The organism is Nocardioides secundeburneus, assembly GCF_039939255.1.
Lineage (GTDB): Bacteria > Actinomycetota > Actinomycetes > Propionibacteriales > Nocardioidaceae > Nocardioides.
In genome coordinates, this window is sequence record NZ_JBDUUE010000002.1 from 342,378 (window position 1) to 565,286 (window position 222,909).

Sequence of the window (222,909 nt, forward strand, 5' to 3'; positions counted from 1 at the left end):
AGCCCTTGCGCAGCGCGCGGGTGGTCTGCAGCACGGCGACGAAGCTGACCGAGCTCTCGTGCGGGATGCCGTGCACGAGCGTGAGCCACGCCTGGCCCTCGCTGGCCTGGTAGTCGGGGAAGAGCTTGGTGGAGCCGTAGAGGTTGGTGCCCTTGCCCTGGCTGGGGTGGGGCACCTCGGCCTTGGACTTCTCCATCGCGGCCAGGATCTCGTCGTCGTACACGGACATGCGGTGTCTCCTCGGTGTCGTGTGTGGTGCCGTGTGTGGTGGTGCGGCGGGGTGCGGGGTCTTCAGAGCCCGTAGAGGGCGTCGAAGTTCTGGTGGAAGAAGGCGTCGGCGAGGGCGCCGTCGCCCGAGGCCGCGCGCAGGCGGGCGTGCTCGCCCTCGAAGTCGCCCCAGGGGGCGTCGGTGGCGAAGAGGACCCGGTCGTGGCCGACGCCGCGACGCTCGATCTCCTGCGCCAACCAGGCCGGTGCGAAGCCGATGGCCCAGCTGGTGTCGGTGTAGACCTGCTTGCCGGCCTCGATCCAGTCGAAGAACAGGCCGCCGATCAGCTTGAGGTGGCCGCTCATGCCACCGCCGAGGTGCACCAGGTGGATCTTCGTGGCGTCGCCGTAGCGCTCGACCAGGCGGCCGATGCGGTCGACGTCGGACGCCGCCCCCGGGCTGGTGTGGACGTGCACGACCAGGCCGAGATCGGCGGCGGTCGTGAAGATGCGGTCGAGCTGCTCGGCGCAGGCGGGGTCGTCGGGTGCCCCACCGAGCAGGAAGCTGGTCTTGAGCGCGACCACGCCGTCCTCGACAGCGAGGCGGAACGCCTCGTCGTTGCGCTCGGCGTCGCTCTGCTTCGGGCTCACCCACAGCCCGCAGCGCACCCGGTCGTCCTTCTGGGCCGCCTCGAGGGCCAGGTGGTTGAGCCCGAACGCGACGTCGGGGTCGGGCACGCCGTAGTTGGGCAGCACCAGCGCGCGCTCGGTCCCCTCGGCGTCGAGAGTCGTGAACAGCTCCTCGACGCTCTCGAGGGCGGTGGTGTCGGGGTTGATCGGCGGCCCGCCGTAGAAGCCGTATGCCGGCAGCCGGCCGATGTGGCGGTGGGCGTCGCGGTGGGCGACGCGGTGGGCGACGGGGCGGCTGGGCATGACGAGAAGCCAACGCCCGGCTCGTTTCGAACTGGTTTCGTGCGGAATTCCGTCTGTGTCGCCGACGGTAAGAAGTCCGTTAAGCGGACTCGAAGCCGGTCACGCCCCGGTGGTCCTCGTCGAGCGATCGCGCGGAAAGGACCACGGCCCGGGGTGCCGAGGGGGTCCGCATCGAGCGATCGCGCGGAAAGGACCATGGCCGGGGTGCCGAGGCCGGCCCGGCTCGAGGTCGGGGCGTTCGTCGGTCTAGACCTCGTGTCACCAGTTCGCCGGAGTTTTCCACAGATCGGTCCTGGGGTCTGGGCACGGCGGGGCAGGTCTGCCTACATTCCTCCCACCGCTCTCGCCGCAACTCGGGAAAGGAGGCGACGGCGTGTCCTCGACCTACCCTCCACCACCGCCCGCCGCGTTGCCGAATGCGTTGCCGACCGCGCCGCCCGCCGCGGGTCCTGACGGTGCCGGCGACCCGTTGTCGCTGGTCGACGAGCTCGACCGCCGCGTCCGTGAGCTCGTGCGTCGCGAGGGCGTCGACCCCCAGCGCGACGCTGCCGTCGTCCGGCGCATCATCAACGGCGTCGTGCAGGCTCACGACGACCGCTCGCTCACCGGGGTGGTCGCGCCGGTCGTCGACCCGCAGGCGCTCGTCACCGAGCTGGTCGCGCGGGTCTCGGGCTTCGGGCCCCTGCAGCAGTTCCTCGACGACCCCTCGGTCGAGGAGATCTGGATCAACGACCCGAGCCGGGTCTTCGTCGCCCGACGCGGCCGGCACGAGCTCACCAACCTGGTGCTCACCCGGGCCCAGGTCACCGAGCTCGTCGAGCGCATGCTGAAGTCGAGCGGACGCCGCCTCGACGTCTCGGCCCCGTTCGTCGACGCCATGCTGCCCGAGGGTCACCGGCTGCACGTCGTGCTCGAGGGCATCACCCGCGGGTTCTCGGCGGTCAACATCCGCAAGTTCATCCTGCGGGCCGGCCAGCTCGACGACCTCGTCGAGCTCGGCAGCCTGAGTCCGCGGGCGGCGTCCTTCCTCTCGGCGAGCGTGCGGGCCGGGCTGAACATCCTGGTCGCCGGGGGCACCCAGGCGGGCAAGACCACCCTCCTCAACTGCCTCGCCGCCTCGATCCCCGGAGGCGACCGGGTGGTCAGCGCCGAGGAGGTCTTTGAATTGCGGTTCCCGCACCCCGACTGGGTCGCCATGCAGACGCGGCAGTCGGGGCTCGAGGGCACCGGCGAGATCAAGCTGCGCGACCTCGTCAAGGAGGCGCTGCGCATGCGGCCGAGCCGCGTGATCGTCGGCGAGGTGCGGGCCGAGGAGTGCCTCGACCTGCTGCTCGCCCTCAACGCCGGCCTGCCCGGCATGTGCACCCTGCACGCCAACAGCGCGCGCGAAGCGCTGGTCAAGATGTGCACGCTGCCCCTGCTCGCGGGCGAGAACATCTCGGCCCGCTTCGTGGTTCCTACCGTGGCCGCGTCGGTCGACCTGGTGGTGCACCTCGGCATCGACCCGCACGGCGTGCGGCGTGTCAACGAGATCGTCGGCGTGCCCGGCCGGGTCGAGAACGACATCATCGAGGCCGAGCCGATCTTCGTGCGGCACGGCACCGAGCTGCGTCGCACGCACGGCATGCCGCCGCGCCTCGAGCTGTTCGAGCGGGTCGGCATCGACGTCCACGCGCTGCTGAACGACGGGCGCTGACGTGGGCGCGCTCGTCGGGCTCGGCGTCGGCCTGGGGCTGCTGCTGGTGTGGTCGGCGTTCACGATGCCGCGCGGGCGGGCTCGGGGGCCGGCCGCGCCCGGTCGCCTCCGTCGTCAGCTCGACGCCGCCGGCCTGCCCGACGTCGCCGCCGGCGGACTCGTCGCGCTCTGCCTCGGGTTCGCCCTTGCCGCCGCCCTGCTCGTGCAGGCCATCTCGAGCACGCCGCCGGTCGCCGTCGTCTTCGGGGTCATCGCCGGCTACTTGCCGGTGGCGATCGTCGCTGGGCGGGCCCGGCGTCGTCTGCGCGAGCTCGCCGAGGTCTGGCCGGAGGCGATCGACAACCTGGCCTCCGCCGTCCGAGCCGGCCTGTCGCTGCCCGATGCCCTGGCCGGGCTGGCGATCCGCGGACCCGAGCCGCTACGGCCGGCCTTCGACGCCTTCGCCCTCGACTACCAGGTCACGGGCCGCTTCGGCGACAGCCTCGACCGGTTGAAGGACCGGCTGGCCGACCCGGTCGGCGACCGGGTCGTCGAAGGTCTCCGCATCGCCCGCGAGGTCGGTGGTGGCGAGCTGGGCCGTCTGCTGCGCAACCTGTCCGGCTACCTCCGCGACGACCTGCGCACGCGCTCCGAGCTCGAGTCGCGCCAGGCGTGGGCGGTCAACGGGGCGAGGCTCGCCGTCGCCGCCCCGTGGGTCGTGCTGCTGCTGATGTCGGCCCAGACCGAGGTCATCCAGCGCTACCGCTCGGCCACCGGCGTCGCGATCCTCGTCGTCGGCGCGGTCGTGTGCGTCGTGGCCTACCGGGTGATGATGCGCATCGGCCGACTGCCCACCGAGCACCGGATCCTGCGGTGAGCCCGGCCACCTGGGGCATGCTGCTCGGCGGTCTCGCCGGCCTCGGCCTCGTGCTCGCCGGCCGACGTGTGTTCGTCATCCGGCGTCCGCCCCTGGCCCAGCGCGTGCTGCCCTACCTGCGCGACGTGCCGTCACCCGGCGCCCCGACCCGCTACGCCGACCTCGACGCCGACCCGTCCCGTTCCGCGATCGCCGGCGTGTTCGGTCCCGTGCTCCGCTCGGCCGCCGACACGGTCGAGCGGGTGCTCGGCGGTGCCCGATCGGTCGAGCGGCGGCTCACGCGGGCCGGGCTCGACCGCACCGTCCACGAGTTCCGCATCGAGCAGGTGCAGTGGGGCCTCGTCGGGTTCGCGATCGCCGCCGCCTGGGGCCTGCTGCGGGCGCTCTCGGGCCAGGCATCGCCACTGCTCACCCTGCTGGTGTGCCTGTTCGCGTTCGTCGTCGGCGTGCTGTTCCGCGACAACTGGCTCTCGAGCCAGGTGAAGAGCCGCGAGCGTCGCATCCTCACCGAGTTCCCCACCGTCGCCGAGCTGCTCGCCCTCTCGGTCGCGGCCGGCGAGGGGCCGGTGGCCGCGCTCGGACGCGTCGTCCAGCGCAGCGGCGGTGAGTTGTCGCGCGACCTCGGCGTCGTGCTCGCCGCGATCCGCACCGGTGAGCCCGTCGGCGCCGCCTTCGACCAGATGGCCGCCGCCACCGGGCTGCCGCTCGTCTCCCGCTTCGCGCAGGGCGTCGCGATCGCCGTCGAGCGCGGCACCCCGCTCGCCGACGTGCTGCACGCCCAGGCCGGCGACGTCCGCGACGCCGGACGCCGGGAGCTGATCGAGCTCGCCGCTCGGCGGGAGGTCCTGATGATGGTGCCGGTCGTCTTCCTCGTGCTGCCGATCACCATCCTCTTCGCGTTCTGGCCCGGCTGGGTCGGGCTCTCCCTCACCGTCTAGGCGTCTCACCCCTCCCTCCACAGGATTCTCGGAAAGGACACCCCATGGGGACCATCGACCAGCTGCTCGTGCGGCTCTCCCTGCTCCTGCTCCCACCGCCCGCCGAGCGTGAGCGCGGCGACGTGCCCGGGTGGGTGATGATCACCGTGATGAGCGCGGGCATCGTGGCGATCATCGGCATCACGGCCCGCGAGCAGCTCAACTCCATGCTGCAGGCCGCCTTCGCCAAGGTGCAGTAGTGCCGGCGCGCCGAGGTGAGCGCGGCGCGGCAGTGGTCGACTTCGTCCTGGTGCTGGTCGTGCTGCTGCCGCTGGTGCTCGGCATCGCCCAGCTGGCGCTCGTGCTGCACGTGCGCAACACGCTCGCCTCGGCGGCCGCCGAGGGAGCGCGCTACGCCGCCGTCCAGGACCGCGGCGAGGCCGACGGCGTCGCGCGCACCCGGGCCCAGGTCGAGGGCGCCGTCTCGGGCGAGTTCGCCGACCGGATCTCCGTGCGCACCGTCGACGTCGGCGGAGTGCCGACCGTCGAGGTCCGCGTGGTGGCCACCGTGCCCGCCCTCGGCATCGGCGGGCCCGGGGTGACCATCGAGGTCGAGGGCCATGCCGTGAAGGAGCTCGAGTGAGTCGCCCACGACGAGCGCGCGACGAGCGGGGCAGCGCGATCGTCGAGTTCGTCTGGCTCGGGGTCCTCCTGCTGGTCCCGCTGGTCTACGTCGTGGTGTCGACCTTCGAGGTGCAACGCGGCGCGTTCGCCACCACCACGGCCGCCCGCTCGGCCGCGCGCGCCTTCGCGCTCGCTCCCGACGACGCCGCCGGCCGCGAGGCCGCCGAGGTGGCGGCGCGACAGGCGCTGGCCGACCAGGGCATCGACGGCGTCGACGTCGACGTCGAGGTCCGGTGCCAGCTCGACGACTGCCACAGCGGCACCGCGGTCATCACGGCTCGGGTCGACACCGCGGTGACCCTCCCGCTCGCGCCCGACGTCCTGGGCGGTGGCAAGCCGTCGTTCGCGCTCGACGCCAGCCACACCGTGCCCATCGGGCAGTACCAGGAGATCGCGCCGTGAGTCGCGGACCCCGGCACCGGCACGAACGGACCGACCGTGGCGCGATCTCGCCGTTGATCATCGGCTTCGCCCTCGTGCTGCTGATGACGATCGCGGTCGTCGTCGACGCGAGCGCCGCCTACCTCGAGCGGCAGGAGCTGGCCACCGTGGCCGAGGGTGCGGCACTGCAGGCGGCCGACCTCGGGGCCGAGGGCGAGGAGATCTACGAGGGCGGCCTCGGTTCCGAGCCGCTCCGCCTCCCCGCGGCGGCGGCCCGGGCCGCCGTCCACGACTACCTCGGTCTGGTCGGACGACGTGGGCTCGACGTCGCGGTCTCGGTGCAGGACGACCGGGTCGTCGTCAGCCTCACCGGCACCGCCGAGCTGCCGCTCGGACTGCCGGGCATGTCGCGACGGGTGCAGGTCACCGGCACCGGGTCGGCGATCGCCGACCCGGAGGAGTGACCGCGACGATCAGCTCTCGGGGGCGAGCCGGGTCTCCAGGACGACGCGCGCCCGGTCGAGCAGCTCGGTCGTCGCCGCCTGTGCCCGCGGCTCGAGCTCGCCGGCCTCGTCGGCGAGGAAGACGACTCGGACGTCGACCGAGGCGTTGCCGTAGGTCACCGTCGTGCGGAGGGAGAAGAAGCGCCGCGGGCCGGCGCCGGTGTCCTCGACCCGGGCCCGCTGCAGACCGTCGTCCCACCAGCCGTCGACGTCGGTGCCGGGATCGCAGTCGGGGGCGTCGTCGTCGCAGCGGTAGATGTCGACCGTGCGGCGCGGCCGGCCGGGCTCGACGCTGACGTCGACGCCGATGGTCGCGGTCGTGATTCGCCCGCCGGGGGAGGTCTCGAGACCGCAGAACTGCCGGACGTGGTCGGCGTCGCCGAGGTCGGTGAGCGAAGGCTCGGGTCGGCGCAGCCAGCCGGCGTCGCGGGCGACGTCGCGGAGGCCGAGGTCGTCGCACAGCGGCTCGGTAATGGGGACGAACTGGTGCGGCGGCGGGGGTGGCGCGGCGTCGGTGCAGCCGGCCGACACGACGCAGGTGGCGACCATCGCGGCGGCCGCGACGGTGGTGCGCGCGCTCATCAGTCGGGGAGGGGGCTGGTCGCGTGGTGGAACCCGCACGGCGTGACCGGGACGCCGAGAAATGGCCGCGGGCTGACGAGCAGGCCGTCGGCCGCCATCGTCTGCGCGATGCGGTACGCCTCCTGCGCGCGGGCGGCGACGATGCCGTCGTGGGCCCGGAACCCGGCGACGCTGCCGCGGAGTGCCTCGCCGAACGACGCGGCCACGGTTGCGGCGTCGGACCCCTCGATCTCGACGTCGAGGGCGACGGCGTCCTCGTCCATCAGGCTGGAGGCCATGCCGGTCGCGCCGGACATGGCGATGAAGAACGCCGAGACCGGAGGGAACTCGGCAGACATCCCGGCCAGCGTCCCGGCCGCGGCCGAGGTGATGCCGAGCGCCTCCTTCGTGGTGGTGGCGCGCTCGTGGTCGTGCCGCAGCCGCAGCTGCGCGTCGAGGACGCCGTTCGTGGCCGTGACCGCGCTCATGAACGCGCCCTGCAGCTTCGCGTTGAGCACCATCACGTCGTGCTGGACCCGGTGGGCGACGTTGAGCAGCCAACACTGGTTGGAGCGCACCTGGTCGAAGGAGCGGTAGAAGTTCAGGTTGAACGCGTCGGCGGCGGCGCCCTGCCACGCCCGCGCGCTGCGCCCGAGCTGGGCGACGTCGTCCTGCGCGATCTCGCGGCGGAGCCGGTCGTGCACGCGCTCGAGCTCGTGCAGGGCCGGGAGGAAGTCGGCGTCGGAGTAGGTGGTGTGCTGCCGGACGGTGTCGGCCCAGCCCGCGCGCCAGCCCTCGGCGTCGCGGCGGGCCTGGGCGGCGATCTCGGCGAACGGCCCGCGGGCGCGGTCGGTGAAGCTCTCGACGAGACCCAGCTGCTCGCCGACGAACGAGAGCGGGTCGAGCCCGTCGGGGATCATCACGTTGACGTCGAACGGGTAGGTGCGGCCCAGCCGCACGTGCACCGAGGTGCCCGAGCCGAGCGAGAGCGACCGCTCGCCCGGCACGAGGTCGAACGACAGGCCACCGAGGTGGACGTCGGGCTGGGCGCGCAGCCAGTCGAGCTGGCCGTCGATCTCGCCGAGCTCGGCGAGCGCGTCGCGCGCCTGGTCGAGGGCGGCGTCGAAGGCCCCGGGCGTGAAGAGCTCGCCGGCCATCAGATCATCCCCGGGTTGACGCCGCGGGGAGCCGACGGGGCCGGACCCTCGAAGGGCGCGAACGGCACCGACGGGACGCGCTCGGGCAGCTGCTCGGGCACCGTGAGCAGGTCGAACCGGTCGCGGGCCTCGGCGTCCGTGCGCACGTAGCCGTCGGCGATCCGCACCAACGCCTCGCCGGCGCGCTCGGTGTGGCGGCCGGTGTCGACCAGGGCGTCCTGGGCGGTGGCCAGCGCGGTCAGCACGTCGCGCACGGCGGCGGAGCCGCTGCCGTGGCCGAGCCGCGAAATCGGAGCCGCGACGGCGTCGAGGTCGCGGGCGGCGCCGACCAGCACGGCCGCAGCCGACGGCAGCAGCTGCACGCCGGCGCGGTAGAGGACGGCGAGGTGCGCACCGAACACGGGCCCGCTGCCGACGTCGGGCAGGGGCGAGTGCGGGTCGTAGGCGGGGTCGTAGGTCTTCGGCTGCAGCGGGTCGTCGCTCATGGCGTCTCCTCGGGGTCGGGGTCGGGGTCGGACCGGGTCGGGGTGTCGATGGAGGACGCGTGCCCGCCGCGGTGGTGGAGGAACCAGGCGATCTGCAGCCTGTGGACAACGCCGATGACTTCGACGTCTTCTGGCTTCCGGCCGCAGCGACGAGGCTCGGCAGCCGCCGCTTCGGCCCGGTGCGATCGTCGCGACGAGAGCGGCGACGGGCCGGTCGACCCCGACCGCGAGGGCGACGACCTCGCCACCGGTCGTCGCGACGACCGGTGGCGCCGTCTCGACATCGACCTGCCCGGTGGCTGAAGTCGCCCGGGCGGGATAGTCCCGGACGTTCTCGTCGGTCGTCGGCCACCAGGGCGACGGGATCGTCCGGGACTACCCCGCGCGGCCACACTGACAGTTTGTGAGTGAGCGCTCACTCATCTATGGTTCCGGGGTGAGTCCGCGAGCTGCTGCCATGAGTCCGAGTGCGCGACGGGAGGCCCTGGTCGACGTCGCCCTACGCCTGCTGCGCGAGCACGGGCGTGACGTGACGACCAAGCAGATCGCCGAGGCGGCCGGAGTGGCCGAGGGCACGATCTTCCGGGTCTTCGACACCAAGGACGAGCTGCTCCAGGCGGCCGTCGCGCGGGCCTTCGAGCCCGGCGACCTGACGGCGCGACTGGAGCAGATCGACCCCGACCAGCCGTTCGAGGCGCGGCTGCTCGTGCTCGTCTCGATCCTGCAGCAGCGCTTCCGCGCCACGTTCTCGCTCATGCAGAAGGTCGGTCTGGTGCGACCGCCCGACCACGTGCACGACAGCGACGAGACCAAGGCCTGGCGGGCCCGGGTCGAGCTGCTGCTGATCGGCGTCGTCGGCGCCGACCGCGAGCGGCTCGCCGTCCCCGTCGAGCAGTTCGTGCACGTGCTGCGGCTGCTCACCTTCGCCGGCAGCCACGAGCACATCGCCGACGGGCTGCTGCTCAGCCCCGAGCAGATCGTCTCGACCGCCCTGCACGGCATGCTCCGCACCGGGGGAGGCGACCGCTGATGCTGCTCCGACTCCTGCGCGAGCGGCTGCCCGCCTACCGCACCTGGATCCTTGCCGTCGTCGCGCTGCAGTTCGTGAGCGTGCTGGCGATGCTCTACCTGCCCAGCCTCAACGCCCAGATCATCGACGAGGGCGTCGCCGTCGGCGACACCGACGCGATCCTTCGGCTCGGCGCCGTGATGCTCGGCGTCTCGGTGCTGCAGATCATCGGTTCGGTCGGTGCGGCGTGGTTCGGCGCCCGCACCGCGATGGCGTTCGGCCGCGACCTGCGCGCCGAGATCTTCGACCGCGTCGGCCGGTTCTCGGCCCGCGAGCTGCAGCAGATCGGCACGCCGTCGCTCATCACCCGCGGCACCAACGACGTCACCCAGGTGCAGATGCTGGTGCTAATGGCGTGCCTGATCGCAGCGTCCTCGCCGATCATGATGATCGGCGGCGTCATCATGGCCCTGCGCGAGGACGCCGGCCTCGGCTGGATCCTCGCGGTCGTGGTGCCGGCGCTGTTCGTCTCGGTCGGCTTCGTGATCTCGCGCATGGTGCCGAGCTTCCGGCTCATGCAGGGCCGCATCGACGAGGTCAACCGCGTGCTCCGCGAGCAGATCACCGGCATCCGCGTCGTCCGCGCCTTCGTGCGCGAGCCCTACGAGGCCGAGCGGTTCGGTCGTGCGAACGACGACCTCACCGAGGTCGCCGTACGGGCCGGGCGCTGGCTCGCGACGATGTTCCCGCTCGTGATGCTGGTGGTCAACGTGGCCAGCGTCGCCGTCGTCTGGTTCGGCGGCCACCGCGTCGACGGCGGCGACATGCAGGTCGGCGCCCTGACGGCCTTCCTCAGCTACCTCATGCAGATCCTGATGTCGGTGATGATGGCGACCTTCATGCTCATGCAGGTGCCCCGCTCGGCCGTGTGCGCCGACCGCATCGTCGAGGTGCTCGACACCGCGTCGTCGGTGGTGCCGTCGTCGTCGCCGACCACGCCGGACGTCGCACGCCGAGGCGAGCTCGAGCTCGACGACGTCACCTTCGCCTACCCCGGTGCCGACGAGCCGGTGCTCGCGTCGGTCTCGTTGCAGGGACGGCCGGGCCAGACGATCGCCGTCATCGGCTCCACCGGCGCGGGCAAGACCACGTTGGTCAACCTGGTGCCACGGCTGTTCGACGCGACATCGGGTTCGGTGAAGGTGGCGGGCGTCGACGTCCGCGACCTCGACCCCGACGTGCTGTGGGACCAGATCGGCCTGGTGCCGCAGAAGGGCTACCTCTTCAGCGGCACGGTCGCGACCAACCTCCGTCACGGCCGACCCGACGCCTCCGACGACGACCTGTGGGCCGCCCTCGAGGTCGCCCAGGCCCGCGGTTTCGTCGAGGCGCTGCCCGAGGGGCTCGACGCACCGGTCGCGCAGGGCGGCACCAACTTCTCGGGTGGTCAACGCCAACGACTCGCCATCGCGCGTGCGGTCGTGCGTCGTCCGGGCATCTACCTCTTCGACGACTCGTTCTCGGCGCTCGACCTGGCCACCGACGCCCGGCTGCGCGCCGCGCTGCGGCCGGTCACCACCGACGCCACGGTGGTCGTCGTCGCCCAACGCGTCTCGACCATCCGCGACGCCGACGAGATCCTCGTGCTCGAGGACGGTCACGTCGTCGGCCGCGGCACGCACGACGAGCTGCTCGACGGCTGCGGGACCTACCAGGAGATCGTGGCCTCGCAGCTCTCCGCGGCGGAGGTCACCCGATGAGCCAGCAGCCCGTGGCGAAGAAGGACACCACGCTCAAGGCCACCGAGCGCATCGAGGCGCCGGCGGGCGGCCCGGGTCGCGGGCCGATGGGCGGCGGCATGGTGGGCCAGAAGGCGATGACGTTCGGCCCCTCGGCCAAACGCCTGCTGGCCCGTCTCGCGCCCGACCGGTGGGCGGCCGCGCTCGTCGCCCTGCTGACCGTCGGCAGCGTGGCGCTGATGTCGGTCGGCCCGCGCTTCCTCGGGCACGCCACCGACCTCGTCTTCAACGGCTTCATCGGGCGCCAGTTCGCCCCCGGCACGCCCGACGCCGACCTGCCGGACGCCGTCCAGGGGCAGGGGGTCGTGCCGGGCGAGGGCGTCGACTTCGGCGCCGTCGGCGAGGTGCTGCTCTGGGTCGTGCTGATCTACGTCGGCGCCTCGCTGCTGTCGTGGCTGGCCGGCTTCGTGCTCAACGGCGTCGTCCAGCGCACCGTGCGCACGATGCGCCAGGACGTCGAGGACAAGCTCAACCGGCTGCCGCTCGGCTACTTCGACCGCTCGCCCCGGGGCGAGCTCTTGTCGAGGGTCACCAACGACATCGACAACGTGTCGACGACGCTGCAGCAGACGATGAGCCAGCTGCTCACCTCGCTGATGACGGTGATCGGCGTGCTGGCCATGATGTTCGTGATCTCGCCCTTGCTCGCCCTCGTCGCCCTGGTGAGTGTGCCGGTGTCGCTGGTCGTCACGCGGGCGATCATGAAGCGGTCGCAGTCGCAGTTCGTCGCCCAGTGGCGCCGCACCGGCCAGCTCAACGCGCACATCGAGGAGACCTTCTCCGGACATTCCCTGGTCAAGGTGTTCGGTCGACAGCGCGCCGTGCAGGAGGAGTTCGACCGCCAGAACGCCGAGCTCTACGACGTCAGCTTCCGGGCGCAGTTCGTCAGCGGTCTGATCATGCCGGCGATGATGTTCATCGGGAACCTCAACTACGTCGTCATCGCCGTCATCGGCGCGCTCCGGGTGGCCAGCGGGTCGCTCAGCCTCGGCGAGGTGCAGGCCTTCGTGCAGTACACGCGGCAGTTCACACAGCCGCTCACGACGGTCGCCTCGATGGCCAACCTGCTGCAGTCGGGCGTCGCGTCGGCCGAGCGGGTCTTCGAGCTGCTCGACGCCGACGACGAGGTGGCCGACGTCGACGCCTCGGCGGGCTCCGACCGGCCGGTCGTCACCCGGGGCGAGGTCGCCTTCGAGCACGTCTCGTTCTCCTACACCGACCGGCCCCTCATCACCGACCTGTCGCTGGTCGCCCGACCCGGCCAGACGGTGGCGATCGTCGGGCCGACTGGGGCCGGCAAGACCACGCTGGTCAACCTGGTCATGCGCTTCTACGAGCTCGACGCCGGCCGCATCACCATCGACGGCACCGACATCACCGCGATGCCGCGAGCCACTCTGCGCGGTCGCGTCGGCATGGTGCTGCAGGACACCTGGCTGTTCGGCGGCACCATCCGCGACAACATCGCCTACGGCCGGCCGGGGGCGAGCGACGACGAGGTGCTCGCCGCCGCCCGCGCGACCTACGTCGACCGGTTCGTGCACTCGCTGCCCGACGGCTACGACACCGTCGTCGACGAGGAGGGCTCGAACCTGTCGGCCGGTGAGCGTCAGCTCGTGACCATCGCCCGGGCGTTCCTGACCGACCCGGCTCTGCTGATCCTCGATGAGGCGACCTCGTCGGTCGACACCCGCACCGAGCTGCTCCTCCAGCAGGCCATGGCCGCGCTGCGCAGCGACCGGACCTCGTTCGTCATCGCCCACCGGCTCTCGACCATCCGCGACGCCGACCTGATCCTGGTGATGGAGGACGGCGCCATCGTCGAGCAGGGCACCCACGACGTCCTGGTGGCCGCCGACGGCGCCTACGCCCGTCTCTACCGCTCGCAGTTCACGGGCTCGGGCTGATCGGAGGCGTCGCGGCGGCCCCGTGGCGACCCGAGCCGGAGGAGAAGCGGGCGGCGCCGTCGAGGGTCTCGCCGGAGGTGATGGTCTCGACGCCGAGCTGCCACTCGCGGGCGGTGGCGTCGTCCCAGGACAGGTCCCACTGCTCGATCGCCGACGCCCGGTCGTTGCGCAGGCAGGTCTGGGGGAGGGCGGCCAGGTCGTGCGCCAGCAGCACCGCCGTCGTCAGCGCCTCGCCGGGCTCGGTGACCCGGTTGACGAGCCCGATGCGCTCGGCCTCGACGCCGTCGATGCCGCGGCCGGTCAGGATGAGGTCCATCGCGCGGCTGTGCCCGATGAGCCGCGGCAGGCGCACCGTGCCGAGGTCGACGAGCGGGACGCCGAAGCGCCGGCAGTAGACCCCGAACGTCGCGTCGGACGCCGCCACGCGCAGGTCGGCCCACAGGGCCAGCTCGAGCCCGCCGGCCACGGCCGGGCCCTCGATCGCGGCGACCACCGGCTTCGCCGTCCGCAGGCGGGTGGGGCCCATCGGTCCACGCCCGGTGGCGCCTGACCCAGCTGACAGATCGGCGCGATCGCCCGCGGCCAGGGCCTGCAGGTCGGCCCCGGCGCAGAAGGAGCGCCCGGCGCCGGTGAGCACGAGGACCGACACCGTCGGGTCCGCGTCGGCGTCCTCGATCGCGTCGGCCAGCGCGCTCGCCGTCGCCGAGTCGACGGCGTTGCGGCGCTCGGGCCGTTCGATCGTGACGACGGCGACCGGCCCGTCGTGCGAGGTCGTGACCAGTTCGCTCATGGCGGACAGTTAATCCCTTGTCCGCGTTCGGAGGCGCGACCTACGCTGGGGGCACACGGAAAGGAGGTGGTCCTTTAATGCATTCCCATAGGACAAGTGAGGTGGCTGCGAACTAGCAGCCCAGCATCACGTCGGGACACCACACGACCCGACGAGGCTGCTGGTTAATCCACCGCAGTCACCCGGCCCGCAGGCGGCCCCGGACCCAGTCCCCGGGGCAGGTTCCCGAGAGGGAGCAACGCCTGCGGGCTGCTTCTTTTTCCGGCGGTGCCCGGGTCCGGGCGGGGAGTACCCGGTGCACCGGGTGTTCACGACGTTCCCAGGGGTTGCAACACCCGAGAACCGCGCGGAGTCCCTGAGAGGTCGGGTGTCGTCGCCGTGATGCGCGCCACTGTGGTTGCCGTTGTCAACCAATTCGGAATAAGGTTGCCGTCGTCAACCTTCTACCTCGCATGGAGCCATCACCCGTGAGCAAGCCGGACACCGCAGCAGCACCCATGACGCACCGCGAGGTGCTCGAGGCCCTGAGCGGACTGCTGCTGGCCATGTTCGTGGCGATGCTGTCGAGCACCGTCGTCACCAACGCGCTGCCGCGCATCGTCACCGACCTGAACGGGTCGCAGTCCGGCTACACCTGGGTGATCGTCGCGACGCTGCTCGCGATGACGGCGACGACCCCGATCTGGGGCAAGCTCGCCGACCTGATGAGCAAGAAGCTGCTCGTGCAGAGCGCCCTGGTCATCTACACCGCCGGCTCGCTCGTCGCGGCGTTCGCGCCGAGCATGGGCGTGCTCATCGGCGGTCGCGTCATCCAGGGTCTCGGCGTCGGTGGTCTCACCGCGCTCGTGCAGGTCGTCATCGCCTCGATGGTCAGCCCGCGGGAGCGAGGCCGTTACTCCGGCTACATCGGTGCCGTCTTCGGCCTGGCGACCGTGAGCGGACCCCTCATCGGCGGACTCGTCGTCGACAGCCCGCTGGGCTGGCGCGGCTGCTTCTTCGTCGGCCTGCCCTTCGCGGTCGCGGCGTTCTTCGTGCTCCAGAAGCGCCTGCACCTGCCCGTCGTCAAGCGCGACGACGTCCGCATCGACTACCTCGGCGCCACCCTGATCGTCGGCGGCGTCAGCCTCCTGCTCATCTGGGTCTCGCTCGCCGGCACCTCGTTCGACTGGATCTCGACCACCAGCGCCCTGCTCGTCGTCGGCGGTCTCGTCGTCATCGCCGCCGCGGTGTACGTCGAGGGTCGCGTCGCGAGCGAGCCGGTGATCCCGCTGCGTCTCTTCCGCGACCGCACCACCGCCCTGGCCACCGCGGCCTCGGTGATGATCGGTGTCGCGATGTTCGGCGCCACCACCTACCTCAGCCAGTACTTCCAGCTGGCCCGCGGCATGACGCCGACCGAGGCCGGCCTGATGTCGATCTGCATGGTCGGCGGCCTGCTCGTCTCGAGCATCGTGACCGGCCGGATCATCTCGGCCAGCGGTCTGTGGAAGCGGTGGCTCGTGGGCGGGCTCGTGCTGGTCGTCGTCGGCTTCGCGCTGCTCGGCACCATCGACGCCGACACCCCGCTGGCCGAGGTCGGTGCCTTCATGGCGCTCGTCGGGCTGGGGCTCGGCGCGACCATGCAGAACCTGGTGCTCGCCGTCCAGAACGTCGCCGCGCAGTCCGACATGGGCGCGGCCAGCTCGGTCGTCGCGTTCTTCCGCTCGCTCGGCGGCTCGATCGGCGTCAGCGTGCTCGGCGCCCTGCTCTCGCACCAGGTCGCGGCCGACCTCAGCGCCAAGGGCCTCGACAGCGGGGGGCACCAGAAGAGCAGCATCCCCGACCTGTCGGCCCTGCCCGGCCCCGTGCGCGACCTCTACGAGCACGCCTTCGGGACCTCGATCGGCCACATCTTCCTGGTCGCCACGCCGTTCGCCGTCCTCGCCCTGGTGTGTGTGCTGTTCATCAAGGAGATCCCGCTGCGCACCACGCTCGACCGCACGGCCGAGACCCGGGTCAGCGACGAGCCCGGCGCCACCGTCCCGGTTCCCGCCGCGCCGGTACGGTGATGCTCATGACCGAGGCGAGCCGTACCGACTCGCTGCGCGACCTCGAGCACGAGGTCGGCGTGCTGATCCGCCGCGTGCGCAAGGTGATCGGCGAGCGCGCACGCACCGTGCACCCCGACCTGCAGCCGGCGTCCTACCTGATCCTCAGTGCGGTCGCGCAGGACGGACCACTGCGCGGCTCGGAGCTCTCCGAGCTCTTCACGATCGACAAGGGCGCCATCAGCCGCCAGGTCAAGCACCTCGTGCAGCTCGGCCTCCTCGACGCCGTCAAGGACCCCGACGACGCCCGGGCCACGCTGCTCAGCGCCACCGACGACGCCAAGACCCGGCTCGAGGACATCGTCCAGCACCGCCGCAAGTACCTCGACGAGCGACTGGCCGACTGGAGTCCCGAAGAGCTCAGCGGCCTCGTCGAGATCCTCAGCCGCTACAACGAGGCGCTGACCGTCTCCGGCTGACGGCGGCGCCCGTGCCGGCGAGCGCGGGTCACGCGTCGCCGACCGAGCGCAGCAGCGGCAGTACCCGGTAGGGCACCTGGGTGGCCAGCGCCATCACCGTCGAGGCCCGCTGGACGCCGTCGACCGCGACGACCTGGTCGATGACGCGCTGCAGGTCGGCGTTGGAGCGCGAGACGACCCGGCACCACAGGTCGCCGACGCCGGTGATCGTGTAGGCCTCGAGCACCTCGGGGATCGCGGCGAGGTGCTCGGCGACGGCGACGTGACCCGACGACTGGCTGATCTCGAGGGTCAGGAACGCCGTCACCGGGAAGCCGAGGGCCTCGGGGGAGAGGTCGGGTCCCCAGCCCGTGACGACCCCGCTGGCGACGAGCCGGTCGAGACGCGCCTGCACCGTGCCGCGCGCGACGCCGAGCCGGCGCGACGCCTCCAGGACGCCGACCCGGGGCTCGGCGGCGAACAGGGTGATCAGACTGCGGTCCAGCTCATCCATCAGCCGCTCCTCGAGTGGGCAACATGTACAGCTCGACGAGCAACTGTTGCACACCTTGTCGCCGTCCGGCCACGCTGAGCCCATGACGCTGACCCCGGACGAGCTCAAGGCAGACCTCACCCTCGACCAGCTCAAGGAGCTCGTCGGCCTCGTGGAGTACGACGCCAGCCGCGACCCCTTCCCGGTCACCGCCATGGACGCCGTCTGCTTCGTCGTCGGCAACGCCACCCAGACCGCGACCTTCTACCAGCTCGCGCTCGGCATGGAGCTCGAGGCCTACCGCGGCCCCGAGAACGGTCACCGCGACTCGAAGTCCTACGTGCTGCGCAGCGGCAGCGCCCGCTTCGTCTTCACCGGCGGCGTCACGCCCGACAGCCCGTTGCACGAGCACCACCGCAAGCACGGCGACGGCGTCGTCGACCTGGCGCTCGAGGTGCCCGACGTCGACCAGTGCATCACCCACGCCCGCTCGGTCGGCGCGACGATCCTGGTCGAGCCCCACGACGTCACCGACGAGCACGGCACCGTGCGCACCGCCGCGATCGCGACCTACGGCGAGACCCGCCACACGCTCGTCGACCGCAGCCGCTACACCGGGCCCTACCTGCCCGGCTACGCCGCCCGGACGACGACCGTGACCCGCCAGCCCGGTCACCCGAAGCGCCTGTTCCAGGCCGTCGACCACTGCGTGGGCAACGTCGAGCTCGGCCGCATGGACGAGTGGGTCACCTTCTACAACAAGGTGCTCGGCTTCACGAACATGGCCGAGTTCATCGGCGACGACATCGCCACCGACTACTCCGCGCTGATGTCGAAGGTCGTGGCCAGCGGCAACCACCGGGTCAAGTTCCCGCTCAACGAGCCCGCGATCGCGAAGAAGAAGTCGCAGATCGACGAGTACCTCGAGTTCTACGACGGCGCCGGCTGCCAGCACATCGCCCTGGCCACCAACGACATCCTGCGCTCGGTCGACATCCTGCGGGCCAACGGCGTCGAGTTCCTCGACACCCCCGACTCCTACTACGACGACCCCGAGCTGCGCGCGCGCATCGGCAACGTCCGCGTGCCCATCGAGGAGCTGAAGAAGCGCAAGATCCTCGTCGACCGCGACGAGGACGGCTACCTGCTGCAGATCTTCACCAAGCCCATGGGCGACCGTCCCACGGTGTTCTACGAGTTCATCGAGCGGCACGGCTCGCTCGGCTTCGGCAAGGGCAACTTCAAGGCGCTCTTCGAGGCCATCGAGCGCGAGCAGGAGCTGCGGGGCAACCTGTAGCCGTCGTCGGCCGCCTCGACCACCGGCGGGCTCCGGGGCGCCGCCTGCGAGGATCTGCGGCATGTCGACGACGCCCGCCGGTTGGTACCCCGATCCCCACGTCCCCGGTCAGCAGCGCTACTTCGACGGGGCGAGCTGGACCGACGAGACGGTGACCGGAGGGACGCCGGTCGGCCCGGGCGCCGGTGGTGGCGGCCCGAACCCCTACGGCGGCGGCACGACGGTGCGCGAGGGCGATCGCACCCGCACGCCCGACGGGCAGCTGCTCGCCGGGTGGTGGCGCCGCGTGGCGGCCAACCTCGTCGACGGGCTCGTGATGATCCCGGTGAACCTCGCGCTCGCGTGGCCGTTCTGGAGCAACATCTTCAGCGTCTACGGCGACTACCTCGACGAGGTCGTCGAGGCCAGCGACGCCGGCCGCCCGGCCCCGCCGACCACCGACCTCATGTCCGACATCGGCGGCGACCTGCTGCTGGTCAGCGTGATCGGCGCCGCCGCCTACTTCGTCTACTACGTCGGGTTCCTGGGCTGGAAGCAGGCCACGCCGGGCAAGCTCGTGATGGGCACCCGCGTGCGGCTGCGCGAGCGCCCGGGGCCGATGCCGACGAGCACGATCCTGCTGCGCTGGCTCACGTCGTCCGCACCGTCGCTCATCGGCTCGGTGCCGCTGATCGGGCTGCTGGCCAACCTCTACGTGCTGCTCGACTCTCTCTGGCCGCTGTGGGACCAGAACCGGCAGGCCCTGCACGACAAGGCCGCCAAGACCAACGTGGTGATGAAGCAGCGCTGACCTGGCCGCGCCCGACCCGGGCGCGACCTCACCTCACGCCTGGTCGCCCGCCAGCACCGCCTCGGCCTCCTCGCGGCTTCCGACGGGGGCGTGGTCGGTGCGTCCGGTGACGACGCGGCGACCGGTGGTGAGCACGACGACGCCGACGGCGACCGCCGCGGCGCCGAACCAGAACGGCGCGTGGGCGTCGACGTGCTCGCCGAGCTTGAGCGCGACGAAGGGTCCGAGCGCGCCGCCGGTGAACCTCAGGAACGAGTAGGCCGCCGACGCCACGGGGCGCTCGACCGGTGCGGCCCCCATCACCGCTTCGGTGACCAGCGTGTTGTTGACGCCGATGAAGGCACCCGAGAGCACGATGCCGACGATCACCACGACGGCGTGGGTGGTGAAGACGGCCATGACCGCGAGGTCGGCGGCGAACAGCGCCAGCACGGCGATGATCGCCGGCACGGTGCCCAGGCGACGTTGCACGATCGGGGCCACGAACACCGACGTGAACGCGAGCAGCAGGCCCCACCCGAAGAAGATCCAGCCGATCTCGAGGATGCCGGCTTCGGGCAGCGCGAACGGGCCGGCGGCCAGGATCGTGAAGAAGCCGATGTTGTAGAAGATCGCGGTGACACCGATCAGCAGCAGGGCCCGGTGGCGCAGGGCGCGGAAGGGGTCGAGCAGCGACGTCGGTCGTGCGGACGGCGGCGTGGCCGGCAGCAGGAAGGTCGTGGCCACCAGGGCCAGCACCATCAGGCACGAGACGCCGAAGAACGGCGCACGCCACGACTGCTCGCCCAGCAGGCCGCCGACGAGCGGGCCCGAGGCGATGCCGATGCCGAGCGCGGCCTCGAACAGGATGATGGCCTGCGCCGTGGAGCCGACCGACGCGGAGACGATGGTCGACAGCGCCGTCGCCACGAAGAGGGCGTTGCCGAGACCCCAGCCGGCCCGGAAGCCGACGATCTGGCCGACCGTGTCGGAGGCGCCGGCGAGGGCGGCGAAGACGATGATGAGGGCGAGGCCCGCCAGCAGCGTGCGCTTGGGCCCGATGCGGCTCGACACCACGCCGGTCACGAGCATCGCGACGCCCATGATCGCCATGTAGCTGGTGAACATCAGCGACACCTGGCTCGGCGTCGCGTCGAGCTGGGCGGCGATGTCCTTGAGGATCGGGTCGACCAGGCCGATGCCCATGAAGGCGATGACGCAGGCGAACGCCACCGCCCAGACGGCACGCGGCTGGGCGAGGAAGGAGGAGCGGCTCACAGGTGACTCCCTTCGGGGTCGGAGTGGTCGAGGAGGTCGCGCAGCACGGCGACCGCCGTGGCGAGGTCCTCGACGGTGTGGGTGGTCTCGGCCAGGCGGGCCGCGACGGCCTCGCCGCTCCGGCGTCGGACACGGCCGAGCTCGGCGCGTCCGGCCGGGGTGAGCGCGACGACGGTGGCGCGCGCGTCGGCGGGGTCGGGGTGCTTGACGACCCAGCCGTCGTCGGCGAGGTCGCGCACCGTGGCCGACATCGTCGGCTGCGAGCACCGGTCGGCCCGGGCGAGCGCGGTGACGCCGAGGTCGCCCAGCTCGTCGAGCAGCGACAGCACCCGGACGCCGGCCGGCAGGTCGTGCCGACGTCGGACGGCGCGCACGAGGCGGGCGGCGTGGGTGACCAGCTGGCTGCCGAGGTCGACGGAGGTGCTCACGTCCACCCAAGATACATAGGGTGCCTATGTAAATCCAGGGCGCGTCCCCGCGCACTACCGTGGCCCGCATGACGACCTACGTCGCGTTCCTGCGGGCCATCAACCTCGGCGCCAGGCGGAAGTTCCCGAAGGACGCGATCATCGCCGCGACCGAGGGCGCCGGGTTCACCGACGTGGCGACGCACATCAACACCGGCAACGTGCGCCTCGAGACGCGCGTGCGCTCGCGGGCCCGCATCGAGGCCGCGCTCGAGGAGGCCTACGAGGCCGACCGGGGCTTCGCCGTCCCGACGATCGCCTTCACGGTCGTCGAGCTGCGCGACCTCGTCGCCGAGGCGGACAGGCTGTCCGAGGGCTTCGAGGGCGGCCACTACGTCTCCCTGCTCAAGCAGGAGCCGTCGGCCGACGCGGCCCGGGCGGTCGAGGCGAGGTCGCGCGACGCCGAGCGGCTCGTCGTGCGGGGCCGCGCGCTTCACCAGCTGGTCGCCGGCGGATACCTCGACGCGCGCCTGGACAGTGCCGCCGTCGAGAAGGCGCTCGGGGTGGCGACGAGCCGCAACGTCACCGTGCTGCGGGCGCTCGTGCCGAAGTGGTGCGCGTGACGCCGAACGGCCCCCGACGCGGGAGCGTCGAGGGCCGTCGGGTCAGGCGGGACCTACTTCTTCTTGCGCAGCACCCACGTCTTCTTCACCGACACCGTGCCGTCGGGCGTGGTGAAGGTGAAGGTCGCGGTCACCTTCAGGCGCCCGGTGCGGGTCAGCTTCGTGGCGAACGCGCCCTTCGGCTTGAGGCCGATCCGTACCGCGCCGGCCCGTGAGACCGCGCGGGTCACGGTGACCAGCTTGGGGCTGGTGACCTTGACCGAGCCGGCCCGGTTCACCGTGACGGCGGTGACGAGCGAACCGGTGCGGTCGTTGCGGCTGGCGACCTTGACCGACTGCTTCGGCGCCGGGGCGGCCGGCGGGGTGGGCGGGTCGACCGGGGGGTCGACCGGCGGCACCACCGGCTCGTCGGCGACCGAGAGCGTCAGCGGCGCGGTCGTCGTCCGCTGACCGGAGGAGTCGGTGACCACTGCGGTGAGGGTGACCTCGGTGCCGGCCAGGGCGGCGGACGGCGTCCACGAGAACGCGTGCGGCGCCGTGGTCGACGTCCCCGCCGGGGCGCCGTCGACGAGCAGCTCGACGGAGGCGACCGCGAAGTCGTCGCCGGCCTTGACCAGCGGCGCGATGCTCTCGCCGGCCTCGACCTCGAGGCCGTCGATCGGGTCGACCAGCGCCCCGGTCGGCGCCTCGTCGGCGACGGTGCCGACCGTGCTCGGGATGCCCACCGGCGTGGTGGAGACCCGCGAGGTCGTGGTGACCGAGCCGGAGCCGGAGATCGCCTCGGCGCCGGTCGACGCGTCGGCCGGCCCTCCTGCGACCGGTGCTACGGGACCGAAGTAGCTCGACGTGACGGCGAACGGTGCACCGGTGCGCACCGTGGTGCCGTCGGCCGCGGCGTTGTAGGCCGCCCACCCGTTGCCGGTCAACGACAACGCCGAGGCCGAGAGCCCGGTGTCGGTGCCGGCGTCGGCGAGCAGGATGCCGAACGACCTGGTCGGGTCGGGGCGGAAGTAGTTGCCGGTGATCCGGCTGTTCCGCACGAACCCGTCGGCCCCGCTCGTGTACTTGATGCCGGTCTGCGGCACCACGCCGTTGGGCCGGCCGGTGACGACGGTGCGCGTCACGTAGCCGTGCTGCTCGATGCCGGTGCGCACGGTGGTGGCCGCGCCGCCGTCGACGCCCTTGGCGCCGTCGAACAGGATGCCGCCGGACTGGTAGCCGCGCACGACGCTGTCGGTCACGGTGACCTCGGACTCGACCGTGCCGGTGCCCGCGCCCTGGATGACGCCGGTCTTGACGATGCCCCAGCCGTGCGGGTGCTCGGCCAGCTCGGCCGTGGTGGTGGCCGAGCGCATCGGCCCGACGACGCTCTCGGACACCCGGCCCGCGGCACCGAAGAACGCGATGCCGGCCTCGGCCCAGGTGTCGCCGGAGGTGACGGTGACGCCGGAGATGTCGACGAACATCTCGTTGGTGTCGGTCGAGCCGAGCGACTGGCGCGAGACGGTGACCACGTTGCCGCCGCCGTCACGCAGGTAGGGCCGCAGGCCCTCGAGCGAGTCGAGCGACGGGTCAGGCTTGATGGTGACCTTGTCGGCGCCCGCGCCCTTGATCTTCAGCGGCTTGGTGATGGTCAGGCCGTTGAGGGCCGAGGTCGCGACCGGGTTGCCCGGTCCGGAGACCGGCGTCGAGGACTCCTCGTAGGTGCCCTCGCAGACCACGATCGTGTCCCACGGGGCCGCGAAGTCGACGGCGTCCTGGATCGAGGTGAACTGCGCGGCGGGGCACTGCGCCCGGTCGTCGTCGACGGTCCAGGCGGTGTTGCTGAACTCGTCGCCCACCGTGTCGTTGAGCTTCACGGTGCCGGGGGTGTTGTCGTAGGCGGCCATCTCGGCGGCCGGGTCGGGCCCCGAGGCGACCGGGCCCGAGCCCGCGCCCTGGTCGACGGCGGTGCCGTCGGAGAGGACCAGCGGGGTCTCGACGCCCTCCTGGAACCGCACGTCGGCGATCTGGATGGAGCCCGACGTCGGGGTGCCGTCGACGCCGAAGCGCAGCTCGAGCCGGTCGACCTGCGTCAGGTCGACGCCCTGGGCGGCGAACTCGCTGAGCGGCACGCGGATCTGGTCGAGCACGATGTGCGTGTTCGGCGTGTTGGTGCCCGTCGACATGTGCAGGGCGTTGCCCCACCGCTCGTCGCCGGCCTTCACGGTGCCCTCGTTGCCCTCGGCGTCGGTGAGCGCGATGACGAAGTCCTGGGTCGTGCTGGTCGGGTCGTAGGACGTCGGCAGCTCGTTCGGCCAGCTGAAGTCCGGCGAGGTGCCGGTGCGGGTGTTGTCGCCACGGTTGTCGGCGCCGGGGTTGCGCAGGTCGAAGAAGTTGACGTCGGCGCCCATGGTCAGCGCCTTCAGGCCGCTGACGTCGGACGACGCCGCCGGGATGTCGGCGGTGAGCTCGGCCGTCCGGCCGGTCTCCCACGCCAGGGCGAGCTGGCGACCGTAGGAGTGGTTGACGGGGGCCTGCTCACGCATGCCGTTGCTCTGGCCGCCGAGCGCGGTGGCCGCCGGGAGCGGGCAGGCCTTGGCCGCGGTGGGCAGCGAGCCCTTGCCCAGCTGGGCCGGGGCGAAGTCGTCGGGCTCGGGGTTGCACCAGTCGTAGCCGCCGTCGGTCGTGGCCGGGCGCGGCGTCACGCCGCCACCCACGGTGTACGGGTTGGCGAAGCCGCTGCCGCTCAGGGATCCGCCGAGCGCGTTGAGGCCGAGCGGGTTCTCGATCTCGGGGCGGATGACGTCCATGCGCTCGGACGCCGCCGGGAAGTAGCTCGTCGAGACGTACTCCTCGCAGCCGATGCGCGTGCCGGACTCACTCGTCGGACAGGCCGTCTCGGGAATTTGGAGGTGCGAGTCGGTGTCGGAGAGCTCGCCGGTCATGTAGGGCTCGAACGCGCCCTCGCCGCCGACGTAGCGTCGGAAGAACGCCGACATCGTCGCGAGGCCGATCTTCTCCTGGTCGCCCATGCGGGCCGGGTCGCCGGAGATCTTGGTGTTGACCTGCGGGTTGTACGTGTCGGAGTTGTCGATCACGTAGTTGAGCGCCGGGTCGGTGGAGCTCGCGGCCCCGCTGAGGCGGATGTTGTTGGGGTGCACGTTGGTGGCCGCGAACGGGGCCGAGTTGCCGCACGCGGCGTCGTTGTTGTTCTGCCCGTCGGCGCCGCCGTCGGCGTACCAGACCGTGTTGTACCAGTTGTGGATCGCGCCGAGCTGCGAGCTCTGGATGCGCGGGAACGGGTCGTCGCCCTTGATGTACTGGCTGCGCTCGTAGAAGCGCGCACCCTGCAGGTTCGACACGTCGCCGTCGCAGAACGGCAGGATCGTCATGTACGGCGAGCCGTAGGGGGCCTTGCGCTCGTAGTCGACCGGGGCCAGCGAGATGACGCCGCGCAGGGGGTAGCGCGGACCGTCGGTGCGGATGCGGTTGTAGTCCATGAAGCTCGTGACGGCGTCGCCGCCGCGGGAGTGGCCCATGAGGCCGATCCGCGTCATGTCGAGGTGGCCGCCGAGCGTGGTGCTGATGCCGGTGGTCACCGAGGGGCCGTCGGCGAGGCTGCCGGCGTTGGCGGCGCTCAGTGCGTCGAGCGCGGCGGCGATGAGCAGGCGGCGCTGGTGCATGCCCTTGCCCTTGGGGTTGTCCTGGCGCATCATCAGCTGGTCCTGGCTCAGCGAGAAGACCGTGTAGCCCCAGGTGGCCAGGTTCTCGCCGAGGTAGGCGTAGCCGGCCTCGTTGCGCTTGAACTGCGTGCAGCTCGCCGTCGTGGTGTTCTGGCCCGCGTCGCACGAGCCGTGGTTGCCGTGCACGAGCACGATCAGCGGCGACGGCTCGGTGCGCTGGGCGAAGTCAGGGTGGTAGAGCGCACCGCGGATCTCGAGGTTCTCCGCGGCCGAGACCGTGCCGGCCGCGGGCGCGGCCCCACCGGAGTCGGGCTCCTGCAGGGCGGCCGTGCCGAGCTTGACCTCCTGGATGGTCAGCGGCGCGTAGTCGCCGCGGTCCATCGGGTCGGGGAGGGCGCCGACGTCGGTCGGTGCCCGGTTGACGGTGGCGGACGCCGGTGCCGGTGCTGCTGACGCCGTGCTCATGAACTGCGTGGTCGCGATCCCGGGAAGCACCAGGCCCGCGACCAGCGGGACCAGTGCCATGTTGCGCCAGCGCGAGGTGGTGGTGACCCTCACGTGCTCTCCTCATCAGGTACGCCGGCCGGAGTGGCCGAACGTCGCGACGCTAGTTACGGCGGGTCACGGGTCGGCGTCGCGCGTGTTACCTCGGTGGGCATTCGGCGGCGGGCGTGTTTCCATCACGTCTCTGCTGGTGCGACGAGGGGCTCCGGGGCGGCGCGGGGCAGGCGGCGGACGGCGGGGGAGAGCAGCACCAGGAGGCAGGTCGCGACGTAGGCGATCCCGCTGACGACGAGCACCTCGCCGGTCCCGAACGCCAGCGCCAGCGGGCCGACGGCGAGCTGGCCCAGCGGCATGGCGACGAACGAGCCGAGCATGTCGTAGGAGTAGACGCGCGAGAGCATCTCGTCGGGCACGTTCTCCTGCATCGCCAGGTTCCAGCCCATGCTGAAGACCTCGGTGCCGACGCCGGCGGCGAACGCGGCGGCGACGAGCACGACCAGCGTCGGGTGCGCTCCCAGCACGATGATCGGCACTCCGAGCAGCGAGATGCCGAGCATCCCCCACAGCAGCGGGCGTTGCAGCGGCACGCGCAGCATCACGACCGTCATGACGAGCAGGCCGACCGCCTCGGCCGAGAGCACCAGGCCCCAGCCTCCCTCGCCGATCGTGTCCTTGGCGTGCAAGGGCCCGAGCGTGAACCACGGGCCGGCGTGGATGGCGTTGAGCACGCCGAAGCCGAGCACCACGGTCCACAGCCACTGCGTCGAGCGGACGAACGCCCAGCCCTCGCGCAGCTCGGTCCAGGTGCTCGGCGTCCCGGTCGCCGGCTCGCGGGGCGGCACCCTCACGAAGCCGAGCAGCGCGGCGCTGAGCAGCCAGGCGACAGCGTCGACCGCGAGGGCCCAGCCGGCGCCGACGCCGACGACGAGCAGGGCGCTGACGGTCGGCCCCACGACCACCAGGCCCGAGCGGACCAGCGACATCAGGGCGTTGGCGTGCTGCAGCTCCTCGCGCGGCACCAGTGAGGGCATCATGCTCGCCATCGCCGGAAGGCCGGCCGCGGAGGCGACGCCGTGCCCGGCGCTCAGGACGACGAGCATCCACAGCTCGGCGGCGCCGCTGATCACCAGGAGCGCGATCGCGCCCTGGCTCGCCGCCGAGACCAGGTTGCTCGTCTGGAGCACCGCGATGCGCGGGAACCGGTCGGCGAGCACGCCGCCCCACAGCAACAGCACGACCATCGGGATCGTGTGGGCGGCCAGCACGAACCCGAGCGCCGCCGGATCGTCGTCGGTGACCTCGAGGACGGCGAACGCCAGCGCCACCGAGGCCATGGCGTTGCCCAGGGTGTTGACGAAGCGCGCGGCGAAGTAGAAGCGGAAGTTCCGCTCGTGCAGCGGGGCGAACGACTCGCGCCAGGTCATGCCCCCGGGCCCATCCGGAACGCGATGGAGGTCATGCTGACGTGGATCGTGCCGTCGGTGCGTGGTGCCCGGTTGGCGTCGTGCAGGAGGTGCGAGGCCTGGGTCAGCAGGGCGACCGCCCGCTCCCACGTGGCCGGGTCGACCCATCCCTCGAGATCGGAGAAGGTGCCCGGACCGTCGACGCGGTCGCGGATGCGCCGCTCGGCCTCGGCCCCCGCCGCGCGGACGGAGTGGACCCGCTCGTCGGCCGTGGCCGGCGTCGACGTCGCGCGCCGGGTGCGCTCGTGCGGGTGGCGGTACCGCTTGGCGACGCCGCCGCGGATCTTCTCCTCGCCGGCCTCGACCAGCTCGTCGGCGTCGAGCAGCAACCGCAGGTGGTAGGAGGCGTTGGCGTGGGTGATGCCCAGCTCGCGCGCGACCTCCGCGGCACTCATCGCCGTGCCGGTGAGCAGCGACAGCATGCGCAGCCGCACGGGGTGTGCCGTCGCGCGCAGCGCGCTCACGCCCCCGGCCTCGTCGTCAGCCATGTGACTCCCTCGGGATGGGTGGGGGGAGCCAGTGTGCGGCGGCCGGCCCGCGACTGTCAAACGTTCATTGGGGAGTCGGTCACTCGCCGCGGAAGACCGGCCGGCGGCGCTCCGAGAACGCCCGCATCCCCTCCGCGACGTCGTCGGTGCGCATGAGCAGGGTCTGACCCGCCGCCTCGCGGTCGAGGGCGGCGTCGAGATGGGCGAGCGTGGCCGCGTTGATCGCCCGCTTCGTGGCGGCCTGGGCGAGCGGGGCACCGGCCGCGAGTCGTCGTACGAGCGTGGCGACGAGGTCGTCGTACGCCGTCGCGGGCTCCTCGGGGGCCAGGTGCGTGACCAGGCCGGCGTCGTAGGCCTCCCGGGCGCTCAGCGGCTCGGCCAGCAGCCCCATGCGCATCGCGCGGGGGCGCCCGATCGCGGCCGCGACGGTGGCCGACGTGCCGCCGTCGACCATGAACCCGATCCGGGAGAACGGCAGCAGGAAGGCCGCCGAGTGGCGCACCACGATCACGTCGCAGGCGAGCGCGAGCGACGCCGAGACGCCCGCCGCGATGCCGTTGACCGCCGCCACGACGGGCTTGTCGCACCCCACGACGGCACGGACGAGGCGCGTGGTGGCCTCCATCGCCTGTGCGTCGAAGCGCTCGTGGGCATCGGTGCCGCCGATGTCGGCGCCGGTGCCGAAGGCGTCGCCGGCGCCGGTGACCACGACGACCCGCACGTCGTCGTCGGACGCCGCCCGCTCGAGCTGCTGGGACAGGGCCAGGTTCATCTCGCCCGTCATCGCGTTGAGCACCGCCGGCCGGTCCATCGTCAGGGTCAGCACGCCGTCGGCGAGGTGCACGCGGAGGTCGCTCACCTCGGCGAGTGTGCCACCATGAACGGGTGTCTGCCGCCAGTCCTACCGAGGTGGATCCCGGGCTCGGGACGACGCCGGAGCACGACGACCTCACCGTGCTCGCCACGCCCTGGGTGACCATCGTGTGGAACGACCCCATCAACACGATGGACTACGTCGTCTTCGTCTTCCAGAAGCACTTCGGCTACGCCAAGAAGAAGGCCAGCAAGCTGATGCTCGAGGTGCACGAGGACGGCCGCTCCGTCGTCTCCACCGGCTCGCGCGAGGAGATGGAGCGCGACGTCCAGGCCATGCACGAGTACGGCCTGTGGGCCACCTTGTCGAAGTCGGAGTGACTGCGGGGTGAGCAGCGGCTTCCAGCGACACCGGCGCAGCGGCCGGGTGATCGCCACGTTCTCCGGCCTCGAGGCCGACCTCCTGCGCTCGCTGGCCGCCCAGTTGGTCGAGCTGCTGCGCAACGAGTCGGCCGTCGTCGACGAGCGTGACCCGCTCGAGGCGCTGCTCGACTTCTCCGGGCCGAGCACACCGCCCGACGACCCCGTGCTGGCCCGGCTCTTCCCCACGGCCTACCCCGACGACGACGAGGCCGCCGCCGAGTTCCGCCGCTTCACCGAGGGCTCGCTGCGCGACGGCAAGGCCCGCTCGGCCGGCCAGGTCATCGACACGCTCGAGGACGCCGGCCTGCCGCCGCTGCTCGAGGAGGACGGCCTCGTGATCGACGTCGAGCTCGAGGCCGACGAGGCCATGACCTGGTTGCGGTTCCTGGCCGACGTCCGACTGGCGCTGGGCACCCGGCTCGAGGTCTCCGACGACGACGAGGACTACTGGTGGTCGCTGCCCGACGACGACCCCCGCGCCCAGACCTACGACCTCTACGCCTGGCTCACCGCGCTCCAGTCGACCATGGTCGATGCGGTGTCGCACGGTCTGAAGTAGGCGGCCGGCCACAACGGCTCCCCGGCTCGACGGGCTCGCGATCAGATCCACGACGGGTGCAGGTCGCCCTCGTGGGTAGGGCCGGTCGCGGGCCGACTAGCCTGGGAGGGTGCTGACGATCGACCAGGCGACGCGCGACGCGATCGTCGCCCACGCCAAGCGCGACCACCCCGACGAGGCGTGCGGCATCGTCGCGGGCCCTGAGGGCAGCGACCGCCCGGTGCGGCACGTCGAGATGGTCAATGCCGCCGGCAGCCCGACCTTCTACGAGTTCGACTCCACCGAGCTGCTGGCGCTGTACAAGCAGATGTGGGCGAACGACGAGGAGCCGGTCGTCGTCTACCACTCCCACACGGCCACCGAGGCCTACCCGAGCACCACCGACATCGGCCTGGCCAGCGAGCCCAACGCCCACTACGTGCTGGTCAGCACGCGCGAGCACGGGAATAACGACGGCCCGGTGGAGTTCAGGTCCTACAGAATCGTCGACGGCGTCGTGACCGAGGAAGACGTCACCGTCGTCCCTGCGTCAGCCGAGAACTAGGAGCACGTCAGCATGGCCATCGAGGTCCGGATCCCCACCATCCTGCGCACCTACACCGACGGCGCCAAGGCCGTCGACGGCGCGGGCGCCACCCTGAGCGCCCTCATCGACGACCTCGAGGCCAACCACCCCGGCATCAAGGACCGCCTCGTCGAGACCAAGGACGCCGGCCCCGAGCTGCGCCGCTTCGTCAACGTCTACATCAACGACGAGGACGTCCGCTTCATCGGCTCCCTCGACGCCGAGCTCTCCGACGGCGACCAGGTCGTCGTCCTGCCGGCCGTCGCCGGCGGCGCGATCTGAGCCCCTTCCCGGGATAGTTCGACACGCCATCGACCTCTCGCGGCCGAGAGAGGTCGATCGAGTGTCGAACTATCCCGGCCGGCGGTCCGGCTAGGGTCGGGACCGTGACCGAACGCCGCACCTTCGTCCTCGTCGACGGCGAGAACCTCGACGCCACGCTGGGTTCCTCGGTGCTCGGACGCCGGCCCAACCCCGAGGAGCGGCCGCGCTGGGAGCGGGTGACGGCCTACCTCGAGCAGCAGTGGGGCCAGCCGGTCACCGGGCTGTTCTTCCTCAACGCCAGCAACGGCACGCTGCCCACCGGCTTCGTGCAGGCCCTGCTGGCCATGGACTACCGGCCGGTGCCGCTGTCGGGCCGCGCCGACGAGAAGGTCGTCGACCTCGGCATCATCCGCACCCTCGACGCGCTGCGCGAGCGGCCCGAGGCCGACGTCGTGCTCGGCAGCCACGACGCCGACTTCGCCGAGTCGGTCACCGCGCTGCTCGGCGACGAGCACCCCGACCGCAAGGTCGGCGTGCTCGGGTTCAAGGAGTTCACCAGCACCCAGCTCGCCATCGACGGCGTGCAGCACTTCGACCTCGAGTACGACGTCCGTGCGTTCAACGCCGAGCTCCCGCGCGTGCGGATCATCCCGCTCGAGGAGTTCGACCCGACCTACTTCCTGCGCTGATGGCCCGCGTCCCCGAGGCGATCGCCCGCCAGCGCGACCGCGTGACCGGCGTCTTCCAGCGCCGTTACCCGACGGTCGCCGTCACCGGCATGACCGGCGTCGGCAAGACCGAGCTCGTCGACCACCTCTGCGGCCGCGCCGCGCCCGAGGGCACGTCCGAGTCCGGCTCGGCCGTCATGGAGCGGCGCGTGCAGCGCGGACGCCGGCTGCGCGGCTTCCGGTTCCGCGTCGTGCCGGGCGAGAACGCCGCCACCCGTCTCGGCGCGCTCGACGAGGTCTTCCACGACGACCCCGTCGACGGCGTGCTGCACGTGGTGGCCAACGGCCTGGCCACCGGACGACGCCTGGCCGGCACCACGGGCGCCGCCCGGGCGACCCGCGACGAGCAGCTCGCCCGCGAGCTCGAGGACTGGACCGTCACCGCGCACCGCATCGCCTCGATGGCCGTGCGGCGCCCGCACCCCACCTGGCTGGTCGTCGTCGTCACGAAGGTCGACCTCTACGCCGACGCGGTCGACGACGTCGTCCGCTCCTACTCGCCCGGCAGCGGCACGCCGTTCGGCGACCGTCTCGACGAGCTGCGGGCCCTGGCCGGCGCGGCGAAGCTGTCGATCGACGTCCTGCCGGCGTGCAGCCACCTCGACGGCGACGCGGTCTCACCGACGCGGCGCGACGCCTACCTCGAGGCGCTCGAGACCCGCATGGCCCAGCTGTCCGGTCACGTGTGAGTGACGCTCCCCGGGTGATGCTGGCCGCGCGATCGCGCGGAGAGTGGTGCCACCGTCCCTCCGCGTGACGCGTCTCGCACATCGGGCGTCCGGCGACGATCGGGGTCAACCGATCGGTGGATGGGACACTCGAGCCATGCGGTACGACAACCTGCTCGCCTCGGTCGGCAACACCCCTCTCGTCGGTCTGCCGCGGCTATCGCCGAGCCCCGACGTCCGGCTGTGGGCCAAGCTCGAGGACCGCAACCCCACGGGCTCGGTCAAGGACCGCCCGGCACTGATGATGATCGAGGAGGCCGAGAAGGACGGCGTGCTGCGTCCCGGCTGCACGATCCTCGAGCCGACGTCGGGCAACACCGGCATCTCGCTGGCGATGGCCGCCCAGCTCAAGGGCTACCGCATCGTGTGCGTGATGCCGGAGAACACCTCCGAGGAGCGCCGCCAGCTGCTGCGCATGTGGGGCGCGGAGATCATCTCCTCGCCCGCGGCCGGCGGCTCCAACGAGGCCGTCCGCGTCGCCAAGCGGGTCGCCGAGGAGCACCCCGACTGGGTGATGCTCTACCAGTACGGCAACGCCGCCAACGCCCTCGCGCACGAGCGCGGCACCGGCCCCGAGGTGCTCGCCGACCTGCCCTCGGTCACCCACTTCGTCGCCGGTCTCGGCACCACCGGCACCCTCATGGGCGTCTCCCGCTTCTTCCGGTCCGCGAAGCCGGAGGTGCGCATCGTGGCCGCCGAGCCCCGCTACGGCGAGCTGGTCTACGGCCTGCGCAACCTCGACGAGGGCTTCGTGCCCGAGCTCTACGACGCCTCGCTCATCGACGCCCGGTTCTCGGTCGGCCCGCGCGACGCCGTGCGCCGCGTGCGCGAGCTGCTCGAGCTCGAGGGCATCTTCGCCGGCATCTCCACCGGCGCGATCCTGCACGCCGCGCTCGGCCAGGCCGCGAAGGCGGTCAAGGCCGGTGAGCGCGCCGACATCGTGTTCATCGTGTGCGACGGCGGCTGGAAGTACCTGTCGACCGGCGCCTACGAGGGCACGATCGACGAGGCCGAGGACCGGCTCGAGGGTCAGCTCTGGGCGTGACGCGCCTCTGGTGACCCGCCTCAGGTGACGCGCGGGTCGCCGACCACCACGTCGACGACGTCGATCTGCACCTGCGCGGGACCGAACGGGCCGCCGGGGCCGATCAGGGCGGTCACCACCTCGACCACCTGGCTGCGCACGTCGCCGGCCAGCGCGACCAGGTCGAGGCCGTAGGCCCCGACGAGGCTGACGTCGACACCGGTCAGCTCGCCGTCGTCGACGTGCAGGCGGATGCCGTCGGGGGCGTGGGTGGGCGCGGTGAGCAGCAGCCGGCGCAGGGCGCTGAGCACGGCACGGCTCGAGACGACGGCGCGTGAGCCGTGCTCGTCGTGCACGAGGTCGCCGCCGGCGTCGCGCACGAGCAGCGGCTCGGTCGGGGCAGCGCGGCCCAGCGCGGCCACGCGCTCACGCACGGTGGAGGCCACGACGACCCAGTCGTCGGGGGAGTCCTGCGCCTTCGCGGCCTCGAGGGCGCGGCGCAGCGGGTCGGGCGGGGGCTCTAGCGCCATCGCTCCATCCTCAGGGTCAGGGTCTTGCGCCCACGGTGCAGGTGGCCGCGCACGCTGCCGACCGGGATCGCGAGGGTCTCGGCGATCTCGTCGTAGCTCATGCCCTCGACCTCCCGCAGAAGCCACGCGGCGCGCTGGTGCCACGGTAGTTCGTCGAGGGCCGCCTGCAGTGCGGCGAGCAGCTCGGCGTCGAGCACGCTCTGCAACGGGTTGTCCCGTGCCGGTCGCGCCATGGTCGAGAGCAGGTCGTCGTCGATCGGCGTCGGACGGCGGTGGCGCTGCAGGTCGGCGGCTCGCCGGTGCACCAGGCGCAGCAGCCAGGTGCGCAGCGACGAGCGGCCCTCGAAGGCCTCGAGGCTGCGCCAGGCCGAGATGAGGGCCTCCTGCGTGGCCTCGGTGGCGTCGGCCGCGCTGCCGCCGACGAGACGCAGTGCGTAGTGGTAGAGGGCGGGGCCGTGACGGGCGACGACCTCCGCGAACGCGTCGTCGTCGCCCAGGCGCGCCGCGCGCACCAGGGCCTGGTCAGTGGCGTCGTGCCATCCGGTCGGGTGGGACCCGACCGGGCTGGTACTCGGAGGGTCGTCGTCACTCCGCTCCAAGGCTGGTGTGGTCGTCACACGCACCACTGTGCCCGCCTCGTTCAAGGCAGAACCTGTGGCACAGGTCACAGCGGATCGGGCGTGACGATCGGCGGCCTCGACACGACTACCTGGTGTCCACACGAACGAAAGGGCTGAGACATGGCAGAGACGAAGCAGGCGACGACCGGTTCCACCACCGCGACCGCGACCAACCCGGCCGCGTCGGGGACCTCGGTCGTCGCGCGCACCGAGGGCACCCTCGCCACCGAGCAGGGCCGGACCTCGATCGCCGACACCGTGGTGTCGAAGATCGCCGGCATCGCCACCCGCGAGATCAGCGGCGTGCACGACCTCGGCGGCGGGGCCGCCCGCGCCGTGGGCGCCCTGCGCGAGCGCATCCCGGGCTCGCGCACCAACCTCAGCCAGGGCGTCAGCGTCGAGGTCGGGGAGCGCCAGGCCGCCGTCGACCTCGACATCGTCGCCGAGTACGGCGTCTCGATCGCCGACCTCGCCACCGGCATCCGGCGCAACGTGATCGCCTCGGTCGAGCGCATGACGGGTCTCGAGGTCACCGAGGTCAACATCACCGTCCACGACATCTACATCGAGGGCGAGAACGACGGCACCGAGGACACCGCGCCCCGTGTCGAGTGACCAACCCGCTCCGCTGGTCGAGCCGGCCGACCTGGTCGCGGCGGCCGTGCTCGCCGTGCCCGGCGTCCGCGCGCTGCACGGCGGGGCGTCCGGCGAGATCGGCACCTACCTCCCCGGACGCCGCGTCGCCGGCGTCCGGCTCGGCGCCGACCGGTGCTCGGCGCACGTCGTGCTCGACTGGGACGCCGACGTCCGGCAGACCGCCGAGGCGGTGCGCGCCGCGGTCCGGGCCGTGCCGCAGGCCGTGCCGGAGGGAGCGGCGGTCGACGTGATCGTCGAGGACGTCGTGGCGCCGGCCGGCCCGAGATCGCGGTGAACGACGACCTGCGGGCGGCCCGCCGCCGAGCCGCCCGGCTGCACCACCCCGATCTGGGGGGCGACGCCGACGCGTTCGTCGCCGCCCTCCGAGAGCTCGACGACCGGTACGCGGGGGAGGGGCCGGCACGGGACACCCGTGCCGTCGGCGCACCGGTCGTCGAGGTCGTCACCACGTGGCGCGGACGCCGCCGGCGCGCCGTGCGCGTCGTGCGCGACCGCGCCCGCCCCCTGACCGACCTCGTCGGTCGACTGCCGTCGTCGTGGCCCGGCTCCCACCGCTACGGCCGGCTCTGAACACACCCGCCCGAAGGAGAACCACATGACCACCTCGACCGTCGGCCTCATCGCCGGCCTGCTGCTGACCATCGCGATCGTCGCCGGCGGGCTGGTCGGCTTCCTGCTCGCGATCGTCCTCGGGGGCGCGGGCTACCTGCTCGGCGGCCACGTCGACGGCGAGCTCGACCTCGGCGCGATCCTGCGCGGGCGCACCCGTGGCTGAGCACACCCTCGCCACGACGGCGCCGGAGACCCGCGGCACCCTCGAGGTGCGCGTGCGGGCGGTCGAGAAGATCGTCGAGCGGGTCGTCCTCGACGTGCCGGGCACCGTCGCGCACCGCAGCACGCTGCGGCGTCTCGTCGGGTCCGGCAGCCCGCGGGCCTCGGCCGAGACGCACGCCGGGCGCACCCACCTCGACGTCCACGTCACGTGCCGATGGCCCTGCGCGGTCGCCGACGTCGCGGCCCAGGTCCGTGATCGCGTGCGCACCGAGACGAGCCGCATGGCCGGCGTCGAGGTGCGCACCGTCGACGTCACGGTCGGCCTCGTCAGCCCTGCCGACCTCGAGCAGCCCGGACGACGGAGGGTCGAGTGATGCCCACGACGACCGTTCCGCGCGCCCGGCCCGCCGTGGTCGCGCTGGCGCTGCTGGTGGCTCTCCTGCTGCTGGCCGCCGGCGGCGTGCTCCTGCGCGACCTCGCCGTGAGCCAGGGCTGGCTCGACGGCCGGGCCTGGGTGCCCGCCGTCGTCGACGCGGTCGGCGACGTGCGCCGCTCGACCGGGCTCGCGGTGGCCGCCGCCGCCGTCGCCGTGCTCGGCCTGCTGCTGCTGGTGGCCGCGGCCGGCCGCGGCCGGCCCACCCACGCGGCGGTCGAGGCGCACACCGAGACCTGGATCTCGCCGCGCGCCGTCGCCGCGGTGGCCCTCGAGGCCGCCGACCGCGCCCCGGGCGTGCTGCACGCCGCCGTGACCGGCGCCGGACGCCGACGCGTCGTCCTGGAGGTGACCGGCTCGAGCAGTGCGTCCACGCGTTCCGTCGTGGACGCCGCCCAGGAGGCCGCGAGCCGTGCCGTGGCGTCGGTCCCGCGCGTGACGGTGGTCGTGCGCGAGGCGGGAGGTGCGCGATGAGGCGCGTGCGTGCCACCGACCGCCTCGGCGTCGCCGTCGTCGGGCTGCTGCTCGTCGCCGGCGGTCTGCTCGTGCTCGACCTCTGCCTCGAGGTCACCGGGTCCTACCCCGACCGGGTCGACCCGGCTCCGGTGGCGCGGGCCGTCGACGCCGGGTGGTGGCCGTGGGCCTCCGGCACGGGCGGCGTCGTCCTCGTCGTGCTGGGGCTGTGGTGGCTCCTGGCGCGGATCCCGCGCCGCGGCACGACCACCATCCGCCTGTCGGGCAGCGGTCCGGAGGGCCGGCTCGTAGTCGACCTCGGCTCGGTGGCCGACGCCGCCGCGGCGCAGCTGATGTCGCTGGCGCCGGTGGCCTCGGCGCGCGGCGACGTCGTCCGGCGGCGCGGGACCGACGTTCTCGAGCTGCGCGTCGAGCTCGCCCCCGGTGCCGACCTCCCGTCGGTGACCGAGGCCGCCGCGGTGGTCGAGGCCGACGTGCACGGCGCCTTCCCCGACGACGACGTGACCGTGCGCGTGCTCGTGGGCGCGGCCACGCCGAACCGTCGGCGCACCCGCCGGCGCGACACGGTGCTGGTGCGCGAGCCGGAGGTCAGCCGCGCGGGCGCAGCCTCCCCGACAGGCGGCTGAAGCGCGACGACTCGTCGAAGCCGACCTCGATGCCGTTGCCGGTGACCGGGTCGGAGATCGAGACCTGCGACCAGTCGGGCGCCCACTCCTGCGACCAGCCGGCGAGCGCGGCGAGACCGTGGAAGGCGCGCCGGTGGTCGGAGATCGGCAGGCCGGCCTGGAAGGCCTCGGAGACCCGTAGCGGCACCCTCTCGTCGAGGCGCGGGGTCGGGAACTCGTGGCCCGACAGCATCACCACGAGCCGTGTGCCGCCACCACTCGGCGCGGAGTAGTACGGACTCGAACCACTCACCTGGACGGCGACCTGACCCACGACGTGCGCCGCCAGGCCGATCTCCTCGTGCAGCTCGGGCCCGGACGCCGTCGTGGGCAGCGCGACCTCGGGCGAGGTGAGCGAGGCGATGCCGTGCTCCTCCCCGTAGGCCCGCAGGCGCAGGGCGAGGTCGTTGGTCGCCTGCGGGTGTGCCCAGCCCCACAGCATCGAGCGCGGTCCCGGGGCCAACGAGGCGATCACCGACATCGTCGTGTCGATGCGCCCGCGGCCCTCCTGCGAGACGAACGACAGCCGTGCCTCCTGGGTGTCGGCCTCCCAGCGGTACTCGCCGAGACGCTCGGTGAGGTGCTCGCCCAGCAGTCGTTGGGACAGGTGGGAGTAGAGGCTCGCGCGGTCGCTGAGGTCCTGGAGGTCGGGGAGGTGCACACGCTCATCCTCGCCCGCGACGACGAGCCCGAAACGGGCTCGGGTCCCAGGTCCTGTGGCCGATCGCCGTCGGGAGCCGAGCCCGTTCCCTACCCTGGGCGGGTGCGCACCCGCTGGTTGCTGGCCCTCGTCGTCGCCGTCCTGCCCCTGCTCGGCCCGGGCGTGGTCCCCACGGCGGCAGCCGCCGTGGCGCCGGTCGCCACCGCGCCGCCGGCGGTGAGCGGCCGGGCGGTCTTCGGCGAGGTGCTCACCGCCGTGCCGGGCACGTGGTCGCCGTCCGACGTCGTGCTGAGCTACCGCTGGCTGCGGGGCGGACGCCCGGTCGCCGGCGCCACGACGACCACCTACCGCCTGGCCGGCGCCGACGTCGGCTACCGCGTGCAGGTCGAGGTCACCGCCACGGCGGGCGACGGGACGACGGGCCGGGCGGTCTCGGCGCCGGGCGCCCGGGTCGCGGCCGCCCCGCTGCTCAACCGGAAGGCGCCGCGCATCGTCGGCAGCACGCGGTACGGCGGCACCCTGCGCGCCCGTCCCGGCCGGTGGTCGACGTCCCCCGACCGCGTGCGCTACCAGTGGCTCCGTGGCGGCCGGCCGGTGCGCGGCGCCACGGGGCCGCGCTACGCCGTCCGGCCCGACGACGTCGGGCGCAAGATCCGCGTCGAGGTCACCGCCCGCGCGCGCCACCACCGGCCCGGCACGGCGCGGTCGACCCCGGTGCGGGCCAAGCACCGCGTCGGGGTGCGCCGCACCGTCACCTACAGCGTCGTGGTCGACGGCCGCGTGCGCGCCGACGTCGGCGAGTTCCGCCGCCAGGCCCAGCAGACCTTCGACGACGCCCGCGGCTGGCGTGGCACGGGCGTCGTGTTCCGTCCCGTCGGCAGCGGCGGCTCCTTCACCCTGGTGCTCGCCGAGGCCGGGCGCGTGCCGTCGTACAGCAGCGGCTGCAGCGCCACGTGGAGCTGTCGCGTCGGTCGCTGGGTGATCATCAACCAGGACCGCTGGCTCGGGGCCTCCCCGGCCTGGAACGCGGCGGGGGAGTCGCGCCGCGACTACCGGCACATGGTCGTCAACCACGAGACCGGGCACTGGCTGGGCAAGGGCCACGCCGGCTGCCCGCGCCCGGGCGCGCTCGCCCCGGTGATGCAGCAGCAGTCGAAGGGCACCCAGGGGTGCCGGCTCAACCCCTGGCCGACGCCGGCCGAGCTGCGCTAGCGACAGCACAGCTCGGCGCGATGGCGCGTCGAGGTTCGGGGCGCTCGGGAAGCACGCGCGCCCTTCACCGATCGCGTCGGGTCGATGTGCGTCGCACGACCTGGATGAGTCCTGCGCGCGCCCTCGCTCACCCGTTTCGGCCTTGTCGGTTCACGCGTCCGTCCTCGGCTGCCACCCGGGTCGCCGGGCCTCGAGGACTACGGTGGTGGCATGGGTCTGACCGTCGTCGTCGACGACGCGCGCCGCGCCTGCGCGGAGTCGGTCGAGGCGTTCGTCCACGCCGCCTCCGGGCTCGAGGAGATCGAGCTGCTCGACGCCTCCCGGTGCCGCGGGTGGACCCGCCTCGACGTGGTGGTCCACGTGGTCGCCGGCTGGCACGAGATGCTCGGCGGGCTGGTCTCGCCGGTCGACGCGGAGCCGACGGTCGACGCGGCGTCGTACTGGACGGCGTTCCGCGAGCAGTACGGCGACGAGGACCCGGTGGCGGCCCTCATGGCCCAGCGTCGGCGCGCCGCTGCCTTCGCCCGCCCGTCGTCGGCGATCGCCCAGCTGCAGGACGTCGCCCGGGCGCTGCTCCGCGGGGTCGAGGCGTGCCGCGACGAGCACCTGCTGTGGCAGGGGCACGTCTTCGCCCCCGGCGACTTCCTGGCGGCCTGGGCCGTGGAGCACGTCGTCCACCAGCTCGACCTGCTGGTCGACGAGGCGCCGCCGGTCGGCGCGCTCGCCCTGGCGCGAGCAACGGTCGAGGCGCTCGCCGCGGGCCCGCTGCCCGCGGGGTGGACCGACGAGGTGGTGGTGCTCGCCGGGGCGGGGCGCGTGCCGGCGCCGTCCGGGGCCGGGCACGGGCTGCCGGTCCTGGGCTGAGCCCGGCCGTGCGTGGGTCCGGACCGGACCCGGTCAGCCGGCGACGACGCGCAGCGGCCGTCGCACGCCGAACAGGCTGCCCGGGACCGGGCGGAGGCCGAGGAGGCCCAGCGCGAGGTTGGCGACGTCGCCGTTGCGGACCGGCTGCTGGCCGGTGAGGCCGGGGCGGGAGCGGCCGGGGTCGCGGTACCCGGGGTTGATGGCGTAGAGGTCGGCCCGTTCGATGCCTGGTCCCCACACGACGAACGGCACCGTGTAGTTGGCCGGACGCCGTCTCTGGCCGTGGTCCCTCGAGCCCGGGACGCCGCCGTGGTCGGCGGTCACGATGATGGTGAGGTCGGCGAGCGCCGGGTCGCGCTCGGCGTCGGCGAGCACGTCGCCGACGAGCCCGTCGAGCCGGCGCACGGCCGCGAGGTAGGACGACGACATCCAGCCGGCGGCGTGGCCGGCCTTGTCGGCGGCGCCGAGGTGCAGCAGCGTGAAGGCGCGGTCGCGGGCGACGAGGTCGGCGCGGGCCGCGGCGGTGACGCCGGCGTCGTCGTCGAAACTGATGACCGAGCGGTCGACGCCGGTGGGCCAGCTGCGCTGGAAGAGCGAGAACTTCTGCTTGGTCGAGAACACCGCGGCGGAGCCGCCGCCGCGGTCGACGCGGGCGAAGACCGACGAGACCCCGTGGTGGGCAGCCCGCTGCACGGTGCGCGGGCGGAGCCGGTCGTCGTTCCAGGTGACGCCGTGGCCGCCGTGGCCACGGTCGATGCGGCGTCCGGTGACCATGCCGGTGTGGTTGGGCAGGGTGACGGTCTGCTCGTACTCGGAGCGGGCGTTCAGCGTGCCGGCGCCCTCGTCGAACAATCGCCACAGGTGCGGGGCGCCACGGCGACCGAGCCGGCGCAGGGCGTCGGGGTTGAGGCCGTCGAGGGAGATCGCGAGCACCTGCGGGTCGGTGTCGGGGCCGAGCCGGCGGGGCGCGATCGTGGCCGACGGGCCTCCGTCGGTGGACGACGCGACGGCCATCGTCGTCGCCACGACCGCGGCGGTGGCGACGGCGGCGAGCAGCGTGCGCGTGGCGCGACCCGAGAACACGGCACCAGCCTAGGCGCGACGGCAGCCGCTGGTAGTGCAGATCACGAACGTCCGCCTGCACGTCACCTGTCGGACGCCGTACGGTTGGGTCTCGTGACCGCGTCGACGCAGCCTCGGTGGCCCTCCGCCGACCTCGGTTCCCGCGACGCCCCCATCGGCATCTTCGACTCCGGTTTCGGCGGACTCACCGTCGCCCGGTCGGTGATCGACCAGCTGCCGCACGAGTCGCTGCTCTACGTCGGCGACACCGCGCGGCAGCCCTACGGCCCCAAGCCCATCGCCGAGGTGCGCGAGTACGCCCTCGAGTGCCTGGACCACCTCGTGCACCAGGGCGTCAAGGCGATCGTCATCGCCTGCAACTCCGCCAGTGCCGCGATGCTGCGCGATGCGCGCGAGCGCTACGACGTGCCCGTCGTCGAGGTGATCCTGCCCGCCGCGCGCCGCGCCGTGGCCGCCACCCACACCGGTCGGGTCGGCGTCATCTGCACCTCGGCCACGGCCGAGTCGCGGGCCTACGACGACGCCTTCGCCGCCGTCCCCTCGGTCGACCTGCACACGCAGGCCTGCCCCAGCTTCGTCGACTTCGTCGAGTCCGGCGTCACCGCCGGCGACGACCTGCTCGCCGACGCGCACCGCTACCTCGACCCGCTCGTCTCCACCGGCGTCGACACCCTCATCCTCGGCTGCACCCACTACCCGCTGCTGACCGGCGTCATCTCCTACGTGATGGGCGACGACGTCACGCTCGTCAGCAGCGCCGAGGAGTGCGCCAAGGACGTCTACCGGATGCTCGCCGACACCGGCCTCATGCGGGGCTCGGGCGAGCCGACCTACCGGTTCGTCACCACGGGCTCACCGGTCGAGTTCGAGACGATCGGACGCCGGTTCCTCGGCCCCGAGATGGTCGCCGCCAGCCAGTTCACCGGTCCGGGCTCGCCCGCTCGCGGCGACGCGTCGGAGCCCCGCGTGCGAGAGTCTGCACCACGCGTCTCGACACACGCAGGGGGTCTTCGGTAGTGCGTCTCACGATCATCGGTTGCTCGGGCTCCTACCCCGGCCCGGACTCCCCGGCCAGCTGCTACCTGGTCGAGGCCGACGTCCACGACGGCGACGAGGTGCGCACGTGGCGCATCCTGCTCGACCTCGGCAACGGCTCCCTCGGCGTCCTGCAGCAGCACGTCGACGCCCTCGAGGTCGACGCCGTGCTGTTCAGCCACCTGCACCCCGACCACTGCAGCGACCTGTGCGGGTTCTACGTGCTGCGCAAGTACCACCCGTCGGGCCAGCAACCGCGCATCCCGGTCTACGGACCCACCGGCGTCGCGGCCCGCATGCGCGACGCCTACGGCCTGCCCGACGGCGACGGCATGAGCGACGTGTTCGCCTTCACCGAGTACGCCGGGCCGTTCACCGTCGGCCCGTTCTCGATCGTGCCGATCCCGGTCGAGCACCCGGTCGAGGCCTACGGGCTCCGGATCACCGCCGGCCGGTCGACGCTCGGCTACAGCGGCGACACCGCCGCCTGCGACGGCGTCGACAAGGTCGCCGCCGACGTGCGGCTGTTCCTGTGCGAGGCGTCGTTCCGCGACGTCGACGACAACCCGCCGGGCATCCACCTCACCGGGGTCGAGGCGGGGGCCACGGCGGCGCGGGCACGGTCCGGGCGGCTCGTGGTCACCCACGTGCCCCCGTGGTTCGACCGCGACGCGATCCTGGCCGAGGCCCGCACCTCGTTCTCCGGGCCGGTCGAGCTGGCCGTCAGCGGCGCGACCTACGAGCTCTGAGCGCCGCCCTCGCCCGGCCGCGGTGCTCTACGATGCGCACCATGACGGTCTCCCGACGCCTCTCCCTCGCCGCCGCCGGCGCGGCGGTCGCTGCCGCCGCCCTCGTCGCCGCGACCCAGGTGGGCGCCGGCGCCGGGACCAAGCCGATCGGCATCCCCGACCTCGTCTCCGAGCGCGTCGTCGCCCCGCCCGCCGAGGCGCCCGCCGTCCCCGACGCCGACGCCTACGCGCCGGTGCCCGACGCCGGCACCGTCGACCTCTCCGCCCCCGCGCAGTAAGGCGCCGCGCCCCGGCGTGGACCCCGGCGCCCGACGGACCCGGTAGGGCAGAGTGGCGCCCATGATCACGGTCGAGGGGCTCACCCGCACCTACGGCGGGTTCACCGCCGTCGACGACGTCAGCTTCCGCTGCCGCTCCGGCCGCGTGACCGGCTTCCTCGGCCCCAACGGCGCCGGCAAGACCACCACGATGCGGATCATGGTCGGTCTCACCCCGCCCACCCGTGGTCACGCGACCATCGGCGGGCACCGCTACGTCGACCTGCGCAACCCCGGCCGGCACGTCGGCGTCCTGCTCGACGCGAGCGCGCAGCACGGCGGCCGCACCGGCCGCGAGATCCTCACGATCGGCGCCACCGCCATGGGCCTGCCGTCGTCGCGCGTCGACGAGATGCTGCACCTCGTCTCGCTCACCCCCGACGAGGCCGGACGCCGCCTGCGCCACTACTCGCTCGGCATGAAGCAGCGCCTCGGCATCGCCCACGCGCTCCTCGGCGACCCCCAGGTGCTGATCCTCGACGAGCCCGCCAACGGGCTCGACCCGGCCGGCATCCGCTGGATGCGCGGGCTGCTCAAGGGCTACGCCGACCGCGGCGGCACCGTGCTGCTCTCCAGCCACCTGCTGCACGAGGTCGAGCAGATCGCCGACGAGATGATCCTCATCGGCCACGGGCGCATCGTCGCCCAGGGCGACAAGAAGTCGCTCCTCGAGTCCGGACGCCGACAGAAGCAGGCCACCACGACCGTCGTCTCGCTCGACAACGACCGGCTCGCCTCGGTGCTGCGCGAGAAGGGACTCACGGTCACCCCCGGGCCCGAGGCCCTGACCGTCGCCTCCGAGGCGGTCGAGGTCGGCCGGGCCGCGGCCGAGCACCAGATCGTGCTCACCGACCTGCGCTCGGTCGAGGGCGGCCTGGAGGACCTCTTCCTCGAGCTGACGTCGTCCACCCAACGCGAGCAGGGGCCGCCCGCCGGCTACCGGCCGCACGCCGGCGGACCCCCGCCGTACCAGTCGCCCCCTCAGCCGCCGCCCGGTGGCTTCCCGCCCCCGCCGGCCTACGGAGGTCCCCGATGAGCCACCCCGCACCGCCGCCGTACGCCGGCCCGCCGTCGGGCCCGCCGTCCGGGCCGCAGCAGGGCCTGCCGCCGGTCGGCAACGACTACATCGACATCAGCCAGACCGCACGGATCTCCTTCGCCCGCCTGGTCAGGGTCGAGGTGCGCAAGTCGCTCGACACCCTGTCCGGCTTCTGGCTGATCGTCGCGATCGCCGTCCTGCTGATCATCGTGGACGGCTTCGTGCTGATCGTCGGGCTCGCCACCGGCGACTCCGGCTTCCGGTTCGTCGACTTCACGGTCGGGGCGGCGTTCGTGCTGCAACCGCTGCTCGCGGTGCTGCTGATCATGCAGGTCACCAGCGAGTGGAGCCAGCGCACCGCCGTGGTCACCTTCGCCACCGAGCCGCGCCGGCTCCTCGTCGTCTACGCCAAGCTCGCGGCCGGGGTGATGCTCTCGCTCGGCTTCGTGGTCGTGCTGTTCGTGGTCGCGCTCGCCTGCGCCGGCCTGCTCGGCCTGACCCGCGACACGGTCGAGTGGTCGTTCGGCCCGGGCCAGTTCTTCGGCCTCCTGCTGTTCGAGATGGTCGCGGTCGTCATCGGGTTCGCCCTCGCCACGCTCATCCTCAACACCCCCGGCGCCATCGTGGCCTTCTTCGCCGTGCTCTACGGCGCGCCCACGGTGTTCGGCATCGTCGGCGCGTTCTGGACCGACTTCCAGCCCGTCGGCCGCTTCCTCAACCTGCAGGCCGCCCTCAACCCGGCGGTCTTCGGCGAGCTCAGCTCAGGTCGCGACTGGGCCGAGCTGCTCGTCGCCCTGCTGGTCTGGGTCGCGCTCCCGCTCGGGCTCGGCATGACGCGCATCCTCCGCGCCGAGGTGAAGTGAGCCCGCAGGCGCGCCGCGAGGGACGAGCGGAGGGCCGTGGCGGGCGAAGGTCGAGCAAGCGACGCGGGTGAGGAACGAACCCGCGCGAGCGCGTCGAGACCACCGCAGCCGATCTCGCGAACCCGACCGGGGAGTCCCGCGCAAGCGCCGTCCGCGTCGTCGGTCTCGGCACGCCGGTCCGCCGGGGTGCGAGCGAGCTCGCCCCCGGCGACGGCTCGCTCGACCACCCTCAGCGACGCGGGCCGGCGCGAGCGCCGTCCGCGTCGCTAGTCCAGCCCGGCGTCGTGCACGCAGATCGCGATCTGCACGCGGTTGGTGACGCCGAGCTTGTCGAAGACCCGCGACACGTGCGTCTTCACGGTCGGCACCGACAGGTGCAGCTCGGCGGCGATCTCGGCGTTCGACAGGCCGCGCCCGACGGCGAGGGCGACGTCGCGCTCACGCTCGGTGAGGGTCGCGAGCAGCTTCTCGGCCGCCGCGACGCGGTCGTCGTCACCGTTGCGGAGCCGGTCGATGAGCGTGCGGGTCACCGACGGCGAGAGCATCGGGTCGCCGTCGGCGACCTTGCGGATCGCGGCGACGATCTCGGGCGGCGGGGTGTCCTTGAGCAGGAAGCCGTCGGCGCCGACGGCCAGGGCCTCGACGACGTGCTCGTCGGCGTCGAAGGTGGTCAGCACGATCACCTTCGGCGGCTGCGGCGCGGCGAGCAGGGCCCGGGTGGCCTCGAGGCCGTTGAGCCGCGGCATCCGGATGTCCATCAGGACGACGTCGGGGGAGAGCTGACCGGCCTGCTGGACGCCGTCGCGCCCGTCGACCGCCTCACCGACGACCTCGAGGTCGTCGTGACCGCCGAGCATCAGCCGCAGCGCCGATCGCACCAGCGGGTCGTCGTCGACGAGCAGCACCTTCGTCGTGGCCGTCATGGCGACCACGGTAGCCACGCGCGCAGCACGAAGGAGCCCCGGGACGCGCCGTGCTCGATGCGTCCGCCGCGCAGGTGCGCGCGCTCGGCGAGGCCGATCAGGCCGAGCCCGGAGCCCGGGGTCGTCGTCGGCCCGAAGCCGAGCGGGTTGGTGAGCACGACCTCGATGCCGTCGTCGGGCGTGCCGTGCAGCTCGACCTCGACCTCGGCGCCGGGCGCGTGCTTGCGGGCGTTGGTCAGGCCCTCCTGCACCACCCGGTAGAGCGCTCGTCCGGTCGCGTCGGGCACGGGCTCGTCGGCGACCTCGTCGGCGTACTGCACGCGCATGCCGTGGCGGCGCGCCTCCTCGACGAGCTCGCCGAGGTCGGCGTAGGTGGGTTGCGGCGCGTGCTCGGCGCCGACCTCGCCGTCGCGCAGCACGCCCAGCACGCCGCGCAGGTCGGTGAGGGCCTGGTTGGCGGCGTCGCGGATGACGACGACGCCCTCCCGGACCTCCTCGGCCGACAGGTCCTCGCGATAGCTCAGGGCCCCGGCCCGCATGGAGATCTGCGAGATGCGGTGCGCGAGGACGTCGTGCATCTCGCGGGCGATGCGGCTGCGCTCCTCGAGGCGCGACTGCCCCGCCCGCAGCTCCTGCTCGGCCTCGGCCCGCTCGGCGCGGGCCCGCAGCTGCCACAGCAGCTCGCGCCGGGAGCCGATGTACATACCCCAGGCCATCGTGCCGGCGATGACGACGACGTTGCCGGCGAAGTCGACCCACCACGGCCCGGCGTCGTTCATCGGGTTCAGCTCGGCGAAGACCTCCGCCGAGGCGAGGCCGAAGGCGGCGATGCCGACGACCTGCCACCAGTTTCGCCTGGTGGCCAGCGAGACGGCGGCGAGGGTCGCCGGACCGGCGGCGAGCGAGGAGAACGTCGCGAGCGCCTGCAGGGTGAACGCGATCGCCAGCGGCCAGCGCCGGCGCCAGAAGACCAGCCCGATCGCCGGGAGGCCGAGGGCGAAGTCGACCACGAAACGGAGATCGGTCTGTCGATCGGCGATCGTGAGCCACACGATGCCGCTCAGCAGCAGCGCGACGACGAGCCGCCAGGCGTGGCCCCACCAGCGCAGCTGTGGCTGGTACTCGTCCGGGCTCGGCCGGCCCACCTCTGGCACCCGACCACTGTAGGGACGCCGACGTCGTCCGACATCGTCCGGCGGTCGTGGCCGGGTCATCCGATGGTCGCGCAGGTGCAGCCCGCCGTCCGATGTGCCGCGACGTCCGCGCGACCAGGCTGGGGCCATGATCGAAGTCAACGGGCTGACCCGGACCTACGGCGGGTTCACCGCCGTCGACGACGTCACCTTCAGCTGCGAGCCGGGCCGCGTCACCGGCTTCCTCGGACCGAACGGTGCCGGCAAGACCACCACCATGCGGATCATGGTCGGCCTGACGCCGTCCAGCCGCGGCACGGTCACCATCGGCGGCCTCGCCTACGCCGACATCCCCAACCCGGGCCGCCACGTCGGCGTGCTGCTCGACGCGAGCGCCCAGCACGCCGGCCGCAGCGGCCGCGAGATCCTCGAGGTCGGCGCCCGCACCATGGGGCTGCCGCACTCCCGCGTCGACGAGATGCTCGAGATGGTCTCGCTCACCGACTCCGAGGCCAAGCGCAAGATGCGCAACTACTCCCTCGGCATGAAGCAGCGGCTGGGCCTCGCGCACGCACTGCTCGGCGACCCGGAGGTGCTGATCCTCGACGAGCCGGCCAACGGCCTCGACCCGGCCGGCATCCGCTGGATGCGCGACCTGCTCAAGGGCTACGCCCGTCGCGGCGGCACGGTGCTCCTGTCGAGCCACCTGCTGCACGAGGTGGAGCAGATCGCCGACGAGATGGTGCTCATCGGCCGCGGCCGCATCGTCGCCCAGGGCGACAAACAGTCGCTGCTCGCCGGCAACGGGCAGGCGAGTACGATCGCCGCCGCCGACGACAGCGACGCGCTGTGGCGCGCCGTCCAGCGCGCCGGCCTCGACGCCCGGCCCGAGGGCGACGGGTTCCGCATCGCCGCCACCACGGCCGACGTCGGCCGCCTCGCCCTCGAGCACCAGGTCGTCCTCACCGAGCTGCGCAACGGCGCCGCCGGTCTCGAGGACCTCTTCCTCGAGCTCACCTCCGACACCCAGCGCGAGCAGGTCACGACAGGAGATGCCGCATGAGCACCACCACCGCCGCCCCCAAGCGCACCCTCGACACCAGCGGCACCCCGCAGGTGCCCTTCACCCGGGTGGTGTCCGTCGAGCTCCGCAAGACCGTCAACACCCGCGCCGGCCGGTGGCTGGTCGGGGCCATCCTCGGCCTCACCGCCGCGGCCATGGTGCTGTTCTACGCGATCGCCGACGCCGACGAGCGCATCTTCGAGAACTTCGTCGGGTTCGCGGCCACCCCGCAGGGCTTCCTGCTCCCGGTGCTCGGCATCCTGCTGATCACGAGCGAGTGGAGCCAGCGCACCGCGATGGTCACGTTCGCGCTCGTGCCCTCCCGCACGAAGGTGATCGGCGCGAAGGTGATCGCGGCGTTGCTGCTGGCCACCGTCGCCTTCGTCGGTGCCATCGTGGTCGCCGCACTGGTGACGGCGGTCGGCGGGGCCGACGGCGGCTTCGAGGGGCTGTCGGTCACCGTGTTCGCGCTCTTCCTGGCCCTGCAGCTCCTCACGATCCTCCAGGGCCTCAGCTTCGGCCTGATCCTGCTCAACACGCCGGCCGCCATCGTGGCGTTCTTCGTGCTGCCGATCGCCTCGAACATCGTCTTCAGCACGGTGCCGGCGCTCGACGGCAGCGGGCCGTGGCTCGACTTCAACACCGCGCTCATGCCGCTGTTCAACGGTGACTTCTCGCTCAGCGGCGAGCAGTACGCGCAGATCGGCGTCACCGCGCTCATCTGGGTCGTGCTCCCGTTCGTCGCCGGGTGGGTGCGCGTGATGCGGGCCGAGGTGAAGTGACCCGCTCGTCGCCCGCCGGTGACCGACACGTCGCGCCCTGGCCGCCCCCGACGGGGAGCGGCCAGGGTGGTCGTGCGTCGGGCCGAGCTGGCCACGCCCTAAGGTCGGTCGCATGAGCACACGCGAGGACGGCCGCGCCGACGACGAGCTGCGCCCGGTCACCATCACCCGGAACTGGCTCGACCACGCGGCGGGCTCGGTGCTCGTCGAGTTCGGCAAGACGCGCGTGCTGTGCGCGGCGTCGGCGTCCGAGGGCGTGCCGCGGTGGCGCAAGGGCTCCGGCCTCGGCTGGGTGACGGCCGAGTACTCGATGCTGCCGGCCTCCACCCACACCCGTTCCGACCGCGAGTCGGTCAAGGGCCGCATCGGCGGTCGCACCCACGAGATCAGCCGCCTCATCGGCCGCTCGCTGCGCGCCGTCATCGACTACGAGGCCATGGGCGAGAACACCATCCAGCTCGACTGCGACGTGCTCCAGGCCGACGGCGGCACCCGCACCGCGGCCATCACCGGCGCCTACGTCGCCCTCGTCGACGCCTGTGCCTCGCTGGGCGTCTCGGGCGCGCTCACCGGCTCGGTCGCCGCCGTCTCGGTCGGCATCATCGACGGCGCCCCGCGCCTCGACCTGCCCTACGTCGAGGACGTCCGCGCCGAGACCGACATGAACGTCGTGATGACCGGCGCCGGCTCCTACGTCGAGGTGCAGGGCACCGCCGAGGGCGCGGCCTTCGACCGCCGTGAGCTCGACGCGCTGCTCACCCTCGCCGAGAAGGGCTGCGCCGACCTGACCGAGCTGCAGCGGGTCGCGCTGGGAGCCTGAGCGTGCCCGACCTCCACCTGGCGTCGCGCAACGCCAAGAAGATCGCCGAGATGGAGCGCATCCTCGCCGAGCACGTGCCCGGCGTCCGGGTGCTCGGCCTCGACGACGTCGACGACTACCCCGAACCCGTCGAGGACGCCCCGACCTTCGAGGGCAACGCGCTGCTCAAGGCCCGCGCCGGCGCGGCGGCCACCGGTCTGCCGACCATCGCCGACGACAGCGGCCTGTGCGTCGACGCGCTCAACGGCATGCCCGGCGTCCTCTCGGCCCGCTGGTCGGGCCCGCCGAAGGACGACGCCCGCAACAACCGGCTGCTGCTCGACCAGCTCGCCGACGTCCCCGACGAGCGGCGCACGGCGCACTTCACGTGCGCGATCGCCGTCGTCCGCCCCGACGGTCGCGAGCACGTCGTCGAGGGGCGGATGCCCGGCACCGTGATCCGCGAGGTGCGCGGCGACGGCGGCTTCGGCTACGACGTGCTGTTCGTCGCCGACGCCCGCCCCGGGGTGACCACGGCCGAGCTCGACCGCGCCGAGAAGGACGCGATCAGCCACCGCGGGCTGGCGTTGCGGGCCCTCGCCCCCGACCTGCCGGGCCTGCTCGCCTGAGCCCGTCAGGACCCGCTACGACGTCCAGGTCCAGCTCGACAGCATCGCCTCGAAGTCGCTCTGGGAGACGTCGTCGTTCTCCTTCGGGAACGTGAGCCCGATGGAGTACTGCCGTCCGTCGTGCAGCACGAGGTAGCACAGCTGGGTGATCGCGATGCCGCCCGCGTTGGTGCGGCCGTCGATCGTGACGCCGATCGCGCGCTCGCCGTCGATGGTGGTGCCGTCGTTGTCGGTGATCGTCGGGTTGTCGGAGCTGGCGAGGTTGCGCTTCCAGAGGTTCTCGAGGTCGCCGGGCTCGTCGGCGGCGCCGGCGCTCAGGGCCTCGATGATCACGTTGCTCTGGGACAGCTCGAGCGACGAGCCGAGCACGATGATCGCGTCGACGTACTGGGCGTTGGGGATGTCGGCGGCCTCGGCGGTGACGTCGGCCCACCCGGTGGGGATGTCGAGCTGGTAGCCCTCGCCCACGAACGTGCCCTCCTGCGGGCCGGTCGGCTCGTCGGTCGGGTCGGAGGTGGGGTCGGAGGTGGGGTCGGAGGTCGGCTCACTCGCGGTCGGGTCGGACGACGGGTCGTCGGTCGGGCTGCCGGTCTCGCTGGTGCCCGCCTCGTCGGGGTCGTCGTCGCCGCCGGAGGTGACCACGATGGTGACGACGAACGCCGCCACGACCACGACCACGGCGAGCACGATGCCGATGATCAACCCGGTCTTCTTCCGCGGCGGCCGGTCGCCCGGGCCGCCGGAGGACCCGTACGGGCTGGGCGGGCCGTAGCCGCCGCCGCCGGACTGGGGGTAGGGCGTCAGGGGCTGCTGCGGGGGAGGCTGCGGCGGCCCGTAGGGGGTGCTGGGCGGAGGTGCGCCCCACGGGCTCTGGTCACTCACGCCCCAAGTATGGCGGTCAGGGTGCCGGAGAGGGGACTCGAACCCCTACGCCCTAGGGCACAGGTACCTAAAACCTGCGTGTCTGCCAGTTCCACCACTCCGGCTCGGGGCCATCATCCCAGCCCCGGTGGTCGAGCGGTTCGGGACCTCAGTCGAGCCCGAGGTCGCGCCGCAGCTTGGCGACGTGACCGGTGGCCTTCACGTTGTACTGCGCGACCTCGATCCGGCCGTCGCCGTCGACCACGAAGGTCGAGCGGATGACGCCCTCGACGACCTTGCCGTAGAGCTTCTTCTCCCCGAACGCGCCCCACTCGCGCAGCACGGCCTTCTTCGGGTCGGAGAGCAGGCGGATCGTCAGGCCGTCCTTCTCGCGGAACGTCGCGAGCTTCTCCGGCTTGTCGGGGGAGATGCCCACCACCTCGAGGCCGGCGGCGCGCAGCGAGTCGAGCGAGTCGCTGAAGTCGCAGGCCTGCTTGGTGCAGCCGGGCGTCATTGCGGCCGGGTAGAAGTAGACGACGACCCGCTGCCCGCCGGCGGTGAGGTCGGACAGCGACACCTGGGCTCCGGTGTCGTCGGTGAGGGTGAAGGCGGGGGCGGTGTCGCCGGGGGAGAGGCGGGTGCTCATCGGGGGCTCCTGTCCGGGGGCGGGGTCGGCAGTTCCGGGTGGGCAGTTGTTGCGACAGACTTGCAGGAACATACTGAGTCGGTCGGGCCCGTCCCGGCGCAGTCAACCTACTGAGCGCGAGGCCCGCCCCATGCACGTACCCGACGGATTCCTCGACGCACCGACGTCGATCGCGACCGGTGTCGTCGCCGTCGCCGCCGTCGGGGTGTCGCTGCGCAAGGCGCGCGCCGAGCTCGACGACCGCACGGCCCCGCTCGCCGGGCTCGTGGCAGCCTTCGTCTTCGCCACGCAGATGCTGAACTTCCCCGTCGCCGGGGGCACCAGCGGCCACCTCATGGGCGGCGCGATCGCCGCGGTGCTCGTCGGTCCCTGGACCGGGGTGCTCGCCACCAGCGTCGTGTTCATCGTGCAGGCGCTGCTGTTCGCCGACGGCGGCATCACCGCGCTCGGCACCAACATCGTGCTCATGGGCGTCACCACCGTCGCCGTCGGCTGGGGCGTCTTCCGGGCCCTGCAGGCGGTGCTGCCGAAGACGACGGCGATGGTGCCCGTCGCGGCCGGACTCGGCGCGTTCGTCAGCGTGCCGGTCGCCTCGCTCGTCTTCGTTAGCCTGTACGCCGTCGGCGGCACGGCCGACGTCCCGCTCGGCACGCTCACCGGCGCGATGGTCGGCGTCCACGTGCTCATCGGCATCGGCGAGGGCGTCATCACCTTCCTCGCGGTCGGCAGCGTGATCGCCGTCCGGCCCGACCTGGTGCACGGTGCGCGGCCGGTGCTCGCCGCACGCGAGCTCGAGGTCCGCACGGCGGGGGCGGGCGCATGAAGAACGTCTCCACCCGCGCCGTCGCCGTCGGCATCCTGCTCGTCTCGCTCGTGCTCGCCGGCGTCGTGAGCTTCTACGCCGCCAGCACCCCCGACGGCCTCACGAAGGTCTCCGAGGACCACGGCTTCGCCGACACCGAGACCGACCACGGCGCGGCCGACAGCCCCTTCGCCGGCTACGGCGCGAGCTTCGTCGACGACGACGACCGGCTCAGCGGCGGGTTCGCCGGCGTGGTCGGGGTACTCGTCGTCCTGGCTGCCGGCACCGGGCTGACCCTGGCCCTGCGCCGCCGTCCGACGCCGGACGACGCCCGCGAGACCCAGGACGCCTGACGTCGTGGGTGCCGCCCACGGCCACCAGCTGCACTGGCACGGTCACTCGCCGGTGCACCGCGCGCCCGCGCACCTCAAGGTGGTCGCGCTGGTGCTGTTCATGCTGGCCGTGGTCGCCACCCCGCTCGGCTGGTGGCTGAGCGGCTACGCCGTGGCCCTGCTCGGGGTCGTGCTGGTGAGCCGGGTGCCGCTCGGCTACCTCGCGCGCCGGATGGTCGTCGAGACGCCGTTCGTCGTCTTCGCGCTGCTGCTGCCGTTCATCGCCCACGGCCCCGACACCACGTTCCTCGGCCTCACGGTCAGCGAGTCCGGACTGCACGCCGGCGCCAAGCTGCTGGTCACCGTGACCCTCGGCGTCGTCGCCGGCCTGACCCTCGCCGCCACCACCACGGCGCAGGAGCTGCTGCGCGGTCTCACGCGGCTGCGCGTGCCCGACCTGCTCGTGCAGATCATGGGCTTCATGATCCGCTACCTCGAGGTGGTCACCGACGAGCTGCGACGCATGCGGATCGCCCGTGAGTCGCGGGGGTTCTCGGCCCGCAACCCCACGCACTGGCCGGTGCTGGCGCGCTCGTTCGGTGCCCTGTTCATCCGCTCGTTCGAGCGGGGCGAGCGCGTGCACCTCGCGATGCTGTCGCGCGGCTACACCGGGCGGCTGCCCGAGTGACCACGCCGGACCGGCCCGTGCCGCCCGGGGCGCCCGTGCTCGACGTCCGGGGCCTCGCCTACGCCTACCCCGACGGGCACCAGGCGCTGTTCGGCGTCGACCTGCAGGTGCACGCCGGCGAGCGGGTCGCGCTGCTCGGGCCCAACGGTGCCGGCAAGACGACCCTCGTGCTGCACCTCAACGGCATCCTCACCGCCGGGCGCGGCACCGTGTCGGTGAGCGGGCTGCCGGTCGGCAAGCAGCACCTCGCCGAGGTGCGCCGCCGGGTCGGCATCGTCTTCCAGGACCCCGACGACCAGCTCTTCATGGGCTCCGTGCGCGCCGACGTCGGGTTCGGCCCGGCCAATCTCGGCCTGCGCGGGCCGGCGCTCGAGGCCCGGGTCATGGCGGCGCTCGAGCAGGTCGGCATGGCCGAGCTCGCCGACCGGCCGCCGCACCACCTCTCGTTCGGTCAGCGACGCCGGGTCGCCGTGGCCACCGTGCTGGCGATGGAGCCGGAGGTGCTGGTGCTCGACGAGCCGACCTCCAACCTCGACCCCGCCTCGCGGCGCGAGCTCGCCGACATCCTGCGCTCGCTCGACGTCACGGTGCTCATGGTCACCCACGACCTGCCGTTCGCGCTCGAGCTGTGCCCGCGCTCGGTCGTGCTCGGCGACGGGCACGTGGTGGCTGACGGACGCACCTACGACGTGCTCACCGACGACGCCCTGATGCGGGCCCACCGGCTCGAGCTGCCCTGGGGCTTCGACCCGACCTCCATCCGGTCCGATACCCTGCCCCGGTGACCAACGAGCTGTCCGACCTCGAGCGCGAGATCGAGGAGACCCGCGAGCGACTGGCGGCCACGATCGACCAGCTGCTCCACCGGTCGAACCCCAAGACGATCGTCGGGCGCGAGGTGGCCGCCATCAAGGGCCACTACGTCGACGCCGAGACCGGCGAGCCGCGCACCGACAACATCCTCAAGACCGTGGGTGGCGTCGTCGGCACCGTCGTGGTGATCCTCGTGCTGCGCCGCCTGACCCGCACCGACTGAGCGGCAGGACGTCGCATGGCTGACAAGCAGCCGATCAAGATGCTGCACGACCGCGTCCTGTGCGAGGTCGACGCCGACGCCGGCGAGCGCCGCTCCAGCGGCGGCATCGTCATCCCGGCCACCGCGGCCATGGGCGCCCGTCGCCTCGCCTGGGCCCGCGTCGCCGCCGTCGGGCCGCACGCGCGCGCCGTCGAGGTGGGCGACCGCGTGCTGTTCGACCCCGACGACAAGGCCGAGGTCGAGGTCAACGGCGAGACCTACGTCGTCATGCGCGAGCGCGACGTGCACGCCGTGGCCGCCGACCGTCTCGGCGACGAGGCCGCCGGGCTCTACCTGTAGGTCGCCTCGCGCGCTCACCCGACCGTCCGGTCGGGCCGTCGGCGTCCCGTTAGAACAAATGTTCGCCTGAGGGTTGCGTCCGTTCGAACACCTGATCTAGTCTCGCTCATGTGTTCGAACTCCGCTGATTGTGTCGGGGGTAGCCCCTAGACCTGGTCCAGCGAAGAACGCACCACTTCCCCAGGAGGCATCACCATGAGCACCGTCCACCCCACCCACGTCCCGGTCTACCGTCTGACCCGACGCGGCCGCCTGGTGGTCTTCGTGCTCGCCTTCCTCGCCGTCATCGCCGTCGGTGTCGCCCTCGCGAGCGGCTCGATGGCCACCAGCGAGGCCGAGCAGACCACCACGATCGTCGTCGAGCCGGGCCAGACGCTGTGGAGCATCGCCTCCAGCGTCTCCGACGGCGACGACGTCCGCGACACCCTCGAGCACCTCGTCGACCTCAACGGTCTCGACACCAAGGTGCTCCAGGCCGGCCAGGAGCTCGAGGTCCCGGCCAGCTGAACCGCAGACTTCGCCCGTCGCCTCGACCCCGACGGGCGAACCCCACCGAGGGCTACCGGGCGCAGAGCTGAGGGAAGACAGCTCGCGCGCCCGGTAGCCCTTCCGGTGTTGTCGGGCCGCGCGAGGCGCGCGTCAGCCCAGCAGGTCCTGGAGATTCCCGACGTCGGTCGGGTCACCCCCGGCGGCCGAGACGGCCACGATGGCGAGCCCGGCCAGCACGCCCGCGACGACCAGCACGACGAACACCATCACGAGGTAGTCACGCCACGGCGTCCGGCCGGTCTGCAGCTGCACGTGCTCGCCGTGACGGGCCCGAGCGACCCGCGCGGCGCCCGCCGGTGAGCCGGCCCGCACGGTCGCCGTCCAGCCGCACGCGCAGGCGGCGTAGCGCGACCAGCGCCGGCCGTGCTGGGTGGCGACGCTCACCGAGCGCGGGTGGCGGTAGCGGGCCGCCGCCCGGGGGCGGAAGAACGCCGACGGAGCCTGCTTCGGGTGGGCCTCGAGCAGGTGATCGACCCGCTCGCGAGCGGCCTCGGCGAGCGCGACCGGCTCGCGGTCGGCCTCGGCCCGGCCCTGCCAGCCGCACGAGCACGAGCAGATCGTCGTGAACGTCGTGGCGGAGGCGGTCGCCTCGGTCACGCGGACGTCGTACTTCGTGCTCATGCGCTCACCTCGCCGTGGTTGGGCCGACCCTAGAACGGGGTGGCCGCGAGGTCACGCGTTTCGGTGAAACTCCCGGCGCCGCGGGCTCAGCGCGACGCGCGTCGTCCGCCGGGCGTCGACGGGGGCGACGTCGACGACGAGGCCGACGACGAGGGCTGCCGCGACGGTGGTGCCTGGGTGATGCCGAGCGCCCGGGTGATCCGGGCGACGAGGACGAGGGCGAGGAACAGGCAGGCGACGGCGCCGGCCCCGGCCAGGCCCAGGAAGCCCCAGGCGCGGTCGTCGCCGGACCGGGCGTCGCTGCCGAAGTCGATCGCGGCCCAGACCAGGTAGCCCCACGCGACCAGCGAGCCGGTGACGCCGAGGGCGAGCGCCAGGAGCACCGGTCGGAACCGTCGCTTCTGCCGCGCACCGGCGCGCTTTCCCTGGGCCACCACCTCATTGTTCCTGATGGCGGTCTGGGCCGGATCAGAACCCGACGACCACGCCCGCCACCGCGGCGTTGGCCAGGTTGGCCAGGCTGCCGGCCAGCAGGGCGCGCAGCCCGAGCCGCGCGATCTCGGCACGACGCTGCGGCACCAGGCTGCCGAGCGCCCCGATCTGGATCGCGATCGAGGAGAAGTTCGCGAAGCCGGCCAGCGCGAAGGTCACCACGGCCACCGTGACCGGCGAGACGTCGCCGACCTGCGGCCCGAAGTCGGCGTAGGCGACGAACTCGTTGAGCACGGTCTTCTGCCCGATCCACGACCCGGCGTCGACCGCCTCCGACCACGGCACGCCGAGCAACCAGGCCACCGGCGCGAGCGCCCAGCCGAGCAGCTGCTCGAAGGTGAGGTCGTCGTCGCCCCACCAGCCGCCGACCCCGCCGAGGATGCCGTTGGCGAGAGCGATCACGGCCGCGAAGGCGATGAGCAGCGCGCCCACCGTGATGGCGATCCGGCCGCCGGCCATCGCGCCACGGCCAAGGGCGTCGATCACGTTCGCGGACTCCTCGTCGCGCACCTCGCGCACGTCGAGGGCGTCGGCGTCCTGATCGATCTCGGGTTCGTCGTCCTCGACGACGCCGTCGGGCCACATCAGCTTGGCCACCAGCAGGGAGGCCGGCGCGTTCATCACCGTGGCCGCCAGCAGGTACTCCAGCGGCGCGCCGAGCAACGAGTAGCCGACCAGGGTCGAGCCCGCCGCGGCCGCGAAGCCCGCGGTCATCACGGTGAACAGCTGGCCCCGCCGCAGCCGGACGAGGTAGCCCTGCACCATCAGCGGGGCCTCGCTCATCCCCAGGAAGACGACGGTCCCGGCATAGAGCGACTCGACCTTGCCGACGCCGAGCACCCGCGAGAGCGCCCCGCCGACCAGGTACGTCGTCCACTGGACGACGCGCAGGTAGTACAGCAGGCCGATGAGCGCGCCGAGGAAGATGATCACCGGCAGCACCTGCAGCGCGAAGATCGTCTGGTTCTCGCCGCCGACGTCGAGCAGCGGGCCGAAGACGAAGGCGGTGCCCTCGTTGGCGTAGCCGATCAGCGACTCGACGCGGTCGGAGACCCAGCCGAGCGCGCGCTCGCCCGGCCCCCATCGCAGCACCAGCACCGCGAACCCGACCTGGAGCAGCAGGGCCACCGAGACGGTGCGCCAGGCGACGCCGCGGCGGTCCTTCGACGGGGCCCACGCGAGGCCGACGATGACGGCCAGCCCGAGCGCGCCGCGGAGGTCGGTCAGCTCACCCACGCAGGTGAGTCTGGTGCGCGCACCGCGGCCCGGCCCCACCTGAGGGGGTGGGCGTCGTCCGGCTCCGGCGCGCGAGGCTGGACGCCGTGCAGGTGCTGCCCGACATCGTCGGCCCCGAGCCCCGCGTCGTGTTCTGCGGGCTCGCGGGCGCCGACAGCACGCGCGAGCGCGACCACTACTACGAGACACCCGGCAACAGCTTCTGGGAGTCGCTGCACCTGAGCGGGCTGTCGCCCCGGCTGCTGCGTCCCGACGAGGACCACCTCGTGGCCGGGCTCGGTCTGGGCCTCACCGACCTCGTGGGCCACCGGGACCCGCGGTGGGTCGAGATCGACGCGCTCGCCCAGAAGGTAGCGGTGTGGCAGCCGGACTGGCTGGCGTTCACGTCGAAGACGGTCGCCCAGGAGGCGGCGCGGGCGCTCGGCGCGCGTCGTCCGGGGTCGCTCGGACCGGCCGATCTCTACGTCGCCGAGGCGCAGGTCTTCGTGCTGCCGGGGGTGAGCGGCGCGAACCGCCGACACGACTACGACGGCCGCCCGAACCGGCTCTCGTGGTGGCGCGACCTGGCCGAGATCGCCGGTCCGACACGCCGTTCCGCGACCTGACCCGGGCCCCTGACCTGCGGGTTTGCCGCCCCGTCAGAAGTGACCGCACGCAATCGCCGGTTCGGCTTGCGCACCGTTGTGCCGACGGCGTACTGTCACCACAACATCTAGTACTTACAACGGTGTAGTTATCCACATCTAGTTCACACCAGATCGCGGAAGACCCACACCTCGTCCGGTGTTCTCCCCAGGACATCGCCAGATATCCACAGGCCCCTCCGGGTCTGCGAGCCGCGCCCCGACGACGACCGAGAGGAGCATCTTCGTGCACTGTCCCTACTGCCGTGGCACCGACACGAAGGTGATCGACTCCCGCGTCGCCGACGACGGCGGCTCCATCCGACGACGGCGCACCTGCGCCGCCTGCGAGCGCCGCTTCACCACGGTCGAGCTCATGCAGCTCACGGTGCTCAAGCGCTCGGGCGCCAGCGAGCCGTTCACGCGCGACAAGGCCGTGGCCGGCGTCCGCAAGGCCTGCAAGGGCCGCCCGGTCACCGACGCGCAGCTGGCCTGCCTCGGCCAGGAGGTCGAGGACGCGCTGCGCCTCACCGGCGCCGCCGAGATCGAGGCCCACGAGGTCGGCCTGGCCATCCTCGGCCCGCTCCGGGCCCTCGACGAGGTCGCCTACCTCCGCTTCGCCAGCGTCTACCGCGCGTTCGAGTCGGCCGACGACTTCATCAAGGAGATCGCCTCGATGCACGCCGACCACGCGCTGGTCGAGCCTGCCGAGCCGCGTCTCCCTCAGCCCACCGGCTGACCCCAGACCGCCCGGCAGGTAGTGGGGAAGCTGCCTGCCGGGCGCACCACCTCGTTCCACCACCCCCCGCACCCCCACCATGCTGCGCGACCCACCGTGCCGGCGCCCGTCGTCCCCGCGACGTTGTGTCGGTGGCGACCGCTTGCATAGACCCAGCACCCACCACCGCGCCCGCGGACCCAGAGGAGAAGACCATGACCGAGACCGCCAGCTCCGCCAGCCAGACCGAGGGCGGTACCGGCAAGGGACTCACCATCTCCCGGGTCTTCAGCACTCCCGGCGTGCACCCCTACGACGAGGTCACGTGGGAGCGTCGCGACGTCGTCCAGACGAACTGGAAGACCGGCGCGTCGGTCTTCGAGCAGCGCGGCGTCGAGTACCCCGACTTCTGGTCGCTCAACGCCTCCACCATCGTGACGACGAAGTACTTCCGCGGCGCCGTCGGCACCGACGCCCGCGAGTGGAGCCTGCGCCAGCTCATCGACCGCATCGTGGTGACCTACACCAAGGCCGGCCTCGAGCACGGCTACTTCGCCACGGTCGCCGACTCCGAGGTCTTCGAGCACGAGCTCACCTGGCTCCTGCTCCACCAGTACTTCTCGTTCAACAGCCCCGTCTGGTTCAACGTGGGCACCCAGTCGCCGCAGCAGGTCTCGGCCTGCTTCATCCTCTCGGTCGACGACTCGATGGACTCGATCCTCAACTGGTACAAGGAGGAGGGCTTCATCTTCAAGGGCGGCTCGGGCGCGGGTCTCAACCTGTCGCGCATCCGCTCCTCGAAGGAGCTCCTCTCCTCGGGCGGCACGGCCTCCGGCCCGGTCTCGTTCATGCGCGGCGCCGACGCCTCGGCCGGCACCATCAAGTCCGGCGGCGCCACGCGTCGAGCGGCCAAGATGGTCGTGCTCGACGTCGACCACCCCGACATCGTCGAGTTCGTCGAGACCAAGGCGCGCGAGGAGGACAAGATCCGCGCCCTGCGCGACGCCGGCTTCGACATGGACCTCGGCGGCGCCGACATCACCTCGGTGCAGTACCAGAACGCCAACAACTCGGTCCGTGTCTCCGACGAGTTCATGCGCGCCGTCGAGGACGGCACCGACTTCGCCCTCCGCGGCCGCAAGAACGGCGAGGAGATCGAGCGCGTCGACGCCCGCGACCTGTTCCGCAAGATCAGCAAGGCCGCCTGGGAGTGCGCCGACCCGGGCCTGCAGTACGACGACACGATCAACGACTGGCACACCAACCCCGAGACCGGCCGCATCACGGCGTCCAACCCGTGCTCGGAGTACATGTCGCTCGACAACTCCTCGTGCAACCTCGCCTCGCTCAACCTGCTGAAGTTCCTCAAGGACGACGACACCTTCGACGCCCCCCTGTTCGCCAAGGCCGTCGAGTTCATCATCACCGCGATGGACATCTCGATCTGCTTCGCCGACTTCCCGACCGAGCCCATCGGCGAGACCACCCGCAACTACCGCCAGCTCGGCATCGGCTACGCCAACCTCGGCGCGCTGCTGATGGCGATGGGCCTGGGCTACGACTCCGACGGCGGCCGCGCGATGGCGGCGACCATCACCTCGCTGATGACCGGCCAGTCCTACAAGCGCTCGGCCGAGCTCGCCGAGATCGTCGGTCCCTACGCCGGCTACGCCCGCAACGCCGAGGCCCACCAGCGCGTGATGCGCAAGCACCAGGCGGCCAACGACACCGTGCGCACCCTGGCCATCGCCGACTCCGCCACGCACAAGCTGGCCACGCAGGCCTGGGCCGACGTCGTCGAGCTCGGCAAGCAGCACGGCTTCCGCAACGCCCAGGCCTCGGTGCTCGCACCCACCGGCACCATCGGCTTCATGATGGACTGCGACACCACCGGCATCGAGCCCGACTTCTCGCTGGTGAAGTTCAAGAAGCTCGTCGGCGGCGGCTCGATGCAGATCGTCAACCAGACCATCCCGCGGGCCCTGAAGAAGCTCGGCTACCAGCCCGAGCAGGTCGAGGCGATCGTCGCCTACATCTCCGACAAGGGCCACGTCATCGACGCCCCCGGTCTGCGCACCGAGCACTACGAGGTCTTCGACACCGCCATGGGCGCCCGGGCCCTCAAGCCCATGGGTCACGTCCGCATGATGGCCGCGTGCCAGCCGTTCCTGTCCGGCGCCATCTCCAAGACGGTCAACCTGCCCGAGACCGCCACGGTCGAGGAGATCGAGGACGTCTACCTGCAGTCGTGGAAGCTCGGCCTCAAGGCCACCGCGGTCTACCGCGACAACTGCAAGGTCGGCCAGCCCCTCTCCGACGGCAAGGCCGAGAAGAAGGACGACGCCGCCTCGGCTCCGACCGAGACGGTCGAGAAGGTCGTCGAGAAGATCGTCTACGCCCCGACCCGCAAGCGCCTGCCCAAGTCCCGCGTCTCGCGCACGACGTCGTTCACCGTCGGCGGTGCCGAGGGCTACATGACCTCCGGCGCCCACGACGACGGCGAGCTCGGCGAGGTGTTCCTCAAGCTCGGCAAGCAGGGCTCCACGCTCGCCGGCGTCATGGACGCCTTCTCGATCGCGGTCTCCATCGGCCTGCAGTACGGCGTCCCGCTCGAGACCTACGTCTCGAAGTTCACCAACCTGCGCTTCGAGCCGGCCGGCCTCACCGACGACCCCGACGTCCGCATGTCGCAGTCGCTGATGGACTATGTGTTCCGCCGGCTGGCGCTCGACTACCTCGACTTCGACTCCCGCTCGATGCTCGGCATCTACTCCGCCGAGGAGCGCCAGCGCCACCTCGAGACCGGCTCCTACGAGCTGCCCACCGAGGAGACCGGCAACGCCTCCGAGCTCATCGAGTCCGGCGTCGAGCTGAAGGCCACCCCGAAGCACGTCGCCCCCATCGTCGAGGGCTCCGTCGTCGAGACCAAGGACACCGAGGGCTCCAACAGCCGCGAGGTCCCCGCCGAGCCCGCCAAGCGCGCCCACACCAGCGCCGAGCTGCTCGAGCAGCTCACCGGCACCGCCGTCGACTCCCCGCTCTGCATGACCTGCGGCACCAAGATGCGTCCCGCCGGCTCGTGCTACGTGTGTGAGGGCTGTGGCTCCACGAGCGGCTGCAGCTGATCAAGAGGCGGCGCTCCGGCGTCGCGGTGAATCGTCCGACCTGACCAAGCCCCGGGGCTCCATCGAGAGCTCCGGGGCTTCGTCGGCCTAGTCGCACTCGGCGTCGGCGGAGTCGGGCGGCGTCTGAGCGAGTCGTGTGCCTGAGCACGATCTGGCTGTCGGTACGAGGCACACAACCCTCGACCAGGCTTCGTGAGTCAGGGAACGGTGCCCGCCGGCGTCGTCGCACCGACCGAGCTGGCGACCGAGCCGATGGAGCTATGAACCGGTGCGCCGGCACCGGGAGTTCTCCACAGATCTCGATCAGGCGTTGTTCTGGACACCCCACCCGGGCAACCCTGTCAGTGGAGGCAGACCGGGAGGACGCGATGGACGAGACCGACTTCATCGGACACTTCGACGTCCGACCTGCGATGAACGACGGCGAGATCGACTACCTGCTCGACTGGGCGGAGCACCGGCACTGGGACGCGCTCCGTGGCCCCTACCGGCTGCAGAACCAGCCCGGAGAGGCCGACACGACGGCCGACGTCAACCGGCCCGGGCCGGGGCTGCCGAGCCTGTGGTGCCGGTGGATCCCGAGCGCCGACGGCGAGAGCATCGTCTGGGACGGTGACCCGGACTTCGACGAGCCGACCGCGTGGCTGCGCTACCTGGTGAGGCACTTCCTCGCCCGGGGTGCCGAGACCCGCGGCCGGCTGCCCGAGCTGTTCGGCGCCTTCACCTACGACCACGTCGTCAGCGGCGCGGTCGTCGGGCGTCGCCGTCACGACCGGCGGATGTTCGCGGTCAAGGCGAAGGCCAACCGGGTCAACGAGCAGGTGCTGCGGCTCGGGGACGACGAGGAGCCGCCCACGCGCAGCGCCGGCCCGGGGCCGTCGACCCGAGCGCGAGCCGACGCGACGACGCCCCCGGGCGTCGTCATCGATCTCGCGTCACGGCGGCGCACGAGCCGCTGACCGCCCGCCGTCCTGGCCGCTGAGGTCGCGGAGGTCTGCGCCGACCTGCCTAGGGTGACCTCGTGATGACGTCCGACACCCGCACCGACCGCGCCGCCGGAGCGCTTCTCGCGAGCGCCTGCGGAGACGTGCTCGGCGTGCCCTACGAGTTCGCGGTGCCGCCCGGTCCAGGTGAGCTCGCGGAGATGAAGGGCGCGGGCTCGGGCCGTTCGCGCCGGGGGAGTGGAGCGACGACACCTCGATGGCGACGGCGATCTCGCAGGTCGTCGCCACTCGGGTCGACCTCACCGACGACGACGCCCTCGACGAGGTGGCGCTCGGCTTCCTGCGGTGGTTCGACCACGGCCCTCCCGACATCGGGCTCCAGACGAGCGCTGTGCTCGGCGCGACGCGGCGCCGGCTTGACACAGCCGGCGGACGCCCGGCCGCGGTGATGACGGCGGAGGCGACGGCGTTCGCGCAGACCGCCACGCACTCGGCCGGCAACGGCGCGCTCATGCGCACCGGCCCCGTGGCGCTCGCGCACCTCGACGACCGCGACCGGCTCGCGCTCGCGGCCCGGCGGGTGGCGGCCCTGACCCACGTCGACCCGCTGGCCACCGAGTCGTGCGTGCTGTGGTGCGAGGCGATCCGGGTCGCGGTGGTCGACGGAAGGCTCGACGTCCGTGCCGGTCTCGACCTGCTGGACGACGCCCGCCGGCCCCCGTGGCAGGCGTGGCTCGACGAGGCCGAGGCCGGGCCGGCCTCGCGGTTCAACCCCAACGGCTTCACCGTCACCGCCCTGCAGGCCGCGGTCGCCGCGGTTGCCGCCACCGACGGGCTGGAGGAGGCGCTGCACGCCGCCGTGCGCGTCGGCAACGACACCGACACCGTGGCCGCCATCACCGGCGCGCTCGTGGGGGCCCAGTGGGGCGCGAGCGCAGTCCCGTCGTCGTGGCGCGAGGTCGTGCACGGGTGGCCGGGCCACACCGGTGACGACCTGGTCGCGCTCGCCGTCCGCGCCGTCGACGGGTGAGTCGCCGTCGCTCCCGGTCACCTGTGCGGAGCGGTGCGTGAGCCACCATCTCGAGGCCTGGAGTGGGGCGAAACGGTGGCTCACCTACCGCCCGCGCGACCCGAGCCGACCGCCTAGGTGACGCGCACGGCGCCCTCGCGCCGCGGGTCGGCCGCCGCGACGAGCCGCCCGTCGGCACGGGCCAGCACGGCACCGACGCCGCCGAAGTACATCGTCGGATCGGTCTCGGCGCGCACGACCTCGTCGGGCCGGCCTGCGCGGTGCACGTGGAACCGCGGGTGGTCGACGGCGTCCTGCAGCGGGGTGCCGGCCACGAAGCGGGCCAGCACCTGGGTGATGGCGGTCGTGATGCGGTCGGCGCCGGGTGAGCCGATGGCGAGGGTCGAGCCGTCGTCGTGGCGGGCCACGGTGGGAGCCATGTTGGACAGGAGTCGGGTGCCGGGCGGCGAGCCGTGCAGGCCGCGCGGGTTGAGCTCCTGCTCGCCGAGGCAGTTGTTGAGCCAGATGCCGGTGCCGCGGGCGATCATGCCCGACCCGTATCCGGACGACACCGTGACCGAGCAACCGAGGCCGTCGGCGTCGACGGTGGAGACGTGTGCGGTCGAGCCCGACTCGCTGACCTGTAGGTAGGCGGCGGCGTCGGCCTCGAGGTCGCGGCTGTGGTCGAGCACCTCGAGGCGGTGCCCGAGCACGTCGCGCTGCGCGGCGACGAGACGCTCGTCGGCACCGGGTGCGTCCGGCCTCCAGCCGGCCAGGCGCCGCAGCATGGCGGTGACGACGACGCCGCCGACCGACGGCGGTGGCGTCGTGGCCAACGCCCAGGCACCCGTGCGCGACGAGAGAGCGGGCCGGACCACAGGGCGGTAGGCAGCCAGGTCGGCCTCGCCGAGGAGCCCGCCCCGGTCGAGGACGTCGGCGCTGATCGCCGCGGCCAGGTCGCCGGTGTGCATGGCGGCGGGGTCGTCGGCGATCGCCTCGAGCGAGCGCGCGAGCCCGTCGACCACGGCCGGTGCCGTGGTGAGCCGGCCGTCGGCATCGGTAAGAACGGCCCGGCTGGCGTCGTCCCAGCCGAAGACATCATGTCTGACGAAGTCGAGGTAGTAGCGCGAGGCAGAGCCGAGGGCGAAGCCGTGCCGCGCGACCTCGACGGCCGGCGCCACGACCTCGCGCCACGGGAGTCGACCGGAACGAGCGTGGGCCTCGCCGAGCGCCACGACCGACCCGTGCACGGCCACCGACCCCGGGCCGATCGTCACGTCGACGCCGCCGCCGTACTCGGTGAAGACGTCCCACGTGCGACTGGCCGCGCGCTGCTCATCGGTGAGGCCACGCCCGGGCACGTCCATCCAGCCGTCGACGGTGTACGCGTCGCCGTCGGCCGGCTGCACGGTGACGAACCCGCCCGAGCTGAGCGAGACGATGCCGACCTCGTTGACCATCGCGACCAGTGCCGCGGCCACGGCGGCGTCGACCGCGTTGCCACCGGCCAGCGCGACGCGCTCGGCGGCGTCGGCCGCGACCTCGCTCGGCGCCGCGACCGCAAGGCGGGACGTCGTCGGCACCCCCGCACCGTAGCCTGACCCTCGTGCCGGAGGACTTCCTCATCGCCCGCAACCCCGACGGTGACTCGACGCTGCCCTACCTGCTGCGCATCCCGCTCGACGACCGGGCGGTGATCCTCAAGGCCCGCGACACCTGGCCGCGCACCGCCAAGATCTACTGCCACCGCGTCGACGACTGGCCGGACGACGCCGAGGTCGTCGAGCGCGTGCCCGTGCGCAGCTGCGTGCGCCGCGGGGCCTCGATCGACCTCGTGCTCGACCGCGGCCGCGAGAACCGCAGCCAGCTCGTGATGACGACCGTGAAGGGCGGGCGGCAGGCGATCTTCTGGCAGTCGGCGCGGACGACGAAGCAGGCCCGCCCCGCCGGATCGGTGCCGCGCACGCGCGCCAGCGGCCAGCGCGACGTCGAGATCGTCGTCGACACCCACGAGCGCTACGCCTGGGGCTTCGGCGAGCAGCAGGCCACGACCCGCAAGGCCGCTCTCGTCGCCGGCGACTACGGCATCGAGCGCGACGGCGCCCTGGTCGCCACCGTGGAACGCAAGAGCCTGGACGACCTCGTCGGCTCGCTCACCAGCGGCAAGCTCAGGTACCAGCTCGCCGAGCTGGCCGCCGTCCCCCGCGCAGCGGTCGTCGTCGAGGAGCGCTACTCGCGCCTCCTCGGGCTCACCCACGTGCGCCCCGCCGTGGTGCTCGAGGGGCTCGCCGAGTGCCAGGTGCGCTGGCCCCAGGTGCCCATCCACTTCTGCGAGACCCGCAAGCTCGCCCAGGAGTGGACCTACCGGTTCCTCGCCGCCGCCAGGGTGGCCGCGGCCGAGGAGAGCCACGGCGTCGCCGCCGTCGCCGACCTCGCGGCCGCGCCCGCGCTGGCGGCCGCTCCGGCCACGCCGGCCGAGGTCCGGGCCTGGGCCGCCGTCAACGGCTTCGACGTCGCGCCCGCCGGGCGGGTGCCGCGCCGGGTGGTCGAGGCGTTCGAGGCGGCGCGTGGTGCGACGCCGGGGTAGTCCCTGACGTAGATCAGCGTTCGGGGGGCCACGAGGCTGATCTTCGTCAGGGACTACCCCCGCGGTGGGGCGCGCCCGTCGCAGCGCCGGGGTGTCGGTGGCGGGGGCTAGCGTCCGGGAGATGGACGACGTCCGCCACCGCCTCGAGGCCGAGCGCCGCCGCACGACGCGGCGGCTCGCGCTGCTGCTCGGCGACTTCGACGAGGTCGTCGCCGCGTCGAAGGACACCAACGCCGACGACGAGCACGACCCCGAGGGCGCCACGATCGCCTTCGAGCGCTCGCAGATCGACACCCTCGTCCGTCAGGCGCGGTACCGGCTCGCCGAGGTCGACGAGGCCCTGGCCCGTCTCGAGGCCGGTCGCTACGGCCGGTGCGAGGTCTGCGGTGGCGTCGTCCCGGCCGAACGGCTCGCGGTGCGGCCCACGGCGCGCACCTGCGTCACGTGCGCGTGACGTCGGGCCCGGTGGGCACCTCAACCGGGATCTCGTCGCCGAGGCGGGCGCCGCCGATCAGCTCGAGCCGGTCGCCCGACCAGAATGTGCCGGGGTCGAACGAGTTCGACGGCAGGCGCGCGTCGAGCAGGCCCATGGCCTGGTAGGTGCTCGCCACGACCTCCGCGCAGTAGGTCGTCTCGACGCTCGCCTGACGCTTGACCCGACCGCGCGCCCAGCGGCCGGCCAGCCTCGCGGTCGAGGGGAAGGGGGTGCCGTCGAGGCGGGCGACCGTCCGGAGCACGGCGTCCTCCTGCTCGGGGGTGACGACCGCGTCGAGCTGGCGCAGCCAGGCCCGCTGCTCGTAGCGGCCGCACCACTGCACGACCGCCTCGCGCAGGTCGTGCAGCTGGACGCCGCGGTGGTGGCCACCGGTCCACACGTCGCGCAGGCCCTTGCCCAGCTCGGCGTGCCACATCAACGGCGGCAGGTCGTCGAGCACGATCGCCATGCCGACGTGGTTCACGGGGGCGTTGGTCACCACCCGGATAGCGTGGTCGGCGACCGATCGGCCGCGGAACAGCCACAGGTCGCCGGTGCGGGTGAGGTCGACGGCGTCGTCGAGCCCGAGGCTGGGGGACCGTCGTTGGTTCATCGAGAGGAAGTCTGTCGCATGAAGCTCTGGAAGTGGCTCGGGGTGGCCGGGGTCGCCGGAGTGGCGGCCACCGGCGTCGTGATCGCGCGCGACCAGCGCAAGCGGTCGCAGGTCACGCCGGAGGAGGTGCGCGACCGGCTGCACGAGCGGCTCGCGCAGACCGACCGGCGCGCATGAGCGGCGCCCGACTGATCGACGTCCGGACGCCGTCCGACCCGGTCGGGGTCGTGATCGTGATGCACGGCGGCGCCTCGCGACGCCAGCGGATGATGGTCAGCCCCGCGCAGCTGTCGGTGGTGCGGATGATCCCGGTGGCCCGGCGCATCGCCCGGGCCGGACGTCGGCGCCTCGCCGTGGTGCGGTTGCTCAACTCCTACCGGGGCTGGGACTCCCACCACACCCCGCTCGACGACGCGCAGTGGGCGATCGAGCAGGTGCGCGAGCGATGGCCCGGCCGGCCGGTCGCGCTGGTCGGTCACTCCCTCGGCGGCCGCGGCGCGCTGCTCGCGGCCCGGCACGAGGCGGTCACGACGGTGGTCGCGCTCAACCCGTGGGTCTACCCCGACGACGGCGCGCCGCTGCCGGGGCGCTCGGTACTCGTCGTCCACGGCGACCAGGACCGCATCGCCTCGCTCTCGCGGGCGCGCCAGGTGGCCGAGCGGCTCTCGCGCTCGGCCGACGTCACCGTCCGCGTCGTCGAGGGCGGCAAGCACGCCATGCTGCGCCACGGGCGGGTGTTCGAGACGGCGGCCGCCGAGTTCGTGCGCGACCACCTCGGTGATGCCGGTGGACATGTCGGTGGTGGCGTCTAACGTCGTCCTCGTGGACCTGCGCGACGCCTACGCCCTGGCCGAGCACCTGCTCGAGCACCACGGGCTCGACGACTGGAGCATCGAGCTCGACGGCGCCAAGAGGCGTGCCGGCATCTGCCGTTTCGGTCCGCGCGTCATCGGCCTCAGCGCCCCGCTCACCGTGCTGCACACCGACCTCGAGGTGAAGGACACCATCCTCCACGAGATCGCCCACGCCCTCGCCGGCCCCGAGCACGGCCACGACGAGACCTGGCGCCAGATCGCGGTCCGCATCGGCTCGACCGGCGAGCGCTGCATCTCGCCCGACTCCGCCCGGGTCGAGCCGCCGTGGCTCGGGGTGTGTCCGGGCGGCCACACCAACGGCCGGCACCGGCGTCCCGAGCGCGTCATGACGTGCGGCGAGTGCTCGCCGACCTTCGACCTCGCCCACGCCTTCACCTGGACCCACCGCGGCCGCCCCGCCGTCATGCACCCCAACTTCGAGGCCGAGCTCGAGCGCCTCCGGGCCGGTCGGCACCTCACCCTCCACCGGGTCGGCACCCGCCTGCGCATCACCGCGCCCGGCGACTTCGAGGGCGTCGTCGGCAAGGTGGTCAAGCTCGGCCGCACCAGCTACCACCTGCGCAGCCCGCGCGGGATGGTGCGGGTGCCGTTCGCGCTGGTCGAGCGGCCCTGAGCCGGCCGGCGCAGTCACAGGACCGCTCAGCTGCCGCCCGCCTGCTTGCGGTAGTTGCGGCGGGCCTTCATCCGGTTGCCGCACACGGCCATCGAGCACCACTGGGCACGGTTGGCGTTGCTCCGGTCGAGCAGGAACAGCCGGCACTCGTCGTTCGCACAGGGCCGGAGCCTGCCCGGGTGCCGTTGCTCGACCCGACCCCAGGCCAGCACGGCCCTGGCCGCCACGGTGCTGCCGTCGACGCGGAGACGCCAGACCAGCCGCTCCGACTCGATGACCGGGACGAGAGCGGTGTCGGCGAGGTAGGGGGCGAGACGTTCCGCGGACTGCTCGCCACGCACCACGGCCTGGATGACGTCGCGGACCCGTCGGGTGGCCGCGACCTCCTCCGGCGTGACGGGTCCGTCGTGGGCCCGGATCCACTCGGCGGCCGCCCGGTCGTCGGCGAGGTGGTCGTGCTGGGTCCCGGCCTCGACCGGGGTGGTGTTGAGCAGGTCGATCAGCATCTCGGTCTCGTCGAGAAGTCCGGGTAGCTCGAGCACGCACCCAGTCTAACCCCTTCTCCACTTTTGACCAGTTAGGTCCGCCGTCGTACGGTCTAACCCCATGAACAATAAGAATCGGTTAGACCAGTCTGTCGTCCGTCACCAGTACCGCGTGGTCGCGGGGCACCGCCTCTTCTATCGCGAGGCCGGCGACCCCAGTGCTCCGACGATCGTGCTCCTGCACGGGTACCCCACGAGCTCCAACATGTTCCGCCACCTCATCCCGCTCCTGGCGCGCGAGCACCACGTGATCGCGCCCGACATGCTCGGGTTCGGTCTGTCCGACGCACCGCCCGTGGAGGAGTTCACCTACGCCTTCGACGCACTCGCCGAGCTCACCGACGACCTCCTGACCGACCTCGGTCTGCGGCGCTACGCGATCTACGTGCAGGACTACGGCGCACCGATCGGATGGCGCCTCGCGCTGCGGCGACCGGACGCGATCACCGCGATCGTCACCCAGAACGGCAACGCCTACGACGAGGGCTTCGTCCCGGAGTTCTGGCAGCCGGTCCTCGACTACCAACGCGACGCCAACCCCACGACCGAGTCCGCGCTCCGCGTCGCGCTGAGCATCGAGGCCATCCGGTGGCAGTACCTGCACGGGGTCGGCGACCCGAGCCTCGTCGATCCCGAGACGTGGATCCACGACCACGCCCTGGTCTCGCGGCCGGGCAACGACCTCGTGCAGCTCGCCCTGTTCCGCGACTACGCCGCGAACGTCGTGATGTACCCCCGGGTCCACGAGTACTTCCGCGCCAGCCAGGTCCCGCTCCTCGCCGTCTGGGGCGCCAACGACGAGATCTTCGGTCCGGCAGGCGCGGAGGCGTTCCGCACCGACCTGGCCGACGCGGAGATCCACCTGCTGGACGGCGGACACTTCCTGCTCGAGAGCGCCCTGCACGACGTGGCGGCACACATCCTGGCGTTCCTGCGTCGCGCGGTGCAGCCGGCCGGCTGAGCGAGATCGCGTCGCCGTAGCGCCGGGTCGACCTTGCGGTCGTTCCGCCTCGGGCTGCCACCCGACGGACATCGGCTCCGTCGTCGCTGCAGGTCGGTGATGCCCGAGGGGGCATGTCGCGACCGAACCGGGGTACGGCACCGCTGACCCCCACACCGCTTCCGCGCGAACAGATTCGCATGCTCTCGGGACGGCCATCTTGTTCGCGGAGGAACCGGTGACGACGTCTCCCCCTGACGACCCGTCGGTCGTGATCGACCCACCCCTGGAGCCCGGTGAGGTGGCGTTCCTGGCCTCGTTCACCACGGCGGCCGGCGTCCGCCGGGTCTGGCCGGGCCAGCCGGGCCGACGGTGCCCGTGGCGGCCGACCCCCGACGGGCGCCGACTGCTGCTCGAGGCCGCGGTCGTCGAGGACGACGCCGACGTCGTCGCGTCGTGGCTGCGCTTCCTGTCCCGTGAGTTCCTGGCGCCGAGCAGCGCCGCCTCTCTCGACACCGCGCTCAACGAGGGCCTGCGCGGTGGGCACCGCCTGCAGGGCGCGGTGCTGGTGGGCGACCACGTGATCCGGGCCGAGCTGAACCGGGTCACCCAGGAGCAGGTGCCGCCGCCCGAGCGCGACGCCCAGGTGCTGGAGCTGAAGGACCGGCGCGCCGAGGGTCAGAGCACCGAGCGGTAGACCTCCACGGTGCGCTCGGCGATCGCGTCCCACGAGAACGACTCGATGGCCCGCCGGCGTCCGGCCCGGCCGTAGGTGGCGGCCCGGTCGGGGTCGCTCACCAGGGCGGTGAGCGCGGCGCCGAGGTCGGCGACGTAGCGGTCGGGGTCGAGCGGCGTGCCGGTGCCGTCGGTGGCCTGCTCGATCGGCACCAGGACGCCGGTCGCGCCGTCGACCACGACCTCGGGGATGCCGCCGGTCGCGGTGGCGACGACGGCGGTCTCGCACGCCATCGCCTCGAGGTTGACGATGCCGAGCGGCTCGTAGACCGACGGGCACGCGAACACCGTGGCGGCGGTCAGCAGCGCGACGACGTCGGCGCGGGGGAGCATCTCGGCGATCCACACGACGCCCGTGCGGGTGGCGGCGAGCTCGTCGACGAGGCCGCGCACCTCCGCCTCGATCTCGGGGGTGTCAGGAGCGCCGGCGCACAGCACGAGCTGCACGTCGGGCGGCAGCGACGCCGCGGCGCGCAGGAAGTGCGGCAGGCCCTTCTGCCGCGTGATGCGGCCGACGAACACGACCGACGGCCGGTCGGGGTCGACGCCCAGCTCGCGCAGGCGGTCGGGGTTCGGCGTCGGCGTCCAGAGCTCGGTGTCGATGCCGTTGTGCACGACCTGGACCTTCGCCGGGTCGACCGCTGGGTAGGAGGCCAGCACGTCGTCGCGCATGGCCGCCGAGACGGCGATGATGCCGGCGGCCGCCTCGTAGGCCGTCTGCTCGACCCACGACGAGACGGCGTAGCCGCCGCCGAGCTGCTCGGCCTTCCACGGTCGCAGCGGCTCGAGCGAGTGGGCGCTGACGACGTGCGGGACGTCGTGCAGCAGGTGCGCGAGGTGGCCGGCCATGTTGGCGTACCAGGTGTGCGAGTGCACGAGGTCGGTGCCCTCGGTACCCGCCGCGATCGCGAGGTCGACGCCGAGCGTGCGGAGCGCGGCGTTGGCGCCGGCGAGCTCGGCCGGGTCGGGGTAGGACGACGTGCCGGCCTCGTCGCGCGGGTCGCCGAAGGCGTGCACGCGGGCCTCGACGCCGGCGTCGGGACCGAGCCGGCGCAGCGCGCGCACCAGCTCGGCGACGTGCACCCCCGCCCCGCCGTAGATGGCCGGTGGGTACTCCTTGGTCAGCACGTCGATCCTCACGGCGTCCAACGTAGTGGTGCTCGACCGACGAGGGTGACGTGCACCACGCCCGTCCCACTAGGTTGACCCCATGAGTGCCCGCAAGAAGGTCCTGGCCATCGTCCTCGCCGGTGGGGAGGGCAAGCGCCTGATGCCGCTGACCGCCGACCGGGCCAAGCCGGCCGTGCCGTTCGGCGGCATCTACCGCCTGATCGACTTCGCGCTCTCCAACGTCGTCAACTCCGGCTACCTCAAGGTGGTCGTGCTGACGCAGTACAAGTCGCACAGCCTCGACCGCCACATCAGCCAGACCTGGCGGATGTCGACGATGCTCGGCAACTACGTCACGCCCGTGCCGGCCCAGCAGCGACTCGGCAAGCGCTGGTACCTCGGCAGCGCCGACGCGATCTTCCAGTCGCTCAACCTGATCAAGGACGAGAAGCCTGACATCGTCGTGGTGGTCGGCGCCGACCACGTCTACCGCATGGACTTCTCGCAGATGGTCGCCCAGCACGTCGAGAGCGGCGCCGCGTGCACGGTCGCCGCCATCCGGCAGCCGCTCGCCGAGGCCGACCAGTTCGGCGTCATCGACGTCCCCGCCGACGACCCGCGCCGCATCCGGGAGTTCCTCGAGAAGCCGACCGACGCCGTCGGCCTGCCCGACAGCCCCGACGAGGTGCTCGCCTCGATGGGCAACTACGTCTTCGACGCCGACGCCCTCGTCGAGGCCGTCACCCGCGACGCCACCACCGACGGCTCGAAGCACGACATGGGCGGCGACATCGTGCCCGCCTTCGTGCGCCGCGACCAGGCGGCCGTCTACGACTACCGTGACAACGTCGTGCCGGGCTCGATCGAGCGCGACAAGGACTACTGGCGCGACGTCGGCACGCTCGGCTCCTACTACGCCGCCCACATGGACGTCGTCAGCCCGCTGCCGATCTTCAACCTCTACAACTTCGACTGGCCCATCTACACCTCCTACGGCCCGCAGCCGCCGGCCAAGGTCGGTGCCGGCGACGGCGCTCCGGCCACCGTCGACGACGCCGTGCTGTCGCCGGGTGTCGTGGTCAGCGGCGCCACCGTGCTGCGCTCGGTGCTCTCGCCGTCGGTGCGGGTCGCACCCGGGGCCACCGTCGAGGGAGCGGTGCTGATGAACGGCGTCCGCATCGGCGCGGGAGCCGTCGTCCGCAACGCGATCCTCGACAAGAACGTCGTCGTGCCCGACGGCGCCGAGATCGGCGTCGACCTCGACGCCGACCGGGCGCGCGGGTTCGTCGTCGAGGACGGGCTGACCGTGCTCGGCAAGGACCAGCAGTTCTGACCCCCCGGGGCTCGGTCGTCTAGGTGAGCACGCCGGCGGCGCGGGCCGGCTCGGCGTACGCCGCCGCGAGGGTCTCGACGGTCTCGTGGGCGTTGAGCCCGCTCGGGTTCGGCACCACCCAGACCTGGCTGGTGCCCCAGTCGTCGGGCTGACGGCCCGTGGTCGCCCGACGCTGCCCGAACGCCGTCCGGTAGGCGGTGATGCCGGCGATCGCGACCACCGACGGCCGGGCGCGCTCGACGAGGGCAGCGAGCCCGGCCCCGCCCGCGCGCAGCTCGTCGTCGCTCAGCTCGGAGGCCCTGGCCGTGGCGCGGGGCACCACGTTGGTGATGCCGATCCCGCGGGCGCGGAGGTGCTCGCGGTCGGCGTCGGTCATGCCCGCGGCCGGGTCGATGCGCCGCTCGACGATGCCGGCCAGCAGCAGGGCCGGGTAGAAGCGGTTGCCGGGGTGGGCGAAGTGGGTGCTGGTGGCCGCCGTCCAGAGCCCGGGGTTGATGCCGACGAACAACAGGCGCAGCGGCCGGCCGGGGCCGGGGAGCAGGTCGGGGACGACGGCGTCGCGGAACGTCTCGAGCTCGGCCCTGGTGAATCCCACGGCCCCAGTCTGTCGTGCCGCACGGAACGACCGGCGCCGCAGTAGCGTCGAACCACCATGCGACGACTCCTGGTCCCCGCCCTCCTGCTCCTGCCGGTGCTGCTCGTCGGCTGCGGGCAGGACGCCGACGAGGCCGCCGACGACGCGACGGATGCCGTGAGCGAGTCGTCCGAGCCGGCGACGTCGGAGCCGACCTCGTCGACGCCGTCCGAGCCCGCGACGGACCTGCCGACGAGGTCGCCGCCGATCACGCCGGGCGCACCCGACGGCGGCGACTACACGGTCGTGGCGATCGAGTCGGCCACCGCCGCCGGAGGCCGGACCGAGCTCGAGGCGACCCCGGTCGGGCCGGGAGCCGGCGAGGGCCCGGCCGAGCTGCTGAGCCAGCTGAGCGACGCGACCTTCCGCGAGACCATCGAGCAGAGCATCAGCACGAGCCGGGCCGAGGGCGAGCTGTACGCCGCCGTGGTCGCGGTCGGGTGCGACGTGCCGCCCGGCGTCACCGTCACCCGGGTCGACGGGGTCGTGACGATCACGCCGGAGAAGGTCGCCAAGCCCCTGCCCAACTGCTTCGCCCCGGTGACCACGGTCGCGGTGGTCGCCGTCGGCTGACCGCTACGGCTTGCGGTACTTGACCACGATCGCGTTGGCGACCGAGCGCTGGCGCCCGTCGGAGGGTGAGTTGACCACCGCGTAGCCGGCGCCGCTCAGCACGCGCGACATCATCGTGCTCGAGCCGCCGCCGTCGAGGTTGAGCGCCTCCTCCGCGCCGAGGTCGATCATCTTCTCGGCCAGCTCGACCATCGTGTAGCCGCGGCTGAACGACTGCCGGCCGTCGACGACGAGCAGCAGCAGCGACTGGGTGTCGCGGTCGATGCCGATGGCGGTGCGCGGGTGCATCTCGCGGTCGTCGACGACGGTCATCACGCCGTCCTCGAGGAGCGTCTTGTTGCCGGTGATCGCCATGCGCGGGTAGGCCTGCACGTTCCAGGTGACCTTGGCCTTCGTGCCGCGCTTCATCGCGGCCAGCTGCTTGGCGCCGGTGCCGCGACCCACGAGCAGGATGCCCTTGAAGCCCTGCGTGGGCACTCGCGTGCCGTTGGACGTCACGCGACCCTGGACGATCTGCACCACGCGCACGTTGGTGGTCTGGCCGTCGGTCCACCGCGTACCCGACGCGCGGCCCCACGAGGGCCGGTAGACGCCGACGCCGTTGGGGCGCACCGTGGGGCTGTTGAAGTTGGTGATCGTGACGCCGGGGTACTGCACGACCGAGGCGAACGTGGCCCGCGAGCCGATGTCGGGGTTGCCGGCCTTGTCGATCGAGAAGGCCGCGTTCCAACCGTCGCGCGGGCCGTGCAGCAGGCCGCGCTCGCGGTCGCGGCCGAGGCCGAGCGGGGCCCCGGTACGGCCGATGTCGAAGAAGTCGCCGTTCACGCCGGCCACGGTGGTGGCCCCCTCACGCCTGATCATGGCGCCCAGGGTGGCCGTGGCGCCGACCTTGCCGGCGTTGGCGTAGTCGAGGCTGAGGCCCGGCGTGCGCCACTTGATCGTCGTCAGGTGGGCCCGGATCGGTCCGCGCGAGGTCGCCTCGTTCCAGGTCTGCACCGTCACGCCGGGCGCGACCTGTCGAGCGGCGGCGCGTCGCTGGGGGGCCGTGGACGTCGTCCCCCGCCTCGCCGCCGGGACGTCGTGGGCCGCAGGGCCGACGACGCCGTCGCTGGTCTGGGGCAGGCGGGTGCCGAGCACGCGACCGTCGGGGCGGTCCGCTGCGGCGTGCACGCCGACCGGCGCGCGGTCGGCGCCGGGACGGGCGTCGTCGGCGCCCGCAGGCACGGCGAGGGCGGCAGCGGTGAGCGCGAGCGCACCGGTAAGGACGACGGAGGGGAGGGGACGCACGGACCTAGAGTAAAGAGATGTGACGCATGAGGTCCATGTTTCGGCATCTCCGTCGTCGCGGTGGGCCGATCACCGGCGGACGACGGGCAGGTGCACGACGGGGTTCGCGAGGGAGACGACGCCGGGCACGCGCGAGCCCATGCCGACGAACGTGTCGCTGATCGGCGAGACCAGCAGGTACAGGTGCTGGCCCCGCGGGACGTCGACCGCCACCGACGGCAGGGCGATGCGGCGGGCGGCGCCGGAGACCGGTCGGCGCTCGCGCAGCGGCAGCACGTTGTTCTGCACGAGGCGCGCGTCGAGCGGCGTCCGGCCGACGGCGAGGCCGTAGAACGCCCGGCTGTCGAGGCCCGCGGCCGTGACCTTCGCGGTGACGTAGGGGGTGCCGGCGATGCGCAGGGGTCCGGCGGCGACCTCGTAGGGCAGGGGGGCACCGAGCGCCGTCGTGCTGACGACCGGGCGGCCGATCGGCACCGCCCTCGTCGCGGCGACCGAGTCGACGGTCGTGCACCGGGAGGCCGGCGTGGCCAGGTGGATGCGGCCGTAGCCCCGCAACCCGGTGCGCCTGTCCTTCAGCTGCTCGTCGAAGAAGCGGATCGACAGTCGCCGGAAGTCGCCGCCGGCGAGCCGCTTGCTGCACGGGTCGGAGGTGACGTCGATGCCGGCGGGGAGCAGCTGGGGCAGCACGTGCCCGCCGTTGTAGCCGACGAAGATGCTGTGCCGGCGGGCCTTCCTCGTGATGGCGGTGCGCCAGTTGGTCAGGCCCTGCTCGAGCGGGAAGAGGCCGTCGGTGGTGCCCTGCCCGAACAGCACGGGGATGTCGAGCCGGCGGCCCTGCGAGACCTGCCATTCCGGACCGTTGTGGGCGAAGAACGTGTCGAGGTTGCGCCCGGTCGGACCGGTGCCGTCGGGCCAGCTGCCGGTCGCGACGCCCTCGAGGAGGCCCTGGTAGACGGTCGTCGGCAGCGCGTCGGTCGGCAGTGCCGCCGCCGACAGCGCGAGCGCCCACTCGGTGCGCACCACGTCGTCGGGGGCCAGCGAGCCCTTCAGCGAGTTCCAGGTGATCTCCGGGGCGATCGCGTCGAAGACCGGCTTGCCGCGGTGGCGCAGGAGCTCGAAGGCGCCCAGGAACTGGTAGCCGCCGCCGTAGCTGCCGCCCGCCGCGCCGAGGCGGGGGTCGCGCCGACCGTCCTTGACCACCCAGGGCAGCCGGGCGATGAGGTTCACCAGCCTGCGGACGTCGGCGCCCTCGCGGCTCGGGCTCATCACGTGGGCCTGCCCGCCGGACTCGCCGAACCCACGCTGGTCGAACGACAGGACGCCGTAGCCGGCGTCGAGGTACTCCTGCACGGCCGACGCCGTCGTGGCGCGCGAGCCGCCCCAGCCGTGGCTGTGCATCAGCATCGGCACCCGCCGGCCCGGGCGGGCGGCCGCGCCGGCCGGCTTGAAGATCGTGTAGCAGATCTCGACCGGCGTCCGTGAGCCCGGCTCGGGCACGCTGCCGAGGCACCCGTTCGTGATCGTGACGCCGGCGCGCTCCTGCTGCGCGACCGGCGGTGCGGCGTGCGCCGGGGCGGGGTGGACCCCGGCGCCGAGGACGACGAGGGAGGCGAGCGACAGGGCCGCGGTGCGCAGGTTCACGCCAGGCTCAACGAGCCAGTGTGCCGATGGTCACACGGGACCGGTCGCCCGGCTCACGCGCAGCCGATCGCGCCCAGCGCCGCCAGGCCCTCGAGGTCACCGGGCCCGAACGTCGTCCGGGCCACGCCCTCGGGGTGCATGAGCTCGGTCGGGTCGTCGACGTGGTCGAGCCCGACGAGGTGGGCGAGCTCGTGCATCAGCAGCGAGACCTGCAGCTCGGGCCCGTGGCGCGTGCGGTCGAGCCGCTCGGTGGTCTCGCGGTCGAGCACGACCGAGCCGGTCACGTAGCTGCGGGCCTCGCCGAGCTCGACCATCGTCGGCCCGCCGATGCCGGCCACGGCGTCGGCGAGCTGGTCGACCTCGGACTCGTCGGCCCAGCCGATGAGCACCGGCAGCGGCCGGCCGCCGGCGTCGATGCGATCGGCGAACGCGCGGTCGTCGGTCGGGCCGTCGTAGACCAGCTCGAGCCCCGTGCGGGCCTCGACCTCGCCGACCGCCTCGTCGACGTAGGTGCGCCAGGACGACGGCGCACCGGCCGGGTTGACGACGTAGCGCACCTCGGCGCAGGGGTTGAACCCGACCGGCTCGCCCGAGCCGGGCTGGGTGTGCAGGAACCGGTGCGAGCCGGTGCTGTCGGTGACCACCGCCGGACGCACGCGCTGCTCGGCGAGGACGAAGCCGCGCACCGTCGTGGCGATCTGGCCGTCGGAGAGCGCGAGGTAGCAGAAGACGCCGACCAGGGTGAGCGTGAGCGAGACGACCGAGACGGCACGGTCGCGCTCGGTCGGTCTCGCCCTGTTCTTCATGGTGTCCACCATGATGTCGGGGTGACCCGCACCCGCCCGCACCGAGGGGTCACCAACACGTTCGTCGAGGGCGACAACCTCGCCGTCCTGGAGTCGATGCGCGACGGCGCGTTCGACCTGGCCTACCTCGACCCGCCCTACAACACCGGTCACGACTTCGCCTACGCCGACACCTTCGGCGGGCACCACGACTGGGTGGCGATGATGCGGCCCCGGCTCGCCGAGGTGCGTCGCGTGCTCTCGCCCCGCGGGGCCGTGGCGGTCTCGATCGACGACCGCGAGGTCGCCCACCTGCGGCTGCTGCTCGACGACGTGTTCGGCGAGCCCGGCTTCCTCGCCCAGGTCGTGGTCAACCTGAACCCGAAGGGCCGCCAGCTCGGACGCGGCTTCGCGACGTCGCACGAGTACCTGCTGGTCTACGCCCGCGACCCGGCCTCGTGCGTGCTCGACGCGTCGACGTCCGAGACCGTCGACCCGGGCGACTTCCCGCACGTCGACGACGACGACCCGCGGCCCTACCGACGCCTGCCCCTGCGCAACACGAACAAGAAGTTCAACCCCGTGACCGCGCCGACGATGCACTACCCGCTGTGGGGCGACCCGGTCTCGGGTCAGGTGCGGTCGGCGCCGTTCGAGGGCGCGCTCGAGGTGCTGCCCGTCTTCGGCGACGGCACGCCCGCGGTGTGGCGCTGGAGCGTCCCGCGCGTCGACGCGCGCCCGGGCGACCTGCTGTGCCGCGAGGTGCGGGGTCGCGGCGGCGTCCGGGTCGACGTGTTCCAGAAGGACTGGCTCGAGCCCGGACGTCGCAAGAAGCTGCGCACGGTCTGGCTCGCCGACGAGGTCGGCTCGACCGACACCGCCGTCGCCGAGCTGAAGGCGCTCGTCGGGCACGTCTTCGAGTCGCCCAAGCCGACCGGGCTCGTGCGGCGGCTGCTGGCCACGATGCCCACCGACTGCCGCGTGCTCGACCCCTTCGCGGGCTCGGGCACGACCGGGCACGCGGTCGCGCTGGCCAACGCCGCCGACGGCGGCACCCGCACCTGCCTCTCGGTCGACGTCGCCGCGCCCGTGCGGCCAGGCTGCAACGCCGGCCGGCTCGGCTACGCGAGCGTCGCCGACGTCACCCGGGCCCGGCTGCGAGCCGTCGACGACGCCCTGGGCGGCGGGTTCGCGGAGGCCTGAGCGACCTCATCGGGGCGGTGGTGGCGGCGTGGTCAGGGCGCCGTGCGCCAGCGCGCGGCGAGGTGCTCGTCGAGCAGCCGGTCGGCCTGGCGCGTCGAGAGCGCGCCGCCGAGCAGGTGCAGGGCGAGGCCGTCGACCAGCACGTGCAGGCGGGTCGTCTCGGCGCCGAGGTCGAGGCCCGGGTGCAGGTGGCCCCCGGCGTCGGCGAGCTCGAGGACGGTGCGGCAGGCCTGGCGCACGGCGTCGTCGGGTGCGGCTCGGACGCCGTCGAGCTCGGGGTGGCCCACGGCCTCGGCGGCGAGGGCGAGGTGCACCTGCATCTCGAGGCGGCGCTCGTCGTCCAGGGGCAGGAGCTCGGCAAGCATCCGGCGGGCGCCCGCGCGCGTGCGCACGCCGGGCGGGTGGGCCAGGAACCGCTCGGTGGTGCGGGCGACGACGAGGTCCATCGCGGCGGCGAGCATGAGGCCCTTGCTCGGCAGCACGTGCCGCAGCGACCCGGCCGACACGCCGGCCTCGGCCGCGACGGTGCGCACGGAGACCCGGCCCACGCCGTCGCGGGTGATCACGCGCCAGACCGCCTCCGCCAGCTCGGCGCGGCGGGCGTCGTGGTCGATGAGCCTCGGCATGCCGTCATGGTAGTACGACTGTGTTACCTTGTTCTTGGAAGCACGGTTGTACTACCAAGGGAGGGTCATGATCGCGGCCGTCATCGTCGCCTGCGAGGTCGGGTTCTGGGTCGTGCTGGCGGCCGGTCTGCTGCTGAGGTACCCCGGGCGCCGTCCGCGGCTCGGCGGCGTCGTGCTCGCCTGCGTGCCGCTGGTCGACGTCGTCCTGCTCGTCGCGGCCGCCGTCGACCTCCACGGTGGCGCGGAGTTCTCCTCGGTGCACGGGCTCGCCGCGGCCTACCTCGGGTTCTCGCTCGCCTTCGGCCACGGCGTCATCCGGTGGGCCGACGTGAGGTTCGCGCACCGGTTCGCCGGTGGTCCGCCGCCCGCCCCCAAGCCGGCGCCCGGCTCGCGGGCGCGCCGGAGTGCCCTGTGGCGCGAGTGGTTCAAGGTCGTGCTCGCGGTGGCGATCGCCTCGGTGGTGCTGGGCCTGCTCTCGTTCGTCGCCGACGCCGACCAGCGCGAGGCGGTGCTGCGCTCGGCCGGCCCGCTGTGGATCGTGGTCGCGATCTGGCTGGTCGCCGGGCCGCTGTGGGAGGCCGGTCCTAGAGACCCGCAGCCCTCTCGAGGGCGCTGAGCTCGTCGTCGAGGTAGGTCAGCAGGCGCTGGAGGTGCGGCACCGTGCGCCGGCAACCGGTCAGGCCGAAGGCCATGTTGCCGTCGTAGGAGGTGCAGGTGATGTTGAGCGCCATGCCGTTGATCGGGATCGACAGGGGATAGGTGCCGAGCAGCTGCGCACCGTTCCAGTAGTGCGTGGTGCGCGGGCCGGGCACGTTGCTGATGATCAGGTTGTAGGGCGGGCGCACGATGCCCTGCATCTTGAGGATCGGCGTCAGGATCGCCGGCGCCTGGCCGATCGCGCTCATCGCCAGGATCTGCACCGGCGTCATCGACGACAGCGCCTCCTTGCCGTCCTTCATCGACCTGTGGATCGCGCCGAGGCGGCGCGCCGGGTCGTCGAGGTCGGTCGCCATCTGCACCATGACGGCACCGACGGCGTTGCCGCCCTCGGCCGAGGCGATCTGCGACTGCTTGGCGTTGAGGCCGACGGGCACCATCGCGACCAGCGGCCGGTCGGGCAGCGCGCCGAGCTCGAGCAGGTAGGTGCGCATCGCGCCGGAGCACATCGCCATCACGACGTCGTTGATCGTCGTCCCGGTGGCCTTGCCGATGGCCCGCAGCCGCTCGACCGGCCAGTCGTCGGCGGCGAAGCGGCGCGACCCGGTGATGTCCTGGTTGAAGATCGTGCGCGGGGCGTGGAGCGAGAGCGCCGACGTCTCGTTCCTCAGGCCCTTGCGGATGGTCTTCACCAGCGCCGACGGCATGCCGGCCGCCTCGGCGGTGATGCCCATCGCGCCGCGCAGCGCGGCGAGCGGCACCTCCGACAGCGCCGCCTTCTCGGCCCTGGACGGCGCGCGCCGCGTGGGGTGCACCCCCCACGGCGGTGGCATGTCGCGCTCGTCGGGGTCGGTGCTGAGCACGCTGGCCAGCAAGCGCATGGCCGAGACGCCGTCGACGAGCGCGTGGTGGGTCTTGGTGTACATCGCGACCCGGCCGTCGCGCAGGCCCTCGATGAGGTGGGCCTCCCACAGCGGTCGCTCCCACGCCAGGCGCTGGCCGTGCAGGCGCCCGAGCAGGTCGAACAGCTCGCGGATGCGGCCGGGCTTGGGCAGCGCGCTGTGCCGCACGTGGTACTCGATGTCGAACTGCTCGTCGGGCTTCCAGACCAGCTGCGCCCCGGTGCGCACCGAGCGGTGGGGGTGCTTGAGGAACAGCGGTGCGACGTCGTCGACGTCGAGCATCGCCTCGTACATCTCGCGCAGGTAGCCGCGACCGGCGCCCTCGGGCTTCTTGAACAGCTGGAGCCCGCCGACGTGCATCGGCATGCTGCGGTTCTCGGCGAGCAGGAACGCCGTGGAGGTCGGGTCGATCGGAGTGGCCACGTGAGCCCCTTTCGTCGCTGCGCGTCCCGGCGATCCTGGCGTGGTGTGACGCCGTCCACAACCTCCCGTCAGCGCCGTCGTCGGCCGGGTCGCGCCGCCGGGCGCGCGTGAGGGATAGCCCTCGACTCTCGCGGTGGGCATTGTGACCGGCTGCGGACTGCACCACCCTCGTGGAGGTCCGACCCCACCCTGTCGTCCGTCTCGGGAGTCCTCGCCATGCTTCGTCGCCTCGCCCATGCCTGCCTGGGCGGTCTCGCCGCCTCCGTCGTCGTCGTCGGGGTGGGGGTCTCGCCGGCGCACGCCGAGTCCTACTCCACGGTCAGCTCGGCCATCGCCGACCTGCCGGTGGCGAGCGAGAGCCGGACCGGCTACGACCGTGACGCCTTCAAGCACTGGGTCGACGCCGACGGCGACGGCTGCGACACCCGCGACGAGGTGCTCATCGCCGAGGCCGACGACCCGGTGAGCGTCGGCTCGTCGTGCTCACTGTCGGGCGGGCGGTGGTTCTCCTACTACGACGGCGTCTCGCAGACCTCGGCCTCCGACCTCGACATCGACCACATGGTGCCGCTCGCCGAGGCCTGGGACTCCGGGGCGTCGTCCTGGACGGCGGCCGAGCGCGAGGCCTACGCCAACGATCTCGGAGACTCCCGGTCCCTCGTCGCCGTCACCGCGGCCGAAAACCGCTCGAAGAGCGACGGCGACATCGCCGACTGGGTGCCCGGACGCGAGCAGTGCCGCTACCTCAAGGAGTTCGTCGCGGTGAAGCTGCGCTGGCGGCTGTCGGTCGACAGTGCCGAGAAGTCGGCGATGACGTCGCTGGCCGGTGGGTGCTCGGGGAGCATCACCGTGACCCGCGCTCGCTGAGCGGCCCCGGGGGGCGTCGCGCCCGGCGTCGGCGCGGCCACGGGACCTGTGGAAACGTCCCGGAACCGTCCACAGGAGGCCGTCCCGACGGAGTTCTCCACAGCCCCCCTCCGGACGCCGTGATCTCGTCCGTGGTCGCCCCTAGCGTCCCTCGCGTCGCCGGAACTCGCCGGCGCACGACCCCTCTGGAGGGACCCATGTCGACCACGAAGAACCTCGGGCGCGCCCTGCTCCTGCCCGTCCTGCCGCTGCTGCTCCTGCTCGGCCTCGTCGGCGGCGCCTCGGCCGCGCTGGCCGCCGTCGTCGACGGCCCGGCCGAGAACCGTGCGCCCGCGCGGCCGGTCGTCGTCGAGGTCGAGGGCGACGCGGCCAACGGCTTCACCCTGCACCACGCCGACGGCTCGTCGATCAGCCCGCCGACCGACTCCGAGGCGATGGCCGAGTGCGGCGAGTACGACACGCGTCTCGACCGCGTGCGCTGCCGCGTCGAGGTCCGCACCTGGTACCGCGACCTCGGCGACCTCCAGCGCAGCCTGGCCTGGGTGCGCGCCCACGGCTGACCCCGGCTGAGCCCGGCTGTCGATCCCGGCTGTCGGTGGCCGGTGGCACGATCGGGCCATGCCGGTGCCGGTGCTCCACGTCGACCTCGACCAGTTCCTGGCCGCGGTCGAGGTGCTGCGCCGACCCGAGCTGGCCGGCCTGCCCGTCGTCGTCGGTGGCCGGGGCGACCCCACCGAGCGTGGGGTCGTCTCGACGGCGTCCTACGAGGCGCGGGCGCACGGCGTCCGGTCGGGCATGCCGCTGCGCACGGCGCTCAAGCGGTGCCCCGGCGCGGTGTTCCTGCCGGTCGACTTCCCGGCCTACGAGGCGAAGTCGAGCGCGGTCATGGCCACCCTGCGGGCCGCCGCGTGGCACGACGACCCCGTCGACGTCGAGATGCTCGGCTGGGACGAGGCGTTCGTCGGGCTGCGGCCCGGGTTCGACGAGAGTCGTGACCACGACCCGATGGCGTTCGCCGACCAGCTGCGCGCCGAGGTGCTGGCCGCCACCGGTCTGCACTGCTCGGTCGGCGTGGGCGACAACAAGCTGCAGGCCAAGATCGCCACCGACTTCGGCAAGCCGCGCGGGGTCTATCGCATCTCCGACGCCACGTGGTCCGCCGAGATGGGTCACCGTCCCACCCGCGCGCTGTGGGGCGTCGGCTCGAAGATCCAGCAGCGGCTGGCCGAACTCGGCATCGACACCGTCGAGCAGCTCGCGGCCTCCGACGTCGGGCTGCTGGCCGCCGAGATCGGTCCGACGATGGGCCCCTGGTACCACCGCCTCGGCCGGGGTGTCGACCCGAGCCCGGTCGACCCCACGCCGTGGGTGGCCCGGGCCCACGGCCGCGAGGAGACCTTCCAGACCGACCTCGACGACGACGCCGAGATTGAGGCCACGGTCCGCCGCATCACCGAGCGGGTCGTCGCCGACATCGACGCCGAGGGGCGGCCGGCCTGGCGGGTCGGCCTCAAGGTCCGCGACCGGGCGTTCCAGACCGTCAACCGCAGCCGCAAGCTGCCCGACGGGCCGACCAACGACCCGGTCGTGCTGGGCGACACCGCGGTGGCGCTGCTGGCCAAGGTCGAGCGACGACGTCCGGTGCGGTTGATCGGCGTCCGGCTCGAGATGGTCGAGCCGACGGGCGGCTACCCGCGCTAGGTGCCGCCGGGCCGTCAGACCGAGGCGCGCAGCTCGCGCACGACCGAGTCGACGACGGCCACCAGGTCGCCGTCGGTGGCCGTGGCGACCTCGCGCTGACGCTGGTACGACGCGCCGCGCGCCACGAGCCGGCTCACCGAGGCGAGCTCGGCGGCGCACCCGAGGCGCTCGGCGGTCGGCTCGAGCCGGGTGAGCAGGTCGGTGAGGTCGTCGGTCACGAGTCGCTCGGTCGAGGCGGCGTCGAGGATGACGATGGCGTCGAGGCCGTAGCGGGCCGAGCGCCACTTGTTCTCCTGCACGTGCCATGGCGGCATCGTCGGCAGCGTCTCGCCGGCGGCCAGCCGGGTGTCGAGGTCGACCACGAGGCAGTGCATGAGGGCCGTGATGGCCGCGAGGTCGTCGAGCGAGGAGACGCCGTCGCAGACCCGGTTCTCGAGGGTGCCGATGTGGGGCGCCGGGCGGAGGTCCCACCGGATCTCGCTCAGCACGTCGATGACCCCGGTCGTCAGCTGGTCGTGGGCGAACGACTCGAACTCGGCCCAGGTCTCGAACTGGAACGGCAGGCCGGCCGTCGGCAGCTGCTGGAACATCAGGGCCCGGTTGGAGGCGTAGCCCGTGTCGAGTCCGGCCCAGATCGGCGACGAGGCCGACAGCGCCTGCAGGTGGGGGTAGTAGTTGAGGAGGGAGGACAGCACGGGCAGCACCCGGTCGCGGTGCGGCATGCCGACGTGCACGTGCACGCCCCAGATGAGCATCTGCCGGCCCCACCACTGGGTCCGGTCGATCAGCTCCTCGTAGCGGTGGCCGGCGCTGAGCTGCTGCCCGATCCAGGAGGCGAAGGGGTGGGTGCCGGCGCCGAACAGGTCGAGGTCGAGGTCGTCGCAGGCGTCGAGCACCGGGGCGAGCGTGGCCCGCAGGTCGGTCATGGCCTCGCCGACGGTGTCGCACACGCCGGTGACCAGCTCCACGGTGTTGCGCAGCAGCTCCTGGTGCAGCCGCTCGGGGTGCGGCAGCCGGGTGCGGGTGCGGGCGAACAGGTGCGAGGCGTCGTTGCGCAGGTCGCGACTGCGCCGGTCGACGAGCGCGAGCTCCCACTCGACGCCGAGCGTGTAGTCGGATGATGCGTGAAAGTCGATCCGCACGGCCTCAGCGTTCCACAGGTCGTGCACGGGCCGCCGACCCGAGGGGTGACCGACGTCGCCCGGGTGTCGCCTTGGGTGCAGCCCGGGTGGTCGGTCACCATCGGGGGATGAGCGAGCAGGACCTCCCCACGACGCAGCTGATCCCGCTGCCCAACCGGCTCGCGCTCACCCTCGACTTCTGCCTGCGGCTCGGCGAGCTGCTGCTCTCGTCGGGTGCCGGCGCGGCCGACGTCACGGTCACGATGCTCTCGGTGGCGCGCGCCCTCGGGGCGAGCGAGGCCGAGGCCGACATCACCTTCACCCAGCTGACGATGAGCCACCAGACGACGCCGGAGGAGGCGCCGCTGGTGGCGCGGCGCCAGGTCACCCAGCGCGCCATCGACTACCAGGACCTCACACGGGTCGACCACCTCGTCAAGGACGTCGTCGCCGGCCGGGTCGGGCTGCGCGAGGGGCGCGCCGAGCTGCGCCGGATCACCTCGACCGGTCACGACCGCCCGCGCTGGGCGGTCACCGGCGGCTGGGCCGCGATGGCCGGCGGCGTGGCGATCCTGCTCGGCGGCGGCCCGATCGTCATCGTGCTCGCCGCGCTGGCCGCCGTGCTCATCGACCGGCTGCAGCTGCGGATCGCGCGCCGACGGCTGCCGGCCTTCTACGCCCAGGTGGCCGGCGGCGGCATGGCCACGCTGGTCGCGGTCGGTGCGGCGCTGCTCGACGAGTGGCTCGAGCTCGACCTCGACGTCTCCTTCGTCATCACCGCCAACATCGTGATGCTGCTCGCCGGCGTCGGGTTCATGGGCGCGATCCAGGACGCCCTCACCGGCTTCTACATCACCGCCGGGGCCCGGATCACCGAGGCGCTGCTGTCGACCTGCGGCATCATCGCCGGCGTCAGCGGCGGCCTCAGCCTCGCCGGCGCGGTCGGGGTCGACCTGCCGACCGTCGACCCCGGGGTCACCGGCATCCAGGGCATCGGCATGGCCGCCCTCGGCGGCGGCATCGCGGCGTCGTCCTTCGCGTTCGCCTCCTACTCGCCGCGGCGGGTGCTGCTGCCGATCGGCATCGTCTCGGCCGTCGCCGTCGCGCTCTCGAGCACCATCGAGGAGCCCGGCCTCGGTCGCACCTGGGCGGTGGCGTTCGCTGCCCTCTTCGTCGGCCTCGTCGGGTGGACCCTCGCCCAGCGGCTGCGGGTGCCGCCGCTCATCGTCGTCGTGTCGTGCGTCGTGCCGATGCTGCCCGGCATCGCGATCTACCGGGGCCTGTCGCTGTTCGGCGAGGGCAGTCGGCGCGACACCTCCCTCGGCCTCGTGACCATCATCGGCGCGGCATCGGTGGCCCTGGCGATCGCTGCCGGGGTGATCCTGGGCGAGTACCTCGCCCAGCCGCTCGGCCGCGAGGTGCGCCGGGTCGAGGACCGGCTGGTCGGTCCGCGCCTCGTCGGCGCTACGACCCTGCTCGGGCGGCGAGCCGGGCGAGCCATCGATCGGCGCACCCGCCGTCGAACGGAGGGTGCTCCTGGCGGACCTGCGCCAGGACCCACCGACACGACGCCTCCGCCGCGCTGACCACCTCGGGCGGGTAGCCGTAGCGCACCTGATGCTCGGCGAACTCGTCCTCGTCGTCGACGTAGACGCCCTCGTCGTCGGCCAGGCGCACGACGTCGAGGTCGAGGTCGACGGCGGTGCACGTGGCGCCGTCCCAGCGCATCGGCGAGGCGATGTCGACGTACGTCGCGACCTTGAACCCGGGCGCGTGGAAGGTGGCCACCCATCCGGCCTCGTCCGCTGTCTCCCGCGGGGCCAGCACGACCTGGTCGACCGGGGTGTCGAGCGCGAGGCCGGGCCGGCTCAGGTGGCTGCCGGCGGGCACGCCGAGCCAGTCACCGTGCTCGTCGGCGCCGAGGTAGACGGCGTCGAACTCCCAGTGCGGCCGGCCGCCCCACTTCGTCATCGCGACGTGCACGGCCTCGCCCGGGGACATCTCCACCCCCGTACCGTGCCACAGTCGCGAGCGCCCTCAGACGACCTTGGCCTTGTCGGGCAGCACCTTGCCGGCGCCCTTGGCGACGATGTCCTGGTAGCGGGCGCCGGTGAGCTTGGCGAAGGTGTGGATGGCGTGGGCGTCGAGGCCGACGAGCACGCGCGGGGTGTTGCGACGGATGCCCTTGACGATGATCTCGGCGGCCCGCTCGGGCGTCATCTTGGCCAGCTTCTTGTCGAACAGCCGGGCCGTGGCGTCCTTGTCCTCCTTGGCGGAGACGCGGGCGTTGCGGGCGATGGCGGTCTTGATGCCCCCGGGGTGCACGGAGGTGACGCCGACCGGGTGGCCGGCGATGAGCATCTCCTCGCGCACGGCCTCGGTCATGCCGCGCACGGCGTACTTGGAGGCGTTGTACATCGACTGGCCCGGCATCGAGACGAGGCCGAACAGCGACGAGAGGTTGACGAGGTGTCCGTCGCCGGAGGCGATCAGGTGCGGCAGGAACTCCTTGGTGCCGTGGACGACGCCCCAGAAGTTGATGCCGGTGATCCAGTCCATGTCGGCGTACTCGAGGTCGACCAGGTCGCCGGAGAGCGCGACGCCGGCGTTGTTGATCACGACGTTGACCCGGCCGAAGTCCTCGACGACGTCGAGGGCGTAGCGGGCGAAGGCGTCGCGGTCGGCGACGTCGAGGTGGTCACTGCGCACCTTCACGACCCCGGCCCGGGTGACGAGCTCGACGGTCTCGGCGAGGCCGGCGTCGTCGACGTCGGACAGCGCGAGCAGGGAGCCCTGGCCGGCCAGGTTGAGGGCCAGCGCCCGGCCGATGCCGGAGCCGGCACCGGTGATGACGACGACCTTGTCCTTCAGCGACTTCATGCGGGGACGACCTCTCGTGTGGTGTGCGTGGGTGCGGTGACGGCGTAGGCCGCCACGTCGAACGACCGGGTCAGGGCCCGGAACGTGAAGGTGGCACGCGGCCACAGGGTGGTGTTGTGGCCGTGCTTGTCGAGGTACCAGCTCGCACAGCCGCCGGTGTGCCACACGGTCGGCTGCATGCGCTGCTGGACGTCGGCGTGGAAGGCGCGCTCGGTGGCCTCGGTGACCTCGACGGTGGCGTAGTCGTGCTCGCGCATGGTGCGCAGCGCGTCGGTGATGTAGGCAACCTGGGACTCGATCATGAAGACCATCGAGGAGTGCCCGAGCCCGGTGTTGGGCCCGACGACGAAGAACAGGTTGGGGAAGCCCGGCACGGTGGTGCCCTTGTAGGCCGACATGCCCGTCGCGTCGAACTGCTCGGCGAGCGTGTGCCCCGCGCGGCCGACGATGTGCTCGGTGATCGGCAGCTCGGTGGTGTGGAAGCCGGTGGCCACGACCAGCACGTCGACCGGCCGCTCGGTGCCGTCGCGCGTGACGATGCCGGACGGCGTGACGCGCGCGATCGGGTCGGTGACGAGATCGGTGTTGTCGGCGTCGAGCGCGGGGTAGTAGGCGTTGCTGATGAGGATGCGCTTGCAGCCCATGCGGAAGTCGGGGGTGACGGCGGCGCGGAGGGTGGGGTCGGAGACGCCTTTGCGGATGTTGGCCTTGGCCAGCTGCTGCACGGGGCCGAGGATCGCGGGCTTGCGGGTGAACGGCAGCACGTAGCTCTCGCGGCCCCAGTAGATCGCCTCACGGTAGAGCTTCTGCAGGCCGGGCACGTGCCGCAGGGCGGCCTTCTCGATCGCGGGGTAGCGGCGGTCGTGACGCGGCATCACCCAGGGCGCGGTGCGCTGGTAGACGTCGAGGTGGGCGACCTGGGGCTGAATCGCCGGCACGATCTGGATGGACGACGCCCCGGTGCCGATGACGGCGACGCGCTTGCCGGTGAGGTCGACGTCGTGGTTCCAGCGCGCGGAGTGGAACAGCTCGCCGCCGAACGACTCGATGCCCTCGATGTCGGGCAGCTTGGGCTCGGACAGTCCGCCGGCGCCGCTGATGACGGTGCGCGCGGCGTAGGTGGTGCGGTGGCCGGCGCGGTCGGTGGTGGTGACGATCCAGCGCTGGCGCCCGGCGTCCCAGCGGGCGTCGTCGACGGAGGTGTCGAGGACGAAGCGGTCGAGGGTGCCGGACTCGCGGGCCACGCGCTGGATGTAGGCGTGGATCTCCGGCTGCGGCGAGAACGACATCGACCAGTCGGGGTTGGGCGCGAACGAGTAGGAGTAGAGCTGGCTGGGCACGTCGCAAGCCGCGCCGGGGTAGGTGTTGTCGCGCCAGGTGCCGCCGACGTCGGAGCCACGCTCGACGACGACGAAGTCGCGCTCGCCGGCCTCGTCGAGCTTGATCGCGGCGCACAACCCGGCGAACCCGGCCCCGATGACGAGGTGGTCGACGGCGCGGTCGATCGCTGAGGTCATGCCGGCCACGGTATTGGCGTTATTGAACAAGTGTCAATAGAGTGGGGTCCGTGACCGCAGGCACATCCTCCAGGACCAGGCTCTCACCCGACGAGCGGCGCGCCCAGCTGCTCGACCTCGGGGTCCGGCTGCTCGCCACCCGCTCGCTCGACGAGCTGTCGATCGACCTGCTCGCCGAGGAGGCGGGCATCTCGCGGGGCCTGCTCTACCACTACTTCGGCAACAAGCACGCCTTCCACGAGGCCGTCGTGCGCCGCGCGGCCGACGACCTCATCGCCCAGACCGCGCCCCAGGCCGACATCGACGACCCGCTCGAGCAGCTCGCGGTCTCGATGGCGGCCTACGTCGACTACGTCGAGAGCAACCACGCCGGCTACCTCTCCCTCGTCAAGGGTGCCCAGGGCGGCAACGAGACCCTGCGGGCCATCTACGACGAGGCGCGGGGCGCTCTCACCGACCGCATCTTCAGCCCGCCCGACGGTGACGGCGCGCAGGCCGAGCTGATCCCCGACACCCCCGTCGTCCGGCTGCTCGTGCGCAGCTGGGCGGCGATGGCCGAGGACCTCGTGCTCGCCTGGGTCGCCGAGCCCGGCGACGTCACGCGCGAGGAGCTCCTGCACCTGCTGGCCACCTCGCTGCCCGCGCTCGTCGCCGCCACCGCCTGACCGCTAGCCGGCTCCGCCGCGCTCGGCCGCCGTGCGCTCGAGGAAGGCGAGGGCCTGCTCGAGGCGGGCGCCGACCGAGCCGGTCACCTCGAGCCACGGGACGCCGTCCGACTGCTCGCCGGCCCGGAGCGTCTCGCGGAACCGCTCCTGCATCGCGTGCCGCACGTGCTCGCCGTCGCGCAGGCCGTCCTGCACGAACGGGATCTCGTCGCCGGTGAGGATGCGCGCGAACGGTCGCACCTGCGCGGCCGCCGCGGCGGCGACCTCGGGGGAGAGGTGGCCGACGTAGCGCTCGTGCCACAGCGTCGTGGCCTGTGCGTCGGTGTCGCAGACCAGCCAGCGCACGGGCGTCTCCCGCGCCGTGGCCTCCTCCCGGGCGCACTGCTCCCGGACGACGTGCACGAACTCCGCCGTGCGCCACGGTGCCGCGAGACCGCCGGGGCGGACCTGCGACCAGTGCCGACCGAACTCCGGCACCCACGGGCACCCGAGGCGCTCGGCGAGGGCCCGCGCGAGCGTCGTCGACCCCGTCGACTCGGCGCCGGTGACGACGACCCGGCGCGCGTAGTGGGCGCGGACCGGCGGGGCGAGGAACTCCCAGCTGGCGCCGGGGTCGGCCCGCACGGCCGTGCCCGAGACCGGGACGTCGACGCGGCCGGGGTCGACCTCCACCCAGGTCGCGTCGAGACGCCGCGCCAGCTCGGCGCCGTAGTCGTCGCTGGTGAACACGGCGTCGACCGGGGCGTCGAGCAGGTCGCGGACGACGACCATGTGCCGGTCCCAGATCGCCGGGTCGTCGAAGTCGACCGGCGTCTCGTCGTAGGCCGCGACGAGGTGCACCTCGGGGTGCAGCTCGCGGATCCAGGCGGCCCGGACGTCGAGCGGCACGTCCTCGGCGCGGGTGGCGAGCAGCTGCACCGTCACGCGGTCGCACGCGGCCAGCGCCTCGCTGATCAGGTGCTGGTGCCCGGCGTGCAGCGGCCAGAACTTGCCGAGCACGAGCCCGTGGCGGAAACGCTTCACGCGGCCACCGGCTCGGTCGTGGCCGTCCGGGCCTCGAGGTCGCGCTCGGCGCGGCGCCACTGCACGAGGCCGGCGACGCAGAGCCCGAGGAACAGCACGTAGAGGGCGGAGGTGAGCCAGAGCCCCTTGTGGGCGTAGAGCGGGATGTAGATCAGGTCGGCGACGATCCAGAACCACCAGCTGGCGATCCACTTGCGCGAGAGCATGAACTGCGCGACCAGGCTGAGGGCGGTGGTCACGGCGTCCCAGCCGGCGACGGTCGAGTCGGTGTAGGTGAGCAGCACCCACTGCAGGGCCGCGGTGACGACGGCGACGGCGGTGACGCACGCCACCAGGGCCGTCGCCGTCGGCTGGTGGACGACGACGCCGGTGCCCCGCTCGCCGCCCCGAACCCAGCACCACCAGCCGAAGACGGCCAGGCCGAGGTAGACGACCTGCAGGCCGGCGTCGGCGTAGAGGCCCGCGCCGACGAACAGCCAGATGAAGAGCGCGTTGTTGGCCATGCCGACGGCGAAGTTGCCGACGTGCTGCCGGACGACGAGGTAGACGCACAGGGCGCCGGTGGCGAAGGCCGCGATCTCGGTCCAGTCCATGAGGACCTCCTCTTTCTTGTCGTAGCGACAAAGAAACGCGTCGTATTGTTTCTTGTCAAGACGACAACTAAGGTGGTGAGCATGTCGAGCCACCCGGTCGTCTACGTCACCGTCGACGTCGTCGCCTTCACCATCGTCGACGGCGCGCTCATGGTGCTCGTGGTCGAACGCGGCGTCGAGCCCTTCCGCGGCGAGCCGGCCCTGCCCGGCGGCTTCGTGCTCCCCGACGAGGGCCTGGACGCCGCCGCTCGTCGTGAGCTGCGGGAGGAGACCGGCGTCGACGAGCCCGTGCTCGAGCAGCTGCGCACGTACGGCGCCCCCGGGCGCGACCCGCGGGCGCGCACCGTGAGCGTCGCCTACCTCGCGGTGCTGCCCGAGCCGGTGACCCCCCTCGCCGGCAGCGATGCGGCGGCGGCCGCCTGGCGTGCCGTCGACGACGTCCGCGCGACCGGCTTGGCCTTCGACCACGACGCGATCGTCGACGACGCCGTCGAGCGGCTTGCCGGCAAGCTCGAGTACACCGCCCTGGCCACGGCGTTCCTGGCCGAGGAGTTCACCCTCGCCGACGTCCGGGCGGTGTACGAGACGGTGTGGGGCCGGCCGCTCGACCCGGGCAACTTCCAGCGCAAGCTGCGCGCCGGGGCCGACTGGGTGGTGCCGACCGGTGAGCTGCGCGCCGCCGGGAGAGGGCGTCCGGCCGCGCTGTTCCGGGCCCGCAAGTCGGGCACGGCGCCGCTCGACCGCCCCCTCGTCCGCAGCGGCCTGTAGGTCCCCGCGCCGGTCCCGGGTTACGGTGCCGCCGCACGCACCACACCTCGGGAGCTCTCTTGTCGTACGTCGCCGGCCGCCTGGTCGTCCTGCTCGCGCTCGTCGCCGGCCTGCTCGCGGCCGGGCCGACGTCGGCCCAGGCCGCCCGGCCCACGCCCGGTGGCTTCACCGGTTACGCCTTCGACGCCCGGTGCGCGCCGACCCAGGCCCAGATGAACGCCTGGCTGACGTCGTCGCCCTTCCTCGGCGCGGGGATCTACATCGGTGGGTCGACGATGTCGTGCCGCACCGAGCAGTCCCACCTCGACGCCACGTGGGTGCGCCGGCAGTCCGTGGCCGGCTGGCGGCTCCTGCCGATCTGGGTCGGCCCGCAGGCCTCGTGCAGCGACTACGCCGACCGCATCGACGACGCCCCTGCCTCGTCCTACGCCGCCGCCGGTACGCAGGGCCGTACCCAGGCCGCGGCCGCCGTCCGCCGGGCGCGGGCACTGGGCATCGCCCCGGCGAGCACGCTGTGGTACGACCTCGAAGGAGGCTTCGACGTCGCCGACGACCTCTGCCGCCGCTCGGCGCTCCGCTTCCTGTCCGGTTGGACGGCGCAGGTCAAGCGCAGCGGCTACCGCTCGGGGGTCTACTCGAGCATCGCCGACGGCATCCACGCCCTCGACTACGCCGCCCTCGCCTCGCCCGGGTCCTACACGATGCCCGACCAGGTCTGGTTCGCCTGGGCCAACGGCCGCGCCGACGTCGCCTTCGACCCCGCAAAGGTCCGGGGCTCGAGCTGGGTCCGCCAGCGCGTGCACCAGTACGTGCTCGACCGCCCCGCGACCTACGGCGGCGTGACGCTGACCATCGACCGCAACTACGCGGTCGTCGGGGGCGGCTCGGTCGCGCCGCCGGCCAAGCGCGCGTGCGGTGGCCGCGCCGTCCTCGACCGCGCCGACTACCCCGGCCTGCGCCCCGGCCGCCGCGGCGACGCCGTCCGCACCGCGCAGTGCCTGCTCAAGCAGCGCGGCGCCTATCGCGGCACGGTCGACGGCCGCTACGACAAGCCGGTCGCCGCCGCCGTGCGCAAGCACCAGCGCTCGCGCGGCCTGCCGGCCACCGGCCGCGTCGACCGCCGCACCTGGACGACGCTGCTCTCGGCCGGTGCCCGGCCGCTGCTGAAGGAGGGCTCGGCCGGCGACGCCGTCCGTCGTCTGCAGCGGGCGCTCAACGTCGCCACGGCGTCGGACGCAAAGGTGACCGGGGTGTTCTCGGCCGGCACCACGCGCTGGGTGAAGGCCTACCAGGCCAGGCTGCGACTGCCGGCGACCGGCGTGGTCACCTCCGCCGTCTGGGCGGCGCTGTCGCGCGGGCGGGTCTAGGGCTCACTCGTCCCAGGAGGCGCGGCCGTCGCCGGTGATCGGGATGGTCTCGCCGCCGGTGACCCGCGGCTTGAGCGTGGCCTCGCCGAGCCCGCGCACCCGGGCGACCACCTCGCGCACGCCGGAGCCGCGGTCGCTCGCGACGAGGGCCTGGGCGTCGATGCCCGCCGCGCGGGCCAGGTCGACGCTGCGTGCGGCGTACCAGCCCTGCGTCACGACGACCGCCGAGCGCACCTCGAAGACGTCGTGGGCGCGGCGCATGGTGTGCCACGTGCTGAACCCGGCGTAGTCGACGAACACGTCCTCAGGCGCGACGCCGGCCGCGAGGGTGGCCTCGCGCATCGCGTCGGGCTCGTCGTAGAACTCGGTGCCGTTGTCGCCGGAGAGCAGGATCTTGTCGACGACGCCGGCGTCGTAGAGCGTCACGGCCCCCTCGACCCGCTCGCGGACGACGTCGCCGAGCGTGCCGTCGGGGCGCACCCGCGAGCCGGGCACGATCGCGACCTGGGCCGGCTTCACGTCGTCGAGGTCGGCGAGGTCCCCGACGACGTGGTCGCCCGTGCGCAGCACGACGACCGCGTTGGCCGTGCCGACCAGGCCGGCGACGAGGAGGATCCCCGCGACCGCGGCGATGCGCAGTCGGCGTACCCAGCGCTTCACGAGAGGCCGGCCCGCCACTGCCGCGCCACGCCGTTGACCCAGGCGCGGACGTCGGGCGCGCCGTCGCGCGTGTAGAGCGAGTACTCGGGGCAGCCGTCGAGCACGGTGACGTCGTCGAAGGCGTGGTCGGGCGCGAACAGCACCACGCGACCCGACGTGCGGTGGGCGAGGGTCAGGTTGCCGTTGGCCTCCCGGCTGATCGCATACCAGTCGTCGCGCTCGGCCGGCCGGATCGGGCAGGTGAGACCGTCGTCGTCCCACGCCCACTCGTAGGCGTCGAGCACGCCGCGTGCCGTGCTGAGCGCCGTGGCGAGGGTCAGGGACTCGTCGGTGTCCACGAGCCAGGTGTCGTCGGGCTCGCCGAACCGTTCGGTGATGCCGCCGAGCACCTGCACCAGCGCGGTGTGGTCGGGGTGCAGGCCCGCCGACGTGGCCGCCTCGGCCGAGGCCTGCTGGGGCACCAGCCACCCGGCGCGGCCCTCCTCGGCAGTGTCCCACCCGACGATCTCCCAGGCCCGGCCGTCGACCTCGACGGGCGTGACCGACGCCGTCGACAGCAGTGCCGCCAGGTCGTCGGCCCAGTCGGGCAGCGATCGGTCCCACGGTCGCGCGGGACCCGTCGCCGCGCCGGTGTGGTGCGGCGGCCCCATCCAGGTCAGGTCGGCCACGAGCGCCTGCCAGTCGTCCATGGTGTGGAGCGTACGGGCGGCGTCGCAGCAGTCCTCCGCGCGCGTCCGGTCCGGTGAGGCACCATGGACCCACCCAGCCACCGCCGAGTGAGGGAGCTCGATGCGCCGACGCCCGACCCGCCTCGCGTGCGGGCTCGTCGCGCTGGTGACGTGCGCGCTCGTCGCCGGCTGCGCGGGCGGTGACCCGACGGCGGCGCCGCCGTCCGGCAGCACGACGGCACCGACGTCATCGACGTCATCGACGTCAGGAGCGCCGGCCACCGAGCCGGCCGCCGCCGCACTCGCGGAGGCCGAGATCACCACGCCACCGCCGCAGCCGCCGAGCCAGACCGACAACGGGCTCGTCCGGCTGGCCGCGCTGGCCGAGCGGATCGCGACCGAGCTCCCGGCGCAGAAGCGGCCGGGCGAGATCGTCGTCGACGGCTACACCGGCGGCTTCGCCGACCCGGACCTCGTGCGCGCCGACGGGCGGTGGTTCGCCTACTCGACCAACGGCAGCGGCCGGCACGTCCCGACCCTCACCTCGAGCGACCTGCGCACCTGGTCGATGCTCGAGACCGACGCCCTGCCGAGCGTCGGCGGCTGGGTGACCGACCGCGGTCGCGGCGGGGGGCTCTGGGCGCCCGGCGTCGCGAAGGTCGGCGACGGCTGGACGCTCGCCTACTCGGCCCAGTACGGCGTCGTCGGCGGTGAGCGGCACAACTGCATCGGCCTGGCCCGCGGCGACGGCCCCGCCGGGCCGTTCCGCCACCTCGGCGACCCCCTCGCCTGCGCGCCCCGGTCGCGTCAGGGCGTCATCGACCCCGACATCCACCTCGACCGCCAGGGCAGGCCGTGGCTGCTGTGGAAGTACTCCGGCGAGCACCGGGTGCGCCCGGCCGGCATCTTCAGCCGGCAGCTCAACGCCGACGGCACCGACTGGGCACCGGGCTCGCAGACCTACGAGGTGCTCACCTTCCAGGGCGGCTGGGAGGGCGACACGATCGAGAACCCGAGCATGATCACCTTCCGCGACGTGACCTACCTCTTCTACTCGGGCAACTACTACACCGGCCCCGACTACGCCACCGGCTACGCGATCTGCGAGGGCCCGGCCGGGCCGTGCGGGCGCCCGTCCGACCGGCCGCTGCTCGACACCGCGACCACCGGCCGCATCGGCCCGGGTGGTGCCACCGCGTTCGTCGCCGACCACTCGCTGCGCCTGGCCTACCACGCCTGGGAGCCGGGTCAGGTCGGCAAGGTGCGCCGCCTGCGGATCGCCGGCCTGTGGCAGCGCCCCGACCTGACCCTCGAACTGGTCAACGCCGGCTGACGCCGACCGATGGGGGCCGGTCAGGTCGTCAGGTCGTAGACCGTCACGCCGTCGACGGTCTGCGCGGTGAAGTTCTCGCTCACCCAGGTGCTGATCTCGGACGCCGTCCCGGACCCACCCGCCCCACCGCCGAAGCCGCCCCCGAACCCGCCGCCGAGCCCGCCGCCGCTGGCGATGAAGTAGTGGACACGTCCCTCGGCGACGTAGCGCTGGAACTGGGCGAGCGTCGGGCTGGGGTCGCTGCCGTTGAAGCCGCCGATCGGCATCACCGACTCCTCGCTCGCGAGCTGGAACCCGGCGGCGGAGTTGGCGCCCACGGTCGCGGCCGCCCAGTCGTAGGAGTCGGCGTCGGTGCGGAGCAGGGCGGTGAGGGCCTCGGTCGACGTGCTGCCGGTGAGCAGCCCGCCGACGCCGCCCACGCCGGCCTGCGCCGTGGCGCCGGGGCCGGCCCCGCGGGGCATCCCGCCGCCGGGGCCGCCCCCGAAGCCACCGGACGACGGCCCGGCGGTCGGGATCGAGCCGGTGTGCGGCGTCGCCGCGGTCGAGAGCGCGTAGGCCGTCGGTCCGGCGACCGTCGTCAGGACGGCGACGCCCGCCACGACCAGCCCGGCCAGGCGCGGCAGGTGCCGCACCCCGACGACCATGAGCGCCGCAGCGAAGCCGAGCACGACCACCGTCCAGCGCAGCCACGGGTGCCAGTCGGGCGTGCGGTCGAGGAGCACGAACGACCAGGCCGCGGTGAGCGCGACGGTGGCGCCGAGCACGCCTCCGGCGACGAGCGAGTCGCGGCGCTGCCACAGCGCCCAGGCCCCGAGCGCCGAGCAGGCGGCGATCGCCGGGGCGAGCGCGACGGTGTAGTAGGCGTGGTAGATCCCGGCCATGAAGCTGAACGTGGCGGCGGTGACGACGAGCCAGCCGAGCATGATCGTCGCGGCCAGCCTGAGCGGACGGCGTCCGGCCCACAGCGCCGCGACGCCCAGCACCAGCGCGGCGGGCAGCAGCCAGGCCACCTGGCCGCCGTTCTCGCTGCCGAGCAGGCGGAACAGGCCCGTGGTGCCCCAGCCGCCGCCACCGCCGACCGAGCCGGTCTCGTCGCCGGTGAGCCGGCCGAAGCCGTTGTAGCCCAAGGTCAGCTCGAGGAAGTCGTCGGTCTGCGAGCCACCGATGTAGGGGCGCGGACCCCACCAGCCGGTGGGCCAGAGCTCGACGACGGCGACCCACCAGCCGGCGCCGACGACCATCGCCCCGAACGCGACGAGCAGGTGCCCGACGCGTCGACGCCACGAGACGGTGGCGAACACGGCGTAGGCGACCGCGAACCCGGGCAGCACGAGGAAGGCCTGGAGGGTCTTGGTCAGGAAGGCGAGGCCGAGCAGGCCGCCGCCGAGGAGCAGCCACCGCAGGGCACGCTCGGAGCCGACCGCGCGGAAGGTCGCGTGGGCCGCGCCGAGCATCAGCAGCGTGAGGAGGGCGTCGGGGTTGTTGAACCGGAACATCAGCGCGGCCACCGGCGTCGTGGCGAGCACGAGGCCCGCGAGCAGGCCGACCCACGCGTTGCCGGTGGCGCGTCGCACGAGCGCGACCAGCACCGCGACCGAGGCGACGCCCATCAGTGCCTGCGGCACCAGGACGGCCCACGACGACAGGCCGAAGACCCGCACCGAGAGCGCCATGGGCCACAGCGACAGCGGCGGCTTGTCGACCGTGATCGACCCGGCCGCGTCGGAGGCGCCGAAGAAGAACGCCTTCCACGACTCCGAGCCCGCCTGCACCGCGGCGGAGTAGAAGGAGTTGGCCCAACCCGACTCGCCGAGCCCCCACAGGTAGAGCACGGCGGTCGCGACCAGCAGCACCCCGAACGCCACCTGGTGCGCAGCCACGCGCCGCTCCCGGGGGACCGCCGTGGGCGGGGCGGGGTGGGGTGCGGGGACCGGGCGGTCGGGTGCGAGCGTCGTCATGCCGGCGAGCATCATCGCCCCGCCTGGGTCACCCGTCGGGCCGACCTGTCACCTCCCTGTGGACGCCGCCCGCGACGCCGCCGCCCACAGCGGCTCGGGCACGGGGGAGAGGTCGTAGACCGTGACGCCGTCGATGACGACCGGCGAGAACCGGCGCGCCACCCACCGCTCGATGCGCTCGGAGACGTCGCTGCCCGTGCGGACGACCTCGGGCGCGGCACCCGGACCGGTCGGCCCGGCCTCGCCGGTCTCCTTGACGAGCCGGCCCCCGCCGGCGATGAAGAAGTGGATCCGGTCGGCGGCCACGTGCCGACGGAACTGGCGCAGCGTCGGGCTGGGATCGGTGCCGTTGAACCCGCCGACCGGCATCACGGGACGGTCGGTGGCGAGCTGGAACCCGGCTGCGGAGTTGGCCCCGGTCACCGCGGCGACCCAGGTGTAGGAGCCCGCGTCGCGGAGCAGGTAGCGGCGCAGCGTGGGCGAGGCGGTGCTGGTGGCCAGCAGGTCGCCGACCCGGCTGCCGACGTACGTCGGTGCCGACGCGGCGTGCGGGCCGGCCGCGGGGACGGCGCCCCCGTGCGGCGTCCGGGCGGTGGTGACCGAGTAGGCCGCCGGGCCGGCGAAGGCCATCACCAGCGCGGCCGCCGCGAACCCGGTGCCGAGCGGGACGGCGTGCCGGTGCGCCCGGACCAGGTGCCATCCCGCCACGACGGCCAGGCCCGCCACCAGCCAGGGCAGCCACGGCTGCCACCCCCTTTGCGGCCAGAGGACGACGAGCGCCATCACGCCCGTGGCCGCCACCGCGGCGGCCATGCCGCGCACCGCGAGCCGCTCGGCCCGGTGCTGCCAGAGCACGTGGGTGCCGAGGCCGACCATCGAGGCGACGGCCGGGGCGAGCGCGACGGTGTAGTAGTCGTGGAAGATGCCGTTCATCTGGCTGAAGACCAGGAACGTGACGCCGGCCCAGCCGAGCCACAGGACCAGCGCCGGACGCACCCGATCCGTCGTCCGGCGGGTCAGCCAGAGAGCCGTGACGGCAAGCACGGCCGCGGCCGGCAGGAGCCACGACGCCTGGCCACCGGTGTCGGGGTCGAGCAGCCGCAGCGGGCCCGTGGTGCCCCACCCGCCGGTCGTCGTGGTGACCGAGCCGGTCTGGTTGCCGGTGAGCCGGCCGATGCCGTTGTAGCCGAGCACGAGCTCGACCGCGGAGTTGTGCTGCGAGCCGCCGATGAACGGCCGGTCGTCCCGCGGCCACAGCTCGACCGCGACCACCCACCACGACCCGGCGGCGACCATCGCCGCGAAGGCGATCAGCAGGTGGCCGACGCGCCGCCAGAACGGCACCGTTGCGAACACGGCATAGGTCGCCGCCAGGGCGGGCAGCACGAGGAACGCCTGGAGCATCTTGGTCAGGAAGGCCAGGCCCACCAGCGAGCCGGCCAGCACGAGCCACGGCACGGCCCGCTCGCCCTCGACGGCGCGCAGCGTGGCGACGGCCGCGCAGGCGAGCAGGAGCACCAGGAGGCCGTCGGGGTTGTTGAACCGGAACATGAGCACCGCGACCGGCGTCAGCGCCATCGCCGCACCGGCCAGCAGCGCGGCCCCGCCCGAGCCGGTCGCGCGTCGCACCCCGTGGTGGACCACGGCGACCGTCGCCACCCCCATGAGCGCCTGCGGCAGGAGCATGCTCCACGCCGAGAGCCCGAGCACGCGCGCCGAGAGCGCCATCGGCCACAGCGAGAGCGGCGGCTTGTCGACGGTGATCGAGCCGGCGGCGTCGAACGAGCCGAAGAACATCGCGCGCCACGACTCCGAACCCGCCTGCACGGCGGCCGAGTAGTAGGCGTTGGCCCAGCCGGAGGACCCGAGGCCCCACAGGTAGAGCACCGAGGCGGCGAGCAGGAGCAGCCAAGGGCGCGGCGAACGGACGATGTTCATGACCCCACCCTCGACCGAGCCAACCCCGCCCGACCACGCGCCGGAAGTGAGTTCACCGAGGTGCGTGCAAGAGTTCGGACGGCGGTCGCCGACCGACCTCGCTCGTTCGTCGGATGTTGGCGTCGGGTTCGGTCGAGAGGGCGTCTGCGCGAAACCCGGCCGTGACGGCGATCGCGGCCGTACGCTGTGACCACCCCACGAGGAGTGCCGATGACCGGTGCCCTGAGCGCTGACGACCCCCTGACCCCAGGCTTCGACCTCTCGACATGGTCCGACGCCGGCTCTCGCGACGCCCTCGACCTCGTCACGGCCTCCGTCGCGGAGATGGTGCAGTTCGAGGTGGCCACGATCGGGGTGATCCGCGGCGGCCTGCTGCACCCGGTGACGGTCGAGGGCAGCCACGAGGCGGCCGCGGAGCTGTTCGGGCACGCCTACCCGGTCGCCGCGATCGACCACGAGATCGCCCGCGCCGAGAGCTGGGGCCGGTTCCGGTTCGTGGCGCAGGAGCAGCGCGAGACCGACGAGGACCCCATCGGCTGGGTGCCCGACCTCGAGCCGCTCGACGGCCTCGACGCCTGGCGCCCGCTCGACCTGCTCCTCGCCCCGCTCCACGACGTCGCCGGCACGATGATCGGGCTGCTCTCGATCGACCTGCCGCTCGACCGGCGCCGCCCCGACCGGCGCCGGGTCGCCGTGCTCGAGCGCTACGCCGTGCAGGCCGAGCGGGCGCTGCGCATGGCGGTCGAGCGCGACGCCCTGGCCGAGCGCATGCGGCTGACCGAGACGGCCCGCCGCGTCGTCCGTTTCGCGGCCTCGCAGGACGACCTCGAGAGCGTGCTGGACGACGTCCGCGAGCCGCTGCAGGACGGATTCCGCGCCGACTTCCTCGCCATCCGCACCTACCCCTCGCCCGACCTGCCCAGCGCCGGCTCGCCGCCGACCGACCTGCCGGCGCCGACGAAGGCCGTGGTCCGCGCAGCGGCCCGCCGGGCCTGGGCCGAGCAGTGCGTGATCGTGATGGGGCCCGACGGCGTGCTCGACCCCGAGCTCGACGTCGGCACCGCGAAGGCCGTGCAGGAGACGCTCGACCACCTCGGGCTGCAGTCGCTGATGCTGGTTCCGCTCGGCATCCGCGACGAGCCGCTGGGGCACCTGGTGCTGGGCCGGCGGACCGCCGAGCGCTGGAGCACCGACGAGCAGGTGAGTGCCCTCGAGATCACCAGCGACGTCGGCCAGGCCATCGCCGGCTCCCGGGCGCGGGCCCGGGAGGTGCGGCTGGTCGAGGAGCTGCGTCAGCTGACGACCTACAAGACCCAGCTGCTCAACACCGTCTCGCACGAGCTGAAGAACCCGCTCGCCGCCGTGACGGGCTACCTCGAGCTGCTCACCGGCGACCCGCGGCTGTCGACGACCGCGCAGACCTCGGTCCGGGCGACCGGTCGGGCCGCGGCGCGGATGGGCCGCATCGTCGACGACCTGCTGGTGCTCGCCCAGGTCGAGGACCCCGGCCGCGCCGCCGGCGCCGACGCGCGCGCCGACGTGGTGGCCGTGGCGCACGACGCCGTCACGCTGCTGCAGGCCGAGGCCGACGCTGCCGGCGTCGACGTCGTGGTCGAGCCGCCGCCCGGAGCCGTCCCGGTCGCGCGCTGCACGGCGACTGACCTCGAGCGGGTGCTGACCAACCTGGTCGGCAACGCGGTCAAGTACTCACCGTCCGGCGAGGTCGTGACCGTCGCCGTCGGCCGGCGCGACGACGACGTCGTCGTCGAGGTCGTCGACCGGGGCCTCGGCATCTCGGACGCCGACCAGGCCCGGTTGTTCACGGAGTTCTTCCGCTCCACCAACCCCGAGGCCCTCGCCCGTCCCGGCACGGGCCTCGGCCTGACGATCTGCCACCGCATCCTGGAGCAGGCCGGCGGCCGGATCGAGGTCGAGTCGACGCTCGGGGAGGGCAGCACGTTCCGGGCCGTCGTCCCGGCGGCCTGAGGCGAGGAGCGCTCAGCGCGCGACGACCTCGGCGAGCTGGTCGAGACCCCACGACAGGTCGTCGTCGGAGACGACGAGCGGCGGGGCGAGCCGGATGGTCGAGCCGTGGGTGTCCTTGGCGAGCACGCCGCGGGCCAGCAGCGCCTCGCAGACCTCGCGGCCGCTGCCGACGGCGGGGTCGATGTCGACGCCGGCCCACAGCCCGCGCACCCGCACGCCGACGACGCCGCGGCCGACCATGCCGTCGAGCCGCTCGCGCACGAGCACCTCGAGGTCGGCCGCCCGCCGCTGGAAGTCGCCGGTGGCGAGCATCTCGACGACCGCCGAGCCGACGGCGCAGGCGAGCGGGTTGCCGCCGAAGGTCGAGCCGTGCTGGCCGGGCTGGAGCACGCCGAGCACGTCGCGGTCGGCCACCACGGCGCTCACCGGCACGATGCCGCCGCCGAGGGCCTTGCCGAGCACGTAGAGGTCGGGGACGACGTCCTCGTGGTCGCAGGCGAAGGTGCGGCCGGTACGGCCGAGACCGGCCTGGATCTCGTCGGCGGCGAACAGCACGTCGTGCGCCGTCGCGAGGTCGCGGATGCCGCGCAGGTAGCCCGCGGGCGGGATGACGACGCCGCCCTCGCCCTGGATCGGCTCGACCAGGATGCCGGCGGTGCGTGGCGTGATGGCGGCCTCGAGCGCGCCGAGGTCGCCGTAGGGCACGGTGACGAAGCCGGGCGCGAACGGGCCGAAGTCGTCGCGGGCGTCGGCGTCGTCGGAGAACCCGACGATGGTGGTGGTGCGGCCGTGGAAGTTGCCGCTGGCGACGATGATCTCGGCCTGGCCGGCAGCGATGCCCTTGACCCGGTAGCCCCACTTGCGCATGACCTTGATCGCGGTCTCGACGGCCTCGGCGCCGGTGTTCATGGGCAGGACGAGGTCCTTGCCGCACAGGTCGCCGAGGCGGGCGGTGAAGTCGGCGAACTGGTCGTGCACGAAGGCCCGGCTGGTGAGGGTGAGCTTGTCGAGCTGGGCGTGCGCGGCCTCGAGCAGGCGTGGGTGGGAGTGGCCGAAGTTCAGGGCGCTGTAGCCGGCGAGCAGGTCGAGGTGCCGGCGTCCGTCGACGTCGGTCATCCAGGCACCCTCGGCGTGGGCGACCACCACCGGCAGCGGGTGGTAGTTGTGCGCCGTGCGGGCCTCGGCGCGCTCGAACTCGGCGCTGCTGCGGGTCGCGCTGCGGGTGTCGGTCGACGCGGTCATGGGGCCCTCCCTGGGGATTGCGTGTGCGGCTGGCTCGTGCCCACTGTAGGGGCCTGGCCTGAGATTGTCAGACAACCCCGCGGAGAGCCAATCCGTCGACATCGTCGGGCCCGGCCGTCATGATCCTCGGATGAGCGAGCACGAGCCGGACGACGAGCGCGGACCGGCGACCTTCGTCGACGCCGACCTGCGCGGCGCCCGGTTCACCCGCGTCGACCTGTCGGGCGCGGTGCTGCGCGGCGTCGAGGTGGGCGGTGCCGACATCGACGCCCCGTGGCTGATCGAGGGCGGCGAGCCGCTGCTGGTCAACGGCGTCGACGTGACGCCGTTCGTCGACGCCGAGCTCGACCGCCGCTACCCGGGCCGCGCGTTGCGGCGCGCCGACGACCCCGAGGGCCTGCGCGCCGCCTGGGTCGCGCTCGAGCTGGCGTGGTCGGGCACGCTCGCCCGCGCCGCCGCCCTGCCCGGCGACGCCGTCGACGTCTCCGTCGACGGCGAGTGGTCGTTCGCCCAGACGCTGCGCCACCTCGTCATGGCCACCGACACCTGGCTCGGCCGCGGGGTGCTCGAGCAGACCGACCCGTACCACCCAATCGGCCAGCCGAACGTCGAGTACTACACCGACGGCCACGACGCCGCCGTCTTCGCGCCCGGCACCCCGCCCTACGCCGACGTGCTCGCCGTGCGGGCCGAGCGGGTGGCGCAGGTGCGCGACTACCTCGCCACCGTCACCGACGACGACCTCGCCGCTCCGCGTCGGCACCCGTGGGCCCCGGAGCTCGAGGAGACCGTGCTCGACTGCCTGCACACGATCCTCGAGGAGGAGTGGGAGCACCACCGCTACGCGGTGCGCGACCTGGGCGTCCTCGAGGGGTGAGGGTCCGTGGGGCGGTGCGTGAGCCACCGTCCGGGGTCGTCGACCGCCGTCCTGCGGTGGCTCGCCTACCGCCCGCCGCCGGCCACGGCGCCACGGAGCCGGACGACGACGCTCGTGTCGCCGGGCTCGGAGGTGAGCGTGACCGATCCGCCGTGCGCGGTCACGATGGCCTCGACCAGGGCGAGCCCGAGCCCGACCCCACCCTCGCGGTGGCGGGCGGCGTCGGCGCGCACGAACCGCTCGAAGGCGTGCGGCACGAGCTCGGCCGGGAAGCCCGGCCCGTCGTCCCTCACGGTGAAGCCGCCGGGGCCGGCGGTCACGGTGACGGTGGTGCCCGCGGGGGTGTACTTGCGGGCGTTGGTCAGCAGGTTGGTCACCACCTGGTGCAGGCGCAGCTCGTCGCCGGTCACCTCGATGGCCTCGTCGGGCAGCTCCAGGCGCCAGTGGTGGTCGGGCGCCACCACGCGGGCGTCGGAGACCGCCTCGAGCAGCAGCCGGGTCAGGTCGACCGGCACGCGCTCGAGCGGCCGCCCGGAGTCGAGGCGGGCGAGCAGGAGCAGGTCCTCCACGAGCGCGGTCATGCGCGTCGACTCGTCGGCGACCTTGGCGAGCGCGGTGGCCGCGGCCTCCGCGTCGTCCGGCCGTCGACGGGCGAGCTCGGTGTAGCCGGCGATTGTCGTCAGCGGGGTGCGCAGCTCGTGCGAGGCGTCGGCGACGAACTGGCGTACCCGCTGCTCGCTCGCGTGCCGCGCGTCGAGCGAGGTCTCCACGTGGGCCAGCAGCGTGTTGAGCGCCGCGCCGACCTGACCGACCTCGGTGCGCTCGTCGGTCAGGTGGGCCGGCACGCGCTCGGTCACGCCGATCTCTCCCTCGGCCAGCGGCAGCGAGGCCACCACGTGCGCCGTCGACGCGACCTCGTGCAGCGGCCGCAGCTGCCGCCGGACGACGGTGCGGGCCACGAGAGCGGCGGCCAGCATCGCCAGCACGCCGAGCAGGAGCTCGATGCGCACGAGCGAGCCCACCGAGTCGTCGAGGTCGACGGTCGGCAGGCCGGTCACCACCACTCCGGGCCGGGAGTCGGTGTCGGTGGCCGTCACCCGGTAGGTACCCACCGACAGCCGGACCTCGTGCACCTTGCCGTCGGTCGGCACCTCGTCGAGGACCGCGAGGTCGGAGGAGGGCAGCGGGTCGGAGTCGAGGTAGTCGCGTCGCAGGATGCGCCCATGTCCGGTGCCCAGCTCCGCCTGCAGCGCTCCCTCGCCCTGGTTGCCGAACCGGGGGCCGGCCTCGTCGCGGCCCGCGTCGGGCCGTCCGTCCGGGCCGGCGGGCCCGCCCAGGGGCGGGCGGGAGTCCAGCACCTTCTCGTCGAGCTGACCGGTGAGGTAGCCGCGCATCGCGAGCGTCGTCGCGGTGCCGACCAGCAGCGAGACGACGGCGACCAGCAGCACCGCCGTGACGACGAGCCGCGAGGCGAGGGTGACCGGCCTCTTCACGGGCGGGGGCTCACGCGCCGGACGCCGGCTTGAGGACGTAGCCGGCGCCGCGCATGGTGTGGATCATCGGGTCACGGCCGGCGTCGATCTTCTTGCGCAGGTAGGAGATGTAGAGCTCGACGACGTTGGCCTGACCGCCGAAGTCGTAGTTCCAGACCCGGTCGAGGATCTGGGCCTTGCTCAGCACCCGCCGCGGGTTGCGCATGAGGTAGCGGAGCAGCTCGAACTCGGTCGCGGTCAGCGAGATCTCGTCGCCGGCGCGGGTGACCTCGTGGCTGTCCTCGTCGAGGGTGAGGTCGCCGACGCTGAGCACGGACGACGTCGCCGCCTGCTGCGCCCCCGAGCGTCGCATCAGCGCGCGCAGCCGGGCCACGACCTCCTCGAGCGAGAACGGCTTGGTGACGTAGTCGTCGCCGCCGGCGGTGAGCCCGGCGATGCGGTCCTCGACGGCGTCGCGGGCGGTGAGGAACAGGACGGGGACGTCGGGGTCGGTGCCGCGCAGGCGGCGCAGGACCTCCATGCCGTCGAAGTCGGGGAGCATCATGTCGAGCACGACGGCGTCGGGTCGGAGCTCCCTGGCCGCGGCCACGGCCTTCGACCCGGTGTGCGCGGACGAGACCTGCCAGCCCTCGTAGCGCAGCGCCATCGAGATGAGCTCGGCGATGTTGACCTCGTCGTCGACGACGAGCACGCGCACGGGCGAGCCGTCGGGTCGGGTGAGGGCAGGGGAGTCCGGCGCGGCCATGCGCCCACTGTGCTCCTGCTGTCTGTGGGTTGGCTGTGAGCGCGCCCAGGGGGCGCCAGCAGCGGTCTACGGGGCGAAGACCTGGAACGCCACGCGGCCGTCGAGCGAGGGCTCGTCGGGGTCCTGGCCGGGCCCGTTGCCCGCGTCGAGGTAGGTGTGGACCGCGACCTCGTTGCCGACGCAGGTCGGGTAGGGGCCGGTGTTGGCGTCGGCCGCCCAGATCGCGCGGTAGCCGACGCCGGCGGAGTTGGAGTAGTCGGTCGAGGTGAGGATCGGGCTGTGCGACAGGTCGACGCCCGCCGACGGCTTGAGGCAGTAGATGCCCACGACGGGCTGGCCGTCGTCGGTGGCGAAGCGGACCTGGCTGAAGCCCGAGGTGCGGGTCTTGTCGAGCTTGGGTGCCAGCTGGGCGCCCCTCGGGCCGAACTGCGGGACGACGTAGGCGTAGGCCCGGCCGATGGAGGCCTTCCGCACGAGCGAGGGGTCGAGGTCGCCCGCCTTCACGCTGCCGGCCCTGAGGTCGGCGCCGCTGACGGCGCCGTCCTTGATGTCGGCGCTGGAGATGGTGTTGTCCTTGATGTCGCGGCTGGTGACCTTGGCGCCGGCGTAGCCGGCGGTCGAGGAGGCGACGACGAGGGCGAGGGTGGCGACAACCAGTCCGGGAGAGAGGATCCGCTGCATGGGGCCGACGCTAGGTCCGGCCACGCCCACCGCGCATGGCTCGAACGGGCCATCTCGACCGAGGGGGTGGGGGTCAGCGGGCGCGGTAGTCGCGTGGTGCGACGCCGACCAGCGCGGTGAAGTCGCGGCCGAAGTGGGCCTGGTCGTACCAGCCGTAGGTCGCGGCGAGGTCGGCCAGCGAGCCGTCGTAGCCGTCGTCGAGCGCGGTGACGACGTCGTGCATGCGGTAACGCGCGAGCACCCACTTCGGGCCGACGCCGACCCAGCGTGCGAACAGCCGCTCGAGCGAACGGCGTGAGGTGGCGTGACGGGTCGCGACCTGCTCGACGCGCAGGAGGCTTCGATCGGACAGCATGTCCGAGACGATGGTCAGCAGCCTCTCGTAGGAGGGGTCGACGGCCTCGGGGGCGAGCGGCTCGAGCGCGGCGCAGAAGGCGGCGGTCGCGACGTCGGCCGCGGTACCGGGAACGAAGGCGGCAAGGGCGTCGTGCACCGACGTCGGCAGGAGCTGCCTCGCGGGCACGGTGCGGTCGGTGAGCGCGCCGACGTCGCAGCCGGTGAGGGCGACCAGCCCGCCGGGGCGCAGCTTCACGCCGTGCACCCAGCCGCGCCCGGCGACGTCGACGTCGAACCGGCGGGTCGTGACGCCGGTGACGAGCACGGCCTCGCCGTCGGCCTCGGGGCGCGCGGCGCCGTGCTCGACGGTGAGGTTGCAGGTCGGGTGCGGGACGACGGCGCTCGGGTAGCGGGTGCCGGAGGGCAGGTCCCAGTCCAGCGTCCAGTGGTACTCGACCCACGGCGTCAGGGCCGCGGAGGTCTCGGTGCGGACGACGGAGACGTGCCGGGCGAACTCCTCCGGCCGCAGGATGCCGGCGCGGGTCGACGTCGCATTTCTCCTAGCCGTCACGACGCCAGCCTAGGGACGATGGGGCCATGAGCTCACCCGTGCTGAAGATGACCACCCTCGACTGCGCCGACGTGCGGGCCCAGACGGCGTTCTGGTCGGGACTGCTCGGGTGGCAGGTCGCTCACGAGCAGGACGAGTACGCGATGCTCGTGCCCGGCGACGGCGGCGATGGCGGCCGTGGAGCGGCCCTCGGGTTCGGACAGGTGCCCGACTACCAGCCGCCGTCGTGGCCCGACGCGGGCGGTCGCAAGCAGTTCCACTTCGATCTCGCCTGCGACGACCTCGCCGCGACCGAGGCCCGGGCACTCGAGCTGGGCGCCACGCTCGCCGACCCCCAGCCCGGGGAGACCTGGCGGGTGCTGCTCGACCCGGCCGGGCACCCGTTCTGCCTCACCGACGCCGCGAACTGGTAAGCGCCTGCACGAGGTCCGCACAGGCTGCGCACAGCGCGCGAGGCCACCGTGGGGAACATGAACGACACGCTGCCCCACGAGCCCGTCCCCACGGCCGTCGCCCCGGAGCCGACCAGTCCGAAGCGGGGCCTCAGGCACCGCGTGCTCGGGTTCCGGGCCGTCGCCGCGGTGGCCCTGGCCTCGCTGGTCCTCGGCGGGCTCGGCGGCGTCGCGCTCGGCGCGGTGAGCAACGGCGCCGACGGGCAGCAGGGCCCCGGTGGCGGTCCGGGCGGGCGCGGGGGTCAGGGCCAGTTCCCGGGTCTCCAGCAGCTCCAGCAGCTCCAGCAGCTCCAGCAGCTCCAGCAGGGCCAGCAGCAGGACGGCGGCCTGTCGGGCTTCCCGGTGCCCGACGGGTCCGGGGGCCTGCGGCAGGGACAGCTGCCGCCCGGGGCGGGACTGCCTCCCGGCACCGTGCCCCAGGACGACGTGCGGCCCGATGCTCAGTCGGACGGGCTGTCCGACGGATCGGGTGGCACCAACACCTGAGTCACTACCTCCGGGTCGCCAGCACGATCGCGACGATGCCCGCGACGACCACGAGGGCCGCGATGACGGCGAGGGTGATCTTGACGGCGCTGTAGGGACGCTCACCGACGACCTTGCCGGTGTTGGCGTTGACCAGCACCTGGAAGGACTTCCCGGCGTGCAGGTACGTGGCGATCCACAGCGGCATCAGCACCAGCTTGAACATCGCCTCGGAGTAGGTGACGTCCATGTCGTGGATGCGCTGCTCGTCGCCGCCGATGTCGCGCTCGACGTCGCCCTTGATCACCCCGCGCATCTCGTCGCGAGCCTCCTTGGCGCCGTCGCGTGGCGTCACGTCGTAGCGCAGCGCCGAGTAGCCGGTGACCCACTCGTCCTGGTACGGCTTGGCGTCGGCCAGGCTCCACGGACCCATCTGGTCGAGCTGCTTGCGCTCGAGGTGGTGGCTGGCCACGACCAGGACGTCGTCGAAGAACCGGCTCACGTGGCCGGACGCGTCGCGCCACCGGGTGCGACGCTCCTGGTAGGTCTCGGTGCGGGAGCCGCCCTTGCCGTCGGAGACGGTGCGGGTACGGGTCACGTAGTAGTAGTCGCCGCGCTGGCCGGAGTAGTCGGTGGCGGTCTGGGCGTCGAAGGTCCAGTGCGGGATGTAGGTGCCCTTCAGGCCCTCGGTCGAGCCGACCTCCTTCAGGCTGTTGGGCGCGAACCAGCGGGAGCCGACCCACTGCTTGAAGTGGTCGCGGGCGCCGTCGCGGTCGACCTTGAACGGGACGACGGCCTCGGGCTGCACGACGCCGTCGGGCACCGTGGTCGCGACGAGCGCACCGCCGCAGAACTGGCAGGCGCTCGAGACGTTCGTGGTCTCGGTCTGCGCGCCGCAGTTCTGGCAGCGCAGCTCGACGGCCGCCGTCAGCGCGGCCACCTGCAGCCCGCCGTGCTTGGCCTGCCACTCGTCGTAGGAGTGCTCGCGGATGGTCAGGTGCTCGCTCGCGATGTCGCGGACGGCGCCGCACGAGCCGCACTTGAGCGTCGTCGTGCCGGGCGCGTAGGCCACCTGGGCGCCGCAGCTCGGGCAGGCGGCGCTCAGCGGCGCAGGGGTGCTCTCGGTCGTCATGCGGACCTCAGCCCTGCGGCGGCAGCGGCGGCGGTCCGCCGGCCGGCGGGGCCTGCGGCGGCAACGGCGGCGGGGTGGCGGCGAACAGCGCGCGCACCTCGGCGACGTCGGCGGCCGGCGTCCACGACGCCATGCCGTCGCGCCACACGAGGGTCTCGCGGGTGACCTCGCCGGCCTCGATGCGGGCCTCGATCTCGGCCCGCTCGAGCGGACCGACCTGGGCCCCGCCGATGGCGACGAAGAACGCCGACGACGACGCCGGCACCGGCGGGGGAGCGGCGGCGGCCTGGGCGGGCGGTTGAGCAGGCTGCTGGGGCTGCTGGTTCGGCGCGAGCGCCTGGGCCATCTGCTGGCCGAGCGCGACCCCCACGCCGAGCCCGACACCCTCGCCGGCCCCGCCGGGGTTGTTGGCGGCGTCGCCGATGGCGGTGGCGGCCTGGAACTTGGCGTAGGCGTCGAGGTTGCCGAGCACGCCCATCGAGGTGCGCTTGTCGAGCACCGCCTCGACCTCCGGCGGCAGGGAGATGTTCTCGATCACGAACCGCGGGATCGTGATGCCCATCGGCTCGAGCTGCTCGGTGAGCGTGAGGGCGAGCTGGTCGGCGATGCCCTGCTGGTTGGCGGCCAGGTCGAGCATCGGCACGTCGGCCTTGGCCAGCGCGGTGCCGAGCTGCGAGACGACGTTCTGGCGCAGGAACTCCGAGACCTCCTCGGTGCGGAACTGCGGGTCGGTGCCGACCAGCTCGCGCAGCAGCTTCGCCGGGTCGTCGATCTTGAGCGCGTAGGTCCCGAAGGCGCGCAGGCGCACCATGCCGAACTCGGCGTCGCGGATCGTGACCGGGTTCTGGGTGCCCCACTTGAAGTCGGTGAACTGCCGCGTGGCGACGAAGTAGACCTCGGCCTTGAACGGCGATTCGAAGCCGTACTTCCAGCCCTTGAGCGTGGACAGGATCGGCAGGTTCTTCGTCTCGAGCGTGTAGGTGCCCGGGGTGAAGACGTCGGCGATCTCGCCCTCGTTGACGAAGACCGCGGTCTGGCCCTCACGGACGACGAGCTGCGCCTTGTTCTTGATCTCGTTGTCGTGGCGCGGGAAGCGCCAGACCAGCGTGTCGCGGCTGTCGTCGAGGAACTCGACGATGTCGATGAACTCGCCGCGGATGCTGTCCATGAAGCCCATGGCTGTGTCTCCTCAGGATGGGGGTGACGGGACCGTAGCCGACGTCCGATCTCGTACGCCGCATTATTCTGCTCGACCGGACCGGGCAGAATAGTCAGGTCATGTCCCCACCGATTGCCGAGCGGCGCATCTCCTACCCACCCCAGCTGCCGGTCAGTCAGCGCAAGGACGAGATTCTCGAGGCGATCCGCGACCACCAGGTCGTGATCGTCGCCGGCGAGACCGGGTCGGGCAAGACGACCCAGCTGCCCAAGATCTGTCTCGAGCTCGGTCGCGAGCGCATCGGGCACACCCAGCCGCGGCGCATCGCGGCCCGCTCGGTCGCCGAGCGCATCGCCAGCGAGCTCGGCTCCGAGATCGGTGACCAGGTCGGCTACCAGGTGCGGTTCACCGCCCGCACCTCGCGCGCCACGCAGGTCAAGGTGATGACCGACGGCATCCTGCTCGCCGAGCTGCAGCGCGACCGGCAGCTCAAGCGCTACGACACGATCATCGTCGACGAGGCCCACGAGCGCAGCCTCAACATCGACTTCCTGCTCGGCTACCTCAAGCGGCTGCTGCCGCGCCGTCCCGACCTCAAGCTGGTCATCACCTCGGCGACCATCGACGTCGAGCGGTTCTCGCAGCACTTCGCCGTCGACGGCAGGCCGGCGCCGGTCGTCGAGGTGAGCGGCCGCACCTTCCCCGTCGAGGTGCGCTACCGGCCCCTGGTCTCCGACGACGGCGACGACGAGGCCGACGACGACGGCGAGCTCGTCGTCCGCGACCAGACCGAGGCGATCGTCGACGCCGTCAAGGAGCTCGGCGCCGAGGGGGACGGCGACGTGCTCGTCTTCCTGCCCGGCGAGCGCGAGATCCGCGACACCGCCGACGCCCTGACCACCGCCCTCGGCGAGCGCGGGCCCGACATCGTCCCGCTCTACTCCCGCCTCTCGGCCGCCGAGCAGCACCGCGTCTTCGCCAGCCACTCCCGCCGGCGCGTGGTGCTGGCCACCAACGTCGCCGAGACGTCGCTGACCGTGCCCGGCATCCGCTACGTCGTCGACACCGGCGTCGCGCGCATCTCGCGCTACTCGGTGCGCACGAAGGTGCAGCGGCTGCCGATCGAGCCGGTCAGCCAGGCCTCGGCCAACCAGCGGGCCGGCCGGTGCGGCCGCGTCGCGCCCGGCATCGCGATCCGGCTCTACTCCGAGGCCGACTACGAGGCGCGGCCGGAGTTCACCGAGCCCGAGATCCTGCGCACCAACCTGGCCTCCGTCATCCTCCAGATGACCTCGCTCGGCCTCGGCGAGGTCGCCCGCTTCCCCTTCGTCGAGCCGCCCGACAAGCGCAACGTGCAGGCCGGCGTCCAGCTGCTGGAGGAGCTGGGTGCCGTCGAGACCGGGATGGTCGCGGACGTTCCGCACCAGCGACGCCGCGGTGCGAAAGGTCCACGACCATCGGACGGGCCGCGGCTCACCGAGGTCGGACGACGCCTGTCGCGGCTGCCGATCGACCCGCGCCTCGCGCGGATGATCCTCGAGGCCGAGCGTCTCGGCTGCGTACGTGAGGTCGTCGTCATCGCCGCCGCGCTGAGCCTGCAGGACCCCCGCGAGCGTCCGGCCGAGCAGCGTCCGCAGGCCGACCAGCAGCACGCCCGGTTCAAGGTCGAGGGCTCCGACTTCCTCGGCTGGCTCGAGCTGTGGCGCTACCTCAAGCAGCAGCAGAAGGAGCTCAGCAGCAGCGCCTTCCGGCGCATGTGCAAGCGCGAGTTCCTCAACTACCTGCGCGTGCGCGAGTGGCAGGAGTTCGAGTCGCAGCTGCGCCAGGTGTGCCGCGAGATGAAGATCGACGTCGGCGCTCAGCCGTCGAACGGGGCCGACGTCGTGGACGCCGACGGCATCCACCAGGCGCTGCTCTCGGGCCTGCTGTCGCACATCGGCCTGCTCGACGAGCGCGAGGAGCCGCGCGGCGGGGGCAGGCCGACCGGGCGTCGTCCGATGCGCGAGTACCTCGGCGCCCGGGGCGCGAAGTTCGCGATCTTCCCCGGTAGCGGCCTCGCCAAGAAGAACCCGCCGTTCCTGATGGCCGGCGAGCTCGTCGAGACCGGGCGGCTCTGGGCCCGCCAGAACGCCGCGATCGACCCCGAGTGGGCCGAGCGCCTCGGCGCCCACCTGGTCAAGCGCACCTACTCCGAGCCGCACTGGTCGAAGAAGCGCGCCCAGGTGCTGGCCCACGAGAAGGTGACGCTCTACGGCGTCCCGATCGTCGCCGACCGGCTCGTCGGCTTCGGCAACGTCGACCGGGCCACCAGCCGCGAGCTGTTCATCCGCCACGCGCTGGTGCAGGGCGAGTGGCACACCCGCCAGAAGTTCTTCAGCCGCAACCGCGAGCTGCTCGAGGAGGCGATGGCGCTCGAGCACCGCGCCCGCCGGCGCGACATCGTGGTCGACGAGTACACGCTCTTCGACTTCTACGACGCGCGCATCGGCCCCGACGTCGTCAGCGGCGCCCACTTCGACTCCTGGTGGAAGCGCGAGCGGCAGCAGCGGCCCGACCTGCTCACCTTCGACCTCGACATGCTCACCCGCGACGCGGCCGCCTCGGTGCAGGAGCAGGACTTCCCGACGTCGTGGGCCGGCCCCAGCCGGACCGGCGAGGGCCTGATCTTCCCGATCAGCTACCACTTCGAGCCCGGCGCCGCCGACGACGGCCTCACCATCGACGTCCCGGTCGCCACGCTCAACCAGGTCGACGACGGCGACTTCTCCTGGAACGTGCCGGGCCTGCGCGAGGAGCTCGTGACCAGCCTCATCCGCAGCCTGCCGAAGAACCTGCGCGTCCCGCTCGTGCCCGCCCCCGACAAGGCGCGACAGTTCCTGCGCGAGGTGCCGGCCGGCGAGGAGCCGTTGCTCGACGCGCTCGAACGGTGGTGCCGGGCGACCACCGGCGTCGTCGTCCCGCGCGAGGCTTGGGACTGGTCGAAGGTCGCCGATCACCTGCGGCCCACCTACCGCGTGGTCGACGACGCCGGCGCCGAGCAGGCCCGCGGCAAGGACCTCGACGCCCTCAAGGCCCCACTCCGCCCGCAGTTCGCCGCGGCGCTCGACGAGGTCGCCGCCGACAGCGGTCTGGCCTCGACCGGCCAGACGTCGTGGACGTTCGGCACCGTCGCGCCGTCGATCACCGAGCGCCGGACCGGGCACGAGGTCACGGCCTACCCCGCCCTCGTCGACGAGGGCACGACCGTCGGCCTGCAGGTCGTCGGCTCGCGCGACGAGGCAGCGTCGCGGCACCGGCTCGGCGTACGCCGCCTGCTGGCGCTGGCCGTGCCCGACCCGACGGGCGTCGTCCTCGACTCGTTGACCAACCTGGAGAAGCTCGGCCTCGCCGGCTCGCCCTACCCGACCGTGGCCGAGCTGCTCGCCGACTGCCGGGTCGCGGTGCTCTCCGACGTCGTCGACGCCCGTCCGGAGGTGCGCGACGAGACGGCGTTCGCGACGCTCGTCGCCGAGGCCGCGCGCGACCACGAGGCCGCGGTACGCGCGGTGGTGGCCGACGTCGTCACGGTGCTCGAGCGGTGGCGCAGCGCCGACAAGGCTCTCGCCGGTCGCGCCGACATGTACCAGCTGCCGGCGCTCACTGACATGTTGGCCCAGCTGGCCCGCCTGGTCGGCCGCGGGTTCGTCGGCGAGGCCGGCGCGCGCCGCCTGCGCCGGTTCCCGGTCTACCTGCGCGCCCTCGAGGCCCGGCGCGAGCGCCTCGCCGACAGCCTCCAGCGCGACCGGCAGCTGATGGACCAGGTCGTCCAGCTGCAGGACGCCTACCAGCACCGCCTCGACGCCCTGCCCGCCGGCCGTCCCCCCGACGACCGCGTGCGCCAGGTGCGGTGGATGCTCGAGGAGCTCCGCGTGTCGCTGTGGGCGCAACAGCTCGGCACCGACGGCCCCGTGAGCGACCAGCGCATCCGCAAGGCCCTGGCCTGATCCGACGCCGATCCGATCTGACGCTGATCGAGGTGCGAGCGGAGCGAGGCTCGAGATCTCTGGCCACGAGCACCCAGGCGTGGATCGAAGGGTCACGAGCTTCCTCGCAGAGCTCGTCGCACCTCGACCAGCCGCGGGCGCCAGGGTGCCGCACGTAGTGTGGTGCGGTGCCCGAACGCCCCCACCACAAGCCGATGCCGCGCTGGTCCGGCTTCTTCGACGAGGTCGAGGGCGGGGCCGACCCGGCCGTGGTGCGTGAGGCCGCCGACCGGGCCGCGGCCGTGCTGGTGCGGGGCGCGGGCGGCACCGCCGACCCGGCCGTCGCCGAACGGCTCCTCCACCTCGCCGACACCGAGGGCATCGAGACGATCGCCGAGGTCTGGGCCGGCGCGCCCGCCGACTCGCTCGCCGGCTGCCTGTGGCGGCTGTTCCTGCTCCGCTCGTGGGTGCACCGCGAGCCCGTCCGGGCCGCCCGTGAGTACGACGCCGGACGCCGCCACGCCGAGGTCGCCGAGGTGGTCGCCGGCGTCGCCGACCCGCCCGGGCCCGACGAGCTGCGCGCGATGGTCGACGCCGTCCTGCGCGGCATCGCCGGCTCGGAGTTCGCCGACGTGCTGCTGCGGGCCTCGGCGTTCGCCCGGGTCGTCGCCGCGGGCCGGGCGGCGATGACCGAGCCGTCCCACGACGACGTCCGACGCGTGCTCGGCCTCGCCGAGCAGCTCGAGGCGGCGGCCCACCTCGAGCTCGCCGGCCGCCTCAGCTGAGGCGGCGGCGCAGACGCCGAAGCACGTCGGACCGGGAGCGCCTCACGGCGCGTGGCCGCTCGTGGCGGCTTATTGTGGGACCCGGGGCTGCCGCAGCCCGACGTGCTTCGACAAGCGTCAACGCTACTCCCTTCGAGGCATTCCTCAAGGGGTGGCCGCGGGTCGTCGTGGTGACGAAGCCGACGTCCGGGCGCGCCCGCGCGGTGCCGGGCCGAGACTGTCGTCACTCCCGGATAGGGTGACCCGGCACCGACCGCTGACCACAGGAGACCGCATGCGACGACGCTGGAGCCGACGGCTCGCGCTCGTCGTCGTCCCGGCGGTGGTCAGTGTGTCCCTCGCGGCCTGCGACGGCGGCGCCGACCCCGAGCCCGACCCCGCGACCCCGAGCCAGGTCCGGCTCAGCTTCGGGGTCTTCGGCACCGAGCCCGAGCTCGCGGCCTACCAGGAGGTCGTCGACGACTACAACGCCGAGGCCGAGAGCGTCGAGGTCGAGCTGCTGACCTGGCCGACGAGCGAGGCGATGACCGCCGACCTCGACTCCGGCACCGCCCAGCCCGACGTCTACCTCCTCGCCCGGCGCGACCTGCGCCGCGTCGTCGAGGAGGGGCGCAACGAGCCGCTCTTCGAGCTGCTCGCCGAGCGCAACGTCAGCTACGGCGACAGCTTCGCCCAGCCGGCGATCAACGCCTTCTCCGCCGACGACGACCTGCAGTGCATGCCGGCGTCGGTCTCGCCGATGGTGATCTACTACAACACCGACCTCGTCGACTTCGAGGCCATGCGCGAGCAGGACCTGCCCGCGCCCGACGACGAGCTCGAGGGCTGGACGTTCGAGCAGTTCGCCGCGGCCGCCGCGTTCGCCTCCCGTCCGCGGGGCGAGGTCCGTGGCGTGTCGATCACGCCCACCCTGGCGAGCATCACGCCGTTCCTGCTCTCCGGTGGCGGCAGCCTGTTCGACAGCGACGACGACCCCCGTGCGCTCGACCTCGACAGCAGCACCAACCTCGAGACGCTGGGCACGCTGCTCACGGTGCTCCGCGACCAGGACCTCACGCTCAGCGAGGAGCAGCTCGCCGAGGCCAGCCCGCAGGAGTGGTTCGAGCGCGGCGAGCTCGCCATGATCGAGGGCTTCCGCGACCTCACGCCCGAGCTGCGCCGTGTCGACGGCCTCGACTTCGACGTGATGCCGATGCCGACCATCGGCGGCGCGGCCACCATCGGCGACGTCACGGGCCTGTGCATCTCGCCCGGCGACCGCGTGCAGCAGGCCGCCGACTTCCTCGTCCACGCCATCTCCGACGAGGGCGTCGAGCCCCTGGCCCGCACCGGGTCCATCGTCCCCGCCGTGCTGTCCGTGGCCCGGAGCGACGCCTTCCTGCAGCCGACGTTGCAGCCGGAGCACGCCGGCGTCTTCAACGCCAGCGTCGACAACCTCGTGCTGCTCCCGCTCGTCGACGGCGTCGCCGAGCTCAATGCCGTCGTCGAGCCGCTGCTCACCGAGCTCCTGCTGACGCCGGGCACCGTCGACCCCGCCGAGCTCGCCGGCCAGATCGACGAGGTCTCACGGCCCGTGCTCGACCCCGACTACGACCCCGACGGCACCGGGTCGGAGTCCGACGAGCCCGAGCCCGACGACGAGTCGTCCTGAGCCGAGTCGTCCTGAGCCGGGTCGGCCGCGGCTGAGGCCGCCGCCTGGGCCGCGATCTGGTCGGCCTCGATGACGGCCCCGACGATGACCGGCGCGGTGAGCGCGATCTGCCAGGCCCGGGCCCCCAGCGTCGTCAGCTGGTCGACGACCCGGTCGAGCAGCTCGCCCGGGTCGCGGGTCGCCGGTGGGGCCCAGAGCGTGCGGCGCAGCAGGTCGGGCGTGAGCAGGTTCTCCGCCGGGACGTCGTGCTCTGCCGACAGCGCGGCGACGGCGTCGCGGGCGATGCGCAGCCGATCGGCGGCGACGGGGTCCCGATCGGCCCATGCCCGTGGCACGGGCGGGCCCTCGACCCGCGCCGCCCGCGTCGGCAGGTCGGACTCCGGCATCTCGGCCACGCGCCGCAACGCCTCGATCCAGCGGGAGGCGTAGCGCTCGGCGCCGCGGCCGTGGAAGCCCTTCAGCGACAGCAGGGCCGCGCGGTCGGTCGGCATCGCGGTGGCGGCCACGATGATCGCGGCGTCGGGCACGATGCGCCCCGGCGTGACGTCGCGGCGGGCCGCGATCTCGTCGCGCGTGTGCCACAGCTCGCGCACCGCGCCGAGCGAGCGTCGTCCGCGCACCCGGTGCAGGCCCGACGTGCGCCGCCAGGCCTCGGTGCGCGGGGTCTGCTCGAACGCGCGGAGGGCGTCGAACTCCTGGCGCGCCCACTCGGCCTTGCCGGTCTCGACGAGCTCGTCGGCGAGGCGGTCGCGCAGCTCGACGAGCACCTCGACGTCGAGCGCGGCGTACTCGAGCCACGACGCCGGCAGCGGCCGGGTCGACCAGTCGGCGGCCGAGTGCTCCTTCTTCATGCGGAACCCGAGCAGGGTCTCGACCAGGGTGGCCAGCCCGACACGGGGGTAGCCGAGCAGCCGGCCGGCGAGCTCGGTGTCGAAGAGCGCGCTGGGGTACAGGCCGAGCTCGGTGAGGCACGGCAGGTCCTGCGTGGCCGCGTGCAGGATCCACTCGGTGCCCTCGAGCGCCTCGGCGAGCGGGGCCAGCGAGTCGAAGGCCACCGGGTCGACCAGCGCCGTGCCGGCCCCCTCGCGCCGCAGCTGGATGAGGTAGGCGCGGCCGGAGTAGCGGTATCCCGAGGCGCGCTCGGCGTCGATCGCCACGGGGCCACTGCCGGCGGCGAGCGCCGTGCAGTAGGCGGTCAGCGCGTCGGAGGTGTCGATGAGGGCGGGCAGGCCGTCGGCGAGCGTCAGCAGGGGAGTCGGCTCGGCCGGCTCCTCGGTGGAGTCATCGGTCTGCTCGGGGGTCTCGTCTGGGCCGGACGTCATCAGCCCCGCTGGCCCCGTCGGCTCGGCAGCACGGCGACGCCGTCGGGCACCGGCTCGAGCCCGGACGCCGTGCAGAGCAGCTCGCCCCAGGCCTCGACGTGCGGTGCGACGTCGAGACCGTCGGGTCCGACGACCGGCGTCCAGGACGCGCGCACCTCGACCTGGGCGGTGCCGACCTCGTCGGCCATGCCGCCGAAGGACTCGGTGGCCACCCGGGTGACCGTGCCGGAGGCGTGGGTGTGCTCGGCGCCGTGCGACTGCAGCGCGTCGAGCAGCCACGACCAGCCCACCTCGGCGAGCATCGGGTCGGCGACGAGCTCGAGCTCGACCTCGCAGCGGCAGTAGGCCACGCAGCGGTAGGTGCCGTCCCAGGCGTCGTTGCCGGCCGGGTCGTGCAGCAGGATGATCCGCCCGGTGCCGACGTCGACGCCGTCGACCGTGACGTCGGCCGACAGCGCGGCCGCGTGCGGGGCGATGCGCTGGGGGGCCGGCATCTCCTCGCAGAACACCTCGGGGCGCAGGACGGCGGCACGCATCGAGGCGACCGCGGCCCGGAACTCGTGGGGCGCGGCGCTCGACTCGCCCGTGGGCTGGCGCACGACCATGAGGTCAGGGTAGGCGCGGGCCGGGGGATCCGGGCTAGGGACACGCCCACCGGGATGGGAGGCTTGCCGGGTGACGACGACTGCCGCGACGGCTGCCACGACCCCCGCCGACGGCGCGTTCCTCAAGGCCGTCCGCGGCGAGCCCGTGCCGCACACCCCGGTCTGGTTCATGCGGCAGGCGGGCCGGTCGCTGCCCGAGTACCTCGCGGTGCGCGAGGGCGTCGGCATGCTCGAGTCGTGCATGCGGCCCGAGCTGGTCGTCGAGATCACCATGCAGCCCGTGCGTCGCTACGGCGTCGACGCCGCGATCTTCTTCTCCGACATCGTGCTGCCCCTGAAGGCGGTCGGCGTCGACCTCGACATCGTGCCCGGCGTGGGGCCCGTCGTCGCCTCGCCGGTGCGCACCCTCGCCGACGTCGAGGCGATCCCCGACCTGACGCCCGAGCACGTCCCGTTCATCACCGAGGCGGTGGCCGGCCTGGTGAGCGAGCTGGGCGCGACGCCGCTGATCGGCTTCGCCGGCGCGCCCTTCACCGTGGCCTCCTACCTGGTCGAGGGCGGGCCCTCGAAGGACCACGCCCGCACGAAGGCGATGATGTTCGGCGCCCCCGACGTGTGGGACGCGCTGATGCGCAAGATCGCCGGCATCGCGGCCGCCTACCTCGAGGTGCAGGTGGCCGCGGGTGCCTCGGCCGTGCAGCTGTTCGACTCCTGGGCCGGTGCGCTCACCCCCGACGACTACCGCACGGCGGTGATGCCGCACTCGGCCCGCGTGCTCGCCGCGGCCGGGGAGCTCGGCGTGCCGCGCATCCACTTCGGCGTGGGCACGGCCAACCTGCTCGGGCTCATGGGCGAGGCCGGCGCCGACGTCGTCGGCGTCGACTGGCGCACCCCGCTGCCCGCCGCGATCGCCCAGGTCGGCGACCGTGCCATCCAGGGCAACCTCGACCCGACGCTCGTGTTCGCGCCGACCGAGGTGATGACGGCGCGGGCGGCCGAGGTGATCGAGGCCGGTCGCGCCGCGCGAGGTCACGTGTTCAACCTCGGGCACGGCGTGATCCCGGCGACCGATCCCGACCAGCTCAAGCGACTGACCGAGTTCGTGCAGGGCTACCGGCTCTAGCCCCTCGCCGCCGGCCGGCGCCGCCCGACCGGGTGGCCGACGGGTCAGCGCGCCGTGACGTTCTCCTCGACCCAGTCACGCAGGTGCGCCAGGGGGGCGGCGGCGCTGCGCCCGAGATCGGTGAGGGCGTACTCCACACGGGGTGGCACCTCGGCGTAGACGGTGCGAGTGACCAGGCCGTGCTCCTCGAGCCGCTTCATGGTCGCGGAGAGGACCTTCGGGCTGATGCCCTGCAGCCGACGACGCACCTCGCGAAGCGCCGGGGGCCGTCCTCGAGCGCGCCGATCGCCAGGGCGCTCCACTTGTCGGCGAGCAGGTCGAGCATGTCGCGGCACGGGCACATCGCGGTGTAGACGTCACCCGGGCCGCAGTCGTCGTCGGGGGTGGAGAGAGCCACTCGGCGATAGTAACCAAAGGAAACCAGGCGCCCTTGACGGTAACTGGTGCCTCCGGTTCATGCTCGGGACATGACCACCCGTGACGACACGACCATGCACGCCGTCGGCTTCGACCGCAGCCTGCCGATCGACGACCCAGCCAGCCTCCTCGACCTCGACCTGCCGCGACCCGCGCCGGGCCCGCGCGACCTCGTCGTCGAGGTCCGCGCGGTCTCGGTGAACCCCGTCGACACCAAGGTCCGCCGGGGCGGCGACCCCGACGAGACCCGGGTGCTCGGCTTCGACGCGGCCGGCGTCGTCGTCGAGGTCGGGGCCGACGTGACGCTCTTCGCCCCGGGCGACGAGGTCTGGTACGCCGGCGACATCACCCGCCCCGGCACCAACAGCGACCTGCACCTGGTCGACGAGCGGATCGTCGGGCGCAAGCCGGCCGGTCTGTCCTACGCCGACGCGGCGGCCGTGCCGCTGACCGCCATCACCGCGTGGGAGGGCTTGTTCGACAAGCTCCGTCTCGAGGCCACGAGCACCGGCACGCTCCTCGTGGTCGGCGCCAGCGGGGGCGTCGGGTCGATGGTCCTGCAGCTCGCCGAGGCCCTGCTCCCCGGCGTCCGGGTGATCGCGACGAGCTCGACGTCCGAGTCCGACGCCTGGGTCACCGACCTGGGAGCGGAGGCGACCGTCAACCACCGCGCCGACGACCTCAGGGCCCAGGTCGAGGCTGCCGCACCCGACGGCGTCGACTGGGTCTTCACCACCCGGGTGGCCGATCCCGGGCAGCTGGCGCTCTACGTCGACGTGCTGAACCCCTTCGGCGAGATCGTGGCCATCGACGACCCCGAGCACCTCGACATCGCCTTCCTCAAGAGCAAGAGCATCTCGTTCCACTGGGAGCTGATGTTCACCCGACCGATCGCCGGTGGCGACGGCCAGCTGGCCCAGCACCGCCTCCTCGAGGAGGTCGCCGACCTGGTCGAGGCCGGTCGGCTGCGCTCGACGGCGACCGCGGTGCTCGCCCCGATCGACGCCGAGCAGCTGCGCGAGGCGCACCGGCGGGCCGAGGGCGGACGCACGATCGGCAAGGTCGTCGTGACCCGCGACTGACCGGGTGCCTGGCTGCGTCAGGCGAGGTAGGAGCGGAGCTCGCGCATCGCGGTGTCGATGAGGCCGGGCAGGTCGCACGAGGTGTCGTCGAGCCACTGCTCGTAGGCCGTCAGGGCGAGCGCCAGCGAGACGTGGCCGACGGCGAGCGGCAGGCCAGCGTCGGCGCGACCGCCGGTGCGACGGGCGACGTAGTCGGCGATGACCTCGCGCCACTCGCCGTAGCGCAGCACGGAGTGGGCCTGGAGGGCGGGCGTCCGCAGGATCAGCCGCATGCGCTCGGCGTGCGGCGGGTCGGCGTCCGGCGGGAACTCGTTGAAGGCGAGCACCCCGCGGTGCACGGCCTCCCACAGCGGCACGTCGTCGGGGACGGCGTCCAGCAGGTCGGCGAACGCCTCGAGGGTGCGGTCGAACTGCCCCCACGGGATGTCGTTCTTGGAGGGGAAGTAGCGGAACAGCGTGCGCTTGCCGACCCCGACCTCGGCGGCGATCGCGTCGAGCGAGGTGCCGTCGAAGCCGTGCTCGGCGAAGAGCCGGAACGAGGCCTGCTCGATGGCGGCGTGCGACGTCGCGCTCGGTCGCCCGGGGGCACGGCGCGACGACGGCGGCGGGGGCATGGCGGCAACCTACCCATGCCGACGGCGCCGTCCGGACGAGGTGCGAAGAGCCTGCCTGAGACCTCTTTCCTTTTGGCAACCGGTGCCATAACTTTGTGGCCCACGTCACCCAGCAGAGAGGAGTCGGACATGAACCCCGACAACGAAAACGCCGAGCAGGCCGAGCTCACCAGCGCCGACCTCGTCGAAGAGGTCTCCATCGACGGCATGTGCGGCGTCTACTGAGGCTCTGAGGACACCGAGATGTTGAACGAGGCCTGGACCCTGTCGCCGGCGGTGGCGCTGCGCCCCGAGCCCTTCGGCGCGCTCGCCTACCACTTCGGCAACCGCAAGCTGACGTTCCTCAAGCGACCCGAGCTGGTGACGGTGGTCCGGGCCCTCGGCGACTCGCCCGACGTCCGCACGGCGCTCGAGACCGCCGGCGTCCCCGAGGCCCACCACGCGGCGTACGTCGACGCGCTCGCCGGTCTCGCCCGCACCGACATGATCCGCAAGCGCGACACCGACAGCACCGAAGGAGCCGCGGCATGACCCTCGCGCCCGAGCGGCCCACCAGCACGGTGGTGGCCGAGCCACAGCGTCCCCAGGGCGGCACCCTCGTCGAGCAGTTCGAGCTCGGCCTCGACGCCCCGATCTGCCTGACGTGGGAGCTCACCTACGCCTGCAACCTCGAGTGCGCGCACTGCCTGTCGTCGTCCGGGCGCCGCGACCCGCGCGAGCTCTCGACCGACCAGGCCAAGGCCGTCATCGACGAGCTGCAGCGCATGCAGGTCTTCTACGTCAACATCGGTGGCGGCGAGCCGACCATCCGGCCCGACTTCTGGGAGCTGGTTCAGTACGCCGTCGACCACCAGGTCGGTGTGAAGTTCTCGACCAACGGCGTCCGGCTCGACGCCGAGCGCGCCGCCTTCCTCGCCGGCCCGGCCTGCAACGGCTACGTCGACGTGCAGATCTCCCTCGACGGCGCCACCGCCGAGGTCAACGACTACGTGCGCGGGCCCGGCTCGTTCGACACCGCCATCCGCGCGCTCGAGAACCTCCGGGCGGCGGGGTTCACCGACGCCAAGATCTCCGTCGTCTGCACGCGCCAGAACATCGGCCAGCTCGACGAGTTCCAGGCCCTCGCCGACACCTACGGCGCCACGCTGCGCCTGACCCGCCTGCGCCCGAGCGGCCGCGGCGCCGACGTCTGGGACGAGCTGCACCCGCTGCCCGAGCAGCAGCGCGAGCTCTACGACTGGCTGATGGCGAGGGCCGCCGCCGGTGTCGACGTGCTCACCGGCGACTCGTTCTTCCACCTCGCCGCCTACGGTGAGGCGCTGCCCGGCCTCAACCTCTGCGGTGCCGGTCGCGTCGTCTGCCTCATCGACCCGATCGGCGACGTCTACGCCTGCCCGTTCGCGATCCACGACGAGTTCCTGGCCGGCAACCTCCTCGACGAGGGCGGTTTCGCGAAGGTGTGGCGCGAGTCCGAGCTGTTCACCGAGCTCCGTTCGCCGCAGACCGGTGGCGCGTGCGCGTCGTGTGCGTTCTTCGACTCCTGCCGTGGCGGCTGCATGGCCGCGAAGTTCTTCACCGGCCTGCCCCTCGACGGCCCCGACCCCGAGTGCGTGCAGGGCTACGGCGAGCAGGCGCTCCAGTCGCTGGGGGCCGGGCGCACCGTCCCGGCGGCCAGCCAGGACCACTCCAAGGCCAACCCCACCCGCAACCAGCCGGTGATGCTCAAGCTCATGTCCCGTCCGCCGGCCTCGGCGTGCGACGAGAGCCCGCTCGCCGGCTTCGCACCCACCGCCACCTCCGCCGCCACGACCACCGGCTGCTCGTCGACAGGATGCTGCTCGTGAAGAAGCCCGCATGGGCCGACAAGCTCGAGAACCCGTGGAAGCAGAACCCCTGGTTCGAGTCCGTAGCAGTGGCGCAGGAGCGCGCCCGCAAGAAGCTGCCCCAGCCGGTCTACGGCGCGCTCGTCGCCGGCTCCGAGCGCGGCCAGACGGTCGCGGCCAACCAGCAGGGCTTCGCCGACCTCGGGTTCCTGCCGCACGTCGCCGGGCAGCAGGCCGAGCGGTCCATGGGCACCCGCGTCCTCGGTCACGACCTCGGCACCCCGGTGCTGATCAGCCCGACCGGCGTCCAGGCCGTGCACCCCGACGGCGAGGTCGCCGTCGCCCGCGCGGCCGCGGCCCGGGGCACGATCATGGGCCTGTCGAACTTCGCCTCGAAGCCGGTCGAGGACGTCGTCGCCACCGGCGTGACCACGTTCTTCCAGATGTACTGGACCGGTGACCGCGACACGATGATCCAGCGCATGCAGCGCGCCCACCGGGCAGGCGTGAAGGGCCTGATCGCCACGCTGGACTGGTCGTTCTCGATGGGCCGCGACTGGGGCAGCCCCGAGATCCCCGAAAGGGTCGACCTCAAGACGATGGTGCGCATGGCGCCCCAGGTCGCCACCAAGCCGCGCTGGCTCTACCAGTTCGGCCGCACCGGCCAGATCCCCGACCTCACCGCGCCCAACCTCGCGCCGCCCGGCGAGACGAAGGGGCCGACGTTCTTCGGCGCCTACTACGAGTGGATGACCACACCGCCGCCGTCGTGGGCCGACGTCGCGTGGATGGCCGCGACCTGGCAGGAGATCAGCGGCACGCCGTTCGTGCTCAAGGGCGTCTGCCGCGTCGACGACGCCCGCCGCGCCGTCGACGCCGGCGTCGCCGGCATCTCGGTCTCCAACCACGGCGGCAACAACCTCGACGGCACCCCCGCCACGATCCGCATGCTGAACCCCATCGCCCGGGCGGTCGGCGGCGACGTCGACGTCCTCCTCGACGGCGGCGTGCGTCGCGGCTCCGACGTCGTCAAGGCGCTCGCCCTCGGCGCCAAGGCCGTGCTGATCGGGCGGGCCTATCTCTGGGGACTGGCGGCCAACGGCCAGGCGGGCGTCGAGAACGTGCTCGACCTGATCGGCGGCGGCATCGACTCCGCGTTGCGTGGACTCGCTGTCTCGTCGATCCGCGACCTCACGCCGGAGCACCTCCTCGTCCCCGAGGGCTTCCACGTGTCGTCCGACCGGCTCCCGTCCCCGGTCGGGGCGTAGCGCGATGCCCGCGAGGCTGGAGCGGGCCACCTCGCCGGAGGTGGGTCGGCCGCCGCTGGTGCTGGTGCCGGTCGGGTCGATCGAGCAGCACGGGCCGCACCTGCCGCTCGACACCGACACCGCCATCGCCGTGGCGGTCGCGGGCGGTGCCGCCCGCGAGCTCGACGCATGGGTGGCGCCGCCACTGTCCTACGGCTCCAGCGGCGAGCACCAGTCCTTCGCCGGCACGTCGTCGATCGGCACCGGGGTGCTGGTGCACACCCTCGTCGAGCTGGTGCGCTCGATGCGCACGTGGGCCGGGGCCGTGCTGTTCGTCAACGGCCACGGTGGCAACGTGACCGCGCTGCGAGCCGCCGTCGAGCAGTTGCTCGACGAGGGCCACCGCGTCGGCTGGGTCGCCTGCGCCACGGAGTCCGACGTCGCCGGCGGCCTGCACGCGGGTCGTACCGAGACCTCCCTGATGCTGCACCTGCGGCCCCACGACGTCCGGCTCCACCGCGCCGAGGCCGGCAACACCCAGCCGTTGAGCGAGATCCTGCCCGCGATGAGGGTCGGCGGCATCGCCTCGGTCTCGGCCAACGGCGTGCTCGGCGACCCGGCCGGCGCGACGCCCGAGGAGGGCGCGGCCGTGCTGGCGACCATGATCACCGACGTCGTGATCGCGGGTGAGAAGGTCAGGGGATGAGCCATCCTCCGGTCCGCACCGCGGTCGTCACCGGGGCGGCTCGCGGCATCGGGGCGGCCGTCGTCGACCGTCTCGTGGCTGAGGGCTACGGCGTCGTCGCCCTCGACGTCTGCTCGGGCGGACCGCTCGCGACCCGGGCCGACCTCGACGCCGTCGTCGCGAGGCACGGCGACGCCGTCGTCCCGGTCGTCGCCGACGTCCGTGACCGCGCGGCCCTGGCCGGCGCCGTCGGCGTCGTCGTCGAGCGGTGGGGCCGCCTCGACGCGGCCGTCGGCGCCGCGGCCGTGATCCACGGCGGGGCGCCGCTGTGGGAGACCCCGGACGACGACCTGGCCGACCTCTGGGACGTCGACGCCCGGGGTGTGTGGAACCTCGCCGCCGTCGCCGTCCCGGCGATGCTCGCCGGGCCCGACCCGTCCGGGTGCCGCTTCGTGGCCGTCGCCTCCGCCGCCGGGCACCAGGGCCTGTTCCACCTCGCCGGCTACAACGCCGTCAAGCACGCCGTCGTTGGCATGGTCCGCGGCCTGGCCGCCGACCTGCGCGGCACCGGCGTCACGGCCTGCACCGTCTCGCCCGGCTCGACCGACACCGCGATGCTGCGGGCCACCGCCGCGCTCTACGACGTCGACGTGGCGACGCTGGTCGCCCACCAGGACCTCGCCCGGGTCATCACCCCGGCCGAGGTCGCGGCCACCGTCGCGCACGCCTGCTCGCCGGCCGGGGCGGTGCTCAACGGCGCCGACGTGCACGCCGACGGCGGGTTCGCCGGATGACCCGGGCGAGCTGATGCGGGTCCACCTCGACCGCTCGCTGATGCGGCTCGACGGGGGCCGGACCCTGGCCGGGGGAGCGCCCTTCACGATCCTGCGGCTCACCCGTCCGGTCGCGGTCGAGGACTCCGGATCGCCCGTGGGGCAGCGTCTCGTCGCCACCGGACTGGGCCACCCCGACCCGACCGACGCCACGCCGGTCGATCCCGCCGAGCTCACCGTGGTGGTCCCGACCCGCGATCGCGACGTCGACGTCGCCGCACTGGTCCCGTTGCGGGTCGTCGTGGTCGACGACGCCTCGGCCGTGCCCGTCGCCGGCGCCGTCCGACGCGAGACCAACGGCGGGCCGGCCGCCGCACGCAACACGGGTCTGTGGCGCGTGTCGACGCCGTACGTCGCCTTCGTCGACTCCGACCTCGCGGTCACCGCGGCCGACCTCCTCGCCCTGACCCGGCACTTCGCGGACCCGCAGGTCGTCGCCGTCGGCCCGCGCGTCCGCGGTCGTGCGCCCGGGGTCGCGCACCCCGCCTGGTGGCAGCGGTACGACGCGACCCACTCGCCGCTCGACCTCGGCCCCCGCCCCGCCGAGGTCCGTCCCGGTGGCCTGGTCGGCTACCTGCCGAGTGCCTGCCTGGTCGCCCGCACCGCCGCGCTCGGGGCCGGGTTCGACGAGGCCCTGCGCGTCGGGGAGGACGTCGACCTCGTGTGGCGACTGCGCGAGCGGGGTGGGCGCGTGCGCTACGACCCGTCGGTCGTCGTCCGCCACGACACCCGGCCGTCGTTCGGTGCCTGGCTCCGGCAGGTGCACGGATACGGCACCAGTGCGGCGCCGCTGGCCCTCCGTCACGGCGACGCCGTCGCGCCGGCGGCGCTCACGCCGGTGCTCGGGGCGGTCGCGATCGTGGTGCTCGCTCGCACGCGGTGGTCGGTGCCCGCCGCCGCGGTGGGCGCCGGCGTCACGGGGTGGCGGGTGCGGCGCGCGCTGCCGCCCGTCGCAGCGGCCCGGGTGGCGACGCGGGCGCTGGGGTGGGCCGTGCGGCAGGAGTCCTCCCTCGCCGTCCGTCACTGGTGGCCGGGCGTGGCCCTCGCCGCGGTCGTCTCGCGGCGGGCCCGGCGGGCACTCGTCACCGCCCTCGCCGTCGACACCGTCGTCGCGCTCGCCGACCAACGCGAGGCCGCCCCGGGCGTGCTCCTCGCCGGACGGCGGGCCGCCGATCTCGCCTACGGTGCCGGCGTCTGGCGCGGGGCCTGGGCCGCACGCAGCGCGAGGTGCCTGCTGCCCCGCGTCCCGGCAACGCGGCCGTCGGGCCGGCGGTGACGATGTGCGCGACCGGCGATCGGCTGGGGGGCCTGGCGGGCCGGTGCCAGGGTGTCCGTCGCGCAAGCCGAGCGCGACCGGGCTGACTGCAGGCCTAGTCGCCGGCGGTTGATCGGCGTTCAGGCCGGGCCTGTCCAAGTGCCCCAGGCAGGAGTCGAACCTGCGACCTTTCGCTTAGGAGGCGGTCGCGCATACCGCTCTGACCTCCGGGATCGTCGTGATCGTGATCGATTTGCACAACTTTCCCCCTTATGTCGACGCTTGATCTGAACACGGTCCTGACGCTACGCCGGACGCGAGTTGTGCGATCAGCCATCCAGAGGTCGCCCTCAGTCCCACAGGAGTGCGGCGAACAAGCCTGAAGTCTGCGTCCTCGTGCTTGTTGGTGCGGGGACAGGGCGGAGGCGTCCGGGACGTCTGGCACGTCCACCACCTCGGCTCGCTCGCGACCACGTTCGTCTCCCGCGTCGAGGTCGCCCCCTGGACGTCGACACGCACGCGCTGCACCGCGGCCGGAGCACCTCGCAGCTGCAGGTCGAGCTTCGGCAGGGGGCACGCCCGCGCGTGCACGTCCGCGCCGGGCTGGTCCGCTCCGGGCACGCCCGGCGCCACGCCGCTCGGTGGTGCCGGTGCCGCTGTCGGTATCGGTGTCGGCGTCGGCGCGCGGCTACGCGCGCCTGGCCTTCTACGACCTCGTCGAGGTCCGCCCGACCGGACCCCACAGCCTCTCCGGGACCGGCGCCCCCTGGGTGCGGCTGACGCAGGGGCCGCGCTCGCTGGGGCTCGGAAGCGACGCCGCGGTGCTCGCCGTGCTTCTCGACGTCCCGACGCCGGGGCTGTTCGCGCTGCCGACGCCGCCGGTCTTCGTGCCCACGAGCGACGTCACGATGCACCTGGCGCCGACGCCCGAGGGCCCGAGCACGTCGTGGTGCGACTGGACCTACCTGACCCATGGCACGGCGTGGGCCACAGACGACCAGTGCGTCGACGCTGCCCAGGCCTGGACGGCCGACGGCCGGCTGCTGGCCCAGGCCACGCAGACCCGCAGCGTGCGCTGGACCTGACGCGGGAATCGCACCTGTCGTCCCCGGACCCCAGAGGCCGGCCGCTCCGCGGCCGGCCTCCCGTGCGTCCGGACGATCCCGGTCACACGGAATTTACGTCGAGCCCTTGACCGGAAGGCCTCCTGCGTTTTGAATGTGGTCCACCAGTGAAACCACTGGTTCATAGAGTGAACCAACAGCGATCCGGGTCCGCTCAGTTCCACGACCACAGGGAGGCGCCGTGCGCGCATCACGAATCACGATCTCCGCGCTGGCGACGGCGGCGCTGCTGCTCAGCGCCTGCTCCGCGCCCGAGGAGTCCGGCCCGTCCACGCCCAGCGACACCGGCGACCTGCCCGAGGCGATCGTGCAGATCGCCGAGCAAGGTCAGCAGGAGATCAGCGAGTGGCCCGGGCCGGAGGACAGCCCGAAGACCGACGGCTCGTCGCTCTCGGTCGTCGTCATCCCGTGCTCGATGGCCGTCGAGGGCTGCAAGCGCCAGGCCGAGGGCTTCATCGAGGCCGCCGACGCCCTCGGCTGGGAGACCACGCTGATCGACCCCAAGGGCGACCCCGGCCAGGACAACGCCGCGATCGACCAGGCGATCACGCAGCAGGCCGACGCGATCTTCATGGTCTCGATCGACCCCGAGATCGTCTCCGGCGCCCTGCAGCGCGCCGACGAGGCCAGCATCGACGTCGTCGCCGCGGCGACCGACTCGCTCGAGGGCCTCGACCACGAGGTCTCGCTCCACGGCGACGAGGAGGGCCGCCGCCTCGCGGCCCAGGTGGCGGTCGAGACCGGCGGCGACGCCACGATCGCGATGTTCACCGCCAACGAGTTCAAGACCGTCGTCAAGCGGGTCGAGGGCAGCAAGGAGGTCTTCGACCAGTGCGACGGGTGCGAAATCGCCGTCGAGCGCGACATCTCGGTGACCGCCGGCGGTTCGCAGCTGGTCTCCCTCGTGCAGAGCACCCTGCAGTCCAACCCCGACGTCAACGTGCTCTGGGCCCCGTACGACGCCGCCGCGACCGACATGGTCCAGGCCGTGCGCCAGGCCGGGCGCAACGACGTCTTCGTCGCCTCGTTCAACGGCAACCTGCAGAACCTCGACCTGATCCGCGCCGGCGACGTGCAGCGCATCGTCATCGGCGAGGCCCTCGAGTGGGACGGCTGGGCCGGTGCCGACGCCATCCTGCGCCTGCACCTCGAGGCGCCCATGGTCGAGGACGACGGCGTCCCCTCGCGCATCCTGGTCAAGGACAACCTGCCGCCCGAGGGCACCGCGTGGGAGGGCGACTTCGACTTCCGCAGCAAGTACCTCGAGATGTGGGGAGCCGCGTGAGGCCTGAGCCCGCCTCCCGCCCGACGGCCGGTGGCGCACCCACCGCGGCACCGGCCGTCGAGATCCGCCACCTGACGAAGACCTTCGGGGGCCGACCCGCCCTCGACGACGTCTCCGTCGTCTTCGAGCAGGGCCGGATCACGGCCCTGCTCGGGCAGAACGGCTCGGGCAAGTCGACGCTGATCAAGATCCTCGCCGGCTTCTACGAGCCCGACGAGGGCGGCGAGGTGAGCATCGCCGGCGAGTCGCTGCCGCTGCCCGCCTCGCCCCGCGACGTGCACCGTCGCGGCGTCCGGTTCCTCCACCAGGACCTCGCGGTCGTGCCCGGCCTCTCGGTGAGCGACAACTTCGCGCTCGTCGAGGGATTCCCCGGCGCCCGCGGTGGCGCCCTGATCCACCAGCGCGACCACGACGCCCGCGTGGCCGCGACGCTCGAGCGGCTGGACGTCGACGTGTCGCCGTGCGCGCTCGTGGGTCAGCTCGCGCCGGCCGACCAGACCATGGTCGCAATCGCGCGCGCCTTCCACGAGCAGGAGCGCCCGATCGTCGTCCTCGACGAGCCGACCGCCTCGCTGCCCGAGTCGGAGGCCCAGAAGGTCTTCGCGGCGCTGCGCAAGGCGATCGCGGCCGGGGGAAGCGTCGTCTACGTCTCCCACCGGCTCGACGAGGTGCAGAAGCTCGCCGACGACCTCGTCGTGCTCCGCGACGGCAAGCTGGTCGCCGAGGTGCGCTCGCACACGCTCAGCACCGACGCGATCGTCGAGCTCATGCTCGGGCGCCCCGTCGAGCACCACACCTCCGGTCGCGGCGCCGCCACGACCGGCACGCCCGTGCTCTCCGCCACCGGGCTCACCGGCGCCCGGCTCCGCTCCGTCGACGTCGCCGTGCAGCCCGGGGAGATCCTCGGCATCACCGGTCTCGTCGGCTGCGGCCGCTCCGAGCTGGCCCGCATCCTGGCCGGGGCACAGCGCCCCGACGCCGGCGAGCTCGTGCTCGACGGCGAGGAGTACGCGCCCCGGACGCCGCGCGGGGCCCGCCGTGCTGGGGTCGGCTACGTGCCCCAGGACCGTCGCGCCGAGGGCGTGATCGCCGACATGAGCGTCATGGAGAACGCGAGCCTGACCGTGCTGTCGACGCTCACCCGGGCCGGCCTCGTGCGACGCACCGACGAGCGCACGCTCGTCGGCGAGCTGGCCGAGCGGCTCAACGTCCGCATGGCCGGCGTCGACCAGCCGCTCTCGGGGCTCAGCGGCGGCAACCAGCAGAAGGTGCTCTTCGCCCGCAACGCCGCCCTCGACCTCAAGGTCCTGGTGCTCGACGAGCCGAGCGCCGGCATCGACGTCGGCGCGCGGGCCGAGATCGCCGACCTGTGCCGCGAGATGGCCGCCTCCGGCATCGGCGTCGTCGTCGGCTCCACCGACTTCGACGAGATCGCCGACCTGTGCGACCGCGTCCTCATCCTCAACCGAGGCCAGGTCGTGCACGAGCTGCACGGTGACGAGATCACCGTCGACCGCATCACGACCGCGAGCTTCGCCTCCACCGCCTCCAGTCCCGAAGGATCCCGATGAACTCCGCAACCGCGTCCGCCACCGCGCGGCGCGACCGGCCGGCCAGGCGCAGCCTGGTCAACGACGTGCTGCCCAACTACGCCGTGGTGGTGTTCCTGCTCGCCCTGTGCGTGCTGTTCTCCGCCCTCGCGCCCGACCTGTTCCCGACCTGGGCCAACGTCAAGTCGATCGTCAACAACCAGTCGGTGCCCGCGCTGCTGGCGCTCGCGGTCGTGCTGCCGCTCGCCGCGGGTGAGTTCGACCTGTCCGTCGGCGCCGTGCTCGGCTTCGCCGCGATCGTCGCGGCCAAGGTGAGCATCGCCGGCGCCCCCGTGCTGGTGGCCGTGCTCGCGGCGGTGGGCGTCGGCGCGCTGATCGGCCTCGTCAACGCCGTGCTGATCGTCCGCGTCGGTGTCAGCGCGTTCATCGCGACCCTCGGCATGGCCACCGTGCTCAGCGGCGGCAACCTGTGGCTGACCGACGGGTCGGTGCTCTACCAGGGCATCGGCGAGGGCCTGACCACGCTGGCCCGCACCCGGCTGCTGGGTCTGCCGATGATCTTCTTCTACCTGCTGATCGTGGGTGTGCTGCTCTGGGTGCTGCTCGAGCGGACGCCGTTCGGGCGCTACCTGACCGCCACCGGTCTCGGCCGTAGCTCGGCGCGGCTGGCGGGCGTGCCCACCAACTACTACCTCGGCGCCGCGTTCGTGCTCTCCGGCGCGATCGCCGGGCTCGCCGGCGTCTTGCAGACCGGCACCGTCGGCTCGGCCAGCCCCAGCACCGGACCGGACTTCCTGCTGCCGGCCTACGCCGCGGCATTCCTCGGCGCCACCACGATCCGGCGCGGCCGGTTCAACGTCGGTGGCACTTTCGTCGGCGTGCTCGTGCTCGCCGTCGGGGTCTCGGGCCTCAACCTGCTCGGGGCACCGTTCTGGGTCGCGCCGGTCTTCAACGGCGCCGCCCTGCTGCTGGCCGTCTCGTTCGCCGCGATCGTCGCCGGCCGCGGCAAGCGCGGAGGCAGTCATGCCTGAGTCGCTGCGCAGGGTGCTCGCCGCGGCCCGCGGCGCCGACGCCGGCCCCGGCACCGGCCGCGCGCTTCTCGTCCCCGGGGTCGGGACGCCGCTCGAGGCCCACGCCGCCGCCGCGGCCGGGTTCGAGGCGGTCTACGTCAGCGGGTACGCCACCGCCGCCTGGCGCCACGGCGTCCCGGACATCGGCCTGATCGCCTTCGGTGAGATCAGCGACGCGCTGACCGCGGTCACCGACGTCGTCGACCTGCCCGTCGTCGTCGACGCCGACACCGGCTACGGCGACGTCGTCAACGTGGCCCGCACGGTGCGTCTGCTCGAGGCGCGCGGCGCTTCGGCGGTGCAGCTCGAGGACCAGACCTGGCCCAAGCGCTGTGGTCACCTGCGCGGCAAGAGCGTCGAGCCGCTCGACGTGATGGTGCGCAAGATCGCCGCCGCGGCGAGCAGCCGTGTCGACGACGAGACGATGATCATCGCCCGCACCGACGCCCGCGCCACCGACGGCCTCGAGGCCGCCATCGCCCGCGCCCGGGCCTACGTCGAGGCCGGCGCCGACGCGATCTTCGTTGACGCCCCCGAGAGCGAGGCCGAGCTGGCCGAGATCGCCGCGAGCGTCGCGGCGCCCCTCGTGGCCAACATGTCGGAGTCGGGCCTGACGCCGATGCTGCCCCGCGAGCGGTTCGACGAGCTCGGCTACGCGATCGTGCTGTACCCGACCTCCAGCCTGCGGGTCGCCTCGCGGGCCTTCGCCCGGTTCTTCGCCGACCTGCGCGAGCACGGCGACAGCAGCCGGTGGCTCGACGACATGTCGAGCCTGGGCGAGCTCAACGCCCTCGTCGGCCTGGCCGAGGCCGAGGCCCTCGAGGCCCGGGTGACCGAGGCGACCGCGACCGAGGTGGCCGATGACTGAGGTGGCCACCCACCCCGACGAGCGCGCGGTCGGCCTGCTCGACGGCGCCGTCGACCTGCACCGCCACGGCTTCCCCGAGATCAGCGAGGGCATCCGGACCTCCCTGAGCGACGTCGAGGACATCACGCTGTGCCGCGACGCCGGCATGAAGGCGGTCGTGCTCAAGTCGCACGTGTGGCCGACGCCCGGCCGCGCGCACCTGCTCGAGCAGCTGGTGCCGGGCATGCGGGTGGTGCCGAGCGTGACGCTCAACGAGTTCGCCGGGGGCATGCGGCCCGAGGTGATCGAGCTGGCCGCCCGGCAGGGTGCCGGCGTCGTCTACCTGCCGACGGCCAGCGCGCACAACGATCTGGCCCGGGGCGGCATCTCGCGCCGCATCGCCGGTGAGATCGACAGCTACCACCCCGACCCGGCCGGCGGCGTCCGCGTGCTGCAGGACGACGGCGCCCTCACCCCGGAGACGTGGGCGGTGCTCGAGGCCCTCGAGACCTGGCCGATGACGGTCTACTCCGGCCACCTCAGCGCCGAGGAGGCGCTCGCGATCGCCCGCACCGGACGGCTCGCGGACCGGATGGTGCTCTCGCACCCCGACAGCGACTCCATCGACGCCGGCGACGAGGCGCTCGTCGAGGCCGCGAGGCTCGGCGTCTACATCGAGATCTGCGCTCTCGGCACCTACCCCCAGATCGGCCGGGTCGACTACGGCGACCTCGCCCGGACGGTGCGGCTGGTCGGGGCCGAGCGGTGCGTGCTCACCTCCGACTACTTCTTCCCGTGGGCGCCGCCGTCGCACCGCATGCTGCTCGACCTCGCCCTGGGCCTCTTGGACGCCGGGATCACCCGCGCCGAGGTCCGCACGATGCTCTGCGACAACCCGGGCTCGCTCGTCTGAGCCGACCGGGCGACCCTGTTGCCAGCACGACCTACCACCAGCACGACCCTCCAGGAGGAGCAGAACCATGCGACCGATGACGAAGCAGGACGTGACCGAGCTGTCGGCCGCCCTCCACTTCCCCGTCTCCGACGACGAGGCCGAGGCCTACGTCGAGCTCACGGCCTCGATGGCCGAGACCATCGCCCGCTTCGAGGACGTCGCCGAGCGGGCCGGACGGCCCAGCGCGCCCGACCGCGACCCGGGACGCGTGCCGACCAAGGACGAGGACCCGCTGCACGCCGTGCTGCGGTGGGTCGACGTCCGCGAGTCCGACGAGGGCCTCCTGGCCGGGGTGACCATGCTCGTCAAGGACAACATCCCGGTCGCCGGGGTGCCGATGACGATGGGCTCGTCGGTGCTCGAGACGACGCCGGTCGAGGACAGCGAGCTGGTGGCCCGCGCCCTCGCCCAGGGCGGGCGGATCGTCGGCATCACGAACATGGAGGCCTTCGCGTTCTCCGGCGGCGGTGAGACGTCGGGCCACGCCCGCACGCTCAACGCCTTCGACCGCTCGCGGTGCGCCTCGGGCTCGTCGACCGGCTCCGCCGTAGGGCTCTGGTACGACGGCATCGACCTGGCGTGGGGCACCGACACGGGCGGCTCCTGCCGCATCCCGGCCTCGTGGAGCGGCGTGCTCGGACTCAAGCCGACGCACGGCCTGGTGCCGGTCACCGGCATCCCGTCGTCCGACTGGCGCTTCGACCACGCCGGGCCGCTCGCGCGGCGCACGGAGATGATGGCGCTCGGCATGGAGGCGGTCGTCGACCGCGTCGTCGTCGACCACACGGTGCCCTCGGCGCCGCAGGCGTTCGAGCGGGTCTCGTACGTCGACGCGGTGGCTGCGGCCGGGGAGTCGCTCGCCGGCCTGCGTATCGGTCTCGTCGTCGACGGGCTGCTGCGCGGCGACCAGCCAGGCGACCCGGAGGGCACGGCCGAGACCAGCGCCGCCGTCCGGGCGTCGGTCGAGCGGCTCCGCTCGCTCGGAGCGACCGTCGAGGAGGTCTCGCTCCCGGTGCTCGGCGAGGGCGGCGACGTCATGTTCGCGGCGATGCTCGAGTCGGCCACGGCGGCCACGCTCGGTTGGCCCACCGGTTACCACTGGTGGTCGGAGTCCTCGCCCGAGCTCGCGCTCGACATGGCCCGCTCGCTGCAGGCCCGCGGCGACCGGCTGCCGCCCAACTTCAAGGCGGTGCTGATGATGGGCACGCACCTGAACCGCACGCTCGGCGGCTCGATCGGCGCCCGCGCCCACCAGCTGGCGACCCCGATGCGCCTGGCCGTCGACGCGGCGCTCGACCGGTACGACGTGCTGATGATGCCGACGACGACGCACCCGCCGATGGCGGCCCTGGACGACGCCGGTCTCGTCGAGCGCAGCAACCGCGGCTGGGGGATGATGCACAACGTCCCGCTGTTCAACCTGACCGGCCACCCGGCGCTGAGCATGCCGGCCGCCGAGGTCGACGGCCTGCCGGTCGGCGTGATGGCGGTGACCCGTCGCTACCACGACGACCGCCTCCTCTCGCTCGCGCAGACCATCGAGCGCACGATCGGCTGGACGCCGGCGCCCTCGCCCGCCGCGGCCGGCTGGGCCCAGCCCAGCGCGCCGTGGGAGACCGCGGCGGGAGCCGGCGCATGAGGACCGGACTGTTCCTGACCAACGAGCACACCGCCCCGGCGGACCTCGCGGCGCGCCTGCCCGACCAGCTGCGGCTCGCGAGCATGGCGGCCGAGGCCGGCTGGTCGTCGGTTTTCACCGGCCAGCACTACATCTCCGAGGGCACCCAGCGCACCCAGCCCATCCCGTTCCTCGCGCGCCTGAGCGCGGAGGTGCCCGGGCTGACGCTCGGCACGGGCATCTACCTCGGCGCCGTGGCGCACCCGGTCTCGATGGCCGAGGACTTCGCCAGCCTCGACGTGCTCAGTGGCGGCCACGCCGTCGCCGGTCTCGGCCTCGGCTACCGCGACGAGGAGTTCGCGGCGTTCGGGGTCGAGCGCAAGCAGCGGGTCCGCCGGTTCGAGCGCAACCTCGAGATCGCGCGCGACCTCTGGTCGGGCGAACCCGTCGACGCCGACGAGCCGTGGTGCCGCCTCGAGGGCGCGACGATTGGCGTCCTCCCGGTCCAGGACCCGCTGCCGGTGTGGATCGGCGGCACGGGCGACGCCGCCGTCCGCCGGGCCGCGCTGCGCGGCCAGGGCTGGATCATCAACCCGGCCGCGCCGGCGGCCACGCTGGTCGACCAGGCGGCGCTCTACCGCAGCACGTCGCAGAAGGCCGGCCGCGGACCGGGCCACGTTGCGGCGTTCCGCGAGGTCTTCTGCGCCGCCGACGACGAGACCGCCCGCGAGCGCGCCCTGCCGTACCTCGCCGCCAAGTACGGCGTCTACGCCAGCTGGGGCCAGGCGGCCGCCCACCCCGGGCAGCAGCAGCTCGACGGACCGACCGACCAGGTGGCCGAGGGCCGGTTCATCGTCGGCGGGCCCGAGACCTGCCGGGCGGCGCTCGCCGAGCTGCGCGACCAGCTCGGCGTCGACGAGCTCATCGTGCGCACCGACTGGCCCGAGCTGCCGCCCGAGCACGCCGTCGAGTCGCTGGCGCTGCTCGCCGCCGAGGTCGTCCCGGCGCTCTGACCTGCCGCGCCGCCCCGCCCGACCCGTTCCACCCCCAGCCTGAGGACTCCCCATGAAGATCACCGGTGCCGTGCTGCGCCGCGACGACTCCCCGTCGCCCTACGCCGAGAGCGGACCGCTCGAGGTCGTCGAGCTCGACCTCGACGGGCCCGGCCCCGGCGAGCTGCTCGTCGAGATGGAGGCCGCCGGGCTGTGCCACTCCGACCTGTCGGTCATCGACGGCAACCGGCCCCGTCCGCTGCCGATGCTGCTGGGCCACGAGGCGGCCGGACGCGTGGTCGAGGTCGGGGCCGGCGTCGACGACGTCCGCGTCGGCCAGCGGGTCGCCCTCACGTTCCTGCCGCGCTGCGAGGACTGCCGCGGCTGCGCCCGGGGCGGCACGACGCCGTGCGAGCGGGGCAGCGCCACCAACGCCGCCGGCACGTTGATGTCCGGCGCGACGCGTCTCTCGGTCGCCGGTGAGCCCGTGCGGCACCACCTCGGCGTCTCGGCCTTCGCCACCCACGCGGTGGTCGACCGGCGCTCCGCCGTCCCGCTGCCGGACGACGTGCCGCCCGAGGTCGCCGCCGTGCTCGGCTGCGCGGTCCTGACCGGTGGCGGCGCCGTCCTCAACAGCGGGCGACCCGACGCCGGCGACACCGTCGTCGTGGTCGGCCTGGGCGGCGTGGGCATGGCGGCGCTGCTCACCGCGCTCGCCGTGCCCGACGTCCGGGTGGTCGGGGTCGACCTCAGCGAGGACAAGCGGGCCGCGGCGCTCGACCTCGGGGCCCACGAGGTGCTCGACGCCCGTGAGGCTGCGAGCTCCGGCGTGCTCGGCGACGTGGTCGTCGAGGCAGCGGGCAACGCGGCGGCCTTCGAGACCGCGACCGCGTTGACGGGCCCCGGCGGTCGCACCGTCACGGTCGGCCTCCCCGGCCCCAGTGCCGTCGCCGAGGTCTCGCTCGCCGCGCTGGTCGGGACGGGCCGCACGATCGTCGGCAGCTACCTCGGCTCCGGCGTCCCGTCCCGCGACGTCCCGCTGTTCGCCGACATGTGGCGCGAGGGTCGGCTGCCGGTCGAGCGGCTCGTGACGGGTGAGATCGCCCTGGCCGACGTCAACGTCGGCATGGACCGGCTCGCCAGCGGGGTCGGCCTGCGTCACGTCGTCCGGTTCGACCCGTCCTGACCCCTGACCTCCACCACTTCGACGGCACCACAGGAGACACATGAACACCGCCGAGGCTCTCGCCCTGGCCCCCACCCGACTCCTAGTCGGCGGTCGGTGGCGCGACGCCGCAGACGGGTCGACCTTCGACGTCGAGGACCCCGCCACCGGACAGGTGATCGCGTCCGTCGCGTCCGCGACGCCCGCCGACGGCGCCGACGCCCTGACGGCGGCCGCCGACGCCCGCCGCGCATGGGCGTCCGTCGCGCCACGACGCCGCTCGGAGATCCTGCGCGACGCCTTCGACCTGCTCACCGAGCGGCGCGAGCTGTTCGCCACGCTGATGACCCTCGAGATGGGCAAGCCGCTCGACCAGGCGCGCGGCGAGGTCACCTACGGCGCCGAGTTCTTCCGCTGGTTCTCCGAGGAGGCCGTGCGCATCGCCGGCCGCTGGTCGGTCTCCCCGGACGGCGCGTCGCGCCTGCTGACCATGCGTCAGCCGGTCGGCCCGTGCCTGCTGATCACGCCGTGGAACTTCCCGCTCGCCATGGGCACGCGCAAGATCGGTCCGGCGATCGCGGCGGGGTGCACGATGGTCGTCAAGCCGGCCGCCCAGACCCCGCTCACGATGCTCGCGCTCGCAGCGCTGCTCGCCGAGGTGGGGCTGCCCGACGGCGTGCTCAACGTCGTGCCGACCAGCCGCACCGTCGAGCTCGTCGAGCCGCTGATGGACGACGAGCGGCTGCGCAAGGTCAGCTTCACCGGCTCCACGGGCGTCGGTCGGCTCCTCGTGCGCCAGTCGGCGGACCAGCTGCTGCGCACCTCGATGGAGCTCGGCGGCAACGCCCCGTTCCTGGTCTTCGCCGACGCCGACCTCGACCAAGCGGTCGATGCCGCCATTATCGCCAAGATGCGCAACATGGGGGAGGCCTGCACCGCCGCCAACCGCTTCCTGGTCCACGACTCCGTAGCCGACGAGTTCGCCGAGCGGCTCGCGACCCGCATGGCGGGCGAGACCCTCGGCCACGGCCTCGACAGCGGCGTCACGGTCGGCCCGCTCATCGACGACCGTCAGCTGCGCGCCGTCGCGGACCTCGTCGACGGTGCGGTCGGGGCCGGTGCCCGCGCCGTCACCGGCGGGGCCCGGGCCGAGGGGCCCGGTCACTTCTACCCGCCGACGGTGCTGGTCGACGTCCCGGCCGACGCGCCGCTGCTGCGCGAGGAGATCTTCGGGCCGGTCGCACCCGTGGTCCGGTTCGCCGACGACGACGAGGCCGTGACGCTCGCGAACGACACCGAGTTCGGTCTGGCGGCCTACGTGTTCACCCGCGACCTCGCTCGGGCGCACCGGGTCGCCGAGGCCCTCGAGGTCGGCATGGTGGCGCTCAACCAGGGTCTGGTCTCCAACGCCGCCGCGCCGTTCGGTGGCGTGAAGAGCTCGGGCTTCGGGCGCGAGGGCGGTGCGGAGGGCATCGAGGAGTACCTCGAGGTCAAGTACGTCGGGCTCGCCCTCTGACGAGCGGCCCCGGCGACGACGAGCCCGGTCAGGACGCCGGGCGCCAGCCCATCGCGGCGCTGACGGAGGCGACGCAGGCGTGCACGGCGCTGGCGAGGGCGGCCTCGTTGTCCTCGACGCGGGCGAGCAGACCACCCAGGCTGATCGCCCCGACCGGCACGCCGGCCGCGTCGACGAGCGGTGCGGCGATGGCGCCGACGCCCTGGGCGACGTCGCCCCGCGCGAAGGAGTGGCCGCGCTCGCGCGCTGCGACGACGCGCGTCTCGAGGTCGCGCCGGCGGGCGTCGTCGAGCGTGGCGAGGTAGGTCTCGACGTGCTCGTCGTCGTGAGCGGTGAGGATGGCCGTGCCCGCTGCGCCGACGTGCAGCGGCACGCGGGTGCCGGGCGGGGTCGACAGGTCGCGCATCGGGTGCGAGCCCTCGATGCGCTCGGCGCACACGGCCCCCTCGTCGTGCACGAGCATCAGGTAGGTCGTCTCGCCGGTCTCGTCGCGCAGCGACTGCAGTGGATTACGAGCCTCCTGCCGGACGTCGAGCGACGAGGCGACGAGGTCGGCCAGCTGGAGCAGCCGGATGCCCAGTCGGTAGGCCCGGGTCTGCGGGTCCTGGTCGATGAGCCCGACGTGCATCAGCGACTGGGCCAGGCGGTGCACGGTGGCCTTGCTCAACCCGACGGTCTGGGCGAGCTGGGTCAGTCCCAGCTCGGGCACGTCGGAGGAGAAGGCGAACAGGATCTCGCTGGCGCGGGTGACCGTGCGCAGGTCGGCGCCCTTGAGCGGATCGTCAGTGCGGCTCACGGGTGCCACCTTAGGGCTTCGGGGTCTATGATTCACAGTACGAAACGTCAGTTCACCAGATGAACCACGCCGACCACGGAGATCCGATGACGAACCCCGCCCCCGACCGTGCCGACCTGCTCGCCCGGATCGCTCGAGACCGCGGTGTGGTCCACCCGAACCTCACGATCGCCGCCCGGTTCGACCCGACCGTGCTCGAGCACTTCCACGACTCCTACTCCTGGGCGGTGCACGGCAACGACACGCTCGATCGCAAGACGAAGGAGCTGATCATGCTGGCCGCCGACGCGGCTGTGTACTTCGAGTACGGCTGCCAGTTCCACATCGGCGAGGCGCTGCGTCACGGCGCCACGGTGGGGGAGATCGTCGCCGCGCTCGAACTGGTGGGCCTCGTCGGCGGCTTCCACGTGCCGATGATGGCCTTCCCCTTGCTCGAGAAGGTGCTTAGTACCGATGAGTTCGCCCACCTAGCCGTGGACTACCCGATCGTCGGTACCGACGCCCCGTAGTTCGCGCCTTCACCGAGAGGCCGCGGGGGAGCCGTTCCGCCTATCCATCGTCCTTCAATCGCGGCATCCTGGTGACAGTCATGGCGCGGCCGAACCGATGCTGAGAGTGCGATGAGCCTTCGCGGGAGTTCGATGAGCCCAGTCGCACACACGACGGCTGTGCCACCTACCGACCGACCGTCTTGACCGCCTCGCGGTGGAAGTGCTGGTACCAGAGGGTCGAGGCCATGGACGGGTCTGCGGCTCGGTCGCCCATCCCGGGGTAGGCGGGGGTGCGCACGGCTCCTCGCATCCGCAACGCTCGCAGGCGTGCTCGCTGCCCTGAGTGAAGGTGCGCCGGCGATGGGAGCCGCGCAGGCCGGCAACCCGATCGCGAAGGTTCGTGCGGACTCGGCGGGTCCGATCACGGTGTCTGGGGTGTTGTTCTACGACGACCGGATCCGCCTGTGCGCGGCGGGTGAAGGCTTCGCCGACTCCGTCATCGCGTGGCGCACGCCCACGAAGTCAGGCCGCGACCGTCGAACCGTCTACGTCGGCATGGGGTGCCAGTACTTCCAGCACAACTTCAGTTGCGGACCAGCTCGGCCTTGAACAGCGAGTTGAATGCCTCAGCCAGGGCGTTGTCGTAGCTGTCGCCGGTCGAGCCGACTGATGCGACAGCGCCTGCTTCTGCGAGTCGCTGGGTGTATCGCACGGCGAGGTACTGAACGCCCTTGTCGGAGTGGGCGATGACTCCGGTGACGTCGTGGCCGGCGTGCTCGCGTGTCCACAGGCCCATCTCGAGGGCGTCCAACGCGAGATCGGTGCGCAGACTCTTAGAAGGCTGCCAGCCCACCACGCGGCGGGAGTAGACGTCGATGACGAACGCCGCGTAGACCCAGCCGGCGAAGGTCCGGCAGTAGGTGATGTCGGCAACCCAGACCCGGTCTGGTGCCGGGGCCTTGAAGTCGCGGTCCAGCAGGTCTGGACGGGTGTCGGGCTCCCGGCCGGGAATGGTGGTGCGCGGGCCTTTGGCCCTGCTGATCCCGCGCAGACCATCGGCGCGCATCAGTCGGTGCACCGTGCACCTGGCGATCTGGTGGCCGTTGCGCTTCAGCTCCGCGTGCATCTTGCGGACCCCGTAGACGCCGTAGTTCTCGGCATGGACGCGGCGCATGACCTCGAGGTGCTGCTGGTCGGCCACGGCCCTGGCTGAGGGGGCTCTGGTCTTGGCGGCGTAGTAGCTGCTCGGAGCGATCTGCATCCCGGCCCGTCGTAGGACCTTGCAGATCGGCTCGACCCCGAACCGCTCGCGGTGCTGGTCGATGTAGTCGACCAGCACCGCCGTGGTCACTTCAGCTTGCGGTCGAGCTCCGCTGCGGCGAAAAACGCTGACGCCGTCCGCAAGATCTCGTTGGCCCGCCTCAGCTCGCGGACCTCGCGCTCGAGCTCGTTGATCCGCTGCGCCTCGGCAGTCGTCACACCGGGTCGGTGGCCCTCATCGACCTCAGCCTGCTGGACCCAGTTGCGCAGCGTCTCGGGATTGATCCCCAACTGCTCGCCGACCCGACGCAGCGCACCGGCCTTCGTGGCCGGGTCACGCCGCAGATCGACAGCCATCCTGATCGCCCGCTCCCGAAGCTCCTCGGGGTACTTCCTCGGTGCTGCCATGACTCTCATCCTTCCGTGGAATGAGAGTGGTCAGCCCCGGGTTCTGCGGCGTTGGATAACTGGAATCTCATGCCACGGTGATGTTGTTCCTGCGTTCGAACTCTACTGGTGTGAGCATGCCGAGCTGGCTGTGACGTCGCTGTCGGTTGTGCCAGATCTCGAGGTATTCGAACATCGCGTTTGCTAGCTCGAGGCGGGTCTTCCAACGCCGGCGGTCGAGGAGTTCGACCTGCATGCGAGCCCAGAACGACTCGATCATGGAATTGTCGTAGCAGTCGCCGACGCTACCCATCGATGGCACGAGCCCGGAGTCCTTCGCGCGCTGGGTGAACGCCCATGACGAGAACTGGACTCCTTGGTCGGAGTGGATCGTCGTGGCCGGGCCCGAGTCGATGGATGACGCGCCGGTAGCAGCAGTTCTTGCGGGTAGTCGGTTGTCGATCGCCATACCGAGCGCGTTGGTGGCCAGGGCCGCGGTGGGTGAGCTGTCGATCGACCAGCCGACCACGCGTCGGGAGTAGGTGTCCAGGACGACGCAGCAGTAGATCTTTCCCTCACGGGTCGGGTGCTCCGTGATGTCGGTGACCCACAGCTGGTTCGGTGCGTCGCGGGCGAAGTCGCGTCTGACCAGATCACCGGCGACGTTCTCGGGCTTGGTCCGTCTCCAGCGACGGCGACCCGCGACGCCTTGAAGGCCGGCACGTCTCATCAAGAGCTCGACCTGGCCATGTCCGACCGCGATACCGCGTCCGAGGGTCAGCTCGGCGTGGACGCGTCGCCCGCCGTAGGTGCCTCGTGACTCGAGGTGGATCTGGCTGATTAGGTCGGTCAGCATGGCGTGGCGGATGGTGCGTTGTGCCGGCGCTCGGGTGAGGCGGGCGTACCAACCCGACACCGAGATCCCCACGACCCTGCAGGCGACCTCGACGGGAACGCCGTCGGCGACGATCACTTCCGCCGCGGCGTAGCGCCTTTTGGGTCTGCTGACTCCCGCAGCAACTCGACTGCACGACGACTGGCCTTCAACTCGGTCTCGAGTTCCGCGATCCGTTTGCGTGCCGAAGTCAGCTCGGCTTTCTCAGCACTGGTCAGTCCCGGGACCAGGCCGCGGTCGACACGGTCCTGGCGTCGCCAGGTGTAGATCGACTCCGCGCTGATGCCGAGGTCGTGAGCAACCGACGCAACACTGCGGCCGTCCTCCTCGAGCAAGTCGAGGACCTTGCGCCTGAACTCCGGTGGGTGACCCCGTCTTCCCATGCCTGCCTCCTGGTGGTGTCAGGGCATCAGAATCCAGCCAGCCGCCTCCACAGAACCCGGGACACGCCAGAGCCTCCATCAGACCCGGCACGCGACAGAGTGTCCGGCCAGAAGCGAGACCGTCGATTCAGGCAATCCCCACTCTTCCAGTGCGACTGTGCAGAACGTATGCCGGAGGCTGTGCCACGTCAGGTGCCACTGGCGCTCAATCCTGGTGACGCCGTCGTAGGGGCGCTCAAGATCGCTGTACTCCCAGCCGGCAGCGCGAGCTGATTTCTCGAAGAAGTCCCGGTGAAAGACACCGGTCCACCACCAATCGCCGCTAGGGGCTGGGAAGAGCAAGCCCTTGCGGTTCAGGCCTTGGCGCTGCTCGACGTGGACCTCGTCCACCCGCTTCCGCATCAGGTCGCCGAGCCGGTAGCCGGTGGGGGAGACCTCGGGGTAGATGGTGGTCCGCCTCTTGGCCATCTTGGGTGGCGTGAGTCTGCGTGCCTTACCGGTCGACTCCGCGACGCGCCAGTGGAGGTCGATCGTCCGTCGATCGAGGTCGACAACCTCGGTGGTGACCGCAACCAGCTCGGACCAGCGCGGGCCGGAGTAGGCGGCGATCTCGACCATGAGGCCCCGCCACCACTGCCCCTTGCCTCGTCGACCCGTCCGAGCGGCGGCGTCACGAAGTGCTTCGACCTGGGCGTTTGACGGGCGCTTCCACGGCGAGACGTACTCCAGGCGTTCGCCGCTGTCGCTCGTCTGGGCGTCGTTGGCGGTTACGCCGTGCCAGAAGACATTTGACAGGTCGATCACCTGGTTGTCGAGGAGGTAGTCGCCCTGGCGCAGGGCCCCGATCATCGACGCCGCGGAGCGGCGGATGTTCCGGCCCTCCGACGACGTCGGAGCTGCGTTCACACAGCGCTGGATGTCTGAGCGGCGGAGGTCCATGCAGCGCTTGTCGCCGAAGTGCGGGAGGAAGTAGCGACGCGCGTAGGCGTTCATGCCGTACCGATGAGAGTCGCCCCATCCGCCGCGAGGCGTAGGTCGGTTCGGGTCGAGCCAGTACTCGATGCCGCGGCTGACCGGCATCTCGCTTCGCGGCGTGGCGCCTAGCTCGAGGTCGCGTTCGCGGGCGAGTGCCTTGGCCCAGGCCTTGGTGAATGTGCGGCCACCCGTGGTCTGCCCGCGCTGGCCTTCGCTCGTCGTCCACTGGAGGCGGTAGTAGCCGCCGTCGGCCTTCGGAGCGGTGACGAGTACGCGGTCGCCCGGCGTGCGCCAAGCCTCTGCGCCGTCAGTCGGTCGAGTCGCGTCCCCTCCATGCGGGGTCGCCCGTGTCATTGCGTGACTCCTCGACGCCGCAGTTGCACTGGCCGAGGAGCAGCAGCGGGGGCATCCACGTCGAGCGCCGGTGGTCGGCCTCGCTCGGCCCGCGGCCGAGGTGAGTCGACGCGCTGATGCTCGAGCCACTCGAGAACTTCGTGTTCCCACCAGCGGTGGGCCGATCCCGAGAGTGCCAGCGGGCGAGGGAAGTCGTCGGCATGAACACGCTCGTACGCGGTCGTGCGGCCGCATCGGAACAAAGACCTGAGGTCGTTGATCGTCAGGAGCCGCCGCGCCGAGGGCGCAGGTGGGTCGCTCATGAGCTCGCTCGCTGCCTGCTCGTCACTGGCCCAACCGCCTCTCGTCGAAGACGCCCGACGGGCGCGACACCAGGTCACGACGGTCGGGTCGACCGCCCGTCCGCCTCGAGCAGACGGGCCCTCGCTATGAACACGTGCGTGCGAGTGCTCCTCGTGATCAACCGGAGCGAACGAGTTGTCACAGGAAGCGTGCGACGAGGTCGAGAGCAGTCGGGGATTCGCACATTTTTCGCACGTATGGCCGCCAAATCGCGTGCGAAAAGGTGTGCTCGCACCGTTCTCGCCCTGAACAGTCTGATACGCCCTGACACTGCCCGGCACGGGCTGGCACGCCGTCGCTGAGCCGCTGACCTGCGAAAACGTCATTGGTCGCCGCGAGAACCGCGTGTCTGGTGGTGGTGCCCCAGGCAGGAGTCGAACCTGCGACCTTTCGCTTAGGAGGCGGCTGCTCTATCCGCTGAGCTACTGGGGCGGCGTCGGCGAGGCTACCGGGTCGGGCGGACGACGTCCGACCCGACGGGTGAGGCCCTGGGGCGAGGGCGCACGTGACCGAGCGCACGACCCCCTGATTTGGGGTGAGGCGGGACGGTCGCGCACCATGGGTGGCTCTGAGTTGTCCGCCGAGTACCCCAGGTGATCATGCCCGCCGAGCGCCCCGAGCAGCACGTGCACGCGACCGACGAGATCAGCGACGACGGGTCGGCCGGGTTCCCGGTCGGCACGCGCGCCGACCGGCCCAAGCGGCGCGGCCGCGGACGCAAGCGCAGCAAGGTGTTCGTCGTGCTCCTCGGCTCGGTGACGGCGCTCGCGCTCGTCGTCGGGCTCGGCTCGGTGTGGTTCTGGCGCCACCTCGACGACAACGTCGACTTCCAGGACTACGACGACCAGCTCAGCGACCGGCCGGCCAAGGTCGAGGTCGACACGGGGCCGAAGGAGCCGTTGAACATCCTGGTGATGGGCTCCGACACCCGTGACGGCGCCGGGAACAACATCGACGGGCTCACCGGCGACGGCGAGCGTTCCGACACCACGATCATGTTCCACCTCTCGGCCGACCGCACGTTCGCCTACGGCATCTCGATCCCGCGCGACAGCCTGGTCGACCGGCCCGACTGCACCGACGACGACGGCGAGACCATCCCCGGCGCGGACGACGCGATGTGGAACGAGGCGTTCGCCGTCGGCGGTCCGGCCTGCACGATGCAGCAGTTCGAGCAGCTCACCGGCATCCGGCTCGACCACTACGTCAAGGTCGACTTCAACGGCTTCCGTGACATGGTCGACGCCATCGACGGCGTCGAGGTGTGCATCCCCGAGGACATCGACGACCCGGCGCACGGCATCACCATCCCGGCCGGCACCCGCGAGGTCCGCGGCAACGAGGCGCTCAGCTACGTCCGCGCCCGCTACACCCTGGGCGACGGCTCCGACCTCGGCCGGATCAAGCGCCAGCAGGCCTTCCTCGCCGCCATGGCCGGCAAGGTGGTCTCGAAGGGCACGCTGGCCCGGCCCGACCGACTGCTCGGGTTCCTCAACGCCGCCACCAGCTCGCTGCAGACCGACTTCGACTCCATCGACCAGATGCGCGACGTCGGCACCTCGTTCCGCAGCATCGGCCTCGAGAACATCAAGTTCGTCACCGTGCCGTGGCAGTACTCGCCCGTCGACCCCAACCGCGTCGCCTGGCTCCCCTCGGCCGACAAGCTGTGGAAGCGGGTCGTCAAGGACAAGCCGCTGACGAAGAAGGTCTCCTCCGACGGCATCCTCTCGGCGGGCGACAGCATCGACGGCACCGCGGTGGACGGCGACAGCACCCCCTCCGGCGACTCCGGCGAGTCCACCGACCCCGGCTCCGGCGAGTCGACCGAGCCGAAGGGCGGCGCCGTCACCTCCGACACCCGCGCGTCGTCCGGGCTGTGTGCCTGACGTGAGCGGGCCCGCCGAGACCCCGGCCGAGCGCAAGCGCCGGCTCGCGGCGGTCTTCGGCGACACCCTGCCCGAGACGACGTCCGACGAGCGCGACGACGCCGACGCCTCCGGGGCCGGCGTCGACCGCTCCGAGGAGTGGCTGAAAAGGCAGGTGCCGCCTCACCACGGTGGGTGAGACGGCACCAGGAGTCGCGAGAGGTCAGCCCTTGTGGGCACCGCCGCCGGCGAGGCTGTCGCGGATCTGGCGCAGCAGCTCGATGTCCTCCGGCGTGCCCGGGGCCGGGCTCGGGAAGAAGCGCTCCTTGGCCTTGACGTAGGGCGTCACGACGAGGAAGTAAACGACGGCGGCCAGGATCACGAACGAGATGACGGCGTTGAGGAACGCGCCGAACGAGTTGGCCTCGTTGCTGAAGACCTCGCTGGTCGAGTCGGGCATCTGGGCGGTGAGCCAGTTGGTGAAGGTCGTGACGACGGCGCCGAACGCCGTGCCGATGATGACCGCGACGGCCAGGTCGACCAGGTTGCCGCGGAAGAGGAAGTTCTTGAACCCGTCCATGGTGCTGTGCTCCTAGGGATGCGGTTGCCGAGGCTTGCCGAAGGGGGCTCGCCGACGTTAGCGCGTCGACCACGCAAACGTCACCAGCGAGCGCGACACGGCGTCGGCCAATGTCATGACCTCGCTCGCACCCACCCCCAGGACGACGAGCCGGCCCGGCAGGCCGGTCGGGCCGGTGGCCTCGTCGGCCACGGGGACGGCGAGCACGACCGCCCGCTCGGCCGCCGTCTCCGTCGTGCCCGCCTGCGGGTCGGTGGCCCGGACGTCGATCTCGTCGCCGACCCGCAGCAGCGCCACCGCGCCGGCGTCGGGCAGGCGCACCGGGACGGCGTGCAGGTCGTCGCGGTCACCCGTCATCGCGGGCCCGACCAGGGCCACGTCGGTGAGCGGCTGGCCGCGCGTGAGCGGCGCCGCCAGCACCCGACCCTCGGCGGACGACGCCAGCCCGTCGGGCACCGAGTCGGGCGCGAACGCCACGGTGGCCAGGTCGTCGGCGCCGAGCACCTCGCCGGCCGGCAGGTCACGCCCGGCCACCACGACCTCGACGGTCGGTGGTGGCTCGGTCGTCGCGGCCCCGAGCCCGGCGGCCACCGCGACGGCGGCGAGCGCCGCCGCGAGCCAGCGCCGGCGGCGCAGCACGGTGCGGCGCACCAGGCTCAGGCGCGATCGGACGAGCGGCGGGACGGTCGGCGCGAGGAGGTCGGGCGGCATGCCGCGACGCTAGGCGAGCGGCGCCGCTCGTGCCGGCGTCATCCACAGGCCCCCGGAGGAGCCGGGCGGGCCCGGGTCAGGCAGACGCCTTCGAGGCGGGCTTGGCGTCGGACTTCGGGGCGCTCTTCGACTCGCCCTTCGACTCGGACTTCGACGAGGAGGACTCCGACGTGCTGCTCGACGACGATTCGCCGGCACCGTCCGACGACGACGACGAGCCCGACTTCTCCGGCACGCGGCTGTCGGTGCGGTAGAAGCCGGAGCCCTTGAACACGACGCCGACGGCGTTGTAGAGCTTGCGCAACCGGCCCTGGCACTGGGGGCAGACGGTGAGGGAGTCCTCGGAGAAGGACTGCACCTGCTCGAAGGCGTGGTCGCACTCGGTGCAGGCGTACTGGTAGGTCGGCACGGGATCCTCCGGGATGAGTGGTGCGGGGCCGAGGGGTTGGCACTCTGCCTCGTCGAGTGCCAACTCTAGCGCCCGGCAGAATGTTCCGCACGATGACGACCACCACGGACGAGCCGCCCGCGGCGCCGCGCCGCCCGCGCGCGCCCCTGTGGTGGCGACGCTTCCGGCTGCTGCCCCGGCCGCTGCGCTGGACGGCGTACGTCGCCGTCGCGCTCACCCTGGTGCTGGTCGCCTCGCTGCTCACCGGGCTGGTGCTGGTGCGGCGCTCGTTCCCGCAGACGTCGGGCGAGGTCGAGCTGCCCGGGCTCATGGGCGAGGTCGAGGTGGTCCGCGACGACGCCGGAGTCCCGCAGCTCTACGCCGACACGACCGAGGACCTCATGCGTGCCCAGGGCTACGTGCACGCCCAGGAGCGGTTCTTCCAGATGGACGTGCGCCGCCACGCGGCCTCGGGCCGGCTCGCCGAGCTGGTCGGCGAGGAGGCCGTGCCGTCCGACGCGCTGGCGCGCACGCTGGGGTGGCGACGGGTCGCCGAGGCCGAGCTGCCGCTGCTCGACCCCGAGACGCGCGTCGCGCTCGACGCCTACGCCGCCGGCGTCAACGCCTACCTCGCCGGCCGGGCGCCGAGCCGCATCGCGCTGGAGTACACCGTGCTGAACGCCCGCGGCCTCGGCTACTCCCCGGAGCGGTGGACGGCGGTCGACTCGCTCGTGTGGCTGAAGGCGGTCGCGTGGGACCTCCGCGGAGGCATGCGCGACGAGATCGACCGCACCCTGACCACGGCGGCCGTCGGCGAGCAGCGGGCCGACCAGCTCTGGCCGGCCTACCCCTACGACGAGCACGCGGCCGCCGTCCGGCAGGGCGCGGTGGTCGACGGCGTCTTCGAGCAGGACGCCGACGCGAACGGCACCCGGCTGCCGACCCGGCCCGCGCCGTTCACGAGCGCGGTCGCCGACGACCTGCGCCGGCTCGCCGACGTCACCGACGCCGTGGCCCCGTTCGTCGGCCGCGGCGACGGGCTCGGCAGCAACGCGTGGGCGGTCTCGGGCACGCACACCGCGTCGGGGGAGCCGATCCTGGCCAACGACCCGCACCTCGGCGTCGAGCTGCCCGGGGTGTTCACCCAGGTCGGCCTGCACTGCCGCGCCGTCGGTCCGGCCTGCCCCTACGACGTCGCCGGCTTCTCCTACGCCGGCGTGCCGGGCGTCGTCATCGGCCACAACGACCAGGTCGCGTGGGGTTTCGCCAACCTCGGGGCCGACGTCACCGACCTCTACGTGGAGAAGGTCGTCGGCGACGAGTGGCGCCGCGGCAAGCAGCGGCAACCGCTCGAGACCCGCACCGAGACCATCGGGGTGGCCGACGGCGACGACGTGACGATCGAGGTGCGCGCCACCGACCACGGGCCGATCGTGAGCGACCTCGGCGAGCCCTACGCAGCCGTGGCCGACGCCGCCGACGTGCCCCGCCAGGCCGGCCAGGCCGAGCTCGAGCTGTCGCTGTCGTGGACCGGCCTCGAGCCCGGCTCGACCGCCGACGCCCTCCTGGCCCTCGGCCGGGCCCGTGACTGGACGTCGTTCCGCGCCGCGGCCGCCGACCTCTCCGAGCCCGCGCAGAACATCGTCTACGCCGACCGCGACGGGCACGTCGGCTACCAGGCGGCCGGGCGCATCCCGATCCGCAAGTCCGGCAACGACGGCCGCCTGCCGTCGCCCGGGTGGCGCTCCGACACCGACTGGACCGGCGAGCTCGTCCCGCCCGACGGCCTGCCCAGCGTGCTCGACCCCGACGAGGGCTTGGTCGTCACCGCCAACCAGGCCGTGATCGAGGGCGACTACCCCTACGCCCTCGCCTCCGACTACGACCGGGGCTACCGCTCGCAGCGCATCCGCGACCTGGTCACGGCCGGCATCGACGACGGCGACGGTGTCACGGTCGACGACGCCGTCGACACCCAGCTCGACACGACCAACCCGCTCGCCGACGTGCTGGTGCCGCACCTGCTCGAGCAGCGGCTGCCCGGCGGCTACGGCGACGACGGCCAGCGGCTGCTCGACAACTGGGACCACACCCAGCCGGCCGAGGGCGGGCAGAGCGCGGCGGCGGCCTACTTCAACGCGGTGTGGCGCAACCTGCTGAGCCTCACGTTCGCCGACGAGCTGCCGGCCGCGCAGCGCCCCGACGGCGGTCAGCGCTGGATCGCCGTCGTCACCGACCTCCTCGAGCGCCCCGACGACCCGTGGTGGGACGACGTCACCACCGACGACGTCGTCGAGCGCCGCGACGACGTGCTCGCCCAGGCCCTCCTCGACGCCCGCGACGACCTCACCGCCGCGATCTCGCCGCGACCTGACGAGTGGACCTGGGGTGCGCTGCACGAGCTCGACCTGCGCGGGCGACGGCTCGGCGACGCCGACAGCGACGTCGTCCGGCGCCTGTTCGACCGCGGCGACCGTGGTGCCCCCGGCGGCAACGCCGCGGTCGGCGCCACCGGCTGGGACGCCCGGCGCGGGTTCGAGGTCACCACCGCCCCGGCCATGCGCATGGTCGTCGACCTCGGCGACCTCGACGCCTCCCGCTGGGTCAACCTCACCGGCGCCAGCGGTCACGCCTTCCACCCGCACTACACCGACCAGACCGACCTGATGATGCGCGGCGAGACCCGGGCCTGGGCCTTCTCCCGCAACGCCGTGACCGACGCCGGCGACGACGTCCTGACGCTGGTGCCGGGGGAGTAGCCGGCCCGTCGCGGGCAGGTCAGAACCGCCGCAGCCCCGACGGCGTCACGGCGGCGGTGACCGCGCGGTCGTGCGGCTCGACCGGCACGGGTCGGTCGACCTCGTCGTCGTAGAGGACGACGCAGGTGAACGTGCCGATCGGCACGCGCCCCAGCGCCCGGTCGTACGAGCCGCCGCCCCGCCCGAGCCGCACCCCGGACGACGACACCGCGAGCCCCGGCACCACGACGGCGTCGGCGCGGGCGACGGCGTCGACGCCGAGGCGGCGCGTGGTCGGCTCGAGGAGGCCGAACCGGGCCGGGGCCAGGCTGCGCTCGCCGTCGTAGGCGGCCCAGTCGAGGTCGCCGTCGGGAAGCAGGACCGGGAGCACGATCCGGCGGCCGGCGGCGCGGAGCCCGTCGAGGAGCCACGACGTGCCCGGTTCGGCCCCGAGGGAGACGTAGGCCGCCACCGTGGCGGCCTGTCGCACCTCGTCCGTGGCCAGGAGGTGACCGGCCACGGCGCGGGAGAACAGGCCCAGCTCGGCGACCGAGAGACGGTGGCGGGCGGTGGTCAGCTGGTCGCGCAGGGCGACCTTGGCGGCGGCTCCGGGGGAGTCGCCGGACGGGCTGGGTTGTGACGTCGGCACATCAGGAGCCTAGGCTCGGTGGTATGGGCAGTCCCGCACTCCACACGGCGCGCGCCAAGATGGCCGACGCCGGTGTCGACGAGGTCGCGATCGACACGTTCTCGCACTACTTCCGGCTCCTCGAGCACGGTGAGACCGGACTGGTGCCGGAGGACTCGATCGACCCGGTCGACATGCCGTCGCTGGCCGGCGTCGAGGTCGACGCCGACGCAGGCGCCGAGGCGCTGCGGCACACCGCGGTGATCAAGCTCAACGGGGGCCTCGGCACCTCGATGGGCATGAGCCGGGCCAAGTCGCTGCTGTGCGTGCGCAAGGGCCTGTCGTTCCTCGACATCATCGTGCGCCAGGTGCTCGCACTGCGCGAGGAGCACGACGCCACCCTGCCGCTGATCTTCATGAACTCGTTCCGCACCTCGGCCGACACCATGGCCGCGCTCGAGCGCTACGACAGCCTCGCCGTCGACGGCCTGCCGCTGGAGTTCCTGCAGAACAAGGAGCCCAAGCTCCTCGCCAAGAACCTCGCGCCCGTCTCGTGGCCCGACGACCCCGACCTCGAGTGGTGCCCGCCGGGCCACGGCGACATCTACACCGCCATGCGAGGTACGGGCCTGATCGACCTGCTCATCGAGCGCGGCTTCCGGCACGTGTTCGTCTCCAACTCCGACAACCTCGGTGCGGTCCCCGACCCGCGGGTCGCCGGCTGGTTCGCCGGCACCGGCGCGCCGTTCGCCATCGAGGCCGTGCGGCGCACGCCGTCCGACAAGAAGGGCGGGCACTTCGCCCGTCGCAAGGCCGACGGCCGGCTGGTGCTGCGTGAGACCGCCCAGACCCCGAAGCACGACCTCGACGCGCTCGCCGACCTCGAGCGGCACCGCTTCTGCTCGACCAACAACCTGTGGTTCGACCTCGACGCGATGAAGACCGCGCTCGACCAGCGCCAGGGCATCCTCGGCCTGCCGCTCATCCGCAACGTCAAGACCGTCGACCCCGGCGACCCGTCCACGCCCGAGGTGATCCAGGTCGAGACGGCGATGGGAGCGGCCATCGAGGTGTTCGAGGGCTCCGAGCTCATCGAGGTCGGGCGCGACCGCTTCGTGCCGGTCAAGACGACCAACGACCTGCTGGTGCTGCGCTCCGACGTCTACGACCTCGGCTCCGACTTCGTGCTCGACCAGGCGTCCGCCGAGGTGCCCTACGTCGACCTCGACCCCGAGCACTACAAGCTCGTCGGCGAGTTCGACCAGCGGTTCCCCGAAGGGGCTCCCTCGCTCGTCAAGGCCACCTCGCTGCGCGTCGGGGGCGACGTCACGTTCTGCCGCGGCGTGCAGGTCATCGGCGACGTCGAGCTCGACGCCCACGGTGCCGAGCGGGTCTCCGCGGGCACCGTGCTGCAGCAGGACTGAGGACCTCGATGGCCCCGCGGCTCCGGACCGTCGACGAGCACCTCGCCACGATCCTCGAGGCGACGACGACGCTGCCCGACGTCGAGCTGCCGCTGCTCGACGCGCTCGACCTCGCCTGCGCCGAGGACGTCCGTGCCGCCGTGCGCCTGCCGCGCTTCGACAACTCGGCCATGGACGGCTACGCCGTGCACTCCGCCGACGTCGCCGCCGCGAGCGACGCGACGCCGGTGACGCTGCCCGTGGTCGGGTCGATCGGCGCCGGCCAGGCGCGGGTCACGACGATCCAGCGCAGCACCGCGGCGAAGATCATGACCGGGGCCCCACTGCCCCAGGGCGCCGACACCGTCGTCCCCTACGAGTGGACCGACCGTGGTGCCACCGAGGTGCGCATCGACCAGGCCGCTTCGGTCGGACAGCACGTCCGCTACGCCGGTGAGGACGTCGACCTCGACGACCTGGTCATCGAGGCCGGCACCGTGATCGGGCCCCGCCACCTCGGGCTGCTCGCCTCGGTCGGTCGCGCCGTCGTGCGCGTCCGTCCGCGACCTCGCGTGCTCATCGTCTCCACCGGCTCCGAGCTGCGCGACCCGGGCGCCGATCCCGCCACCCTCGACGACGACGCGATCTTCGACGGCAACTCCTACCTGCTCGCCGGCGCCGCCCGCCGGGCCGGCGCCGTCCCGCGCCGCGTCGGGCTCGTGCCCGACGACCCCGAGGCGTTCCTGGCCGCGTTGGAGCAGGAGGTCGCGCACGCCGACGTCGTCGTCACCTCGGGCGGCATCTCGATGGGCGACTTCGACGTCGTCAAGGCCGCGCTCTCGCCCGGTGGCGCCGTCTGGTTCGGCGGGCTCGCGATGCAGCCCGGCAAGCCGCAGGGCTTCGGCTCACTGGTCGACGGCCACGGGCCCCACGAGCGCACCGTGCCGTTCTTCGCGCTGCCCGGCAACCCCGTGTCGTCGTACCTGTCGTTCGAGATGTTCGTGCGCCCGGCGCTGCGCCGGATGATGGGCATCGCGCCCGAGTCACGCCGGCCGGTCCGGGCCCGGCTCACCCACCGCGTCGGCTCGCCCCCCGGACGCCGCCAGTTCCTGCGCGGCACCGTCTCGCTCGGCGCCGACGGCATCACCGTCACCGAGGTCGAGCCCGTGGGCGGGTCCGGGTCCCACCTGGTCGGCGACCTCGCCGCGAGCGACGCGCTCATCGTCGTCCCGGAGGACGTCACCGAGGTCGCCGCGGGCGAGCAGGTCACCGTCATCCGCCTCGACCAGGACTGACGGGTGCGACGGCGGCGCGGGGGGCTCGGAGGCGCTCGGGGGTGGCCCGGCGCGGGTGTGGTGCTGGCAGGGTGCAGCCATGAGTGATCGACTGACGCACGTCGACGAGAGCGGCGCCGCACGCATGGTCGACGTCTCCGACAAGGCCGTCACGGTGCGCACGGCGTCGGCGTCGGGCCGGGTGCTGGTCTCGGCCGAGGTGGTCGCACTGCTGCGCGGCGACGGCGTCCCCAAGGGCGACGCGCTCGCCGTCGCGCGCATCGCCGGCATCCAGGGTGCCAAGCAGACCCCGGCGCTCGTGCCGCTGTGCCACCCGCTGGCGATCTCCGGCGTCACCGTCGACCTCGTGGTCGCCGACGACGCCGTCGAGATCGTCGCCACCGTGCGCACCACCGACCGCACCGGCGTCGAGATGGAGGCCCTCACCGCGGTCTCCGTCGCCGCGCTCACCGTCGTCGACATGGTCAAGGCCGTCGACAAGGCCGCCGTCATCACCGACGTGCGCGTCGAGACCAAGACCGGCGGGCGCAGCGGGGACTGGTCGCGATGACCGCGACGCCCTCGTCGTCGCCGCCGTCCGGGTTGCCCGCCGCCGTGGTCGTGGCCTCCAACCGGGCCGCGGCCGGCGTCTACGACGACACCACCGGCCCCGTCATCGGCGCCTGGCTCGAGGAGCGCGGCTACGTCGTCGACGGTCCGGTCGTCGTCCCCGACGGCGACCCGGTCCGCACGGCGATCGCCGGCGCCGTCGCGAGGGGCGCGCGCGTCGTCCTGACCACCGGCGGCACCGGCCTGACCCCGACCGACCGCACCCCCGAGGCGACCCGGCCGCTGCTCGACCGCGAGGTGCCCGGCCTCGCCGAGGCCATCCGCGCCGCGGGCGTCGCGAAGGGCGTGCCCACCGCCGTGCTCTCGCGCGGGGTCGCCGGCATCGTCGGCGACTGCCTCGTGGTCAACCTGCCCGGCTCGCGCGGCGGTGTGAAGGACGCGCTCGGCGTGCTCGAGCCGGTGCTCGCCCACGCCCTCGAGCAGGTGCTCGGGAGCGACCACTGATGAGCCTGGCGAGCCGGATCGGCCTGCGGCGCCAGCCGGGCTGGCCCGCCACGCTCAGCTCCAGGCGCGACCCGGTCGTCGTCCTGCGACCGCTGCGGCGCTCCGACGTCGACGCGTGGCGCGACACCCGCCGTCGCAACGCCGCCTGGCTGGTGCGCTGGGACGCCACCGCGCCGCCCGGCTCGCCGTCGCGCCCGGTGAGCTTCCGCGCGCTCGTGCGCCGGCTCTCGGCCTCGGCCCGGGCCGGCACCACGCTGCCGTGGGCCATCGAGGTCGACGGCCGCTTCGTCGGCCAGGTGACGGTCAACAACATCGTGCGCGGCTCGGCGCAGTTCGCCTCGGTCGGCTACTGGCTCGACCAGGACGTCGCCGGGCGCGGCGTCATGCCCCGCGCCGTCGCGATGGCCGTCGACCACTGCTTCACCGTGGTCGGCCTGCACCGGATCGAGGTCGCCATCCGGCCGGAGAACTCCAACTCGCTGCGCGTGGTCGAGAAGCTCGACCTGCACGAGGTCGGCTACGCCCCGGCCTACCTGCACATCGACGGTGAGTGGCGCGACCACCGGCTCTACGCCGTCACCCGCGAGGACGTCGCGCCCCGCGGCCTGCTCCACCGCCTCGAGCACGGCCCGTCCGCGACCGCGTGAACCACAGGAGTCACACGAGAGAATCTCCGACACACGGGTTGACGTCCGCCGTGTGCTCCGCTGCCGCTCCTAACCTCGGTCTGTGGACCTGAGCGCGCTCATCTTCGTCGCCCTGGCGGTGGCCTGGGCGGCCTACCTGATCCCGAAGGCGCTGCGCCACCACGAGGACGGCGCCTCCTCCCGCACGGTCGAGGGCTTCTCGACCCGCATGCGCGTGCTCGCGCGCCGTGAGTCGGCCGACGGCCGCACGGCCCGGCTGGTCGTCGAGGGCGAGCGGACGACCGCGAAGCCCGAGGCGACCCCCGAGGTGGCCGAGGCCGAGGCGCCCGAGCGTCGTCCGGTGCCCGTCGCGGTGCGCCGGGCCGCGGCCGCCCGCGCGGCGGCCCGCCGTCGCCGCGTCGTGCTGGTGATCCTGCTGGTCGGCGTCGTCGTCGCGGCCCTCGCGTCGGCGTCCGTCGTGCCGTGGGTCTCGATGACCGCGCCCGGCGTCCTGTTGGCGGCCTGGCTCGTCGCGTGCCGGCTCATGGTGAAGAAGGAGCGCGCCGCCCTGCCGGTGCGCCGCGTCGTCCCGGCGGTGCCGGCCGTGGCCGAGCCCGTGACCGTCGACGACGACCCGGTCACCGAGGAGATCCGCGTCCACGTGGCCGTGCGGGCCGACGTCCCCGTCGAGCAGCCCGTCGAGCAGTCGGTCGCCGAGCATGCCCACGAGCCCGACCCCGAGCCGGTGGCCGAGCAGCAGGCCGACGGCTGGGAGCCGCGGCCGGGCGTGCTGCCGACCTACGTCTCGAAGGAGCCCGCCGCGCGTCGCTCGGTGCGCACCATCGACCTCGACTCCACGGGTGTCTGGACGTCGGGCCCGCACGCCGGCGACTCCGCCCTCGCCCGCGAGGCCGAGGCCGAGCGGGCCACCCGGCCCGAGCAGGCCGAGCGCAAGCGCCGCGCCGCCGGCGACTGACTCCTCAGGGACGTCTCCCGCTTCTCAGGCGTTGCAACCCCTGGGAACGTCAGGAACACCCGGTGCACCGGGTACTCCCCGCCACGGGGCCCAGCCGGACCACCGGCGGCGAGCCCGCCGGAATTCAGGTCATTCCCTGACCTGAGGCGTTCCTACAGTGGGGTCATGACCACCGACCAGCACGTCGACCAGTACGCCGAGGAGCGCGCCGACCTCCTCGAGGCCCTCACCAAGCACCGCACCCTGTTCCGCGGCACCGTCGCCGGACTCTCCGACGACCAGTCCCGCCTCACCCCGACCGTGAGCACCCTCAGTCTCGGCGGGCTGGTCAAGCACGTCGCGATCACCGAGCGCGCCTGGGCCGACTTCGTCACCGACGGCCCGGCCGACGAGCCCGACGTCGACTGGGACAACGTCGACTGGTCGGACCCGCCGGAGGCGGTCGTGGAGCACACGCAGGGCTTCGTCATGGGGCCCGACGAGACGCTCGAGCAGCTGCTCGCCACCTACGACGAGGTCGCGGCGGCCACCGACGAGCTGGTCCGCACCGTCGACCTCGCCGAGCGTCAGTCCCTGCCCGCGGCGCCGTGGTTCGAGCCCGGCGCCACCTGGGCCCACCGCCGGACCTTCTGGCACGTCGTCGCCGAGACCGCGCAGCACGCCGGCCACGCCGACATCATCCGCGAGACGATCGACGGCCAGAAGTCCATGGGCTAGGGGCGGCTAGACCGGCAGCAGCCTCCGGACGACGTCGTCGAGGGTGACGACGGCCGGACCGGTCTCGGTGGTGACGACCGCGAGGTGCGTGCGCGACGACCGCATCGCGGCGAGCGCCTCGTGCACCGGCGTCTCGGCCGGCACGGTGAGCACGTCGCGCCGCAGCCGCTCGGCACGGACGTCGTCGGGCTCGTTCATGGTGTCGCGCACGTGCACCATGCCGACGAGCACGCCGGCGTCGTCGCGGACCAGGATGCGCAGGTGGCCCGTGGCGCGGGCGGCGTCGCGCACCTCGACCATCGTGGCGTCGAGCGGCACCGAGGTGATCTCGCGCGTGGCGTCGCCGAGGTCGCCGACGGTCAGCTGCTCGAGGTCGAGCGCGTCGGTGACCTGCGAGGAGAACGCGGCGTCGAGCGCGCCGACGTTGGCCGAGTGCTCGACCAGCGCGCGCAGGTCGGACGCCGTCTGGCCGGTGGCGACGGTGTCGCGCGGCTCGACGCCGACGCGGCGCAGGCACCAGTTGGCGGTCTGGTTGAGCCCGCGCAGCATGGGCCGCGTCGCCCACATGAAGCCCCGCATGGGCAGCGACAGCGCGATGGCCGCAGTCTCGGGGTGGGCGATCGCCCACGACTTGGGCGCCATCTCGCCGATCACGAGGTGCAGGAAGGTGACGACGAGGATGGCGAGCGCGAAGGCCGCCGTGTCGGCGACCCAGTCGGCCGCGCCCCAGCCGGAGATGACGGGCGTGAGGGCGTACTTCACGGCCGGCTTGGTGACGGCGCCGAGCCCGAGGGCGCAGGCGGTGATGCCGAGCTGGCAGCCGGCGAGCAGCACGGTCAGCTCGTCGACCGAGCGGACGGCGGCCCGGGCGGCGCGTGAGCCGGCGGCCGCACGCTCCTCGAGCCGGTGGCGGCGGACGGCGAGCACCGCGAACTCGGCGGCGACGAAGAACGCGCTGAGCACGATCAGGGCGACGGTCACGCCGGTGACCACGAACGGGTCGTTCATCGCGTCTCCTCCTGGGCCGCCGGGACGTCGGGATGGTCGTCGTCCTGGGGCTCGGCCTCGGTGACCGCGGCGACGAGCGTGACGCGCACGAGCGAGGGCACGTGCCGCTCGACCTCGAGCACCTCGAGGTCGAGGCGTTCGGGCTCGTCGCCGTCGTCGAGCACCTGGGCCAGGGTGACGGCGGCCCGGTCGCCGACCTCGGGCAGGCGGGCGAGCCCCGCGATCACGAGACCGCCGAGGGTCTCGTGGTCGCCATCGGGCAGGTCGCGGTCGACCACGCGCTCAACCTCGTCGAGCGGCAGCGAGCCGTGGAGGTCCCATGTCGTCCGGTCGGCCGCGAGGTCGTCCTCGGTGAGGGCCGGCGGCAGGTCGTCGTCGTGCTCGTCGTCGATCTCGCCGACGATCTCCTCGGCGAGGTCCTCGATGGTCAGGACGCCGGCGAGGCCGCCGTGCTCGTCGAGCACGCAGGCCATGCGGTGGTCGTCGGTGGTGAGCTCGCGCAGCGCGGCCGTCATCGGCATCACCTCGGGCACGAGCAGTGGCTCGCGCATGATGTCGGCCACGACGCGCTGGCCGCGGTCGGGCTCGACGAGGAGGTCGCGCAGGTCGACGACGCCCACGACCTCGTCGTCGGCGCCGAGCACGGGGTAGCGCGAGTGGCCCTCGCCCATGGCGGTCCACAGCTCCTCGAGCGAGGTGTCGGCGTCGACGGTGCCGACGCGGGCGCGCGGCACCATGGCGTGCGCCACGTCGCGGTCGGGGAAGTCGACGAGGCGGTCGAGCAGCAGCGACAGCTCGACGGGCAGGTCGCCGCTGGCCCGCGACTCGGTGACGATCGCACCGAGGTCGCGGCGGGTGGCCGCGTGCTCGACGTCGTGCACGGGCTCCATGCCGAACAGGCGCAGCAGGGCGTTGGAGGACTTGTCGAAGAACGCGATCAGCCAGCCGAACACGCCGAGGTAGACCTGGGTCGAGCGGGCCAGCCACAGCGCGGTCTGCTCGGGACGGGAAATGGCGAGGTTCTTGGGGAACAGCTCGCCGAACACCATCTGCACGCCGGTCGAGAGCAGCAGGGCCGCGACCGTGCCGAGGGCGACGCCGACGGCGGTCGGCACCCCGACGCCGCCGAGGGCCTCGCCGACGGACTCGCCGATGAGCGGCTCGGCCACGTAGCCCACGAGCAGCGCGGTGACCGTGATGCCGAGCTGGGCGCCGGAGAGCATGAACGAGGTGCGCTTGGTGACCGCGAGGGCCCGCTTCGCGGCGGCGTCACCGGCCTCGGCCCGCGCGGTGAGGCGCGAGCGGTCGACCGTCATGTAGGCGAACTCCTGCGCCACGAAGTAGCCCGTGGCGGCGGTGATCGCGAGCACGACCAGGAGCCCGAGGAGGAGACTCAGCGCCCACATCGGCGCCACCGCCCCTCGCTCGGTCGTGGAGAGAGGGGCGGGCTGGTACTCGGACCGTCCATCGGGCGGTGCGACCTCCGTTGTTCAGGTGTGGGCGGTGTCAGAGGATGAACGTACAGCCCGGGCCCTGAAGTTCCCGTCAGCCGACCTGGGCCTCGCCGCCGCTCAGCGAGAACTCGGCCGTGGCGGCGGGATAGGAGTCCTCGGCGGTGCGCAGGGTGACCGTGAGCTCCCACGTGCCGGGGAAGGCCAGTTGGGCGGCGGCCTCGTAGACGCCGGGCGCGACCGACTGCAGCGAGACCGGACCGAGGTCGTCGCGCACGTGCTTCAGCGTGGCCGTCGGCGGGTCGTAGCCCTCGGTGGGGTTGCCCTCCACGTCGCGGAGCTCGAGGGTGACGGTGCGTCGTCCGGTGGCCTGGCCGTCGAGGGTGGCGCGCGCGGTGATCGGCCCGAGCCGCAGGTCGCGGACGACGGCGCTCGAGGTGTCGAGGCCGCCCGAGACCGGTGCAGGTGGTTGCGACGTCCGGTCGACGAGCACGCCGGTGAGCATCAGGACGACGAGCAGCACGCCGGCCTCGGCGGTGATGGTGCGCACGACGAGCCCGGCGCCGCTGCGACGTTCCTTGCGCCTCTCGGCCTGCTGCAGGCCGGGCAGGAGGCGGTAGCGGTTGTAGGCCGCGATTGCGATCACCACCAGCGCGGCGGCGATCTTGACCAGGAGCAGGCGGCCGTAGGTGGTCTCGAACAAGGCCGCCCACGACCCGGCGATGCGCCAGGCGAGCAGCGTGCCGGTGACCGCGAGCACGGCCACGACGCCCGCGGCGACGGTGGAGAACCGGGTGAGCACCACGGCGCCCGTCGTGCCTTGGGCGGCCATGCGCGGGAGCGCGAGCGCGAGGGCGACCAGGCCTCCGAGCCAGGTGGCGCCGGCGAGGAGGTGGACCATGTCGGCGCCGACTGCCAGCGCCTCGGGCGTGGCGGCGCGGGTGTGGCCGGTCAGGGCGGGGGCGACGGTCGCCACCGCGGCCGCGACGACGGCGACGAGCCCGCGGCGGTGGGCGGGGGAGCCGTCGTCGACCAGCGCCACTGCACCGATCAGCCCGACGGCGACGGCGGCCGTGACGCCGTACTCGGTCGCGGTGAGCACCGACCACGTGGCGCCGTCGACGACGCCGCCGAGGCCGGTGCCGAGCTGGTAGGACGCCGTGACCGGCAGGCCGACGAGCCAGGCCACGGCGCCCGCGACGGCGCCTGCGCGCGCCGTCGTGACGATCTGGGCCCGCGCCCGGTCGGCGACCCGGTCGCGCGGCAGGAACAGCACGACGAAGGCCACGAGACCGGCGGCGAGCAGCAGCCCGACGTAGCCGACCCACCGCACGAGGCTGACCCACCACGGTGGGGTCGTGGGGCCGGACTCGGCCGACGGCGGGGTGACCACCGTGTCGCTCGGCTCGCCGACCGAGAAGCTCAGCGAGCCGGTGGCGGGGTGGCCGTCGCGCGAGAGCACCCGGTAGGTGATGACCACGGTGCCGTCGTCGAGCGCCTCGTCGAAGGTGAGCGTGAGCTCGGCACCGCCGACCGTCGTCGTGGCACCGCCGAGCTCGGCGCCCTCGGCGTCGTAGACGACGACGCCGCCGGGCACCTCCTGGACGTCCTCGCTGAAGCTGAAGACCACCGTCTCGGGGGACGACTCGAGCACCGTGCCCTCGCCGGGGTCGGTCGCGACGAGCGAGGCGTGCGCCTGTGCGGGCGAGGCCGCGACGAGGAGGAGCAGCGGGGTGAGGGCGGCGGTCAGGAGGGCCGCGAGCACGCGACGGACGGTGGCGTGACTCACGTCACCAGTCAATCGACGTCGCGAACCGATGTCAAGAATGTGAACTCAGATCGCGATCGCGTAGAGTGATTCATGTCACCGAACCCAGGTCGGTCCCGTGGACGGCCACTCCGGAAGGAACCAGATGCCGAACATCACCGTCGAGCTGCTCAAGGGTCGCACCGTCGAGCAGCGCCGCGACTTCGCCGCCGCCGTCGCCGACAGCGCCGTCGAGATCCTGGGCGCCCGCCGCCAGGACGTCCGCATGGTCTTCAGCGAGATCACCCCCGACATCGTCGCCAACGGCGGCGTCCTCGCCAGCGAGGACGACTCCCGCGCCGGCGTCGTCGCCGCCCTCGCCGACGGCTGACCCCGGGCGGCCCCGATCGGGCCGGCGGAGGCGGCCGAGAGGCACGCTCCGCCGGCCCGGCTGCTTTGTCGGGGGTGTTGGTCTGCGCGGTGGCGCCCCTCGTCCCGAACCGCACAATTGTGAACTTGCGTCGCACGATCGGCGGTCTCGGCGTCCACAACTGCACAATGGTGCAGTTGTAGACGGGGGCGGCCACGACGAGTTCCGAGGCCGAGCCGGGGGCCTGTGGATAACTTGTCGGCCTGTCGGCGGACTCGTTCACCCTCTTTCCATGGAGGCCGAGCACTCACCCAGCGTCGATCGGACGCAGCCGTTCACCCCCGCCATGCTGCGAGAGGCCGGCGAGGACCCGCGCATCCGCGGACCCCGGTTCCGCAACCTGGTCCGTGGCATCTGGGTCCAGGCCGACGCCGCCGACCGCACGAGCCTGGTCAAGGCAGCGATCCTCGCCCAGGCCGGGCCGGCCTACGCCAGCCACCTGACGGCCGCCGAGCTGCTCGGTCTGCCGGTTCCCAAGCCGCAGTTCGTGCACGTGACTGTGCGGCAGCAGGAGCAACGGCGGTACCGCCCGGAGATCAAGCCGCACGTGACCGATCGACGTCAGCGCCTGGTGAAGGTCCGCGGGATCGACTGCACGGACCCGATCGCCACCTTCATCGACTGCGCCGGGATGCTGAACCTCGTCGAGCAGGTCGTGCTGGGCGATGACCTCGTCAAGAGGTACGGCATCTCGCCGAGCCAGCTGGTCCGGGCCTGCAAGGCCAGCACGGACTACTACGCCGGGCTGGCCCTGCTCGCGGCCGGCTACGTCCGCGAGGGCGTCGACTCTCCGATGGAGAGTCGACTGCGGATGCTCATCGTGCTTGCCGGACTCCCGGAGCCGCAGGTCGGCTTCAAGCTCTGGAACGACGACGGGACCTGGCGCCGTCGGTTCGACCTGTACTACGAGTCCGTCCGTCTCATCGTTGAGTACGACGGTCTGTACCATCTGGAGCCGAGGCAGAAGGACAAGGACAACGTGCGCCGCGAGGAGCTCGACGACGAGGGCTACCGGATCCTCGTCGTCACGTCGGCGGGCATCTTCAAGAACCCGCTCGACACCCTGCAGCGGATCAGGCGGCAGCTGGTCGCCCGTGGGATGCAGGGCGTGCCCGAGATCGACGACCGCTGGCGAGAGCACTTCGACGGGTGAGCGTTGGTGCCCGCACTGCCCTGGTGATCCGCAACTCCACAATTGTGCGGTTCGGGACGCGTGCTGGCTCCGAATGCCGCCGCAACTCCACAATTGTGCGGTTCGGGACGCGTGCTGGCTCCGATCGCCGCCGCAACTCCACAATTGTGCGGTTCGGGACGCGTGCGGGCTCCGAACGCCGCCACAACTCCACAATTGTGCGGTTCGGGACGAACAGGACCGCGGACCACGAGCGGCCGCCCGGACACGGGACGCCGCCCCGCACGACGCACGACGGGCCCGGACCCGAGGGGATCACCCTCGATGGTCCGGGCCCGCGTGGTCGTCAGCGGTCCAGGTCAGCTGCTGGTCAGCGCTTGACCCTGATCGTCGTCGACCGGACGGCGGTGGTCAGCAGACCGCTGCCGCCGTAGGTGACCGATACCTTGACGGCGCCGACCTTCTTGGTGACCGACTTCGGCAGCGTGAACGACACGCGACCGTTCTTGAGCGCGGCCACGTAGGACTTGCCCTTCACCTTCACGGTGACGCGTCCGGCGACGGCCACGCCGGCCGGGGCCGAAACCGTGACCTTGACGACCGGGCGCTTGCCCTTATTCACCGTCTTCGGCGCCGTCACCGTGATCGACGACGTCGCCTTGGCGATCGCCAGGCGCGCACTGTCGGACGACGGCGCGAACTCGGCGGTGCCGACGTAGCGCACGGCGAGGGTGTACGACCCGGGCGTCAGGACCCGGGCGGGCAGCGTCACCGAGGCCCGGCCGGCAGTCAGCTTGCCGGTCGCGACGACGCGGGTGCCGGCGAGCACCTGCACGGGGCCGGAGGCTGCGGACGGGATGGCCCGCACCGTGACCGTCGTGGCCCGGCCGTAGACGACCTGGGCCGGCACGGAGGCGAGCAGCGCCGTCTCCGCCGGCTCGGCCGGACCGGGCGGGTCCTCGACCTCGACCACCGTGATCGTCACCGTCGCGGGCTCGGAGTCCGAGGTCCCGTCGTTGGCGCGGTAGGTGAAGGTGTCGGTGCCGAACCAGCCCTCGTCGGGCGTGTAGGCGAACGAGCCGTCGGCGCTGAGGATGACCTCGCCGTGCTCGGGCTGGGTGAGCCCGGTGGCGGTGAGGGCGTCGTCCTCGGCGTCGGTGTCGTTGGCCAGGACGCCGGGCGCGGCCACCTCGAGGACGGTGTCCTCGTCGGTGGAGTAGGCGTCGGCGACCGCGACCGGTGCCTCGTCGACCGGCTCGACCGGCGGACCTGCGTAGAGCTCCTCGACCGCCGACTCGCTCAGCTCGTAGGCGTACATCTGGAACTCGTCGACGAGGCCGTCGAAGCGCGGGTCGGGCCAGCTGGTGCCACCGATGAAGTTGGCGGTGGTGTTGCCACCCACGCCGACGTCGCCGATGCCGATGGTGAAGTTGTCGCGGGTCGCGACGAGCTCACCGTCGAAGTAGAGCCTGCCGGTCGTGCCGCGCATCGTGAACACGACGTGCGTCCACTGGTTGAGCGGCAGGTCGTTGCCGGCTCCCAGCGTCAGCCGCTCCTGCGTCGGGTTGCCCGGCGCCTTGAACGTCGCCGCGAAGCCGGACGGACCACCGTTGGGGCCGGCCTGCGTCGAGGACTGCAACAGGAAGAAGGTGTCCGTGCTGCTGCCGATCTGCAGGAGCGGCACCCAGTTGGGCAGCGCGTCGGGCCGGGCCCAGATCGAGACCGAGAACTCGTCGTCCATGCCGTTCTCGATGTTGTCGGGCAGGCGGACGTGGTTGTTCGTGGTCGACGCACCACCCGGCATCGAGAGCGACGAGCCGAACTTGCCCTCGGGCGTCCACCCGACGGAGCCGAGCAGGTCGGCGGTGCCGACCGACGGGTCGTTGCCGGCGTTGGCGGCCGTCGTCCCGCTGCCCTCGTCGAACGGGTAGCGGATCGGGACGCCCTCGCCCGGCGGCGGGCGCTCCACCGTGTGCTCCACCGTGGCGGTCGAGTCGCGCCAACCCGCGGCCGCGGCGAAGCGGACCTCGATGGTGTGGTCGCCCGGCGTCAGGGTGAGCGCGGGGAAGGTGACCGCACCGGCGGCGACCTCGACGGTCGAGCCGACGCTGTTGCCGTCGACCCACAGGGCCGCGGTGCCCGAGGCGTTGCCGAAGGTGTCGTCCTTGACCGTCGCGGAGACGGTCAGCGGCGCCTCGAACGGCGACGGCGACGCCGGGGTCACCGACACGGTCGTCGTCGTCCGCTTCGCGGTGCCGTCGGCGTACATGGCCGCGATGTCGGCCGGCGTCAGGCTCGAGGTGTAGATCCGGACGTCGTCCATGAGGCCGTCGTAGGCCGGGTCGGGGAACCCGTTGCGACCGAGCCAGTTGTTCGTGGTCGGTCCGACGTCGGTCATGGTGAGCGTCAGGTCGGTGCGCTGCGCGACCTGCTGACCGTTGAGGAACAGCGTGCCGGTCGAGCCGGTGCGGGTGAACGCGACGTGGTTCCACTGCCCGGCCGTGACGTCACGGGTCGGGTTGGTGGCGTAGATGCGCTCCTGCAGGTCGCTGTTCTTCTTCTTGAAGGTCGCGGCGAGGCCCGTGCTGCCGGCGGCCTGGGTCTGCATCTGGATCTGGAAGAAGCTGCCCGCCCCCTCGAGCCCGTCGCCGATGTGGAACATGCCGATCCAGTTGCCCTTGGTGTCGGGCTTGGCCCAGAACGACGTGGTGAAGTCGCTGGCGTTCTGCAGCAGGTTGTCGGGCAGGTCGACGGCGTTGGCGTTGGAGCCGCCCGGCATCGAGACCGCGCCACCGAAGACGCCGTCGGCCGAGAACGCCGACGTGCCGGTGAGCACGGCGTCGCCGACGCTCTGGTCGGTGCCCGAGTTCACGGCCCGGTTGCCGGTCGATTCTTCGAACTCGTAGTGCACGGGGACGTCGCTGGTGCCGGGGTCCTCGGCGAAGACGACCAGGTCGTCGAGCATGACGGCGCCGCCGGTGCCACTCAGGCTGAGCGTCTCGGAGCGCGCCGACGCGGTGAAGGTGTCGACGAACGTCAGGTACGGCGTGGGTTGGCCGCCGCTCGCCGAGGGGTTCGTCGTGGTCACCACGACCTCGCGGTCGAGGTCGCCCACGGTGATCGACATGCTGCCGGGTGCGGTGCCCGTCGTCCGACTGTCACGCGCGTACTTGAAGGCCACGCGGTAGTCGCGACCCGGGTCGAGCCCGGTGAGCTCACGCTCCATGCTGCCGGCGGCGCCGAGGCCGAGCTGGTAGCCGGTGTAGCCGAGACCGCCCTGGCCCGGCTGGGTGCCGCGGACGAGCTGGACCTGGCTGTCGACGGTCCACGGCGACATGCGGCCGCTGCCGGGCGCGACGTCGATGACGCCGGGGGCCTGGTTGGAGCGCCACTCGGTGGGGATGCGCGGGTACTCGAACTGGTCGACGACCTTCGGCGTGCGGACGTCGAGCTTCACCGTCGGGTCGAACTCGACGATCTTGCCCTCGGACGGCGTGCCGTCGGCGTTCCACACGAACAGCATGTACGCGCCCGGGGGAGCGTAGGTCGCGTCCTGCGGGGCGTCGATGGTGAGGTTGCCGCCCGACTGCGTGAACGACAGCTCCTGGAAGTTCTGGTCGTTGTTGAAGCCGTGGGTGACCGAGCCGTTGCGCAGCAGGGTGACCCGCGAGACGGTCCCGGACGCCGCCACCTGGAAGGTGCCGTCGTAGCCGAGCTTCTTCGGGGCCTGCGAGATCGTCGGGCGGGGCGCGGCAGCGCTGCCGTCGAACAGGTACGAGGGCGAGTAGTACTCGACGTCGGTGTAGTTGCGCGGACCCGGGGCGCCACCGCCGCCGACCATGACCCGGCCGTCGGGCAGGAGCAGGGCGGAGGAGTGGTAGAGCCGGGCGTGCGCGGCCGGGGTCTTGATCTCGCGCCACTGTCCGGTGGTCGGGTTCCAGATCTCGGCGTTGGTGACGTAGCCGCCGTTGCCGTTGTTCTCCCGGCTGCCGCCGGTGACGAGCACCTCGCCGTTGGGCAGCACGGTCGCGGTCGGCCAGTGACGCTGGTACTTCATCGGCGCGGTGGCGGTGACGACCGGGTTGGCGGTGCCGCCGGTGATGTCGACCGTGAAGCCGGCACGGGCGCCGGCGGGGCCGCCGCCGTTGGCCCACCAGCCACCGCCGACCTGCAGGATCTTGCCGGGGGCGTACATGACGGCGGTCGACGTGGCGCCGACCGGGTTGCCGTCGGCGCCCTGGTTGGCGATGTTCGCCGGCAGGTTGGGCAGCATCGTGGTCGAGCCGAGGCCGCCGTTGGCGTAGGGGTCGACCTCGAACGTCGCAGTGCCGCTGATGTTGTAGACCTTGCCGCTGCCGGGTGCGACAAACGCGCGGGGGTACCACCAGCGGTTCTCGTCGGCGCCGGCGTGGTCGCTGCCGCCGTCGCCCCAGGCCGCGGTGCTGCGGGCGCCGGTGAGCAGCTTCCAGCCACTGCCGGTGTCGCCGGTGCGCAGCTCGGGCGTCACGACGCCCGGTCCGCCCGGCCCGCCGCGCAGGCTGCCGCCCTGGACGAGGATGTCGCCGTTGGGCATGGTCGTGCCGGTCGGGTACCAGCGGGCGTAGTTCATCGGTGCCTCGTTCTGCAGGCCCCGGCCCTTGGTGTAGCTGGTCACGCCGATCGCGGCGTCGTTCGGCGCGTTGCCGCCCATGCCGTCGTCACCACCGACGGTGAGGGTCGCGCGCTGGTGCGGGTCCTGCACCTGCATGGCGCAGAACAGGTCGGTGTAGGTGGTGTTCTGGTTGAGGCCGTCGTTGACGTTGGCCAGGGTGCGCGGCACGGCGGGGTCCCACACGTCGTACTCCATCTGGCCACCCTGGTAGACGCAGTCGTTGCCGCCGAAGTCGTAGGGCGAGTTGTCGACGCAGCCGCTGGAGACCGAGCCAAAGCTCTGCACGGTGCCGTCGGCGGTGAGGGAGGCGTTGATGGGCATGAGCGGCCACGGGGTGACCGGGCTCCAGGAGCCGGCGGTGTCCTTGGACGGCGGCGAGCAGTCGGCGGCCAGGAGGCCGGACGAGTACGCGATGCCGTTCTTGATCATCTGGCGCATGGTGGGCTCGGAGTAGGCCGACCCCTCGTGTCCCATGCCGGTGTACCAGGAACGGCCGGAGTCGATGGTCTGGCACCACGTGATCGGGTGCTGCGTGCCCGCCTGGCCGCCACCGTAGGAGGCCTCGTCGGCCTCGAGAAGCGTGCGCACGTTGGGCGCGGGGTTGACGGTCCAGTCGTACCACTCGTCGCTGCGCGTGAAGTCGGCCGGCAGGCCCTGCGTCAGCGGGTGGGTGGGGTCGGTGTTGACCACGCGACCCGGCCGGACGGCGGGGTTCTCGGGGTGGCCCTCGGAGAGGGCACCGACGAGGCGGTAGTAGAACGGGTTGACGTCGTGCTCGCTCACGGTGCCGGCCGACCAGCCCGCGTAGTGCAGGCCGACGTAGCCGCCGCCGCCGCGGATGTAGGACTCCAGCGCGGTGCGCTGGTCGGCGTTGAACAGCACGCCGCCGGTCTGGGCGAAGACCAGGACGTCCTTGGTGGACAGGTTGGCGGTGTTGAACACCGCCGGGTCCTGCGTCTCCTGGACCTCGAGGGTCTCGCCGTACTGGGTGGCCAGGTCCTGGGCCAGCTCCTTGACGGCGGTGCGCGCCTGCACGTGCGAGGCGTGGAAGTTGTCCTTGTAGAAGAGCAGGACGCTCAGCGTGCCGTCGTCGGGCGCGGCGGCCGTGACGGGTGCCGCAGCGGCAGGCGTGGCGGTGACGGTGCCCAGCGCGGGCAGCGCGACGGCCAGGCCCACCGTGAGGGCGACGGCGCGGCGTGAGAGGTCGGCGCCGTGGCGTCTCGTGCGGTGTCGCAAGCGGGTTCGGACAGATCTGCGAAGCAGGTTCATCTGGATCCTCGGTCTCGGCTGAGTGAGCACGAGGGACGGGTTCCAGAGCCCCCGAGCCTCGTGTGACGCACGACACTAGGGAGCCGATCGATCCAAGGTCAAGAACTCATGACGTATTTGTGAACCAAAACCTCTTATGGTTCACGGATGTGAAACTCTGTGCATCATGCTGTGGCTCGGGACGCCGCCGCCGAGCCGAGCCGCGACGCTGAGCAGCGTCTCGATGATGAAGTCCTCGCGCCCGTCGACGAGTCGGCTGATGGGCACGGCGACGCTGAGGGCGTCGACCTTGGCCGCGGTGAAGGGCAGGGCGACGCCGAAGCAGCGCACGCCGACGCACGACTCCTCGCTCTCGACGGCGTAGCCCTGCACCGAGGCCTGCTCGATGATCTCGAGCACCGCCTGCTTGTCGGTGGTGGTGTAGGGGGTCATGGCGTTGATCTGCTCGGGCACCAGCGCGGCCCGGCCCTCCGCCGGGTGCTGGGCGAGGATGGCGCGGCCGAGCGAGGTGGCGTAGGCCGGCAGGCGGCGTCCGACCGCCGAGTGCATGCGCAGCGGATGCACCGACTCGCGCTTGGCGGTGTAGATGACGCTGGCGCCGTCGAGCCGGCCGAGGTGCACGGTCTCCTCGGTGGCGGTGGCGACCTCGTCCATCACCGTGCGGGCCCGGGCGAGCACGGGGTCGCCGTCGACGAAGGACGAGGCGACCGTGAGCGAGTGGATGCCGAGCTGGTAGACGGTGCCGGTGGGGTCGGTGGCCAGCCAGCCCTTGTCGCACATCGTGCGCAGCAACGCGTGCAGGCTGCTCTTGGGGATGCTCAGGCGCTGCGAGAGCTGCAGCTGCGTGCCGGGCCCCCGGGCGGCGATCTCGTCGAGGAGGTCGAGGGCGCGGGCGGCCGACTTCACCGGTCCTGCTGCGGTCTTCTGGTCAGTCCCGTCGCTCATCGCGGGTCCCTTCGTGGGTAGCGGCGCTGGAGGGGTCGCGCCTCGGACTCGAACCCTACCGCCTATTCACATACATAAACCAGTTTCGCTACCTTGACCCGTGACTGAGGTCACGTGTACGGTCCCGATTCACATAGGGGAACGTAGTTCACGATCCCGATAGCAGCCAGTGTTCTAGGAGCCAGCGTGATCCAGGTCCGGTATTCCACCTCACCCGCGAGCGTGGAGTCAGCGTCTGCCGCCGACCTGCGCGACAACTTCCTCGTCGAGGACGTCTTCGTCGACGACGAGGTCCGCGCCGTCTACACCCACGACGACCGCCTGGTCGTCGGCGGCGCCGTCCCCGCCACGGGAGAGCTCGAGCTGCCCGCCTGGACCGAGGTCCTCGGCACCGACTCGCACCTCGAGCGCCGCGAGCTCGGGATCATCAACGTCGGTGGCAACGGCCACGTCGTCGTCGACGACGAGAAGTTCGAGCTCGACCACCTCGACGGTCTCTACGTCGGCCGGGGCAGCAACGTCGTCTTCGCCGGCCCCGACGCCGCGTTCTACTTCGTCTCCGCCGCGGCCCACGCGACCTACCCCACGACGGCGCTCAAGCACCAGGAGGTCGAGCCGCTGGCCCTCGGCGGCCCCGCGTCGGCCAACGAGCGCAGCCTCTTCCGCTACGTGTGGGGCCAGGACGTCGAGACCGCCGCGCTCCAGTTCGGCGTCACCGTCCTCGCCGAGGGCTCGGTGTGGAACACCTTCCCGCCGCACCTGCACGACCGACGCACCGAGATCTACTGCTACGTCGACCTCGCCGACGACGACCGCGTGTTCCACTTCATGGGTCAGCCCGGCGAGACCCGCCACCTGGTCATGAAGAACCGCCAGGCGGTCATCTCGCCGCCGTGGTCGATCCACTCCGGCGCCGGTACCGGCAACTACGCCTTCATCTGGGCGATGACCGGAGAGAACAACTGCTACACCGACCTGGCCGCCGTCGCCATCGAGGACCTGTGACCATGACCAGCGCCAGCACCCCCTTCGACCTCACCGGCCGCACCGCCGTCGTCACCGGCGCCGGGCGCGGCCTCGGCCAGGGCATCGCCCTCGGTCTCGCGGCCGCGGGCGCCGACCTCGTGCTGGTCGGCCTGCCGGGCAGCCAGGACGACGCCGCCAAGGCCATCGTCGACCTCGGCCGCTCGGCCACCGTCGTCGACCTCGACATGAGCGACCACGACGCCGTGCGCCGCGTCGGCGCCGAGATCGCGGCCGAGCACGAGGTCGACGTCCTCGTCAGCAACGCCGGCATCATCGAGCGCTACGACACCGTCGAGCTCGCCCCCGAGTCGTGGGACCGCGTCGTCGACATCAACCTGTCCGGGCTGTTCTTCCTCACCCAGGCCGTCGGCGTGCCGATGGTCGAGCGCGGCCGCGGCAAGATCATCAGCATCGCGAGCCTGCTCGCCTTCCAGGGCGGCATCCGCGTCATCTCCTACGCCGCGAGCAAGCACGGCGTCGCCGGCATCACCAAGGCCCTCGCCAACGAGTGGGGCGGCTCGGGCGTGCAGGTCAACGCCATCGCCCCCGGCTACATGGCCACCGACAACACCACCGCGCTGCGCGAGGACCCCGAGCGCGCCCAGGCGATCCTCGACCGGATCCCGGCCGGGCGCTGGGGCACCCCCGAGGACGTCGCCGGCGCGGCGGTCTTCCTCGCCTCCCCGGCCGCCGACTACGTCAACGGGCACGTGCTCGTCGTCGACGGCGGCTGGATGGCCCGCTAGCTCCACCTCGAACCACCCCGCTCCACCCGCATCACAACCCTTTCTCGGGTTTCCCACCCCGCCGAACGGCACCAACGAGAACGAGGATCGACGATGACCCTGAAGTCACGACCCACTGTCGCCCTGGCCACCCTGGCCCTGGCCGCCATGGCTCTGGCGGGATGTACCGAGGAGGCCGCCGGTGGCGGTGACGGCAACGGCGGCGGTGGCGGTGGCGGCGACAACGCCGCGGCCTGCGCGCCCGAGGACGTCAAGCTCGTCGGCCAGGTCCGCAACGAGTCCAACCCCTACGAGGCCTCGTGGCTCGACGGCGGCGACGCGTTCGCCGAGTCGGTCGGCCTCGAGCAGGAGCGCCTGACCTACGACGGCGACTCCACCCGTCAGCAGGAGCAGATCAGCCAGCTGCTCGCCGGCGACACCAACTGCCTCGTCATGAACGTGCTGCCCAACGGCGACGCCGACACCGACCCGATCGTCACCGGCGTCGAGGGCACCGACGCGCTCGTCGTCACCCAGTGGAACAAGCCGGCCGACCTGAACGTCGCCGACTACGAGCACTGGATCACCCACCTGACCTACAACGGCCAGGAGTCCGGCAAGCAGATCGGCGACGCGCTCGCCGAGGCCATCGGCGGCGAGGGCGGCATCATCGCCCTCCAGGGTGCGCTCGACGCCGCCGCCGCCCAGGACCGCTTCGCCGGCCTGGAGGCCTCGCTCGAGGAGAACCCGGGCGTCACGCTGCTCGACGACCAGACCGCCAACTTCTCGCGCGCCGAGGCGCTCGAGGTGACCCGCACGCTGCTGAACAAGCACGGCGACAAGGTCAAGGGCATCTGGACCGCCAACGACGACATGGCCCTCGGCGCGCTCGAGGCCCTGCAGCAGGCCGGCCGCGACGACGTCGCCGTCGTCGGCATCGACGCCGTCCCCGACGCGCTCACCGCCATCCAGAACGGCACCATGACCGCCACCGTCTCCAGCGACGGCCCGTGGCAGGGCGGCATCGGCCTGGCCATCGGCTACTGCGTGGCCACCGGCGAGCTCGCCGTCGACGACATCCCCGAGGAGGACCGTGCCTGGTACGCCGAGCAGTTCCTCATCGACGCCGACAACGTCGCCGAGTTCCGGAGCCCCGAGGTCACCCCGGCCGACTTCGAGTGCGACAACGTCTTCTCCCGATCGCAGGGCGCCATCTCGTGACCATGACATCCCCCGCCGAGAGCACCGGGGCCGCTGAGGCCTCCGAGGTCCTGGCGCCACGCCCCCAGCCTCGGCGGGGGGTGTCCCTGCGGGACGCGGGCCCGCCGATCGCGCTCGTCGTCATCTTCGGCTTCTTCGCCGCCATCAGCTCCGAGTTCCGCACCTTCGGCAACGTCCAGGGCATGCTCGACCAGGCGGCCGTGCTGGCCGTCGTCACCTGCGGCATCACCTTCGTGCTCATGATGGGCTCGATCGACCTGTCGGCGCCCGGCATCATGGGTGCCTCCTCGATCGCGGTCGCGCTGCTCGTCGTCAACAACCGCAACGACAACGACCTCGGCCTCATCGGCATCCTGATCGCGGTCGCGCTGGCGGCCGGGCTCGGCTGCCTCAGCGGCCTGGCGCTCGTGCTGCTCAAGGTGCCGTCGTTCATGACCACGCTCGGCGTCTCCGCCGTCGGGCTCGGCGTCGCCACGCTGCTGTTCAACCGCGTCCAGCCCAACATCCCCGACTCGGCGCTCAAGTCGCTCGCCAGCGACCGCCTGCTCGGGTTCTCCCACCTCACCTGGATCGCCATCGCCTGCGTGTTCGTCGGCTACCTGATCCAGCGCTACTCCCGCCTCGGCCGCTACGCGTTCGCCATCGGCGGCGCGGAGGAGGTGCTGTCCCTGTCGGGGGTGAAGGTCGCCCCCTACAAGGTCGCCGTGTTCACGCTCGCCGGTGCCTTCTACGGCCTCGGGGGAGTGATGGTGACCAGCCAGCTCGGCGCCGGCCTCGTGCAGGCCGGCGACGGCTACGACTTCTCCGCCATCACCGCCGCCGTCGTCGGCGGCACCCTGCTGACCGGCGGCCGTGGCGGCGTCCTCCACTCCGCGGTCGGCGTCCTGCTGATCACGGTCCTGACCACCGGCCTCGTGCAGGTCGGCGTCGACCCGCTCTGGCAGGGCGGCGTGCAGGGCCTCATCGTCGTCGCCGCGGTCGCCGCCGCGGTCGTCCCGCTCCGCCGACGCAACCAGGTGACCAAGTGAGCATCGACTTCCAGTCCGAGACCGAGCCGGCGTCGACGGCGGCAGTGCCCGCCCTCGAGGTCCGCGGCCTCGTCAAGCACTACCCGGGCGTCAAGGCCCTCGACGGCGTCGACCTCGTCGTCCACCCGCACGAGGTGCTCGGCCTCGCGGGCGAGAACGGCGCCGGCAAGTCGACGCTGCTCAAGGCGCTCGTCGGCCTGGTCAAGCCCGACGCCGGCGACATCTACGTGCGCGGCGAGAAGGTCAGGCTGCGCAGCGTGGTCGACGCCGCCACCCACGGCATCGGGATGGTGTTCCAGGAGCAGTCGCTGGTGCCCAACCTGACCGCCGCGGAGAACATCGTGCTCGGCTCGGAGGGGCGCGGCGTGCGGGGCGGCGTCTACCGCTGGGCGACCATGCGCAAGCTCGCCCAGGAGCAGCTGGACAAGATCGGGTCGCACATCGACCCGCTCGCCCGCACCGACACGCTCTCGTTCGCCGACCGGCAGATGGTCGAGATCGCCAAGGTGCTGCGCATCGAGCAGCGCAGCCAGCACCCGCCGGTGATCATCCTCGACGAGCCCACCTCGGTGCTGGAGTCGAAGGAGATCGAGACCCTCTTCACCCAGGTGCGCCGGCTGCGCGAGTTCGCCTCCGTCGTCTTCGTCTCGCACCGTCTCGACGAGGTGCTCGACGTCTGCGACCGCGTGAGCGTGCTGCGCGGCGGCCAGTCGGTCGGCGAGGTCGCCACCGCCGACGCCGAGCCGTCCGACCTGCACCGCATGATGATCGGCTCCACCGGATCCGACGACCACTACCACGACGGAGCGACCGCCGACCGCGCCCAGCAGCGCCCGATGCTCGAGGTGCGGGGGCTGTCGGGCAAGACGTTCAAGGACGTCGACCTCGACGTCCGGGCGGGCGAGATCGTCGGCATCGTCGGCGTGCACGGCTCCGGCCGTGAAGACGTCTGCCGTGCGCTCTTCGGCGCCGAGCCGACGACGTCGGGCACCGTCGTGCTCGACGGCGACAAGCTCACGCTCTCGGGCACCCGGGCCGCGTGCGCGGCCGGCATCGGCTACGTGCCGGCCGAGCGCAAGGTCGAGGGCATGGTCGGGCCGATGTCGGTGGCCGACAACATGACCTTCGCCAAGCAGTCGTCGCGCTGCAACGGCCCGGTCGTCGCGCCGAAGAAGCAGGCGACACTGGTCGACGGCTGGATCGAACGGCTCTCCATCCGCACGCCGCACCGGGGGACCGCCATCCAGCGGCTCTCGGGCGGCAACCAGCAGAAGGTCGTGCTCGCGCGCTGGCTCGTCTCCGGCGACGTCAAGCTGCTGCTGCTCGACCACCCCACCCGCGGCCTCGACATCGGCGCCCGCTCGGAGGTCTACCGCCTCATGCGCGAGCTGGCGAGCAACGGCGTCGCCACGGTGCTCCTCGCCGACAGCCTCGAGGAGGCCATCGGCATGTCCGACCGGATCATCGTGATGAACGACGGTCGCGCCACCAAGCACGTCGACTGCCCCTCCGGGGCCAAGCCGACCCCGCTCGACCTCGTCAAGGAGATGGTCTAACCGTGAGCACCCCGGTCATCACGAAGCCGGTGCCGGACGCCGTCGCCAAGCAGGGCCCCACCGTGGCCCAACGCGTCACGTCGTTCATGCCGGTGATCGCGCTCGTCTCGCTCGTCGTCGCGCTGTCGGTCGCCGACCCGAGCTTCCTCACGCAGAGCCAGCTGACCGCGGCGGTGAAGACGTCGGCGCCGCTGGTCGTGCTGGCCGCCGGGGCCACGCTCGTCGTCCTGTGCGGCGGCATCGACCTGTCGATCGCGGCGATGTGCTCGTTGTCGACGGTCTTCTTCGCCCTCTGGCTGCCCGACCTCGGCGGCCTGACGACGCTGGCCGTCGTCGCGGCCGCGGCGGCGCTCGGCGCCGTCCAGGGCCTGGCGCACGTGCTGCTCCGCATCCCGTCGTTCATCGTCACCCTCGGCGGCATGAGCATCTTCGGCGCCGTCGCGCTCGTCATCTCCGACGCCGGGCCGATCCGCATCGTCTCCGACGACCGCGGCACGACGGCGTGGCTCAACACCTTCGTCGGTGGCTACGTGCCGATGTCGTTCTTCGTCGCGCTGCTCGTGGTCGCCGTCATCTCGCTCGTGCTCAAGTTCACGCCACTGCAGAGCTGGATCACCGCGACCGGCTTCTCCGAGTCGGCCGCCCGCCTGGCGGGCGCACCGGTCGACTACGTCAAGGTCATGGCGTTCACCATCTCCGGCGCCTGCGCCGGCCTGGCCGCCGTCATGCTCGTCTCGCGCAACTTCAGCGGCAGCCCGACGTCGGCCGACAACCTGCTGCTGCCAGCGGTCGCGGCCATCGTCGTCGGCGGCACGGCGATCACCGGTGGTCACGGCAGCCTGTGGCGCAGCCTGTGCGGCGCGCTCGTGATCACGCTGCTGCGCGTCGGCCTGCCGATCGTCGGCGTCCCGTCGGCCTGGGAGCAGATCCTCTACGGCGCGATCATCGTGACCGCCGTCGCCCTCACGCTCGACCGCTCGAAGGTGCTGATCATCAAGTAGCCCGCTCCGCCCCTTCCTTCTCTCCACAGTTCGATCAGACAGTCAGTCCTAGGAAAGGCATCATGACCGCCACCGTCAGCTCCGACCGCACCGCACTCCTGCCCGCCGTCCGTGAGTTCCTGTCCGCCCCCAAGCAGCTGCTCATCGGCGGCGAGTGGGTCGACGCCGCCGACGGCCAGCACTTCGACACCGTCGACCCCGCCACCGAGGAGGTGCTGGTCCAGGTCGCGCGCGCCTCCGCCGCCGACGCCGACCGCGCCGTCAAGGCCGCCCGCGCGGCGTTCGAGTCGCCGTCCCCGTGGTCGACCTTCACCCCGCGCGAGCGCTCGCACCTGCTGTGGCGCATCGGCGACCTCATCGACGAGCGCGCCGAGGAGTTCGCCCAGCTCGAGTCGCTCGACAACGGCAAGTCGCTGGCCTCGGCCCGCGGCGACGTCGGCGTCGCCGCCGAGCTGTTCCGCTACTTCGCCGGCTGGGCCACCAAGATGGAGGGCACCTCCATCCCGATGTCGGTGCCGGGCAAGGAGTTCCACGCCTACACCCGTCGCGAGCCGATCGGCGTCGTCGCCGGCATCGTGCCGTGGAACTTCCCGCTCACGATGGCCGCGTTCAAGGTCATCCCGGCGATCACGGCCGGCAACACCGTCGTCCTGAAGCCGGCCGAGCAGACCCCGCTCAGCGCGCTGCTCCTCGGCCAGCTCCTGATCGAGGCCGGGCTGCCCGGCGGCGTCGTCAACGTGCTCACGGGCTTCGGCGACGCCGGTGCCGCCCTGGTCGACCACGCCGACGTCGACAAGGTCGCCTTCACCGGCTCGACCGAGGTCGGCAAGAAGATCGCCGCCGGCGCCTCGAAGAACCTCAAGAAGGTCTCGCTCGAGCTCGGCGGCAAGGCGCCCAACATCATCTTCGCCGACGCCGACCTCGACGCCGCCATCGCCGGTGCGGCGCTCGCCGCCTTCTTCAACGAGGGCCAGTGCTGCGTCAACGGCTCGCGCCTGTACGTGCAGCGCGAGGTCTTCGACCAGGTCGTCGAGGGCGTCGCCGCCGCCGCGCGGGCGATCACCGTCGGCAACGGCTTCGACGCCTCGACGACGATGGGCCCGCTGGTCTCGGCCGAGCAGCACGAGAAGGTCATCGGCTACGTCCGCGGTGCCGTCGCCGACGGCGCCACCCTGGCCGCCGGCAGCGCCGACCCGGCCGCCGACAAGGGCTACTTCTTCGCCCCGACCGTCATCACCAACGTCACCGAGGACATGGCGATCCAGACCGACGAGATCTTCGGCCCGGTCGTCACCGCCATCCCGTTCGACACCGAGGACGAGGTCGTCGCCGCGGCCAACAACACCGTCTACGGCCTGGCCGCGGGCGTCTGGTCGCGCGACCTCGGCACCGCCCACCGCGTCGGCGCCAAGCTGCGCGCCGGCACGGTCTGGCTCAACACCTGGCACGCCGACGACGTGGTGCTGCCCCGTGGCGGATACAAGCAGTCGGGCTGGGGTCGCGAGCTCGGCTCGTTCGGCCTCGACGACTACACCGAGCTCAAGACCGTGATCGCCGAGCTGCGATGACCGACGTGCTCCAGGGCCACCGGGTCGTCCCGGTGGTCGTGCTCGACGACGCCGGAAAGGCCGACGACCTGGGCGCCGCCCTGGTCGCCGGCGGCCTCCCGGTCGCCGAGGCCACCTTCCGCACCCCCGAGGCCGCCGCCGTGCTGCGGCGCCTCGCCGAGAACCCCGACCTCATCGTCGGGGCCGGCACGGTGATCACCGCGGCGCAGGTCGACCAGGCCCACGACGCCGGCGCGCGGTTCGTCGTGTCGCCGGGCCTGTCGGCGGCCGTGGTCTCGCGCAGCCTCGAGCTCGGGCTGCCGGTGTTCCCGGGCGTCGCCACGCCGTCGGAGATCATCGCCGCGCTCGACCTCGGGGTCGACGTCGTCAAGTTCTTCCCGGCCGAGGCCAACGGCGGCCTCGCCACCATCAAGGCCTTCGCGGCGGCCTTCCCGCAGGTGCGCTTCGTGCCCACCGGCGGGATCAGCGCCGCGACGGCGCCCGACTACCTGGCCCACCGTGCCGTGGCCGCCGTCGGCGGCAGCTGGATGGTGGCGCCGGAGCTGCTCGCCGCCGGCGACTGGGCCGAGGTCACGGCCCGCTGCGCCGCCGTCCCGTCCTCGCCGTCCGCGGCGTCCTTGCAAGGAGTGCCCGCATGATCGAGACCCGTCCGGCCGAGGAGTGCGAGCTCGACGTCGTCGCCCTCGGCGAGGTGATGCTCCGCCTCGACCCGGGGGAGGGGCGCATCCGCACCGCCCGCCGGTTCGAGGCGTGGGAGGGCGGCGGCGAGTACAACGTCGCTCGCGGCCTGCGCAAGGTCTTCGGGCTGCGCGCCGGCGTGGTCACCGCGCTCGCCGACAACGAGATCGGCCACCTGGTCGAGAACCTGATCATGCAGGGTGGCGTCGACACCTCCATGATCAGCTGGACGAAGTACGACGGCATCGGGCGCTCGGTGCGCAACGGCCTCAACTTCACCGAGCGGGGCTTCGGCGTGCGGGGTGCGGTCGGCGTCTCCGACCGGGCCAACACCGCCATCGCCCAGCTCGCCCCAGGCACCGTCGACTGGGACGACCTGTTCGGACGACGCGGCGTCCGGTGGTTGCACACCGGCGGCATCTACGCCGCGCTGTCCGAGAGCGCGGCCCTGGTGGCCGAGGAGGCGATGGCGGCGGCGCAGAAGCACGGCACCGTTGTCTCGTTCGACCTCAACTACCGCCCGAGCCTGTGGTCGGCGATCGGCGGCACCGAGTTCGCCCGCGACGTCAACACGCGACTTGCGAGCCACGTCGACGTGATGATCGGCAACGAGGAGGACTTCACCGCCGCGCTCGGCTTCGACGTCGAGCACGTCGACGAGCACCTGCGCGAGCTGCCGATGGACAGCTTCGCGGCGATGGTCGGCACCGTGGCCGAGAAGATGCCGTGGTTCAAGGTGATCGCCACGACCATGCGCGGCGTCCACTCGGCCAGCGACAACGACTGGCAGGCCATCGCGTGGTCGCCCGAGACCGGCGTCCTGCAGTCGACGGCTCGCGACCACCTCGCGATCTACGACCGCGTCGGCGGCGGCGACGGCTTCGCCTCGGGCCTGGCCTACGGCCTCATCTCGGGCGAGCCGCTGCAGACCGCGCTCGAGTACGGCGCCGCGCACGGCGCCCTCGCGATGACGACCCCCGGCGACACCTCCATGGCCACCGCGGCCGAGGTCGTCTCACTGGCCTCGGGTGGCAGCGCCCGCGTGCGTCGCTGACGTCCGCACCGGCACGAAGCACGGGCCTCGACCGCGCCGCGGTCGGGGCCCGCGCGCTCTCGGAATGTCACCTGGACGGCGCCGGTTGGCCCGGGACAGGACCGACCGACCGATGGAGTGAGGACATGACGACGCGCGTGCTGGTGACCGGGATCCGTGGCAAGACGGGGGTGCCGCTCGCGGCGCTGCTCGCCGAGCGTGACGTCGAGGTGCTCGGCGGCAGCAGCGACCCGTCGTCGGTGCGCCTCGAGGGCGTCGTCCCCACGGCGTTCTCGTGGGACGACGCGCCCGGTTGGCCGGCGGCCCTCGACGGCGTCGACGCGGTGTTCGTCGTGAGGCCGGACCGGTCCGACGCGCCCGGGCTCGTCGCCGACCTCGTGGCCGCGACCGCGCCGGGGACCCGGGTCGTGCTGCTCTCGGAGCGAGCGGCCGACTACCCGCAGCTCGACCACTGGGCGCTGCGGGTCGAGGACGCCGTGCGCGAGGGTGGGCGGCCGTGGACGATCCTGCGGCCGAGCTGGTTCATGGACGTCTTCACCGACCCGCGCTTCTACCGCGACGAGATCGCCGCGGGCACGCTGACCTTCCCGGGGGCCGAGGCGCGGGTCGCCTGGGTCGACGCCCGCGACATCGCGGCCGTCGCCGCCGTCTCGCTGCTCGACGAGGGCCACACGGGGCAGGTCTACGAGATCACCGGCCCGGAGTCGCTGACCCCGGCCGAGACCGCGGCCGCGCTCGGCGTCGAGCCCACCGAGGCGTCGGTGGAGGAGGCGATCGACGGCATGACCGGCTTCGACCGCGACCTGAGCCTCGTGACCTTCGACCGCGTGCGCGACGGCGCGTTCGCCGAGGTGACCGGCGACGTCGAGCGGGCCACCGGCCGGCCGGCCCGGCCGCTGGCCGCGTTCGTGGTCGACCACGCCTCGGCCTGGCGCTGAGCTCGCGGGAGGAAAAATAGAACCGAGCCGCTGGCGTCTCGGGTCACCAGCGGCTCGGTAGGAAGAACGTTACCGGCCCGGGGCGGCGCTTGTCTGAAGAACGGTCGAAGATTCGCTCAAGTTCTTCTGTGCCGCCTCGGCCTCGGCCTGCGGGCCGGGCACCACGTGGGTGCGGGCCCGCACCACCGGCACCAGGACGGCGACCAGCGCGGCGAGCGTCGACGTCACGACGAGCACCAGGAACCCGGCGGTGTAGCCGGACTCGACCGGGAAGCCGTCGGGGCGGGCGCCGGCGGTGACGACGCTGGCCAGCACCGCGCTGCCGAGCGCGCCGCCCACGGTGCGGATGTTGGCGTTCATGCCGCTCGCGACGCCGGTCTGCGACTGCGGGACGGCGTCGACGATGAGGTTCGACATCGCCGCGAACGCGAGCCCGAACCCGAGGCCGAGCACGGCGGTCTCGGCGACCACCAGCCACAGCTGGTGGTGGGCGATCGCGAGGCCGAGGGTGCCGGCGGCGGTGAGGGTGGCGCCGGCGACCAGCACGGCCTTGGAGCCGAGCCGGGCGGCCAGACGGCCGGAGGCGACGCCGGCCAGGAACGTGGCGACGGTCTGCGGCAGGAGCAGCAGGCCGGACTGGGTGACGGTGGCGTCGAAGCCGTAGCCGGTGAGGGCGTCGGGGGTCTGCAGGAACTGGGGGAGGAAGGCGAACATCGAGTACATGCCCATGCCGAAGAGCAGGGAGACGAGGTTGACGGTCCAGACCGTGGGGATCCGCATCATCCGCATGTCGATGAGGGGGCTGTCGCTGCGGGCCTCGGCGCGCACCCAGACCGGCAGCAGCACGGCGGTCGCGACGAACAGGCCGACGGTGATCGGGGAGCCCCAACCCCAGCTGTGCCCCTGGCTCACGGCGAGCAGGAGCGTGACCAGCCACGACGACATCAGCAGCGCGCTCGCGACGTTGATGCGCCCCGGCGTCCGCTCGGGCGACTCGGGCACGTAGAAGTGCGCGGCGAGCGCGGCCAGCACGGTCATCACCATCGGGATCCAGAACAGCCAGTGGTAGCTGAGCACGTCGACGAGCGGGCCAGCGAGCACGAGGCCGATGCCGCCACCGACGGCGAGCAGGGCCGACGACGTGCCGACGGCGCCGGCGATCTTGTCGCGGGGGAACTCGTCGCGGATGATCCCGAACGTCAACGGCAGGACGCCGCCACCGACACCCTGGATGACCCTCGCGGCGATGAGCACCTCGATGGTGGGCGCGACGGCCGCGAGCAGCGAGCCGACCGCGAGGGAGGCCAGGGCGACCACGAGCATCCGCTCCTTGCCGACCTTGTCGCCGACGCGGCCGATGATCGGGGTGAACACCGACGCCGAGAGGAGGTAGGCGGTGAGCACCCAGGTGACGGTGGCCTGGTCGGTGTCGAGCGCGGCCTGGATCGTCGGCAGCACCGGGTTCACCATCGACTGCAGCAGCGAGAACGACGCCACGCCTGCGCACAGGACCACGAAGGTCACCCGGTAGTCGGTCCGCTGTCTGGTGCTGGTCACGGGTTGCTCAGCCGTGATGGCGATCGAGGTATTCCGAGAAGTGGGTCACACTGGTTGACCTCGCCAACCAATAGTCGGCCGTTTCCGCCATCCGGTGCGCGTCGTCCGGCACGTGCTGGCAGGCTTGTCCCTCGGCGCCCGTCACCCCCATGACGACGAGGCCCACGGGGAGGGAGGACGTCGTGCTCGACGAGGACGCCCTGAGTCGTCAGGTGCTCTCCGCGCTCAGCGACGGCATCGTCGTCCTCGGCCTCGACGGCACCGTCCTCTACGCCAACCCCAGCGCCGCCACGTTGCTGCGCACCGAGAACCTCGTCGGTCGCTCGGTCGACGAGTTCCTCGACCAGGCCGGCCGCGGGCAGGCCGCCTACTTCCTCGCCGAGGCCGCGCAGGGACGGTTCCTGCCCGAGGAGGTCGACACCATGCTGGTGCGCGACGACGGCCAGGCGCTCTGGGTGCGCCTGCGCCAGACGGCCTACCTCGAGGACGGCGCGGTCGCCGGCCTGGTGCTGCGCCTGACCGACAACGACGAGACCAAGCGGCTCCTCGAGCTCGCCCACGCCGGTCACCGGGCTCTGGTCCGCGCCGAGCGCATCGGGCGCAGCGGCAGCTGGACGTGGGACTTCGTCACCGGCACGGTGACGGCGTCCGAGGGCCTGGAGGAGCTCTACGGCGACCAGACCTCGGTGGTGCTCGGCCAGGACCGCGAGGCCCTCGTGCGGATCACGCACCCTGACGACCAGGCCCGTCTCGTCCAGGCGCTCGACGGACTGCTGTCGGGCACCGGGCCGAAGGTCGACGTCGAGGTGCGCCACCTCGGACGGCACGGGTGGATGTGGGTGCGGCTGCGCGCGGTGGGCACCTACGACGCCGCGGGCACGCTCAAGGAGGCCTCCGGCACCTACCAGGACATCACCCGCGCCCGCGCCACCGAGGACAGGCTGCAGGACCTGGTCACGCAGACCTCGCTCATGCAGACGATCGCCACCGCCGCGAACACCGCGGCCACGCTCGACGAGATCCTGCAGCAGGCCGGGGCGCTCGTCGTCCTGCACGACGACTGGGACCGGGCGCGCGCGTTCGTGCCGGCGCCCGACGGTGCCGGCGTCGTCCCGCACGCCCTCGACCCGTTCCCGGACGGCGACCCGGAGGTCGCGCGGATCGAGGAGGCGACGGCGGCCGAGGCGTTCCGTGCCGTCGCGTCGGTGTGGGACCCGGTGCGGCGGCTCACGCTCGCGTGCCCGGTGACGCTCGACGGCGACGTGCTGGCCATCCTCGTGATGACCTCGCTGCCGCCGTTGCACCGCCACGACATGATCCAGAAGATGGTCGAGGAGGCCGCGACCCTGCTGTCGCGGGTCGCCGAGCGCGAGCGGGCCGAGCGTGAGCTGGCCGACGCGCGCGACCGGGCGCTCGAGGCGTCGCGGCACAAGTCGGAGTTCCTGGCGACGATGAGCCACGAGATCCGCACCCCGCTCAACGGGATCATCGGCCTCAACGAGCTGCTCGACAGCACGGCCCTCTCGGCCGTGCAGCGCGACTACGTCGCCGGCATCACCGTGTCGAGCCGCACCCTGCTCGAGCTCATCAACGACGTCCTCGACTTCTCCAAGATCGAGGCCGGCCTGCTCGAGGTCGAGTCGGTCGACCTCGACGTGCGCGCCGTGCTCGGGGAGGTGGGCGAGCTGCTCGCCGAGAGCGCGCGCCACAAGGGCATCGCCCTCGACCTGTCGTGCGCCGACGACGTGCCCGCCGTCGCCGCCGGCGACCCGACGCGGCTGCGCCAGGTGCTGCTCAACCTGGGCTCCAACGCCGTCAAGTTCACCGCCGCCGGGTCGGTCGCGATCAGGGCCACGGCGGCGCCGGACGGCGACGCGACCCTGCTGCGCGTCGAGGTCCGCGACACCGGCATCGGCATCTCCGCCGAGCAGCAGCAGCGGATCTTCGCGCCGTTCAGCCAGGCCGACAGCTCGACCACCCGCCACTTCGGCGGCTCGGGCCTCGGGCTCGCCATCTCCGCCGAGATCGTCGCGGCGCTCGGGGGCGAGATCGGCGTCGACAGCTCGCCCGGCGTCGGGAGCACGTTCTGGTTCACCGCGCGCCTCGGGGCGGCGGTCGCCTCGGTCCGCGAGGCCTCCGCGCCGAGCCGGGCGGGCGTCGTCCGCGACGCCGGGGGACGGCGGCTCGGCACCGTGCTCGTCGTCGAGGACAACGAGATCAACCGACTGGTCGCCCGCGGCTTCCTCGAGGCGCTGGGCTTTGCGGTCGACACGGCCGACGACGGGCTGGCCGCGCTCGAGATGCTGGACTCGCAGGCCTACGACGCCGTGCTGCTCGACCTGCAGATGCCGCGGCTCGACGGCTACGCGACGGCGCGCGCCGTCCGCGAGCGCGAGGCTCGGGCGGCCGGGGCGGCGTCCCGGGTGCCGATGATCGCGGTCACCGCGACGGCGATCGCGGGCGAGCGCGAGAAGTGCCTCGCCGCCGGCATGGACGACTTCCTCACCAAGCCGCTCTCGCCGACGGCGCTGGGTGCGGCGCTCGAGCGGTGGCTCGGCGCCGCGTCGCCGTCGTCCAGCGCGTCGTCGGCGTCCGCTGCCGGGCCGGTGAGCCCGCACCTCGACCTCGAGCGGCTCGCGATGCTGCTCGAGCTCGTCCCCGGCGACACCAGCTACCTCGACCGAGCGATCGGCCGGTTCCTCGACAACGGCGGCGAGTTCGTCGGGCTCGTGGCCTCGGCCGCCGCGTCGTCCGACGCGCCCGCGCTGAGCGCGGCCGCCCACGCGTTGCGGGGGAGTGCGAGCAACCTCGGGCTGGTGGTGCTCGCCGACGTCGCCGCCGAGGTCGAGGAGCTCGCGCGCACCGGCACGACGGTCGGCGCCGAGCAGCTCGTCGCCGAGCTCGGCACGGCGATGGGCGAGGCGGTCTCGGCGATCTCGGAGTACCGCGACTGGTACCAGTCGGCGTAGTCTCGCGCGGCGGCCTCAGCGCAGGAACGGCCGGAAGATCTCCTCCACCAGTGCGGCCGCGCGCTCGGGCTCGCCGTCGGCGATGGCCTCGACGAGGTCGTGGTGGTGCTCGTGCCCGGCGTCGTGCTCGGCCTCGTCGCGCATGTGGCCGGCGAAGACCTCGGTCATGCTCGCGTAGAGCTGCAGGTAGAGCGGGTTGTGCGTGGCGGCCACGATCGCCCGGTGCAGGGCGAGGTCGGTGCTCGCCCGGCGGTCGGCGTCGTCGCTCGACCAGCTGGCCCGCCGCTCGTCGCGCAGGCGGCGCAGCTCGACGACGTCGGCCTCGGTGCGCCGGACGGCGGCCAGGGGGGCGGCGGTGCTGTCGAGGGCCAGCCGCAGCTCGAGGTAGTGCTGGCGGGTGCCGCCGCCGAGCTGGCGTCCGAGCGAGCCGGCGAGCTCGGAGGTGGAGATGACGAAGGTGCCGCGGCCCTGCTCGCGGCTGAGCAGGCCGGCGTGCACGAGCGACTGCAGCGCCTCGCGGACCGTGTTGCGACCGGCGCCGAAGGCCGCGACCAGCTCGGCCTCGACCGGGATGCGCTGACCGACGGGCCAGCGGCCCGAGGTGATCTCGTCGTGGAACCGCGCGGCCACCTGGTCGATCAGACCCACTCGCCGAAGCGGCGCCGGTGTGCCAGACTGCTCACGATTCATCCCATGATCCCATCATTGCTCGTGTCTAGGAGTCCAGTGTGACGACCGTGCTGCCGCCTCGTGCCGCGCCGAGCCGAGGCCCGCTCCTCGTCTGGGCCGGCGTCGCCGTCGCCCTCACCGCCGTCAACCTGCGCACGGCGGTCACCGGCTTCACGCCGCTGCTCGAGATCATCGGCGACGACCTCGGCTACGGCCTGGCGCTCGCCGGCCTGCTGGGCACCGTGCCGGCGGTCGTGTTCGGCGTCTTCGGGTTCCTGGCTCCCGTGGTGACCCGCCGGTTCGGGCTCGAGCGCACCGCCACCGCGGCGCTGGGCCTGACGGCCGTCTCCCTGCTCCTGCGGGCGTTCTCTACCGGCCCGGTCACGCTGGTCGTCTCGACCGTCGCGGCCCTGGCCGGCATCGGCGCCGTCAACGTCGTCGTCGTGCCGCTGGTCAAGGCCTGGTTCGGCCACCGCGTCGGTCTCTGGACGTCGACCTACCTGCTGCTCATGCAGACCGGTCAGTTCGTCGCGCCCCTGCTCGCCGTCCCGATCGCCGACGCCGCGTCGTGGCGCGTCTCGGTCGGCGTCTGGGCCCTGCCGGCCGCCCTCACCGCCGTCGTCTGGTTCGCCGTGTCGGCGCGCCTGCCCGCCGACCACCACGCGCCCGCGACCGGCTCGGTCGCGACCGGGCGCTCGATGCGGATCGGCCGCTCGACCACCGTGTGGGGCCTGGTGGTCCTCTTCGCGATGCTGACCCTGTCGAACTACAGCATCATCACCTGGGTGCCGTCGGTGCTCACCGACGCCGGCGCCACCGACGGGTTCGGCGGTGCCATGGTCGGGCTCTACTCGGCCTGGGGCGTGGCGGCCGCGCTCGTCGTCCCGCAGGTGGCCACGCGGGTGCCCAACCCCTTCGGCGTCGTCGTGACCTGCTCGATCGCCCTGGTCGTCGGCTACGTCGGGCTGATCGTGGCTCCCCGCGACCTGGCGGTGCTGTGGATGTGCGCGCTGGGCATCGGGGTCAGCACCTTCCCGCTCTGCATGACCCTCATCAACCAGCGCACCCGCACGCCGCAGGGGGCCTCCAGCGTCTCCGGGTTCGTGCAGGGCCTCGGCTACCTGCTGGCCGCCGTCGGTCCGGTCGGACTCGGCCTGCTGCGCGAGGCGACCGGCTCCTGGACGGCGCCGCTCGTCGTCCTGGCGGTCAGCGCGGTGCCCAGCACGCTCGCCGGGTGGTACGCGTGCCGGCCGCGGTTCGTCGAGGACGAGGAGCCGGCGCTGCTCTGATCGCCCGCGGTCTGCGATAGCGCCCCGCCCGGCGCGGGCGAGTATGGTCGGGATCAACCAGCCTGTCACGCCTGTGCTCTCCGAGCCGCCAGGGCAGGACGAAGGGCAGACGTCCATGGCGACGCTCCCAGCACGACCCGCAACCGCCCCCGATCCCCGGTCGCCACTGCGGTTGTGGCTCGACCCGGGTCCGGCCGCGCAGGGCCCGCACGGAGCCTGGTGGCCGCAGTCGCGCGACCTCCGGGTGGAGGTCCGTGACCTGATCGACCACTTCCCCTACGCCACCGGACGGGTCGACCGGTTGCTGTTCTCGCGTCCCGACTGGGACGACGTCGTCGTCGACGGCCGTGGCGTGCGCGCCGTGCGAGCCGAGCGGGGTCCGGTCAAGGTCGGTTCGTTCCCGCGAGACGACACCCGGCTCGTCGTGCTGACGATGGCCACGGGCAATCGTCTCCGGCTCACCGTGGTGCCGAGCGGAGTCGACGCGGCCGAGGCCCGCCGGCTCGGCTTCGGCCTCGCGGCCGGGGCGTCGCGTCCTTGACGCCGACCCGGTCGGAGCACGGGTCCACGAGCGACTTCACCGACCTGCTGCACACGGTTCGCGAGGCGGGGCTGCTCGAGCGACGCCGTGGCTACTACCTGGCCCAGATCGCCGCGCACGTCGCCGCGTTCGCGGCGTTGTGGGTGGCCTTCGCCCTGCTCGGCGACTCCTGGTGGCAGCTCCTGGTGGCCGCCGCGCTCGGCGTCGTCGTCACCCAGTTCGGGTTCCTGGGCCACGACGCCGCCCACCGGCAGATCTTCGCGTCCCCCACGTGGAACGCGTGGACCGCGCGGATCCTCGCCGGCGGCTTCGCCGGCCTCAGCTACGCCTGGTGGCGCGGCAAGCACAACCTGCACCACCGCGGCCCGAACGTCGAGGGTCTCGATCCCGACATCGCCGCAGGCGCGATCGCCTTCACGCCTGGCATCGTCGCCGAGCGCACCGCCGGTCTCCCCGGCTGGTTCGTGCGTCGTCAGGGCTGGCTGTTCTTCCCCCTGCTCACCCTCGAGGGCCTGAACCTGCACGCGGCCAGCGTGCGCGCCGGCCTGGACGCCGGGTCGGCCCAGCCGTGGCGCCGCACCGAGCTGGCCCTGGTGCTCACCCGGCTCGGGTCCTACGTCGCGGTGGTGGCGCTGGTGCTGCCGCTCGCGCAGGCCGCGGCCTTCCTCGGCGTCCAGGTCGCGGTCTTCGGGGTCTGCCTCGGGGCCTCCTTCGCCCCGGCGCACAAGGGCATGCCGATCGTGCCGGCGACGATGAGGCTCGACTTCCTGCGACGACAGGTGATGGTCTCGCGCAACGTGCGGGGCAACCTGCTCCTCGACTGGGCCATGGGCGGGCTCAACTACCAGATCGAGCACCACCTGTTCCCGAGCATGCCGCGCTGCCACCTCCGCCGTGCGCGGCCGTTGGTCCGGGCCCACTGCGAGCGCGTCGGCGTGACCTACACCGAGATGGGCCTGTTCCGGTCCTACGCGATCGTCGTCGACTACTTGAACCACGTGGGCCTGCGGGCTCGCGACCCGTTCGACTGCCCGCTGTCGGCCCAGCTCCGCGACGGTCGAGCCTGACGCTCCGTCGGCCCGGACCGGCCCGGACCGGCCCGGACCGGCCCGGACCGGCCCGGACCGGCCCGGTCCGGGCCGGCGCTCGACGGAGCCCCCTGGTCTCGCCCTGTGGAAACGTCCCGGAACCGTCCACAGGGCAGGTGTCCGGACCCCTCCTGTGGATGACCGGTCGTCCTGGACTCCTGGGTGTCGGTGGTCGCTGGTGACCTGGGGGCATGACCCAGATCGAGACCTGCCTGTCCTCGGCGCTCGATGCGCTGAAGGGGCTGGCCGACGTCCCGGTCTGGTCGTTCGACGACGCCGCGACGACGCGCGCGGTCGCCCTCGCGGCGCGGGCTCGCCGCCGGCGTCGCCGAGCTCGAGGCGCGGGTGATCGGCCAGGCCGAGGTGCTCGGTCTGCCGGAGGCGTCGTCGTGCCGCGACACCGCGCGGTGGCTGCAGCAGCAGACCCGGGTGACCAGGCGCTCGGCGACCGCGAAGGTCGGGCTCGCGACGTCGCTGCGCTCGCGTGAGTGGACCAGGGTGGCGATGGCGCGGGGCGAGCTGCACGCCGAGCAGGCCACGGCGATCGCCGTGAAGCTCGCCCGCCTCGACGACGAACGCGTGAGCACCCACGACCAGGAGCGCGCCGAGGTCTGCCTGGTCGGCGAGGCGCGCGACCATGACGCGATCGCGCTCGGCCGCCTCGGCCACGAGATCTACGCCCACCTCGACCCCGACTCGGCCGACGAACGTGAGTCGGCGGCGCTCGAGCGACTCGAGGCCGACGCCCGCGCGGCGACCCGCCTCACGATGCGCGACGACGGCCACGGCACGACCCACGGTCAATTCACCATCCCGACGGCGCAGGCCGAGATGCTGCGCAGGCACCTGCACGCCCTCGCCGCGCCCAAGTCGGTCCGCGCCGAGCAGGGAGCCGGCTCCTACGACTGGCTGCGCCCGTCGGCAGAGAAGCTCGGCCGCGCCTTCGTCGACTGGATCGAGCGGATCTCCGCCGCGGCTCTGCCGGACGTCGGCGGCCTCAACGCCACCGTGGTCGTCATCGGCGACTACGACGCCCTGCAGGGGCGGGTGAAGGCCGCGTCACTCGACACCGGAGCGAGGATCTCGCACACCCAGTTCCTCCGCCTCGCTTGCGGCGCCGGCGTCGTCCCGATGTGGATGAACGCCTCCGACGAGCTTCTCGCGATGGGCCGCAAGCGCCGCTTCCACACGGCCAAGCAGCGCCTCGCCGCCATCGTCGAGCAACGCCACTGCCAGCACGCCTCCGGCTGCGACGTGCCCGGCTACCTGTGCCACCTGCACCACCGAGAACCCTGGGCGAGCGGCGGCGGCACCGACCTCCGGACGGCGCACCTGCTGTGTCCGTTCCACCATCACGCGACCCATGCCGAGGCGGGTCGGAATCATCCGATGCGGACGTGACGCGGGTAGTCCATTCCGCCGCGTTTGACGCGCCTGCGAGCCGAACTCAAGACATGACGCCCGGGGCAGTCACCTATCAGCAGGCACTCACCTATCAACAAGCCCGTTCAACACCTCACCCAGCGTCTCCGCGACGACGACGTCGTCCAGCACCGACTGCCGGATGAACCCCGCATCGACGAGGCCCTGGACCGAGGCGAGGAACGGCGTCCAGAACCCGCCGACGTCGAGGAACGCGACGGGGTCGTCGTTGAAGCCGATGTGGCGCCAGCTCCAGACCTCGACGATCTCCTCGAGGGTGCCGAGGCCGCCGGGGAGGCAGAGGAAGGCGTCGGCGAGGTCGGCCATCATCGCCTTGCGCTCGTGCATGGTCTCGACGACGTGGCACTCGGTCAGGTCGGCCCGGCCCCACTCGCGCTCGACCATGCTGCGGGGGATCACGCCGATCACCTCGCCGCCGGCGTCGAGGGCGCCCTGGGCGACGGCGCCCATGAGACCGAAGCCGCCGGCGCCGTAGACGAGGCCGATGCCGCGGGTGGCGAGCTCGCGGCCGACGTCGTAGGCGTGGTCGACCAGGGCCGGGTCGGTGCCGGGGCTCGAGCCGCAGAACACGGCGATGCGGCGGATCTCGCGAGTCACGCGCGGAGTCTACGAAGCCCTGGGAGGATGGGCGGATGCCGTCCTGGGTACGTCCGGTCGTCCTTGCCTCAGCGGTCGCCGGCGTCATCGGCGTCGTCGCTTTCGGCAACGACGCGAGCGACCGCACCGACCCGACGCCGGCGCAGCAGCAACGGCGGGAGGCCGTGAGCGACGCCGAGCTGTGCGCGGCGCTCGGTGCCGTGTCGACCGAGCAGGACGCCCACCTCTCCGCGCCGGGGCCGCGGTCGACGTCGGGTCTGAAGAGCGCCACGGCCGAGGTGGCCGACCTCGCCACCCGGGCGACCCTGGACGACGACGTCCGCCTCGGGCTCGGGCTCGCCGTCGAGCGCATCGACGGGCTCGGCGACGTCGTCACCGCGCAGGAGATGCTCGAGGCCGACGACGACGCCGCGCTCAAGCAGGACCGCCACGGCGACGCGTTCGCCGCCTGGGTGGGCGCCGCCTGCAACGACGGGGTGATCCCCGCCCGCTACCTCGTGCCCCGCGTGACCGGTGCGGAAGCGGCCGGGTCGGGCCGCTAGCGCACCGGCCGGGCCGGGCTCAGCGGCCGGCGTCGACGCTGAACGCCCAGGTGACGCCGAGGCGGTCGGTGAGCATGCCGAACCCCGGGCTCCAGGCCGAGGCGGCCAGCGGCTCGACGACGACGGCGCCGTCGGCGAGCCGGTCGAAGAATCCCTGTGCCTCGTCGAGCGACGCGGCGGTGACCGAGACGAAGAACGGCTGGTCGGTGACGGTCGTGCCGTTCTCGCGGCGGGTCGACCCGGCCCCACCCGCCGGGCCGCCGTCGCCCGCTCCGGGCACGTCGTAGGCCATGACCCGGAAGCCCTCCGGGCTCGCGAGGAGTCCGAAGAGCACCCCGTCGGCGCCCGGCACGTCGGCGGGCATGCCGGCGTCGGCGTAGGTGGTGATCATCGGCTGGCCGCCGAACACCGAGGCGTAGTGCTCCAGAGCCGCTCGGGCGTCGCCGCGGAAGTTGAGGTGGGTCGTGGTGGTGAGGGTCATCGCTCGCTCCTGCTCGTGCTGGTGCCGGTCCGTCCGGCAGCACCGAGTCTTCTCGGTGTCTAGGCCAGATCCGGTCCTACACTCGACCTAGTCTGAGGTCGTGCCCACGACTCCCACCTCGCGCCTGCTCGACCTGCTGTCGCTGCTGCAGACCCGGCGCGACTGGCCGGGCGCCGTGCTGGCCGACCGGCTCGGCATCAGCCACCGAACGGTGCGTCGCGACGTCGACCGGCTGCGCGAGCTCGGCTACCGCATCGAGGCCACGATGGGCCCGGACGGCGGCTACCGCCTCGACGCCGGGGCCGAGCTGCCGCCGCTGCTGTTCGACGACGACCAGGTCGTCGCCCTGACCGTCGCGCTCCAGGCGGCGGTCTCGACGGGTGCCGGCATCGAGGAGGCCGCGCTGCGCGCGCTCACCACCGTGCGGCAGGTGATGCCGTCGCGGCTGCGGCACCGGCTCGACGCGTTGGCGTTCTCCACCGTTCCTCGTGGCGGGGCGGGCCCGACCCAGGTCCGCACCGACGTGCTGGTCGCGGTCTCCACGGCGGTCCGGGCGCGCGAGGTGCTGCGCCTCGACTACGCCTCCCGCAGCGGGGAAGGCGCCGACGACGACCGGCCTCCCCGCCGGGTCGAGCCGCACGACCTCGTCGTCTCCGCCGGCCGCTGGTACCTCCTCGGCTGGGACCTCGACCGCGACGACTGGCGCATCTTCCGCGCCGACCGCATCACGCCACGCACCCCTACCGGACCACGGTTCACGCCCCGGCCGGTGCCCGGCGGCACGGCCGCGACCTACGTCGCGGCCCGCTTCAAGGGCTCCGACGGCACGGCCGGAGCCGGCGCCTGGCCGTGCACGGGCACCGTCGTGCTCGACCTGCCGGCCGGCGCCGTGCGGCCGTTCGCGGGCGACGGCACCGTCGAGCCGCTGGACGACGGTCGGTGCCGGCTGACCAGCGGTGCCTGGTCGTGGGTGGCCCTGGCGGCGTCGCTCAACCGCTTCGACACCGACGTCGAGGTGGTCGACCCGCCCGAGCTGCGGGCGGCCTTCGGCGTCCTGGCCCGTCGCAACGCGGCCACGGTCGCGCGGTGATGCCCGAGACTGGTGGGGTGAACGGACTCATCACCCCCGTCGCGCTCGCGGCGTTGCTGCAGGGAGACAGCGACGTCGTCGTGCTCGACGTCCGCTGGAGCCTCGGCGGCCCGCCCGGGCACGAGACCTACCTGACCGGGCACGTGCCGGGCGCCGTCTACGTCGACCTCGACACCGAGCTGGCCTCGCACGGTGAGCCCGCCGACGGTCGACACCCGCTGCCGTTCCTGGCCGACCTGCAGGCCAGCGCGCGCCGGTGGGGCGTGCGCACCGGCAGCACCGTCGTCGCCTACGACGGCCAGGGCGACCTGGCGGCGGCGCGCGCCTGGTGGCTGCTGCGGTGGGCCGGGGTGACCGACGTCCGGCTGCTGGACGGCGCCCTGCCGGCCTGGCGGGCCGCCGGCCTGCCCCTTGCGACCGACGACGTCGTGCCCGAGGCCGGCGACGTCGCGCTCGTCGGGGGAGCGCTGCCGGTGCTCGACCTCGACGACGTCGAGACCGTGGCCCGCACCGGCACCCTGCTCGACGCGCGGGCGGGCGAGCGCTTCCGCGGTGAGGTCGAGCCCGTCGACCCCCGTGCCGGCCACGTGCCTGGTGCGGTCTCGGCCCCCACTACCGAGAACCTCGCCGACGACGGCACGTTCCGCTCGCCCGACGAGCTGCGTGAGCGGTTCGCCGCACTCGGCGTCGGGGACGACGAGCCGACCGCCGTCTACTGCGGATCGGGCGTCACCGCCGCCCACCAGGTCTTCGCGCTCGAGCTGGCTGGCGTCGAGGCCGCGCTCTACCCGGGCTCGTGGTCGCAGTGGAGCAACCTCGACAAGCCGGTCGCCACGGGGCCGTCGCGCTGACCGGCGCGGTCAGCCGGCGTACTTGCGGCGCATCGCCGGGACGGCGGCGAGGAGCGCGTCGTCGACGCGGCCGAGCACGAGTCGCACTTGCCCGACCGCCTCGGCGCCCCCGAGCTGGGTGGTGATTGAGCGTCGGGCGGCGTTGAGGCGGTCGCGGCCGACCACGAACTGCTCGCGGCCCCCGGTCGTGAGGGACAGGACGCTCGAGCGGCCGTCGGTCGTGTGCGGTGAGCGGTCGACGTGCCCGCGCTCGGTCATGGCGTTGAGGTAGCCGGTGAGCGTGGCCGGGCGGAGGCCGAGCGTCTCGATCAGCTGACGTGGCGTGCGCGAGCCGCGCGAGAGCTCGGCGTAGACGGCGTACTGGGCCGGCGTGATCCCGGCGCCGGTGAAGGCGACGTCGAGGAGCGCGCCGAGGTGCTGGTCGAGCACCATGAGGTCGAGCGTGAGGTTGCCGCCGGCATGGTCGACGACCGTGCGGGACGACTCGGTGACGCCGGGGGTGCGGGGCATGGCCTGATCGTAGGGCGATCCGCGCCGGCCAGGATGTTGTGACGATACTCGTCGCAACAGGAGCCCTGTTGGCCGGATGTTTGGAACGGAGTTCCAGATCATCGGCCGATCTGGTTGTGACGTGACGACCGCCACTTTAGTTTGAGCGGCACCAAAACAAACAAGAGGCAGCTTTAACACTCGGGCTGCCGACCCCTTCGCCGTCCGGAGCTCCGACCAACCGTCGACACCGGACGCGTTCGCGCCACTCCACCTGATCGACCGCTCGGGACGAGCGATCCGGTGCGCACGCACGTACCACCTCGCACCCCGTCGTGCGCTCGACCGCCGGTCCGGCATCGGGCGCTCATCAGTCAAGGAGCTCCATGAACCACCCAGTCACCGGTTCGAACCGGAGGCGGCGCGGCCTGGCCTCGGGCGCGGCCCTGGCGACGGCGCTGACCGTCGCCACCGTCGTCGCACCCTCGGCTGCCACGGCCGCCGACAGCACCGCGCCGGTGCTCGACGCCGTCAGCCGCACCCCGGTCGCGGCCGTGCCGGCCTACAACGGCATCCTCAACAACACGACCTGGAACCCCTCGACCGCGCCTGGTCTGCGCGACTGGTTCGTCGACCCCGAGCAGAAGGTCACGCTGTCCTTCTCGGCGACCGACGACACCGACGTCGCCAAGTTCGTCGTCACCGTCGGTGCCGCCGGCACCCCGGTCGACGTCCCCGCGGCGCTGGCAGACGGCAAGTGGACCGGCAGCTACGACGTCGTCGGCGCACAGAACAGCGTGGTGACCTACACCGCCGTCGACTCGGCCGGCAACGCCTCCACCCCGCGCACCACGACCGTCAAGATCGACTCGACCGCGCCGACCGCGGCCTGGCCCGGCATCATCGACGGCAAGATCCGCCACTCCGCCCCGTACACCGAGATCAAGCCCGTCCTCGCCGACCCGGCGCCGGGCTCGGGCGGCCCGGCCATCCGCGACATGTGGATCGACGGTGAGCGGGTCGACCTCGTGCCGCTCGACCTCGCCACGCTCCCGGTCGGCGGCCACACCTGGGCGGTCCTGGTCGGCGACGCCGCCGGCAACCAGGCCAAGCACACCATCAGCTTCCAGGTCACCACGTCGTTCGACGAGCTGGTCGCCCTCGTCGACCGCTACGTCGCCGACGGCCGCATCTCGGCCGTCAACGGCGAGGCCCTGAAGGGCCGCGCCCAGCTGGCCAAGGAGCGTTCCACGCTCGGCGACACCGCCGGCGCGACGGCCGCCATGGACGAGTTCGCCGCGTGGGCACGCGACTACGCCCCGCGCGGGGTCGCGCGCACCGTGCTGACCGGCGATGCCGCCTACCTCAAGGCCCGTCTCGGCGGCGCCACCGACCCGGCCTTCACCCCCGGCATCACCGTCGAGGCCCAGCCGCTCGCGCCGCGCCAGCCGCAGGTCTACGCGGGCCCGTCGGTGAAGAACGAGGACCCCGACTTCAAGGTCCTGCTGTTCGCGAACCGTCCCGGCGGCTTCCGCCACCAGCACATCCCCGCGACGATGGAGTTCATCCAGGAGCAGGGCGCCGAGAACAACTTCGACGTCGACATCTGGGACTACATGGCCCCCAACGAGTCGGTGCCGGGCAACCCGTTCGAGTCGATCGAGAACCTGCGCCAGTACGACGCGCTCGTCGCCGTCTCCTCGGTCGGCAACAGCCAGTTCATCACCAACCGTCCCTCGGTGGCCGACCCGGCCGTGCTGGTCGACGAGCAGGCCATCCTCAAGCAGTACGTCAACGAGGGCGGCGGCTTCGTGGCCATCCACGGCGCGACCGACTCGATGCACAGCTGGGACTGGTACAAGGACCTCGTCGGTGGCGAGTTCGACAACCACAGCTCCTCGGTCAACGGCCAGCAGCACAACTGCGAGGCGTGCCGCACGACCGAGGTGATCACCGAGGACGGCACCAACCCGACCACGGACCACTTCCCGCGCTCGATCCACGTGCTCGACGAGCTCTACAACTGGAAGACGTTCCTGCCCCGCGAGCGCGTGCACGTGCTGCAGACGCTCACCGAGGCCTCCTACGTCGGCGGCCTCAACGCCGGTGACGGCCGCACCGAGGGCGCGGACCACCCGATCTCCTGGTGCCGCAACTGGGACGGCGGGCGCTCCTACACCCAGGCGCTCATGCACAACTTCGAGCTGAGCGACGACCCGATGTTCCAGGAGCAGATCCTCGAGGCGATCCGCTGGACCGCCGGGCAGACCGAGGCCAACTGCGTCACGCACAACGAGGTCGGCACCCTCGTGACCACCGCCCAGGCCTCGGGCCAGCTCGCCGCGCGCCCGGCTGCCGAGGCCGCAGCCGCCGTCACCGCGTCGTACAACGCCTACCTGGCCGGCGACCGCGTCGCCGCCCTCGACCGGGCCCGTGCCGCCCAGCGGGTGCTGCAGAACGCCAGCGCGGGCAGCGGCGACTCCGTGACCGTGCTGCGTCAGCGGGCCACCGAGCTCGTCGACTGGATGTCGATGCTCGACGAGACCTCCCCGGTGCTCCGCCTGGTCTCCGGCCCGCAGGACGCCACCGCGGCCGTCGGCTCGCCGGCGTCCTTCACCGCCGAGGCCCGCGGCAACGACGTCGAGTACCAGTGGCAGCGCCAGGCCCCCGGATCGACCCAGTGGGTCGACCTCGCCGGTGAGACCACCGTCGGGCTGCGCGTCGTCCCGACCGGCCTCGCCGAGAACGGCACCCTCTACCGGGTGGTCGTCGCCGACGCCTCCACCGAGATCGTCTCGGACCCGGCCCGCCTCGAGGTCGTCCGCGGCACCTCCGTGGTGCTCGTGCGCGCACCGGCGACCATGCGCCACGGCACCGCCAGCGCCCTCGCGGTCGGTGTCATCACCGGCGGCAACGAGCGGATCGACGGACCGGTCTCCGTGCAGGTCGGCCCGGTCCGGCTCGGCACCGTCCAAGCCGTCGACGGCATCGCGCGCTTCGCCCTCCCGGCCCGCCTGCCGGTCGGCACGCACACCGTCGTGGCCCGCTACGCCGGCACCGACGACGTCGCCGGCGCCGAGGCCCGGACGACGCTCGTCGTCCAGAAGGCCGTCACCACCACGGCCGCCCGGGCCGGGCGCGCCACCGTCAAGAGCGGCAAGCCGGTCAAGGTGACCGTGGCCGTGCGGGCCGCCGGCATCACCCCCGCCGGCACCGTGGTGCTCTACGACGGCGGCAAGGTCGTGAAGCGGGTCAAGGTCGTGGCCGGCAAGGCCACCGTCACGTTCCGCTCGAACCGGGTCGGCGTGCACCGGCTCAAGGCCGCCTACACGGGCTCGGGCGTGGCCGAGGCCAGCACGTCCCAGCAGGTGACCGTGCGGGTCAAGCGCCGCTGATCCGCCTGCCGCACCGCTGACGAGCGGGGGTGGGACCATCGCGGTCCCGCTCCCGCTCGCCGCACGTCCGAGCACGCACCATCCACCCCTCGCACCATCCATCCGCGGAGGACGCACCGTGACCGACACCGACCGACCCGGCTCGCCCCGACGTGCCGGCGCCCTCAGCGCCCTGCTGACCGCTGCTGTCCTCCTGGCGCTGTCCGGGTGCGGGTCGGACGACGAGCCGGGCGCCTCCCCGTCCCCGTCGGGTGCCCCGTCGCCAGCCCCCTCGTCGGCCCCGTCGACGGCTGCCGCGCCGCCCTCGGGCGTGTCGTGCGAGGCCGGTGCGCGCACCCCGGTCGAGAGCGGGTCGACCTGGGCGCACCCCTCGCAGAGCTTCTACACCGGCGCCGAGCCCGACCTGCCGACGCCCGCCGACCTCGAGCACCTGCTGCGGGCCGACGCCGCGGCCGTCGTCCGCTACGACGCGGCCCAGCTGCCCCAGGCCTCGGTCGACGCCCTGCGCACGTGGGCGGAGTCGGGCGAGGCCGTGCTCGCCCTGCCGGCGGGGCCGGGTGCCACGGCGCCGCTGTCCGCCGACACCCTCGACCAGCGCCTCGACTGCGACGGTCTCGACACGATGCAGCTCGACGCGTTCGTCGCCACCCGCGACGCCGACGCCGCCCGCCCGCACTGACGTCGGGCGTCGGTGCGCCGTCCGTCAGCGGACGGCGTCGCGCCGGCGGAGCGCCGGGCCGACCGGCCCGAGGAGCGCCGCGACCAGGAGGGCGTAGCCGGCCCCGACGGCGACGGCGGCCGGGGCGGCGTCGACGGTGGGCGCGAGAGCGAGCCCGAGGACGCCGAGCGCGGCGAGAATCGCGCCGAGCCAGGTGAACAGCGGTTGGGCGAAGGCGCGCGCGAAGGGCAGGAAGTGCAGGCCCACGACGAGCACGACCCACGCCCGCATCCACGAGGCGTGGCCCGACGCGTCGAGCACCCGGGCCCCGACGAGGATGGCCAGCACCATGAGGGTCACGCTCGCGCCGTAGAGCCGGATGCCGCGCCGGTCGACGGGCGGCGGCGGCTCGGCGGGCAGCAGGACGACGCAGGCCACGACGGCCACGGCGAGCACGACGCCGAGCACGCGGTGCAGCCACGCGCCGGGCAGGTCGCCGGCGTTGAGGAGCACGAAGGCCAGCCCGCCGGTGGCACCGACCAGGCTCCCGAGGCGGCGTCCGTCCATGACCCGATCCCATCACGATGCGTCCCGACCCGCGACGTCGCCGGTGCGAGGGGCGGGCTGTCGGTGGCGGGTGGCAGGCTCGGGCGGTGACCCGGATCCGCCTCTCGCGCCTGCCGGGCGAGCGGGTGGTGGCCGACGACGGCGAGGTGCGGGTCGAGCTGGCCGCCGACGCGGTAGCGACCTACGTCGCCGAGCACGAGCCGGCCGGTCCCCGGTGGGTGTGGGACGACACGGCGCGCTGGTATCCCCGACTCCTGGCCGACGGCGTGCGGGTCGCGCGTTGTCACGACCTCCGGCTGGCGCACCACCTGCTGCGCCGGGCGCCCGCGGTCGACCGGCAGCGGCTCGAGGGCGAGCAGGCCGAGCACTGGCACCGGTTGGGGCCGACGCTGGCCTCCGAGCCGGCCCTGTTCGCCGCCGACGAGGCGGTCGAGCACCTGCGGGCCGACCTCGAGGACGAGCGACAGCAGGACGCCGTCGCCGCGTCGTCCGAGGCGGGTCGGCTCGAGCTGCTGCTGGCCGCCGAGTCGTCCGGGGCGCTGGCCGCGGCCGAGATGACGCACGCCGGCATCCCGTGGCGCGTCGACGTCCACGACCGGCTGCTCACCGACCTCCTGGGCCCGCGGCCCCCGCGCGCCGTCCGGCCCGCGTTGCTCGAGCAGGCGGCCGACGCCGTCCGCGAGGCGCTCGGGGCGCCCGGCCTCAACCCCGACTCGCAGCAGCACCTGCTGGCCGCGCTGCGCCGGGCCGGCATCGAGGTCACCTCCACCCGCGCCTCGAGCCTGCGCGCGCACGACCACCCGGCGGTCGAGACGGTGTTGCGCTACCGCCACCTGTCGCGCCTGCACACGACCAACGGCTGGTCGTGGCTCGACCAGTGGGTGCGCGAGGGTCGCTTCCGGCCCACCTACCTGCCCGCCGGCGTCGTGACCGGCCGGTGGGCCTCGCACGGGGGCGGGGCGCTCTCGATCCCGGTCATCGTGCGTCCGGCCGCCGTCGCCGACGAGGGCTGGGTGCTCGTGGTCGCCGACGTCGCGCAGCTCGAGCCACGGGTGCTGGCCGGCATGAGCGGCGACCGTGCCCTGGCCCGCACCGCACGGGGCGCCGACCTCTACCAGGGCATGGTCGACGACGGCGCCGTGGCGACCCGCAACGACGCCAAGCTCGGCCTGCTCGGCGCGATGTACGGCGCCACGAGCGGCGAGAGCGGCCGGCTGCTGGCCGGCCTGGCCCGTCGCTACCCCGACGCCTTCGCGCTCGTCGAGCGCGCCGCCCGCGCCGGCGAGCACGGCGAGGTCGTGCGCACGCTGCTCGGGCGCGGCTCACCCAGCCTCGGCGAGGCGTGGAGTGATCCCGACGGTTCTGTCGAACAGGGTGTCGAGCGAAATCGCGACGACGCCCGCGCCCGCGCCTACGGACGCTTCACGCGCAACTTCGTCGTCCAGGGCACCGGCGCCGAGTGGGCGCTGTGCTGGATCGCCGACCTGCGCCACCGGCTGTGGCGCATCGGTCCCGACGACGCACCGCTCGAACGGCGTCCGCACCTGGTGTTCTTCCTGCACGACGAGGTCGTCGTGCACGCGCCCGCCGGGCTCGCCGACGCCGTCCGCGACGCCGTCACCGAGGCCTCGGCGACGGCGGCGCGGCTGCTGTTCCGCGAGCACCCGGTCGACTTCCCGCTCAACGTCTCCGTCGTGCGGTCCTACGCCGAGGCGGGCAAGCCCTGACCGAGGCCCGGGTAGACGGCGGCGCTCAGCGCAGCGCGGCGGCCTCGCGGGCCAGGGCGGTGATGCCGTCCCAGTCCCGGGCGGCCACGAGGTCGCCCGGGGTGAGCCACGAGCCGCCGACGCAGCCGACGTTGGCCAGTGCCAGGTACGACGCCGCCGTCGCGGCGGTGATGCCGCCGGTGGGGCAGAACCGCGCCGCCGGCACGGGAGAGGCGATGGACGAGAGCAGCGCGCGGCCGCCGACGGCCTCGGCCGGGAACAGCTTCATCGACGTCTGGCCGGTCTCGAGCACCGACAGCACCTCGGAGACCGTAGAGACGCCGGGCAGGAACGGCAGCCCGGTCTCGGTCATGGCCGACAGCAGCGACGGCGTCGAGCCGGGGGAGACCAGGAAGCGGGCGCCGGCGTCGGCGGCCTCCTTGGCCTGGCCCGGCGTGACGATCGTGCCCGCGCCGACGAGGATGTCGGGCACCTCGGCGGCCACGGCGGCGATCGCGTCGAGCGCCACCGGCGTGCGCAGCGTCAGCTCGATGGCCGGGAGGCCGCCGGCGACGAGCGCCCGCGCGATCGGGACGGCGTCGTCGACGCGGTGGACGACGACGACCGGCAGCACCGGGACGACGTCGAGCAGGTCGGCGGGCATCGGCTCAGGCGTGGACAAAGGAGACCTCCGAGGGAGCGGCCGGAGCCGGGTGGGTGGGGAAGACGGACGCACCGGCGTCGGCGGGGCCGACCGTGGCGCGGAAGACCGAGAACAGCTCGCGACCGGTGCCGACCCAGGCGAGCCCGTCGGGCGCGGCGCCGGTCGGCTCGCGCTGCTGCAGCTCGGTCGAGGTCACCCCGGGCAGGTCGAGGACGCCGTTCTCGGCGTCGACCGTGACGAGGTCGCCGTCGCGCACGCGCGACAGCGGCCCCCCGAGGGCGGCCTCGGGAGTGACGTGGATCGCGGCCGGCACCTTGCCGGAGGCGCCCGACATGCGGCCGTCGGTGACGATCGCGACGCGCTGACCGCGGTCCTGCAGGACGCCGAGCGCGGGCGTGAGCTTGTGCAGCTCGGGCATGCCGTTGGCGGCCGGGCCCTGGTAGCGGACGACGGCGACGAAGTCGCGGTCGTGCAGGCGGCCGGCCTCGAAGGCGGCGAGCAGCTCACCCTGGTCGTCGAAGACGATCGCGGGCGCGGTGACGACGCGGTGCTCGGGCTTGACCGCCGACGTCTTCAGCACGGAGATGCCGAGGGTGCCGCGCAGCACCTGCAGGCCGCCGTCGGGCGAGAACGGGTCGTCGGCCGGGCGCAGCACGTCGAGGTCGAGGCTGGCCTTGGGGCCCTCCTCCCACGTGAGCACGTCGCCGCGCAGCACCGGCTCGGTGGTGTAGCGGTGCAGGCCGCGCCCCATGATCGTGAGCACGTCGTCGTGCAGCAGGCCCGCGCCGAGCAGCGTGTGCACGAGGAACCCGATGCCGCCGGCGGCGTGGAAGTGGTTCACGTCGGCCTGACCGTTGGGGTAGATGCGGCAGATCAGCGGCACGACGGCAGCGAGGTCGGCCAGGTCGTCCCAGGTCAGCTGGACGCCGGCCGCGCGCGCGATCGCCACCAGGTGCAGGGTGTGGTTGGTGGAGCCGCCGCTGGCCAGCAGCGCCACGCAGGCGTTCACGATCGCCTTCTCGTCGACCACCTCGCCGATCGGCGTCGGCTCGCCGCCCTGACGCGTGATCGCGACGGCCCGCTCGGCGGCGGCGCGGGTGAGCGCGTCGCGCAGGGGGGTGCCCGGGTTGACGAACGAGGAGCCGGGCAGGTGCAGGCCGAGCACCTCCATGAGCAGCTGGTTGGAGTTGGCCGTGCCGTAGAAGGTGCAGGTGCCCTTCGAGTGGTAGGAGGCCGCCTCGGCCTCGAGCAGGGCGTCGCGGTCGACCTTGCCCTCGGCGTAGAGCTGGCGCACGCGCGCCTTCTCACCGTTGGGCAGGCCCGAGGCCATGGGCCCGGCCGGCACGAACACGGTGGGCAGGTGACCGAACGACAGGGCGCCGATGAGCAGGCCCGGCACGATCTTGTCGCAGACGCCGAGCATGAGGCCGCCGTCGAACATGTCGTGGCTGAGGGCGATCGCGGTCGACATCGCGATGACGTCGCGGCTGTAGAGGCTCAGCTGCATGCCGTCGCGGCCCTGGGTGATGCCGTCGCACATGGCCGGCACGCCGCCGGCCACCTGCGCGAGCCCGCCGGCGCGCGCGGCGGCGGCCTTGAGCACGGGCGGGTAGTCGACGAACGGCTGGTGCGCCGAGAGCATGTCGTTGTAGCTGGTCACGATGGCCAGGTTGGGCTTCACGCGGCCGCGCAGCGCGAGCTTCTCGGTCGGCTCGCTGGCCGCGAAGCCGTGGGCGAGGTTGGCGCAGCCGAGGTCGGTCCGGGCGGGCGAGCCGCCGGACGCCGCCCGCACGCGCTCGAGGTAGGCCGCCCGGGTCACGGCGCTGCGCTCGACGATGCGTCGGGTGACCTCGGCGACGACGGGGTGCGTGGTGCGGGGACGGCCGGATCGCTCGGTCATCAGTCGGACTCCTGCCAGGTTCGGCCGTCACGCTCGAGGAGCATGGCGGCGGCGGTCGGCCCGCTGGTGCCGGCCGGGTAACGCTTGGGGCGCTCGGGCGTGACCGCCCAACGCTGGAGGATCGGCTCGATCCAGGTCCACGCGGCCTCGACCTCGTCGCGGCGCATGAACAACGTCGGGATGCCGCGGATGACGTCCATCAGCAGGCGCTCGTAGGCGTCGGGCATCCGGTCGTTGAACACCGAGGCATAGCTGAGGTCGAGCGAGACCGGCTTGAAGCGGAAGCCGCCCGGGCCGGGCTCCTTCGCCGTCATGTGCAGGCGCATGCCCTCGTCGGGCTGCACCTGGATGTGCAGGCGGTTCGGCGTCTGCACGCCCTCGTGGTGCGGGAACATCGCGTGCGGCGGCTCCTTGAAGACCACCACGATCTCGGAGAGCTTGCGGTCCATCCGCTTGCCGGTGCGCAGGTAGAACGGGACGCCGGCCCAGCGCCAGTTCTGCACCTCGGCGCGGATGGCGACGTAGGTCTCGGTCGAGCTGCCCGGCCGACCGAGGTCCTCGGTGTACGACGGCACGGCGGCGCCGTCGACGAGGCCCTGGCCGTAGCGACCCCGCACGGTGTCGCGGTCGACGTCGTCGGGCGACATCGGCTTGAGTGCCTGCAGGACCTTGAGCTTCTCGTCGCGGACGCTCTCGCCGTTGACGTAGGTGGGCGGCTCCATGGCGACGAGGCAGAGCAGCTGCAGCAGGTGGTTCTGCACCATGTCGCGCAGCGCACCGGAGGTGTCGTAGTAGTCGCCGCGACCGCCGACACCGAGGGTCTCGGAGACGGTGATCTGCACGTGGTCGACCCACCGCGAGTTCCACAGCGGCTCGAGGAAGGTGTTGGCGAAGCGCGTGACGAGGAGGTTCTGCACGCTCTCCTTACCGAGGTAGTGGTCGATGCGGAAGATCTGGTGCTCCTCGAACACCGCGCCGACGGCGTCGTTGACGGCGTGGGCCGAGGCGAGGTCGGTGCCGATCGGCTTCTCCATCACCACGCGCGAGGTGGGGGCGACGCAGCCGGCCTGGTCGAGCCGCTCGCAGATCGGGCCGAACATGGCCGGAGCGACGGCGAGGTAGAAGACGCGGACGGCCTCGGGGTCGGCGTTCTCCTTCAGCAGGCCGTGCAGCTGGTGCCAGTCGTCGGGCTTGGCGGCGTCGAGGGCGAGGTAGTGCACGCGGTCGACGAGCCGCTCGACGGCGGCGGCGTCGGCGTCGCTGACGTGCTCGGCGAGGGCGGTGCGGACGACGGCGCGGTAGCTCTCGTCGCTGTGGGCGGTGCGGGAGACGCCGATGACGCGCGTGTGCTCGGCCAGCTGGCCCTCGACCTCGCGGTGGTAGAGGGCGGGCACGAGCTTGCGGAGCGCGAGGTCACCGGTCGCGCCGACGACGGTGAAGTCGCACGACGGGACCGCGGTCGGATCGGTAGTGGTCACCCGACAACGGTAGAGCAAAGATCGTCCTTCGCAAGCAGGCTTTCGTACTTTGGAGTTAAAAGTCGGTGCTTCTGTGGTTAGGATCGGCTCATGACCTCGGCCGGCGACCTGCTGCAGCTGGTGCGCTCGGGCGCGGCCGGCAGCCGCTCCGACCTCGCTCGCATCACCGGTCTGTCGCGCACCGCCGTCGTCAGTCGTCTGGCCGCGCTGGAGGAGATCGGCCTGGTGCGCCTGGGGCGCGACCTCGCCTCGACCGGCGGCCGGCCGGCGTCCGGGCTGGTGCTCGACGTCGACGCCGGCATCGTGCTGGCCGCGGCGATCGGCCGCTCCCGCTCGCAGGTGGCCGTCTTCGACCTGGCCGGCACCGAGCTGACCCGCGAGTCGGTCGAGCACGAGGTCGGCGCCCCGCCCGGAGCCGTGCTGCCCTCGGTCGCCGAGCACCTCGCGCGCGTCGCCGCCGAGCGGCCCGGACGCCCGGTGCTGGGCACGGGCGTCAGCCTGCCCGGCACGGTCGACCCCGTGCGCGGCGTGAGCATCGACTCGCCGGCCATGCCCGGCTGGGACGGCGTCGACCTCGGCGCCGCCCTCGTGGCCGCCGGCATCGATCCGGGCACGGTGCTGGTGGCCAACGACGCCGACGTGCTCGCCCGCTCCGAGCGCCAGGGCCACGCCGCGACGCACCAGGACCTCGTCGTCGTGAAGGCCTCCACCGGACTCGGGCTCGGCATCATCGCCGACAGCCGGGTCGTCGCCGGGCACCTGGGCGCGGCCGGCGAGATCGGGCACACCAAGGTCGACGCCGCCGCCGGCCGCACCTGTCGGTGCGGCGACGTCGGGTGTCTCGAGACCATTGCGGCCGGCTGGGCGCTGGTGGCCGAGATGCGCGAGGCCGGCCGTCCGGTCGAGCACGTGCGCGACCTCGTCGCCCTCGCGGCGGGTGGCGACGCCGAGGCCAAGCAGCTGCTGCGCGAGGCCGGCCGTCGGCTCGGCGAGGTGCTGGCCGTCGCCGTCAACGTGCTCAACCCCGAGGCCGTCGTCGTCGGGGGCGACATGGGTGCGGCGTTCGACGTCTACACCGCCGGCCTGCGCGAGACGGTCTACGCGCGCGCGGCCACCATCGCCGTGCGCGACCTGCGCTTCCTGCCCTCGACGTTCGGCGACCGCGCCGGCCTCGTCGGCTGCGCGAGCCTGGTGCTCGACGAGGTGCTCAGCCCCGAGGCGGTCGACGCGCGGCTGCTGGCCGCGCGCCGGGGCGAGATCGATCAGACGGACGGTCCGATCAACAGAAGGTAGGGCAAACCCTTGACCTGGCCGGCAGGTCTTGTCGGCCGCGGCCCGCGCTCACTAGGTTGCGTGGCGCGCCCAGGTCTCGCTGGTCGCCTCTCCTGCCAGCCCTCCGCGCCGTGCGCGGAGGGCTCGAGGGTCATCTCGGAAGTCTCGGAAAGGTCCAGCCATGCCTCGACACCATCGTCTGCTGGGAGCCTGTGCGCTCGCGGCCGCATCGGCCGCAGCCGCGGTCACCTTCACGTCCCCGTCGGCCGGCTACGCGGCCGAGGACGCCGGCGCCGTCGACGCGGCGAGCCGTGACGCCGTCACCGGCATCGACCCGGCCATGCGGACCGCCCTGAAGCGCGACCTGTCGCTCACCGACGCCCAGGTCGACGCCCGGCTGCGGATGGAGTCCACGGCCCCGGCCGTCGAGGACCGCCTGCGCGCCGAGCTGGGCCGCGACTTCGGCGGCGCCTGGATCGCCGACGGCGCCACCACGCTCTCCGTCGGCGTGACGTCGTCCGAGGCGGCCGCGACGGTGCGCGAGGCCGGTGCGCGCCCGGTGCTCGTCGAGCGCGGCTTCGGCGAGCTCCAGGCCGATCGCGCCAAGCTCGACCGTCGCGCCGCGCAGGCCCCCGACGCCGTCCGCGGCTGGCGCGTCGACACCGCCACCAACGAGGTCGTGGTCGTGGCCGCCCCGGGGGCCGAGTCGAAGGCCCGCGCGTTCGCCCGCAAGGCGGGTGCGACCGACGTCGCGGTCGAGACCTCGGCCCTGCGCCCGCGCACCGTCTACGACACCATCGGCGGTGAGCAGTACTCGATCAACAACAGCACGCTGTGCTCGGTGGGCTTCGCCACCGACAACGGCGGCTTCGTCACCGCCGGTCACTGCGGCGGCGTCGGCGCGCAGACCGCCGGCGTCAACGGTGCCGCGCAGGGCACCTTCACCGGCTCGTCGTTCCCGGGCAACGACTACGCCTTCGTGCAGACCAACAGCAGCTGGACGTCGCGGCCGTGGGTCACGAACTACGCGGGCCAGCTGGTCGTCGTCCTCGGCTCCGACGAGGCGGCGGTCGGCAGCTCGATCTGCCGTTCCGGACGGACGACGGGCTACCAGTGCGGCACGCTGCTGGGCAAGAACGAGACCGTCAACTACGACGTCGGCCCGGTCTACGGCCTGCACCGCACCAGCGCCTGCGCCAACCCGGGTGACTCGGGCGGGTCGGTGCTCTCGGCCAACCAGGCCCAGGGCGTCACCTCCGGCATCAGCGCCGGCTGCGGCCAGGCCGGCCCGCAGACCTGGTACCAGCCGGTCAACGAGATCCTGCAGGCCTACGGCCTCACCCTGACGCGGGGCTGATCGCGCGACACGACGGCCCGCCTCCTCGATGACGAGGAGGCGGGCCGTCGGCGCGCCCGGCTCGGCCCGCTGCGACGGAATGACGCATCGGCGCGCTACCTCGCCGTAGGCGCCGGCGGGTCCTCGATGTGACCGTGTCCACATCCGGCCAACTCCTGCCCAATATCGAAACGTTTCATTATGGTGGGCGCACTGTGACCAGGATCGCTCGGGCGACCATGAGCCAAGGACGTAGCCGCGTGAGCCGCACCCTGAGAACACTGTCGTCCCGATCCCTCGCCGCCCCGGTGGTCGCCGCGCTCGTGGCCGCTGTCCTGGCGGTGCCGGTACCGCCGGCTGGCGCCGCGCCGGTCACGCCGTCGGCCGTGGTCGACGAGGGTGAGCACAGCCCACGCGGTCTCCGCGTGAACGGCCTGGCCCAACCCGCCGATCTGGGCGACCTGACGCCGGACTACTCGTGGCAGGTGGCCGCCGGCATGCAGTCGGCCTACCGCATCATCGTCTCGAGCGACGCCGCCAGGGCGGCGGTCGGCGACGGCGACGTCTGGGACTCCGGCAAGGTCTCCTCGGACGCCCAGCTCAACGTGCCGCACGGCGGCACTGCGCTCGCCGCGGGGCAGCGCTACGTGTGGAGGGTGCAGACCTGGGACGCCACCGACGTCGCCTCGGGCTGGTCCGAGGCCGCCTGGTTCGGTACGTCTTCGGGCAGCACCTGGGCCGGCAGCGAGCCGATCTGGGCCACCGCCCAGGTGCCCGGCCCGAGCAGCGCGCCGTGGGTCGACTACACGCTGACCGCCAAGATCCGCATCACCGGCAGCGCTCTGGGGCTGCGGTTCCGGGCCTTCGACGCCGCCAACTCGTTCATGTGGCAGTTCCGCGCCTCCGACAACCGCCTCACGCCGCACTCGCAGGTCAACGGCGCCTACGCGACCCTCGGTGCCTCGGTCGCCCTGCCCGCCGGCACGTTGGTGGCCAACACCTGGACCGACGTCCGCATCGTGGTCGCCGGGTCGACCTTCACCACGTTCATCAACAACGTGCAGGTCGACCAGCGCTCCGACACCCGCAACCCCAGCGGCACGGTCGGCGTGCGCACCGGCAACAGCGAGACCGGACAGGTCGACGACCTGTCGGTCGTCGAGACCGGCACCGGCCGGGTGCTGGTCGCCAACGACTTCTCGGCCACGAACCCGTTCCCGTGCGGCTCCCTCTCCGCCGGTGCGCTGACCGTCGGCAACGGCCTGAGTTGCGGCATCGCGAACCCGGCCAACGTCCCGGCCAACTGGGCGTTCCTGCGCACCGAGGTCGACGTGGCCGACAAGGAGATCGCCTGGGCGACCCTCAACGCCACGGGCACGGAGTTCCGCAACCACTCGCAGTACGTCTACAAGACCTACGTCAACGGCGAGTTCGTCGGCCTCGGCCCGACCAACCGCATCGGCAGCGAGGCCCGGTACGACGGCTTCGACGTCACCGCGTTGCTGCAGCGCGGCGCGGCCAACTCGATCGCGGCACTGGCCTACACGACCAACGCCAACCGCCGGTTCCAGGCGCAGCTGAAGGTCGTCTACGCCGACGGCACCTCCGACGTCTTCGGCACCGGGCCGAGCTGGACGTCGCTGAACGGCGGTCTCGCGTTCCCGGAGGCCGGTTCGATCGGCACCAGCTTCTACAGCGCTCCGATGGAGAACCTCGACGCCCGCCAGTTCCCGTTCGGCTTCGCGTCGGTGGGCTTCGACGACAGCACCTGGTCGCCGGCGGTGTCGCGTCCGGCGATCCCCAACCTCGAGTCCACCCCGACCGACAAGGTCGAGCAGCAGCTTCACGACCCGGTGGAGATCGTCGACAAGGGCAACGGCAGCTACTTCGTCGACTTCGGCCGGACCTGGGTCGGCGGGGTGCAGTACGACGTCGCGGACGGCACTGACGGGGCCCGCGTCGAGCTCCGCTTCGGCGAGATCACCTCGAGCCCGAGCACGGTGCGGTGGGAGCTCAACACGACCAACAAGTATCGCGACATCGTCACCCTCAAGGACGGCGAGCAGCGGCTGGAGACCTGGGGGATGCGGGTCTTCCGCTACCTGGAGATCGTCGGCGCCCCGGAGCCCGTCACGGTGGACAACCTGAAGGCGCTCGCACTGGTCTACCCCTTCGACCGCGAGGCCGCCTCGTTCACGTCGTCCGACGAGAACCTGAACCAGGTCTACGGCTTGTCGAAGAACACCATCGAGTCGTTGAACGTCAACTTCTACACCGACTCCTGGACGCGTGAGCGGATCAACTACGAGGCCGACGGCTACCTCCAGCAGCTCTCCTCGCTCTACCTCATGGAGGACCTGTCGCTGGGCCGCTACTCGATGAACTACTTCAAGAGCAACCGGACCTGGCCGACCGAGTGGCCGATCTACGTCGTGCTCTCGGTCTACGACGCCTGGCGCCAGACCGGCAACACCGAGCAGGTCGCCGAGTACTACGACAACCTCAAGGCCAAGCTCCGGCCCGACTGGCTCGAGGCCTCCAGCGGCCTGGTCCGCAAGACGACGCGTTCCGACGGCTGCAGCTCCCAGACCGACTGCGACATCGTCGACTGGCCGACGAGCCAGCGCGACGGCTACCAGTTCCGGCAGTACAACACCGTCATCAACTCGATCTACTACCGCGCCGCACGGGACATGGCGGCGATGGCGACGGTGCTCGACAAGCCCGCCGACGCCGCTCTCTACACCGAGCAGGCCGACCGGCTCCGTGCCCAGATCAACGCGCGGCTCTACGACGCCGCCACCGGTCGCTACGACGACGGCATGGACGCAGGCGGTGTCCGGACCGGCCACTTCTCGGTGCACGCCAGCGCCTTCGCGCTCGCCTTCGGGGTGCCGGAGGACGACCAGGTCGAGCGGGTCGCCGAGTTCGTCGACTCCCGTGGGATGGCCTGCAGCGTCTACTGCGCTGCCTTCTACGTGAAGGGCCTCTACGACGGCGGCAACGGCCAGGCGGCGCTCGACGCGATGACCGACGAGGGCACGAGCAGCTGGATGAACATGATCCGCCTCGGGGCCGGCTCGACGATGGAGGCGTGGGACCCCTCGCAGAAGAGCAACCTCACCTACTCCCACCCGTGGGCGGCCTCGCCGGCGTTCAACGTGCCGGCCGGGCTGTTCGGCATCCAGCCGACCAGCGACGGCTACGGCGAGTTCCAGGTCAAGCCGCAGCCCGGTGACCTGGCGGACGCCTCGATCGCGGTCCCGACGGTGCGCGGTCAGATCTCCGCGGCCTTCGAGCACGACGCCCGGGGGCACACCGAGCTGTCGGTGACGGTTCCCGGCAACACCACCGCCACCGTGCAGGTGCCGCTGCCGTCGTCCGTGCGCCCCGAGTTCGTGCCGAGCCACCCGCAGGAGGCCACGTACGTGGGCCGCTCGACCCTGCCCGGGGGCACCTACGCCACCTTCGAGGTCGGTCCCGGTCAGTGGACCTTCGGCCCGCGGGCCGCCGACGACCAGGGCATCTTCCAACCGGCGCTCGACGGTCTGCTCGACCTCGGAGACCGCGTCGAGGCCCACCTGGACGCCGGCGACCTGACGACGGACGAGGCGACCGCCCTCGACAACCGCCTCGACGCCGTCCTCGCCCTGGTCCGCTCCGCGTCGGCCGCCCACACCGCCGCCGACGGCGTCACCTGCCGTGCCGACCTCGGCAGCGCGCTGGACGCCCTCCGTGACCTCCGCGTCTCCCTCGACGGGCTGGTGGCGTCGGCGACGACACGCAGCGACCTCGCACCGCGCCTCGCTGCCGTCGAGGACGGCATCGTCGAGGCGGCCCTGACGATCCGAGGGATCACCGCGACGCTCGTCCCGCTCCCAGGCCCGGTGCTGCGAGGCCAGGCGCTCGCAGGTGCGGTCCGACTGACCAACGCCGGCGCCGCCGCCGTCGGTCCCTTCACGGCGACGTTCGCCGTCGACGGTTGGGACGTCGACAGCGACGACACCGCCCCCGCGGCGCTCCCGGCCGGCACGAGCCGCGACCTCGCCTTCACCACGCGGGTGCCGCTCACCCAGGGTCCCGGCCCGGTGCGGGTCTCCGTCGCCCTGGGCTTCACCGACGGCGGGACGACCTACCCGCTCACGCTCGAGCAGGACTGGACGACGGTCGACTCCCAGGTCGCGCTCGTGGACGTGGGGGCCGCCCACCCGGTCGACGGGTCGCTCGAGGTCGTGGAGGTCACCGCGACCGTCCGCAACACCGCCGACGTTCCCGCGACCGGCCGGCTCCGCGCCCGGCTGCCCGCCGGCTGGCGCCAGGCCCCCACCCCGGAGCGCACCGTCGCAGCGGGCGGCGAGATCGTCGAGCGGCTGCGCGTGTTCGTGCCGGTCGGCTTCGTCGACCGAGACACGCGCGACCTGCAGGTGGAGTTCGCGGGCGAGCAGGTGCTCGCCTCGACGACGACGCCCGTCGTCCTCACGCTCGACGTCCCGGACGCGGCCACGCTGAGCGACCACGTCGACTTCGGTGACCCTGCGTCGGAGGCCGCCCACGGCATCCTGGCCGCCCCCAGCAGCGGGATCAGCACCGAGGCGGGACTCACGCGGCGCTACGCGCACTCGCAGTTCCCGGGCTCGTGGTTCTCGGCCGAGGTCGCTGCGGTCCCGGGGGAGCCGATCGTGCTCCAGGTCCGCGAGACGTTCAACACCGCGGTGACCAAGAAGTACGACATCTACGTCGACGACGTCCTCGTCGACCAGCGCGTGCTCGCCGGCGCCGCACAGGCGAAGATGTACCGCCTGCTCGTCGACGACCCGACGGTGCTCGACCACGACGGCACCGTGCGCGTGCGGTTCGAGTACCCGTCGCTCGGCTCCGCGGGCTTCTTCGACCCGTCGGTCGCCGACCTATGGGTCTCGTCCGGCGCCGACGAGCGGGCTCCGGCCGTCTCCGTCGCACTCGTCGACCGCGAGCCCGGTCTCGACGGGTGGAGCCTGGCACCGGTCACCGCGACGTTGACCGCGACGGACGACCGCGACGACGCACCGCTCGTCGAGGTCGACACCGGGAGCGGGTGGACGACGTACGACGGCCCGGTCGAGCTCGGCGCCGAGGGGGAGCAGACGCTCCGGCACCGGGCCACCGACGCCGCCGGGAACACGTCACCCGACGGAGCCACCACGGTCAAGGTCGACACCGTCGCGCCGACGGCCGAGATCGTCGGCGGACCGGCCGGCACCGTCCGGTTCGGTGAGGTCCCGGCAGCCCCCACCTGCCAGGCGACTGACGCGACCAGTGGCGTGGCAACCTGCACCGTGTCGGGCTACGCCGCGACGGTCGGCGCCCACGTGCTCACCGCGACCGCGACCGACCGCGCCGGTCACAGCACCACGGTGACCCGCGACTACACCGTGGTCAGGGGACGCCAGGTGATCGCCCTGACCGTGCCCGGCGGCGCGACCTTCGGTGACCAGGCCGTCACCGTCGGCGCGCAGTCGTCGGCCGGGCTGCCGGTCACGCTCGTCGCCTCGGGTGCCTGCTCCCTCGACGGGACCGCCCTGAGGATGACCGGGGCTGGGGAGTGCACCGTCACCGGCTCCCAGGCCGGCAACGCCGAGTACGAACCGGCCACGGAGTCGCGCACCTTCACGGTGGCCAGGGCGGGCCAGACGATCAGCGTCACCGCTCCGCAGGGCGGCACCTTCGGTGACGCGCCGTTCCCGGTGACCGCGACCGCGACCTCGGGCCTGCCCGTCACGCTAGTCGCCTCGGGAGCGTGCGTGATCGGACCCGACGGCGTGACCGCGACCGGCGCAGGCGCCTGCACCGTGACGGCGTCGCAGGCCGGCGACACTGACCACAACCCGGCGCCCGACGTCGTCCGCGTGGTCGCCATCGCGAAGGCGGTGCAGACGATCTGGTTCAGCGCACCGGCCCGCACGACCTACGGGGCTGCGCCGTTCACGGTCAGGGCGGCCGCGACCTCCGGGCTGCCGGTCGTCGTCACGGCCTCGGGAGCCTGCGTGGTCCGCGCGGGCCGGGTCATCGCCACCGGCGCCGGACCGTGCCGTCTCCGCGCCACCCAGCCGGGCGACGCCGACCACCTGGCCGCGCCGGGTGTCGACCGCACCGTCACGATCGCGAAGGCCCGGTTCCGCAGCGTCAGGGTCACCCTCACGGGCACCGCGCGGGTCGGCAGGGAGCTCCGCGCGAGGGTGTCGACGCGGCCCGCCTCCGCCAGGGTCACCTACACCTGGGTACGCGGCGGCCGGGCGATCGCCGGCGTCAGGGGCGCGACCTACCGGCTCCGTCCTGCCGATCGCGGCAAGCGCGTCTGGGTGCGGGTCACCGTGTCGAAGGCGCACCACGTCACCGTGGTCCGGGCGTCGGGCAAGCGCGTGGTCCGGGCCCGCTGACGTCACCGTGGCGCCGGTTCGCGAGGTGCGAGCCGGCGCCCCGGCGGTGACGTCAGCTCAGCCGGTGACGGCGACCTCGTTGGGGGCGACGTCGAGGGTCACGCTCGTGACGACCTCACCGGAGGTCAGGTCGACGGCGTGGACCTGTCGTGAGGCCGGCTCGGTGACGTAGGCGATGTCGCCCGCGACCTTGATCGACGGGTGGGGGTCCTGCCACTCGGCCGGTCCCTCCCACGGCGCGACGACCGGCGTCGAGCCGGTGAGCTCGCGGGTGGCGGGGTCGAGGGTGTGGACCGCCCCGTCGGTCGCAAGGACGTAGGCGAGGTCGCCCGGGCCGCGCGCGACGTCGCGGAAGGTGTAACCGACGCCGTCCGGGAGGGCGACGACGTCGAGCGTCTCGGCCGCGGTGTCGATGACGGCGAGCGAGTCGAGCAGGTAGCCCTCGGCGTCCGGGTCGGTCTTGTAGTCGCCCACGACGAGCGGGCTGGTCTCGCTCACGTAGGCGTTGCCCATCCGGCCGTAGGGCTGGTCGGGCGCGTCGAGCTTGGTGAACGCGCCGTCGGCGTAGAGCAGGGCGCCGTCCTCGCACCCGAGGACGACCACCTCGCCGGCCGCGGTGCCCTCGCCGTGGACGCCCGGGCACTCGTCGTTCTCGGCCACGACCTCACCCGCCTCGTCGAGCGCGACCGCGCCCGAGCGCGACTCGGCGTCGCCGACCGTGGTGAGCAGGGTGCCGTCCTCGAGCACGATCGAGACGCCGTGGTGCGCCTCGACGCCCTCGATCGTCTCGGCGGACGACGGGTCGGTCAGCTCGGCCGTGTCGACGACCGTGGTGTCGCTGGTGCCGTCGGCGTAGAGCACGGTGCGCCCGGCGTGGGCGACGACGTGTCCGGGCGTGTCCGCCTCGTAGACGACGTCGGTGAGCCGGGGCTCGTCGTCGGTCCCGGCGGCGGTGTCGAGCACCTGGAAACCGTCGGCGACGGTGACCATGACGTGCCGGTCGTCGCCGGCGGGGTTGAGACGCGTGAACTCCTCGGAGTCGAGGTCGGCGACGACCTCGAGGGTCTCTCCGTCGAGCACGAGGATCCCGCCCTCGTAGGAGACGGCCACGCGGGGCGCCGTCGTGGTGGCCGAGGCGGCCGACGGGCTCGGCTCGTCGGTCTCCTCGGACGACGGGTCGTCGCCGGAGGAGCAGGCGGACAGGGCGAGCAGGGTCGCCGACGTCGCCACCGCGAGGGTGGCGCGTCGACGCGCAGGGGTGCGCATCGTCGATACTTCCTTGGTTGGTGTCGGTTGTTCTTGCAGGGGACAGGTGGGCTCAGCTGAGCCCGGTGGCGATGCGCTCGGCGTTGACGCGCATCATCGTCAGGTAGTCCTCGGCGCCCCCGCCGGGAGCGGTGAGCGACTCGGTGTAGAGCTCGAGCACGTCGACCTCGAGCCCCGACTCCTCGGCCAGGGCCTGCACGAGCCGGTCGCGCGACGACGACTCGGCGAACACCGCCCGGACACCGGTCTCGCGGATCGCCTCGGCGAGCGAGGCGAGGTCGGAGGCGCTCGGCGCGGCCAGCGTCGTCCCGCCCGGGACGACGGCGCCGACGACCTCGAAGTCGTAGCGCTCGGCGAGGTAGCCGAAGACGTGGTGGTTGGTGACCAACGCGCGCTGCTCATCGGGGATGGCCGCGAACGCCGCGGTCAGCTCGTCGTCGACGGCGCGCACCTGCTCGAGGTAGGCGCCGGCCTGCTCGCGCACGGCCTCGGCGTCGACGCCGTCGATCCCGAGCAACGCGGCCTCGAGACCCTCGACGACGTCGACCATGCGGGCCGGGTCGGTCCAGAAGTGCGGGTCCGGTGTGCCGGCGGCATCGCCGTCGGCGTAGTCGAGCACGTCGACGACGTCGCCGGCCACGAAGGTCGTGACGCCCTCGTCGGCGGCCGCGTCGAGGTGCTGCTGCAGGCCCTCCTCGAGGCCGAGGCCGTTGGAGACCAGCAGGTCGGCGCCGCGCATGCGGCCGGCCTCGCGGGCGGAGACCTCGAACGAGTGCGGGTCGGCGTCCGGCTTCATGAGCGTGACCACCTCGGCCTCGTCGCCGGCCACCTGCTCGACGACGTCGCCGAGGATGTTCGTCGAGACGACGACCACCGGCCGGTCGTCGGCGTCGGCGGCGCAGGCGGTGAGGCCCGCCACCACGAGGCCGACGGCGAGCAGCGCCCTCATCGGCCGGTCCCGGCGACGAACAGCGGCTCGGACGGCGTCTCGAAGGTCCGCGAGACGCGGGCGCCGTCGGCGAAGTCGATCTCGTGCAGGCGTCGCTCGACGGGAGCGCTCAGGTAGGCGCGCTGCTGGTCGGCCACGAGCGTGGGCACCCCGCGACCGGCTCGCAGCGACGCGCGGGCCAGCGGCTCCGAGAGACCGACGACGTCGCCGGACCCGCCGTCGAGCACGAGCACCCGACCGTCGGTGGTCAGGCCGAGCACGTGCTCGCCGTCGTCGTCGACCGCGGTGACGGCGACGAGCGGTCGCGGCGAGCGGAGCAGCGACCACGAGCGCTGGCGGGTGTCGAGCAGCCAGACCCGTCGTGGCCCGGCCAGCCCGGCCACGGTCGGTCGGCCATCGCGTCCGGCGAAGTCGGTCGCGGGCGGCACCGGGCCGTCGGGGTAGGGGACCCGCTCGATCGCGGGGCCGTCGTCTCCGCTGACGGCGAGCAGGGCGCCGTCGCGGCAGCCGACGACGGTGCCGACGCGCGTGGCGATCGTGCCGGCCGCCGCGGGACACGGGTGCTCGGCGCCGCGGACGCCGTCCGCGTCGAGCACGGTGACCCGGTCGCCCTCGGCGAGCAGCGCGTGCTCGCCGACCGGGACGAGCAGCCCGGCTCCCGGCGTCGCGTTGACGCGGTACCGCTCGGTCAGCTCGCCGTCGGCGAGCGCGCCGGTGTCGAGCATGACGGCCTCCCCGGTGCGCTGCAGGAAGACGCCCGAGCCACCGCTGGTCGACGACGTGGTGGTCACGACGGTCGCCGGGCCACGCGCGTCGAGGCGACCCACGGGGCGGGCCTCGGCGCGGTAGTAGTGGAAGTGGTCGACGTGGTCCCACGTCCACACGCCGCTGTCGACGACCTCGACGCCCGACGTCGTCTGCACGAACACGAACCGCCCGTCGGTGTGCACGGCCCCGGGCGGGTCCAGGTCGGCGAGGTCGGTGACGGACTCGTCGAGCAGGTCGAGGTGGCGGACGGCGCCGGTGGCGTCGACCGTGGTGAGGCCGAGGGCCGGCTCGGCGAGCTCGACGGCGCCGGCGATCTCGCCGTGGTCGCCCGCCGACTCGGCGGAGGCCGGGGCGGCGTCGTCCGGCGGCGGGCTGCAGGCGGTGACCGCAGCGAGCAGGCCGACGGTGACCAGGGCGGCGGTCGTCAGGCCGGGAGGGCGGGGGAGCACGGGCTCTCCTGTTCGGTCGTGGGGTCGGAGGTGGGGGCGGAGGTGGGGGCGGGACGGGCGGTGCGACGACGGGGGACGGCGGCCCGCACCAGCCACGACACGACGGCGACGACGATCGCCGTCATCGCGATGGACGACCCGGCGGCGGTGGCGGCGAACCACGACAGGAGCAGGCCGGCCACGACGGCGACGACGCCGAGCGCCGCCGCGAGCGCCATCGTGGTCGGGATGCGGCGGGTCCAGTGCGAGGCCGCGACGGCCGGTGCGATGAGCAGGCCGACGACGAGCAACGAGCCGACGGCCTGGTACGACACGACGACGGCGAGCGTGACCAGCCCGACGAGCAGGGCCTGCGCGAGCGCGGGTCGCAGGCCGAGCACCGCGGCGACGCGGGCGTCGAAGGCCAGCGCCAGCAGCGGACGGTGCGCCAGGGCGGCGGCGAGCACGGTGACGGCGGTGGCGACGAGCAGGAACCGGACGTCGGCGTCCGAGATCGCCAGGATGTCGCCGAACAGGATCGCGGTCGCGTCGGTGGCGAAGCTGCCCGAGTGCGAGATGACGAGCACACCGAGAGCGAGCATGGCCACGAAGAGCAGGCCGATGCTGGTGTCGTAGGAGAGTCGCCCGCGTCGCTGCAGCAGGCTGACCGCGAGGCTCATGACGCCGGCGCTGCACGCGGCGCCGAGCACCACCGGCAGCCCGGCCACGGTGGCGAGGGCCACCCCGGGCAGCATCCCGTGCGCCAGCGCCTCGCCGAGGAAGGCCATGCTCCGCACGACGACCCACGTGCCCACGACGCCGCAGAGCACGGCGACCAGCGCACCGCCGACGACGGCGCGCTGGAAGAACTCCAGGGTGAAGGGCTCGACGAGCTCGGAGGGCGTCACGTCGACGGACTTAATCATAACGAGAACGATTCTCAAAAAGGGCGTTCGGTCCCTTACGGTGCAGGGGTGGCCCTTCTCGACCAGCTGCCCGTGCTCCCGACCGATGTCGCCCGACTCGCTGGTGTGCGCGTCGTCCGTGGTGGCCAGGAGGCCCTCGCGGGCGTCGACCTGACGATCGGGCGCGGGCGGCTGACGGTGCTCGCCGGCCCGAACGGCGCCGGGAAGTCGACGCTGGTCGAGGTGCTCGCCGGGGTGCTGCCGGTGACCGAGGGCGAGGTCGCGCGCCGGCCCGGGTCGACCGCGTTCGTGCCACAGCGGGCCGCCGTCCCCGCCCGCCTGCCGGTGACGGTGCGTGAGGTCGTGACGATGGGGCTGTGGGGCGAGGTCGGCGCCTGGCGACGCGTCGGTCGCGGCGGGCGGCGTCGGGTCGAGGAGGCGATGGACCTGCTCGGCCTCTCGGCCCTGGCTCCGCGTTCGTTCGACACCCTGTCCGGCGGAGAGCGTCAGCGCGCCCTGCTCGCCCAGGGGCTCGCCCGACGGGCCGACCTGTTGCTGCTCGACGAGCCCACGACCGGGCTCGACGCCGCCAGCGTGGCGCACGTGTGCTCGGCGATGCGCCACGAGGTCGCTCGCGGTGTCGCCGTCGTGTGCGTGAGCCACGACGCCGTGGTGGTCGACCTCGCCGACGTCGTCGTCCGACTGGACGGCGGTCAGGTCGTTGCCGATCCGGCAATAGTTGCCTGAGTGGAAACTATTGCCTAGGGTCGAGGCATGACCTCGAACGATCCGACGCCCGACGCCGCCCGCGCCGCCCTGGCCGAGATCGACGACGCCCAGCGCGCCGTCCGCAACACCCCGTGGCCGGTGTGGCTCTACCCCGTCAACGCCGTGCTGTTCGGCCTCCTCGGCCTCGCCTCCCTCCTCGACAGCACCTCGAGCGCCCGCTTCGCGGTGGCACTGGTCACCGTCGTGGTGAACGTGACCGTCGGGTACCGCTCCGGCGTCCCGTGGGCCCTGCCGACCAGCCGGGTCTTCCTCGTCGGCGTGTTCGGAGCCGGTGCCTGGGCCGTGGTCGCGGCCGTCGCGGCGCAGCTGAGCGACCGTGCGTGGCCGGTCGTGCTGTTCTCGCTCGCCGCCACGGTCACCTTCTCCGTCGGCGCGATCGCTCACCGCCGGGCCACGGCGTGAGCGGGCTCGACCCGGTCATCCACCCGACCCACCGGCTGCGCATCT

At 72.9% G+C, this 222,909-nt stretch carries 219 protein-coding genes, 2 tRNA genes, 2 pseudogenes and 1 other annotated feature (2 of these 224 running past the window's edge); of the genes and pseudogenes, 139 read left to right on the forward strand and 84 right to left on the reverse strand.

Annotated elements, in window-relative coordinates; translation table 11 throughout:
- Together ABFT23_RS06610 and ABFT23_RS06615 are read right to left on the reverse strand one after the other, a co-directional pair.
- Positions 1 to 229, reverse strand: partial view of an MSMEG_0572/Sll0783 family nitrogen starvation response protein gene (locus ABFT23_RS06610; protein WP_347893483.1) — the 5' portion only. It extends 296 nt beyond the left edge of the window; only the first 229 of its 525 coding nucleotides appear in the window; its start codon is at positions 227 to 229; its stop codon lies beyond the left edge, outside the window.
- Between the two features lie 62 nt (positions 230 to 291).
- Positions 292 to 1,140, reverse strand: coding sequence for an amidohydrolase family protein (locus ABFT23_RS06615; RefSeq protein ID WP_347893485.1), 849 nt, complete (start codon positions 1,138 to 1,140; stop codon positions 292 to 294).
- A gap of 373 nt (positions 1,141 to 1,513) precedes the next feature.
- On the opposite strand from ABFT23_RS06615, the gene ABFT23_RS06620 reads away from it, so the two are divergent.
- The 7 genes from ABFT23_RS06620 to ABFT23_RS06650 are packed head-to-tail and all read left to right on the forward strand — an operon-like array spanning position 1,514 to position 6,138.
- Positions 1,514 to 2,836, forward strand: coding sequence for a CpaF family protein (locus tag ABFT23_RS06620; protein WP_347893487.1), 1,323 nt, complete (start codon positions 1,514 to 1,516; stop codon positions 2,834 to 2,836).
- A gap of 1 nt (position 2,837) precedes the next feature.
- Positions 2,838 to 3,692, forward strand: a complete 855-nt coding sequence (locus ABFT23_RS06625) for a type II secretion system F family protein (protein ID WP_347893489.1) — start codon at positions 2,838 to 2,840, stop codon at positions 3,690 to 3,692.
- A complete protein-coding gene (locus ABFT23_RS06630; RefSeq protein WP_347893491.1) occupies positions 3,689 to 4,630 on the forward strand; it encodes a type II secretion system F family protein in 942 nt (313 codons plus the stop codon). The genes ABFT23_RS06625 and ABFT23_RS06630 overlap by 4 nt, the downstream gene beginning before the upstream one ends.
- Positions 4,631 to 4,674: 44 nt before the next feature.
- Positions 4,675 to 4,869 (forward strand): hypothetical protein, encoded by a 195-nt coding sequence (locus ABFT23_RS06635; protein WP_347893493.1) that lies wholly within the window; start codon positions 4,675 to 4,677, stop codon positions 4,867 to 4,869.
- Positions 4,869 to 5,252 (forward strand): TadE/TadG family type IV pilus assembly protein, encoded by a 384-nt coding sequence (locus tag ABFT23_RS06640; RefSeq protein WP_347893495.1) that lies wholly within the window; start codon positions 4,869 to 4,871, stop codon positions 5,250 to 5,252. The genes ABFT23_RS06635 and ABFT23_RS06640 overlap by 1 nt, the downstream gene beginning before the upstream one ends.
- Positions 5,249 to 5,695 carry a hypothetical protein gene (locus ABFT23_RS06645; protein WP_347893497.1) on the forward strand — a complete coding sequence of 149 codons (447 nt, stop codon included), beginning with the start codon at positions 5,249 to 5,251 and terminating at the stop codon, positions 5,693 to 5,695. Before ABFT23_RS06640 ends, ABFT23_RS06645 begins: the two co-directional genes overlap by 4 nt.
- Positions 5,692 to 6,138 carry a Tad domain-containing protein gene (locus tag ABFT23_RS06650; protein WP_347893499.1) on the forward strand — a complete coding sequence of 149 codons (447 nt, stop codon included), beginning with the start codon at positions 5,692 to 5,694 and terminating at the stop codon, positions 6,136 to 6,138. Before ABFT23_RS06645 ends, ABFT23_RS06650 begins: the two co-directional genes overlap by 4 nt.
- Positions 6,139 to 6,147: 9 nt before the next feature.
- Here ABFT23_RS06650 and ABFT23_RS06655 read toward each other — a convergent pair whose 3' ends face one another.
- Genes ABFT23_RS06655 through ABFT23_RS06665 form a run of 3 tightly spaced genes read right to left on the reverse strand, consistent with a single transcriptional unit; the run spans position 6,148 to position 8,380 of the window.
- Positions 6,148 to 6,759: a hypothetical protein gene (locus ABFT23_RS06655; protein WP_347893501.1), complete on the reverse strand. Its 612-nt coding sequence runs from the start codon at positions 6,757 to 6,759 to the stop codon at positions 6,148 to 6,150.
- Positions 6,759 to 7,895 (reverse strand): hypothetical protein, encoded by a 1,137-nt coding sequence (locus ABFT23_RS06660; protein WP_347893503.1) that lies wholly within the window; start codon positions 7,893 to 7,895, stop codon positions 6,759 to 6,761. The genes ABFT23_RS06655 and ABFT23_RS06660 overlap by 1 nt, the downstream gene beginning before the upstream one ends.
- Positions 7,895 to 8,380, reverse strand: a complete 486-nt coding sequence (locus ABFT23_RS06665; RefSeq protein ID WP_347893504.1) for a WXG100 family type VII secretion target — start codon at positions 8,378 to 8,380, stop codon at positions 7,895 to 7,897. Before ABFT23_RS06665 ends, ABFT23_RS06660 begins: the two co-directional genes overlap by 1 nt.
- A gap of 114 nt (positions 8,381 to 8,494) precedes the next feature.
- On the opposite strand from ABFT23_RS06665, the gene ABFT23_RS06670 reads away from it, so the two are divergent.
- From ABFT23_RS06670 to ABFT23_RS06685, 4 genes are all read left to right on the forward strand, one after another.
- Positions 8,495 to 8,683 (forward strand): hypothetical protein, encoded by a 189-nt coding sequence (locus tag ABFT23_RS06670; protein WP_347893506.1) that lies wholly within the window; start codon positions 8,495 to 8,497, stop codon positions 8,681 to 8,683.
- Positions 8,684 to 8,837: 154 nt separating this feature from the next.
- Positions 8,838 to 9,410, forward strand: a complete 573-nt coding sequence (locus ABFT23_RS06675; RefSeq protein WP_347893508.1) for a TetR/AcrR family transcriptional regulator — start codon at positions 8,838 to 8,840, stop codon at positions 9,408 to 9,410.
- Entirely contained in the window at positions 9,410 to 11,149 is a 1,740-nt protein-coding gene (locus ABFT23_RS06680) for an ABC transporter ATP-binding protein (protein ID WP_347893510.1), read from the forward strand. The genes ABFT23_RS06675 and ABFT23_RS06680 overlap by 1 nt, the downstream gene beginning before the upstream one ends.
- Positions 11,146 to 13,095 carry an ABC transporter ATP-binding protein gene (locus tag ABFT23_RS06685; protein ID WP_347893512.1) on the forward strand — a complete coding sequence of 650 codons (1,950 nt, stop codon included), beginning with the start codon at positions 11,146 to 11,148 and terminating at the stop codon, positions 13,093 to 13,095. The genes ABFT23_RS06680 and ABFT23_RS06685 overlap by 4 nt, the downstream gene beginning before the upstream one ends.
- On the opposite strand, the gene ABFT23_RS06690 is transcribed toward ABFT23_RS06685, so the two are convergent.
- Positions 13,079 to 13,885, reverse strand: coding sequence for a crotonase/enoyl-CoA hydratase family protein (locus ABFT23_RS06690; RefSeq protein ID WP_347893513.1), 807 nt, complete (start codon positions 13,883 to 13,885; stop codon positions 13,079 to 13,081). The genes ABFT23_RS06685 and ABFT23_RS06690 overlap by 17 nt on opposite strands.
- Before the next feature lie 467 nt (positions 13,886 to 14,352).
- Here ABFT23_RS06690 and ABFT23_RS06695 point away from each other — a divergent pair, with 467 nt between their 5' ends.
- Both ABFT23_RS06695 and ABFT23_RS06700 read left to right on the forward strand, forming a co-directional pair.
- Positions 14,353 to 15,933, forward strand: coding sequence for an MDR family MFS transporter (locus ABFT23_RS06695; protein WP_347893515.1), 1,581 nt, complete (start codon positions 14,353 to 14,355; stop codon positions 15,931 to 15,933).
- Positions 15,934 to 15,938: 5 nt separating this feature from the next.
- The gene (locus ABFT23_RS06700; RefSeq protein ID WP_347893517.1) at positions 15,939 to 16,391 is read left to right on the forward strand and encodes a MarR family winged helix-turn-helix transcriptional regulator; all 453 of its coding nucleotides are present in this window, start codon (positions 15,939 to 15,941) and stop codon (positions 16,389 to 16,391) included.
- 28 nt (positions 16,392 to 16,419) lie between these two features.
- Here the strand turns inward: ABFT23_RS06700 and ABFT23_RS06705 are convergent, their stop codons facing one another.
- Complete coding sequence (locus ABFT23_RS06705) at positions 16,420 to 16,884, reverse strand: Lrp/AsnC family transcriptional regulator (protein ID WP_347893519.1); 465 nt, start codon at positions 16,882 to 16,884, stop codon at positions 16,420 to 16,422.
- A gap of 82 nt (positions 16,885 to 16,966) precedes the next feature.
- Between ABFT23_RS06705 and hppD the strand changes: the two genes are divergently transcribed.
- Together hppD and ABFT23_RS06715 are read left to right on the forward strand one after the other, a co-directional pair.
- Positions 16,967 to 18,160, forward strand: coding sequence for a 4-hydroxyphenylpyruvate dioxygenase (hppD, locus tag ABFT23_RS06710; protein ID WP_347893521.1), 1,194 nt, complete (start codon positions 16,967 to 16,969; stop codon positions 18,158 to 18,160).
- 61 nt (positions 18,161 to 18,221) lie between these two features.
- Positions 18,222 to 18,950, forward strand: coding sequence for an RDD family protein (locus tag ABFT23_RS06715; RefSeq protein ID WP_347893523.1), 729 nt, complete (start codon positions 18,222 to 18,224; stop codon positions 18,948 to 18,950).
- A 33-nt stretch (positions 18,951 to 18,983) separates the two neighbouring features.
- Here the strand turns inward: ABFT23_RS06715 and ABFT23_RS06720 are convergent, their stop codons facing one another.
- Positions 18,984 to 20,207: an MFS transporter gene (locus ABFT23_RS06720; protein ID WP_347893525.1), complete on the reverse strand. Its 1,224-nt coding sequence runs from the start codon at positions 20,205 to 20,207 to the stop codon at positions 18,984 to 18,986.
- Complete coding sequence (locus tag ABFT23_RS06725; RefSeq protein WP_347893527.1) at positions 20,204 to 20,635, reverse strand: MarR family winged helix-turn-helix transcriptional regulator; 432 nt, start codon at positions 20,633 to 20,635, stop codon at positions 20,204 to 20,206. The genes ABFT23_RS06720 and ABFT23_RS06725 overlap by 4 nt, the downstream gene beginning before the upstream one ends.
- Positions 20,636 to 20,703: 68 nt before the next feature.
- On the opposite strand from ABFT23_RS06725, the gene ABFT23_RS06730 reads away from it, so the two are divergent.
- Complete coding sequence (locus ABFT23_RS06730; RefSeq protein ID WP_347893529.1) at positions 20,704 to 21,237, forward strand: DUF1697 domain-containing protein; 534 nt, start codon at positions 20,704 to 20,706, stop codon at positions 21,235 to 21,237.
- 53 nt (positions 21,238 to 21,290) lie between these two features.
- Here ABFT23_RS06730 and ABFT23_RS06735 read toward each other — a convergent pair whose 3' ends face one another.
- From ABFT23_RS06735 to ABFT23_RS06750, 4 genes are all read right to left on the reverse strand, one after another.
- Positions 21,291 to 25,460: an Ig-like domain-containing protein gene (locus ABFT23_RS06735; RefSeq protein WP_347893531.1), complete on the reverse strand. Its 4,170-nt coding sequence runs from the start codon at positions 25,458 to 25,460 to the stop codon at positions 21,291 to 21,293.
- A gap of 122 nt (positions 25,461 to 25,582) precedes the next feature.
- Entirely contained in the window at positions 25,583 to 26,830 is a 1,248-nt protein-coding gene (locus ABFT23_RS06740) for an MFS transporter (RefSeq protein WP_347893533.1), read from the reverse strand.
- Complete coding sequence (locus ABFT23_RS06745) at positions 26,827 to 27,357, reverse strand: ArsR/SmtB family transcription factor (protein ID WP_347893535.1); 531 nt, start codon at positions 27,355 to 27,357, stop codon at positions 26,827 to 26,829. The genes ABFT23_RS06740 and ABFT23_RS06745 overlap by 4 nt, the downstream gene beginning before the upstream one ends.
- 79 nt (positions 27,358 to 27,436) lie before the next feature.
- On the reverse strand, positions 27,437 to 28,216 hold the full coding sequence (locus tag ABFT23_RS06750; protein WP_347893537.1) for an enoyl-CoA hydratase-related protein: 780 nt from the start codon (positions 28,214 to 28,216) through the stop codon (positions 27,437 to 27,439).
- Positions 28,217 to 28,242: 26 nt separating this feature from the next.
- Between ABFT23_RS06750 and clpS the strand changes: the two genes are divergently transcribed.
- From clpS to ABFT23_RS06785, 7 genes are all read left to right on the forward strand, one after another.
- Positions 28,243 to 28,551, forward strand: a complete 309-nt coding sequence (clpS, locus tag ABFT23_RS06755; RefSeq protein ID WP_347893539.1) for an ATP-dependent Clp protease adapter ClpS — start codon at positions 28,243 to 28,245, stop codon at positions 28,549 to 28,551.
- 7 nt (positions 28,552 to 28,558) lie between these two features.
- Entirely contained in the window at positions 28,559 to 29,152 is a 594-nt protein-coding gene (locus ABFT23_RS06760) for a DUF2017 domain-containing protein (RefSeq protein WP_347893541.1), read from the forward strand.
- Positions 29,153 to 29,261: 109 nt separating this feature from the next.
- A complete protein-coding gene (locus ABFT23_RS06765) occupies positions 29,262 to 29,696 on the forward strand; it encodes a M67 family metallopeptidase (protein ID WP_347893542.1) in 435 nt (144 codons plus the stop codon).
- Between the two features lie 12 nt (positions 29,697 to 29,708).
- Complete coding sequence (locus ABFT23_RS06770) at positions 29,709 to 29,999, forward strand: MoaD/ThiS family protein (RefSeq protein WP_347893544.1); 291 nt, start codon at positions 29,709 to 29,711, stop codon at positions 29,997 to 29,999.
- 104 nt (positions 30,000 to 30,103) lie between these two features.
- Positions 30,104 to 30,670, forward strand: a complete 567-nt coding sequence (locus ABFT23_RS06775; RefSeq protein ID WP_347893546.1) for an NYN domain-containing protein — start codon at positions 30,104 to 30,106, stop codon at positions 30,668 to 30,670.
- A complete protein-coding gene (locus ABFT23_RS06780; protein WP_347893548.1) occupies positions 30,670 to 31,398 on the forward strand; it encodes a GTPase domain-containing protein in 729 nt (242 codons plus the stop codon). Before ABFT23_RS06775 ends, ABFT23_RS06780 begins: the two co-directional genes overlap by 1 nt.
- Positions 31,399 to 31,534: 136 nt before the next feature.
- The gene (locus ABFT23_RS06785) at positions 31,535 to 32,482 is read left to right on the forward strand and encodes a PLP-dependent cysteine synthase family protein (protein ID WP_347893550.1); all 948 of its coding nucleotides are present in this window, start codon (positions 31,535 to 31,537) and stop codon (positions 32,480 to 32,482) included.
- A 20-nt stretch (positions 32,483 to 32,502) separates the two neighbouring features.
- On the opposite strand, the gene ABFT23_RS06790 is transcribed toward ABFT23_RS06785, so the two are convergent.
- Positions 32,503 to 32,991 (reverse strand): Asp23/Gls24 family envelope stress response protein, encoded by a 489-nt coding sequence (locus tag ABFT23_RS06790; protein WP_347893552.1) that lies wholly within the window; start codon positions 32,989 to 32,991, stop codon positions 32,503 to 32,505.
- Entirely contained in the window at positions 32,982 to 33,503 is a 522-nt protein-coding gene (locus tag ABFT23_RS06795; protein ID WP_347893554.1) for an RNA polymerase sigma factor, read from the reverse strand. The genes ABFT23_RS06790 and ABFT23_RS06795 overlap by 10 nt, the downstream gene beginning before the upstream one ends.
- A gap of 228 nt (positions 33,504 to 33,731) precedes the next feature.
- Between ABFT23_RS06795 and ABFT23_RS06800 the strand changes: the two genes are divergently transcribed.
- Genes ABFT23_RS06800 through ABFT23_RS06830 form a run of 7 tightly spaced genes read left to right on the forward strand, consistent with a single transcriptional unit; the run spans position 33,732 to position 36,575 of the window.
- Entirely contained in the window at positions 33,732 to 34,226 is a 495-nt protein-coding gene (locus ABFT23_RS06800; RefSeq protein WP_347893556.1) for an Asp23/Gls24 family envelope stress response protein, read from the forward strand.
- Positions 34,216 to 34,542, forward strand: coding sequence for a hypothetical protein (locus tag ABFT23_RS06805; RefSeq protein ID WP_347893558.1), 327 nt, complete (start codon positions 34,216 to 34,218; stop codon positions 34,540 to 34,542). The genes ABFT23_RS06800 and ABFT23_RS06805 overlap by 11 nt, the downstream gene beginning before the upstream one ends.
- The gene (locus ABFT23_RS06810; protein WP_347893560.1) at positions 34,539 to 34,838 is read left to right on the forward strand and encodes a hypothetical protein; all 300 of its coding nucleotides are present in this window, start codon (positions 34,539 to 34,541) and stop codon (positions 34,836 to 34,838) included. Before ABFT23_RS06805 ends, ABFT23_RS06810 begins: the two co-directional genes overlap by 4 nt.
- Positions 34,839 to 34,863: 25 nt before the next feature.
- Entirely contained in the window at positions 34,864 to 35,043 is a 180-nt protein-coding gene (locus ABFT23_RS06815) for a DUF2273 domain-containing protein (RefSeq protein ID WP_347893562.1), read from the forward strand.
- Entirely contained in the window at positions 35,036 to 35,416 is a 381-nt protein-coding gene (locus ABFT23_RS06820) for an Asp23/Gls24 family envelope stress response protein (RefSeq protein WP_347893564.1), read from the forward strand. The genes ABFT23_RS06815 and ABFT23_RS06820 overlap by 8 nt, the downstream gene beginning before the upstream one ends.
- Positions 35,416 to 35,949, forward strand: coding sequence for a hypothetical protein (locus tag ABFT23_RS06825; RefSeq protein WP_347893566.1), 534 nt, complete (start codon positions 35,416 to 35,418; stop codon positions 35,947 to 35,949). Before ABFT23_RS06820 ends, ABFT23_RS06825 begins: the two co-directional genes overlap by 1 nt.
- Positions 35,950 to 35,954: 5 nt before the next feature.
- Positions 35,955 to 36,575 (forward strand): hypothetical protein, encoded by a 621-nt coding sequence (locus tag ABFT23_RS06830; RefSeq protein WP_347893568.1) that lies wholly within the window; start codon positions 35,955 to 35,957, stop codon positions 36,573 to 36,575.
- On the opposite strand, the gene ABFT23_RS06835 is transcribed toward ABFT23_RS06830, so the two are convergent.
- Positions 36,538 to 37,275, reverse strand: coding sequence for a DUF6882 domain-containing protein (locus tag ABFT23_RS06835; RefSeq protein WP_347893570.1), 738 nt, complete (start codon positions 37,273 to 37,275; stop codon positions 36,538 to 36,540). The two genes, ABFT23_RS06830 and ABFT23_RS06835, sit on opposite strands and share 38 nt — an antisense overlap.
- 102 nt (positions 37,276 to 37,377) lie before the next feature.
- Here ABFT23_RS06835 and ABFT23_RS06840 point away from each other — a divergent pair, with 102 nt between their 5' ends.
- Both ABFT23_RS06840 and ABFT23_RS06845 read left to right on the forward strand, forming a co-directional pair.
- Positions 37,378 to 38,487 carry a DUF3152 domain-containing protein gene (locus ABFT23_RS06840; RefSeq protein WP_347893572.1) on the forward strand — a complete coding sequence of 370 codons (1,110 nt, stop codon included), beginning with the start codon at positions 37,378 to 37,380 and terminating at the stop codon, positions 38,485 to 38,487.
- A 210-nt stretch (positions 38,488 to 38,697) separates the two neighbouring features.
- A complete protein-coding gene (locus ABFT23_RS06845; protein ID WP_347893574.1) occupies positions 38,698 to 39,351 on the forward strand; it encodes a maleylpyruvate isomerase N-terminal domain-containing protein in 654 nt (217 codons plus the stop codon).
- A gap of 33 nt (positions 39,352 to 39,384) precedes the next feature.
- Here ABFT23_RS06845 and ABFT23_RS06850 read toward each other — a convergent pair whose 3' ends face one another.
- Positions 39,385 to 40,434, reverse strand: a complete 1,050-nt coding sequence (locus tag ABFT23_RS06850) for an alkaline phosphatase family protein (protein WP_347893576.1) — start codon at positions 40,432 to 40,434, stop codon at positions 39,385 to 39,387.
- A 93-nt stretch (positions 40,435 to 40,527) separates the two neighbouring features.
- On the opposite strand from ABFT23_RS06850, the gene murI reads away from it, so the two are divergent.
- The 5 genes from murI (at position 40,528) to ABFT23_RS06875 (ending at position 44,437) form a co-directional block, all read left to right on the forward strand.
- Positions 40,528 to 41,451: a glutamate racemase gene (gene murI, locus ABFT23_RS06855; protein ID WP_347893577.1), complete on the forward strand. Its 924-nt coding sequence runs from the start codon at positions 40,528 to 40,530 to the stop codon at positions 41,449 to 41,451.
- A complete protein-coding gene (locus tag ABFT23_RS06860; RefSeq protein WP_347893579.1) occupies positions 41,451 to 42,218 on the forward strand; it encodes an MBL fold metallo-hydrolase in 768 nt (255 codons plus the stop codon). The genes murI and ABFT23_RS06860 overlap by 1 nt, the downstream gene beginning before the upstream one ends.
- Positions 42,219 to 42,259: 41 nt before the next feature.
- A complete protein-coding gene (locus ABFT23_RS06865) occupies positions 42,260 to 42,496 on the forward strand; it encodes a hypothetical protein (protein ID WP_347893581.1) in 237 nt (78 codons plus the stop codon).
- A 61-nt stretch (positions 42,497 to 42,557) separates the two neighbouring features.
- Positions 42,558 to 43,571 (forward strand): ABC transporter ATP-binding protein, encoded by a 1,014-nt coding sequence (locus tag ABFT23_RS06870; protein WP_347893583.1) that lies wholly within the window; start codon positions 42,558 to 42,560, stop codon positions 43,569 to 43,571.
- A complete protein-coding gene (locus ABFT23_RS06875; RefSeq protein ID WP_347893585.1) occupies positions 43,568 to 44,437 on the forward strand; it encodes an ABC transporter permease in 870 nt (289 codons plus the stop codon). The genes ABFT23_RS06870 and ABFT23_RS06875 overlap by 4 nt, the downstream gene beginning before the upstream one ends.
- A gap of 266 nt (positions 44,438 to 44,703) precedes the next feature.
- Here ABFT23_RS06875 and ABFT23_RS06880 read toward each other — a convergent pair whose 3' ends face one another.
- Positions 44,704 to 45,360, reverse strand: coding sequence for a response regulator transcription factor (locus tag ABFT23_RS06880; protein WP_347893587.1), 657 nt, complete (start codon positions 45,358 to 45,360; stop codon positions 44,704 to 44,706).
- Positions 45,357 to 46,514, reverse strand: coding sequence for a sensor histidine kinase (locus tag ABFT23_RS06885; protein ID WP_347893589.1), 1,158 nt, complete (start codon positions 46,512 to 46,514; stop codon positions 45,357 to 45,359). Before ABFT23_RS06885 ends, ABFT23_RS06880 begins: the two co-directional genes overlap by 4 nt.
- A gap of 127 nt (positions 46,515 to 46,641) precedes the next feature.
- On the opposite strand from ABFT23_RS06885, the gene ABFT23_RS06890 reads away from it, so the two are divergent.
- The 4 genes from ABFT23_RS06890 to rdgB all read left to right on the forward strand — a co-directional run bounded on the left by ABFT23_RS06890 (position 46,642) and on the right by rdgB (position 49,766).
- A complete protein-coding gene (locus tag ABFT23_RS06890) occupies positions 46,642 to 47,556 on the forward strand; it encodes an ABC transporter ATP-binding protein (protein ID WP_347893590.1) in 915 nt (304 codons plus the stop codon).
- A complete protein-coding gene (locus ABFT23_RS06895) occupies positions 47,553 to 48,338 on the forward strand; it encodes an ABC transporter permease (protein ID WP_347893592.1) in 786 nt (261 codons plus the stop codon). Before ABFT23_RS06890 ends, ABFT23_RS06895 begins: the two co-directional genes overlap by 4 nt.
- A gap of 112 nt (positions 48,339 to 48,450) precedes the next feature.
- On the forward strand, positions 48,451 to 49,158 hold the full coding sequence (gene rph / locus ABFT23_RS06900; RefSeq protein ID WP_347893594.1) for a ribonuclease PH: 708 nt from the start codon (positions 48,451 to 48,453) through the stop codon (positions 49,156 to 49,158).
- A 2-nt stretch (positions 49,159 to 49,160) separates the two neighbouring features.
- A complete protein-coding gene (rdgB, locus tag ABFT23_RS06905) occupies positions 49,161 to 49,766 on the forward strand; it encodes an RdgB/HAM1 family non-canonical purine NTP pyrophosphatase (protein ID WP_347893596.1) in 606 nt (201 codons plus the stop codon).
- 15 nt (positions 49,767 to 49,781) lie between these two features.
- On the opposite strand, the gene ABFT23_RS06910 is transcribed toward rdgB, so the two are convergent.
- The 3 genes from ABFT23_RS06910 to bcp form a co-directional block, all read right to left on the reverse strand.
- Positions 49,782 to 50,648, reverse strand: a complete 867-nt coding sequence (locus tag ABFT23_RS06910) for a hypothetical protein (RefSeq protein ID WP_347893598.1) — start codon at positions 50,646 to 50,648, stop codon at positions 49,782 to 49,784.
- A 22-nt stretch (positions 50,649 to 50,670) separates the two neighbouring features.
- Positions 50,671 to 50,752 (reverse strand) — tRNA-Leu (locus ABFT23_RS06915).
- Between the two features lie 44 nt (positions 50,753 to 50,796).
- Positions 50,797 to 51,273 carry a thioredoxin-dependent thiol peroxidase gene (bcp, locus tag ABFT23_RS06920; protein ID WP_347893600.1) on the reverse strand — a complete coding sequence of 159 codons (477 nt, stop codon included), beginning with the start codon at positions 51,271 to 51,273 and terminating at the stop codon, positions 50,797 to 50,799.
- A gap of 130 nt (positions 51,274 to 51,403) precedes the next feature.
- On the opposite strand from bcp, the gene ABFT23_RS06925 reads away from it, so the two are divergent.
- The 7 genes from ABFT23_RS06925 (at position 51,404) to ABFT23_RS06955 (ending at position 54,977) form a co-directional block, all read left to right on the forward strand.
- Positions 51,404 to 52,096 (forward strand): energy-coupling factor ABC transporter permease, encoded by a 693-nt coding sequence (locus ABFT23_RS06925; protein WP_347893602.1) that lies wholly within the window; start codon positions 51,404 to 51,406, stop codon positions 52,094 to 52,096.
- Positions 52,093 to 52,428 (forward strand): PDGLE domain-containing protein, encoded by a 336-nt coding sequence (locus ABFT23_RS06930; RefSeq protein ID WP_347893604.1) that lies wholly within the window; start codon positions 52,093 to 52,095, stop codon positions 52,426 to 52,428. Before ABFT23_RS06925 ends, ABFT23_RS06930 begins: the two co-directional genes overlap by 4 nt.
- A 4-nt stretch (positions 52,429 to 52,432) precedes the next feature.
- Positions 52,433 to 53,095: a cobalt ECF transporter T component CbiQ gene (gene cbiQ, locus ABFT23_RS06935; RefSeq protein ID WP_347893606.1), complete on the forward strand. Its 663-nt coding sequence runs from the start codon at positions 52,433 to 52,435 to the stop codon at positions 53,093 to 53,095.
- On the forward strand, positions 53,092 to 53,880 hold the full coding sequence (locus tag ABFT23_RS06940) for an energy-coupling factor ABC transporter ATP-binding protein (protein WP_347893608.1): 789 nt from the start codon (positions 53,092 to 53,094) through the stop codon (positions 53,878 to 53,880). The genes cbiQ and ABFT23_RS06940 overlap by 4 nt, the downstream gene beginning before the upstream one ends.
- Positions 53,877 to 54,131, forward strand: a complete 255-nt coding sequence (locus ABFT23_RS06945; RefSeq protein ID WP_347893609.1) for a DUF3618 domain-containing protein — start codon at positions 53,877 to 53,879, stop codon at positions 54,129 to 54,131. The genes ABFT23_RS06940 and ABFT23_RS06945 overlap by 4 nt, the downstream gene beginning before the upstream one ends.
- Before the next feature lie 15 nt (positions 54,132 to 54,146).
- Positions 54,147 to 54,470 (forward strand): GroES family chaperonin, encoded by a 324-nt coding sequence (locus ABFT23_RS06950; protein ID WP_347893611.1) that lies wholly within the window; start codon positions 54,147 to 54,149, stop codon positions 54,468 to 54,470.
- A gap of 195 nt (positions 54,471 to 54,665) precedes the next feature.
- Positions 54,666 to 54,977: a LysM peptidoglycan-binding domain-containing protein gene (locus ABFT23_RS06955; protein ID WP_347893613.1), complete on the forward strand. Its 312-nt coding sequence runs from the start codon at positions 54,666 to 54,668 to the stop codon at positions 54,975 to 54,977.
- 132 nt (positions 54,978 to 55,109) lie between these two features.
- On the opposite strand, the gene ABFT23_RS06960 is transcribed toward ABFT23_RS06955, so the two are convergent.
- The 3 genes from ABFT23_RS06960 to ABFT23_RS06970 form a co-directional block, all read right to left on the reverse strand.
- Entirely contained in the window at positions 55,110 to 55,640 is a 531-nt protein-coding gene (locus ABFT23_RS06960) for a hypothetical protein (protein ID WP_347893615.1), read from the reverse strand.
- 86 nt (positions 55,641 to 55,726) lie between these two features.
- Positions 55,727 to 56,074, reverse strand: coding sequence for a hypothetical protein (locus ABFT23_RS06965; RefSeq protein ID WP_347893617.1), 348 nt, complete (start codon positions 56,072 to 56,074; stop codon positions 55,727 to 55,729).
- A 34-nt stretch (positions 56,075 to 56,108) separates the two neighbouring features.
- Complete coding sequence (locus ABFT23_RS06970; RefSeq protein ID WP_347893619.1) at positions 56,109 to 57,368, reverse strand: NupC/NupG family nucleoside CNT transporter; 1,260 nt, start codon at positions 57,366 to 57,368, stop codon at positions 56,109 to 56,111.
- Positions 57,369 to 57,454: 86 nt separating this feature from the next.
- On the opposite strand from ABFT23_RS06970, the gene ABFT23_RS06975 reads away from it, so the two are divergent.
- The 5 genes from ABFT23_RS06975 (at position 57,455) to ABFT23_RS06995 (ending at position 63,808) form a co-directional block, all read left to right on the forward strand.
- The gene (locus ABFT23_RS06975) at positions 57,455 to 57,973 is read left to right on the forward strand and encodes a mismatch-specific DNA-glycosylase (RefSeq protein WP_347893621.1); all 519 of its coding nucleotides are present in this window, start codon (positions 57,455 to 57,457) and stop codon (positions 57,971 to 57,973) included.
- Between the two features lie 265 nt (positions 57,974 to 58,238).
- Complete coding sequence (gene nrdR / locus ABFT23_RS06980; RefSeq protein ID WP_347893623.1) at positions 58,239 to 58,730, forward strand: transcriptional regulator NrdR; 492 nt, start codon at positions 58,239 to 58,241, stop codon at positions 58,728 to 58,730.
- A 194-nt stretch (positions 58,731 to 58,924) separates the two neighbouring features.
- Positions 58,925 to 61,834, forward strand: coding sequence for a vitamin B12-dependent ribonucleotide reductase (locus ABFT23_RS06985; RefSeq protein ID WP_347893625.1), 2,910 nt, complete (start codon positions 58,925 to 58,927; stop codon positions 61,832 to 61,834).
- Positions 61,835 to 62,202: 368 nt separating this feature from the next.
- A complete protein-coding gene (locus ABFT23_RS06990; RefSeq protein WP_347893627.1) occupies positions 62,203 to 62,793 on the forward strand; it encodes a hypothetical protein in 591 nt (196 codons plus the stop codon).
- Positions 62,794 to 63,034: 241 nt separating this feature from the next.
- Complete coding sequence (locus tag ABFT23_RS06995; RefSeq protein ID WP_347893629.1) at positions 63,035 to 63,808, forward strand: ADP-ribosylglycohydrolase family protein; 774 nt, start codon at positions 63,035 to 63,037, stop codon at positions 63,806 to 63,808.
- 113 nt (positions 63,809 to 63,921) lie between these two features.
- Here the strand turns inward: ABFT23_RS06995 and ABFT23_RS07000 are convergent, their stop codons facing one another.
- The gene (locus tag ABFT23_RS07000; RefSeq protein WP_347893633.1) at positions 63,922 to 65,370 is read right to left on the reverse strand and encodes a gamma-glutamyltransferase; all 1,449 of its coding nucleotides are present in this window, start codon (positions 65,368 to 65,370) and stop codon (positions 63,922 to 63,924) included.
- A gap of 23 nt (positions 65,371 to 65,393) precedes the next feature.
- Here ABFT23_RS07000 and ABFT23_RS07005 point away from each other — a divergent pair, with 23 nt between their 5' ends.
- Together ABFT23_RS07005 and ABFT23_RS07010 are read left to right on the forward strand one after the other, a co-directional pair.
- A complete protein-coding gene (locus tag ABFT23_RS07005) occupies positions 65,394 to 66,374 on the forward strand; it encodes an ERCC4 domain-containing protein (protein ID WP_347893635.1) in 981 nt (326 codons plus the stop codon).
- A 121-nt stretch (positions 66,375 to 66,495) separates the two neighbouring features.
- The gene (locus ABFT23_RS07010) at positions 66,496 to 66,828 is read left to right on the forward strand and encodes a TraR/DksA family transcriptional regulator (RefSeq protein WP_347893637.1); all 333 of its coding nucleotides are present in this window, start codon (positions 66,496 to 66,498) and stop codon (positions 66,826 to 66,828) included.
- On the opposite strand, the gene ABFT23_RS07015 is transcribed toward ABFT23_RS07010, so the two are convergent.
- On the reverse strand, positions 66,815 to 67,462 hold the full coding sequence (locus ABFT23_RS07015; protein ID WP_347893639.1) for a C40 family peptidase: 648 nt from the start codon (positions 67,460 to 67,462) through the stop codon (positions 66,815 to 66,817). The genes ABFT23_RS07010 and ABFT23_RS07015 overlap by 14 nt on opposite strands.
- A gap of 18 nt (positions 67,463 to 67,480) precedes the next feature.
- On the opposite strand from ABFT23_RS07015, the gene ABFT23_RS07020 reads away from it, so the two are divergent.
- The 3 genes from ABFT23_RS07020 to ABFT23_RS07030 are packed head-to-tail and all read left to right on the forward strand — an operon-like array spanning position 67,481 to position 68,950.
- Positions 67,481 to 67,639 (forward strand): hypothetical protein, encoded by a 159-nt coding sequence (locus ABFT23_RS07020; protein ID WP_347893641.1) that lies wholly within the window; start codon positions 67,481 to 67,483, stop codon positions 67,637 to 67,639.
- Entirely contained in the window at positions 67,636 to 68,274 is a 639-nt protein-coding gene (locus ABFT23_RS07025; protein WP_347893643.1) for a serine aminopeptidase domain-containing protein, read from the forward strand. Before ABFT23_RS07020 ends, ABFT23_RS07025 begins: the two co-directional genes overlap by 4 nt.
- Positions 68,275 to 68,284: 10 nt before the next feature.
- On the forward strand, positions 68,285 to 68,950 hold the full coding sequence (locus tag ABFT23_RS07030) for a SprT-like domain-containing protein (RefSeq protein ID WP_347893645.1): 666 nt from the start codon (positions 68,285 to 68,287) through the stop codon (positions 68,948 to 68,950).
- 26 nt (positions 68,951 to 68,976) lie between these two features.
- Here ABFT23_RS07030 and ABFT23_RS07035 read toward each other — a convergent pair whose 3' ends face one another.
- On the reverse strand, positions 68,977 to 69,492 hold the full coding sequence (locus tag ABFT23_RS07035) for a CGNR zinc finger domain-containing protein (RefSeq protein ID WP_347893647.1): 516 nt from the start codon (positions 69,490 to 69,492) through the stop codon (positions 68,977 to 68,979).
- A 64-nt stretch (positions 69,493 to 69,556) separates the two neighbouring features.
- Between ABFT23_RS07035 and ABFT23_RS07040 the strand changes: the two genes are divergently transcribed.
- Positions 69,557 to 70,456 carry an alpha/beta fold hydrolase gene (locus ABFT23_RS07040; protein WP_347893649.1) on the forward strand — a complete coding sequence of 300 codons (900 nt, stop codon included), beginning with the start codon at positions 69,557 to 69,559 and terminating at the stop codon, positions 70,454 to 70,456.
- Between the two features lie 250 nt (positions 70,457 to 70,706).
- Positions 70,707 to 71,132, forward strand: coding sequence for a hypothetical protein (locus ABFT23_RS07045; RefSeq protein WP_347893651.1), 426 nt, complete (start codon positions 70,707 to 70,709; stop codon positions 71,130 to 71,132).
- On the opposite strand, the gene glgA is transcribed toward ABFT23_RS07045, so the two are convergent.
- On the reverse strand, positions 71,114 to 72,310 hold the full coding sequence (gene glgA, locus ABFT23_RS07050; RefSeq protein WP_347893653.1) for a glycogen synthase: 1,197 nt from the start codon (positions 72,308 to 72,310) through the stop codon (positions 71,114 to 71,116). The genes ABFT23_RS07045 and glgA overlap by 19 nt on opposite strands.
- Positions 72,311 to 72,380: 70 nt before the next feature.
- On the opposite strand from glgA, the gene glgC reads away from it, so the two are divergent.
- Positions 72,381 to 73,613, forward strand: coding sequence for a glucose-1-phosphate adenylyltransferase (gene glgC / locus ABFT23_RS07055; protein ID WP_347893655.1), 1,233 nt, complete (start codon positions 72,381 to 72,383; stop codon positions 73,611 to 73,613).
- Positions 73,614 to 73,632: 19 nt separating this feature from the next.
- Here glgC and ABFT23_RS07060 read toward each other — a convergent pair whose 3' ends face one another.
- Complete coding sequence (locus tag ABFT23_RS07060; protein ID WP_347893657.1) at positions 73,633 to 74,208, reverse strand: mismatch-specific DNA-glycosylase; 576 nt, start codon at positions 74,206 to 74,208, stop codon at positions 73,633 to 73,635.
- 57 nt (positions 74,209 to 74,265) lie between these two features.
- Between ABFT23_RS07060 and ABFT23_RS07065 the strand changes: the two genes are divergently transcribed.
- Positions 74,266 to 74,820, forward strand: a complete 555-nt coding sequence (locus tag ABFT23_RS07065) for a hypothetical protein (RefSeq protein ID WP_347893659.1) — start codon at positions 74,266 to 74,268, stop codon at positions 74,818 to 74,820.
- A 3-nt stretch (positions 74,821 to 74,823) separates the two neighbouring features.
- Here ABFT23_RS07065 and ABFT23_RS07070 read toward each other — a convergent pair whose 3' ends face one another.
- The 3 genes from ABFT23_RS07070 to ABFT23_RS07080 form a co-directional block, all read right to left on the reverse strand.
- Positions 74,824 to 76,107 carry a phosphodiester glycosidase family protein gene (locus tag ABFT23_RS07070; RefSeq protein WP_347893661.1) on the reverse strand — a complete coding sequence of 428 codons (1,284 nt, stop codon included), beginning with the start codon at positions 76,105 to 76,107 and terminating at the stop codon, positions 74,824 to 74,826.
- A gap of 69 nt (positions 76,108 to 76,176) precedes the next feature.
- Positions 76,177 to 77,748 carry an alpha/beta fold hydrolase gene (locus ABFT23_RS07075; RefSeq protein WP_347893663.1) on the reverse strand — a complete coding sequence of 524 codons (1,572 nt, stop codon included), beginning with the start codon at positions 77,746 to 77,748 and terminating at the stop codon, positions 76,177 to 76,179.
- A 53-nt stretch (positions 77,749 to 77,801) separates the two neighbouring features.
- On the reverse strand, positions 77,802 to 78,554 hold the full coding sequence (locus ABFT23_RS07080) for a hypothetical protein (protein ID WP_347893665.1): 753 nt from the start codon (positions 78,552 to 78,554) through the stop codon (positions 77,802 to 77,804).
- Positions 78,555 to 78,575: 21 nt separating this feature from the next.
- Between ABFT23_RS07080 and ABFT23_RS07085 the strand changes: the two genes are divergently transcribed.
- Positions 78,576 to 79,736 (forward strand): site-specific DNA-methyltransferase, encoded by a 1,161-nt coding sequence (locus tag ABFT23_RS07085; RefSeq protein ID WP_347893667.1) that lies wholly within the window; start codon positions 78,576 to 78,578, stop codon positions 79,734 to 79,736.
- 32 nt (positions 79,737 to 79,768) lie between these two features.
- On the opposite strand, the gene ABFT23_RS07090 is transcribed toward ABFT23_RS07085, so the two are convergent.
- Positions 79,769 to 80,362, reverse strand: a complete 594-nt coding sequence (locus tag ABFT23_RS07090) for a TetR/AcrR family transcriptional regulator (protein ID WP_347893669.1) — start codon at positions 80,360 to 80,362, stop codon at positions 79,769 to 79,771.
- 67 nt (positions 80,363 to 80,429) lie between these two features.
- On the opposite strand from ABFT23_RS07090, the gene ABFT23_RS07095 reads away from it, so the two are divergent.
- Positions 80,430 to 80,978, forward strand: coding sequence for a hypothetical protein (locus ABFT23_RS07095; RefSeq protein ID WP_347893671.1), 549 nt, complete (start codon positions 80,430 to 80,432; stop codon positions 80,976 to 80,978).
- Here ABFT23_RS07095 and ABFT23_RS07100 read toward each other — a convergent pair.
- On the reverse strand, positions 80,947 to 82,344 hold the full coding sequence (locus ABFT23_RS07100; protein WP_347893673.1) for a WS/DGAT/MGAT family O-acyltransferase: 1,398 nt from the start codon (positions 82,342 to 82,344) through the stop codon (positions 80,947 to 80,949). The two genes, ABFT23_RS07095 and ABFT23_RS07100, sit on opposite strands and share 32 nt — an antisense overlap.
- Positions 82,345 to 82,560: 216 nt before the next feature.
- On the opposite strand from ABFT23_RS07100, the gene ABFT23_RS07105 reads away from it, so the two are divergent.
- The 3 genes from ABFT23_RS07105 to ABFT23_RS07115 all read left to right on the forward strand — a co-directional run bounded on the left by ABFT23_RS07105 (position 82,561) and on the right by ABFT23_RS07115 (position 84,912).
- Positions 82,561 to 83,211 carry an HNH endonuclease family protein gene (locus tag ABFT23_RS07105; protein ID WP_347893675.1) on the forward strand — a complete coding sequence of 217 codons (651 nt, stop codon included), beginning with the start codon at positions 82,561 to 82,563 and terminating at the stop codon, positions 83,209 to 83,211.
- A 197-nt stretch (positions 83,212 to 83,408) separates the two neighbouring features.
- Positions 83,409 to 83,771, forward strand: coding sequence for a hypothetical protein (locus ABFT23_RS07110; protein ID WP_347893677.1), 363 nt, complete (start codon positions 83,409 to 83,411; stop codon positions 83,769 to 83,771).
- A 58-nt stretch (positions 83,772 to 83,829) separates the two neighbouring features.
- On the forward strand, positions 83,830 to 84,912 hold the full coding sequence (locus ABFT23_RS07115) for a DNA polymerase IV (RefSeq protein ID WP_347893678.1): 1,083 nt from the start codon (positions 83,830 to 83,832) through the stop codon (positions 84,910 to 84,912).
- Positions 84,913 to 84,926: 14 nt separating this feature from the next.
- Here ABFT23_RS07115 and ABFT23_RS07120 read toward each other — a convergent pair whose 3' ends face one another.
- Positions 84,927 to 86,054: a glutamate--cysteine ligase gene (locus ABFT23_RS07120; protein WP_347893680.1), complete on the reverse strand. Its 1,128-nt coding sequence runs from the start codon at positions 86,052 to 86,054 to the stop codon at positions 84,927 to 84,929.
- 107 nt (positions 86,055 to 86,161) lie between these two features.
- On the opposite strand from ABFT23_RS07120, the gene ABFT23_RS07125 reads away from it, so the two are divergent.
- Positions 86,162 to 87,619: a threonine/serine exporter family protein gene (locus tag ABFT23_RS07125; RefSeq protein ID WP_347893682.1), complete on the forward strand. Its 1,458-nt coding sequence runs from the start codon at positions 86,162 to 86,164 to the stop codon at positions 87,617 to 87,619.
- A 52-nt stretch (positions 87,620 to 87,671) separates the two neighbouring features.
- Here ABFT23_RS07125 and ABFT23_RS07130 read toward each other — a convergent pair.
- The 3 genes and pseudogenes from ABFT23_RS07130 to ABFT23_RS07140 form a co-directional block, all read right to left on the reverse strand.
- Positions 87,672 to 88,034 (reverse strand): annotated as a pseudogene (locus tag ABFT23_RS07130) (DUF402 domain-containing protein); the annotation flags it as partial.
- A gap of 36 nt (positions 88,035 to 88,070) precedes the next feature.
- Entirely contained in the window at positions 88,071 to 88,913 is an 843-nt protein-coding gene (locus ABFT23_RS07135) for an SDR family NAD(P)-dependent oxidoreductase (protein ID WP_347893683.1), read from the reverse strand.
- On the reverse strand, positions 88,910 to 90,430 hold the full coding sequence (locus ABFT23_RS07140; protein ID WP_347893685.1) for a flavin-containing monooxygenase: 1,521 nt from the start codon (positions 90,428 to 90,430) through the stop codon (positions 88,910 to 88,912). The genes ABFT23_RS07135 and ABFT23_RS07140 overlap by 4 nt, the downstream gene beginning before the upstream one ends.
- Positions 90,431 to 90,480: 50 nt before the next feature.
- Between ABFT23_RS07140 and ABFT23_RS07145 the strand changes: the two genes are divergently transcribed.
- Complete coding sequence (locus ABFT23_RS07145; RefSeq protein ID WP_347893686.1) at positions 90,481 to 91,095, forward strand: TetR/AcrR family transcriptional regulator; 615 nt, start codon at positions 90,481 to 90,483, stop codon at positions 91,093 to 91,095.
- A gap of 3 nt (positions 91,096 to 91,098) precedes the next feature.
- Here the strand turns inward: ABFT23_RS07145 and ABFT23_RS07150 are convergent, their stop codons facing one another.
- Together ABFT23_RS07150 and pnuC are read right to left on the reverse strand one after the other, a co-directional pair.
- On the reverse strand, positions 91,099 to 92,118 hold the full coding sequence (locus ABFT23_RS07150) for an AAA family ATPase (protein ID WP_347893688.1): 1,020 nt from the start codon (positions 92,116 to 92,118) through the stop codon (positions 91,099 to 91,101).
- Complete coding sequence (pnuC, locus tag ABFT23_RS07155) at positions 92,115 to 92,711, reverse strand: nicotinamide riboside transporter PnuC (RefSeq protein WP_347893690.1); 597 nt, start codon at positions 92,709 to 92,711, stop codon at positions 92,115 to 92,117. Before pnuC ends, ABFT23_RS07150 begins: the two co-directional genes overlap by 4 nt.
- An 81-nt stretch (positions 92,712 to 92,792) precedes the next feature.
- Here pnuC and ABFT23_RS07160 point away from each other — a divergent pair, with 81 nt between their 5' ends.
- On the forward strand, positions 92,793 to 93,479 hold the full coding sequence (locus tag ABFT23_RS07160; RefSeq protein WP_347893691.1) for an NUDIX hydrolase: 687 nt from the start codon (positions 92,793 to 92,795) through the stop codon (positions 93,477 to 93,479).
- A 59-nt stretch (positions 93,480 to 93,538) separates the two neighbouring features.
- Entirely contained in the window at positions 93,539 to 94,846 is a 1,308-nt protein-coding gene (locus tag ABFT23_RS07165; RefSeq protein WP_347893693.1) for a glycoside hydrolase domain-containing protein, read from the forward strand.
- Positions 94,847 to 94,849: 3 nt separating this feature from the next.
- Here ABFT23_RS07165 and ABFT23_RS07170 read toward each other — a convergent pair whose 3' ends face one another.
- Complete coding sequence (locus tag ABFT23_RS07170; protein ID WP_347893695.1) at positions 94,850 to 95,506, reverse strand: SanA/YdcF family protein; 657 nt, start codon at positions 95,504 to 95,506, stop codon at positions 94,850 to 94,852.
- Entirely contained in the window at positions 95,503 to 96,195 is a 693-nt protein-coding gene (locus tag ABFT23_RS07175) for a hypothetical protein (RefSeq protein WP_347893697.1), read from the reverse strand. The genes ABFT23_RS07170 and ABFT23_RS07175 overlap by 4 nt, the downstream gene beginning before the upstream one ends.
- Before the next feature lie 100 nt (positions 96,196 to 96,295).
- Between ABFT23_RS07175 and ABFT23_RS07180 the strand changes: the two genes are divergently transcribed.
- Positions 96,296 to 97,507 carry a glycoside hydrolase family 43 protein gene (locus ABFT23_RS07180; protein ID WP_347893699.1) on the forward strand — a complete coding sequence of 404 codons (1,212 nt, stop codon included), beginning with the start codon at positions 96,296 to 96,298 and terminating at the stop codon, positions 97,505 to 97,507.
- 20 nt (positions 97,508 to 97,527) lie between these two features.
- Here ABFT23_RS07180 and ABFT23_RS07185 read toward each other — a convergent pair whose 3' ends face one another.
- Complete coding sequence (locus ABFT23_RS07185) at positions 97,528 to 99,387, reverse strand: ArnT family glycosyltransferase (RefSeq protein WP_347893701.1); 1,860 nt, start codon at positions 99,385 to 99,387, stop codon at positions 97,528 to 97,530.
- Positions 99,388 to 99,513: 126 nt separating this feature from the next.
- Positions 99,514 to 101,403 (reverse strand): glycosyltransferase family 39 protein, encoded by a 1,890-nt coding sequence (locus tag ABFT23_RS07190; protein ID WP_347893702.1) that lies wholly within the window; start codon positions 101,401 to 101,403, stop codon positions 99,514 to 99,516.
- Positions 101,404 to 101,613: 210 nt separating this feature from the next.
- Here ABFT23_RS07190 and ABFT23_RS07195 point away from each other — a divergent pair, with 210 nt between their 5' ends.
- Positions 101,614 to 103,389 (forward strand): sensor histidine kinase, encoded by a 1,776-nt coding sequence (locus ABFT23_RS07195; protein WP_347893704.1) that lies wholly within the window; start codon positions 101,614 to 101,616, stop codon positions 103,387 to 103,389.
- A gap of 12 nt (positions 103,390 to 103,401) precedes the next feature.
- Here the strand turns inward: ABFT23_RS07195 and rocD are convergent, their stop codons facing one another.
- Positions 103,402 to 104,631 (reverse strand): ornithine--oxo-acid transaminase, encoded by a 1,230-nt coding sequence (gene rocD, locus ABFT23_RS07200; RefSeq protein ID WP_347893706.1) that lies wholly within the window; start codon positions 104,629 to 104,631, stop codon positions 103,402 to 103,404.
- A gap of 130 nt (positions 104,632 to 104,761) precedes the next feature.
- Here rocD and ABFT23_RS07205 point away from each other — a divergent pair, with 130 nt between their 5' ends.
- Complete coding sequence (locus ABFT23_RS07205) at positions 104,762 to 105,508, forward strand: DinB family protein (RefSeq protein ID WP_347893708.1); 747 nt, start codon at positions 104,762 to 104,764, stop codon at positions 105,506 to 105,508.
- 65 nt (positions 105,509 to 105,573) lie between these two features.
- Here the strand turns inward: ABFT23_RS07205 and ABFT23_RS07210 are convergent, their stop codons facing one another.
- From ABFT23_RS07210 to ABFT23_RS07225, 4 genes are all read right to left on the reverse strand, one after another.
- Complete coding sequence (locus tag ABFT23_RS07210) at positions 105,574 to 107,001, reverse strand: sensor histidine kinase (RefSeq protein ID WP_347893710.1); 1,428 nt, start codon at positions 106,999 to 107,001, stop codon at positions 105,574 to 105,576.
- Positions 107,002 to 107,011: 10 nt separating this feature from the next.
- Positions 107,012 to 107,746, reverse strand: coding sequence for a response regulator transcription factor (locus ABFT23_RS07215; RefSeq protein WP_347893712.1), 735 nt, complete (start codon positions 107,744 to 107,746; stop codon positions 107,012 to 107,014).
- 66 nt (positions 107,747 to 107,812) lie between these two features.
- Positions 107,813 to 108,427 (reverse strand): hypothetical protein, encoded by a 615-nt coding sequence (locus ABFT23_RS07220; RefSeq protein ID WP_347893714.1) that lies wholly within the window; start codon positions 108,425 to 108,427, stop codon positions 107,813 to 107,815.
- A gap of 73 nt (positions 108,428 to 108,500) precedes the next feature.
- The gene (locus ABFT23_RS07225; protein ID WP_347893716.1) at positions 108,501 to 109,334 is read right to left on the reverse strand and encodes an AraC family transcriptional regulator; all 834 of its coding nucleotides are present in this window, start codon (positions 109,332 to 109,334) and stop codon (positions 108,501 to 108,503) included.
- A gap of 26 nt (positions 109,335 to 109,360) precedes the next feature.
- On the opposite strand from ABFT23_RS07225, the gene ABFT23_RS07230 reads away from it, so the two are divergent.
- Both ABFT23_RS07230 and ABFT23_RS07235 read left to right on the forward strand, forming a co-directional pair.
- On the forward strand, positions 109,361 to 109,747 hold the full coding sequence (locus ABFT23_RS07230; RefSeq protein WP_347893718.1) for a VOC family protein: 387 nt from the start codon (positions 109,361 to 109,363) through the stop codon (positions 109,745 to 109,747).
- A 57-nt stretch (positions 109,748 to 109,804) separates the two neighbouring features.
- Positions 109,805 to 110,272 carry a hypothetical protein gene (locus tag ABFT23_RS07235; RefSeq protein WP_347893719.1) on the forward strand — a complete coding sequence of 156 codons (468 nt, stop codon included), beginning with the start codon at positions 109,805 to 109,807 and terminating at the stop codon, positions 110,270 to 110,272.
- A gap of 4 nt (positions 110,273 to 110,276) precedes the next feature.
- Here ABFT23_RS07235 and ABFT23_RS07240 read toward each other — a convergent pair whose 3' ends face one another.
- Together ABFT23_RS07240 and ABFT23_RS07245 are read right to left on the reverse strand one after the other, a co-directional pair.
- Positions 110,277 to 111,383, reverse strand: coding sequence for a hypothetical protein (locus ABFT23_RS07240; RefSeq protein WP_347893721.1), 1,107 nt, complete (start codon positions 111,381 to 111,383; stop codon positions 110,277 to 110,279).
- 7 nt (positions 111,384 to 111,390) lie between these two features.
- A complete protein-coding gene (locus tag ABFT23_RS07245; protein WP_347893723.1) occupies positions 111,391 to 112,560 on the reverse strand; it encodes an SPFH domain-containing protein in 1,170 nt (389 codons plus the stop codon).
- A 101-nt stretch (positions 112,561 to 112,661) separates the two neighbouring features.
- On the opposite strand from ABFT23_RS07245, the gene hrpA reads away from it, so the two are divergent.
- From hrpA to ABFT23_RS07260, 3 genes are all read left to right on the forward strand, one after another.
- Complete coding sequence (gene hrpA / locus ABFT23_RS07250) at positions 112,662 to 116,525, forward strand: ATP-dependent RNA helicase HrpA (protein ID WP_347893725.1); 3,864 nt, start codon at positions 112,662 to 112,664, stop codon at positions 116,523 to 116,525.
- 167 nt (positions 116,526 to 116,692) lie between these two features.
- Entirely contained in the window at positions 116,693 to 117,289 is a 597-nt protein-coding gene (locus ABFT23_RS07255) for a hypothetical protein (RefSeq protein WP_347893727.1), read from the forward strand.
- Between the two features lie 274 nt (positions 117,290 to 117,563).
- Positions 117,564 to 118,940, forward strand: a complete 1,377-nt coding sequence (locus tag ABFT23_RS07260; RefSeq protein WP_347893729.1) for an extracellular solute-binding protein — start codon at positions 117,564 to 117,566, stop codon at positions 118,938 to 118,940.
- Here ABFT23_RS07260 and ABFT23_RS07265 read toward each other — a convergent pair.
- On the reverse strand, positions 118,877 to 120,262 hold the full coding sequence (locus ABFT23_RS07265) for a ribonuclease D (RefSeq protein ID WP_347893730.1): 1,386 nt from the start codon (positions 120,260 to 120,262) through the stop codon (positions 118,877 to 118,879). The genes ABFT23_RS07260 and ABFT23_RS07265 overlap by 64 nt on opposite strands.
- Complete coding sequence (locus ABFT23_RS07270; RefSeq protein ID WP_347893732.1) at positions 120,262 to 120,867, reverse strand: DUF3000 domain-containing protein; 606 nt, start codon at positions 120,865 to 120,867, stop codon at positions 120,262 to 120,264. The genes ABFT23_RS07265 and ABFT23_RS07270 overlap by 1 nt, the downstream gene beginning before the upstream one ends.
- A 70-nt stretch (positions 120,868 to 120,937) precedes the next feature.
- Here ABFT23_RS07270 and hemE point away from each other — a divergent pair, with 70 nt between their 5' ends.
- A complete protein-coding gene (gene hemE / locus ABFT23_RS07275; protein ID WP_347893734.1) occupies positions 120,938 to 121,990 on the forward strand; it encodes a uroporphyrinogen decarboxylase in 1,053 nt (350 codons plus the stop codon).
- Positions 121,991 to 122,034: 44 nt separating this feature from the next.
- Here the strand turns inward: hemE and ABFT23_RS07280 are convergent, their stop codons facing one another.
- Complete coding sequence (locus tag ABFT23_RS07280; RefSeq protein WP_347893736.1) at positions 122,035 to 122,238, reverse strand: winged helix-turn-helix transcriptional regulator; 204 nt, start codon at positions 122,236 to 122,238, stop codon at positions 122,035 to 122,037.
- A 219-nt stretch (positions 122,239 to 122,457) separates the two neighbouring features.
- On the opposite strand from ABFT23_RS07280, the gene ABFT23_RS07285 reads away from it, so the two are divergent.
- On the forward strand, positions 122,458 to 123,489 hold the full coding sequence (locus ABFT23_RS07285; protein ID WP_347893738.1) for a zinc-binding alcohol dehydrogenase family protein: 1,032 nt from the start codon (positions 122,458 to 122,460) through the stop codon (positions 123,487 to 123,489).
- A gap of 17 nt (positions 123,490 to 123,506) precedes the next feature.
- Here ABFT23_RS07285 and mftR read toward each other — a convergent pair whose 3' ends face one another.
- Positions 123,507 to 124,103: a mycofactocin system transcriptional regulator gene (mftR, locus tag ABFT23_RS07290; protein WP_347893740.1), complete on the reverse strand. Its 597-nt coding sequence runs from the start codon at positions 124,101 to 124,103 to the stop codon at positions 123,507 to 123,509.
- Positions 124,104 to 124,232: 129 nt separating this feature from the next.
- Here mftR and mftA point away from each other — a divergent pair, with 129 nt between their 5' ends.
- The 17 genes from mftA to ABFT23_RS07375 all read left to right on the forward strand — a co-directional run bounded on the left by mftA (position 124,233) and on the right by ABFT23_RS07375 (position 142,068).
- Positions 124,233 to 124,328 (forward strand): mycofactocin precursor MftA, encoded by a 96-nt coding sequence (gene mftA / locus ABFT23_RS07295; protein WP_347893742.1) that lies wholly within the window; start codon positions 124,233 to 124,235, stop codon positions 124,326 to 124,328.
- 18 nt (positions 124,329 to 124,346) lie between these two features.
- The gene (gene mftB / locus ABFT23_RS07300) at positions 124,347 to 124,634 is read left to right on the forward strand and encodes a mycofactocin biosynthesis chaperone MftB (RefSeq protein WP_347893743.1); all 288 of its coding nucleotides are present in this window, start codon (positions 124,347 to 124,349) and stop codon (positions 124,632 to 124,634) included.
- Positions 124,631 to 125,947 carry a mycofactocin radical SAM maturase gene (gene mftC, locus ABFT23_RS07305; RefSeq protein WP_347893744.1) on the forward strand — a complete coding sequence of 439 codons (1,317 nt, stop codon included), beginning with the start codon at positions 124,631 to 124,633 and terminating at the stop codon, positions 125,945 to 125,947. The genes mftB and mftC overlap by 4 nt, the downstream gene beginning before the upstream one ends.
- On the forward strand, positions 125,944 to 127,194 hold the full coding sequence (gene mftD, locus ABFT23_RS07310; protein ID WP_347893746.1) for a pre-mycofactocin synthase MftD: 1,251 nt from the start codon (positions 125,944 to 125,946) through the stop codon (positions 127,192 to 127,194). The genes mftC and mftD overlap by 4 nt, the downstream gene beginning before the upstream one ends.
- 4 nt (positions 127,195 to 127,198) lie before the next feature.
- A complete protein-coding gene (gene mftE, locus ABFT23_RS07315) occupies positions 127,199 to 127,879 on the forward strand; it encodes a mycofactocin biosynthesis peptidyl-dipeptidase MftE (protein ID WP_347893747.1) in 681 nt (226 codons plus the stop codon).
- Positions 127,876 to 128,652 (forward strand): mycofactocin-coupled SDR family oxidoreductase, encoded by a 777-nt coding sequence (locus ABFT23_RS07320; protein WP_347893749.1) that lies wholly within the window; start codon positions 127,876 to 127,878, stop codon positions 128,650 to 128,652. Before mftE ends, ABFT23_RS07320 begins: the two co-directional genes overlap by 4 nt.
- Before the next feature lie 13 nt (positions 128,653 to 128,665).
- Positions 128,666 to 129,967, forward strand: a complete 1,302-nt coding sequence (gene mftF, locus ABFT23_RS07325; protein WP_347893751.1) for a mycofactocin biosynthesis glycosyltransferase MftF — start codon at positions 128,666 to 128,668, stop codon at positions 129,965 to 129,967.
- Between the two features lie 629 nt (positions 129,968 to 130,596).
- Positions 130,597 to 131,031 carry a hypothetical protein gene (locus tag ABFT23_RS07330; RefSeq protein ID WP_347893753.1) on the forward strand — a complete coding sequence of 145 codons (435 nt, stop codon included), beginning with the start codon at positions 130,597 to 130,599 and terminating at the stop codon, positions 131,029 to 131,031.
- A gap of 220 nt (positions 131,032 to 131,251) precedes the next feature.
- Positions 131,252 to 132,355: a sugar ABC transporter substrate-binding protein gene (locus tag ABFT23_RS07335; protein ID WP_347893754.1), complete on the forward strand. Its 1,104-nt coding sequence runs from the start codon at positions 131,252 to 131,254 to the stop codon at positions 132,353 to 132,355.
- Positions 132,352 to 133,926 carry a sugar ABC transporter ATP-binding protein gene (locus ABFT23_RS07340; protein ID WP_347893756.1) on the forward strand — a complete coding sequence of 525 codons (1,575 nt, stop codon included), beginning with the start codon at positions 132,352 to 132,354 and terminating at the stop codon, positions 133,924 to 133,926. Before ABFT23_RS07335 ends, ABFT23_RS07340 begins: the two co-directional genes overlap by 4 nt.
- Positions 133,923 to 134,936: an ABC transporter permease gene (locus ABFT23_RS07345; RefSeq protein ID WP_347893758.1), complete on the forward strand. Its 1,014-nt coding sequence runs from the start codon at positions 133,923 to 133,925 to the stop codon at positions 134,934 to 134,936. The genes ABFT23_RS07340 and ABFT23_RS07345 overlap by 4 nt, the downstream gene beginning before the upstream one ends.
- On the forward strand, positions 134,929 to 135,843 hold the full coding sequence (locus tag ABFT23_RS07350; RefSeq protein ID WP_347893760.1) for an isocitrate lyase/PEP mutase family protein: 915 nt from the start codon (positions 134,929 to 134,931) through the stop codon (positions 135,841 to 135,843). The genes ABFT23_RS07345 and ABFT23_RS07350 overlap by 8 nt, the downstream gene beginning before the upstream one ends.
- Complete coding sequence (locus tag ABFT23_RS07355) at positions 135,836 to 136,735, forward strand: DUF6282 family protein (RefSeq protein ID WP_347893761.1); 900 nt, start codon at positions 135,836 to 135,838, stop codon at positions 136,733 to 136,735. Before ABFT23_RS07350 ends, ABFT23_RS07355 begins: the two co-directional genes overlap by 8 nt.
- A gap of 76 nt (positions 136,736 to 136,811) precedes the next feature.
- Positions 136,812 to 138,416 carry an amidase family protein gene (locus ABFT23_RS07360; protein WP_347893763.1) on the forward strand — a complete coding sequence of 535 codons (1,605 nt, stop codon included), beginning with the start codon at positions 136,812 to 136,814 and terminating at the stop codon, positions 138,414 to 138,416.
- Complete coding sequence (locus ABFT23_RS07365) at positions 138,413 to 139,408, forward strand: LLM class flavin-dependent oxidoreductase (protein WP_347893765.1); 996 nt, start codon at positions 138,413 to 138,415, stop codon at positions 139,406 to 139,408. Before ABFT23_RS07360 ends, ABFT23_RS07365 begins: the two co-directional genes overlap by 4 nt.
- 52 nt (positions 139,409 to 139,460) lie before the next feature.
- Positions 139,461 to 140,573 carry an alcohol dehydrogenase catalytic domain-containing protein gene (locus ABFT23_RS07370; RefSeq protein WP_347893767.1) on the forward strand — a complete coding sequence of 371 codons (1,113 nt, stop codon included), beginning with the start codon at positions 139,461 to 139,463 and terminating at the stop codon, positions 140,571 to 140,573.
- Between the two features lie 40 nt (positions 140,574 to 140,613).
- Positions 140,614 to 142,068 carry an NAD-dependent succinate-semialdehyde dehydrogenase gene (locus tag ABFT23_RS07375; protein ID WP_347893769.1) on the forward strand — a complete coding sequence of 485 codons (1,455 nt, stop codon included), beginning with the start codon at positions 140,614 to 140,616 and terminating at the stop codon, positions 142,066 to 142,068.
- A 28-nt stretch (positions 142,069 to 142,096) separates the two neighbouring features.
- On the opposite strand, the gene ABFT23_RS07380 is transcribed toward ABFT23_RS07375, so the two are convergent.
- Entirely contained in the window at positions 142,097 to 142,864 is a 768-nt protein-coding gene (locus ABFT23_RS07380) for an IclR family transcriptional regulator (RefSeq protein ID WP_347893771.1), read from the reverse strand.
- Between the two features lie 86 nt (positions 142,865 to 142,950).
- On the opposite strand from ABFT23_RS07380, the gene ABFT23_RS07385 reads away from it, so the two are divergent.
- Both ABFT23_RS07385 and ABFT23_RS07390 read left to right on the forward strand, forming a co-directional pair.
- Positions 142,951 to 143,373: a carboxymuconolactone decarboxylase family protein gene (locus tag ABFT23_RS07385; protein WP_347893773.1), complete on the forward strand. Its 423-nt coding sequence runs from the start codon at positions 142,951 to 142,953 to the stop codon at positions 143,371 to 143,373.
- Between the two features lie 309 nt (positions 143,374 to 143,682).
- Positions 143,683 to 143,964 carry a hypothetical protein gene (locus tag ABFT23_RS07390; protein WP_347893775.1) on the forward strand — a complete coding sequence of 94 codons (282 nt, stop codon included), beginning with the start codon at positions 143,683 to 143,685 and terminating at the stop codon, positions 143,962 to 143,964.
- Here ABFT23_RS07390 and ABFT23_RS07395 read toward each other — a convergent pair.
- From ABFT23_RS07395 to ABFT23_RS07415, 5 genes and pseudogenes are all read right to left on the reverse strand, one after another.
- Complete coding sequence (locus ABFT23_RS07395; RefSeq protein WP_347893777.1) at positions 143,939 to 144,706, reverse strand: IS3 family transposase; 768 nt, start codon at positions 144,704 to 144,706, stop codon at positions 143,939 to 143,941. The two genes, ABFT23_RS07390 and ABFT23_RS07395, sit on opposite strands and share 26 nt — an antisense overlap.
- Positions 144,602 to 144,745 (reverse strand) — a sequence feature (AL1L pseudoknot). It overlaps the preceding gene by 105 nt.
- Complete coding sequence (locus ABFT23_RS07400) at positions 144,703 to 145,023, reverse strand: transposase (protein WP_347893778.1); 321 nt, start codon at positions 145,021 to 145,023, stop codon at positions 144,703 to 144,705. It overlaps the preceding feature by 43 nt. The genes ABFT23_RS07395 and ABFT23_RS07400 overlap by 4 nt, the downstream gene beginning before the upstream one ends.
- Positions 145,024 to 145,090: 67 nt before the next feature.
- Positions 145,091 to 146,280: pseudogene (locus ABFT23_RS07405) on the reverse strand (IS3 family transposase).
- Positions 146,281 to 146,358: 78 nt separating this feature from the next.
- Positions 146,359 to 147,609, reverse strand: coding sequence for a tyrosine-type recombinase/integrase (locus tag ABFT23_RS07410; RefSeq protein ID WP_347893780.1), 1,251 nt, complete (start codon positions 147,607 to 147,609; stop codon positions 146,359 to 146,361).
- 698 nt (positions 147,610 to 148,307) lie between these two features.
- Positions 148,308 to 148,383: transfer RNA gene (locus ABFT23_RS07415), tRNA-Arg, on the reverse strand.
- Positions 148,384 to 148,550: 167 nt separating this feature from the next.
- On the opposite strand from ABFT23_RS07415, the gene ABFT23_RS07420 reads away from it, so the two are divergent.
- Both ABFT23_RS07420 and ABFT23_RS07425 read left to right on the forward strand, forming a co-directional pair.
- Positions 148,551 to 149,837, forward strand: coding sequence for an LCP family protein (locus ABFT23_RS07420; protein ID WP_347893782.1), 1,287 nt, complete (start codon positions 148,551 to 148,553; stop codon positions 149,835 to 149,837).
- A gap of 1 nt (position 149,838) precedes the next feature.
- On the forward strand, positions 149,839 to 150,015 hold the full coding sequence (locus tag ABFT23_RS07425; protein ID WP_347893784.1) for a hypothetical protein: 177 nt from the start codon (positions 149,839 to 149,841) through the stop codon (positions 150,013 to 150,015).
- Positions 150,016 to 150,039: 24 nt separating this feature from the next.
- Here the strand turns inward: ABFT23_RS07425 and ABFT23_RS07430 are convergent, their stop codons facing one another.
- The 3 genes from ABFT23_RS07430 to ABFT23_RS07440 form a co-directional block, all read right to left on the reverse strand.
- A complete protein-coding gene (locus ABFT23_RS07430) occupies positions 150,040 to 150,396 on the reverse strand; it encodes an MscL family protein (RefSeq protein ID WP_347893786.1) in 357 nt (118 codons plus the stop codon).
- 57 nt (positions 150,397 to 150,453) lie between these two features.
- Positions 150,454 to 151,107, reverse strand: a complete 654-nt coding sequence (locus ABFT23_RS07435) for an SAF domain-containing protein (protein WP_347893788.1) — start codon at positions 151,105 to 151,107, stop codon at positions 150,454 to 150,456.
- Positions 151,108 to 151,183: 76 nt separating this feature from the next.
- Complete coding sequence (locus ABFT23_RS07440; RefSeq protein WP_347893789.1) at positions 151,184 to 151,516, reverse strand: FmdB family zinc ribbon protein; 333 nt, start codon at positions 151,514 to 151,516, stop codon at positions 151,184 to 151,186.
- Between the two features lie 92 nt (positions 151,517 to 151,608).
- Here ABFT23_RS07440 and ABFT23_RS07445 point away from each other — a divergent pair, with 92 nt between their 5' ends.
- A complete protein-coding gene (locus ABFT23_RS07445; RefSeq protein ID WP_347893791.1) occupies positions 151,609 to 154,254 on the forward strand; it encodes a penicillin acylase family protein in 2,646 nt (881 codons plus the stop codon).
- 19 nt (positions 154,255 to 154,273) lie between these two features.
- Here the strand turns inward: ABFT23_RS07445 and ABFT23_RS07450 are convergent, their stop codons facing one another.
- Positions 154,274 to 154,882: a 5-formyltetrahydrofolate cyclo-ligase gene (locus ABFT23_RS07450; protein ID WP_347893793.1), complete on the reverse strand. Its 609-nt coding sequence runs from the start codon at positions 154,880 to 154,882 to the stop codon at positions 154,274 to 154,276.
- 23 nt (positions 154,883 to 154,905) lie between these two features.
- Here ABFT23_RS07450 and ABFT23_RS07455 point away from each other — a divergent pair, with 23 nt between their 5' ends.
- From ABFT23_RS07455 to ABFT23_RS07485, 7 genes are all read left to right on the forward strand, one after another.
- On the forward strand, positions 154,906 to 156,285 hold the full coding sequence (locus tag ABFT23_RS07455; protein WP_347893795.1) for a UTP--glucose-1-phosphate uridylyltransferase: 1,380 nt from the start codon (positions 154,906 to 154,908) through the stop codon (positions 156,283 to 156,285).
- 8 nt (positions 156,286 to 156,293) lie between these two features.
- Positions 156,294 to 157,559, forward strand: coding sequence for a molybdotransferase-like divisome protein Glp (gene glp / locus ABFT23_RS07460; protein ID WP_347893797.1), 1,266 nt, complete (start codon positions 156,294 to 156,296; stop codon positions 157,557 to 157,559).
- 79 nt (positions 157,560 to 157,638) lie between these two features.
- Positions 157,639 to 158,109, forward strand: coding sequence for a cyclic pyranopterin monophosphate synthase MoaC (gene moaC / locus ABFT23_RS07465; RefSeq protein ID WP_347893799.1), 471 nt, complete (start codon positions 157,639 to 157,641; stop codon positions 158,107 to 158,109).
- Positions 158,106 to 158,612, forward strand: a complete 507-nt coding sequence (locus tag ABFT23_RS07470) for a MogA/MoaB family molybdenum cofactor biosynthesis protein (protein ID WP_347893801.1) — start codon at positions 158,106 to 158,108, stop codon at positions 158,610 to 158,612. Before moaC ends, ABFT23_RS07470 begins: the two co-directional genes overlap by 4 nt.
- On the forward strand, positions 158,612 to 159,259 hold the full coding sequence (locus ABFT23_RS07475; RefSeq protein WP_347893802.1) for a GNAT family N-acetyltransferase: 648 nt from the start codon (positions 158,612 to 158,614) through the stop codon (positions 159,257 to 159,259). The genes ABFT23_RS07470 and ABFT23_RS07475 overlap by 1 nt, the downstream gene beginning before the upstream one ends.
- Before the next feature lie 82 nt (positions 159,260 to 159,341).
- On the forward strand, positions 159,342 to 160,214 hold the full coding sequence (sepX, locus tag ABFT23_RS07480; RefSeq protein ID WP_347893803.1) for a divisome protein SepX/GlpR: 873 nt from the start codon (positions 159,342 to 159,344) through the stop codon (positions 160,212 to 160,214).
- Between the two features lie 165 nt (positions 160,215 to 160,379).
- Positions 160,380 to 160,931 (forward strand): DinB family protein, encoded by a 552-nt coding sequence (locus ABFT23_RS07485; RefSeq protein WP_347893805.1) that lies wholly within the window; start codon positions 160,380 to 160,382, stop codon positions 160,929 to 160,931.
- A 6-nt stretch (positions 160,932 to 160,937) separates the two neighbouring features.
- Here ABFT23_RS07485 and ABFT23_RS07490 read toward each other — a convergent pair whose 3' ends face one another.
- The 3 genes from ABFT23_RS07490 to ABFT23_RS07500 all read right to left on the reverse strand — a co-directional run bounded on the left by ABFT23_RS07490 (position 160,938) and on the right by ABFT23_RS07500 (position 165,179).
- Entirely contained in the window at positions 160,938 to 161,939 is a 1,002-nt protein-coding gene (locus tag ABFT23_RS07490; RefSeq protein WP_347893807.1) for a hemolysin family protein, read from the reverse strand.
- A complete protein-coding gene (locus ABFT23_RS07495; protein ID WP_347893809.1) occupies positions 161,936 to 163,345 on the reverse strand; it encodes a hemolysin family protein in 1,410 nt (469 codons plus the stop codon). Before ABFT23_RS07495 ends, ABFT23_RS07490 begins: the two co-directional genes overlap by 4 nt.
- A gap of 139 nt (positions 163,346 to 163,484) precedes the next feature.
- Complete coding sequence (locus ABFT23_RS07500) at positions 163,485 to 165,179, reverse strand: copper resistance CopC/CopD family protein (protein WP_347893811.1); 1,695 nt, start codon at positions 165,177 to 165,179, stop codon at positions 163,485 to 163,487.
- 124 nt (positions 165,180 to 165,303) lie between these two features.
- On the opposite strand from ABFT23_RS07500, the gene ABFT23_RS07505 reads away from it, so the two are divergent.
- Positions 165,304 to 165,528 (forward strand): tautomerase family protein, encoded by a 225-nt coding sequence (locus tag ABFT23_RS07505; protein WP_347893813.1) that lies wholly within the window; start codon positions 165,304 to 165,306, stop codon positions 165,526 to 165,528.
- Positions 165,529 to 165,799: 271 nt separating this feature from the next.
- Positions 165,800 to 166,720, forward strand: a complete 921-nt coding sequence (locus tag ABFT23_RS07510) for a DUF559 domain-containing protein (RefSeq protein WP_347893815.1) — start codon at positions 165,800 to 165,802, stop codon at positions 166,718 to 166,720.
- A 349-nt stretch (positions 166,721 to 167,069) separates the two neighbouring features.
- Here the strand turns inward: ABFT23_RS07510 and ABFT23_RS07515 are convergent, their stop codons facing one another.
- Together ABFT23_RS07515 and ABFT23_RS07520 are read right to left on the reverse strand one after the other, a co-directional pair.
- Positions 167,070 to 172,586 carry a LamG-like jellyroll fold domain-containing protein gene (locus tag ABFT23_RS07515; protein WP_347893817.1) on the reverse strand — a complete coding sequence of 1,839 codons (5,517 nt, stop codon included), beginning with the start codon at positions 172,584 to 172,586 and terminating at the stop codon, positions 167,070 to 167,072.
- Positions 172,587 to 172,760: 174 nt separating this feature from the next.
- Entirely contained in the window at positions 172,761 to 173,564 is an 804-nt protein-coding gene (locus ABFT23_RS07520) for an IclR family transcriptional regulator (protein ID WP_347893818.1), read from the reverse strand.
- Between the two features lie 222 nt (positions 173,565 to 173,786).
- On the opposite strand from ABFT23_RS07520, the gene kduI reads away from it, so the two are divergent.
- The 10 genes from kduI (at position 173,787) to ABFT23_RS07570 (ending at position 184,359) form a co-directional block, all read left to right on the forward strand.
- Entirely contained in the window at positions 173,787 to 174,569 is a 783-nt protein-coding gene (gene kduI, locus ABFT23_RS07525; RefSeq protein ID WP_457623106.1) for a 5-dehydro-4-deoxy-D-glucuronate isomerase, read from the forward strand.
- A gap of 2 nt (positions 174,570 to 174,571) precedes the next feature.
- Positions 174,572 to 175,336: an SDR family oxidoreductase gene (locus ABFT23_RS07530; protein WP_347893822.1), complete on the forward strand. Its 765-nt coding sequence runs from the start codon at positions 174,572 to 174,574 to the stop codon at positions 175,334 to 175,336.
- A gap of 93 nt (positions 175,337 to 175,429) precedes the next feature.
- The gene (locus tag ABFT23_RS07535) at positions 175,430 to 176,536 is read left to right on the forward strand and encodes a sugar ABC transporter substrate-binding protein (RefSeq protein ID WP_347893824.1); all 1,107 of its coding nucleotides are present in this window, start codon (positions 175,430 to 175,432) and stop codon (positions 176,534 to 176,536) included.
- An 80-nt stretch (positions 176,537 to 176,616) separates the two neighbouring features.
- Complete coding sequence (locus ABFT23_RS07540; protein ID WP_347893826.1) at positions 176,617 to 177,564, forward strand: ABC transporter permease; 948 nt, start codon at positions 176,617 to 176,619, stop codon at positions 177,562 to 177,564.
- Positions 177,561 to 179,120 (forward strand): sugar ABC transporter ATP-binding protein, encoded by a 1,560-nt coding sequence (locus ABFT23_RS07545; RefSeq protein WP_347893829.1) that lies wholly within the window; start codon positions 177,561 to 177,563, stop codon positions 179,118 to 179,120. The genes ABFT23_RS07540 and ABFT23_RS07545 overlap by 4 nt, the downstream gene beginning before the upstream one ends.
- Before the next feature lie 2 nt (positions 179,121 to 179,122).
- Positions 179,123 to 180,121 (forward strand): ABC transporter permease, encoded by a 999-nt coding sequence (locus tag ABFT23_RS07550; RefSeq protein ID WP_347893830.1) that lies wholly within the window; start codon positions 179,123 to 179,125, stop codon positions 180,119 to 180,121.
- A 62-nt stretch (positions 180,122 to 180,183) separates the two neighbouring features.
- Positions 180,184 to 181,689, forward strand: coding sequence for an aldehyde dehydrogenase family protein (locus ABFT23_RS07555; protein ID WP_347893832.1), 1,506 nt, complete (start codon positions 180,184 to 180,186; stop codon positions 181,687 to 181,689).
- Complete coding sequence (gene eda / locus ABFT23_RS07560) at positions 181,686 to 182,327, forward strand: bifunctional 4-hydroxy-2-oxoglutarate aldolase/2-dehydro-3-deoxy-phosphogluconate aldolase (protein ID WP_347893834.1); 642 nt, start codon at positions 181,686 to 181,688, stop codon at positions 182,325 to 182,327. The genes ABFT23_RS07555 and eda (ABFT23_RS07560) overlap by 4 nt, the downstream gene beginning before the upstream one ends.
- Complete coding sequence (locus tag ABFT23_RS07565; protein WP_347893835.1) at positions 182,324 to 183,421, forward strand: sugar kinase; 1,098 nt, start codon at positions 182,324 to 182,326, stop codon at positions 183,419 to 183,421. Before eda (ABFT23_RS07560) ends, ABFT23_RS07565 begins: the two co-directional genes overlap by 4 nt.
- Before the next feature lie 125 nt (positions 183,422 to 183,546).
- A complete protein-coding gene (locus ABFT23_RS07570; protein ID WP_347893837.1) occupies positions 183,547 to 184,359 on the forward strand; it encodes an NmrA family NAD(P)-binding protein in 813 nt (270 codons plus the stop codon).
- Positions 184,360 to 184,428: 69 nt separating this feature from the next.
- Here ABFT23_RS07570 and ABFT23_RS07575 read toward each other — a convergent pair whose 3' ends face one another.
- On the reverse strand, positions 184,429 to 185,916 hold the full coding sequence (locus ABFT23_RS07575) for an MFS transporter (protein WP_347893839.1): 1,488 nt from the start codon (positions 185,914 to 185,916) through the stop codon (positions 184,429 to 184,431).
- 149 nt (positions 185,917 to 186,065) lie between these two features.
- Between ABFT23_RS07575 and ABFT23_RS07580 the strand changes: the two genes are divergently transcribed.
- Positions 186,066 to 188,885: a PAS domain-containing hybrid sensor histidine kinase/response regulator gene (locus tag ABFT23_RS07580; protein ID WP_347893841.1), complete on the forward strand. Its 2,820-nt coding sequence runs from the start codon at positions 186,066 to 186,068 to the stop codon at positions 188,883 to 188,885.
- A 15-nt stretch (positions 188,886 to 188,900) separates the two neighbouring features.
- On the opposite strand, the gene ABFT23_RS07585 is transcribed toward ABFT23_RS07580, so the two are convergent.
- A complete protein-coding gene (locus tag ABFT23_RS07585; RefSeq protein ID WP_347893843.1) occupies positions 188,901 to 189,533 on the reverse strand; it encodes a FadR/GntR family transcriptional regulator in 633 nt (210 codons plus the stop codon).
- Between the two features lie 80 nt (positions 189,534 to 189,613).
- Here ABFT23_RS07585 and ABFT23_RS07590 point away from each other — a divergent pair, with 80 nt between their 5' ends.
- The 4 genes from ABFT23_RS07590 to ABFT23_RS07605 all read left to right on the forward strand — a co-directional run bounded on the left by ABFT23_RS07590 (position 189,614) and on the right by ABFT23_RS07605 (position 193,873).
- A complete protein-coding gene (locus ABFT23_RS07590) occupies positions 189,614 to 190,843 on the forward strand; it encodes an MFS transporter (RefSeq protein WP_347893845.1) in 1,230 nt (409 codons plus the stop codon).
- Between the two features lie 115 nt (positions 190,844 to 190,958).
- Positions 190,959 to 191,384: a DUF5994 family protein gene (locus ABFT23_RS07595; protein WP_347893846.1), complete on the forward strand. Its 426-nt coding sequence runs from the start codon at positions 190,959 to 190,961 to the stop codon at positions 191,382 to 191,384.
- Positions 191,381 to 192,451 carry a fatty acid desaturase family protein gene (locus ABFT23_RS07600; RefSeq protein WP_347893848.1) on the forward strand — a complete coding sequence of 357 codons (1,071 nt, stop codon included), beginning with the start codon at positions 191,381 to 191,383 and terminating at the stop codon, positions 192,449 to 192,451. The genes ABFT23_RS07595 and ABFT23_RS07600 overlap by 4 nt, the downstream gene beginning before the upstream one ends.
- A gap of 366 nt (positions 192,452 to 192,817) precedes the next feature.
- A complete protein-coding gene (locus ABFT23_RS07605; protein ID WP_457623111.1) occupies positions 192,818 to 193,873 on the forward strand; it encodes an HNH endonuclease signature motif containing protein in 1,056 nt (351 codons plus the stop codon).
- A gap of 87 nt (positions 193,874 to 193,960) precedes the next feature.
- Here ABFT23_RS07605 and ABFT23_RS07610 read toward each other — a convergent pair whose 3' ends face one another.
- Positions 193,961 to 194,512, reverse strand: coding sequence for an LOG family protein (locus ABFT23_RS07610; protein ID WP_347893850.1), 552 nt, complete (start codon positions 194,510 to 194,512; stop codon positions 193,961 to 193,963).
- 35 nt (positions 194,513 to 194,547) lie between these two features.
- On the opposite strand from ABFT23_RS07610, the gene ABFT23_RS07615 reads away from it, so the two are divergent.
- Positions 194,548 to 195,054, forward strand: coding sequence for a hypothetical protein (locus ABFT23_RS07615; RefSeq protein WP_347893851.1), 507 nt, complete (start codon positions 194,548 to 194,550; stop codon positions 195,052 to 195,054).
- A gap of 19 nt (positions 195,055 to 195,073) precedes the next feature.
- On the opposite strand, the gene ABFT23_RS07620 is transcribed toward ABFT23_RS07615, so the two are convergent.
- Complete coding sequence (locus tag ABFT23_RS07620) at positions 195,074 to 195,535, reverse strand: VOC family protein (RefSeq protein ID WP_347893853.1); 462 nt, start codon at positions 195,533 to 195,535, stop codon at positions 195,074 to 195,076.
- A 100-nt stretch (positions 195,536 to 195,635) separates the two neighbouring features.
- On the opposite strand from ABFT23_RS07620, the gene ABFT23_RS07625 reads away from it, so the two are divergent.
- Both ABFT23_RS07625 and ABFT23_RS07630 read left to right on the forward strand, forming a co-directional pair.
- Positions 195,636 to 196,625: a helix-turn-helix transcriptional regulator gene (locus ABFT23_RS07625; protein ID WP_347893855.1), complete on the forward strand. Its 990-nt coding sequence runs from the start codon at positions 195,636 to 195,638 to the stop codon at positions 196,623 to 196,625.
- A 17-nt stretch (positions 196,626 to 196,642) separates the two neighbouring features.
- On the forward strand, positions 196,643 to 197,476 hold the full coding sequence (locus ABFT23_RS07630) for a sulfurtransferase (protein ID WP_347893857.1): 834 nt from the start codon (positions 196,643 to 196,645) through the stop codon (positions 197,474 to 197,476).
- A 9-nt stretch (positions 197,477 to 197,485) separates the two neighbouring features.
- Here ABFT23_RS07630 and ABFT23_RS07635 read toward each other — a convergent pair whose 3' ends face one another.
- Positions 197,486 to 197,986 carry a MarR family winged helix-turn-helix transcriptional regulator gene (locus ABFT23_RS07635; RefSeq protein ID WP_347893859.1) on the reverse strand — a complete coding sequence of 167 codons (501 nt, stop codon included), beginning with the start codon at positions 197,984 to 197,986 and terminating at the stop codon, positions 197,486 to 197,488.
- A 365-nt stretch (positions 197,987 to 198,351) separates the two neighbouring features.
- On the opposite strand from ABFT23_RS07635, the gene ABFT23_RS07640 reads away from it, so the two are divergent.
- On the forward strand, positions 198,352 to 201,360 hold the full coding sequence (locus tag ABFT23_RS07640; RefSeq protein WP_347893861.1) for a ThuA domain-containing protein: 3,009 nt from the start codon (positions 198,352 to 198,354) through the stop codon (positions 201,358 to 201,360).
- Between the two features lie 118 nt (positions 201,361 to 201,478).
- Positions 201,479 to 202,039 (forward strand): hypothetical protein, encoded by a 561-nt coding sequence (locus ABFT23_RS07645; protein WP_347893863.1) that lies wholly within the window; start codon positions 201,479 to 201,481, stop codon positions 202,037 to 202,039.
- 24 nt (positions 202,040 to 202,063) lie between these two features.
- Here ABFT23_RS07645 and ABFT23_RS07650 read toward each other — a convergent pair whose 3' ends face one another.
- Positions 202,064 to 202,585, reverse strand: a complete 522-nt coding sequence (locus tag ABFT23_RS07650) for a hypothetical protein (protein WP_347893865.1) — start codon at positions 202,583 to 202,585, stop codon at positions 202,064 to 202,066.
- 86 nt (positions 202,586 to 202,671) lie between these two features.
- Between ABFT23_RS07650 and ABFT23_RS07655 the strand changes: the two genes are divergently transcribed.
- Entirely contained in the window at positions 202,672 to 204,312 is a 1,641-nt protein-coding gene (locus ABFT23_RS07655) for a bifunctional 3'-5' exonuclease/DNA polymerase (RefSeq protein ID WP_347893867.1), read from the forward strand.
- Between the two features lie 25 nt (positions 204,313 to 204,337).
- On the opposite strand, the gene eda (ABFT23_RS07660) is transcribed toward ABFT23_RS07655, so the two are convergent.
- Genes eda (ABFT23_RS07660) through zwf form a run of 3 tightly spaced genes read right to left on the reverse strand, consistent with a single transcriptional unit; the run spans position 204,338 to position 208,333 of the window.
- Positions 204,338 to 204,955, reverse strand: a complete 618-nt coding sequence (gene eda, locus ABFT23_RS07660) for a bifunctional 4-hydroxy-2-oxoglutarate aldolase/2-dehydro-3-deoxy-phosphogluconate aldolase (protein WP_347893868.1) — start codon at positions 204,953 to 204,955, stop codon at positions 204,338 to 204,340.
- A gap of 4 nt (positions 204,956 to 204,959) precedes the next feature.
- Positions 204,960 to 206,855, reverse strand: coding sequence for a phosphogluconate dehydratase (edd, locus tag ABFT23_RS07665; protein ID WP_347893870.1), 1,896 nt, complete (start codon positions 206,853 to 206,855; stop codon positions 204,960 to 204,962).
- Positions 206,855 to 208,333: a glucose-6-phosphate dehydrogenase gene (gene zwf / locus ABFT23_RS07670; protein WP_347893871.1), complete on the reverse strand. Its 1,479-nt coding sequence runs from the start codon at positions 208,331 to 208,333 to the stop codon at positions 206,855 to 206,857. The genes edd and zwf overlap by 1 nt, the downstream gene beginning before the upstream one ends.
- A 90-nt stretch (positions 208,334 to 208,423) precedes the next feature.
- Here zwf and ABFT23_RS07675 point away from each other — a divergent pair, with 90 nt between their 5' ends.
- From ABFT23_RS07675 to ABFT23_RS07685, 3 genes are all read left to right on the forward strand, one after another.
- The gene (locus ABFT23_RS07675) at positions 208,424 to 209,626 is read left to right on the forward strand and encodes an ROK family transcriptional regulator (RefSeq protein ID WP_347893873.1); all 1,203 of its coding nucleotides are present in this window, start codon (positions 208,424 to 208,426) and stop codon (positions 209,624 to 209,626) included.
- 160 nt (positions 209,627 to 209,786) lie between these two features.
- A complete protein-coding gene (locus tag ABFT23_RS07680) occupies positions 209,787 to 210,962 on the forward strand; it encodes a S1 family peptidase (RefSeq protein WP_347893875.1) in 1,176 nt (391 codons plus the stop codon).
- A 239-nt stretch (positions 210,963 to 211,201) separates the two neighbouring features.
- Positions 211,202 to 217,357 (forward strand): family 78 glycoside hydrolase catalytic domain, encoded by a 6,156-nt coding sequence (locus ABFT23_RS07685; protein ID WP_347893877.1) that lies wholly within the window; start codon positions 211,202 to 211,204, stop codon positions 217,355 to 217,357.
- A gap of 57 nt (positions 217,358 to 217,414) precedes the next feature.
- Here ABFT23_RS07685 and aztD read toward each other — a convergent pair whose 3' ends face one another.
- The 4 genes from aztD to aztB are packed head-to-tail and all read right to left on the reverse strand — an operon-like array spanning position 217,415 to position 221,694.
- Complete coding sequence (gene aztD / locus ABFT23_RS07690; protein WP_347893878.1) at positions 217,415 to 218,623, reverse strand: zinc metallochaperone AztD; 1,209 nt, start codon at positions 218,621 to 218,623, stop codon at positions 217,415 to 217,417.
- Positions 218,624 to 218,675: 52 nt separating this feature from the next.
- On the reverse strand, positions 218,676 to 219,572 hold the full coding sequence (gene aztC / locus ABFT23_RS07695) for a zinc ABC transporter substrate-binding protein AztC (protein WP_347893879.1): 897 nt from the start codon (positions 219,570 to 219,572) through the stop codon (positions 218,676 to 218,678).
- The gene (locus tag ABFT23_RS07700; RefSeq protein WP_347893880.1) at positions 219,569 to 220,789 is read right to left on the reverse strand and encodes an ABC transporter; all 1,221 of its coding nucleotides are present in this window, start codon (positions 220,787 to 220,789) and stop codon (positions 219,569 to 219,571) included. Before ABFT23_RS07700 ends, aztC begins: the two co-directional genes overlap by 4 nt.
- Positions 220,765 to 221,694: a zinc ABC transporter permease AztB gene (gene aztB, locus ABFT23_RS07705; protein WP_347893881.1), complete on the reverse strand. Its 930-nt coding sequence runs from the start codon at positions 221,692 to 221,694 to the stop codon at positions 220,765 to 220,767. The genes ABFT23_RS07700 and aztB overlap by 25 nt, the downstream gene beginning before the upstream one ends.
- Before the next feature lie 48 nt (positions 221,695 to 221,742).
- Between aztB and aztA the strand changes: the two genes are divergently transcribed.
- The 3 genes in view from aztA to ABFT23_RS07720 are tightly spaced (at most 27 nt apart) and all read left to right on the forward strand, a layout consistent with a single transcriptional unit that may run on beyond the window.
- A complete protein-coding gene (aztA, locus tag ABFT23_RS07710) occupies positions 221,743 to 222,420 on the forward strand; it encodes a zinc ABC transporter ATP-binding protein AztA (protein WP_347893882.1) in 678 nt (225 codons plus the stop codon).
- Positions 222,421 to 222,447: 27 nt separating this feature from the next.
- Entirely contained in the window at positions 222,448 to 222,864 is a 417-nt protein-coding gene (locus ABFT23_RS07715) for a hypothetical protein (RefSeq protein WP_347893884.1), read from the forward strand.
- A protein-coding gene (locus ABFT23_RS07720) for a MarR family winged helix-turn-helix transcriptional regulator (protein WP_347893886.1) crosses the window boundary here: on the forward strand, positions 222,861 to 222,909 show its 5' end (the start). The gene runs 272 nt beyond the window's last position; the window shows 49 of its 321 coding nt (coding positions 1–49); its start codon is at positions 222,861 to 222,863; its stop codon lies off the right edge, out of view. Before ABFT23_RS07715 ends, ABFT23_RS07720 begins: the two co-directional genes overlap by 4 nt.

Coding starts and splice junctions, on each gene's coding strand:
- ABFT23_RS06615 (WP_347893485.1), bottom strand. CDS start 1,140: ATGCCCAGCCGCCCCGTCGCCCACCGCGTCGCCCACCGCGACGCCCAC.
- ABFT23_RS06635 (WP_347893493.1), top strand. CDS start 4,675: ATGGGGACCATCGACCAGCTGCTCGTGCGGCTCTCCCTGCTCCTGCTC.
- ABFT23_RS06655 (WP_347893501.1), bottom strand. CDS start 6,759: ATGAGCGCGCGCACCACCGTCGCGGCCGCCGCGATGGTCGCCACCTGC.
- ABFT23_RS06660 (WP_347893503.1), bottom strand. CDS start 7,895: ATGGCCGGCGAGCTCTTCACGCCCGGGGCCTTCGACGCCGCCCTCGAC.
- ABFT23_RS06665 (WP_347893504.1), bottom strand. CDS start 8,380: ATGAGCGACGACCCGCTGCAGCCGAAGACCTACGACCCCGCCTACGAC.
- ABFT23_RS06670 (WP_347893506.1), top strand. CDS start 8,495: ATGACTTCGACGTCTTCTGGCTTCCGGCCGCAGCGACGAGGCTCGGCA.
- ABFT23_RS06675 (WP_347893508.1), top strand. CDS start 8,838: ATGAGTCCGAGTGCGCGACGGGAGGCCCTGGTCGACGTCGCCCTACGC.
- ABFT23_RS06680 (WP_347893510.1), top strand. CDS start 9,410: ATGCTGCTCCGACTCCTGCGCGAGCGGCTGCCCGCCTACCGCACCTGG.
- ABFT23_RS06685 (WP_347893512.1), top strand. CDS start 11,146: ATGAGCCAGCAGCCCGTGGCGAAGAAGGACACCACGCTCAAGGCCACC.
- ABFT23_RS06690 (WP_347893513.1), bottom strand. CDS start 13,885: ATGAGCGAACTGGTCACGACCTCGCACGACGGGCCGGTCGCCGTCGTC.
- ABFT23_RS06700 (WP_347893517.1), top strand. CDS start 15,939: ATGACCGAGGCGAGCCGTACCGACTCGCTGCGCGACCTCGAGCACGAG.
- ABFT23_RS06705 (WP_347893519.1), bottom strand. CDS start 16,884: ATGGATGAGCTGGACCGCAGTCTGATCACCCTGTTCGCCGCCGAGCCC.
- hppD (WP_347893521.1), top strand. CDS start 16,967: ATGACGCTGACCCCGGACGAGCTCAAGGCAGACCTCACCCTCGACCAG.
- ABFT23_RS06715 (WP_347893523.1), top strand. CDS start 18,222: ATGTCGACGACGCCCGCCGGTTGGTACCCCGATCCCCACGTCCCCGGT.
- ABFT23_RS06730 (WP_347893529.1), top strand. CDS start 20,704: ATGACGACCTACGTCGCGTTCCTGCGGGCCATCAACCTCGGCGCCAGG.
- ABFT23_RS06740 (WP_347893533.1), bottom strand. CDS start 26,830: ATGACCTGGCGCGAGTCGTTCGCCCCGCTGCACGAGCGGAACTTCCGC.
- ABFT23_RS06745 (WP_347893535.1), bottom strand. CDS start 27,357: ATGGCTGACGACGAGGCCGGGGGCGTGAGCGCGCTGCGCGCGACGGCA.
- ABFT23_RS06770 (WP_347893544.1), top strand. CDS start 29,709: ATGGCCATCGAGGTCCGGATCCCCACCATCCTGCGCACCTACACCGAC.
- ABFT23_RS06780 (WP_347893548.1), top strand. CDS start 30,670: ATGGCCCGCGTCCCCGAGGCGATCGCCCGCCAGCGCGACCGCGTGACC.
- ABFT23_RS06785 (WP_347893550.1), top strand. CDS start 31,535: ATGCGGTACGACAACCTGCTCGCCTCGGTCGGCAACACCCCTCTCGTC.
- ABFT23_RS06790 (WP_347893552.1), bottom strand. CDS start 32,991: ATGGCGCTAGAGCCCCCGCCCGACCCGCTGCGCCGCGCCCTCGAGGCC.
- ABFT23_RS06800 (WP_347893556.1), top strand. CDS start 33,732: ATGGCAGAGACGAAGCAGGCGACGACCGGTTCCACCACCGCGACCGCG.
- ABFT23_RS06815 (WP_347893562.1), top strand. CDS start 34,864: ATGACCACCTCGACCGTCGGCCTCATCGCCGGCCTGCTGCTGACCATC.
- ABFT23_RS06825 (WP_347893566.1), top strand. CDS start 35,416: ATGCCCACGACGACCGTTCCGCGCGCCCGGCCCGCCGTGGTCGCGCTG.
- ABFT23_RS06845 (WP_347893574.1), top strand. CDS start 38,698: ATGGGTCTGACCGTCGTCGTCGACGACGCGCGCCGCGCCTGCGCGGAG.
- ABFT23_RS06865 (WP_347893581.1), top strand. CDS start 42,260: ATGACGGTCTCCCGACGCCTCTCCCTCGCCGCCGCCGGCGCGGCGGTC.
- ABFT23_RS06870 (WP_347893583.1), top strand. CDS start 42,558: ATGATCACGGTCGAGGGGCTCACCCGCACCTACGGCGGGTTCACCGCC.
- ABFT23_RS06875 (WP_347893585.1), top strand. CDS start 43,568: ATGAGCCACCCCGCACCGCCGCCGTACGCCGGCCCGCCGTCGGGCCCG.
- ABFT23_RS06880 (WP_347893587.1), bottom strand. CDS start 45,360: ATGACGGCCACGACGAAGGTGCTGCTCGTCGACGACGACCCGCTGGTG.
- ABFT23_RS06890 (WP_347893590.1), top strand. CDS start 46,642: ATGATCGAAGTCAACGGGCTGACCCGGACCTACGGCGGGTTCACCGCC.
- ABFT23_RS06895 (WP_347893592.1), top strand. CDS start 47,553: ATGAGCACCACCACCGCCGCCCCCAAGCGCACCCTCGACACCAGCGGC.
- rph (WP_347893594.1), top strand. CDS start 48,451: ATGAGCACACGCGAGGACGGCCGCGCCGACGACGAGCTGCGCCCGGTC.
- bcp (WP_347893600.1), bottom strand. CDS start 51,273: ATGAGCACCCGCCTCTCCCCCGGCGACACCGCCCCCGCCTTCACCCTC.
- ABFT23_RS06925 (WP_347893602.1), top strand. CDS start 51,404: ATGCACGTACCCGACGGATTCCTCGACGCACCGACGTCGATCGCGACC.
- ABFT23_RS06930 (WP_347893604.1), top strand. CDS start 52,093: ATGAAGAACGTCTCCACCCGCGCCGTCGCCGTCGGCATCCTGCTCGTC.
- ABFT23_RS06950 (WP_347893611.1), top strand. CDS start 54,147: ATGGCTGACAAGCAGCCGATCAAGATGCTGCACGACCGCGTCCTGTGC.
- ABFT23_RS06955 (WP_347893613.1), top strand. CDS start 54,666: ATGAGCACCGTCCACCCCACCCACGTCCCGGTCTACCGTCTGACCCGA.
- ABFT23_RS06960 (WP_347893615.1), bottom strand. CDS start 55,640: ATGAGCACGAAGTACGACGTCCGCGTGACCGAGGCGACCGCCTCCGCC.
- ABFT23_RS06985 (WP_347893625.1), top strand. CDS start 58,925: ATGACCGAGACCGCCAGCTCCGCCAGCCAGACCGAGGGCGGTACCGGC.
- ABFT23_RS06990 (WP_347893627.1), top strand. CDS start 62,203: ATGGACGAGACCGACTTCATCGGACACTTCGACGTCCGACCTGCGATG.
- ABFT23_RS06995 (WP_347893629.1), top strand. CDS start 63,035: ATGGCGACGGCGATCTCGCAGGTCGTCGCCACTCGGGTCGACCTCACC.
- ABFT23_RS07010 (WP_347893637.1), top strand. CDS start 66,496: ATGGACGACGTCCGCCACCGCCTCGAGGCCGAGCGCCGCCGCACGACG.
- ABFT23_RS07015 (WP_347893639.1), bottom strand. CDS start 67,462: ATGAACCAACGACGGTCCCCCAGCCTCGGGCTCGACGACGCCGTCGAC.
- ABFT23_RS07020 (WP_347893641.1), top strand. CDS start 67,481: ATGAAGCTCTGGAAGTGGCTCGGGGTGGCCGGGGTCGCCGGAGTGGCG.
- ABFT23_RS07025 (WP_347893643.1), top strand. CDS start 67,636: ATGAGCGGCGCCCGACTGATCGACGTCCGGACGCCGTCCGACCCGGTC.
- ABFT23_RS07040 (WP_347893649.1), top strand. CDS start 69,557: ATGAACAATAAGAATCGGTTAGACCAGTCTGTCGTCCGTCACCAGTAC.
- glgC (WP_347893655.1), top strand. CDS start 72,381: ATGAGTGCCCGCAAGAAGGTCCTGGCCATCGTCCTCGCCGGTGGGGAG.
- ABFT23_RS07065 (WP_347893659.1), top strand. CDS start 74,266: ATGCGACGACTCCTGGTCCCCGCCCTCCTGCTCCTGCCGGTGCTGCTC.
- ABFT23_RS07080 (WP_347893665.1), bottom strand. CDS start 78,554: ATGAAGAACAGGGCGAGACCGACCGAGCGCGACCGTGCCGTCTCGGTC.
- ABFT23_RS07090 (WP_347893669.1), bottom strand. CDS start 80,362: ATGCCGAGGCTCATCGACCACGACGCCCGCCGCGCCGAGCTGGCGGAG.
- ABFT23_RS07095 (WP_347893671.1), top strand. CDS start 80,430: ATGATCGCGGCCGTCATCGTCGCCTGCGAGGTCGGGTTCTGGGTCGTG.
- ABFT23_RS07105 (WP_347893675.1), top strand. CDS start 82,561: ATGCTTCGTCGCCTCGCCCATGCCTGCCTGGGCGGTCTCGCCGCCTCC.
- ABFT23_RS07110 (WP_347893677.1), top strand. CDS start 83,409: ATGTCGACCACGAAGAACCTCGGGCGCGCCCTGCTCCTGCCCGTCCTG.
- ABFT23_RS07115 (WP_347893678.1), top strand. CDS start 83,830: ATGCCGGTGCCGGTGCTCCACGTCGACCTCGACCAGTTCCTGGCCGCG.
- ABFT23_RS07125 (WP_347893682.1), top strand. CDS start 86,162: ATGAGCGAGCAGGACCTCCCCACGACGCAGCTGATCCCGCTGCCCAAC.
- ABFT23_RS07135 (WP_347893683.1), bottom strand. CDS start 88,913: ATGAAGTCGCTGAAGGACAAGGTCGTCGTCATCACCGGTGCCGGCTCC.
- ABFT23_RS07140 (WP_347893685.1), bottom strand. CDS start 90,430: ATGACCTCAGCGATCGACCGCGCCGTCGACCACCTCGTCATCGGGGCC.
- pnuC (WP_347893690.1), bottom strand. CDS start 92,711: ATGGACTGGACCGAGATCGCGGCCTTCGCCACCGGCGCCCTGTGCGTC.
- ABFT23_RS07160 (WP_347893691.1), top strand. CDS start 92,793: ATGTCGAGCCACCCGGTCGTCTACGTCACCGTCGACGTCGTCGCCTTC.
- ABFT23_RS07175 (WP_347893697.1), bottom strand. CDS start 96,195: ATGGACGACTGGCAGGCGCTCGTGGCCGACCTGACCTGGATGGGGCCG.
- ABFT23_RS07180 (WP_347893699.1), top strand. CDS start 96,296: ATGCGCCGACGCCCGACCCGCCTCGCGTGCGGGCTCGTCGCGCTGGTG.
- ABFT23_RS07190 (WP_347893702.1), bottom strand. CDS start 101,403: ATGAACATCGTCCGTTCGCCGCGCCCTTGGCTGCTCCTGCTCGCCGCC.
- ABFT23_RS07195 (WP_347893704.1), top strand. CDS start 101,614: ATGACCGGTGCCCTGAGCGCTGACGACCCCCTGACCCCAGGCTTCGAC.
- rocD (WP_347893706.1), bottom strand. CDS start 104,631: ATGACCGCGTCGACCGACACCCGCAGCGCGACCCGCAGCAGCGCCGAG.
- ABFT23_RS07205 (WP_347893708.1), top strand. CDS start 104,762: ATGAGCGAGCACGAGCCGGACGACGAGCGCGGACCGGCGACCTTCGTC.
- ABFT23_RS07215 (WP_347893712.1), bottom strand. CDS start 107,746: ATGGCCGCGCCGGACTCCCCTGCCCTCACCCGACCCGACGGCTCGCCC.
- ABFT23_RS07220 (WP_347893714.1), bottom strand. CDS start 108,427: ATGCAGCGGATCCTCTCTCCCGGACTGGTTGTCGCCACCCTCGCCCTC.
- ABFT23_RS07230 (WP_347893718.1), top strand. CDS start 109,361: ATGAGCTCACCCGTGCTGAAGATGACCACCCTCGACTGCGCCGACGTG.
- ABFT23_RS07235 (WP_347893719.1), top strand. CDS start 109,805: ATGAACGACACGCTGCCCCACGAGCCCGTCCCCACGGCCGTCGCCCCG.
- ABFT23_RS07240 (WP_347893721.1), bottom strand. CDS start 111,383: ATGACGACCGAGAGCACCCCTGCGCCGCTGAGCGCCGCCTGCCCGAGC.
- ABFT23_RS07245 (WP_347893723.1), bottom strand. CDS start 112,560: ATGGGCTTCATGGACAGCATCCGCGGCGAGTTCATCGACATCGTCGAG.
- hrpA (WP_347893725.1), top strand. CDS start 112,662: ATGTCCCCACCGATTGCCGAGCGGCGCATCTCCTACCCACCCCAGCTG.
- ABFT23_RS07260 (WP_347893729.1), top strand. CDS start 117,564: ATGCGACGACGCTGGAGCCGACGGCTCGCGCTCGTCGTCGTCCCGGCG.
- ABFT23_RS07265 (WP_347893730.1), bottom strand. CDS start 120,262: ATGACGTCCGGCCCAGACGAGACCCCCGAGCAGACCGATGACTCCACC.
- ABFT23_RS07270 (WP_347893732.1), bottom strand. CDS start 120,867: ATGGTCGTGCGCCAGCCCACGGGCGAGTCGAGCGCCGCGCCCCACGAG.
- ABFT23_RS07285 (WP_347893738.1), top strand. CDS start 122,458: ATGACCACCCGTGACGACACGACCATGCACGCCGTCGGCTTCGACCGC.
- mftR (WP_347893740.1), bottom strand. CDS start 124,103: ATGCCCCCGCCGCCGTCGTCGCGCCGTGCCCCCGGGCGACCGAGCGCG.
- mftA (WP_347893742.1), top strand. CDS start 124,233: ATGAACCCCGACAACGAAAACGCCGAGCAGGCCGAGCTCACCAGCGCC.
- mftB (WP_347893743.1), top strand. CDS start 124,347: ATGTTGAACGAGGCCTGGACCCTGTCGCCGGCGGTGGCGCTGCGCCCC.
- mftC (WP_347893744.1), top strand. CDS start 124,631: ATGACCCTCGCGCCCGAGCGGCCCACCAGCACGGTGGTGGCCGAGCCA.
- mftE (WP_347893747.1), top strand. CDS start 127,199: ATGCCCGCGAGGCTGGAGCGGGCCACCTCGCCGGAGGTGGGTCGGCCG.
- ABFT23_RS07320 (WP_347893749.1), top strand. CDS start 127,876: ATGAGCCATCCTCCGGTCCGCACCGCGGTCGTCACCGGGGCGGCTCGC.
- mftF (WP_347893751.1), top strand. CDS start 128,666: ATGCGGGTCCACCTCGACCGCTCGCTGATGCGGCTCGACGGGGGCCGG.
- ABFT23_RS07345 (WP_347893758.1), top strand. CDS start 133,923: ATGAACTCCGCAACCGCGTCCGCCACCGCGCGGCGCGACCGGCCGGCC.
- ABFT23_RS07350 (WP_347893760.1), top strand. CDS start 134,929: ATGCCTGAGTCGCTGCGCAGGGTGCTCGCCGCGGCCCGCGGCGCCGAC.
- ABFT23_RS07355 (WP_347893761.1), top strand. CDS start 135,836: ATGACTGAGGTGGCCACCCACCCCGACGAGCGCGCGGTCGGCCTGCTC.
- ABFT23_RS07360 (WP_347893763.1), top strand. CDS start 136,812: ATGACGAAGCAGGACGTGACCGAGCTGTCGGCCGCCCTCCACTTCCCC.
- ABFT23_RS07365 (WP_347893765.1), top strand. CDS start 138,413: ATGAGGACCGGACTGTTCCTGACCAACGAGCACACCGCCCCGGCGGAC.
- ABFT23_RS07370 (WP_347893767.1), top strand. CDS start 139,461: ATGAAGATCACCGGTGCCGTGCTGCGCCGCGACGACTCCCCGTCGCCC.
- ABFT23_RS07375 (WP_347893769.1), top strand. CDS start 140,614: ATGAACACCGCCGAGGCTCTCGCCCTGGCCCCCACCCGACTCCTAGTC.
- ABFT23_RS07385 (WP_347893773.1), top strand. CDS start 142,951: ATGACGAACCCCGCCCCCGACCGTGCCGACCTGCTCGCCCGGATCGCT.
- ABFT23_RS07400 (WP_347893778.1), bottom strand. CDS start 145,023: ATGGCAGCACCGAGGAAGTACCCCGAGGAGCTTCGGGAGCGGGCGATC.
- ABFT23_RS07410 (WP_347893780.1), bottom strand. CDS start 147,609: ATGACACGGGCGACCCCGCATGGAGGGGACGCGACTCGACCGACTGAC.
- ABFT23_RS07420 (WP_347893782.1), top strand. CDS start 148,551: ATGCCCGCCGAGCGCCCCGAGCAGCACGTGCACGCGACCGACGAGATC.
- ABFT23_RS07430 (WP_347893786.1), bottom strand. CDS start 150,396: ATGGACGGGTTCAAGAACTTCCTCTTCCGCGGCAACCTGGTCGACCTG.
- ABFT23_RS07435 (WP_347893788.1), bottom strand. CDS start 151,107: ATGCCGCCCGACCTCCTCGCGCCGACCGTCCCGCCGCTCGTCCGATCG.
- ABFT23_RS07445 (WP_347893791.1), top strand. CDS start 151,609: ATGACGACCACCACGGACGAGCCGCCCGCGGCGCCGCGCCGCCCGCGC.
- ABFT23_RS07455 (WP_347893795.1), top strand. CDS start 154,906: ATGGGCAGTCCCGCACTCCACACGGCGCGCGCCAAGATGGCCGACGCC.
- glp (WP_347893797.1), top strand. CDS start 156,294: ATGGCCCCGCGGCTCCGGACCGTCGACGAGCACCTCGCCACGATCCTC.
- moaC (WP_347893799.1), top strand. CDS start 157,639: ATGAGTGATCGACTGACGCACGTCGACGAGAGCGGCGCCGCACGCATG.
- ABFT23_RS07470 (WP_347893801.1), top strand. CDS start 158,106: ATGACCGCGACGCCCTCGTCGTCGCCGCCGTCCGGGTTGCCCGCCGCC.
- ABFT23_RS07475 (WP_347893802.1), top strand. CDS start 158,612: ATGAGCCTGGCGAGCCGGATCGGCCTGCGGCGCCAGCCGGGCTGGCCC.
- ABFT23_RS07485 (WP_347893805.1), top strand. CDS start 160,380: ATGACCACCGACCAGCACGTCGACCAGTACGCCGAGGAGCGCGCCGAC.
- ABFT23_RS07490 (WP_347893807.1), bottom strand. CDS start 161,939: ATGAACGACCCGTTCGTGGTCACCGGCGTGACCGTCGCCCTGATCGTG.
- ABFT23_RS07495 (WP_347893809.1), bottom strand. CDS start 163,345: ATGTGGGCGCTGAGTCTCCTCCTCGGGCTCCTGGTCGTGCTCGCGATC.
- ABFT23_RS07505 (WP_347893813.1), top strand. CDS start 165,304: ATGCCGAACATCACCGTCGAGCTGCTCAAGGGTCGCACCGTCGAGCAG.
- ABFT23_RS07510 (WP_347893815.1), top strand. CDS start 165,800: ATGGAGGCCGAGCACTCACCCAGCGTCGATCGGACGCAGCCGTTCACC.
- ABFT23_RS07520 (WP_347893818.1), bottom strand. CDS start 173,564: ATGAGCGACGGGACTGACCAGAAGACCGCAGCAGGACCGGTGAAGTCG.
- ABFT23_RS07530 (WP_347893822.1), top strand. CDS start 174,572: ATGACCAGCGCCAGCACCCCCTTCGACCTCACCGGCCGCACCGCCGTC.
- ABFT23_RS07535 (WP_347893824.1), top strand. CDS start 175,430: ATGACCCTGAAGTCACGACCCACTGTCGCCCTGGCCACCCTGGCCCTG.
- ABFT23_RS07555 (WP_347893832.1), top strand. CDS start 180,184: ATGACCGCCACCGTCAGCTCCGACCGCACCGCACTCCTGCCCGCCGTC.
- eda (WP_347893834.1), top strand. CDS start 181,686: ATGACCGACGTGCTCCAGGGCCACCGGGTCGTCCCGGTGGTCGTGCTC.
- ABFT23_RS07565 (WP_347893835.1), top strand. CDS start 182,324: ATGATCGAGACCCGTCCGGCCGAGGAGTGCGAGCTCGACGTCGTCGCC.
- ABFT23_RS07570 (WP_347893837.1), top strand. CDS start 183,547: ATGACGACGCGCGTGCTGGTGACCGGGATCCGTGGCAAGACGGGGGTG.
- ABFT23_RS07580 (WP_347893841.1), top strand. CDS start 186,066: ATGACGACGAGGCCCACGGGGAGGGAGGACGTCGTGCTCGACGAGGAC.
- ABFT23_RS07595 (WP_347893846.1), top strand. CDS start 190,959: ATGGCGACGCTCCCAGCACGACCCGCAACCGCCCCCGATCCCCGGTCG.
- ABFT23_RS07615 (WP_347893851.1), top strand. CDS start 194,548: ATGCCGTCCTGGGTACGTCCGGTCGTCCTTGCCTCAGCGGTCGCCGGC.
- ABFT23_RS07620 (WP_347893853.1), bottom strand. CDS start 195,535: ATGACCCTCACCACCACGACCCACCTCAACTTCCGCGGCGACGCCCGA.
- ABFT23_RS07635 (WP_347893859.1), bottom strand. CDS start 197,986: ATGCCCCGCACCCCCGGCGTCACCGAGTCGTCCCGCACGGTCGTCGAC.
- ABFT23_RS07640 (WP_347893861.1), top strand. CDS start 198,352: ATGAACCACCCAGTCACCGGTTCGAACCGGAGGCGGCGCGGCCTGGCC.
- ABFT23_RS07650 (WP_347893865.1), bottom strand. CDS start 202,585: ATGGACGGACGCCGCCTCGGGAGCCTGGTCGGTGCCACCGGCGGGCTG.
- eda (WP_347893868.1), bottom strand. CDS start 204,955: ATGCCCGCCGACCTGCTCGACGTCGTCCCGGTGCTGCCGGTCGTCGTC.
- edd (WP_347893870.1), bottom strand. CDS start 206,855: ATGACCGAGCGATCCGGCCGTCCCCGCACCACGCACCCCGTCGTCGCC.
- ABFT23_RS07675 (WP_347893873.1), top strand. CDS start 208,424: ATGACCTCGGCCGGCGACCTGCTGCAGCTGGTGCGCTCGGGCGCGGCC.
- ABFT23_RS07680 (WP_347893875.1), top strand. CDS start 209,787: ATGCCTCGACACCATCGTCTGCTGGGAGCCTGTGCGCTCGCGGCCGCA.
- aztD (WP_347893878.1), bottom strand. CDS start 218,623: ATGCGCACCCCTGCGCGTCGACGCGCCACCCTCGCGGTGGCGACGTCG.
- aztC (WP_347893879.1), bottom strand. CDS start 219,572: ATGAGGGCGCTGCTCGCCGTCGGCCTCGTGGTGGCGGGCCTCACCGCC.
- aztB (WP_347893881.1), bottom strand. CDS start 221,694: ATGATTAAGTCCGTCGACGTGACGCCCTCCGAGCTCGTCGAGCCCTTC.
- ABFT23_RS07715 (WP_347893884.1), top strand. CDS start 222,448: ATGACCTCGAACGATCCGACGCCCGACGCCGCCCGCGCCGCCCTGGCC.